Source organism: Desulfomonile tiedjei DSM 6799, from assembly GCF_000266945.1.
Lineage (GTDB): Bacteria > Desulfobacterota > Desulfomonilia > Desulfomonilales > Desulfomonilaceae > Desulfomonile > Desulfomonile tiedjei.
Window position 1 is genome coordinate 3,290,001 of sequence record NC_018025.1, and the last position, 230,686, is coordinate 3,520,686.

Sequence of the window (230,686 nt, forward strand, 5' to 3'; positions counted from 1 at the left end):
CGGCGGGTTTTTCTCCCGACCATGTTCGCCCTCGTGGCGAATCTCCGTAGACTATAGCGGATCGGGATTTGTGTCAAGCCTTAATTCAGACATGCCGACGAAGCCCTCTCTTGGGGTTTTGTTCCGGATAATCGGGATGTTGTATCTCCATACCCGCTCTCTTCTTCCCAATACAGAGAAAAAGTCCACCGATTTATTCTGCATTATTCTCGCAGCTCGCGCATGCTTTCGAGCGCGCCGAATTCGGCGAAACCGCTTCGAGGGGCGAGATACTATCCTGATATTTCAGCTATTAATCGTTTAGATGCCTGGTCTCGAGATATAGGATTCCGGAATGCTTTCTTCTCCGATACGCGCCGCAGAGGTTCCATAAACGTCCTGTCCCTGGGACCGCGTTCCCCTCGAAAAATCCAGGCGCAGCGAGTGCACAGCGTTCTCGTCAAGCCGTTTGTCGGAGCGCGTCGCGTCGGGTCGATTTGCTCCCGATGAATGATTCCGGACTATGTTGACCAAGAAAATTATATGAAACGATCTATTGGTCGGATGACGGGCATAGGCTTTAGAATAAGAGCATCCTGCCCATCTTGATGGGTCTCGCCCCCAGGCCTGACCGAAGACGCGTTTACGAACTCACACGCATGAGCCATCAAAGAGACAGATAATTGTCATTGCGAGGAGCGCAGCGATCCCGCGGCTCGCGGGACAATCGCCTGGTACTCAGGCGCTTAATTTCAGGCGATTGCTTCGCTTCGCTCGCAATGACAGTCATTCAGACACTCTGGCAAAAACGATGAGGTTCGCTTTGGTCATCACATCCTGAGCCGGATTCTTATTTTATCGCCTATGCGGATGACGGGACGGTGAGTTCCAAATAGAGTCAACTCTGCAGGGCAATCTGGAGGTTCAGAGACTGTCTCAAAATTCTCGAATGCACAAAGATCGTGCCACGATTCATCGTCCTTGTAGAGGCAGATCTCGTGCCTGCCCTCCTGCAATGACCGGCACGGAGGACGGTCACTACCAGGCACCCACGAGGGGCGCCCCTACAATCAGGCCGTGAAGATCATGAGAACTTCGTGCCACGATCTGGGATAAATTTTGATTTTTGAGACACTTTCTTCAGCACAGGGCTACCGGAAGTCTTGGTGTCCCGCTGGCAAGCAGAATTCCTCAGTCCGGCAAAAAGGAGAGCGATCCGCAACTTGAGGAAAAACGAGGCCGCTCGAAGGCCGGCCTCATTCTTCCTCAGTATTGTCATGTCGAGAGAGCGGGTGTCAGGCTATTTGTTTTGCCGCTTCCGGCCAAACCAGTTGAATTGCGTGCACAGGACAGGCTTGCTCACAGAGACCGCAGCCGACACAGGCTTTTGGATCGTACAGACCGGCGATGCTCTCGCCGTCCAATTCGCCCATTCCGAGTGCCTGAAACGGACATACTGCCGCACATACTTCACAGCCGACACAATCTTCTTTCCAGACGTACGGTTTCGGCCATTCGTTCTTTTTGAGCCTGGGGGGCGTGTTTCCCTGGGGATCGCGAATAGCGCCGTACGGGCAACCTCTTGCGCATACTCCGCATTCGATGCATCGGGTCACGTCGATGGCATGCGGCTGCTTCTTCTCACCAACAGAAGCATGAGTAGGACAATTTCGTGCACAGGTCTGGCAGCCTCGACACTCCTCGGTGACGATTCTGTAGGGCATTTGATAGCTCCTTCGCGTTGAATTATTGCAAGCACTGCGATGGTAAAGTACTTCAAAGAGAACCTTTAAGTTACCGCTATACCAGCCGACTGTCAAGAATGATAGTTGAAATTATTCATTTATTGGTGAGCCTGGAGGCAAGTCTATCTACGATGCGATCTACCAATTCTTCCATAAGTTTTTCCGAGAGCTTGTCGACGACTTTTGCAACTATTTCTTCAGCGAGAAGATCTGCCGATTCTTCGGCAAGGACGACGACCGTTTGCGAATCACTAGGATTCTCCAAAAGACCGAGCGATTCAAGTTCCTCCGAATCCAGCGCGGCCCCTGCATCCTGGAAAGGTTCTTCAAAATTTTCTTCTTCGCGATTTTTCGTGGCAGGTTCACTGAATTTCGGTTCAACTCTCCGGGGCGAATGTTCCACAGCAGCCGCGGCTGCCAACCCCACTGAAGTACTCTCAATGAAAGAACCACTTTTTGCCGGAGATCCGGCCCCACCGAGATTCAGTTTTTCGAATTCCTCGAGATCGTAGCGGAAATCAGTGTTGATATACTTGATTCTGCATTCAGCATCGTGCGGCGGCGTCTTGCAGTTGTGCGTCCCGGGCAATCGCAATACTGAGTCCACTTCTACCGGGCTGTTGCATTGAAAATATCGATTTATTTTGGCGAGAAGCTCTTCAAAAGCCGAAATATTATCCAGTCTTGTGAGTTCTCTCAGCAGCCAGTACAAGTGCAGCCCGGTTCCGGACTGCACGATGATGGACGGAGGCAGAGGAAAACTTCTCACCGCCTTTGCTGCCTGTGCATGTCCGAAAAAATATACTTTTTTCCCGGAATATCCCTCAGGGCTGATGTCCAACCCGGACCAAAGTGCTGTCACATACTGAATGCAGTTCTTTTCGGGTTTCATCTTCTCGTGAGGACAGACTCCGAAAAAGACATGCTGGTCGGACTGGTATTGCTCTTTTGAGAGGATCTCGATATTCGGAAAATATCGAGTGCTGACCCGCTTATCCATGTTGCGGACAGTTCTTACGAGGATGAATCCTTCTTTTCTCCTGAAATAATCATCGAAAAGCGCTTCCAGAAAGTCTTTCCGCGTAAACTTCTTCATTGCCGAATCCAGGTTGCGGTAATATTGGGAAACGCTCTATAGTTATCATATATATGAGGAAAGACGTACAGGAAATGTTTGCAACGACGTAAGAATTTACAGGGAATATATCGGCGACTTTCGGGCAAGCGGACGTCGGTGGGCAAATAATTATGATTACCCGAAAGTCGCACTTTCCTGTAGGAGATCGACTTCGTGTTCAAGAAAGCCCATCTCCAACTTTTTCTATGACGTGTACGAATGCCAAAGTGGAGCAACATACGTACCAAGCAACTGTTCGACACTCTACTTCTTAATTTCCGCCCTGGAATTAAAGAGTTACAGAGTATCAACCAGCATCTGAGTCTGGATCGTTCGGTGTTTTTTTCCAAAAATGCGTCAAGAACACGCTCTCTTATTACCCAAACACGGAGAAACGAGGGTTTAGGAGCCTCTTAGTGCGTATTTTTCACGCATTTCATCTTCATCTGTGGGCAATATTCGCGACCCCCATCTCGTTAGATGTTCGTCACTCACATAATAGAAGAGTATATCCATACTGGAGCACTACTCACGTTCTAGACAGGTTGCTCAGATTATGGTAGAGGAAAACTTATGGCTTTTCGTCCCCTTGAGAAGACCGCGTTAGTTCATAGAGGAGGCAAAAGGATGAAGAAGGCTGCTCTTGTTATTGCTCTGTTTGCGGCAATAGGATTCGTAACACTAGTAAGCGCCGATACAGCTTCGGCGTTCTTTTTCGGTGGAAAAGGACTCTTCGGTGGCAAGGCCTCTTACGGCTGTGCGACGCCTGCTTATTACGGCTGTTATTACCCTACCTGTGGGTATGCCTGTCCTCCGGCAGGCTGCAAAGTATGGAAGAAGAAGAAAGGCAAAGCTGCACCAGCTGCTGCAACAAAAGCCAAACCGGAAAAAGCAAAAAAGAAGTAGAATCGTATTCTATCTGGTTGGATAGTGCGGTTTGATCAGGGGGATGAATATAGCCGCAATATTGTGCGGCTATATGTGACCGAATCGTTTTTGACTATCTTTATCCGTCTACCCACCCGTCCTGTCGCGGGACGGAAATCTTGTCTGTCACTCCTGACGATCCCTCAAAGTGCCGAGAACCTCCTCCATTAGAGACACAGCAGAGTTCAGCATTTCAGTGTCAAAAGCAAACCGGGCACCTGCGGTTTCGAAAAGCATCGGCAATGAAGCGGTTCCTCCGAGCGCTAAAGCGGCGCGATATGCCTTGATGGCTGCGGTTTCATCCTTCATGGCGTTTCGCCACACCTGGACAGCCCCAAGTTGCGCGAATCCGTATTCGACGTAGTAGAAAGGCACAACATGGATGTGAAGCTTGCGATGCCATCCGGTCATTGCCTCCTGTTCCAGCCCGCTCCAGTCCAGCCACGGCATGAAACGCTTTGTCAGTGCCGCCCATTCTTTGTCACAGTTTGCCGCGTCCACGGATACATTCGGATTCTCGTACACCCAGTGCTGAAATGAATCCACCATAGCCATGTAAGGCCAGAAGAGAATGCTGTCTTCCAGGTGTTTGCTCAAAGCACGAGCGGATTCCGATTCGGAGTAGAATCCTCCTCGATCCTTGCGGAGGTAAGGCGATGCCAGCAACTCCATTCCCATGGACGCAACTTCGGAGAATTCCATGCCTACGGAACGCTGTTGATGAAATGGCAGGCCACTTCGCTCGAATGCATGGAACGCGTGTCCCGATTCGTGCAGGAGGGTCTGGATGTCTTCGTGTATGCCAACAGCATTCATGAAGATGAACGGTCTCTTGGACGCGGCAAATTCAGTGCAATATCCACCCGGAGCTTTATTTTTCCTGTTTTCGAGATCCAGTAATCCTTCACGTTCCATAATCTCGAAATATCCGCCAAGAACAGGATCCATCGACCGAAATACCGACGCGGTCTTGTCCCTGAGTTCGGATATGACCTGAAAAGGACGCAAGGGAGATCTGCCCAGAGGATCGACGTCCATGTCCCAGGGCCGTACACTTGAAAGCTCAAGGAGTTTTCTTCTTCGATCCACGATACGCGCGGCAACAGGGACGACCGCCTCTTCGATTGCTTTATCGAATTGGAGTGAATCTTCAGGGGTATAATCGAAGCGAAGCATCTGTTTCCACCGGTACGAACGATAGTCCCGGCAATCGGCATTGCTCGCCAGCTCCAAGCGGACTTTCATGAACTCTTTCCAGAGTTCCGATATTGCGGAGCGATCCTGGAGTTGTCGCTCAAGAGACGTTCGCCACGCCTTTTCTCTCAACTTGCGATCCTGACTTTGGAACACCGGCCGGAGCTGGACAACGGTGACTTCTTTTCCTTCCCATTGCACAGTCTGCGCGCCGACGATCTTGTCGTATTCGGTTGTGAGTTTGTGTTCATGGACTTGCAGCTTAAGATTATCTTCTCGGAAGAGTTCAGCTTCAGCCTTCATTTTCTTCATCGGTACCGCAAAATCCGATGGAACGGTCCCCAGTTCCAGGAGCTTCTTCTTGAGTTCCTGTTCCGCTTCCTCAGATGGAGGGAAGACATTCTCGAGAAATGCGTGAAAGAGTTCTTCCGCAGCTTTGTCTGAAGTATCTACCGTCATGAGGACATGGAGCCGGCTGTAAGTCTCGTCTATAACTTCATTGATCCGCGTCCAGTCGGTCAGAAATTCGGCAACTCCGTCAGATGTCAGTCTCCGACCGATCAGATCTTGATAATAAGGTTGAAAATCGGACCATGACCAGGTTTTCAGAATTTCAGGGTCCGAAGGTATGGAATCGAACATTTCTTCCCCCTTCGACAGAAGGTTTTCTGTAGAACATTGTTCCCAATGCAATCGACAATGCACCGGGCCATTGTGAGCGCGCTAAGAAGAGCAGTCTACACTATTAAGACAAGCGTCACACCTGACGTCAACATTTACCAATATTTGCTTTCCATGGGCATTGATTCGGCAGAAACGCTCTCGTGAGGACTCCGTTGACTGACCACCGGGTTGAGCTTTGATTCCGTGGTTTCGAGGAGGCGACCAACCGCTGTGAGACGAGACGGTTCCTTCAGGTACATCAAAGCTTTGCGGAAATCCTCGGCAGCCGAAGCAAGATCCCCTTTTTGTTTGAGGGCAACCCCCCGATTCGCCCAGGCCAACCCGTGTGAGGGCTCTAATTCAATTACTTTGCTGAATTGCGTAATAGCCTGATCCAATTGATTGTTCATGAGAAAATTCTTCGCGAGCCCGTACTGTGCCTCCACGCCGGCCTTTTCAGCATCCAAGCGAATCGCTTCCCGGTAATCGGCGATGGCTTCGTTGTAGTGCGATTCGGCTTCGTGAGCCTGTGCTCTGGCAAGAAGTGCTTCAACATCGGCTGGATCGATCTTCAGAATACTGTTCAGGTCTGCAATAGCTTCGTTGTATTTCTTAGCCATCAACCTCGCGCGCGCCCGATATTCCAGGATTTCCGGTCGATCTGGTTCATCCTGGAGAGCGCGGGTGAAATCTGTTTCGGCTTCGGCCGGTTTTTTCAATTCCAGAAGGAGCTTGCCACGCGCAAAGAGAATACCCGGATCCGCTCCCTTTATTGAGAGAAGCTGCGTGTAATCCGCTACGGCTGCATCAATCCGATTCGTTTGCGTATAGAGTTGGGCCCGGTTTGACAAAGCGAGAGCCAATTTAGGATTGATTTTCAAGCTCTGAGTCAAATCCTCAATAGCACCCTGGTAATCGCCCAGTCCCCTTTTTGCCCAGCCGCGATTCGTGAGTGCATCCACATTCTTGGGATCGAGTTTAAGCACCCGATTGTAGGCATCCAGCGCTTGTTCGGTCTTGCCCTCGGAAAAAAGTATGTTCCCGAGTTTGAACAAAGCTTTTGTATTTTGAGGATTCAACTCGATCGCTCGGTTGAAATCGCTCAAAGAGGCTGCCAACGATTTCAAATTCTGGTGAGCGACACCTCTGAGAAAATAGGCATCGGAATCATCGGCATTGGACCTGAGGGCAATATCCAGGTCGGATATAGCTGCCTGGAATTGTCCCAGGCCGAGTTCGGCTTCGCCTTTGACTCGATGTACCCCGGGATAATCCTTGTTGATAGTCAGAGTACGAGAGAAATCCTGCACGGCTTTGTCGAACATGCTTCTCTGACGATAGTATTCCCCGCGTGCAAAGAAGGCTTCTGCGAGACCGGGATCTTTTTGGACGGCCTGGTTGAAATCTGCAAATGCCTTTTCGTTTTGCCCCTTGGACCTGTACGCAGCCCCACGATTGAAATAGGCCCGTGCATTATTGGGATCGGAGCCTAATACTTTCGAGTACAACTGAATGGCTTTATCGAGATTCCAAGCCCAGTGAGCTTCCAGGGCTTCGGAAAACGTGCTTGTCCCGTTTGCTGCAAATGCGGATAAGCCTGAGGCAAGCAGGAACACAGCCATTACAGTAAAGAAACGCAGGAATAAAGAGATCATGTTCGTGCCCGTTTCAGCGAAGGTTTGTATATTCTCGCACAAGGGACGTGTTAATCGGCTGTCTCAGTCTTGGGGAAGTCTCTTCTTTCATTTGCAGGCCTGTGGTGAAATCGTTCCGGGAACCTTTTTTGTCTCCGAGAAGGTCGCGAGCTACTCCCCTTCTCAAGTAAGCTTCCCGATTTTGAGGATCCAGTTGTATGGCCCTGGTGAACTCTTCCACCGCTCGCGCTAGAGAGCCGCTCTTGCCCAGCGCCATTCCAAGATCGACATGGGCAGCGGAATCATTCGGGCGGAGATCGACCAATTTCGTGAACATTTCCAGAGCTGCGCTGTAATCGCCTGCAATTTCCTTAAGAGAGCCCAGAGTCTCCAGGATTTCAGGATTTGTCGGATCCAGAGCATAAGCTTTATCCAGATCGCTTCGCGCTCTGTCGGTTTGATGCATGCTCAATAAACATTCTGCCCGGAAAACGTAAATGGCCGCAGCACTGGGGTCCAGTTCCAAAGCGCGATCGAAGTCCGGCAAAGCTTTGGGGCACTCACCAATACTCTTATGAATCCAGCCTCTGTTGGTGTAGGCCTTTGAGAGTTCCGGATTGAGGGAAACGGCCTTTGAGACGTCCCTTAGAGCCTGCGCTATGTTGCCTTTCTTGAAGAAGACCCATCCTCGATTATTGTACGGATCCGCAAGGATCGGGGAAATACGAACTGCTTTATTGTAATCGTTAAGAGCTTCGTCCAACAATCCCTTGCGAACGTATGCATTTCCCCTCTGAAGGTATGCCGTCGCAAATTCCGGGTTAAGCTCTATGGCTCGCGACAGATCCTGTATTGCTCCTTCTACATTGCCTGATTTGAGTCGGGCATTGCCGCGATTTGCATACGCGAGGACATAATTCGGATCCAGTTGAATTGCCCGGTCGAAGTCTTCGATGGACTTGTCGATTTCGTTAACCTGCAGATAGGCCCAGCCTCGGTTGTTGTAGACGTCTTTGTCCCTGGGGTCTATTTGGATTGCACGGGAGAAATCCTCAATCGATTTTTCAAATTGTCCTTTACCGTGGTACGCATTACCTCTGTTGTAATAAGCAAGGCCGTAACCGGGATTAAGCTCGATTGCCCGACCATAATCCTTTATTGCTCTGTCGTATTCGCCCAGACGATAATAAGCGCTTCCCCTGTTGTTCAGAGCAGTCTCCATACGAGGATCGATTTCGATGGCTTTGGAATAATCCTGAACTGCCTCGTTGAGCTTTCCCAAACGCTCATGAGAGACCCCTCTCCGAAAGAAAACGTCTGAATTCAGGACTCCATTGCGGATGGCTTTTGAGAGCAGATCTACGGCCTTGGCGTGCTCGTTTAATTTTTGAGCCATTTTTGCGCTTTCAAATAATTCTTCACCCGATTCCTGAGCCGATGCAATTGAGATCGATAACAGGAAAATCACCGCTGTGAATATCTGCACACTGTGTTTCATGTAAGAAATGTCCCTTTAAGTTGCAGAACTGGGCACCTAAATTTTAGCATAACATTAATATGAGTGTCTAGTTTTCTGTCACTTTGTGACATTTTACCAGCCCCCCCTACCTCTTTCCTGCGATTGTGTCCAGCTTCTTCGTCAATTGCTATTCTCTGATCCTCAGATAACGCGCAAAAACTGATGAGACACAGGTTGTCCTCCCCGAAGGTCCGTTGTTCAGATACATAGCGAATAAGCCGGTTTTTTTCCACACATGGAATTCCTGTCAATCTTGGCCAGAGTAAAAAACATTGCACACCAAAAAATATCTTGAGGCTTACCAGTCACGAGGCCTATATTGTATAGATCGAAAAAGGAATCCCCATGTTCGCGTCGTCCGCGTTTTCACTGCTCCTGGTGGTTGTGTGGAGGAGGCTATGAAAAATATTGCCGAAATGATCAGGGACATGCTCGACAGTGTTCCGGGTCTGATCGCTGCGGTAGTAATAGATAGTGATGGTATTCCCATTGCGATGGAAGGAAAAATTGATATGGAACCCGAGGACCTCGGGGCTATGTTGGCTTCAGCATTTCAATGCTATCAGGCGCTGGGTGATGGCTTGGGCCAGTTCTATTGCGAGTTGGTTACCGCTGAATTCGACGGCATCAATGTTGCCCAACAGATGATGCCACGCGGATCACTGATCCTGGTTGCCGAAAAATCATCTCCCATGGGCGTGGTGAGAATGGCAGCCAAAACAGGAAGACAAGCCTTGAACGAGGCAATGGAGACTACCGCCGAAGCGAGAAAACGGTTCATGGAGGAACACAAGCTCCGTCTCCCACGACTTCCCGGAGATCAGGGTAAAGCGAAACCCGTGAGTCTTCTAACGTTCCTGGAGAAGAAAAAGAAAGGATGAAGCACATTGAAAGTCGTTGGTGACAGGATTTATCTAAAACTCATCTTTTTCGGGACCGCGCTTGCCGGCAAGACAACTGCGTTGGAATGGTTGTTCTATCATGCCATTCCTGACGAGATGAAACTGGTGAAAGAACTCAGGCAAGTGAAGACTTCTTTCGGTCAAACGCTGCTCTTCGATTTTGCACCGATTGAAATCTCACAAAACGTGATCACCCGAATGTTCTCCGCAACAGGGCAGGATTATTACAAAGGAACAAGAACAAAAGTGCTTGCCGATTCTGACGGTATATTCATTGTGGTGGATTCCCAGAAGAATCAACTTGAGAACAACCGTCTGATACTTCAGGAACTGGAAAAATGTCGCCGCGAAATGGACGGCTTGTCTGAAGCGGAAATAGTTGTCCTGTACAATAAGAACGATCTTGAAGAAATCTATCCAATGGATTTCCTTAGCGGGGATCTCGGGTTACAGGCTTGGGAAGGTTTTTCAACCTGCGCGCTTACCGGAGACAATCTGGAAGAAGCATTGATAGCGATGCTTCGCAAGCTTACTGAAAAACTCAGGGTCCAGGGTTTTGACGTGGAATGATAGTTTTCGACGAAAAAATTCAAGATGCTTTGGACACAGGTCTCGCTCTGCAGATAGTTCTCGCGGATTCCGACGGATTCGTACTGGATAATGGCGGGTATGTTTTCGATCCGGACCAGTTGGTCGCTCTCTTCATGTCGACTCAGCGCCAGATGCAGGAAGGCGCTGTGCGCTTTGATTTCGGGCAGATTTCGGAATTCAGCTTTTGTCTGACGGGAACCGAATTGACAGTGGCATGCCGCCGTATTTTCTGGCCCGACGGAGGCTGCGTCGTAATCGTTGTTCTTCCTGTAGGGGGGGCTCAAAATATCATCATAGCCGATGTCATAAGAGCTTTCGGCAAGTACGTCGAAGATCAGAGAGCGGCCTTACGAAACTCCTGAGTGCTATTCACATCCCCTGCTGAGCCGACCATTCCGGAATCAGAGTTTTTCCAGAGCTTTTCGGTAAATATCCAGGTCCGACTGGGAAAACAGAACGAAGACAACTTTTTCAATTTGAGGAAACCTCTTGAGCTGCTCGAGACTCGTTCTCAACGCTATTCCGGACGCTTCGGATATAGGATAGCCGTACGCCCCCGTGCTTATGGATGGGAAAGCGAGCGATTGCAGGTTGTTTTCCGCCGCCACTTCAAAGCATCTCCGGTAACAGCTAGCAAGTAATTCCGGTTCTTTCGATCGACCGCCTCTATAAATGGGTCCTACCGTGTGAATCACGTGTTTCGCCTTAAGCTTGTGACCTTTCGTAATCTTGGCATCTCCTGTTTCACATCCTCCCAACTGACGGCATTCAGCCAAGAGCTCCGGACCTGCTGCCCGATGAATCGCTCCGTCCACTCCACCACCTCCGAGGAGGGAGTTGTTTGCGGCGTTAACGATAGCATCCACATCTGCACTCGTAATATCACCTTGCAATAAATGGATTTTTGCTTTCATGCGGCATCTCCTCACTGTGTCATATCGGATTAATAATCGTAATCTTGTCTTGACAGATACTTAACGCTAGTGCATACACTCAATTATTCTTGTTTATGACGTCGGGGTGCCCATTCCGCAGGTTACAGAGCGGGAGATCACCCTTTTTTGATTTGAGGCACGCACCTTTTCTTTCCCAGAGACTAATGCAATTGCATGATCTGATTCGGGTTGGGTCACCTTTTTTCTCATGATTAATGACTCAGTATACCCGATGCCTTCAGTTGGATTCAATTCTCACAAAACGGATTATCGATGTGAAAGGAGATATAGTGTGAAAAAGACCCTTCTTCACGCAAGCTTTGCAATTCTTTGTTTGGCGTTGTTGCTGGTCTCTTACTCCTGGGCTCAGGGAACAATGGCTCTGCGCGTCAACGGAGCCGCCATGGCTTCCGACCAGGTTGCACTGTGGGCTAAGTCATTTCATGCAGAGAATCCGAACATGAATGTGCTTGTTGTAGGCTCCAGCGCAGGAAAAGGTTTTGAATCCCTATTCGAGAAACGTGCGGAAATTGGCCTTGCCAGCCGTCTGATTTCTCCGGAAGAGATGAAAACTGCAGAAAGCAAAAACATGAAATTGGCAAACCGGCTGATCGGCTATGCCGGGATGGCGGTTTACACAAGTCCTGAGAATCCTGTGAATGAGCTCACTATGGAGCAGCTCAGGAAAATTTTTACTGGAGATTTCACGAACTGGAAGGACGTGGGCGGACCCGATCAACCAATCCGGTGTTTCACCAGAAGGGTGCCCGAATCAGGCGGCGCCGTGTTCTTCCAAAACACCGTTCTCAAGAAAGCTCCATATGCTCCCTCTACCATAAAGGCTGAGAGCTGGGGTTCAATAATCAAAATATGCGCCAATGCCAAGGATTTGCCGATTGGTATCGGCCCTGTACCAATCAACGGGACGTCAGGGGGTGCGAAGGTCCTTGGGGTGAAAGCCGACGAAAACTCTCCAGCGGTGATTCCATCCGAAGAAACGCTGAAGAACAAAACCTATCCAATTCTACTTCCCTTCTACATGTACTGGGACGCGGATACCAAGGACAAGAGAGTGATGGATTTTGTCAATTATTGTGAACAAAGGGGAATACATTAGCCCGATCGAGATGGCGAACCTTCTCTATTGAACAAGTTTGCATTCAAAATCCCCCCATTCCCCCCTTTAATAAAGGGGGGATTTTTGTCTAGCTTTGAAAGCAAATTGCTGTTTTAGCTAATATCAGAACTTTTGTCCGATTGCGAAAAGCGCTTTTCGAAAATCGGTGGTGTCGTGCCTTCGTGCCGGCACACTTTTCATAATGAATCGACCAGTTCGGTCCGGCAGAGACGCCGGGCCCTACCGTTTCTTATAAAAGGAACGGTGTTAACTACCAAAGACTTGATATTCCGTACGTAGCCGCTTTAGGGGCTGTAAAAAGAAGAGAATCGCAGAAAACGGTATATTAAACGTCGTCTATCTTGATGGCATTTTGCGGACAAACGGCTGAACAGGATTCGCAACCAGTACATTTGGATGGATCGAAAACGCAGACCCGACAGTCTTCATCCTTCAGGACAAGCTTGGGACAAATCCGTGCACAAGCCAGACAATTCGTGCATTTATCATCATTGATGAACGGGATATACATCTTCGCCTCTCCGATCCATGAGGAGTTGAACATACAATAAACATGGGTATCCTTCTTGTCCACATTCTATAGCAAGTGTATAGAACAGTGTTGTCCAATTGCGAAAAGCACTTCTCGGCAATTGGCAGGTGCCGTGCCTCCATGCCGGCACATTTTTCAAATACAAATCAACCGGTTCGGGCCGGCAGAGACGCCGGCTCCTACTGATTTATTTAAAGCACAATGTGTTCAAAAGGTCAGAAATTGTGTCGTCTGCTATAAATGAGGACATGGTTCAATTAAGCCGACACAGGTTTGGAAACGGATTTTGCCGTTCCGAGCGAACTTTGCACGAGGTGCATCCGCTTCAATTCTTTCCTCAGTACTTTCCCGACCTGGCTTCTGGGAAGCTCTTGCAGAAATTCCACAAGTTTCGGGACATTTTCGGGAGGCAAGCGTTTTTCGCAATGGCGAATAACATCTGCGGCTGTCAGTGTCTCGCCTTTCTTCACAACTACATAAGCTTTCACTATTTGACCGAGGTCCCTATCGGGAACTCCCAAAGCGCATGCTTCCATGATCTTCGGGTGAGCAAAGAGGACTTCATCGATATCCCGGGGAAAGATTTTCTCCCCACTGGAAACGATCATTTCCTTCTTCCTGTCCACGATGCTGAAGTATCCATCTGTATCCATGACAGCAATATCGCCCGTAAGTAACCAGCCGTCCCTCAGCGTTGTGCGAGTCTCCTGCTCGAGGTTGACATACCCTTTCATTACCTGAGGACCTTTAATACAAAGTTCCCCGCGTTCCCCCGGGGTAGTTATCTCGGTTCCGAAATCATCCACATCCACCAGCTTTATGTCTGTGTCCGGCAACGGAAGTCCAATTGTTCCGATCTTAGTTTTGCCACCGAATGGATTGACGTGACTTACGGGAGAGCATTCCGTCAATCCGTAGCCCTCACAGATCTGCCCACCGGTAAGCCTTTCGAACGTTTTCATTATCTCGAGCGCAAGAGGAGCACCACCGGAAAAGCACCCCTTGAGGGACGTAAGATTGTACCTTAACAGATGTGGATCGTTGATCATACCAGTATATAAAATCGGAAGAGCCGGGATGAAAGTGGCTTGATATTGGCTTACAGCTTCAAGGATGTTTTTTGGATCCGGCAGTGGAATGAGAATGTCGGTAAAAGCGTAGAAAATGCCAATATTAAGCGAGCACGTCAGTCCGAAAACATGAAAAAACGGCAGGCACCCCACGACGACTTCTTTTCCATCCCTGAAGACAGGAAACCAGGCACGGAGCTGCTGAACATTGCGGCTCATGTTGCTATGCGAGAGTTCGACCCCTTTGGATTTACCGGTAGTTGCACTGGTGAAAAGTATGAAAGCAGTGTCATCCATAGACGGCATGTGCGATCCCGTCATGGGCTGTGCGGAATCCATGAAATGCGAAAACTCAAAGAGCCCTTCCTTTTCCCGTGTTCGAAGGTGGAGTTGCTTTCTTACGAAAGGAAAGAGCTGCTTCTTCAGGAAAGGTAGATAATCTCTGATGTGGCATGAGATAATAGTCCGTACGGAGGTTCGTCTTTGTATTGTTTCCACCTTTGGTACCAGAACATCCAGACACACGACGATTTCCGAGCTCGCAACGTTCAGTTGATGCTCCATGAGCATGTCATCATTACGCGGGTTATGCATGACCGCAATTGCACCAGCTCTTAAGGTTCCGTAAATCGCAACCGCCGTCTGGATCAGATTTGGCAATATAATCGATACCTTTGCACCGGGTTGTATACCAAGACCTTTGAGTCCCCCGGCGAATCGCGATACCATTTCATCTAATTCGCGAAAAGTGACCCGGGTTCCTTCGAATATGAGCGCGACATTCTCCGGATACTTTTTTGCGGTTATGGATAGTGCCTGTTGAAGAGGTATGTCATTATAGGCGAGAGATGGAGGCACTCCCTTTGCGTACGACTTATTCCAGATCCTTTCCATACGAAACTCCTTCTTACTGCAAGAGGATTGTCCGGAACAATCCGATGTTAGGACATAATGGAAAATACGGAAGAAAGCCGATTGTTAGGGCTGGTTTTATTGCTATTTGTTATAACACGATTGGAATGAAGAATATCTAAAAACCGTATGCTTCACATAGAAAATTTTCTTTATGTAAGGTGCGGGGTGATTAAGTCACTTGAGCAAGTATAGATAAATTGGTGAGATCGATGACAAGAGAAATGAACTTTGACGGGCTTGTCGGACCGACCCACAATTATGCCGGGTTGTCATACGGCAATCCTGCATCTATGGAACATGCATTGACAGTATCGGATCCAAGATCGGCGGTGCTACAGGGTCTCGAGAAAATGAAACTGCTGGCAGATCTTGGAGTGCCTCAGGCTGTTATTCCGCCGCAAGATCGACCTGACATCCCTATGCTGAGAAAACTCGGGTTCAAAGGGAACGATTCGGATACGATCTCGGCAGTGGCACGCGATTCAAAGGCTCTCCTCGCGGCAGTTTACAGTTCGTCTTCCATGTGGGCCGCAAATGCTGCAACCGTTTCTCCATCCGCGGATACTGAGGATGGCAAAGTTCACTTTACACCGGCTAACCTCATCACTCAGTTTCATCGATCGCTCGAACCGCGCTTTACTGCGCGGGTTCTCAGGAAGATTTTCCCTGATGAAACACAATTCGTTCACCACCCGCCCCTGCCCTGCGCTCTCCACTACTGCGACGAAGGAGCCGCGAATCACGTCAGACTCTGTTCTTCAGTGGGAGAAAAGGGCCTGGAGTTGTTCGTGTTCGGCAAGAGGCCTTTCGACACCGGGGACATCGGTCCCTTACTCTTTCCGGCGCGCCAGAGTTTTGAAGCTTCCCGGGCGATCGCTCGCCTGCACGGTCTCGATCGAAACGCAACGATTTTCCTGAAACAGAGTTCGCTGGCAGTAGATTCGGGAGTCTTCCACAACGACGTTATCTCTGTTGGCAATCAAAATCTGTTCTTTTTCCACGAGCTTGCCTTTGAACAGCAACTCAAGTCCATTGCCGCTGTGAGAGATACTTTTGTAAAAATGTACGATGCCGAGCCGATCTTCATTGAGGTCGCCAATCGACGGGTTCCCCTTGAATTGGCTGTGAAGACGTATCTCTTCAATATTCAGATTGTCACGCTGGCAAACAATGACATGACCGTCATTGCGCCTACGGAAATTGCCGAGACCCCGCAAACCGCCGATGTTATTGATAACATTATTGAAGACTCGAACAATCCCATAAAAAGCGTGCACTATGTCAACATACGGGAGAGCATGAAAAACGGGGGCGGCCCCGCTTGTTTGCGCTTGAGAGTGGTTCTCAGCGAGACAGAGAGACAAGCGGTTCATCCAAACGTGGTCCTCACTTCCACGCTCTACCATGATCTGGTTCGTTGGGCCGGAGCTCACTATAGAGATCGCCTCGAACCGGAAGACCTTGCCGATCCGCAGTTGATACAGGAAACAAGAACTGCATTGGATGCGCTCACTCAAATTCTCGGGTTAGGTTCTCTGTATGATTTTCAACGAACCGGCGGTGAACGGGGGTCCTGACACCCATTCGCTTTTCTTCTCATAATCTGGGAGGCTGAAGGTATCCTTCGCTCCGGACGACGCAAAGCCGTCTAATCACTCCGCTCAGAACACCTCAGCCTGCGCCAGGCTTATATGCATTATTGCGAAATGGCATGAACTCATTCGGAAGCTACTCGTCCGAATACAGGCTTGTTGCTTATAGCAAGTGTACAAAACAGTGTCCAATTGCGAAAAGCTCTTCTCGGCAATTGGTAGGTGCAGTGCCTCCGTGCCGGCACATTTTTCAAATGTAATTCAACCAGTTCGGTCCGGTAGGGACGCCGGCCCCTAGGTTCACTTATAGCAGTTGTCAAAAATTCTGTCCGAATCAAAAATCCCCCCTTTCCCCCCTTTAGAAAAGGGGGGGATATAGATGCCGTCTTTACCCCCCTTTTCTAAAGGGGGGCTGGGGGGATTTTCATGGGATTAGCCGTAGCGAATTGAGGTCATTATTCTTGACAATCGCTATAAAGCACAATGTGTTCAAAAGGTCAGGAATTATCTCAACTGCGATATGAAAGAAACGTGAGACGGACTGTACTGAAACGGTGTGCTGCAGGATGACGTATGCTGATTATTTCCGGAAATCGTCGGATGATTTTCTTCGTGTACCAAGAAATATAAGTAATGCAGCGATTACCAGGAGAACACTGCCCACAATCGCTTCCGTAACTTTCCCTCGTTCATGAAGCAGGTACAGACTCGCTCCGGCAATCACCAGTACGAAACCTGCGAACCAGCTATTTGTGAGTACCCTCATTATGGTGTTGAACATGACATTCCCGATGAGAGTCACTATTGACGCGACAATGATTCAACCTTTTTCGGATTTTGCTTCATGTTGAGATATCGCGTGTAGTCCAATTTCCGGAATGCTTCCATCGCGTGCGAGTATGCCTGTTCGGCCAGTTCGCTCTTGCCTGATTTTTCATATACCCTCGCCTTGTCTGCGAGCACGGAAGCACTGGAACGATCGTAATAATCAAGGGCGTCCTGAAGACGCCGGGCTTTTTCATAGCCAGTGGCTATGGCATAGAGTGCCTGGGTTTCAGTCTGGTTATCGTTCGCCATTCGCGAGCGCCAGAGATTCTTCAGTGCCTCGATTAGGGTGTTTTCGAGCTTCATTTTTGTAGCAAGAGAGCGAGCAGCCCGAGCAGCGGAATCAGCTACTTTAGAACCGGGATCGATAACGGACGCGCGGGTCAAATCCTCGAGTGCAGCAGAAAGTTGTCCCATCTGCTCTTTCAGCGTCCCGCTTTTATAGAGGATCTCGTCCAATCCCTTGGTTCTTCCGAGCTTCTCTCGAAAAGCGAGCGAGGCAGAGAGTCCGTGCAATGCTTTTTCGTAATCCTTGTTCTTGGTGAACTTTTCAGCAATTCGCTCCAGCACGACTATCATCTGGGACTCATCTTGTTTCTGTCGAAGTTTTCTCAATTCCGACAGGTCTTGCTGGATACTCTTCGCCATGTCTTTCGTTTCTGCATGACTTGGCCGCACTTCCGGTTTTACAGGGACTGCTGCAATGTTTGACTCCGACAATTTAGCAGCGAGTTTCTTCCGTCCTTCAGGTTGGAGAGCTCGATGGGCATCTTCAGATGCGAGCTTCTCTTTTGGCTGAAGCGGGTTCTTTATGGACAAGGTAATGCGTTTCGGCTGTCCGGAGTGGTCGTTCCCGGGTGCACCACCGGTTTCTGTTGCAGGTCCTTTACCTACTGATTCAATCTTGCTGAAATCCTGCTTCTGGGCCGGAATCTGGGGCTGGTTAGGTTTTACCGGTGGTTTCACTTCCGGGATTTGCTTTTTTTCATCCGGGGCAGTGATTTTGGCGATCACAATCGAAGGCTTGGTTTCGGTAGTCCGTTTTACCTCGGGTTCCTGAGGTGGTGTCTTTGCCTGGGCAACGGTCGTCTTCTCTTCCGGCTGGTGCTTCGGTTTCTCTGAAGCTGTTTTTTCCGGAGCTTTCTTGGGTGGTTTTCCGGCAGCGACATCCTCAAGTGCTGAAGCAAGTGTTGAGTAGCCTCGTGAATTAGCTTCATCTATGGCACGAGAGTAGAAAGATGAGGCTTTCTCCTTCTGACCGAGCGTCTTCTTACTCGCTGCTAGCTCTACAAGCGTAAGAATTACTTCATCACCGGCCTTTTGGGACAAGAAAGATCTTAGAGCGTCCTCGAAATATGCCGCAGCGCGAGCATGTTGGTTGAGTCTGGCATGTACTCTTCCCAGTTCCAGCGCATTCCATCCCACTGCGTATGAATTCTTGCTTCTTTTCTCCAGTTGCGAGCTATCCTCGAACCGAATAAGCGCTTTCTGCACATCGGATTGCTCTACGAACTGAACACCCTGTAAATAGATCTCCCGGGATGCAGGAGAGAATCGTTCCAAGGCTCTCGCGCGGCTCTTGCGCTCCAGTTCTTGAAGACTCTCGATGGGTGGTTCCGATGTCTTCTGAGAGGCAGAGGAGGTATTGGTCGGCGGTTTTTCTTTATAAACAGGCTTCGGCTCCGGCAGCGCCTCGGGCAACGGTCTGGCGAGCTGAATTCCCCTTTTGGGCTGGATCTTTGTCTGTTCGGCGGCCGTATTCCCAGAATCCGTCCTTGGTTCGCGGGTTGGAGAAAAGGAAATGTTGCCCGATCCCGGCAGTGCAGTTTTTTCCAGCAATGCAATCTTTCTCTCTATTTCTGCTGCTGCGGATGGATCGCTCGCCGCTGTGCGTGCCTTGCGATACAGTTTGAGAGATTGGGCCTTCTCTCCCAGAGCCTCCAAGGACTCAGCCATAAACAGAAATGCCCGCGGGTCTGTCGGTCGGTTCGCAATAGCTTTTTCGAATTCTTTGACGCTGTGTTGATAATCCGCTTTTTGAGCATATGCGAGACCCAGATTCGTATGTACGGTTGACTCCAGTCCGCCGTATTTCAGGGCTTCCATAAAATCCTGGATTGCTCTTTCAAAATCGTTTTTTTGAAGAAAGACTACCCCGCGATTGTTCAGGGCGTTTGTATAATCGGGGCGAATATCCAGAGCGCGCGTGTAGTCTGCCAGAGCTTTCTCCAGTTCTCCGCTCTTCTTGTAGGCGACTCCACGATCGTTATAATATCTGTAATTCCCCGGATCGAATTCAAGTGCCTTGGTGATGTTTCGTATGGCAGCGTGATTATCACCGGCTTTAAGAGCTTGCAGCCCTTTTTGATAGCTATTCGGATCACCAAGTGCCGCCCCCCCGGATAAGAGGAATACGACACTCGTCAGCAATGATAACGGAAGGACAAGTGTCCTTTTCATAATAATCCCCTGCAATAAAATGGGCTCATTACGTACACAGGACCGGATTCTTTCGAAAAAGGTCCACGTGCGTCATCAGGGCGCTTTCTTATTGATGATGCCGAATTGGCTAAGCAAATCCGTTATCACTCCGGCAACTTCGTCCAACAATGCGGGACACTTTTCGGCAATCGATGCGGCAGGGCCATTGCTGGAAACAACATTTGTACGCGTTTTCGTTGCATCGACTTCAAGACGCTCATATCCGACAGCCCACGCGTGCACGGTTACTCCTAAGCCGAGCAGCATGACCAAACCTAACATTTTGCATTTTCCACTCATAAGAAAAGACCTCCATTATTCGGCCCACAATGATATCGAAGTATTGCATTAAAATTGTAGCATAACACTTTGAAAATTACCAGTCTTAAGGTGTCATCTCCTCGAACTGGAGCAGCAGTTTGCGTTGAAGAAAGATTTAATCGTAACACTGAGGCAAATTCTGCAACTTTCCGTGATCGTGTGCATCAATGTAAAATGAATCATGACACTCGATTCCTTTGAGCAATATCTGTAAGCACGAGGAGATTACGGTGAAAAGCATCGGAGAGTTGTTGAAAGATAAAGATGTGGCACGCCTTATCGATTGGGACCTGCATCCTTTTGACGCGGTGACAAGGTACCTGGAGTGGGGAACAAACTGGTCCCGCGGTTTGAACCATGCAAAATCTTGTAATGAGGAAAGCGTCTACTTCAAGATCAATGCAATAAAGAAACCCGCTCGGCTAATGCTCGTCCGACAAAGCCACCATGATTACGAGATTATCTCCGAAGTGGAAGCGCCTCAGGAACTCATCGACGATTCCGTTCGTTTCTATGCCTGCAAGAATGCCGCATGCGGCCTTACTGAAGAACTAAAAGCTTGGCTGAAAAAGGATGCCGCTTCAAGCTAGTCTCTCTTGATTAGACACATTCCGAATTGGTGTGCCCATCGGTCGGGCTGCTTGCCGATGGGCCGGTTTTTGTGGCCGCTTGCCGGTTGTCCTATTCTTTTCAGGAGTATTCTCGATGGATTGTCACTGCAAAGACCATCTTCCAGGTGAATGGCATTCTCATGAAGACTGCGACTGCAAGCACCATCACTCTCCCACCTATTCCTTTGTTATCACGAAAGTAATGGAAGAAGATCCCGGTGTAGGGACTGTCTATATTTCAAAAGCCTTTATGGAAAATCTCGAGGTCCAAGACGGAGACCCTGTGGAACTTCTGGGACCGACCACATGCGTGGTACAGGCCAAATCTCATCCCAATCCCTGGATTGATACCCGCATGATATCTATCGATAAGCACACGATGGAAAAAACGGGTGTCCAACTGTTCGGTCAGATAAGAATCAGAAAAACTGCCTGCGAAGAAGCCCAGTGCATCACTTTACAGGTTCCCCCGGGCAGCAATGTTACACGGCTCGGGCTTCGGGCCATGCTGGATCGGGCGGATGGAGCAGTGATAACGGGTAGAGACTATCTGACTCTCAAGGATCGGCGCGGACGGGAACTCCAATTTCGTATCGTAGAGAGCAACCCGGATCAGATGTCCAGGCTCAGTAAAAAGACGCTTATTCGTCTGGTGGACGAGAACGGGAACGAATACCTTGCTCGAAACGACACATCTTTTCAAGATGTTGGAGGATTAGACGAAGCAGTTAGCAAGGTGAAAGAAGTAGTTCAACTGCCGCTGAAACATCCGGAAATCTTCTATCGGCTGGGAATAGACCCTCCTCGAGGCGTGCTTCTCCACGGACCGTCAGGGACGGGAAAAACGTTGATAGCGAGGGCCGTTGCCGGAGAAACGGGATGCTACTTCAAGGCCATCAGCGGCACAGAGATCATGGACAAGTACTACGGCGAGAGTGAAGCCAAATTAAGGGCCGCGTTTGAAGAAGCGTATCAACATGCCCCTGCCATCATTTTCATCGATGAGATCGATGCCCTGGCACCGAGGCGTGACACTTCCGAAGGAGACGTGGAAAAGAGGGTCACGGCTCAGTTGCTGGCACTCATGGACGGGATGGAAGATCGCGGACATGTGATCGTGCTTGCGGCCACCAATCTGCCCAACGTGCTGGACAACGCACTTAGGCGACCCGGCAGATTCGACCGTGAGATACTGATCGGGGTTCCGGATAAAGCAGGCCGTAAGAAGATACTCGAAATCCACACTCGAGACATGCCTCTAGGGACTGTGGACCTCGACGATATTGCACAGCGGAGCCACGGTTTCGTGGGAGCCGACATAAAGGCGCTCTGCCAGGAAGCCGGATTCAAAGCGCTTCGAAGAATACTTCCGGGCTTGGAACACACGGAACAGGAGCTTTCCGAAGATTTTCTCGAGGCCATTGCTGTTGAGACCAAAGACTTCGAAAGTGCGCTCAAGGAGATGCGTCCATCTGCAGGACGAAGCTTTGAGATCGATTTGAGAGACTGCGGCTGGGATCGAATCGCCGGATACGCGAAGGAAAAAGAGTTTCTCAAGGACATTGTTCTCTGGCCGCTCCGCAATAGCGAGACCCTTTTCGCCCTTGGAGTGAACCGCCCGGAAGGTCTCCTCATCACGGGTCCGTCCGGAATCGGAAAAACACTGATGGCCAGATCGCTTGGAAAAGAGAGCGGTTTCAACGTAATCGAGATTCGGGGACCTGAGCTGCTGTCCAAGTACATGGGCGAGAGTGAGCGAAATATCCGGGAACTGTTTCGGCAGGCTCGTCAAATGGCGCCGACGGTGCTCATATTGGATGGAATAGAAGCAATGGCCGTGTCGGGCTGGTCGGATTCCAAAGCGATCGACAGAATAGTGCATCAGCTCGTCACGGAGATGAACTCGGTTTCCGGTGAAAAACCTGTGCTCGTGGTGGGTGTGGCTACGTCTGCTAACGCATTGCCTCCGGCACTGAAAGCCACCGGGCGCTTCGGGTATGAACTCCCGCTCTCTCTGCCAACCGAAGAGGAACGGGCGGAAGTATTCAGACTTTATTTGCACTCCGGGAATGTGAGCTTCAAGGGGAATCTTCAGGAAATAGCAGCTAACACCAACGGATTGACACCCGGTAATATAGAGGAAATATGCTGCAGAACTGTGCTTCAGGCCGCGCACTGCGCGATTGACTCGGATTCTGTTCCCCCCTGTTGTGTTGAAGTCACCGACACTGACGTGCTCAAAATGCTGGACCGATGGAAATTGATGACGGCTGATACCATTTCGCAATTATGCATATAAGATGGCGAAGTGCTGAGGTGTTCTGAGTGGAGTGATTAGACGGCCTTGCGTCGTCCGGAGCGAAGGATACCTCAGCCTCCCAGATTATAAAAACAAAAGCGAATCGGTATGAGATGTGCCTGGCAGCGACGCCGAGCGCTACTGATGCGCTTTAGTATCTGTATATGATGACTTCAAAACTTTTGAGAAACGCCATAGATCAAAAACCGGAGGGATTGCGTTCGGTTGTCCTTGACCTTTCCCGTGGATTCATTGATAACAATTCACGGAGAAGGAACGAATGCCATCCATAGAAGTCGTATATTATCAAAATGATAATAATGATGTTCCTATGAAAGACTGGTTGGAGTCCCTCAGTCGTCAACCGAAGCATAGGGCCAAGTGCATTGAATGGATTGGACTGCTGCGGGATAACGGACGCGACTTGCGCCGACCCATAGCAGATTATCTGAGAGATGGCGTTTACGAATTACGGCCACGGATTCAGAAAATCCGGTATCGCATGTTATATTTTTTTCATCTGAAAAAGAGGGCTGTAATTACTCATGGAATAACCAAACAGACTGACAAGGTTCCTCCGATAGCTGTAATGATGAAGAAGACGTACGAGAAAGCCCCTGATGAGCACAGTTACAGGGAGATAGATCATGAGTAGCAAAAAGATCGTCACTGATGCATACCAATGGTCGTACGATCGTTATTTAAGGGATGAGCCTGAATTGGCGGAGATTGCTCGAGATATGAGGTCAAAGGCGGAGGAAGCCCGACAGATTTATGATGCTCGTGTTGAACTCCGACTGACCAGGGAAAAACTTGCAAGGCTCTCCGGTCTGACGCCGGCGATTATTGAAGATCTGGAGGAATCCGATTACGAGGGCGACTGGGCCCAAGCAATGGCTCAAGTGAAAAGAGCTCTCCATGGTCTCAAAAAAAGAGGTAATCTGGAATTCAAGAATAAGGGGGGACAGAAGGCTCGCGCCGGTAGATTCACAAAAGCTGAATTACTCTCTCAAATTGCTATCAGAACAAAGGTTTCACCAGAAGCAGTAAATGAGGTTCTGAAGTCGCTGATCGAAGCTATTTTGGAGGGCCTCAAAGAAAAGGGGGAGATAACTATTCCCGCACTGGGGACATTCACAGTCGTCAAGAAACCGGCCCGCATTGACACTAAACCGCAGACAAAAACCGAAATCGAAACACCTGTCAGCAAAACGCCACATTTTAAGGCAGCAAAATCATTTCAAGAAGCAATAAAGAACGCCAAGTGAATCGCCCCGAAACAGGTTCTCGCGATGTCCCAGACATCCCATCGTTCAAGAATCAGTCAAGCAGAACCGAGAATAGTGTTACCAAATTCTAACCGAACCAAATATTCGATCATTGTCTCAAAATGATATAGCTTAGAAGACATTCAAGTTCGGTTAGCAGGAACTTGGGATGACAGTTGCCAAAATTCTTAATGGGGAGAACAAGATGTCGTACTACGATGCAGGAGATCTTCCGAGATTTGGAGAAATTGGAGAAGAAGCACCCGAACTGTCTCGAAAATTCTTTGATTACTATCAGTCGGTGTTCGCCGAAGGTGAGCTTTCCGAAAGAGAAAAGGCTCTTATTGCACTTGCCGTGGCCCATGCTGTTCAGTGTCCGTACTGCATAGACGCGTACACGCAAGCATGTCTGGAAAAGGGTTCGCATATCGGCGAAATGACGGAAGCAGTACACGTTGCTGCGGCAATACGAGGCGGAGCTACTCTGATACACGGGCTACAGATGCGGAAGGTCGCATCGAAACTATCTCTGTAGGATGGTTCTCGATGTCCGACTTACCTCATTTTTCTACTACGCTTGCGCATCACGATCTTGAGCTGAGGCGTGCCGAATTGAGTACGCTCCAGGTCAACATTGGATATTTGTGCAATCAGGAATGTAGACATTGCCATCTCGACGCGGGTCCCACGAGAACTGAAATTATGAATTCGACGACCGTGGACGAGATCGTCGCGTTTGCACAAAGGTATTCTTTTCAGGTAGCCGATATTACGGGAGGAGCTCCGGAATTAAATGCACACCTTCCTGAGTTCATCCTCAGACTTGCCCCCCTGGTGGACCGTCTCATGGTGCGCTGTAATCTCACTGCGCTGCATGATTGCAGCGAAAGATCGTCATTATTGATCGACTCGTTCAAACGTTGCGGAGTCGTCGTCGTAGCTTCGGTTCCATCCTCAAATCGAAGCCAATCTGAATCTCAGCGCGGTCCCGGCACTTTTGAAAGATCCATCCGGATGCTTCAGGGACTGAACAGAATCGGATATGGACAGCCGAGATCGGGCCTGGAACTCAACCTGGTGTGCAATCCTACCGGCGCTTTCTTGCCTCCTCCGGAAGCTCAACAGGAAAAGAAGATTCGAAGAGATCTGCTCCAGAAATGGGGAATTGTGTTCAACAACCTGTTTGTCTTTGCGAACGCCCCATTGGGAAGATTTCGGGAGTGGCTCGTGAGTTCCGGCAATCTGGACAGTTATCTGCGTAAACTCGTGTCCGCTTTCAACCCATGCACCGTATCGGGGTTGATGTGTCGGAGCCTGATCTCGGTTGCATGGGACGGATACGTGTACGATTGTGATTTCAACCTGGCAAGAGGAATACCTGCAGGAAATAGCAGAATCCATGTTTCCGAACTTGCCGCCCCCCCTCCCCCGGGCTCATCCATTGCCGTATCGGACCACTGTTATGCATGCACTGCGGGTGCGGGATTCACCTGAGGAGGATCGATTACCGCTCGAGTTTGAGCGGGCCTCTCCTACTATGAATGGACTGTCCCTCCAGGACTCAAGAATGTGGTATTAATTTCACATCACCGGTAGAAAATTGTCGGCCTTTCATTGGCTGTCAGCCGGTGGTGGCCGTGCCTCCGTGCCGGCCAAAATTGGCTTCATAAAAGCGAATAGGTATTTTAATGCAAAAGCGACCGGAAGAAAAAGCAGTTGTATTGCTGTCCGGAGGACTCGATTCCACAACATGTCTGGCGATTGCTCGGGCGCAGGGTTATCTCACATATGCGCTGAGTTTCTTCTACGACCAGAGGCACGAAATCGAAATGCGTGCGGCAAAGCGAGTGGCTGCAATCATGGGGATTACGCATCACCTGATTCTGCAAATCCCTTTAGGCAAAATAGGCGGATCTGCGCTGACCTCAGACCTGCAGGTTCCAAAAAGCGCGGATATCAGCCACATGCCCCAAGGCATTCCCCTGACCTATGTTCCCGCGCGGAACACCATATTTCTGTCGTTTGCCCTTGCCTGGGCCGAAGTGCTCGAAGCCGAAAACATTTTCATCGGAGTGAATGCTCTCGATTACAGTGGATATCCGGACTGCCGCCCAGAGTACATTGCTGCGTTCGAGACAATGGCCAATCTGGGGACCAAGATGGCAGTGGAAGGGTTTATGCGGTTCCGCATTCATACGCCGCTCATACGGCTTTCCAAAGGAGAAATTATCAAGAAAGGGATAGAACTGGGTGTGGACTATTCGGCGACACACTCCTGTTACGATCCCGACCCGGAAGGCATGGCTTGCGGCCATTGCGATAGTTGTTTGTTGAGAAAGAAAGGGTTTGCGGAGGCAGGGGTACCGGACCCCACAGTGTACGTGGAGTGATCAGAACCATCATTTATCAGCGAGATTAGATATTGATACCGGAAATCTTTATGGATTTTGACAGGCGTTGCATTATTTTGTCCACAGAATTTCCTACGTACAGATTTATGGCAGGTGTCGGAGTATGGAGTGCGGCAAGAAAGGTATCATTCTTACAGTGGAGCAATGCCAGCCTGCCGGTACCGTGGCTGATTGACGTGCCCAGATTTGCAGCAAGCGCCCTTCGTTCGAGATACGCGGACCAGCCATGGTTGGCAATGAATTCAATTGCTTCTTCCCTTTTGGTCTTCTCCGCTCCTTGCTTCTGAGTCGGATCCGGCAGCATTTCCACAGATCCTCTGAACAGAAGTCTGTGGACCTCGAACGCATATTTCTTGCCGTGCAATGCCACCTTGAATTTGGCCCCCCTCATTTCTTCTCTTTTGATCGAGAATAGCTGCAGAGCCCATGAATTATTCTTCTCCGGGTCTGTGATGACAAAGGTGGCAACATTTATCGGTTTGCCTACCGGCTGCACGAGCGGACGCGGTTCGGTCTGATGAATCTCCGGACGCGGTAGTTCAGCAACTGCGGGTTTGTGAGATTTCCACTGCTTGAATTCTTCCTTGCTGAACATTCCTTTTCGGATGAGCATCTTCAGCAATTCCTCAAACTGATGGAGCGTCAGCCCGTATTTGTACAGGAACCCCTTGGTACGCAGACCACCCCGCAGATCCTCGAGAACCTGATGCAAATCTATTGCTTCGTCCTGTTTTTCGATGGTTGCAGTAGTCTCGTCATTCATGTTTTCGTCGTCCGGAGGTTCCATGTGACCGGAAGCCGTCGTTGTGCCAGTTCTCTCACAATTCAGAGTGGTTTTAGGCTGTCGTATGATAGCACAGATCGAATGCAACCGGAACAGCCAAAATGGAAGTCAAGCGTGGTTCCATTAGCCTGCAATCTTCGACAGATCGGGTGGTTGATAATGCTCTCGAGTGAAAGAGCGTTCCAATGTATGTACCTGATCGGCAAAATGCACGACAGCTTCCTGATGCGAAATTGCAAATATCGTCATTCTTTCTTTGAGTTGCTGAAGAGTGAGACAGATGTCTTTTTCAGTAACCGGATCCAATGCGGACGTTACTTCATCGAGAATGAGCAGCCTTGGATTTCTCACAATGGCTCGTGCAATGGCGATTCTCTGGCGCTGACCGCCGGAAAGCTTCATTCCTCGCTCACCTACCGGAGTTTTGGTCCCATCAGGCAATTCGCAAACAAAATCCCATGCGCCTGCAGACTTGAGAGCGGCTGTAACGCCGGACTCGGAAATCTCGGGATTTCCGAGAGTAACATTCATATGAATCGTATCATGAAAAAGAATCGATTCCTGGGGCACATATCCGATCAACGATCTCCAGGCTCGCATATCCACCTCGGAAAGAGACACTCCGTCTGTGAGAATTCTTCCGGAAGAAGGTGGCAACATTCCGGTAATCAGGTCTGCCACAGTGGTTTTTCCCGTTCCTGACGGCCCCATAAGAGCGACAAACGAGTATGCCGGAATACTCAGGGAAAGGTTCTGAATTACGGCTTTTTCCGCATAGGAAAAGCTCAGGTTTTCCAAACGGAGTTCCCGCTCCAGGGAGGGGGTCGTCTTACCAAGATTGGACTCGCTATATCGGTTTGCAGCGTCGATACCCGATCTCAGAGATTTCATGGCGCTTTCCACGCGTACGAGCTCCTGGATTTGTGCCTGAATCCCGTCTATTCTCCCGAGACCTCGCCAAAAAATGAGACCGAGGACCACCATTCCTTCGGCATCGGCATTCCAGTAGACGACCCCCACGTACACTGCCCCGGCCAGGAGCACCGCAATCAGCGGTTCATTGAGCGCAAAACGTCCTTCGGTGCTGAGGATTTCTTTCTCTCGGGCCTGTTTGAGTTGACCGATCTCAGATTCGAGCAAAGGCCTCAGGAGGTGTTCGCATGCCATTGCTTTCAAGGGCTTGAGACATTGCAGCCCCTCAACGAGCCTCGACGAAAGCGAACTGAGCAGACGCGTCTGTTTTCTCCCTGCATCCCGGGTCATGCCAAGGAAGAAACTGAACACAAAAGCTCCCAGTACGCCACATATGGCGACGGAGACACTCAACTGCCAGGAAATCATGAAGCAGATGATTACGTACACCAGAAGCTGAATGCTGTAACCTATAACGAACAACATACGACGATATCCGTATGCAGCCCTTTCCGCCTCAGTGATGATAGCATTCGTTACCGCTCCATCCCGAAGCGAGGAAAAATACTCCCAGCGTGCCTGCATTAATGCCCGAATAAGCGAGAGCCTCAAGTCCGCTTCCACATGTGCGACCGTATAGCCTACCTGTTTGAGCGCAATAAGAACGAGGATCGCTTTTGCAGTCATAGTGACGACCATTACGATCAACAGGCTCCCCAGAGTGGGCTGGAGGTTCACGTAAGAGAAAGCCTCCTGAACGTAGCGCCCTAAGTCTCCGGTCAACGACGGACCTTTTCCGACAGCGAGAGAGATCAACGGTAGAACGGATGCTATCCCCACACCTTCAGCCAGAGCCGCAAACGTGAGGCAAATCGTTGCGACTGCGCTTCGTCCCGGATACGCGATAAATAGGGATCTTAAGATGCCGGATCCACTCTGATTGTCATCCATCAAATTCCGCTCCGTCTGTTTCCTCTTTGCTCGTCGCCTCGGATTATACGATCATGCGGCCTATGCGGGAATCCCGCTGAAGACCAATGTGATAACCACAGTTCCAGAACGAGTAAAGCATATAGTAGAACTGTCCCATTAATCCCGGACCGATCCGGATCTGCCAGAAGTGAGTCTATGAATGTATCGTCCACATACGATCGCACTATGGCGCTGGGGGTTCCGATAGTATCAACAAGGAGGGGTCGCAATTCATGCTTCAGCCATCCGGATAGGGGCGGCTCGAAACCTCGCTTGCTTCCGCGAATGACCTCCTCCGGTAGCAATCCTGCGTACGCATTTCTCAGGATCGCTTTGGTACGGCCGAATCTGATTTTGTAGGCATCGGGAAGTGTGGCGGCGAACTCTGCCAATTCGTGGTCAAGAAGCGGTGAACGGGCCTCAAGAGAAGAGGCCATCGCAGCCATATCCATTTTCACGAGCAAGTCGCTTGCCAGTAAAACACGAACATCCATGGACATCACATCGTCAAGGGATGCGCAATTCTCACAGTTGACCTGGTTCAACAATTCTTCCGTCCATCGATTTTTGGATTTCAACCACACGCTGTCCTTTTGCTCTCCTGCGAGCATATCCAGTGTCCAGACCAGATATCGGGAACCACCGGTGCAGGCCCAGCCTCGAATCGTCCTGGCCGCAAAGCCGGCAAGAGATCGTCGATTTCCGGGGAACATCTGTGTTAATCGTCCAAACGTTCTCAGGAGAGATCCGGGCATCAGCGAAAACGCTGCCCCATAGCGAAGTGCCAGGTATCGGCGATATCCGGCAAAAAGCTCATCGCCTCCATCACCGTTAAGAACTACTTTGACATGCTCGGAAGCGAGTTTTGAGATCCTCAATGATGGAATCGCACTGGGGTCCGCAAAGGGCTGATCGTACACGCGCACAACATCCTGAACATCTCGAAGAGGATCTACATCGAGATCGAGCAGCGTATTCTGCACGCCAAGATACTCCGAAGTCCGACGCGCCACAGACGATTCATCGAGAGAGCTGCCGGGCATGCGAACCGTAAACGTTCGCAAAGATGCTCCAAGAGCACGGGCCGCTTCATAAGCCACGATTGACGAATCCATTCCACCGGACAGAAATACTCCAAGGGGCACATCGCTCCGAAGGCGCAATTTCACGGCTTCGCTCATGAGATTCCGGCAGCGGTCCAAAAGGTAGTGATACGGTTCACGGGTCTTGGGCGAGTATGAAAGTGTCCAGTATTTCCGTCTCAGGCTTTCTCGCCCGTCAAATGTCATCCAGGAGCCCGGCTCAAGGGCATACACGTTGTCAAAAATCGTGGACGGCTGAGGAATGCACCCGAGAGACAAATAATCGAAAATGCCTTGGTCCCGTACAGACCAGGTCGATCCAACCTGATGAGCGAGCACCCTTAAGGCCTTCAATTCTGATGCGAACAACAACCGATCTTTTGTGATGCTGTAGTATAAAGGTTTCTTTCCGAAGCGATCCCGGGCAACAAAGAGTTGTCGGTTTAGGGAATCCCACAGCGCAAAGGCGAACATGCCCCGCAGCTTTCTGCACATCTCCGTACCCTGTTGCTCATAAAGGTGGACCAGGACTTCCGTATCGGTTCGAGTTCGGAAGATGTGGCCGCCAGCCAGCAGAGATTCCGTTAGTTCGAGGTAGTTATAGATCTCTCCATTGAACACCACAACGATAGAGCCGTCTTCATTGAAGACCGGTTGCTTCCCGCTCTCCAGGTCGATGATCGACAAACGGCGGTTCCCCAAAAACACGTTTTCCCCGACAAACGAGCCGCTCTCGTCCGGGCCGCGATGCCGTATCGTATCGAGAGACGCTTCGATACACCGGGGATCGAGTCCTCCGGGAACCCACCCGCCTACAATTCCGCACATGTTCTTTTTGTCCGAAAGTAACATCCGGAAACCTTTTCTGTAAAAAGGTTCCCAGATCTTATCTTTTTTAATGCAGATCCGTTTTAGGCAAACCGGCCGGATCAACCGCGAATTTCGCGATTTTCGCCATGATACTCTGATAGTTGATGCGAGTCGCAGCATGTACCCATGAATTCCTCCATGGTTGCATGCCCTTCCTGCGTAAGCCCTTTTCCCGAGATTACCATCAGCAAAGTCCTTGCAAGAATCCGGAAATCGAGCCAAAGGGACCAGTGGTCCACGTACCAGACATCCAGCCGGAACTTCTCCTCCCATGAGAGTGCATTGCGGCCGTTTACCTGAGCCCATCCGGTGATGCCCGGTTTGACTTCATGCCGTCTCATCTGTTCGGGAGTGTATCTATCGAGATACTGCATGAGCAGCGGTCTCGGCCCCACAATGCTCAAATCGCCTTTCAGCACGTTCCACAGTTGAGGCAGTTCGTCGAGGCTGAATCGCCTGATTGTACTGCCTATCCCGGTAAGACGCTGGGAATCGGGAAGAAGACGCCCTCCCCGGTCTCGCGCGTCGGTCATGGTTCTGAACTTCAGGAGGGTAAAGGGTTTGGCGCGCAGCCCCGGTCTCTTCTGCCTGAAAAGCACGGGAGATCCCAAGCTGAATCTCACAACCAGCCCAGTCACAAGTATGATCGGAGAAGCGACGACAAGCCCGGCAGCCGATAAGAAGATATCGAGAAGTCGTTTTACGGCCGAACGCATTGAAAGAAGCCCGGTCAATTCTTGTGAGCGGAAACGAATAACCCGCCGCTCATCGGGATTATATCCGCAGTATGGAAATATGGGCGAACCATTCGCTGAATCTGATGGGAGGTGTAATAGTAAATGGGGCATCTTCGGATCCAATTGTAACGGATCTTTCGATGAAACCCTCGAAATGCGCTGTACGTCGGAAAAGTGCAGATGAATACTCGAGAAGTCAGACGTGCTGCAATGTTGATAACCGACTCCGCATCCGCAATGTAATCGAATAATCCTATGGCAAGAACTATGTCGAACGGTTCGTGAAAAGCTAATGTTCGCACATCCCCTTGCCTGAACGAACAAACATTCTCTACTCCCATATTTTTCGCCATGACCCGGGAAAACTCTATCATCGAAGGAGCGAAATCAACTCCGACGACTCGAGCGGCGCCACGCTTGGCAAATTCGATACTGTACCGCCCGGTTCCGCAACCCATTTCCAGAACGGTCGATCCGGGAATATGTCCGCATTTCTCGAAGGTGAGCTCGTACCTCTGGAATAGTCCCTTTCGCATAATCCGGTTGAATGCATAGCGGAGACGATTTTCGTGGGAATACAATGCATCCCATTGGTCAGGAACGGAGTCAAAATAGACTTTCGCTCCCTCAGACGGAGAGTTCATGCGCCAGCACCTCTTTGAAAGAAGCGAACTTGAATTCCGTGAGCAATGCCGTGAATTTCCGGGGAACTCGCCGAAGCAGCAGGTTGTATTTGCATTCAGTCTTGAAAACCTTCATCCCTGAGCCACCATTGTCGGGGACGCGAAGCGCTGAAGGGCTAAATTCGTACGGATGGCAATAGAATACGAAAGGAAAGCCTTTGTTGTTTATGGTTCTCAGCAGTCTTCGCATAAGCGGGTACGGCATGAGTCTGAAGTAGCTCCCACCCGTGAGAATTCTATGGGTGAGGAACGAGACCGTCGAAGGTGGGATTTCTATGATGGATTTGCCTGCACTGAGCTTCGGGATTGTTCTCTCGGAGGCTGGCGGATATGCGTTTCCAGTCGGAAGGATACTGCTGTCGTACCGAATGCCTTCGGCCGCAAGCGATTCAATCGCCCAGGACATTGACTGACTGAGGCTGAATTCCGGTGCTCTGAAGCCTATAACTTTTTCGCGGGTAATGGATTCCAGCAAACTAACCGATTTCCGGATTTCCTCGCGAAATTGCGGAGGTGCCATACGGTCGAGCACAGTATGGCTGTACCCGTGAGTCGCTATTTCGTGACCGAGGCCGTGAATGCTCTTTACCAGCTCGGGAAACGCTTCTGCAATGTTTCCCAGTACGAAGAATGTCGCTTTGATGCCCTTGGCCTCGAAGATCTCCAGCAGACGATTCGTCGCTTCTATAACATTTTCGGAGCACTGAATGGTCCGGCCGGTCAGCCTCCTGTAAACGAGTTGCTCCCAGCATTCCAGGTCTACTGACATGACATTCAGGACCGGCCCCACACGCGGGTGATTCAGAGCCTCACGGTTAAGGTTCGTTTGCGGTTGATGCCGGTTCATAGCCGGGCCGAAGCTCCTCTGTCAGAATACCGGACTGTTTTAAGAGATGAACGTATTCTTCAAATACAGCATTCCAGACGAATTGGGGTCGGAAATCTTTCAAGACCCGTTCCCTCGCACTGTGTCCGTGTCGGACACACAAAGCAGGATCTCGCAGATAGGTGATTACTGCTTCAGCCATTTCGTTGATATTTCCGGGTTCTACAAGAATGCCGGTCGATCCGTTCACCACCGCGTCTACACACCCGGTGACTTTCGTCGCGACCACCGGAATCTCCATGGCTGCGGCTTCAAGGGGCACATTCGGGAATCCTTCAGATTCCGTGGGGAATATTACGACATCGATCATGTCATAGTACAAAGGAAGATCTTCATTCTTGACGAAACCCGGCATCCGGACCCGTGGATCGTTTCTGAAGAGTTTCATTGTCTCGAAATCGACAGGAGCCTGTTTTTCCTCAGAACCGACGAGCAGGAGGACAGCTTCATTACACTGCTCTCTTATCGAAAGCCATGCGCTTGCCAGGTCGGCAATACCTTTTCCCGAGACAAGGCGTCCGATAAATCCGACCACTCGCACTTCGTCTGAAATGTGGAGTTTGTCTCTGATCTCACGTGCACGCGTGCGGTCCATCAGTGCGGGATTGAAGCGGTGTTCGGCATCGACTCCGTTGCTGCTCCCGTTTGCAAGCACTTTTATTTTCCCCGGGCGGCAGAGTTTTTCGGCAATCATCACTTCTGAAACGGATGGGCTGACCGAAATGACCTGCCCGGCACATCGGCATGCAAGCCATTCCAACAACTTCAGAATGTTCCGCATGAGCCCGGTCCTGCGATCGATCATGACTCCACGGAGCGTGTAAATTCGGATGGGTACCCGTACCAGCCATGCGGCGATCATCGCAAGAGGTCCTGCTTTGCTGGTCGAAGAATGCACAATGTGAGGCTTCAAGCGCATAAAGAGACGCATTAGTAGAGCAAGGGATACGAGATCCTTCAGCGGAGACGGCTCACGCTGAAATGGAATGGGAAATACGTCTATCTCGTCTCTTTGGGCAACATCCTCCAGCTCAGCTCCCGGAGAAGCAGCAGCCATCACGGTGAATCCGCGCGATTTGACGTAATCGATCTGGCCTCTCATAAAGAGTTTTAGAGTGATGGGAACCGTGCACACATGAAGAAGTCGAGGTCTCATGAGGTCAATTCGTCGGTATCTCTGTGCGATTCTTCAAATTTCTGCGAAAAGCCAGATACGCGGTGAATGTTGGAGAGGAGTAGAATCTGCTGTCAAGATCGGGTCTCTCAATGGGGTCCGGGACAGACGAGCCGATCCGTGAGAGCAAATCGACTGCCATGTGGATTCCAACTGCATGCTGCTTCAAGGCAAGAGTCCGGGGAGTATCCGAAGATTCCGGTTCAATGGTCGACTGAGCGAGAATGGCCCCTGTATCCAGTCCCCTGTCAATGAGATGCACGGTTGTACCCACATTTTCCCAGTCATTATTTGCCACTGCCCAGAATGCGCCGTGATTGCCGCGATACCGAGGCGTGATTCCGCAATGAATATTCATCACGGGAATCCGGCCGAATGCCTCAAGGAGAGGCGAACCAATAACCGACACCCCGGACACCACTACTGCGTCCGATCTGGTTTGGCTTATAAAATCAAGCACTTCCGGAGAATTGACTGCGTTCGTTTTCAGTACTCGAGATTCCGGGAGCAAGTCATCGGGAAGTTTAATCTCCTGAGCGAGAATTTCCTCCGATCGGGCAATCGTACCCGGCCTGAACACAACAAAATCCAATACCTTAAAGAGAAGCTGATTCAGAATCGTCGAGAAGCCGAGCTTCTTCAGACGCTTGAGGAAGATTCCGGCAAGCACAGGGCCTCGACGCTCCAGGACAACTCCAGACACGGGAAATCTCTGTGCAATAGCATTGATCAATGCATATTGTGGGGCTCCACAACAAGCAAGGATCATGACCCGCGGACTCTCGGGATTCATGCAAGTCATCCAATTCAGCTAGCGTGCATCTGAGGGCACCCCGGAAAGAATTCGCGCGGCGATCTCTTCCATGGTCATGGAGTGCATATTGCCTGCTTCAACCATCTTGCTCACTTCAAACAGGATCTCTTCCAAAGCGTCCATCAGTTGGGACGACGAAGCAAGGTTTACAGGATGGAACCAGAGATGGAACAACGCCTTTTCTCGAATGGCCGATGCCAATCCTTTCTTGGCCTGCCGTATGCGATCCGATATGCTCACCAGCCGCCAAAGTCCTTTATACGGAGTGAAGAACATGGAAGCAGGAACATCCACTATTACAGATCGTTCGTTACCGCAGAGGAGACATTCAAGCTCCGGGTACACGGGCGGGCTCACAGCAAGCAGCTTGTCCGCGAAATGGAACAATTTGGAAGCATATTTCGGTGCTTCCGTCATGTTGTACCAGCTTTTTTCGGGTCCCCGAAAACACGTAAAACCCAGTTGGCACAGGATGTCCAGATGACCTATGGAATTTCTCGGAAACACCACAGAGTGCAGACGGACTCCTTTTTCTTCCGCGAGTCTTCGGCACTCCGTAAGTTGAGATCGCGCCACATCTCCGGAACACTCCGGATCTCCGAGAATAGCATGGCTGAATGTATGAGATGCTATTTCGTGCGCTTGGGAAGACCCCAAAATGGCATCCACAATGTCCGGAGCATAGAAAAAGGGATCTTTGTCAACGTCAGAAAACGGATCGTGGCTCAACCAACCTTGAGGGTACCAGGAATATTGCGGCTGAAGCACGCGATTATGGCTGGTCGGCCCGTTCTTCGCGCATCGTTGGAGAAAGAGGTGGCCGACAATGGCCCAAGTTGCCTTAATGCGGTATCTCTCAAACAGAATAAGCAAATCCCGGATTATCTCACGTTCCAGGGCATACTCTTTGTCATATTTCCGCAGTCCGTCGCGATCGAAGGAACCCCAGGCCAACTCGGTATCGATCGAAATAGTGAAAGCCGCCTCTCCGAGAGGGATCTTCTTCTTTTCTTCGGTCCAGGGTGTCAGGGGTTGGCCGGCCAATGGAGTCCCGCTTCTGCAAGCATTTGATCGAGATACTGCCTTCCCTTGATCAGCCTCGCCCACCGAACGAGCTTCTGATCGATTTCCTCAGGCAAAAGGCTTCGGATAAAGGGTTTCACGCCGTTAGGCTGGGTGTTCGCTAATTCCTTCGCAGAGAAACAATCTCGCACCGACAAGTCCGGTTCTATTCCTGCTTCACGGCATACCTGCAGGCCTTCGGGCATCCATTTTCCTTGGACGAGACCGTTGCAGTATTCCATGGCAGGTTCGTAAAGCCCGAGGTACCTTTCCGGCATCATGTCGCTCACCAGACTGGCTATCTCTTCAAATTGCCAGGCGGTCATTCCCGGCCAGGCCAACGATCTGAGAAGCTCAGTGCTCCAGATTCCCGCTTGAGTAGACACTCTGAAATCATCTCCTTTTCTGATTTCGCCTACTCCGGGAATATCCGGAATCCTCTTGCTGGGTGGAGGCAGGGGAAAGAGTCTGAAACATCCGAGGTCGAGTTTTTCCGCCAATTCCACCATCTTGACAACAAGATCCGTATTCGTCTCCTTGGTCAGGAAAAAATCTTCCAAAAGGAGAATGATCCTGGACCTGTCCACAGCATCCAGCATCAGGTGGAGATTCTCTGTCCAACTCCGGTCTTCCCCGACAGGAATGCAGGTGACCCCTTCGAATCTGAAATCAACGAAATTCGATCCCAGGTACACAGGGTAAGGGCAATCAGGCCATCTCTTGTGAAAGAGCCGGAAATACGGTTCCCATACATCGGAATACTTGTCGCACGAAACCACGAGAACAGCTAGATCAGTCATTGCTATTGTGAAAACTCCACTGGCTTAATGTGAGATAATGAAGAAGCTTGAGACGACTTCTTATTTTACCTAATTGGCTTCTTACAGCTATATGAATACGATTTTGCAGCCATCCCACCGGTGTTCTCAAGAAAAGGTTTTTTCTTTCCAGAGCATTGAGAAATGGAACTGCTTTTTCCCGTGCAAAGGCCATGATTCCATCCATAGTGTCGTAAGCCCTGTGCAACGCGCACTGTGAAAGCCGATCCATGAACATTGCTTCCATGTCTCCCTGAGATATGCCGGATGTAATGTATTCGTAATTTAATTTTGCGGAAATGAGCGGTCGTTCTTTTATTCTTGTATGGCTGACCATATGTTTGTGGACGCGATATTTGATGTACGGTCGTGAAATTCTCCCAACAGGTCCCCCGTAGTGTTTCAACCGCAGGAAAAAATCGATGTCCTCCAGGATACGGGCTTCGCTCCTGTGGACCGGGATTGTTCTTGCTACGTCGGCCCGGTAGAGGAAGCACTGCCATGTGAACTCCTGGTATCCGATTCGTCTGCTTTTTTCATCGATGATAAGACCGTCGGTGCTGACGGCTGCAAATTCTTCGTGTTCCTGCATATAGTTCCACATGACTTCAAATGCGTCCGGCATGTAAACATTGTCATCCGAGGACCAACTCCAGTATTTGCCGGATGCTTCACGAAAACCCCGATTCATGGCCTCGGCCTGCCCCCGGTTTTCCGTTTTTATAACCACGAGCCGAGGATCGTCGTACTGCTGCATGATATACTCGGACTTATCCGTGCTTCCGTCAATAACCACAATCAGCTCTAATTCTCGAAAAGTCTGATTCAAGCATGAATCGACGGATTCCCGAAGAAATCGCTCCCCATTAAAGGTTGGCAGCACAATCGAAATTATCGCCACGAATAGTCTCCTCGAAGACTATATTCCTGCCGCGCAATTCGGGCACGCCGCTGCCATTCGCGATAGCGCAGAAAAGTCCCGGTGATAAACGGAAGCAGCGCGAGCACAAGCAATCCGGGGACAACCTGTACGCGTTGTCGCACCAATAAGCCTTCATTTGGCAAGTATGTGAATATGACGGAAAACATCAAGATCGCCAGTATACTTACGCGGACAATGGGCATGCTCAGCAGCCATCTTCTTTGTTCTCTTCGTGCCCGCAACCATCCGACAATAATGAGACATGTCAGGCTCCAGGTTTCCACCGAGCTCACAAATACTCTGGTGGATTTGATATCCCATGGAAACGGTCTGAAGAACACGGCAGTGAAACCGGATATGAAAAACGTTGCACCTTCAGGCCCATAATCTATGTAGGACCCCTGAGTCGGATCTGCAACACCGGTTGCACGTTGTGATAGGCTCTTGACCATCATATCCGGAGAATCCACTTTTGTGCCTGTCACGCGTTCCAGTCCCTTGAGCGTTAGAGGGATGGAGACAATCAGCAGAATTACCACCAGCCCCCTCTTCCCACGCTGGATGAGTTCCACTGCTGCGCAGGCCAGCAACCAGACTGCGCACACGTGAGGTCTCAGGATGCCTCCAATTGCTACACCGGCTATGGCAGAAAATCCTATTGTTGAGGCTTTGCCCTGGTTCATTGCGGGCATGATGGAGAGAATCTGGCAAACGCTCCAGTACATGAGTCCTTCTTTCATGTTACTGGTTGTCCAAAACACCGCGGATGGGAAGAAAATTACGAGATAACCCCATAATTCGACGTTCTTCACGGGTACAAAGCCGCGCATAAAGGTTCTGGCCAGAGTGAGTCCCCCCATGAACCCCAAGAAAGCGTTAATAGATACTGCGCTCAGTTCGGTGACTCCACCGAAATAGTTAAGATAGGCAAGGTACGCCACATAGGCGTCATTGGATAGTGGGAACGAATCTCCGAAGGGCCATTCACCTCTTGCCAGATTTGCGGACATGGTCAACGCGCGCGTCCAATGCACTCCTCCATCTGCACGAGAAATACCGAGAAGGTAATAGACGTAAGTCTCGCTCAGCCAGGAATACGCCAACCAAAGCAACCCCAGAATCATCACGTTGTGCCGGAACGAGTCGGTAAATGTCCCTTTTCGCAGGTAATGACCTGTCGCTACGGGAACAAGAATCATGAGGAGAATGAGGACCAAAAGATCCGAAATATTCCACTCGGACATCGTTCGTATTACCCGTTACGGCCTATTCTTCTCGTGCATTCACGTACTGAGAAGGATGAGATCAAAAGTAATCGCGGTTTGTGCAGAGCGATTCATCGAGATTGGCAGCCACCGGCCTCGGTGACGCTGGACTAGATTTAGATATATCAACCGATTGTGCCCGGCAGAGACGCCGGGCGCTACTGATACTTTTCTTGTAGGTATCGGATTACTTCAAAACTTTCGAGAAACACTAAGTAGGTAACCGTTCAGTCACGTGGAGCAGAGAAGATCTTCTCACATGATTGTGAAACCACTGACTTTTTAAATCCCCCCTACCCCCTTTATTAAGGGGGGAATTGCACGTGCCTTCTTTACCCCCCTTTTATAAAGGGGGGTAGGGGGGATTTTTCCCACGAATAGCTGAAAGGATACATAAGTCGTCATGTTTCTCTGATGCGTAATTCATCAGCCCCGCAACCTGTTCGTGCAGAAACGCCTTACTCCGAGACGAATCGATTTGCTCTTTCTTCAGCAGAAGCAGTTTGAAATGCGAGCAATTCCGCGTACAACGCGAGGAGACGTCCGGCAGCCGCATGTAAAGAAAACTGCTGCTGTATCCGCTCACGCCCTGCCCTTGCCAACTCTTCAGCCGATCCGGGATTCCTGAGAAGCTTCAGAACCGAATCGGCCATGCCGTCGGTATCGTGTACGTCGTGCAACAATGCCGTAGTTCCTTCTTCAACAGCTTCCGAAAGTCCCGGAATTCTGGATCCTACAACAGGCAGCCCTGCAGCTTGAGCTTCCAGAGCGACCACCGGCAGGCCTTCATGGAGAGAAGGAAGGAGAAACATATCACTTTTCGTCATGAGATCGAGAACATCATCCCGCAATCCCAGGAATCGAACAAACTCGTCCAGTCCAGCGGATTCGACCATTTCCCGTATTACTGTCTTCAGAGGGCCTTCTCCTATCAAGATAAGGCGGGCATCCGGGAAATTGTTCACTAGTCTCCGAAATACCTCAAGCAAACCTCTGTGGTTCTTCTGTTCGATAAATCTCCCCACATGGAGAATGAGTTTGCTGTGCGGGCCGAATCCAAGGGATTCACGGAACGATCTCTTCCCGGCTTCACAAGAGACAGGAGGTACGCGGACTCCCAAATAAAGGACTCTCGATTTTCGCGACAGATCGGTTCGCCCGGAGATCATTGCATTCAGGACCCCCTGAGAGACTCCTGATAATATGTCAGTATGTTCCAGCGCATACCGAATGCTCAAGCGAGCGTACAGGTTCCTGAGCTGACTGAGAATTGGCAAGCGCAGCCACCACATGGATGCCTGCGTGAAATCGGTATTATGAAACGTAGTGATAACCGGGACACCTTCGTTCCGGGCTATCCATACAGGGAACCCGCTGTATACCCCCAGATGATTGTGGATAAGATCGTAGTTTTCCTGCTTCAGCACCCTACGTAGGCCGGTGTAAAAGCCCAGATGATCCGGACGTAGAGGAATGTGAAATACACATGCGCCAAGTCCTTCAGCCTGTTCCGCCCAAGGACCGGTATCAGGCCCCATGCAGCACACATCCATTCGGCAGGATTCCGGCGAGACTTCTCCAAGCATGCTGATGAGCCAGCTTTCCAAACCTCCCCTGTAAAAGGAATAGATCAAATGCAACACACGCATGAATGTGCTTCTTAGCCGAGGTTCCGATCGGTTCCAAGGTAAATGAGTTCGAGTTCCCCTAAGGAATGTCGTATGTTGAACTGGCTTTCCTCTGCTGTTCGAAGAGCCTCGTCTGCTGTAACAGGACGATCTGCATGAAGCAAAGAAATAACATTCTCAGCCCATCGATCCGCAGTCAACGACAAAGGCAGCCGGGTGATCAACTCGAGTACAATGTCCGCTTCGTGAGGAATGTTCTCGGAGATGAGACAGGGCAATCCTGATGCTTGTGCTTCGATAACAGCCAATCCCATCCCTTCGTAAAGCGACGGAAACAGGAAAAGATCGACTGCGGACAGGATGCGGGGAACGTCCGGACGAGATCCGAGGAACCTGACATGACCCTGCAAACCGAGCGCTGAGACCTTTTCTTGAATCTCGCCTTGCAACGGGCCGTTTCCGATGAACACCAGACGCAGGTTTGAATCCCTGTTCAGCGCGTGCGAAAAGACCTCGAGGACAAAGGGACAATTTTTCGGCTGGGTGAATCTACCCACATGGGCAACAATCTTGTCCGTGGGGTTCAGCCCCATTTCAGCCCTGATGGTATGGCGTTCGTGGGTTTCATGAAACGGAGAAAAATCGATGCCGCAGAAAAGGATGCGACGCTTCGGATGAGTTTCCCATTTCGGTCCGAACAGATCTTCAGCCGCAAGTCTCCCGGCAGCTAATCCGAGCGTTGCGTATCTTTCCAGCGCCTTGTCCATAAACGCCAAATAGGCACGTCTGGAGATTCCCCACTCGTTTGCCACACTTCTCAGATCGCTATGGCTATGGGCAATGCGGACAGGGATACGTGCTCTCTTTGCCAGCCACAAATTCACGCCGGAAAACCGATGACAGTGGCCGTGCAGCACGTCGTACGGTCCGTATTCTTTGAGGATACGCGAAAAGGTCCGGCAGTAGGTGACTATATTTCGATATTCAGGGCAGGGAATGACCCGAGCCCCTAATGAACGTGCTTCTTCGTCGTACGCACACGGTTCGTCCGTATGGACCAGAAAATCCAGATGGAATGTGTCACGCTCGATATGGCGCAAAACGGTCATGAGCCAGGTTGCAATCCCTCCTCTTTCCATCGAATCCAGCACGTGCAGGATCCGTCGGGGACGCCGGTACGAGTTCATGTCTTTTCCGACCGCTCCATGGCTTCGATCACACGTCTGGCTCCGTAGCCGTCCACTAACGAGCCAGAAACCCGAGCGAACTCTCTGAGTCTGTCGGTGTTGCGGAGAAAATCGCCCAATCGTGCGGAAAGCTCTGGATCCTGAGCTTTTCCCAGAACGTAAAGAGCCCCGTCATCAGCCAAAGCCTTTGTGCCGGGTTCCTGGTTGTCAGCCAGAATTACCACCGCGGCGGGAATTCTCATGAATGCCAGTTCCCACAATGTGCTTCCTCCGGCAGTTATGGCGACGTCCGCCCAGGCCATGAGATCGGACACGTTGAAAGGATTTCGTACAGTTTTAAATGCTCCCGGATCGTTTCTGGACATTAGGGAAAGTTCTTCAAAATGCGAGAATGCAGGTCCGGCAAGTACCTTTACCTGCGTATCAGGCAAATCGAGACTTTTCAATGCTCTTAGCACGCAGCACGTGGCGTTGTCGGGATCTGCAGCCCCCATGGTGACAAGAATATTGCGGACCCTGGAGGGAAATTCGCGTTCCCGACCATGCCATTGTTTGAATTCAGGTCTCAGCAGCGTATAGCGAGTCCCAAGGAGCAATCTCGTATTGGTTTCGCATTTGTACACGAGAGATTCAGCGCCGAAATTCTGATTCAGGATGATATCTGCAATGTAACCCGTCTGGTGCGCGGTATCGTCGATGACGAGCAGACGAAATCCAATATCTTTCAGAGCCCGTTGAAAAGATATGTCAAAATGATATCCATCCAGAATCACCCACGTATCAGCCGGTGCGAGATCCCGCGCTAGTCTTTGCATGAGAGCGAGATCCGAGGCATCCGGATACGAAGCTGACGGACTGATGAGTTCGATCCCTGCATCCTGAATTCGAGCTTTCAACGCATCACTGTCACAATGGCTGACGAAGACCGCTTTTCCACCTGTCGTCTGCCATTCCAAAGCCAAGGCGAGACATCTCATGATGTGCCCGGCCCCGATGCGGGTCCCGCCATCAGCCCTGACAATCATGGAATCAGCCCGAATTGAGAGATTTTTTGGAACGAGTTGCGGGGAGGGACTTTTTGCAAAAAGTCCCTCCCCGCGCCCCTCCCCAAAAACTCTCAATATATCTGTCGATACTTGCGACATTTACGGTCTCATATTCAGAGAGTCTTCTGCTCAACGTGTCGGTTGATTTCCAGCAACTCCGGCTTCTGTTTCAGCAACTGCACTGCATCCCTGTACGAGAACCGCGGATTTCCGAGATGATTGAATACGCTCCGGGCGAATTCCAGGTCTTCGGGAGTATCGACAGTCCAGCGCATGTATGCGAGGTCTTCTTCGGATATCATGCGTTTTACGGAAAACAGATCAGGATGAGAGTAGATGAATGGCGTCACGTGCTCTCGCCATGCAGGGTTTTTGTCCTCTCGCCATGCCCGTTCCAATGACGAAAAGGAAAAGACCTCCGCAGAAAGCCCAAGCGGAAATCCTCCTTCTTCTGACGTCACATAGTCCGGCTGTGGCTGAGAATCGAGAAAACAATGTACTGCTTCGTCAACGAATCTTCCGTCTACAAAGGGATTATCCCCGGTTAGCCTGACAACGACGTCTGCACGGAAGAAGACAGCAGCTTCATAATAACGATCGAGCACATCGTTTTCCGATCCTCTGTAATAAGGAATACGAAGGACCTCTGCCAATCGCGCCAGTTCATCGTCAGTTTCGAGCAGAGTTGTTGCCAAGACCAGAGTATCGAGCGTCTTCGAGTCAGACAGTCTGTCGAGAATGATGGAAACCATAGGTTTGCCGCAAATCGCAGCCAGAACCTTTGCCGGGAGACGCGTCGATCCTGTACGCGCCTGGAGAATACCGACGATTCTGGGATTGCGCTTCATGCCATGCAAACGAGTGGAAAGCTGATAAGATCTGGGAAACCCTTCTTGTAAGAAGTGTTTCCCAGCCCCTTCTGCTTTGAAAGCAAATTGGTAATCAAAGATATTGGCCGGCATCGACCTTGATTATCTGTCCGGTGACGTGCCGTGCTGCATCGCTGCAGAGGAAGCTCACTACCGGTGCAATGTCTTCAGGGGTTCCGAGCCGTTTGATGCTGCACTCTTTGAGGACCAGATCGCGAATCAGCTCGGGCGTGTTCGTCTGTGAAGGAGTCTCTATGTAACCAGGGGCAACGAGGTTCACATTTACGTTAAATTGGCCCAATTCCGCTGCCGCAGTTTTCACCAGGCCCGTGAGACCGGCCTTTGCCGCATTGTAACTTGCAGTGCCAATGCGCCCGCGGAGACCGTTAATGGAGCCGATGCAGACAATTTTGCCGCGCTTCTGTTTTACGAAAACGGTGCATGCAGCCCGTATGTAGTTGAAAGCGCCTTTCAGGCACACGTTGACCGGTTCGTCCCAATCCTGTTCAGTCATGCGCCATATACCCGCAGCTCGGGCGATACCCGCATTGCATATAAGAATGTCCAGGCCGCCTAGCTTTTCGGCAATTTCTTCCACTATTTCGTGGGCTCTTGAGAAATCCGCGGCATTCGCCTGGAACGCTTCGGTTCTCCTGCCGATTTTCTGGAGTTCATTCTTGGTAGCTTCGGCTGAAGCAGCATCCTCCAGGAAGGTGAATGCAACATCAGCCCCTGCACAGGCCAAATGCAGAGCGATTTCCCTGCCGAGCCCGCGAGATCCTCCGGTCACCAGCGCTATTCGTCCCTTGAGCTCTGTCATTGCAGTTTTTCCATAATACCTTTTTCCGCTGCTGATTTGGCCGCCAGTGCTGTTTTCAACACCAGAGCGGCCTGTTCGAGTCCCACAAGGGGATTCCTTCCTTGCAAAATACAGGCGAGAAAGTCACGCACCTCTTCCACATACATGTCATTCGGATCGCAGGACACCTCGATAGTCTGCCACTGCTCCGAGTCGGAACGGAACAATCGCACCTGTGCGGCTCCGTAGTCCCATATGATGGTTCCTTTTTCTCCGACGAGCCTGCAGGAACGCGCATAGTCCCGTTGCAGGAAATCCATGTGAATATCAGCTTGAGCACCGCTCGAGAAGCGCAAGAGAATTGTCGCGCAATCTTCCACATCCACCTGGAGATCTCCTACTGTCCCGGCCATACATGCCACTGCAACAGGTTTCTTCAGGAGATCTATGATGTAGTCTATTTCGTGAGACGCATCGAGAATGATCCCGCCTCCGAGTTCCTTCCTGGCAGTGTAGCTCAGACGATAGTCCTGCCAGGGTCGCCAGTCAGGCAGATACTGCGCTACATGTGCCGAAGCGTACAATACTCTGCCAATGTGCCCTTCCGAAAGGAGTCGAGCAGTCTCACGGAACCCTGGATGAAAACGCAAATTGTACCCGACCTGCACAATGTGGTGAGAATTTTTTGCTTCCAAAATGAGATCGTCAACATGCTTGAAATCGTGGGAAAGGGGTTTTTCCACAAACACGTGAGCACCCGCCTGGAGCGCTTCCCTTGTCTGTTGAACGTGGTATACGGGAGGCGAACATACGAATACGACATCAGGACGAACTTTTTCCAGGGCGTCTGAATAGTCGGAGAAATCTATTACGCCCAATTCCTCTTTCACGGGAACAAGTCGTTCAGGATCGGGATCTACTGCAAACAGTCGTTCCGCACCGAGTCCGTGCAGATTTCGCATATGTCTGCGGCCGATGGAGCCCGATCCTGCTACCAGGATCTTTGCATGCCGAATTGCAGGGCTGTGGTCTTCGTTCATCTCTTTAACACCTTGGAGAGCGCTACAATGACTTCCTGCACGTCCTGGTCCGTCATGCGTGGAAACATCGGGAGAGAGAGAATTTCGTCGTATGCTTTCTCCGCTACGGGACACAATCCCGGTCCGGTGCCGAATCTTTTTCGATAAAAGGGATGCAGGTGAACGGGAATATAATGCACGTTCACTCCTATGCCCTGTTCCCGCAGTTGCCGAAAAACGTAATCCCTGCCAAACCCTAGCTTCTCCGCTTTGATCCTGACCACGTACAGGTGATATGAATGCACGCCATCAGGAGACGTGCCGAGTGGTTCCACGCCCACAATTCCTGCCAAAGCTGCAGTGTACATGTCCGCAATCTGTCTTCTCCGTGCGATCCAGCTATCAAGTTTCTTCAATTGGCTCAATCCCAGAGCACATTGAAAGTCGGTCAGGCGGTAATTGTACCCGAGATCGGTCATTTCGTAGTACCACGAGCCGGCATCCATACGCTGTTTGTGATCGGTCGTTATTCCGTGATTTCGGAATGCATTCATGCGCGCGTACATGACGGGATCGTTCGTGCACACCGCACCGCCTTCACCAGTGGTCACATGCTTGACCGGATGAAAGCTGAAAGCAGTGGCATCAGCGAGGTAGCCGACGGAAACGCCCTTGTATTTCGCACCGAGAGCATGGCAGGCATCCGCAACCAGAAAGAGGCTGCCGTTGAGAGCGACTTGCCTGAGTGCGTCATAATCCGCTGGTTGACCTGCATAGTCTACCGCAACGATCGCTTTGGTCCGCGGATTTATCTTGGCTACCACTTCTGAAGCATCCAGGAGAAGGTCTTCTTGCTTCACGTCCGCAAAAACTGGGATTCCTCCCTGGTACACCACCACATTGGCAGTTGCAGCGAACGTCATGGCTGGAACTATGACTTCATCTCCGAGACCGATCCCGAGACCGTACATGATCGCGTGCAAAGCGGCGGTTCCACTGCTGACGACTACTGCATGCCGTGTTCCTGTCTTCGCTGCAATCGCGCGCTCGAATTCCTTGACAACAGGGCCGGTGGTAAGCCAGTCCGAACGAAGCACGTCCACGACTGCTTGAATATCTTCTTCATCGATCCACTGCCGCCCGTAGGGAATCATTTGTAGCCAATGTTAAAATTTTTGTTCGATTCCGAAAAGAGCTTCTCGAAAATCGGTGGGTGCCGTGCCTCCGTGCCGGCACATTTTTCATAATAAATCGATCAGTTCGGTCCGGCAGAGACGCCGGACCCTACCGTTTCTTTCTAAAAGAAGAGTGTTCAAAAAGGTCAGAAATTATGTGAACTGTACCTTAGTCCTGGGAACCGTCGTTTTGGAGCAATTCTCTCATTTGCTCTACAGAGAGCCAATCCGTATTGCTGTCACTCGAATATCTGAATCCTTCAGGACACGGCGAGCCGCCGTTTTTCGATGCGTACGTCTCAGCGATCTGCGGTCTGAAAGCAGGCAGAATCACAAATTTGTCTTTAAATGCCAGAGTATTACGGGCATCATCTTCCGGAATGAGCACTTCATGAATTTTCTCGCCCGGCCTGATCCCGATGATTTTCACTTCACAATCCGGACCGATCGCCTGTACAAGATTCATGATGCTCATACTGGGGATTTTCGGAACGAATATCTCTCCGCCCTCCATGAAATCCAGGCAATCGAGAACAAAATGCACTCCCTGGTCCAAACTGAGCCAAAAGCGTGTCATATTCGGATCTGTGACCGGGAGCGTTCCTGTGGCGCTGAGTTTCACGAACAGTGGGACTACGCTTCCCCTGCTGCCGATAACATTTCCGTATCTGACTACGCTGAATCTGGTTTTGTGGACTCCGGAATAGCTGTTGCCTGCCACAAAGAGCTTGTCCGAGCACAGCTTGGTTGCACCATAAAGATTCACGGGTGCGGCTGCTTTATCGGTGCTCAACGCCAAAACCTTTTCGACGCCACGATCTATTGACGCCTCAATAAGATTCGCTGCGCCGATGACATTGGTTCTGACTGCCTCGATGGGATTGTATTCACATGCAGGAACATGTTTGAGAGCTGCTGCATGAATGACAATATCGACGCCGTCCAGTGCCCTTCTGAGCCGGTCACTGTCCCTGACGTCGCCGAGGAAGTAGCGCAGCCTTTCGTCATCAAAGCCGCTCGTACGCATTTCATGCTGTTTGTATTCATCGCGGCTGAAGATTATGATTTTCTTCGGAGCATAATCTTTCAGTGCGATTCGGGTGAACTTTTTACCGAAAGAACCGGTTCCTCCGGTAACGAGGACGACTTTGTCATTGAGTGCCATATCGCATCTTCTTTTTGAGAGACTTCTTCTCAAGCCGAGCACGCTTCGCGCCCGTTGTTCTTATGTAAGCTGTTTACAATATTAACTTTTTATTCTGAAAGCAGGAGAATCGATCTTCTCCCTGCTGGAGTCATAACGTTTGGTGGCATCGTGCAGGAATGTGTGTTACTGTCAAATCCTTTATGATTGGGCATGGCAAAGAAGCAGATAGAACTCTCTCGATTCCTATTTTCTCTTTACTCAAGCAGTAACAAACGCTATTCACAGTGAGAAAATGTCCGATTGGCACGGGATTGTCAAGATTTTTGGCTCGTACGGCTCACAGTTTCCTCGGATTCCTTTGTTGAACTTAAGGATTTGCTCCCACCGTATTTTTCTCTCGCATAAAATAGCAGAAAATCACCGGTCTAGGGTGAAATTTGTGATAAAGAACCATTCAGTTACGCATGAGAGAAGTTTCTTCAGCCCCGAAGGGGCTACCCAACAGTAGCCGTGGGTGCAAACCCACGGAAGCGATACGGCAAATCCTTTATCTTCAGGACCCTGAAAGGGTCCACCAAGGACATTTGGGAATCATTGCCTGTTGGTCGACCCTTTCAGGGTCGTTGAACCATGCTTATGGACATCGCGCTGTCCACGGGTTGACGAAACTGTCTCAAAACTCCATTTTGGGCTCGCGATTTGCCAAGAGATGTACTAGAAAGGAGAGGAATTCAACAACCACGAGGCTGTCATGGGCAAACAGATCCGGGCCGATTACGAACAGATCTTGATGTTTCCGCCGTCAGTGGAAGACTGGGTGGCTAAGGATCACCCGGCGCGCTTTATCCGAGATTTCGTGGATTCCTTGGATCTGTCCGAGTTGGGAATCGAGGTTCCCGACAGCGATACAGGACGTCCTCCGTATGCGCCAGATCTTCTGTTGAAGGTGTGGCTTTTCGGATACTTCAATCGGATCAGGAGTACCCGTAAGCTTGAGAAGGGTTGCCTTGAGAATATGGGGCTGATTTGGCTGACGGGGATGAATGCTCCGGATCATAATTCCTTATGGCGATTCTTCAAGGCGAACAAGAAATCATTGAGGCATCTGTTCAGACAGTCGATTCGTGTTGCTCTGAAGGCCGATCTGATCGGTCTAGCTCTTCATGCCGTGGACGGGACCAAGATCCAAGCCGTCTCATCCAACGACAAGGCTCGGGGTCGTGAGCACCTGGAGAGGTTTCTGGAAAGTGTTTCGGAGAGATTGGACCGCACGATTGCCGATGCGATGACTGAGATAGAGAGAGCCGAGCGGGAAGAGACCGGTGAGTATCGCCTTCCGCAGTCCATGCAAGACGGATTGAAACGGAAACAGCGGATACAAGAGGCTCTGAAGGAGTTGGATGAATCGGACAAGAAGTCAGTTCACCCTTCGGAACCGGAAGCTCGCTTTATGAAGAATCGCCGGACCAAAGACTTGTCGTACAACGCTCAGGCGGTTGCCGACCAAAAGAGCGGCCTTATCGTGGCCGCAGATGTGGTCACGGATGGGGCCGACAACGGGCAATTGGTCCCCATGCTCGACAAGGTGAAAGAGAATCTGGGCGCTGTGGCAGAGGAAAATGTGGCGGACGGGGGATATTTTTCCTCAGGGCAGATAGGTCTGGCCCATGAGCGAGAATACGGCATTCTTATCGGGAAATCGTCAGGGGAAATTGTTTCCGAGAGAGGTGCGGATGAGGATCTCTATCACCGATCCCGGTTCGTCTTTGATCAGGAGCGTGATTGCTTCATATGCCCTGAAGGGCGCTTGTTGCCTTTTCATCAGCGGAAAATTAACGGCAAGAACCACAATGAGGTTCGCAGGTATCACTGCAAGGATTTTCTAACGTGTCCCAATCGCTGGAAATGCTCCAAGAGCAAGAACGGACGCCTCATAGACCTCAGCGTTTACGAGGCGGCCCTAGAACGACACCGCAGCAAGAGGGAAAAACCAGAGAACAAAGAGCGCCTGAAGACTCGAAAGAAGATTATCGAGCCACCGTTTGCCTGGATCAAGAGCGCATTAAGCTTTCGGCGATGGACCGTGGCCGGAATCGACAACGTAAAGGCCCAGTGGGACCTTATTTGCACGACCATAAATCTCAGGAAGCTCTACCACCATTGGGTATCCGGCGAGGTGGCATTCACGTAAGCAGCCGGAGGGAGACCATGACCTTATAACGGACAGTACACTCGGATCGAACCTCGCCTGATCTTCACTTGACGGGACTGCTTTTTTCCCAGAAGCAGGTCCTCCCGTCCGGCTTGCGTGATTCGCCGCAGTGCGCAGGTTTTGAGACGCTTTCTGACACCCGTGGCTACTATTGGGCCGCCCTTCCAGGGCGCAGAATCCCTAGTGCCCGCTGGTAACTGAACGATTACGTGATGAAGAATTCTTCCGGTGCGCCCGGGTTACTATGGAAAGGGAGTTCCCAGTCTTAATGGCACAAGAAATCTTCTTATTCGGGGCAGGCGGACACGCCAAAGTTGTCCTGGACATCATCGAAAAGCAGGGCCTGTACCAGGTCGTTTCCATATTTGACGACAACGATTCCCTGGAGAATAAAGGATTCTGCGGATATCGCATTGCCGGCGGGAGAAGCAGGCTTCTCTCGGCCCGCGATTCTTTTGGGATCACAACGGGTATCGTTGCAGTAGGAGACAATGTAAACCGTATGGAACTGGCTTCCTGGATGAATAGGAGTGGTTTCGATCTCATCAGCGCTGTTCACCCTTCATGTCAGATCGGACACGGCGTGCACATTGGAAGCAACACGGTCGTAATGGCAGGAACCGTCATTAATTCGGACAGCTACATCGGCAACAGCGTTGTCGTCAATACAGCGGCAAGCATCGATCATGATTGCTCAATCGGGGACGGAGTCCATATCGGGCCGGGATGTCGTTTGTGCGGAAATGTTTCTGTCGGATCAGGTACTCTTCTGGGAGTAGGAACGGTCGTCATACCAGGGATTCGCATCGGGGAACGTTCGATCGTCGGCGCAGGTTCGGTGGTAGTGAAGGATATTCCGGACGGAGTGACTGCAACAGGAACACCGTGTACGATCACCACCTCGCGATAACGACGGGTTGGTTTCTCGACTGATGCGGTTCATTTCATTCACCGCATCCTACGCGACTTTTTAGTCAGAATGTGGTATTTCGTTTTCTGACATTACACGTCCTCCACAACAATCAATTTTCGAAACATCGCCGTCTGTTCAAAATCTTCAATTTTTCTACCTGAGATCTCGGCCAAGAGACTGTTTAGTTTTTTCACATCTTTGGGGTCTGCCAGATGTTCGAGATAGGAAACTCCTGAAAGGAGAAACACATTGAGAATCCATCCCCAATGCTCATTCAAATTTTGGTTGGAGATACTTTTTCCGCACACTCCCAAAGTAGGATTCCAGTAGCTTCTTAGCCTGGCATTTGCCAACATTATCTCTCGTGTTCCCGTCAACTTCCATACTTTCGCTATTCTGTCCTTGTAGAGACGTATTTCTCTAAAGAGAAGCAGGTCAATGAGCCTAAGCAAAAAAAGCAAAAAAATAAAAAGGCCAATAATCCTGCTAGAGAGCTTTACCCCTGGGGCGAAAAAGGTGCATATACCGACAAAAAGAACGCAAAGAACTAAACCACTGATTGGTATAGATTTTCTAAGCCAGCGGTATTTCAGGATAAACAATGGCTGATCGTCAGATTTTTCTTGTATGGCTTTATTGTTCATTCCTTTTTACTTCCCATTGTGGTGTCCGCCCTCTCGAGACTGTTAAGCCGGCATCCCAGCCTCTCAAAGTAACGAAATACGGCTGCACTTTGCGTTAGCCCACTTTAAGGATCGGCTTCTCGATGATGCGATTCATTTTCATACGCCGCTATCCGAGAACCGAAACGAGACAATCACAAACTCGCTGTTGCTGCTCTTCCGTCATGTGAGAAAAGAGCGGCAATGCAAGAGATTCCTGTGATGCAGCTATTGTGTTGCGCAGATCCCCCACAATCCGATGAGGAACTCGCTTCAAGGCCGGCTGCTCGTGAACGGGCGGGAAAAAGTAGCGTTTGCTCTCGATATTGGCCGCTCGGAGTTCCGCACGGACCGCATCCCTGTCCTTCTTTGCCTTCGGCCCTATGAGCAGGGTGAAATAGTTGCCGCTGGAAGTGCGATCTCCAGGAAATTCCTGAACTCTACAGCCCCTAAGGTTTTTGGTCCGGTGTCTGTATGTCTCTATCAATCGGAGCCGAGCGTCCACGAGATTCCGCGCATTTTCCAGACTGAGCAATCCCACAGAGGCATGCAGCTCGCTCATCCGAGCAGAAAGCCCATTCAGGACCATCTCTTCCCCGCCCGGACCCTTGCCGTAGTCTCGCATCATCCTGAGTTTGTCTGCAAATTCACTGTCGTCCGTAGTGATCAGTCCGCCTTCGATTGCAGTGATCACTTTTGTGGGGCTGAGGGAAAAGACTTCACACGTACCGAATCCCCCCGAAGGTTTTCCTTTGTACGTGGAACCGAGCCCCTGCGCGGAGTCACAAATCATGGGTAACCCATGCTGTGAGGATATTTGCTGCAACTCGTTAAAATCCGGAGGCAATCCGTAGATAGTAACAGGGCAGATTGCTGCAGTACGCGGACTCAACGCTCTTCTCACCTGATCCGGATCGATAGCGAACGTGCCCGGCAGGCAATCGACATATACAGGGGTGAGCCGATTCCAGACAATAGCCTGGACCGTGGCAGCAAAGGTGAAAGAGGGGACGATTACCTCCGAAGCTTCGGGAAACTCCATAGCTGCGAAAGCAAGCATGAGACCCGATGTGCAGCTTGAAACTGCAAGGGCATGGGCCGTTTGCGTGAATTCTGCCGTGCGCTCTTCAAGAGCGGCCGTGACTTTCCCGAGCGTAACTGCCCCGAAATCGTACGATTGTTGGAATGTCTCGACAATCCTTTCCATGGGGGGTAACGTGGGGCGAATTATAGGAATATTTTCCACTGATCTGCCTTGAATTTTTATCAATCTGCTTTCGACGCTGTAATCTCGGCCACAATGCATCCCGGCATCGAAAGCAGCGGGTTAATGGAAAACTGCGAAAGCGGCCCGCGTGTAAGCTCATTCCAGAAGCCCTCCGGAAAGGCTGCAAAAACCCGCTTGTGGGACTTCAGGTAGAATTCCACAATTTTGGGAAAATCTGCAAACCTATCGCGACCCGGAAAGCCAATTCTGAGCCGAGGCTTTTCCACCAGTTTCAAGAATGGGTCTATAAACGGAGCAGTGAAGAAAACAGAGTCGTCCGGAATCAATGGAAGCACTTTTTCTCCCATCTCATAATTCACTGCTCGTTGTCTCGAATGCAAGGGATAATCGTAGAAGAACGCTGTCAGCGAAGCCCATGTCAAACTTATGGCAAGAATAACAAAAGCCGTATGCCGCACAAAAGAGCCGAGCGTTCCTTTTAGCAAGTCTCCACCGATGACCAGTATCAATAACGTAGTTGCCAGGATCAAAGGAAGATTCAACAGAGGCAGTTCCAGCGCTTCCACATCCATAACATTGCGTCCCACGAACAGAAAAAACACTGCTGCACCAAGGCCGATTGCCGAGATCCAGACCATAGGACCGTCAGGAACGCTCCATTCGGTGCTGATTGTGCGAAGAGCAAATGCGGTCAGTATGGACGTAAAGGGTAATGCGGCAAGAAAGAAACGCAGATTGAGACACAAGCCTCCATGATCCCTGGTGAACCCAAAGAAAGCACCGAGCAAAATGGGAACGACGAAGAGAATCAGGAGGGAGCGTGTTTCGGAACTACCCCGTAAAATGCGAAAAACCGGAATCCAGAGCGCTGCCGTCAAATAAGGGAGACTCTGTATCAGAGATTTCTTCAGCCCCAGTATGTATACGATGGCTCCGCTGGAGGTGGTTCGCAGCGCCTGCTCGATAATCGCGGGATCACGAAAACGAAGATCCACGACCATCATGAGCATACCGACGGAAACCTGCAGCACCATTGTCCTCGTGTGAGGGATGACGAGCACCAGGAGTGCGGCCAGGCAGATTCCTCCTAGAGCATATCCCCAGTGCTGTTTCAAGAACCGAGTGACCGGCGACCGAGTCAAGATCCAGAGAAGAACAAGCCCCGACAATCCTGCACCTGCCAGTACCCATGGCACGGTGGGAACATAGCCATCTAAGGGAGTACCATACGACAGAGGGTTGAATGTGCCGAATTTTATGGAGTTGGTCCAGGATAGGACAGCTAGCCCGGGAAGGCTGCCAGCGGCAACCGCAATGGTTTCCAGCGGACGCCATGGGCGGCTCAAGAGAAAAATCATGAGAATTGCGCCGAGAACTAGAATTGTATCCAGTCGAATTCCGGGCGCAAACCCCGCCACTAATCCTGCTGTGAGAGCCAACAACAGCCGATGAGACGTATTTTCGGAATTATAAGACTTCACAGCTAGATAAAAAGCCGTTGTGGTGAAAAGGAGAGCGGTCATGTGGGGCCAAGCCGCTTGCGAGTATTCCCAGGCGTAGGTTCCCAAAACGAAAACGAGGCATGAATTTGCTGCCAGATCGTTGTCGCTGAACAGGTCTCGGGCTAGAAGATATACGAGGAGAACAACTCCTGCAAATGCGAAGGAATTGATGAGGAACAGACCGTAAAAGCCGAAGACAAAGTACCATGGTGTTGTGAGCACGGGGTAGAGATAAGGATACTGACTGAAGGTTCTCCCGGAATAAACTCGCATAAACTGATGCAGCATTTCCCGGGAGGAATATTCCGGATAACCCGTGAATACTTCCAGGCCTCTCGCGGGAAAATCGCGAGCCATCATGTGATAGATGGCCTCATCTATGCTGAGATGAGCGGGTAGAATCGTTAACGTAAGAATAACGTGGAAGAATCCCAAGGCAAGGAGGAAGACGATCTTCCAGTGTCGAGAAACAGCATCCAAGAAAGGCTGTTCTTTCCCCGGAATATAATTCACCAAAGGAAACGGCCTCCAGATTAAGACGGCAAACAGTCTGATTGAAATCTCTTGTTTTGCAGCTTCATTGCATTATAGCAACCGCAAAGTCAACACTCTTTCGATTCCGCAAACTCACAACACATTATTTCGATTCCAGGAGTCGGATTATCTTTTTCAGATCCTGAAACCCTTCTCTCGAAATTCTGATTATCTCGAAACCGGCAACGTACTCTCCGGACGATTTCTTTTTCACCCATCTGCATTGGGCATAGAATGAGATCAAATCAATGGAAGCTAATTCTGTAGGGTCTAGAACCAGATGCTTGGTCTCCCCCACTTTCGATGCCAGCCCTCTTATGCCTACACCCTGCTCGGAAATGTTTCTGACTTGCCCTTTGCCATCGGGATCGTTCGATTCATATACCGGCAAAGGCATTGCCAGGGGCCCTTTCACAAGCTCCTTCATGTCTTCGGCTGTTATCACTTCATATAGAGGAAACCGCTCGTACAACTCTTCCGGGCTGATGGCCTGAACGTTCAGCAACTTCTTCAGAGCGCTGCGTAACCCTTTGTAGGTCAGGCGGTATTTCTCCATGAGTTGTGCATCGGTCATTCCGGTGCGAATATCAAAAATCAGATCCTTAGCCTCAATCTCTCTTTTAAGATCCATGGAAGTCCCTCAGGGAATGCGGGGCATGACAGTGCGCTTACGTAGGCAAAAGAGAAGCAAAACCTCTCTGTAATGTCGAAATCTTAGTGAGACCGATGTGCGTTCAAAGTTGTAATATCAGGGAACCTTTTTGTAAAAGGATTATGCCGTTAGCTCAGTTCCGAATTGAAAGCATCGGTTTTATCAACAGTAATTACATGATCTTGGCATTGCGGGCGAAGCCGTTGTAGGGGCAGGTCTCGTGCCTGGCCTTCCGGATGACCGGCACGGAGGCCGGTCGCTATCGGGCACCCACAAGGGATGCCCCTACCCGATCCGCATTGGCCCTGATCCGCCCGACCAGGAATAGCCATTACCAGAGTTTCTGACTGTCTCTCAACTAAACTAAGGACATAATCCATTTGTAAGAAGTGTTTCCCAGATTTTCTCTTTGAATGCAAATCAGTATGAACCGAATTCTGGAGCCGATAGAAATATAGCACACGGATTTGCCCGCCTACAAGAGCATTTACTATTGCAGTTCGCTACTATTATAGTAGGTGGCATAATTTCTGACCTTCTGAACAACCTGCCCTATATAAGGAACGGTAGTGCCCGGCGTCGCTGCCGGGCAGAACTGTTTGATTTGTTTTAATAAATGTGCCGGCACGGAGGCCGGCACCCACCAATTTTCGAGAAGCGCTTTTCGCAATCGGACATAAATTCTGACCTTTGCTATAAGTTGAGGATGGTTGATTGCAGCGACAGCATGGGCTCCGGTGGAGCGGAATTCAGCGACGCCGGACCGATGCATTATTTCTTCTTGCCGGCAGGTTCCTGACGTGAGAGGGGGGCAAGTCTTTTCTCGAGTTCCTGCTTTAGATTTGGCACCTGCTCCTGCTTGGCAGCTTCTGCTTTGGACCGTTCTTCTATCTTTTTTCGAACGTTCTTCCACAATTCGTCAGGGACTTCCACCGGTTCAGATGCAGCCAGGTTACCCTTATTCTTGGAGAACGCGGAACACCCGCAGAGGAGTAAACCCACGAGGACCAGGAGCGCTATTCGTTTCATGTGAGCCTCAAACCCGCGGCACCAGATTCGGCATGAACAACGGGCTGCCGCATCGCGTCGGAATGTATGCTCGTTAGTTACCGAACAGTTTTTCCGGCACGTAGTCTTTCGGCCGAACCTCCACCATTGAAATCGCCGATGCGGGACAGGTCACTTGACACAGTCCACATCCCATACATTTATCCTTATTTATCTGAGCCGTATTATCTTCCTCTTGAACGACGGCTCCAAAATAGCATCGTTCCACGCACATACCGCACGACGTGCATAGAGATGGATCGACGTCCGCAGAAAACCGGCTCGGTTCGATGACACTGATATTATGTTGAATGAGAACCGGCATGGTTTGACAGCAACACGGGCAACAACTGCAGATGAAATGGTCCACATTCTGTTTATTCATCACGACATGAATGAGGCCGTCTTCTTCTGCCTCACGCATGAGATCCAGCGCCTCTTCTTTAGTGAGTTGACGTCCAGTGCCTCTCGCAAGGTTGTAGTCCGCTGCCCGGTTTATCTGAAGGCAGGCGTCCAATTTGCGATCGCATTTTTGAGCGGTCAAACGGCACGTACACTTTGTTACGGAAATTGTTCGCGCATTTTCAATGATGTCTTTGATATCTTCGAATGCGAGTACGTGAGTCTTGGCAGGTACGGTGATGCCTACGGGAATAACTCTCGTGAACGGTCGGGGCATGATCTGGCTCATCATCTTGGCCACGGAGGGCCATTCCACTTCCATGAAGTCCTGCCAGAGATCGAGAAAATCCCGCGGAGCATCGGGCCAGAGAATCGATGCATCGTGAAACTGCACGAGATCGCGGCACATTCGGTACATGACGGGACTGCCCTTGCCCGACGGAAATACCAAGCCTTTCACGAAAAGCGTGTGGAGCATTGCCGAGACAGTTTCTTCCGATTTACCCAAATCGGCCGCTATCTTGGAGGCATCGCCGGGTAAAGCGAGCAAGAGCGCCGCTTCTTCCGGATCTGCAATAAGAGCAAAGATTTTCGGTATTCTCTCCGATTGACCGAGACCTATTCTATTCGCCAGTTCCACATATTGATTCTGCATGCTTTCTCCGCCGCGCGCGTATAATGCACAATTGCTAGTGCCCAGCATATGAGCACACTGGAGCCTCTTCGTCAAGGATGCATTCGTATTCAGGTTAGATGATAATAGGCGGTTAGTTTAGAAGGGTATGCCTACTTGTCCGCCGAAGATCCAATTCTGGGCTTCGAAATTCAGACGGTAATCGACTGCCGGATAGGGAACACGTGCCATGAGATTCGTGGTTAACTGACCGCTGACAATATTGAATTTGAAAAATGCTCCCAAATTGAAATATCCATAGCGAACGGAACAGTCTGCAAATGTCTCCAGGAAGTATCCACCCGATCTGAATTCATCACTGGCGGGAATTCCGGGAACAGAGTTCGCGCCCACTCGGATGCCGGAAGGAATGCTCTCAATATATGAGATCGCCCCCCAAAGCATAGGCCAACCGACCACTCCTCCGGTTATGACGGCTCCGCCATTCATAGCGAAAATCCTGGTCATCGCTCCTATAGTGGGAATATATGCGGCAAACGTCAAATTTGCCTGATTCCCTTGATTCCCAAGCTGGTTAATCTCGCTTACCGGTGTTCTCAAATTTGCCATGAACGATTCATAGCGAAATCCGGTAATGAGAGTGATCGACGGGTGAGCATCATAGGTAAGAGCAATGCGGGCATTCCACCATTGATTGGTGCTGTCCCAGGTTCTGGCAACGACGTATGGCAAATCGTAGGAAGTGGTAGCATCACCGGGGATGGAAAACAAGTACCCCGTTGCAATGACCAGTCCGAAAGGACCTGTGCCTTTCATTGGAAATCCGATTTCGGTCCACACACCTTTCACCGGAACGTGTGCTCGAAATCCTGACAATCCGCCGCTCACATTGGTGTCCATCTTTAATGTAGGGACATTGCCTTGGAAAAAGTATCCCGTATATATGGTGGGTTCCATCCAAGAATAGGAATAACACATGCCAGGGCCGCCGTAGAGTCCCTCCGCACGAACATCAGTCGAAAAGGTTGCCAGCAACATAAAAATGAGGGCAATCGAGCCCCCAATAAACTTAGATTTCATATTCTTTCTCTGGTTGCTTTGTCCGGGATGACTTGATGGGCGTATGATATGTTAATTGACACGCTTCTGTCAACATTTATTGCTTCAGAAGCGCTTATGCGTTCATCAAGTTGAATCGCACACAAAGAAGAAATCAGTACAGCACCAGCTTAACCGGTCGTGCCAGATTGATGTAAACACCGTTAGGGCTTTTTGATCTAGTCGTGGTCCCCACATACATTTTCAGAGTATCCGCCAGTCGCTTGACCGAGATGTTCAGCAGGCGAACGCATCCATGAGACTGCCCTTGCCCTATACTCCACGGTGAATCCGTCCCGTGAATTCTGTACATCCCTCCGTCAATCATCTTCATCTGCACTGCTATGAGATCGGCATCCTCCTCATGAACAGTTTTCTCTCCCTCAACTGCGGGGACTTTCTTGAAAAACGGGAGCATATGACCGCCATATACAGAATTACTCGGAGACTGACCGTACGCCCAATCGCTGGGAGGCGGAATCCAAAGAGGTTTGTCATCGTAAATTCGACAAATGTAGAATGTACCTTTGGGTGTTGGGTATTCCGGGGAACCGAGTCCGGCTTTACAATCGTACAGAAGGACCTTTTCATCGCCATTCGATCCGAAAAGTCGTACAGTGTATTCTTTTCGATCGACGAGAATCTCAAAGCTGGAGAAAAGATCGACAGGATCTCCCACGAGACTTCCTGAGTTCTCAAGACTGGGCCCGGAATCCAGGAGTTCAGCGGCCTCACTTGTTGCAGCCGACATAGGGAGGAGAGAAGCAACTCTCGTTCGCTTCCCTGAAGTGATATCCAACGAATTCGCTCCGGGAAAGAGCCCTAACTCGCGAGACGCGGATTCTTCAGGAGCAATAGCGAATACCGCCGAACCAAAGCGGCTACGGTGCTCGACTCTCGAGAACGAATCAGATAACACTCTCTCAATGACCGTATCGAATGTTTCATCGTGGTTCAAATCGCTCGAAACGTGAGCTGAACTCAGCAGCAATTCCTTGGTATATACTTCTTTGGCGTTCGTTTCGGATACGCAAACCAACCAACACAACCCCAATGCCATCCACACGAAAAACCGCATACTCTTTCGACTCCTGATTAAGACAAAAAACAGAGTGCATCGCACAACTGCACCGAAAATGTCCGTACGATACAGTGTCCGCAAACGGCAACCAGCACGCATTATTACGCATTTAAATTATTACACAACGGATTGGGGGGAGGTGTCAAGCCAAATCGGCAGTCAGCCGTACAGGGATTGTAAGGAGAGAGGCGCTTATCTTCAGAAAGAAAGCGCGAGGGGTATTCGGGTGAATGCCCCTCGTTATCAGAACACTTGCATCTTCATTCAGCTACATTCAGAAATGGAGGGAATCAATAGCTAAACAAGGGATACGGATTACAGCCGTAATCTACGCCGTGACAGGGGAGCCGCACGGATGGGCATGCAGTGTCAAAAGCACATGGCACTGCTTGCTTCTGAATTCCCGGGATTCGACAATCAACGGCACACGGATTCATGACCGGGGGGAAAATACAGGGCGCCTGGCGGCATTGAGTCAAGCAGTCGGAATCCCTCTGAAGGCCAAACGAAAACCCTGCATGTGAAATCGGGGCAAAAGCGACAACCATCACCATAATGAGTAGACCTGAAATGATCTTCATTTCATTCTCCAAATTCGTGCTGAGGCATGTGGCACTCAATATCAAATCGGTTATTTCTGTGCGTATAATAGCAAAGGAACTGCCTATATGTCAACCATTGCATGAGTATTTCATAGAATTTACTTCATCAATTAAGTAAAAGCGCCCTTTTATCTATGAATTTTTCCTAAGGATTTGACCTTATTTGACCAGATTGATACATTATGGAGCGGCAGGTCTAGCTGTTTTCGGAGGTAAAGACTACGATGCAGAAACGCGGTAACCGTCAATTCTCGGTTCAGCAACGGCGGCCCGGACAGAAGCAGAAGCAGAAGCAGCAGTTCAGTAATTTCAATGCAACTGAACTGTATTGTCCGAAGTGTGGGAGAGCCATGCCGGTGAGAGAAAGACTTCTTCTTGTCCTTCCTGAAGGAGACAAGTACGAATACTTATGTGCTTACTGCGGAACTGCCGTTGGCGACAAGATCGTAAAGGGAGAATCCTCGCCCCTTATCCTAATTTAGTTCGATCTCTTGAACCGGGTGTGTTCGTCAGCTACGGCAAACGTACCGTGCAATCACAATCTCGGTTCAGGGTTGTTCGCCTGCCAGCATGTCCGTTCTCGAACGTCGCCCTGAAATCCCACGTAAAGAATATCTCTGTTTCCGACCATTTTCAGGACTTTCTTGGCCAGTTTTCTGCGGTCCTTCCCGCCAATGCCACAGTGGAATGTGTATTCTCCGAGAAGTCGGGATCTCTGCGCGGGCCCCAGGCTCAATGGAGAAGAAAGAAAGATTTGCGTGAGATTCTTGGCTCGTTGCTTCCATGAGACGCTCCGTTGGAATCGCACATCGTCATAGTCCAGGAGAAAAAAGCGGATCCGATCCGCATCCTCCTTCACTAAAATGTTACAGGTCTTGAGATCTGCATGAGCTATTCCGGCAGAGTGCAACCGAGCCAGATACCTTCCGAAAAGCCGTACCATACTACGCTGTTCTTCCGGTTCCCAATTTTCGGAGATTCTTTTGAGAATATAACGATCCAACTCCAGACCGTGGGGGATGAACTCCATGATAACCCATTCCGATTTCACCAAACCGAATGTGGTGTCACGCATGAGAGCCATTGGCCGAGCAGCGAGGAATCCCGCGCGGATGAGGAGTTCTCCGTTTCGGAAAGTACGTAATCCCTGGGTCGCTCGGAAGAGTCCTTTGGCCGCATGGAGCGCCCCTCGCCATCGGAACTCTTTGACACACACAGGCGGACGGTCAGGAAGTTCAACCACCGTTACGGCAGTCTCGAGGGAGTTCTTCTTGACGGCATCTCCGCCTGCCGAGAGAATTCGGCGGTGCTCGTCGAACACATCTCGAGCAAACTGTCTCAATTCTTCTTCAGATCCAATCAAGCGAACAGCTTCCGGATTCAGAGATATGGAAAGGTTCACTTCTTCACATCCGGTAGATTTTTATTTCCACGTCTCCTCAATACCCTCATCACAAGAAATTTAAGAAAATATCGCCAACTCCTCAATCTCCACGGAGTTCTCTCTACGGAAGATCTAAACCAATAAAGAGCGTTTTCAAAGTCACCGTTGTTCAGATACGCTCGTCCGAAAGATATATCATGATCTGAAAGAGTTCTCAGAAAAACTTGCACTGGGATTCTCTCCGGATCGTAGTTTTGCAGGAGGATATCGTACGTATCCGACCGCACCCCTACCCTGTTGTGGCTCGTATTCGCCTCATAGAACCTGATGAAGACGAGAGGTTGGTTACAATAGGCTATGGGATAGCGTGCAGCGATTTTCAGCCAGACATCAAATTCGTCAGCGAATCGATACCGAGAAGGAAAGCCTCCGACGTCGGCAAGAACATCCCGCCGAATCATGACGGAAGAGGTGTGAATGAAACTCTCCCCATATTCCTTTTCCAGCAGATCGCCGTATATCCAGAGCGATTTTCGCGGGGTACGATACGAACTTCCCAATCGAACATGTTTGATGGCAATCAAGCCTATTTCGGGATGCTCTCGGGCAAACCGGACCTGAACTTCCAGCTTCTCGGGCGCCCACAGATCGTCATGATCCAGAAAAGCAAACCACGCACCGCGAGCCTTCGCAGCACCGTTATTTCTGGATCTGGCTATTCCCTGGTTTTTCTGGTGGACTGTTCGGATGTCCGACTGAGAATCGAGCCATTCCTTTGTTCCATCTGACGATCCGTCATTCACCACAATAATTTCAAAATCTTTGAATGTCTGATTTCGCACAGATTGGACGGTCTCTTTCAACAGCTCCACTCTGTTAAAAGTGGGAACGATCACACTGACGAAAGGGTCCGGTGTTCTTGTCTTCCACAGCGGTGCATCAGGAGTAGCGATCATCCGATGAGGCGTTCCAGTTCCCGGAGAACATTTTCCGGTGTAATGCTGTTCATACAAGGATGGTTCTGGTGAGGACAAGTGAAATGCCGGCACGGTGCACACTGAGCGGAGCCCTGCACAATGTGAGCCTTTTCGCCGTAAGGAGCGGTAGCGCCCGGAATAGTAGGCCCGAAAATGGTCAATACACGTGCAGACGATGCCACGGCAAGATGTGCGCTCCCCGTATCATTGGAGATCACGAAACGGGATAAGTTCATGATTGCCATGGAATGCAGAATATCCGATCTTCCCGCAAGATTGACAGCAGGAGAGTGCATTTCCCTGATAATGTCGTCGACGATGTCTCGCTCGCCGGGAGCCCCCAGAAAAACCACCTGCCCTCGTGCTTGAAGCCGATCCGCCAGATTTGCGAAATTCTGTCGCGGCCATCTCTTCGCCTCCGAGTTAACCGAACCGGGACACAGACAGAAGAAATCCGCTGACTGAGAGATTCCGTGAGATGATAGCAATGCCATAGCCTCTTCGGTGGCTTGGGCAGGGATGCGGACCGAGCAATCGGGATTCCGCGGGGCGGAGGGATTGCCAACCAGGTTCGCCAGATATTCGGTAATCGCGAGATAGTAGAACACCTGATGCTGCTTCCGGATTTTCTCTGTCAGGGGGACCTTCACGTTGAGCAGAGGTCCTCGCAGGTCCGTAGGAAATCCGATCCTTAACGGGATTCGCGCCAAAGCCGAAGTAAATGCACTCTCGAATGCATTCTGGAACAGTACCATCATTCCAAATTGCCCGCGTGCCAGCTCTCGCCTCATGCGAAAAGGCCGGACAAGCGCCCCTCCGTGCGATGCGTCAAAACAGATGAGATCGTCCGGGACTTCCGTCGCTTTGATGAGAGGAGCAAGACCCGATGTGGCCCACACCGTTATGTGCATCTCGGGAAAGAGTCTTCTCAGGTTGCGCAGGGCCGGGATACTCATGACCGTATCGCCCACCCAATTTGTACCTCTGACTACAATACGCGATATCTTGGATAGGTCGAATTCGGGCATGGTACCAGTCGGTTCAAGCCAGACTTTCTTCCGTCAGAGGAATGGCTTCATCGATGAGCATAATGGGAATATCGTCCTTGATAGGATACTTGACCTGACAGGACCTGCAAATGAGACCATCTTGATTGGACGTCGGAATCAAATCGCCCTTACACTTCGGACACACGAGAATTTCCAATAACTTGGGGTTAACCGCCATGATTTCACCTGTATTTTCGCCGACAGCTTGTTTTCTTGAGTTATGTACGAGGCTCCAACAATATCGGAATAATGTCAAGACTTCTCAAAAAAGGCCCTGCTCTTTAACGGTTGTTCGTCAGTTCCTGTTTCCAGAAGAAATTTGCGGCCTCCGCGTACGCCCGTTTCGGCGCGATTTCCGCACTCACTGCCTTCATCGATTCTTCGGAAATTACACCGTTCTTCACAATTTCGGAACCGGCATTTTCTGCTGCTTTCAGAACACCGGCGATCTCTTTCGGCATCATTTCCGGGTAGCGAAGCACAGGTCCGTGCGGTCTCAAAAGATGTCCGGCATAATCCGCATTCAGATTGAGAGACAGTTTCCTGCAATGCATCACCAAAGCATCGAAATTGTCAGATTCGTGGAACCCGCAGTTGCTGATAAGGGCAAGCTTCGAGGCTTTCAACTCCCGTCGTGGATGTCTGCAATGTTCGTCTCGGAAAACGATTTCAGGTTGAAGAACCGGTATCATACGATCCAGGAAAACTTTGGATTGACCGGACATTCCATCCGCGTACAAGGGAGTGGCGAGTACGAGCACATCTGCCATGAGGAATTTTTGCAGTATCTCGGCCTGGTCGTCATTTATGGCGCAGACACCCGGTGTCTTGGTCCAGCAACTGAAACATCCCAGACAATAGTGTATCTTCTTCTTATTGAGAAAAACCTCTTCCACATTGGCACCCGCCTCCTGTGCCCCTTTCACGAACTCCTTTTGTATGATGTATGTATTACCCTTCTTCCCTGAAGGGCTACCGTTGACTACGAATATATTCACACTACCTACACCTCCGTCCTGAATACTATCAGTGACATACCTCAGTGTCCCAGTCCGGGATAATGATCATTTGTCCGGGAACCTCGGCGTCCTCACCTTCTTTTATCTCTCCAAAGCGTACGATTCCGGAACTATCTTTTGAAAACTGTTGGACCACTATGTACGGCCGACCTCCCTGTATTGCCGTTGCTGCCACGAGACAGTGGCGCTCTTTCCCGGTTCGCGAATCAACTATTTTGGCGGATGTTACCGTCGTAACTGCGTACGCTCCCAGGAGAACAGCCTGTTCTTTTACGTGCGCGATCAGCGCGGTCCTTTGAGCTTGATCTTTAAACGGCAGCACCATAGGAATCATTCGTTCGATGGTATGGAGTATTGCTGTAGGCAAATGGGTCCCTTGCTCCTGAAGAGTGAACCGCGCAATTCCGAGTATTTCTCGAACAGTCTCAACGATAGATTCTTGTAGATCTACAATCACGAGCACTCTTTCAGCGGTGATTTTAATCTGATGAAATAATGGAAAAAGACAATCTTGACTATTTCCCGGGTCCTCTCATGGGTCCGCAGTCATGACCGCACGCCGAAATGCGTCTCAGTTATCCGCTAGTACTATTGTTACATGATTCCTCCGCAGCGCGGAAGGAAAATGTCCGGGCTTATGCAAGGCTTCAGTTTCGGACGGTGGTTTGAGAGGCATTTTCGTTTGAGTACGTAGGATGTCGGCGAGCGAAGCGAAGCAATCCCCTGAAGGTGCAGGCACGTATCAGGAGATTGCCACGTCGCTCCGCTCCTCGCAATGACATGTCCCCGAGCGGCTCATCTCCGTGGATAACTGAAGGAATACAGGCTTACCGCTTGCCTCATGACAAGTCGAGGACATCATACCATTCAGCAGTTATGCCTATAAAATAGCAAAGGCTGGGGTGTCCTGAGCGGAGTGATTGGACGGCCTTGCGTCGTCCGGAACGAAGGATACCTCCAGCCTCCACATTATAAAAAGAAAAGCGAATCGGTATTAATTATTGTCCAGTCCCCATTTGTACTTTCGCGCAGGTCCGGGGTCAGGCTTTTCTGCTTTTGCATCGACATCCTGCACATTGGACGATCCTGCCGGAACCCCCCAGATGTATTTTTTGGGGGATTTATCGGGTTCGGTTTCAATGGGAATGGGACGGTCTCTCACTTCGTGATTTGCCGTTACGACAGGAACAGTGGGGACGTCTGCGACGATGAAATTCGCTCGAATCAGCACATTGTCTGCCCGCAAATCGTCAGGAAAAGGCGGAAACGGTGCTGCAGATCGAATAGCTGCTATGAGAGAACGATCGAGTTTCTTGTTTCCGGAACTCTGGATCATCTCCACAGACTGGAGCGATCCGTCTCTGTCGACCGAGTATGTGATGCGCATACGGCCTTTCAATGCCGTGGGGATCTCGAGATTCAGCGGTGCGGTCCACGCCCTCTGAATGGCATCTCTCGTCAAGAGAGTGTAATCATTAAGCGTCTTATTACGAGTGGAACGATCTACGACAATCTGGTCCGCCCAAGCAGAGCCACAGTGGACGGCAAGCAATCCTGAAATAAAGAGTACAATAGCAAGTTTTTTCAATGTAATCCTCCTTGGTACTCGGGACTCCGGCGTAAATGATGCTGAAAGAAGCTGATGATGACCTTTTCCTGAAGTCAGTTAAGAAGTAACTGCAGGTTCAAGTTGAGGTTCTCGTAGCAACTCCTTGATCACAGGTCAAGAAAATAATCGCTTCTTTTCTTGCATTCGGTTGAGACAGGCCGGGAGGTCGATGACTCATACCATTTCGCAAGTATGCATATAAGGTGGCGCAGGCCGATACGCACGTTGCGTATGACCCGACAAATATCGATTGTTGAGAGAATTGTTTTGCAGTAATATGCCGGACCAATATTCCTATGTCCCTTACAAATAGATCCGTTTTCAGCGTGCATCCCTACAAGGGGTATGTTCGCGATTAGATTGAGGAGGTCGTTCGTGAGAGGCTGCTGCATTCTCTTATCGGTCGTAATCGCATTGGGATTGGTTTCCACAGATTCATATTCTCAAAACTCTGCTGTAACCGATTTTGTCTCTGCCGTGGCCGGCCCTTCATTCTTCAGCGCGGGCACGCAGACTCCAGGCTGCCGGAAAAGCGAAATGTTCGGTTCTCCGAATCTCTATGTTGGCTGGTTAGAGCATCATAAGGGAGCTACCTGGGTTACCAACCGTCAAGGCGGTTCGACCGGCACTGCAGAATGGCCTCTGAGGGGTTTTTGGCTCAGTCTGAGCGAGAGTATTATGCCGCAGGACCGGTTCGGCCTCTTGCTCTCAGGTTCCGTTTTCTTTCCTCATCGGGGAGCAGGGTCCTGGTATACAACCGGTGGAATCGGTGCAATCGATTTTGAGGTTCCTTCGTATTACTGGTGGGCTGTTGATGGCTTCGTCAGAGGAGGTGTGTCCGATAATTTCGACATTCTGGCAGGTTTTCGCTGGGACCACACGAGCACGAGACTAAAGTACAGCGACAACACGGACGACGACTACGTTTTGAATCTGTATTTGCCGCTTATCGGCGCGCAATTGCACCAGCAGTTTGCAGGCGGTGAATTGCTGTTTCGCATCATAGGGACTCCTTTGGTTCCGGGTCGCGTTAGGTACAATTTCTGGACCAGCACCAATTTCAGTGAATTCGGTGACTTTGATGTCGCACGCGGGTCTTTTGTCGAAACGTTGCTTGACTACCGCTTCCGGATGGCTTCGAATCTGAATCTGGGCGGTTTCGTAAGATGGAACATGATGCATGTGAACACCCGCGAGAATTCCCTCTCAGGTTCGACCACAGAGTCGATTTCCTGGACCGTGGACATCAGGTCGTGGACTGTCGGCGGAAGCTTGTCTCTGGGATTTTGAATCGCAACACTTTTGTACTGAATCGCTTTCTTTGAGCATTTTGAGCGCCAGGTACCGCTGCTTGGATGGATGCGATCTATGTCCTTTTGCTAAATGCATTGGGTCAGGAAACGATCGATAACAAGAGAGACCCTTCCCCCGTGCCCGAAAACCGCCGATGTATGGGCCTTCCCAACTTTTCCTATGACTTTTTTTGTTTTCATACTCAAGCTAATGATGATATGGTTGGAACTGACTTTTTGAACCATTCAGACATTCTGATTCCATGATCGTCCGCTTTTAGACTAGGATTCCGAAGATCCAGTCGATCCTTGCGGCTGTTTTCTTGAGGATGGCGAGTATGAGCAGAGATCGCGTGAGAGGCCTTTTGCTGCCGCTTCTCGCTTTTTTGGTGTTCGGCGGGTTGTGGGAGATCGTATCGTCACTTGGGATTTGGCCGCCATCAGCATTCCCTTCCCCCAGACGTGCAGCAATTGGAATGTGGGAATTAACTGTGAACGGAACGCTCCTTAAGCATTCCGTGGCAAGTCTGTTCCGTGTCACCGCGGGTTTCTATTTGGCCGTGGTTTTGGGCGTCCCTTTAGGGATGATGCTGGGCTGGTGGAAAACCGGCCAACTGATGTTCAATTCTATTATTCAGTTCTTACGGCCTATATCTCCCCTCGCGTGGATACCGCTCGCGATGCTCTGGTTCGGGATTGGGGACAAGCCCGCAATTTTCCTAATTTTCTTATCGAGCTTCTTCCCGTTGTTGGTCAACACCGTCAGCGCGGTGAACCGCATTAATTCCTTATATTTTCAAGTTGCTGCAAATTTCAATTTTAACCGGTTCGAGACTTTTTCGCTCGTCATTTTCCCTGCTATTTTGCCAGCGGTCATGCCTGCTTTGAGAATATCTTTGGGAATTGCCTGGCTTGTCGTGGTTGCAGCGGAGATGATTGCAGTCAAATCGGGACTGGGATACCTGATTCTCGATTCCCGCAATGCGCTCCGCATGGATTATGTCGTGGACGCGATGATTGCCATTGGAATAATAGGAATTTGTTTGGACCGAATTATAGTGAAACTGACCAGGATTAAATCAGTATCGTGGGGTTCGGTTTAATGGGGCATATTCAAGTCTGTGGATTATCAAAGCAATACATGGAGCGCCGGACGGCGCCCAGGACAGTCAACTGTTCGCCTAACGTGGAACAGGGCACGTATTTGGAGGTCCTGAACGACATAAATCTCCACTTTGAGGATGGAGAGCTTGTATGTTTGCTCGGACCTTCAGGTTGTGGCAAGACCACGCTCGTACGCATCATTGCCGGATTTGAGCAACCGACTTCAGGGTCTGTAACGATTGACGGGAAGCAGGTCAAGGGCCCGAGTTCCAATCATATCTTTGTCTTTCAGCACAATGGTTTACTGCCGTGGATGACTGTTTGGGATAACGTCCGGCTGGGGTTGCGGCACATGAGCGACAAAGAACAGATGGGCGACCGGATTCGGGAATATCTCGATATTGTGAACCTGACCGGTTTCGAGCACCATTATCCTCACCAGCTTTCAGGAGGGATGCAGAGACGTGCAGAATTGGCGCGGGCTCTCGTCGTAAATCCGGACGTATTGTTAATGGACGAGCCTTTCGCAGGACTGGATTTTTTGACTCGCCTCAAAATGCGGGAAGAAATTATCAACATGCATGAATACTTTCGCAAGACCATCCTGTTCATTACTCACGATATTGAAGAGGCTCTGGTCATGGCAGATCGCATGGTGGTTTTCAGCGATCGGCCTGCTCAAGTACGCATGAATCTTAAACTTAGCTGTTCTCACCCGCGTGATTTTACGAAGGAATCTGCCCTCGAAGATTTGAGACGATCCGTCTACATGGAGCTTGGAGTTCATTATGCTCTCTAGGCTTTACAATAGAATTTCAACAGGCTTGTGGATTGGCATGCTCGCGATCCTGTGGCTCGCAATTATTTCAGGTCTGCACTTTTGGCTGAATTTCGACCATGACACCAGAAAACTGGTACGCATGGGTTACATGCCGGTGGTCACCAATCTGGCTGCTCCTCTGCTGGACCGTGCTTGCGAAGCGAACCGCCCGGTGCGTTACGAAGCATTGAAGTTTTCTTCGTTCGCAGAGATGGGCGAAGCCCTGCGCAACGGCCAGATCCAGGCAGCGTTTATAATAGCGCCATTATCTATCGTCCTACACCAACAGGGTGCGGGTGTGAAAATAGTGTACATCGGGAACCGTCATGAGAGCACCCTAGTTTGCAGGAAAGACTTGCAGGCGAAAACATTTCGGGATCTTGCCCGGAAATCTATTGCCGTGCCCATGCGATATTCCGGTCACAACATTGCAACGAGACTGCTTGCGGAGCAATTCGGTCTTCAAGGGCCGGACCTCAACGTTGTGGAGATGAATCCTCCTGATATGCCGTCGGCATTGGCTACCGGAGCACTCGACGCATACTTTGTTGGCGAGCCGTTTGCTGCAAAGACAGTGCGAGCAAACGAATCGAACGTGCTCTGCTACGTTGAACAGGTTTGGCCCGGTTTCATCTGCAACCTGATGATCGTGAGAGACGAACTCATACAGAACGATCGCGAGACAGTCCGGGACCTTGTTCATACAGCGGCCCGATCTGGAATATGGGCCAAACGGAATACGAAATCTGCCTCGGAAATCGCTTCAAAATACTGGAATCAGCCAATTGAGCTGGTTGAATATGCTATGGACACGCCGCCCGGAAGAATCGTTTTCGATCAGTTTATTCCCAAGAAAGAGGAGATTCAGAATCTTGCCGATCTGATGGTCAAGTTCAAGCTCCTGGAAAGCAACGACATTACGGGTCTCGTGGATGACAGCTTCGCCAGAAGCGTTAATCTTGAAGGAATAACCGACCTTCGGAGCATTTTTTCCGAGCAGAGGAAGTGACGGAAAAACAGAGAAGGAATTGCTTATAGGAATTGCTAAAACTAATGTCCGATTGAGGACAGGGGTACTGGTGGGTGCCGTGCCTCCGTGCCGGTACATCTTCAATATGATCAATGATATCGATAGAATGGACCGGCAGAGACATCGGTCCCTACCAATATCCTGTAATTCCACACGCGGGATAAACGACAGAATTCTTGGCACTGACTATAGAATTCTGCAAACTTTCTTCTCGGAAAACTCATTGCGCGACGCGTTGATTTGAGGTACTTCTTTAGGGAACAATGGTGATATTCAAGGAGAGTCTTCTTTGAGATCAGAAAAACCGCAATACCGATTCAATACGTTGGCCGTGCATGGCGGTCAGGAACCGGATCTGGGCACACTCGCCCGGGGAGTACCCGTTCATCGCACATCTTCCTTCATATTCAAAGATGCCAAACACGCCTCAGATTTGTTCTCATTGAAAGAATTGGGATTCATCTATACGAGGTTGACCAATCCCACATCCGATGTTCTCGAAAAGCGTATGGCCGCGTTAGACAACGGAGTAGCGGCACTCTCGCTTGCCTCCGGTACTTCCGCAATATTCTACACCTTGATAAATGTGATGGAATCCGGTGACGAGTTTGTGTCCACATCGAACTTGTATGGTGGAACGTACACCATGTTCAATGACATCTTGCCCCAGTTCGGCATGAAAGTACGATTTGTCGATTACCGGGATCTCAAAGCAATGCGGGACTCGATTCATGACAAGACTCGTGCGATCTTCCTTGAAACCATAGGTAACCCTGAGCTGGGCGTGCCCGATTTTGAAGAAATCTCCAAGATAGCCAAGGACGCACATATTCCGTTCATCGTGGATTCGACATTTACCACCCCTTATCTCTTCAGACCGTTAGAACATGGAGCGGACATTGTCATACATTCTTTGACTAAATGGATCGGCGGACACGGAACAGGAATCGGCGGAATTGTGGTCGACGGCGGGAAATTCGACTGGTCCGATCCGAAATTCACGTTGTACAATCGTCCTGAGACGTCCTACTCGGGTATTCGCTTCGGCAGTGACTTGGGAGATCTTCAGTCTTTGGCCTTTATTCTGCGTATGAGACTTGTTCCCCTTCGGAATCTTGGGGCCTGTATTAGTCCGGACAATTCATGGATGTTTCTCCAGGGAATCGAGACACTGTTCTTGAGGATGGAGCGTCATTGCTCCAATGCACTGGCTGTTGCCGAGTTCCTGAGTAACGATCCGAGAGTCCAATGGGTACGGTATCCGGGACTAAAGGCTGACCCGAGCTATGCTAACGCTCAGAAATATTTCTTCAAGGGACTTGCGGGCGGCGTCGTAGTGTTCGGTCCAAAAGGCGGACCGGCGAAAGCCGAAGCATTCATAGATCGCCTCAAATTGTTTTCACATCTCGCGAATGTGGGCGACGCAAAGAGTCTTGCCATACACCCGGCGAGCACAACGCACTCGCAGTTGTCCCCGGAGCAACAGATGGAAGCGGGATTCGCTTCCGATCTGGTCAGGCTTTCGGTAGGCATCGAAGACATCGACGATATTATTGGGGATCTCGATCAGGCCCTAGGTTAGGAGGGATGAATCACGCCGAGGCTGTTCTGGAACAGCGATTCGGCGTATCTTCGTAGAGCAGTATTCCTCGGTCTATTTCTTCGACTTCACATCGGCATCATGTGAATGCGGGCTGTGGTGGTGATGGCCATGATCGTGGGAATGCCCATGCCCGCCATGCGCGTGATCGTGACCGTGCTCGGAGACTGACCCACCAAGTATTGTCAGTGCCCGTTCGAATTCATGGTTGGCTGCCTTTACCAGACTTATGGCGCGGCGCACATCCTCTGCAGCTTCGTTCAGGCCCATCCCCTCAAGGTTCCCGGCCATCTCGACATAGCCCGTCAAATGCTCGTTATTGTGGTTGATCCAATGAGTCAGACGCACTCTGTTCTTCTGAATATCATCCATCGTTTTCCCTCATACAAAAGTATTTCCAAACCAATCTCTGATGGCTCGTAATAGTGCACGCTAAACGAGTGAAATCGGGGAATCCCTTCTGGTAAGAAGTGTTTTTCCGAACCTATCCGACGAACTTCTAAAATCTGCGCATAAGTGTTAATTTCATACTTAAAAATATGTACTTACACGCGACATCGAAATTGTTGATGGTTTGGGGAACCTTCTTCCACAGGGAACTCCCCAAATCTTACTGCTTTTAGCGCGTATTGTTAAGAGCCACCATCTTGAGGAAATTGGCCAGGAGGATTTTTCCATCGGTGCAGGTATTTTGAGGCAAATTGCCGGTACGTTCGGGATGGAATGCCATTCCATACACGAGTTTGCCGGGTATTCGGATCAATTGCACTTCGGACAGATTGCTTCTGGCCAGGTTCACAAAAGGTTCAGGAATGCTCTTCACTTCTTCGTAATGGCTTTCCATGACTTGAAAAGACCCCGGTATCGCTAATCCTGAGAATATGGGATCCGGTCTCAGCATCTCAAGTTGGGCAATACCTTTTTCGGATACAGCCTCTTTCGGATAACGTTCTGGAAAGAGGACCGAAAACCGCGTGTCTATGAAGTCTACTTTAGCCCCGAAGGTCAGAGCCAGGAACTGGTGTCCACCGCATATGCCTAGGATCGGCATGCCACGGTCTGCAACAAGGGATTTCAGCACCTGTTTCGCATATTCAAGCTGTTCGCCGGCCCGGCCGCGGTACATGTGCCAGGGAGTGCTTTGAGGGCTGAGCACCAGGAAATCAGGTCGTATACGGTCAAGTGCACTGCTGGAGAATTCGGAATAATGCAGGTAACTCAAATCGGCTTTCAGGTTTCTTGCAGCCGGTACACTTTGACTCACGCCGTGAGTCAAGACGTGCACAAGCTCCCGGTAACGGTCCTGTTCGGGACCGGAAAGCTCAAGGTCAATCAGGAGACCACGCAGAATGTGTTCACTGGGAGTCAAATACCACATCAGAGAAACTATCAGGATGCAGGCCACTATGACAGAGATAAGCACCCGATTCAAAGAGATCTTCGGCGAAACGCCTGCCATTGTTCAGGACCTTGAGTAATACTTGAGGAACCTTTTTTGTAAAAAAAGGTTCCTCAAGCTCCTCCAAAAAACTTCTAACACTTGTTCAAGACATGGTTTTTTCGATAGAAAAAACCATGTCTTGAACCAAATGCTAAAAGTTCTTGGGAAGAGGCTTGGGCCCCGCCAGACGCGGGGTTACAAGAAGGGTTTCCCCAGTATTTACTGCTTCAACGCAAATAGGTATCAGGTATTATTGCATTCCCGTTTGGGGAGGCCCGTAACCGGGCGCGTACCCGTATGGTACACCCCAGGGGTTCGGCGGTCTCCGCAAGAAAACCTTGTACGTGTCTCCGGTAATATCTCGGAAAAGGCCTCTTATGGTTCCATCGGCATAGAGATTTCCCTGGAACGTATTTCCCTCTTTCTCTCCGAAGATGGTATTTCCTCGAATTTTGCCGTTGATTTTGAACCGAGCTTTTCCCAGGAAGTTGCTGCCTTCGACGATTCCTTCGATATCTTCGCCTTTTTGATAGTGGATGGTCACGCTGCCTTCAGCGCCGAAAATCGGACCCTTGGCATTTCCCACCCATTGGCCCCGGATATCATATCCCGATGCACAAGAAAAGGACGCGATTCCAACCAATCCCACAACGCACATAATACAGAAGTACTTTTTCATAAGAGTATCTCTTAACACATGAAGGACATGAAATAAAGTCAAATATCAGCTATGTTCCGGAAGTATTCAAACTTCTTGCAGAAGTTTTTGAGTTTCCCGAAGCTTCTTTTTCCAGGATTGCCAGATTCTCCTTTTCTCCCATGGAGATGAGTGTATCACCCGCTTCTATAACCGTTTGAGGACCGGGGTTGAACACCATCTGACCGTTTCGCTTCTTAACAGCAATGATAATCAGATTCAACTCCCGGCGGATCTCCGTTTCTATGAGCTTTTTTCCGCAGTAGGGGGAATGCTCTAAAAGTTTTACTTCTTCAATCTCGATGTCATATTTTCTGTGGTCCATTGCGACTTCCAGAAAACTCATGACTTCGGGTTTCAAGATTCCCATGACCAGCCGCATGCCGCCTATTTTGTACGGGCTTATCACACGAGTCGCTCCAGCCCGGAGCAGTTTCTTGGCTGCGGATTCTTCACCGGCCCTTGCGATGATCTCAAGCTCTTCATTCAGCTCCCGCGCTGTAAGGACAACGTACACATTCGACGCATCGGAATCGAGTACAGACACAAGACCTCTCGCGTTCTTTATACCAGCCTTCAGCAATACATCCTCTTCCGTGGCATCTCCCGGCGAAAGGAAGTAACCTGACTGCACGATTCGGTCCTGAATTTCGCTCCTGTTTTCAACGATTACGAAAGAAATTCCCCTCGCGTGCAATTCTTCACATATGAAAGAGCCCATGCGGCCGAATCCGCAAATGATGAAATGGTTCCTGAGTTTTTCTATGGCCTTCATGGAGCGACGCCTCGTCAGAATCTTGTTGATCTCTCCCTCAATCAGCATTTTAGTGCCGGTAACGAGGGTGTATGCAACGACCCCAAACCCGGAAAGAATAATGAAGAGAGTGAATATTTTCCCTTCATTCCCGAGGTCATGAACCTCTTTGAATCCTATACCGGTGATGGTAATTACGGTCATGTAAAAGCCATCCAATAACGGCCATTCGAACAATAGGTGATATCCCGAGGTACCAATCACCAGAACGATAGTCAGTCCCACCAGCGCCCGCACAAGTGCGTGCTGAAAGCTAAAGAATCCGATTTTCCGGGGCTTCTGTGTCGGCATTCTCTCAGATTTCCATTCGTCGAAACACCTGGTTATCCATTGGTTGAATCGTCATCTTCCAGAACGTACAGACTACCGTGACATCTGTCCTGCTCGTCACAGTCCAGACCGTATCCGACGATAAATCCTTCTTCGATTTTGAAGCCGCAATAATCGAGGTCTACGTGTTTTTCGCGTCTTCCGGTCTTATTTACCAGCGCAGCCAATTCGAGAGTTCTGGGTTTTCTTTCGAGAAGCTTTTTCTTGTACTCGCTCAGGGTGAGGCCGGAATCCACGATATCGTCCACAAGAATCACATTTCTATTTTCCACTGACATTCCCACATCCAGAAGGATGTCCAATTTTCCACTGGAGACCGTCGCATCTTTGTAGGATGAGATTCTCACAAAATCCACCTGACAACTGACACTGATGCTTCTCACGAGATCGGCCATGAACATGAAAGCACCTTTCAGTATCCCGATCAGCAACACATTTCCTTCGGGGTATTTGGTCGATATCTCCCGGCCGATCTCTGCAACCCGAGCAGCAATAGCGCGCTCATCAAAAAGTACTTTCTTGGTCAGGTGCCCCATACTGATTTCCTACCTCTCTCTATCAGAATCGAATCCCATCGCGGGGACTATTACCGCATAAGATTGTATTACCAGCGGCTCTTTGCACCGAAATCCAGGTTATCCACCATCCCCAAGGAAAGCAGGCTGGCCGCCCGCGCGGCAATCATGGCCCCATTGTCGGTACAAAGCCTTGGCGAGGGAAACACGGTTTCTATTCCTCGTCGGATTCCCTCGGAATTCATTTTTCGCCTCAGCTCGCGGTTTGCGGCTACTCCTCCACAAATTACCAACTTATCAGCCTGATACATTTCAGCGGCTCTGAGTCCCTTTGCGGTGAGGACGTCAGTTACTGCATCCTGGAACGCGGCAGCAATGAGCTTGACCCCGGAGTCCACCCCGCTTCCTTTATGGGGAACAGGAAGGGGATGAAAACTCCCGGGAAGATTCTTATATCCTGCCTGGCCGTACAATTCCTCCGCTTGCCTGAGGACTGCGGTCTTCAGTCCTGAAAAAGAAAAATCGAGATTATCATTTTCCATCAATGCCCTGGGAAATCGCAGCTTCCCCGGATCCGTGCCATTGGACAGACCATCAATGACTACTCCTCCAGGGTATCCGAGGCCCAATAGTTTTGCCACCTTGTCATAGGCTTCTCCAGCCGCGTCGTCTCGGGTTCGTCCCAGAAGTTGGATTTCCAGAGGTCCTTTCACATGATACAGACTGGTGTGTCCTCCAGAGACAACCAATCCGATAAACGGAAACTGTATGTCGTTTCGTTCCAGGAAGACAGCGAACAGATGCCCATGCAGGTGGTTGACGCCTATCAAAGGTTTGTTCAAGGCAAAAGCAATGCTCTTTGCCGCACTGATCCCCACCAGCAACGCCCCGATGAGACCGGGCCCGCGTGTCACGCCTATACCGTCCAGCTCTTCGGGATTCACTCCCGCTCGTTCCAGTGCTTCCTGAATCACCATCGAGATTACCTCGACGTGCTTCCGTGAAGCCAGCTCAGGAACAACCCCGCCGTATTCTTTATGAATATCGACCTGTGAAAGAACGACATCCGACAATATGGTCCTGCCGTCACGTACTACCGCAGCAGCGGTTTCATCGCAGGAAGTTTCGATTCCGAGAACCAGCATCAGTTTTGGCCTATGAGCATTCTAATTGTTTGAAGTCGATCCTGAATGAGTTCCTTGGAAACCGTGGCATACCGATCCGGCAGGATTTCTCTGGAGGTACACTCGAGGACTGCGAGAAGCTCCTGATATTCGCGCTGTCGCGCAATGTCGGACGGGATGAAATCTTTAGCTTCTTCGAGCACCATTTCCGGTGATAAAGAGCCCTCGATGACACGGCGACGTTTCAACTCAGTAACCAGTTGATCGAAATCCGCGGGAAAATATTCGTGGGTCAAACGAAGGAATTCTTCCTTATACGCAGAGGAAAAGTCCACAAGATCCACCCCGGCCTGGGAAAGAACGTGCTTGACGAAGGCCTCTTTTTCTTCTCCTTCGCTCGCGAATACGGGCAAATGCTCCCCTGCCCTGCCCGAGCGCTTTATATCCGGCTCCAACCTGTCGGGTCTGGCGGTGATGATGATCCACACTATTCGGCCGCGATTCTCATCCGCGGACATCATCTTGAGAATATTCCCGAAAAGGCGTCTGTCAACATCGTGGGTCTGGGCGCTGCGACCTCCGATTTCAGTGTCGGCCTCGTCATAGATGACCATGACATTGCCCATGGCTTCGAGAACGGAACGTATACGCTCCCAGTTTTTCTCAGTCTGTCCCACATAAGGTCCGCGGATATTCTTGAGGACAACGGCAATCCAGCCGCATTCTTTGGCGAACGCTTTGTATATGAACGTCTTGCCCACTCCGTTTGCACCCGGAACAAGTATTCCCACAGGCATTATGTCCGGATCGCTCCCTCGAAGGCATGCTTTCAGCTCATTAAGCTTCTTGAGTAACCTGGACGCTCCGATGACCTTTTCAAAACCGTACGCAAGATTCGGGAACTCTATGTGTCCTTCCAATTCTTTTTCGATAATTTCTTTTGATTTTTCAAAGATCAGATCGGGAGTCAGCGTGTTTCCCTTGTATGCAGCCTGTCGGAATATCTGGCGTATAGAAAGCAGCGTAAGACCGGCACTGCTGTAAGCAAGATGAGCCGATGAGACATCCGAGGAAACGTTCTCTTCTTTCAACAGGTATTCGATATAGCGTTTTCGCTCTTCTTCCTTGGGTCGATCTATTTTGATAGCCGAACAGTAGGGGAGATCGACAATGCGTTCGTTAATGCCGTTCAAGGTTTCGGCGGTCATAAATACGATATCCGGAGAGGCAATGAACCCGCTGTCAGACAGCCAATTTTCCAGCGTGATGATCTTCAACCGATCGGAATCCAGCGCGACGTCACCGCGAAACGGCGGAGCAACAGCTTCCGCGTACCGGATAATAATTGCGAAGTCTTTGCGAATCGTCCTCCCGGGAGAATCTTCCTTCGGGACCATCACATTGAAGCGGGTCAGTTCCCTCATGACTGCGCATGCAACGATAACGTCCCCTCTTGATGATTCCAATACCGTCCGAAGTCTGGTCTCTCCCATGATGTTCGCGAGCAACTGACGGTCGAGAGGATTGAGGAACGAGATGCCGGTTGCCGGATCGTAGAGCAGAACAATTCGCGGAGCAGTCGCCTTATCCGGTTTTATGAGGGCTTCAACCAGGAAATCCACCAAGTTGACGTATCTGTCTTCCGACACCGGGTAGATATCTTTGGTATTCCCGTAAATAATAAACGCGTTCGATTGAGACGAAACGTACTTTTCTTTTATTTTCCGAGCAAATTCTGGTGGTTCAGGACCATTCTCATTCATAGTCTTGCTTGTAGATCGAGGATGCCGAGCCGGATTTTTACTCTGGAAGTATAGTGATTTCAGCCGAGTTCTCTCTCTCGATCGGGTGTTCCGGCTTTAACCCCGGTTCTTGCTTTGAGCAGCTCGTCAAATTTTGATGCAGCTTCTCGTTCCGCCCCCACTTGTTCGTACGTGCGGTCCTGAGTGGCCAGAGTCGCACTGCTCATCTCAGTGGCAATTTTGGCCCGGGAACGCATTGTGGCAACTTTTTCTCGGATCGCGACAATAGATTCGTCAACGGCCGTTTCGCCCAGACCTCTCAGCCTGTCTTCAAGATGAAGGACCTGCTGGGTGGAGACAAACTCTGCGATCATCTCTCCTTGTTCTCTTTGGAGTCGCGTGATCTCTTCAGTAAACGAGCGCAACCGCATTTTGTATTCTTCGACTTTGGTCCGTTGGGATTCGAACTCCGTTACCAACGTTGCCTGTTTTTCGTCAATCTCCTTGATACGGGCCAGATAACGTGTTCCTGCCTCACGGTGCGCAGGATTATTGGGATCTGATTCTGCGGAAGCCAAAGCTCCGTCGAGCTTCTTTTGCAGCTCCACTTCTTCCCTTTCAAGATCTCTCAGGGTTGTCTCGGTGCGATCGCGTTCCCGTGCCAGAAGTGCAACTGCGTTCTCCATTTCTTTGTAGCGCTTCTTTGCTTGATCGATTGCTGTGGCATAGGTCGCACGTATAGCTTCCGGGCTCGAGGACACCACATCATCGCCGGCAGTGATAAATATTCCGCGTATTCTGGCCCACAGTTTTCCAAAGAAACCCATTTTCGATTCTCCTTTGTCAGGGGGAACACCAGGAATGGAGATTGTTACGCCGCCATTTTATCGAGGATCGCCCCGGTGTCAAGCACGATAGGCCTTGTGCACAGGCCGTTCCGATTCAAATTTGTGAGGTTGCCTCGTGGTCGGGAAAGACTACTCGATGGTCGCATTCGATTCGATAAGCCAGCTTTCGAGTTCGGACCAGTTATGAAATCTTTTCGTGACAGGTATTTTGGTCTCACGATTCCACGGCTGAACCATAAGCCCCACCCCGATCCCCATATCGAGATAATCCTGTAGATGAGCGGGATCGTCCTCGACAATGAAATCCACCGCGTGGTCCGCCAGGAAGGAGCGCTTGTCCCTGTTCCCGCCGATCACGATCATTTCAGGAACGGTGGGATTCCAGGGAAGAGCTTCGAGCTGTCTCAAGGCTGTTTCCGGTGCGTGACGTCCTGTTATAAAAAGCAGAGGAGAATTTAACTGCTTATACAATCTGCTCAATGTCAACACTGCGCCCGCATAAGGTTCGATCTTCTTCCGGGCAAACATGTAGGTCACTGCATCGTTCAATACGTTAAAATCAAGTCCCAGAGGTTCCAATTCCCATGATTTCAGATCGCTCGGCTGCAAATTTCGGCCGGTCAAAGCGTTCACACGCTCAAGAATTACCTCAATCGACCTGAGAACCACTCCGTCTACATCGAATGCAATTCTCATATATGAGAGCTCCCTCTCTTATGTCCGTCATTACGCGGGCATTCTCTCGAAGAGAAAAGCCCCTGCTAACGTTGCCACGACAGAGAATACCACAAGTACGGCAAGATCGAGCAAAGGAGAAAATTCATAAGGACCGCCCAACGCGAATCGCATCCCATCAATGCCATAGGTGAGAGGATTGATTTTCGTCAGGATCGAAAGCCATTCGGGAATTCCTTCCAAAGGAAATAGAGCGCCGGAAAGAAAGAACACCGGCATAATAAGAAAATTCATGATCAACTGGAATCCGTGAGGATCGCTCATCAAGGCCGCAGCAGCTATGCCGAGCGCTACGAAAGCCGCAGAGATCACAAACATGAATACCAGTGCAGCCAACATACCGAAAATATCGACCCGCACAAGCCCCGCTATGGCCAGTGCGGCCAATAGCAGGCACCCTTTGATCATAGAAGTCGTTACCGTACCAATCGTTTTTCCGGCCATGATCGATACACGGCTGACCGGCGCAACAAGTATTTCCTTGAGGAATCCGAACTGCCTGTCCCAGAGGACACTCAGTCCGCCGAACATGGAGGAAAACAGCAAAGTCATGCCGATAATTCCCGGTCCGATGAACTGGACGTACGAGACACCGCCCCTGTACTGGAAGAAACCGCTGAATCCGGTTCCCAGGACAACGAGGAACAGCACCGGGAACGCCATGGACCCCACCAGCCTGCTCTTGTTCCTGACGAACTTCTTCATCTCCCGGAGCCACAAGGTGTATATCGTAGAGATCATCGTCTCCGTCTCAACATGAGAATACGCATCCTCTCCGTCGGTTCGGCTACTTCCGATTCGCGTATTTCCCTGCCCGTCAACTCAATGAACACATCTTCAAGGTTCGGTTTTCTCATTGAAACCGAGGTAATGGCCACTCCGAACGTCTGCGCGGTTTGAAATACTCTCGGAATAATCGCCTCTCCCTGATTTACGGTCAGAAGAATCCGACCGTTTTCCAATGCAACATCCTGTACGCCTTCCATTGCCACCAACTCGTCCGCGAATCTCTCTTGGGGGGGCGAGACTTCCAATTCAAGGAGTTCCCCTCCCAAACGGGCTTTCAGGTTTTGAGGCGTATCCAGAGCCACAATTCTTCCGCTGTCGATAATGGCTATCCTGGAACACAACTGATCGGCCTCATCCATATAATGAGTCGTGAGGATGATCGTCGTTCCGAAGACCTCCTTGAGATTCTCTATGTACGCCCAGATTTTTCTTCTCGTCTGAGGGTCCAGGCCGAGAGTCGGTTCATCCAGAAAGAGCACCTGCGGCATATGCATGAGACCCCGGGCAATTTCAAGTCTTCTCCGCATTCCCCCAGAATAGGTTTTGACCAGATAATTCTTTCGGTCTTTCAGATCGACGAGTTCCAGCACTTCATCAATTCGCCTCCGGCGCAGTGCTGCTGCAAGTCCGTACAATCTGCCATGGAAATCAAGGTTCTCCTCACCCGTGAGATCTTCATCAAGACTAGGATCTTGAAACACTATACCAATGCATTTTCGGACTTTGGCCTGTTCACGCTCGATGTTCCTCTCGCAAACCATCGCGGTTCCGGATGTCTGCTTGAGTATTGTGGCCAGAATGGAAATGAGCGTGGTCTTGCCTGCCCCGTTGGGACCGAGCAAGCCGAAAAGTTCGCCCTGTTCGATCTCCAGGCTTATTTCATTCAGTGCGGTGACGCCTCCGAACTTCTTGACGAGTGCGTCTATGGTTATTACTGCGGAAACGGGGCATCCTCCAATGAGAAGAAGGGAACAGCACAAAGCCGCTGACTTATCGGCGATGACGTCGGGCCCAGACAGATTTCCTTGCTCAGGCTGTTCATTGTTTGAGCTTGTCTTTGAGCAGTTGTCCCAGCGTGCCAAAAGAGGACTCACGATTCCTGCCGCTCACGAATTCCTTGAACTGTTCATCTTCAGCATTTTTCTTCAGAGTTTTCGTGCTCAAAGAAATCTTGCCCGAATCGGGCTCGATGGATAGGACCTGCACCTGGAGTCTGGAGTCCAAAGGAAATCTCCCCCGAAGATCGCCGCTCCGGCCGTCGCCAATTTCCGAAACATGCAGAAGCCCTGTTTTGTTCCCGGGAAGGCTGACGAATACACCATAATCCTTCACGGACTCTACCGTTCCTTCTACCACGTCCCCGGACTGCAGTGCTGCATGCCCTTCGGATTCTTCAGTCGTCACGGAGTGCTTGAGCTCCAAACCTATGCGACGAGCGCCCTGATCGACAGACAAAACGCGAGCTTCCACGGAATCCCCTTCCGAGAGCACCTCTTTCGGATGATTGATCCGACGCCCCATGCCCAGATTGGAAATATGGATCAATCCTTCGATTCCCGGCTCCAATTCTACGAATGCACCGAAATTCATCAATTTCTTGACTGTCCCGCGAATTACGGATTGCTCCGGAAAGCGCTGTGCAACAGTATCCCAGGGGTCTTCGAGAACCTGTTTCATGCTCAGGGATATACGCCTGTTCGCCCAATCCAAATCCATGACTTTGACAGAAACCGATTCCCCTGTCTTGAGTACGTCCGATACATCCGCAACCCGATACCACGCGAGTTCGGACATCGGGATAAGACCTTCGACTCCCCCGATATCGACGAAAGCTCCAAAGGGGGCGAGTTTTTGGACCGTTCCCTGAATAATGTCACCGGGCTTGAGGGTCTTCTTCAGTTCTTCGGCCTGTCGCATGCGTTCCTCTTCCATTATGGCTCTTCGGGACACCACAATGTTCCTTCCACGATCGGAATATTCCGCTATGCGGAATGAGAAACGCTTTCCGATGTAATCATCCGGCATGCCACCAGACTGAATATCTATCTGCGAAAACGGACAGAAGGCCTGCTTGCCGAAAATGGTTACGGTATAACCGCCCTTTCTTTCTCCGGTAACAACCCCTTCGACGGGCACTCCGCTCTTTTGGGCTCCTCTGATTGCATCCTCACCGGCAGCAGCAGTCATCTTAATGCTTAGCAATACTTCGCCGGCCCGGGTGCTGACCACATATGCGGAAATCGTATCTCCAACTCGGACCTTTAGCTCACCATCATCATCCAACAGCTCTTCACGAGATATCGCCCCCTCGGTTTTGGCCCCGATATCGACAAAAATCCATTCAGAACCGATGGAGACGACAGTTCCTTCTATCTTGGTGTCGCGCTGGACGCGAGTATCCTGTTGCTTTGAGCTGGCTTCAAAAAGCGATGTAAAATCCTCTTGTTCCTCTTCCTCGACCGGAGAGAAAGGTACATCTCCCGGCTGGTTCTCTGTCATGGCCACAATCCCTTCTTCATGTATTCGGAATTCTTGTTACCTTTTTTTGCCGCGGGTTGCAAGAGGCCCCAGTTTCTGGTAATAGGATAGAATAGGCTGCAATTCGACAGTTTTTTCATATGGACATTCGTCCAGGCTTGACGAGTTGTTGCCCCATGAGGCATTCACCCCCAGTTTATAGCAATACATCTCTACGGGTACAGGATAGCTGCCGCTTGAATCGGGCTCGGATTCTTCATTGCTGGTAGGGGTTGATCCGCTTTTTTGTCTGGGCTCCAGTTTTCCTGAGGTAGAGGAGGCTTTTTATCCATGCCAGCATTGCGACGGAGTGAAATAGGATGGAACGAGAGATTCCGTCGATGTTTGTATTTCTTCTTGAGAGATGAATTGGACAGCGTTCTGATTACGCAAAGCCTTATCGAATCCTATAAAGCTTTCAAAGAAAAGGGACAAGAATATCCATTCGTCGAAATGAGAGAGTTAAAACCGAGAGCAAAGATCCACGGTCGCGAGTATCCGGAACACAAACAATTTATCGTAATCTTTAATGAAGAGATGCTCCCGTCCGATGCAAAGCTCTTTATAAGATTCTTTGATTCAAATAAAGTTACAAAAGAGAATTTAATGCTGCTTTCGGTATTCGATCTTCAAGATGTGTTTCATCAAAGGATGCGCTATTTTGAAGATACGGAATTTGTAAGTCTGCTGAAGAAATTATTGGGAGCAGATTACGCACTGCTGATTCAACGGGATCCCAGTGTCAAAGCCAGATATAGGTTCGGTCTCAGTCATTTTCACGTTCGCATCGATTGGCCTGTTGCGGCTGCTGCCCAGGACCTCGGGCGGTATCTGCGATACGTGTCGAAAGATCTGTACGAGAAAGGTGAAAAAACAGGGGAACTGCTACAGCAGAAACTCTATGAGTATTACGGATTCTACCATACTGCAGGAGGCCGCAGGACGGCCGGCATTGTGGCAGCCCGCTTTCTGGCACGTTACGATTTTATCTCTACTGTGTATATTGCATCGTCAGAGGCACGCACTCTTATTCGGACATCCGAGCAAGGAGTCTCCAAATATGTGCTCATAAGAGTGCCAAATTCGGACATCGAAGATTTGGCAAAGATAGCCAAAATGAAAGAAAGCGATTTTTCTTCAGCGTACTTGATCGATAGAGCCCCTGATTACGGCGTGGGGATTTTTCAGGTCAAGTACGCTCACAATGAATATTCCACGCCTCCCGCGGACGGAAAACTGCGTGAGTTAAATCCTGAATACCACTGGCTGAACGTCGATCTACAGCTTCTGATCCCCCCTCCGACGAGCGGAGATGCCAGACCTCTCATCTATTCGCGGGTGTATGGCTGAGCTGTTTCGTTTCCTGCACCGAACAGGTCAGAGGATTGCTGCCAGGCAGCGCTCCTTGCACTGACAATCGCTCAGTCTCTTAAACACAGACATATCGCGCAAGACCGAAATGACGAAGCATCAGGGGAACTACCGCATTGGCTCAGTCCAATTCTTTGCCCGTGGTGGTCATCGTAATCTTGCCGTGCTTGACTCCCCGTGTGGAAATCAACTGTTCCCCGGCTTTGCGCACCTCTTCGGAACCACCGCGCATGATAAGGACCTCAAGACAATTGTGCTGGTCGAGATGGACGTGCACCGCCGAAACGATAAGATCGTGTTTGGTGTGCTGAATTTCCGTCAATTTCTGAGCTAGATCGCTTTGCTCGTGATTGTAAACTACCGTTACCGTCCCTACCACGTCGTGCGTAGATTGGCTCCATTCGTGATCCACCAGGCGATCCCGTATGAGATCGCGAATAGCTTCAGACCGGTTTGTATACCCCTTGTTCGAAATAAGTTCGTCAAACCTTTCCAACAGATCGTCAGGAATGGAAACCCCGAATCTCACCAGATCCGCCATGAATCGACCTCCCGCTCAGGATGCATTGTGTGTGCGATAGAGTATATCAGATATGAACGTTCAATGTACAAAAGAAGCGCGTCTATTCGGAGGAGGCAGAGGAAACGCCGGGCGCTAACCCGGCATTTCCGGAATTCTCTTAAGACTGAGATTCTTTGAGTTTCTTTTCAATATTATCCACTATACATTTTGCCCAGACATCAGTGACCGAGTAGATCATCTCGAGCCCCTGCCGTGTGGACGTTATGATGCCCCTGCTCTTTAAGTGAATGAGATGCTGAGATACCGTAGCCTGATGAAGTCCCAGGCACTCTTGCATATTCTTCACGTTACAGCCCCCGACTTTCAGCAGACCGTATACGATTTTCAAACGAACCGGGTGCCCCAGCGCCTTAAAGATTTCGGCCTCTCTGGAAAATTCCAGTTTCTTTATCTCGTTAAACAGTTCTGTCAGATCCTCGGTCTCTTCGCCTGTTTCATACTGAGTTCTTGTGGGCTCATTCATGCTAACTGCCCTCGCTTAATCGATGTTTCGTCAGTCTTTTCCTTTGGCGCATCCGTTCTGTTTCGTCCGATCCGCGGACTTGGCGGGAGCCATTCACGTGGCAACACCTGCGCGCGGCAACAACCACATGTTAACAACAAACCAGCCAATGACTAATCCGATAATTAAAAGCAATTCCATATATTTCTCCATTCAGCTCATCTGCGCTGAAAAGCAAGAGCTGCAGATCCATTGAACGCGTGTTCCTCAGATCCACTGAGAATCCGATCCAGCCATTCGGGAAGTCCGGGTGCAGTTTCTCGCAATTTTTCGCTCAGAAGTCCGGTCACCCACTTCGTAACGGACGGATTGCTCCAGGGTACCAGCCCCATGTGAGTAGCCACGACTTTTCCCTCTTTATTGATCACGTACGTGGACGGAAAGCCCTTCACTTCGTAAATTGCCTCATTCGAGCCATTCAAAACGAAGTACCCCAAAAGCTTTCCTCGCACCATATTCTCCATCACGGCCTGGCGATTGCCGACTCTCGTCACAATGGTGAAGGGTCCTTTTGCGTAGTGGGTTTTCGACCGCACCCAGGATGGGTCGTCCCAAAGATTTACACATAATACGGCCAGGTCACTGTTCTGAAGAGAGTGCATCATGGAGGTTAAATGGGTCTTCTCAATGTCGCAGTAAGGGCAGTTCTTTCTCCAGAAATTGAGCAAGACCACCTTTCCTCTGTAACTGGCGAGATTCACGATTTTTCCATCGAGCGTACCCATCTGAAAATCGTTTGCGTCCGCGGGATTGCTGAAGATCTGAAACTCGGCCCCTTTAGGTCCTGTTGTCGAGGTTGCTGCGCCCGCCCCCAGACAAATCGTAAAGATCAGTATCACTGCGAGAGTTCCTGATGAACACCATTTTGCCACGAACACCATGCCCTCCTCGGGACAGGATTTTGGATATATAAATATCTGAATATTGTTTTTTTGTCAACACACTTTTCGACGGAGCGCGCGATCTAGAGAAATTGTTTGATTAAAATCTTTATTTTTAATAAGATGAGACAACTACTTCAGGTAATGAAGTATATTTTTTGTATATCGTCTAAATATGCCACTATCTTTCATGAATCGCATCCGCGCTGTTCTCGTCCTCCTTGCCTGTGTGCTCTTCTATACAGGCTCGTCTGCTAACGCGCAGGTATCGACCGGAATTAGCAGTCCCCTGGGATATGTCTCTTCGTACATGCCGTTCATGGGGCCAAACGCCTCAAAGTCCTCAGATTCCATCTTCCCTTTTTCGGCTTTCGGGTTCAGCCCCAATTTTCGGGGTGAACTGAGAGGGACTGTCTTTCTCGAAAACCTTCAAAACGGCACATTTCGGAATTCAACAACCGGCACTTCTTTCGATTTTGTGAAGGATCTGGGATTCCAGAAAGATGGAATATTGTTGGAATCCATGGCACGAACCCAATTGAGCAGATACGCATTGAGAGCATATTATCGCACATATTTGAGAGACCCCAATGGTAAACAGGCCAAACTGAACTGGCCGGAGTGGCGGGTGGGAGCGGATTTCGATCTTATCGATTATTGCGGATTGCGATTGGGGCTCGATGTGGATACGACCTGGAAACAGCCCACATTCGGGTATTCTCCCGCTTCCGGAACGGCTGAATTCATTGCTCTGCCCCGTCCCGTCACCATGGGAGCACATCTGTCGTACAATCCGTCGGATTTTGAGAACATCACTCCTGTCGTGGATCTCCGCTATCGTATGCCTGCCATTCAGGGGAGTTCTGTGACCGAATTCGAAGCAGCCGCGGGATTGAAGACTCCGCGGAGTTCCCGGGGCACTTCAGGACTTATGGTGGGCTGGCGGTATACGACTTTTGAACACGACACCGGAAATCGTCGGCTTGATTTCTCCTGGTCTGCATTCTACCTGCAATACGTCGGTTTCTACTGATCCGCTCAATCTGCGCACAGACAATTTACCAGGATTACGACAGAAATTGCCACCACTTGCGGCGTTTCACTACGGGTTCCAGGACGGGAAACGGCGTTCCATATACGATGGCGGCAGGAACATCTCGCACCATCTGATTTGTCCGAGCGCTTCCTACCAGGTCCGATGCGATTTCAACGGCTTTTGAGAGAATTGGAGGCCGATATTCCGCAGCATGGGCATCCGATGCTATCACATGCACGCACGATCTGTTCAGTAAAAGACGGGCCGCATTGTATGCCTGTTTTCCGGCCTCGCCGGTGAGGCTATCCGCGGAAATCTGAACAAGCAGATCCCATGTTTCGTCGGTCTCCAGCCAGCTTATCAATTGTTGTATGTTATCCTGGATTTGCAGGTTCTTTTCGGGATGTGCAAGCACCACGCCGTGCCCGCGAGCTCGCATGAACTTCAGGAGTCGATCGAAACCGGCCGGGACGTGAGCAGGATGAAACTCCAGGAGAAAGTACTTTCCCTGATTTAACGAAAGCAGGCGTCCTGCAGAAAGAAGTTCGACGAACTCGGGAACAATACGAATTTCCATTCCCGGCAAAATCTTTAGAGGCAATTTTTCGGATTGTAACCTGAGATTAAGGTCGGCCACGCGAGCCAGAATAGTGTCGGGATCAGTCACATGATCCCCGTTAAACGAGTGGGGAGTGGCAACCACGCAGCGAATGCCGTCACCGACCGCCATACGGCACATGCGGAGACTCTCATCGGTTCTTGAAGGTCCATCGTCAACTCCTGCAAGAATATGGCTATGAAGATCGATCATAGGAAGCCTCAGTCGGTATAAGCTCGTTCCTTATTACTGGAGACTCCCCGGAAGAGAAATTCGAGAGCTGAGCACAAGTCATATTCCTTTCCAAGAATTTTGAGCACAAAGATCGTTTGAGTACAAATTTAACGACTCGGGAGGAAATCGGCGAAGCTCTCTCCGCACTGAGTTCCTCCCGTCCTTCACCTTTCTCATGTGAGAACCGGAGCGGAATCGTTTTCCCGGGTAGAGAGAATCATTGTGAAATATGTGATTTCAAGTAATTACGCAGATCCTCCGGCATGCTTCCGCCGACTTCTTCAATTTCCAGATCCGGCATTCCGTCCCAGATGGCAGCGGCTCTGCGGATGATCGGGTCCTTGAATGGGGTGCTGATATCCACTCTTGAATAGTTTTCCGATTTCAGCAGTTCTCCAAAACCCCATACGTAACTCACCAGCCAGCGGTTCACCAGGCCGGGGCACAGATCGTACCAATCGAAAATCGGAGCCTTATAAAACGCAGGGGTGAAATTCTCTCGATTCCAGTGCATCCAACTGAGGGAGATCATGTCGTGTGCAATTAACGAATCCGAGGCAAAAATCAGGCCGGGGTCGGGTTCGGTCTTGTATCCCCAGTCAGGTCCGAAGGTAGTCAGTACCTTTGTGGCAACGGAAAGAGTAAGCCGCAGCTTTTGATTCAAAATAGCCGCATCGTTGATCTCGGCAATCTTATCGTAAAAAGTCCAGGCATCCCGGTGCAATTCCAGGCGGCTGTCGTCCCGGAGCCAGCCCACAGCAACCTTGAGTCCCAGTGTCGATCCGGCGAGGCAATGGCGGCTCACCCGCGGCAACATAATGATATGATCTGTTTCGTTCAAGATGTTCGGGAGAATCAACTCCCCTTTCCAATGATTCGCATGTTCAGGTCGAACAGCAAAATATGCGTCGAATCCAGCCTCGTCAAAGTAATGCGGTTCTGCTCCGGATTCCACCGCAGCAGCATGCAGACCGTTTTTCGTCATCACTTTCCGACTGGAGCTCTTCGTTTTATCCTTGAGTTGGATCACCCACTCCACTCCAGGTTTATCTGCTACAATAACCTTTCCTGCACCACGTTCTTTGAGCAATGCCACCATGGCCCGGACTGCGAGTGGAGAGGTGGTGGAGGGATATTTTTTCGGAGAATTCGCCGCAACCTTGAGGATGACCGTATCACCTCGAGATAGCCAGGAAAAATCCGTTGCAGCCTCAGCAACACGCTTTGTCGCTTCAATAACGATTTCATCGTCTGCCCCTCTCGGCAGGGACTGAATAGCCACTCGATCCGTTCCCTTGAGAGAATACCCCATAGAGAATTACCTCCACATAATGTGCGCGATCGGCAACGTGATCGTCACGATGTCCGCATTAATCGGCATTTCCGGATTTTTGACGTTTTATACCGGCGATGGCCAGTAACGAATCCAGCTCCTGGCAACGAAGACCAAATGCTGAAACAGCGAATATTGCTAACCCGCCTAGTACGCATCCGCTAAGGACGAGACCGTTGGTTGCCGTTAACCCCGCCGGCCACGTTCCGAAAGTTCGGCCGTACAGAAGAGCCCCCCCCATAATAGCTGAAGCCGCACTAACTCTTAAGAGAGATTTTATGAATTGCTCCGTGGGAAATCTTCCAAGTCGTTTCACAAGAATCGCAAAAAGGACCAGCACGTTCAATGCAGCGGCAAGAGAAGTGGCCAGGGCAAGGCCGCCTTGAGCCATGGGGCCCATGAGCAGCAATCCCCCAACAAGATTCACCGCGACGGCGCCCATGGAAACCCACAAGGGTGTGCGCGTATCTTTTAGAGAGAAAAATGCCTGGACCACAACTTTCAGCCCGGAGAATGCCCAAAGTCCCAGCGTGTAGTAGAACAATGCGTACGCCGTTTGGGTGGTATCTGTTGAGGTAAATGCTCCTCTTTGAAAGAGCACGGCAATGATGGGTTCCGCAAGGACGATTAAAGCCACGGAAGCAGGAATGGTGAAGAATGCTATTAACCTGAGACCGAAGGACACTGAACGGGTCAGACCCGCAAAATCGCCATTACTTGCCTGCCGCGACATGGAGGGCAGAATCGCAGTCCCCAGGGCGATCGCAAAAATCCCCAGAGGCAATTCCACAATTCGGTCAGCATAGTATAGCCAGGAAACACCGCCCACCGGAAGCATGGATGCGAGAATGGTTCCCACCAGCACGTTCAACTGGTATACGGCTCCTCCGAAGGCTGCCGGAAGGAAGAGAAGGCCCATCCTCTTGAGCGCGGGATGCCTGAGATGAAAATCCGGATACAGCTTTACTCCTAGCGCCCACAAGAAAGGAATCTGCAAAGCCAATTGCAGGACCCCGGCGACGACCACTCCCCAGGCCAACGCGTAAAATGGCGGCACCTTAAGCCATGTTGCACAGATCGCAACACTCGTGATCATAGAAAGGTTGAGCAGCACAGGAGCTGCCGCGGGTGCGGAAAAGTGCCCGAGCGAATTGAGAATTCCCGATGCCAGTGCGACCAGAGAGATGAAGAAAATGTAAGGGAACATGGTCCGGGTTAATTCGACGGTGAGCCCGAACTTCGATGGGTCATCAAAAAAACCCGGAGCCGTCAAGCGAACAATTAATGGACTGAAAGCAATTCCCGTAAGGGTGACCGCAGCCAGTGCAATCGTGGTGAACGTGAAGGCAATACGCGCGAGCCGAGCAGCCTCAGTTTTCCCGAGCTGCTGGAGAGTGTCGACGTACGTAGGGATGAAAGCCGCAGATAAAGCGCCTTCGGCAAATAATCTCCTCAACAGATTGGGAATCCGAAACGCCACGAAAAAAGCATCCGCGCCCGGCCCGGCCCCAAGAAATAATGCGATCACCATGTCCCTGACGAAACCGAGAACACGGCTCAGAGTTGTCCAGAAGCCCACCACCCCGGCGGCGCGAGCTACCAATTTCTGTTCCGAAACTGCAGGTTTTTTCGGCGTTGAGGAAAAGGCTTGACTTGAAATAGGGTTTTCTGCCATAAAAAGTGTTTCCGTTAACGGATTGTTCGTCGACCGTGGAACTTCCGGACCGCGGAGGAGACATTTTCCCATAGAAGAGAAAAAGAATCGCCCAGTAGGAGCTTCGAATGGCTAATCATGCTTCAGCACTGAAGAGAATGCGTCAGAGTGAGAAACGGCGCGTAAGAAACATGTCGTACAGATCCAAAGTGAAGACTGCCATCAAAAAGTATCTCCGTTCCATTGAAGAAAAGGACGGTCAGGCCGCCGGCCTCTTGAGCGAAGCGACCTCCCTGCTTCATAAGGGTGTAACAAAAGGCATTTTTCACAAGAATACCGCTTCTCGTACAGTGGCAAGGCTCAGTAGCAAATTGGCCGTCTGATCGGTGACGGGACCGTGAGTCCCGCTGTTCAAAATTCCGCTCCTTGCGCCTGCCTTGAATTTCACAAACCTGGATCTCCCATGAGAATCCAACCCGTCCAGGCTGGAGGTTTTCCGCTGAAGGAAGCGTCCAGTCCTGCCGGTATTTCCCGCGTATAACTCCCGAAGACTTGAGTCACTGGAACCTTCTGGGCCGCATTCTTAAGGATTGAGGACAGAAACGGCTCGTCTGAACCCCAGTTTGGATCCGAGTAGTTGATCATCCCCATGCGTATCCCCGCATAATGGATTGCCGTGGCAAACAGGAGAGGCCCCTCTCCCAACGCGGATTCTTTATCAGGAACATCGAACCAGGACACGGGCACAATGAGCAGCCTTGAGCCGAGGGGAAGATTGAAGAGTTCCTTGGCAGCGAATTGCCTCCGGCCTTTACTGTCAGGAGAAAAGAAGAAACAGGGTTGACGGTCCGGCACAACGCCGTCGGTCATTGCCGCAGGCACTGCAAGAATGGCAACATCATCCCCCCGGTCCTTGTATTCGCGGAATCTGTCCATTGTTGCCGTGGGTCCTACCCACACATCGAATTTGGCGAACATCCTCTGGATCAGAATTACGATTTCCGATGCTTTCGGGTACACCGGGTTACTGAGAACAAGGTGCTCGATCCTTTGCTCTTCCGACATTTTCTGAACAGCAGGCTTCTTCCTCCCCGAAGCTCCGACAGGTTCTTTCACTTCTTCTTCAGCTATCCAGGGAATGGACTCGAACAGGAGAAGTTCTCCATTGAATCCGGCTGGCTGTGCACCGGGAGAAGTTCTCGTGAGTTTCAGCACATCTGCGGACGCCAGAAGCGAAATCAAACGGTCGCTGCCAAACGGCCTGTCTTCTGAATCCAGCATGACCGAGAACGGCAAATACCAGAGGGACCGATCGGGAATCACGAAGACCGTGGTTTTATCAGAAGGCAGACGAGGTATTCGCCCTAGCAGGTTTCTGTAAATTCTGCGGCCCGCTTCTTTCCAGGCATGTCCCATAAAAGTGGCACGGGAGCCGAGATTGAACTCTTTCAGCTTCTCCTGAAGATGGAAGACCCCTTTGTCTATTTCCGCTCTGTTTGCAGCAACCTGATAGTAGATTGCGCGATCCGTCGTGATTACTCCCACAACGATACGATCCGAAAACAAGCTGAAATCGAGAATCATCTCGTGTTTTCGGAGAATATCTTTACAGAGCTCGGCGAGGGAGACGTGATTGCCGGTTCGTAATGCCGAATAATGAGGCGTACCCTTGAGCAGCTTTTTGCGAGTATCTGCAAGAGCGGTCCTGAGAGCGGCTTCCGCCTGGCGGTTCGCATGCGAGGGACCTTCTGCTTTCAACTGAATGATTTTCCTGAGAATATCAGCCTCGTCAGTCAACAGACTGTTTGCAGCGTCGAAATAACGAATAGGCCCGGCTTTCTTTAAAGTGAGATTTCGTCGACAGGTCCTTCTGCGTTCCAGGACATGAAAGATGCCGCCGGACAATTCTTCCTTCGGGTCTACATGAACCGGACCGAGCACTTTGGTGGCCAACTCGTCAAATATCACGAACCGCTGCTCCATTTCAGCGAGCAATCCGTGTCCCGGCGGGATATCTTCCAGGATTGACTCGAACTGGTCCACTGCATTTCGATATTTCAGGATCGCATTCTCTGTCTCACCGGAAAGGTACAACTTCCTGGCGAGCTTTATTTCGCGATCTAGAGGCTCCAACAGGGTAGAAGTTTCCGGCTCCGCGGCAGGAAGTTCCGGAGTCTTCTGACGGAACAGCCATTGATATTTGCGGGAAGAATCGGATTGACCATCCGGAGTCGGTTCGGACTGGGATACGCTGTCTTCTGTTTGGCCAGCTTCGTCTTCGGCCAGAGAGGTCACAGTTGAAGCACTCAGAAGTAAAGCCAAACAGCATAACCCCATGAGAGTGAACCGAACGACCGAGTCAAAACTATTTCTCGCTTTTGTCTTCTCTACCTGCATGGACCCACCATTCGTCTCCTTTTTCCTTGAACCACCATGCGGCAAAATTCGTGTTCAGTATGCTGCGTGCAAGTCTTTTCCCGTCATCGGTGCGGAGCCTTTTTATGGCAGTGGTTATCCAATCTGCCGCATACCTGTTTCCCAGATCCCCTAGTTCCTTCAATTGCAGTATTATCTCAAGCTGGTCGGCATCGTTCGCTATTTGGGCCTCTGTCGAGGAGCACGAATCGAATTCTTCCGTCAAAACCCGTATTTCTTCCCCAAAGGGCAGATTTGCCGTCATATCTCTGACCGCAGCCCTTTCATCTGCTTTTACGTACAGTTTATTAACGTAATTCAGATCTCCTGTTCGAGCCTCTACGAGATCGTGAAACAGGCACATGAGCACTACTCTTTCCGTGGATATATTTCCGGACATTTGCGAAAGAACATATCCTATCACGGCCGTTCGCAGACTGTGTTCCGCAACGGTTTCTTTTCCGGTTCCCAGGAATTGGAAGCCCGATCGAGGCGTTCGCTTGAGCATGCCGACTTCAAACAGGAAATCAGCAATTGATTTTAGATCCAATGTCAAACCTCACTTACTCTTCGATCCCGGCTTGAGTATCATGAATTCCGCTCGGTATCAAGAGGATCGTTCCGTTCGGTAGAGTTCCGCAGCCGAGGAAAGCGAAGTCTTGCAGAGTTGGCCGAGTGAACTATAATCGCGGTTTATCCAATTAGCGGAGCTATGATGGAAACCGATTACGCCAGAGAATCCGTATTCTGCGATATATGCAATTCCGGGAATCACGAGTTGCTCTTCGAAAAGGAAGGCTTCCGTCACGTACGGTGCAACGTATGCGGCCTGGTATTCGTGAATCCCAGGCTGAAAGAACATCTCACCTTTCAGCAAGTGTCCGGTACCGGCAGCATGGGTGAACATGAGCTTACCCCTGCCCAAGTCCGGCGTCTGGATGCCGAACTGGACCGGTTCGAACCCTATCGCCTGCTCAACCGTATTCTTGAACTGGGGGCCGGTCGAGGCTGGTTCCTGGATCGGGCTGCCAGGTCAGGCTGGGAAACATGGGCGGTTGAAGTCAACCAGGACGCAATCCGACAGCTTCGCACCAAACGCGTGACTGAAATAATCGCACAGCCGGCTGAGGAATTCGAGGCGCCTGCCGATTACTTCGATGCAGTAAGGATGTGGGATGTAATCGAGCATTTGAAATCGCCGCGTAAGGCAATAACGAACGTTCATAAAGTCCTCAGAACAGGCGGATTTCTCAAACTGGCCACCACGAATTTCGCTTCTCTGTCCAGGAAAGTGAACGGACCCGAATGGGTGTACCTCAATGGAGCGGACCACATCGTGCTGTTCGAACCTGCAACTATTACTCGGCTGCTCGGTGAAATCGGCTTTTCGAATATTACGATCCGTACAAAATCTTTCAATCTGAGGCGTAAACTCTATTTCCCCGAACGGGAACTCCCACCTCCATCGACAATTCTCCGTCCGTTCCGAAAACTGATCGATGAAGCAATTCGTTTCACTCTCTCCGGACACCAAATGCTCGTAACCGCAATTAAATAATAAATCTAGGAACTTTGTTGCAGACTCGTGTTATGCGATTCACGAAAGTCCTAAAGTGGTCCAAACCAATACAAAATATCACTAGTGCCCGGCGTCTCTGCCGGGCCAATTTGATTGATTTGTTTGCGTCTTATCCATCGGCACGGAGGCCGGTGGATACCGTGTTCAAGAAATCGCTTTTGATAATAGTTACTTTCAAAATCTACTCCATCCAGCATAGAAGTCTTCTCTACGCTCTAAGCTGAGCTTAAAATTCTGCCAAAGAAGCCATCGTTCTTTGGATTCTTTGCCACTATCGAGCCTGAATCTCATATTTCTGGATGCCCGATTCATAGCTGATACGCATTCCTGGATAGGGTATCCCTTAAAAAGCAAGTGATAGAAAGTAATGTATGCAACTGCGGCATCCGCCCAATCAACCGAATCTTCATTTCCGACGAGAAATCCGAAGGGCTCGCTGGTGTGCCAAGCCATTCTGCACCCCGAGCTTCCGAAACATGTTGACATACAAATCAGCAACCCACTATTAAGACCTTCAATTAAGAGAGAAAGCTCTTGACGAAGCTCTTCCCACGATAATCGCTCGCCACACGTGAGTCCTATTCCGGAATCATCGCCATGCATACTCAGATGGAGTATCGGAATTGCTTCTGCTTTCTCATAGTATTGTAAAGCAGCGGTCATCCGTTCCAAAAGAGCTCTTCTGAAAGTAGCCCTGTCTGTAACCAGGCTGTAATATCTCGGAATCGCAGCTAAATCCAGTGCTTTGACTAAGGCCTCTCCTTCAAGATGGTTTTCCAACAAATCCATGCTGGAAGGTGATTCTATTACATAAACAAATCTCTTGAGAGCCATTGCGCTTGCCTCCGAATTCGACATCACAGGACATGCCTCTAACATGCCGGTCTGACAATAATTTCAGATAATATCCTGGAGTTTGCCATGGGACTTTATCCTCAAGACAATCAACGGTCAAGGCAAAAACATAAAATTCATAATCGTATAAGGGGAGTTCCGATTTAATTCGATTATAGTAATTGCCAAAATTAACGTCCGATTGAGGATAGGAGTATTGGTGGGTGCCGGCCTCCGTGCCGGCACATATTCAATATAATCAATGATATCCATAGAATGGACCGGCAGGGACGCCGGCCCCTACCAATATCCTGCAATTCACAGGCGGGGATAAACGACAGAATTTTTGGCACTGACTATAACGCTCTATTTCACACTATTTAACAATTTCGAACGTATCGCTGCGGACTGTTGTGAATCCGCCGGTGCTTTTTCCACTTTTCCTTGATCGGTTTTCATTACCAGGTCTTTTCCGAGGACATGGAGTGCATAGGCGTCGTAGGTTTCTTTGGCACTGACTGCGTCCCAGTGAGGTTCCACCTGCAGAATGACGTCCTTCTCCACAGTGAGTCCATGATCGTCTTGATAGGGACCTCTCACCGGCCCGACCGAGTAGTATCTCCCGTAGCTCGAATAGAAATTTTCTTGCGTGGTTATGGCATTCTGGACAGCCTGAACAGCTTCCGCGTCTTTTTCAGCCGTTTTGTAGGTCAGGAAATAATTGAAAGTCAGATGGAAGAGAAACAGTGCAACGATAAGGTTCAATGCCAGAGTCGTGATTGCGACCCTGAGCACTCCACGCTGCTTCACCTTCGTGTACCGACTCATGACATAGAGCCAGCCGGCATAGAGAGATGGAGAGAAAAGCAGAATAAATATACAAAGATAAATAATGACGATAATCGACGTGGTCAGCAGTTCTTTGACCATTTCAACATCTCCACTTCAGTACAACCATTCGGGTTCCCCTTGCCTCTAAATTCGGCAGAATTCAATCATACTCCAAGATTTCTTCGGTCTCGGTGGGTCTTGGGTCCAACCGATATTCGCACAGGTTCGCGTTCTTTTTCCCGAGAATCCGTATTGCCTCCCGAACCAGCACGGAAGGGAGATTGGGGGACTCAACGATCTCCTGCAGATCCTGCAGATTCATGTACGTAAGTAATCTCATGCTCATGGCAAGAGGTGAAGAGGGATTCATCACAATGACTTTTTTTATGGAATAGCGATTTATCCAACGAGGATGATTATAGATTGTCTCGATGACCTTGGGCGATGTCGGGCGAGTGGATCCGATTTGCACGACATCCATTTCCGTGAGTCGCGGGTTATCGAGCAAATGCCTTATCACTCTGTGGTCCTGGTCCCGTGCAATTCGCTTGATCAGCTTGAAATCCGGTTTTCTGGCGAGCGATTTCCGCATGCCCAGGGGAACTTCGCGCAACCGGACATCGAGATAGGGCTGAAACGGGCTCTCATCCTGACCTTCGGGTGGAACATCCATGAGAATCGCCACAAGCTCATATTCCTGACTGCTTTGAAGCGACTCTACAATCGCAGAAAGCCTGACCTGGTCGAAGACTTCGGAAAAGGTTCCGGAAACCATGAGGCTATTGTACAGGAGCTGACAATCGGGTTCGCCCATGAGACTTCGTTCTCTTATGGTCCGCAAACAATAGACGATAAGATCGTCTTCAAACCGCCGCAATCGATCGGCCAAGGAAAAACTTCGCTGACGCGCATCCGATATTCTAGAGAGTGTGACGATCATGTCACGGAATATGAGATCGTAATGCGACGAATCCATAAGCAAGTCTCTCAGCACGTATTCCAACAATACTTCATTGCAGAGTTTTTGTATTTTGCAGAAGAAATGCTTCCTGTGATGTTTCTTCTGCTTCGGGTTCGGGCGTCTCTGTTCTCAGCGGAATTATATGCAGATAATCCGCTATGGGCCGTTGAATGAATTTGAGATCTTCATGGGTGATCTCAACGGGCATAGCCTGTTTCTTTTCCTCTTCGGAAAGCTTGAGTTCACCGCTTTCAGAAGCCAATACAATGCGTTCATTATATCGCAGATGTTCCTGGACTCTTTCAGGTATCCCAAAACCGTAGTTGATGTGACCGCTTCCGGCTATCACAACCATTCCGGCATCTTTTCCGCGTTCGGATTCGAAAAACGAGATCACTCGCTGAGCCATGATCGCGTCTCTGATTGCCTGTGCGAGGACCACATTGTCCAGGCTCTTTTCATGAAATGCTCGATGTACTTTGAGTCTGATGCGCATCAATTTGTCGTACGCGGGGTCGATCTTATCGAAACCCTTTGGGAGAATGCGTCTCTGTTCGTCAGTCAGTCCGGACAATCCCTCACGGGCTACTTTTCTGACAAAATCATCGGGTGCATTGAGTCCGATTATGGGAATCTTCGCATTCCGAGCAAAATACAGCACTGCTGCGTAATCTTGCAGGTTGGTCCAGTGTTTTCGGCCGAGTTTCCGAATGAGCGCTGCAACATCTTCAGTACCGGATTGCCACCAATCAAGGATCTCTTGCTGATCCGCGGAAAACATCTCCATCCCGAGGGCGATATTTGGTTTTCGGTCTGCAATTCCTGTCAGAGTATCCAACTGCAGTTTGTGATGGCGTTTTATAGTGTGGTATTCACCGAGATAAACGATCCGAACGGACGCGAGGTCGTCGAGCATCATTTCCTGCGGAACAGGTTCACCTGCCAACATATCAATAATGATGCTATCGTTCTGTTCGGCACCGGCCAGAGAGACTGACATTGACACAATGACACCCAGAAAAAATACCAAAGGACAAATTTTGCAAGCCTGCTTTACCACAAGGTTCCTCCAGTGTGCCTGATCTCGAAATCACTGAATTCTCCTGTAGGGGATTCCTCATAGATCTTCAAGTCCTCCACCCGGCTGTGAGAAGGACCTCTTCTGCACCATTCGATCATCTTATAGACGTTCTGCTCTTCGCCCTCGAATGTCGCCTCGACTCGCCCGTTCGCCAGATTTCTGACCCATCCGAGCAGTCCCAGTTCTCGTGCTTTGGATCTTGTATACCAGCGAAATGCCACTCCTTGCACCAGTCCGGAAATTACGACTCTCCGACGTATCACCATGTGCAGGCTCCTGAACGAGACCGGTATTACGACGCTGCTTCCACGAGGGAACGGAACTCGTCTTCCGAGAGAACAGTGACTCCAAGTCCACGAGCTTTGTCCAATTTTGAACCGGCTTCGTCGCCGGCGACAACATAGTCTGTTTTTCGACTCACCGATCCACTCACCGTTCCACCGGCAGTTTCGACAAGCTTTTTCGCTTCAGAACGAGGCAGCGACAACGTGCCGGTAAACACGACGGTTTTGCCGGTGAGTACTGTTTGTATTTTGTCAGACGGCCTGGCCAACGGTTCCGGATTTACCCCCGCTGACAAGAGCCGATGGATCATGTCCCGATTATGTGGTTCGCGAAGATATGAAACCACACTCTGAGCAACTTCCGGTCCTATTCCGTGAATCTGCTGCAAAGCAGTGGTGTCTTGTTCCGAGAGAGTTGCCACATCCGGAAAGGCGGTCATAAGAATTTTTGCCACATGCTCTCCAACCAGAGGAAGTCCCAGGCTGTAGAGGAAACGGTCCGATGTGACAGTCTTTGAACGCTCTATGGACGCTACGATATTGGAGGCCGATTTGTCAGCCATGCGCTCCAGGCTCTTGATAGTCTCTTTCGAGAGATAATACAGATCGGCCGGATTCTTTACGTGTCCGAGATCCACGAGCTGTTCGATCAATTTGACTCCCAGCCCTTCAATGTCCATGGCGTTTCTCGAGGCAAAATGCCGGATCGTTTCCTTCAGGCGGGCCGGACACGTGGCATTGACACATCTCTTTGCTGCTTGTCCCGGCAAACGGACTGCAGAAGACCCGCACACAGGGCAATTGTCGGGAATAGTATAGGGTCGGCTGTCGGCAGGCCTCAGATCTTTCAGCACTTCAACAACTTCGGGGATGACATCTCCCGCGCGCTGGATGACCACCATGTCTCCTTCACGCACGTCCTTACGATCCACTTCGTCCTGATTGTGCAGAGAAGCCCTTGAAACGGTTACCCCCCCCACACTCACCGGTTCCATGATTGCTACTGGTGTGAGTGTGCCTGTACGGCCGACCCCAACTTCGATACGAAGTATCTGTGTGCTGGTGCGGAGCGGCTGAAATTTGAAGGCAACCGCCCACCGCGGAGATCGGGCTGTCATACCCAAGATTGCTTGCTCGTCGAGTGAGTTTATCTTAAGCACCGCACCGTCGATTTCGTACGGCAGAGTGTCTCTGTTCTCTCTTAAGTAGCGATAATGCTCCAAAACCTGCTGGATGTTTTCACAAAGCCGAGTCAATCCCATGTTCACCGGCAAGCCGAGGGATTGAAGTTTTTCCAGAATTCCATACTGGGTTTCCGGAATCGATCCTTCGATTCTTCCCACACCATGGGCAATGAAGCGCAAGTTTCTCGAAGCGGTGATACGCGGATCCAGTTGTCGAATGGAACCTGCAGCGGCGTTTCGCGGATTGGCGAAGGTGGCGAATCCGCGTTTTTCCCGCTTTTCATTCAGACGGTCAAAATCGGCTCTGTTCATGAGGATTTCGCCTCTGACCTCGAGCAGTGCGTCGGAAGCTCGCGTCTGCAGTTTCAGAGGAATCCACTTTATGGTACGCACGTTCGCCGTGACATCTTCCCCCGTGAAGCCGTCCCCCCGCGTAGCCGCTGTAGACAAGAATCCATTCTCGTATATTAATTCCACCGCAACGCCGTCCAACTTGGGTTCCACCACGTACGAAAGTTCATTTCCGGTACCCAGACTTCGTTTTGTCCGCACATCGAATTCCAGCAATTCCGATTCATCAAAAATATTAGACAGCGATACCATGGGAATTGCATGCCTGACTTGACCGAATTTTTCTAAAGGCTTGCCCCCCACCCGCTGGGTAGGTGAATCGGGAGTAATCAGCTCAGGATATTGAGTTTCCAGGTCCTGAAGGCGACGAAACAGCTTATCGTATTCCGCGTCCGTAATTTCCGGGGAATCCAGTACATAGTAATTGAAATCGTGATCTCGAATGGTTTTTCTCAATGCTTCTACTTCGTCAATGATGTCTTGTGATGGGATCGCGTTTTGGCCGGACATGACAAGAAGAATACTCCCGGAACATTTTGCCGTCTTTCAAGCCGACGGCTTTGGCAGCTCAATGATGCAGGAACAGGGCTTTTTTCGCAAGTCCGTTCCTGAAAAGATACGGCAAGATTACAAGATATTGAGCTATTGCGAAAAGCACTTCTCCGCAATTGGTGGGTGCCGTGCCTCCGTGCCGGCACCTCTTTCAAATAAAAATAACCAGTTCGGGACCGCTGGGACGCCGGGCTCTACGGTTTTTTAGAGAACGATATGTTCAAAAGGTCAGAAATTATGTCATGCCAATCTGCTTTCAAAGTTGGACGAAAATCCCCTCTACCCCCATATGCGGTAACTTTGCTGTCCAGTCTCCTTCGTCCCGACGGGACGAAAAGAAAATAGCCCGGCGATTCATCGCCGGGAAAGCCCATCAAACAAACGTCCTCGTCCCAGAGGGACGATTGACTGATTATACCGATTCTCGAAAGTAATCACGGATTGTCAAGAGCAGTTCCCAGCAATTGGTAGCGCCGGCCTCCCAATGCTGTTGAATTAAGGAAAGGGTTCTTGATTTTTCACGTTTAACCTCCGAGAATTCAGAAGGAATTGTGTTGACATGCGGGTAGTTACGCGCGATAAATTCTTTCAAAACAAGCTGCTGAAAGGATTTTATTATGGCACGCATTATGCTTTGAAGAACCATGCCAACTTAGCGCGTACGCTGAAAAATTTCTTCACATTATTCCCGGACAAATCGACCCTTCCAAGAAACGCTCGCCTCAGGACTTTACTCGAAACAGAAAACTCGCCTTTGGAAAGCTTATCACCTTCATCTTGTCCATTGCCGCCAGTGGAAAGGGTAAAGGAGTGGACATGAAATCCGGTGAATTCTTTCGACATGCCAGAATTCTTGGCCTTTGGCCTGACGCCGAGGCGATCCATCGAAGCGCGCTCACCAAGGCGCGCAAAAAGGTGGATTGGAGGATCTTTCGGCAAATACTCGATGATGCGGTTGGTCTGGCTTATGAGTGTTGGCCTAAGAGCCCGAAGGACGAGTGGCATGGTATGTCCACTCATGCGATAGATGGCTCCGACTATACGCTTCCAGCCGCCGATGAGCTCAGGGCCGAGTTTGATCCTGAGAGCGGACTTGGGCAAGCGGGCAAAGGACATTATCCTCAGTGTCTTGTATGCACGCTCTATGACGTCTTCAGACGTCTGCCCATCGCAAGAACTGTGGTCCCGGTGAATTCTTCGGAGCGGGACCAAGCCAAACATCTCCTGCCCCTCGTGCCTGAGGGAAGTGTCTTGCTCCTGGATCGAGGTTACCCAGGATATGAATTTCTCAGCTACCTTTTGGACAAGTTCAAAGGCTATTTCGTGATACGTTGCCCCGCAACGTCCACCTTCGCCACAGTAAAGGAATTCATTCGGAGCGGGAAGAGCGAAGCCGAAATCGTGATTCCTCCGACATCGAACTATCTCAGCCAGGTGACGGCTGAACAACGAAAGGCCGCCAAGCCCATCAGAGTGAGAGTCATCAGACTGTCCAATCCTGACGGAACCCTCTCGGTTCTCCTGACGAATCTTTACGACAAGGTGGAGTTTCCGAGACAGGAGATCACTGACCTCTATTTCAGGCGATGGGAAATCGAGAGCTATTTCCGGGATGAAAAGATTGGGCTCGAAATCGAAAAATTTCATGGCAAAACCTGCAACAGCGTCCTGCAAGAACTCTTTGCAGCTGCGATCATGGCTGTGATCTCAAGAACTCTCATGGCCATTTCCACCCAGTTACTCGGTGGAGAGCTCGGAGAACCTCAGTTCAAGAATGCGGTCATGACGCTCGCGTCTGAAGCCGCCGTGCTCGCCGCAGACGATCCTGAAAGAGCCATCGAAATCTTTCAGGATATTCTCAAAGAAATCTATCGTGTCAAATACTATCGACCAAACAGTCAGCGACCACCCCAACCAAGGGTGAACAAGCAAAGCAAAAACAAATGGCTTTACCGCAGGTACAAAAATGTCCCCGCAGCTTAAGTCAACAGCATTGCGCCGGCCTCCGTGCCGGCGAACAATTCACCGAACAAATCAATAAGTTCTCGCCGGCAGGGACGCCGGCGCTACTGATTCTTCCCATAGCAGGCATTGGATTCCATCAAGACTTTCGATAACCGCTATAGATTGTCCCATTTGCGGATCAGCCGTTCCTCTGGAACTCAAAAATCCTTAATTTGACCCATTTGCCGGCGATGAATCGCCGGCAAATTATCTTCTGTTCCTCTGGAACAAACGGCCAAATGGAGCCTAAGTTAGCGCCTATGCCCTCTACCCCCTTTACCCCTTCTTTATTAGAGGGAGAAATGGAGGGATTTTGAATGCAAATTGCTGTCAACTGCTGTGCAGCAAAAAGCTGATAAAAAAAGACGGCCCATATGAGCCGCCTCTTTTCCAAACCTACACGAAACCGGGAACGTTCTTGATCGCCTTCCTTACCGGTACTCTTCTGGAGCGGAAGGGACTCCCGAGAACACCGTTACTGCGGTTTCTTCGGACTACTTCTTTGGTTTTTCCGGATTTTCCCATTTCCCGGAAAAAGTTACCTGATGTTCTTTATCTTTTGCATCTTTGAAGAGTGCTGTTCCACCCGAGACAGTAATGGGGAAATCAAAGTCCCCGACGGTTTCCCACCATTTCTTGGCGAGTGCTCCGGCGGAGGTCTTCATTTCCTGGATTCTCGATACGTTTCCGGCTCCCACCATGAGACTGCTTATAGTCGGAAGCGCCTCGTTCGTCACCACGACTTTGAGTTGATTAGTCTTGCCGGCAGGAATCCAAGAATCCTCATATGCAAAAGCCGTATTCACGTCGAATCCGTCAAATGATACGGTGAAGGTCATTTCATCGAGCATGACGGGCTCTTTGTTCGGATTCTTGATGTTGAAGATGTAAGCCATATTCAGTATGGAACCAACCGGGAGGTCCTTTCCTGTGTCTTTCTCATCCTTGTAACCGACCCGAGGTTTTGCAAAAAATGGCTGAATGCTTGCCACTTCAACGCGATCGAGCGTAATTTTAGGATTTTCAAAAGCAGTGGCAGGCAAAACGGCAAAACCGAAGAGAGCCACGAACAAACCGAAAACTGTCAAACACTTAATCATTTTCCCTCCTACCCCTGAGCGGGGAGTCTTAGGCTAACCAGCGTTTTCGTCGTTTGTAGTGCTTGACCTCTCTGAAGCTCTTTCTTCCGCCAACATCCGTAAGGCCGAGGTAGAAATCCCGAATATCGGGGTTTTCTTTGAGCTTCTCGGAAGTGTCATCCATTACGATGCGGCCGTTTTCCATCACATAAGCATGAGGAGCTACTGTCAAAGCGAGTTTGACGTTCTGTTCCACAAGAAGAATAGGAATCTTTTCTTCCCGGTTAAGTCTCTGAATAATCTCGAAGATCTCTTTAATGAGAAGAGGAGCAAGCCCCATGGAAGGTTCGTCAAGCAGCATCAGTTTCGGCTGAGCCATCATCGCTCTTCCAATGACGCACATCTGCTGTTCACCGCCACTGACGAATCCGGCCATTATGTTCCGTCGTTCTTTCAGTCTCGGAAAATAGTGGTACACCATGTCCAGCCGCTCTTTTAGTCCTGAGGGTCTCAGGTGGCCTCCGACCATGAGGTTTTCTTCGACTGTGAGGTGCTCGAATACGCGTCTTCCCTCGATAATCTGGAAGATCCCGCGCCTGGAGATCTCCTCAGCCGGCAATTTATGGATGCGCTCACCCATAAACTCGATGCTGCCGTCTGTCACCTCACCATCTTCATGGTTGAGCAGTCCGGAAATTGCCTTCAGGGTTGTGCTCTTACCAGCGCCATTCGCCCCCAGGAGTGCCACAATTCCACCTTCCGGAATCTTTATGGAAACGCCTTTCAGGACGAGTATGACCTCGTGGTACCTGACTTCAATATTGTTGATCTTCAGGATTTCATTATTCTCGGACACAAACCTTCTCCCTTTTCTCCTGACGCCCATATGAGTGATACGGCTTTTCTGCGGGTGGCAGAATGCCGCCCCAGCCATTCATCAATCTACCATCCGAGCCAGCTCTGCCATTTGTCAGGAAATTTTTCCTTCATGTTGATCTTCGTGAAAAACGTTATTTTTCCGTCCTTAATGGTGTAGAGCAAAGAAACAGGGCTGGGCCTGTGGTCGGTGCTCGTGATCGTGGTGGGCGGACGACCGAGAGCGTTTTCTTTGTCGAAAGGATACCAATCCTTCAGCGATTCCAGGGCTCCCTTGATGCTAGGGCCGCTGAGCTTGCCCGCTTTGTCGGCTCGCTGTAGACCCGCGCATGCAAGAGAAACTTTCACCCATGCCTGGACGGTTCTGATGTCTCTTTTTTCGAGGGGAACGTCGGGATTCACTTTCTTGGTGTATTCGATCACCTTGTCCATGTAAGGAACGTCATCGCCGAGGAAAGCGCAGGCTGCACAACCGATCACGCCTTCACCGGCAGGACCGGTCATTCTGACGAGGTTTTTGTCGAAGCCCCAGTTATTCATGATATGATCTGCTTCCAATTGCAGAGCATATGCATCTTTGATAGCAGTGGCTACCGACATGGTGGTATTGCCGTGCCAAATGACGTTTGCTCCCTCACCCTTTGCTCCCAAGACCTGGCTTTTGGCATCCAAAGCCGTCAATGACACGTCTTGGTCTTTCACGACTTCTATACCCAGAAGTGCGGCCTGATCTTTGATTGCCTTGATCGGTGCACTCGAGTAAGGAGCGGCAAACATGTAGAAACATGCCAGTTTCGGTTTCTGTCCTGCTTCTCTGGCCTTTTTCCATTTGTCGCTTTTTTTCCAGACTTCCTCGTACCACGCCGTAAGGGCTGCTCTGGCATTAGTGGAATAGTCAGTGCTGTAAATGAAATTGTACGGGGTCTTAGCCGGATCGCACAAATGACCGGATAGGGAGTCCGAGATGGTGACCATTTGATCCTTATTGACTGTCGGAGAGAGAGCTTCCGTGTCTCCTGTACCCCACTGAAGCAGCATGTTGACTTTGTCTTGGCTTTTGAATCTCTTGTACAACGTGTGGGCTTCCGGAATTCTGTACCCGTAATCCTGCAGAATCAATTTAACTTTTTTGCCGTTAATGCCTCCGCTGTCATTCACGTACGTAAAGGCTTCCCGTATACCAAGAGCGGCATCTTTTCCCACGTCTGAAGTTGCGCCGGTAAGGTCGTTTATGGACCCCACCTTGATCTCGTCTGCAGAAAAGGCATTCGAGCAAAAAATCAGCATTATTCCGAAACATACAAACAGGATTCGTTTCATCTTGTCACTCCTCGCTCTTTTTGGTTGCACGTCCAACATGTTCCACTTCCGCCTCTAGGATAAAAGCCTGTCACCTCCTTCCGGTTGCTGTCTCAAACTATTTCCCCGTATATGAGAACGGCCAAAGGTTGAAATAATTTTTTAGTTGCCAATATCGATAGCTGAGCCCGTTGGGTTCGTATATGAGGAAAAAGATGATAGCGAGTCCAAAGGCGGATTCTTTAAAGAAAATGAATTTCGTGGTCATCCAACCAAGACTGGGATACGATTCCATAAGCATGTCGCTTGCCCCCAAAACCGCCATCTCGAGGAACTTGAAAACCAACACAACGAATGCCGAACCAAAAACCAGTCCCTGGATGCTGCCAACACCTCCAATGAGAATAATGCCGACCCAGAGCAGCGAATAAAACCATTCATAATGCTCGGGACTGACGAAAGAAAGTGTGCTCACATAGAACGAACCGGCAATCCCGGCAAAAAAACCTGCAACAAAAAAGGCCAACAATTTGTAGCCTACAATGTTGACGCCCATGGTTTCCGCCGCAATATCGTTGTCCCGAATTGCAATCCAGGCGCGACCGATCTTGGATCGAAGCAAATTGCCCGTTGCCACGAGACACAAAGCGACAAGCAACACTGAGAAATAGTAAAGCTTCATGTCCCCGGAGATTTCCCACGATCCGAGCATTGATGACTCATCAATTGCGATAGGGCCGATCTTAATCGTTCCCGGAGGAATGGAAAAAGCTTGGCCGCGACCTCCGATTTGGCTCACATATTGTGTGATCACGAGAGGAACGGTGATCCATTGTGCTGCCATGGTAGTCATGATGAGATAGAATCCTTTGACGCGAGCCGAAGGAAGTCCAAAAAGAACAGACCACAATCCGGCAGCAAAACCTGCTGTTATCATGCTAATCGGATAAGCCAATCCCGCGTCTACCATGAATTGAGGCCAGGGGATAAACAAGACCATCATGGCGCTGCAGTACGCACCGACTGCCACGAATGCTGCGTGCCCGAGGGTGATTTGCCCGCAGTACCCGATGAGAAGCTGAACGCCGAGGGCGGCCAGAATGTAGTAGTTGATGGTGTAAGCGACTGAGAGCCACTGAGAGTCGAAGAATGCCGGAAAACTCACCAGCACGAGCACCATAAAGATCATCTTGGCTTTGATGAACGGAGTGCGCCACCATTTCTGATCTTCACCATAGTTCTCGAAGTACTGACCGCAGGGAAGATAACTCATGAACTACACCCTTTCTATTCGTTCCCAACCCCACAGCCCATAGGGTTTGAACAACAAGAAGATGACCATGAAGATGAAAGGAGCGATTTCCTTAATGCCGCCCGGAAAATAGTAGTCCAGGTAACCGCCTGTAAGGTTTTGCAGCACCCCTATCGTAATCCCACCTACGATTGCGCCTGGTACAGAGTTTAGCCCTCCGAAAACCACGACCGGGAGAACCAGAAGCCCCAGAGAGCTTACCGAATAGTTCAGACCGTTAATGTTGCCGAGGAGTGTGCCCCCGACTCCGGCAGCCATAAAGGCAATACCCCATGCCAGAGCGTAAACGAATTTTGCGCTCACCCCTAAAGAGAGAGCTGCCATTTCGTCATCCGCGCAGGCCTGCATGGATAAGCCCCAGCGGGTGTACTTGAAAAAGCATATGAACATTACCATGAGTACCAGCGCCGCAACAAAACTCCACAAATAGACGCGGCCGATGGCAATTCCGAATATCACCAATGGTTCGATCGGAAACACCTGGGGAAGAAACACCTGGGTATCCGTATCCCAGATGATGAACACCATGCCTTTGAAAAAGAACGACAGCCCCACGGTCACCATGATGACCGCCAGAATGGGCTCTCCGATCATTTTTCTCAGAAAAACGCGTTCCGTAAGCAACCCAAGGATAAGCCCGATGAACAGTGTGCCTATGAGCGCAAGAATAAAGGCATAGGTTACCGGCATAGCAGTCACGAATCGCTGATAGAATGCAAGACAGACATAACCGCCTATCAGCGTCAGCTCTCCCATGGCAAGATTCAGCACGCCGGAACATTTGTAAATGAGCACCCAACCGAGCGCCAGGACCGCAAAGATAGAGCCCAGCATAACTCCCGTAATTGCCAGTTGCAGAAAGAGGTCCATCTACTTCTTTCCTCCTCCCTCGCCAACATCCTGAAGCCTTATGTCAGCCTTTATTTCAACTACTCGGCCATCTTCGTACGTGATATTGGTCTCCATGTGGAGTATTTCGTCATTGGAATACAGTGCTCCAATGATATCTTTGTAACGATTCTCGACGAACGCCCGACGAATCTTTCTTGTTCTCGTCAACTCATCGTCGTCGGCATCGAATTCTTTGTAGAGATTTGCAAAGCGACGGATCTTGGCTGAATCCGGGAGAGTTCGGTTCACTTCTCGTATGGATTTTTCCACGAGATTGTAGACCTGGGGTATCTGCGATAATTCGGTGTAGCTGGTGTAGTTAATGCCGTTATCTTCAGCCCATTTTCCCACCGTTGCGTAATCGATACACAAAATGGCAGTGACATACGGTCTCTGATGCCCAACGATGAGTGCATCCTTCAGATACGGGCTGAATTTCAAGCGTGCTTCCAGGAATTGCGGTGAAAACTTCCGGGCATCGTTCAAAATCATAATATCTTTGGAGCGGTCAAAGACCACCAGGTGACCGTCCTCGTCGATGAATCCGGTGTCTCCCGAGTACAACCATCCATCTTTCAACGTCTTCTCGGTTTCTTCGGGCATTTTGTAGTAACCGATGAACACGGATGGACTCTTGGAGACGATCTCGTCAGTCTCGGTGATCTTCACCTCGGTTTCCGGTATGGGAGTGCCCACAGTATCGAACTTGATGTCGCCGTCCCTGTGAACTACCGAAATACCCGCGATTTCCGTCTGGCCGTAAATCTGTTTCAGGTTGACGCCTATTGCATGAAAGAATCTGAAGTGGTCAGGCCCCATTGCTGCACCGCCCGTATATGCGTGACGAATATGGCTTAACCCGAGGTGATCCCTGATCTTCTTGTAACAAGCCAGATCCGCTAACTTACGAAGCGCTTGCCAATATACGGGCACCGGTTTCTTCTCGAATTTGAACTCCGCAGTGACATAGCCTATCTGCATGGACCAATCAAAAATCTTGCGCTTCAGCCATGAAGCGTCAAGGTGTTTTACCTGTATGCTTCTGGTGTACTGTTCGTACAGCCGAGGCGGCGCAAACATCACATGAGGCCCGATCTCTCTTACGTTATGTTGGGCAGTCTCGGGCTCTTCAGGGAAATTGATCGTGAATCCTATCTGGAGACCGCATGAAATAGACATCATCTGTTCGCCGATCCACGCGAATGGGAGATAGGAGACAAAGTCATCACTCGGGGTGCACGGGTCCACCCTCATGAGGTTCCGCCCCATGGTAAGCATGTTGTAATGCGTAAGTAATGCACCCTTTGGAACAGAGGTGGTTCCCGAGGTATAGAACAGGAGACATACGTCTTGACCTTTTCCCCTGCTCACCAACTTTTCGAATAATCCGGGATCCTCCTTGTCCTTTTTTCTCCCCAGTTCCCGGACCTCATCGAGGCTGATGAGCATGGGATCGTCGTAATGGCGCATTCCCTTGGGATCGTCCCAGATGATCTTCTTGAGTTTTGGGCATTGGTCCCGGATGGCCAGGGCTTTGTCCACCTCTTCCTGGCCTTCTGCCACATAGAATTTCGAGTCCGAGTGGTCGACAATGTATTGCACTTCATCCATGAGGCAGTCCTGAAAGAGCCATACGCCGATACCGCCTCCACACATTGCCGCCATTTCCGTCCATAGAGCTTCCGGTCTGTTGTCCCCGATCATGATGACTTTGTCTCCTGATTCGAGGCCCAGCTCTATCAGACCGAGAGTTATTTCTTTCACATTTTCAAGGTACTGACGCCAAGTCACGGGGCGCCAGATGCCATATTCCTTCTCGCGCATGGCAACCTTGCCATCCCCGAATTTGGTCGCCTGTCGGACGAGGAGTTTGGGTAAAGTCAAATCATCGGTAATATCAATCTCACCTGGATAGCGCTCTTTACCTGCGGCTGACATAGAGATCCTCCACCTCACCCAAATAGGCCTTGATGACTTCCGGGTTTTCCTGTACTTCCGCAGGGGTTCCGTCAGCTATTTTCACACCGAAATTGAGAACCATCACTCGGTCGGACAGGTCCATAACGACCCCCATATCGTGTTCCACAAGGACACAGGTGGTTTTCCACCGTTCGTCCTCATTGATATCCACAATGAATCGCGCCATGTCTTCGACTTCTTCCAGGTTTAACCCTGCTAAAGGCTCGTCCAGAAGGATGATTTCGGGTTGGACGGCCAGAGCCCTGGCGAGCTCGATTCGTTTCTGCATGCCGTACGGGAGCATGCCTGTGACCTCGTTGCGGACGGACTCAATCTCGAGCAGATCTATTATTTCTTCTTCGATAAATTTCCGTGCTCTTATTTCTTCGTGACGGGTGCCACCCCAGTAAAACACCGATCCCAGCAATCCGGATCTCAGGTGCAGATGCCGCCCGAGACGAATATTGTCAAGGACGGTCATTCCTCCGAAAAGCTCTATTTTTTGGAAGGTCCTGGATAACCCCAGCGCAGCCCGTCGATGGGGAGAGTAGCCGGTGATATCGAGGCCTTTTAAGAAGAGTTGGCCCTTCTTGGGCTGGTAAAGACCGTTGATACAGTTCATCATACATGTCTTACCGGCTCCGTTCGGCCCGATGATGGAGAAGATCTCACCTTTCCTGACCTGAAAGCTCACATTGGTTAACGCGGCTACACCATGGAAGGACAGGAAGACGTTTTTCGCCTCTAGCATGACTTCCGACATTCAGAATCCCCTTTGCGAAATCCGCAATAAAACTGGAACTATTGCGCATCTATGGCCACACTGATCTGGGGTGAATAGCTGGGGGCTCCTTTCAGAGCTCTAAATCGTTGAATTTTTTGCCGACCGCATGAGATGAGGCATTCGACAATAACAAAAGCTGTCACTTCGGTCAAGCTGAACCTCGCAAAAACAATCCGAATCGATGAATAGCTTCTTAGTGAGGGTAAGCCTCTCGATAGCATGCCGAATCTGATCGGAGCGTCTTGCCCCCAGATGAAAACCACATCGAAGGAGTGCAGTCTTCCCAATGATGAACACCTGCATTCCTTTAAGCTGCGCGGGTATGCCTCCCCCGCATAGGACATGGCGGGCGCACCTCTCCCTCAGAGAGTTTTGCGAGCACCATGTGGCACGTATAGATCGGATCAGTCACGTATATCCGCTAAGTGCGCTAGTTGTTTTGCTGTTGTTCAGTAAGGACGTTAGACGACAGCTTCACGAGGCATTGCCGGGGCCACGCGAAGCAGGGAGTCATTAAGCCTTCATCTGATCATCATGAATAAACTCATATTGAAAAGTCAAGACGAAAAGTGTATGAATGTTGTTGCATTCGGGTTAACCGCCATTCAGGCATCGTTCGATGTTCGCCGAGGTTAATGCGTCGTTCTTGCTTCAATAATTCGCGACAAATTTTACTGAACAATTCAGAGCCGGCCCGACAGCCCCTCAACTTTCGGGCTTTGTGGAGGAAGTAGGGATGGGAGGACAGGACAGTCTCTTACGAGAACTTCACGACGGGATCATGGTGCTTACCATCAATCGGCCGGAAGCGTTGAACTGCTTTGACATGTCGCTTCTTGCCACCTTCGGCAAGGCAGTGGAGGAGATTGCTTTCGATCGTGACGTCAAAGTCGTGATCGTGACCGGTTCCACAGAGGGTAAGAATGCCTTCAGCACCGGAGCGGATCTGAAAGAGCGGGCCGGTATGACTCCGGATCAGGTGATGATTTATATCCGGACGATTCGCAACCTTTTCACCGCTGTCGAGGAACTTCCGAAACCCGTCATAGCCGCGGTGAACGGATATGCCTTCGGCGGAGGTCTTGAGCTCGCGCTCGCGTGCGATATACGCATTGCCGCATCCGGAGCAATTGTCGGGTTGACTGAAACCAGTCTAGCCATAATCCCCGGAGCCGGAGGTACTCAGAGACTTCCTCGGGTCGTAGGAATTCCGAGGGCGAAAGAGATGATATTCAGGGCCAGAAGAATTTCCGCGCAGGAAGGACTGGAAATAGGCCTGTTCCTCGAAGTGGTGGAACCGGACCGCCTCTTGGATAGATCCCTCGAACTGGCGCGTGAAATCGCGGCAAACGGTCCTGTCGCTCTTGCCCAAGCAAAGTACGCGATCAACAAGGGTGCTGAAGTAAGCCTGCCAATGGGATTGGCTATCGAATCGAATGCTTACGCAGTTACAATCCCCACCAAAGATAGAACAGAAGGGCTGACTGCTTTTCGAGAGAAAAGAAAACCGGTTTATACCGGAGAATAGAGCAAGGAGGAGCGCTGTATGCCGGCTTATGAGTTGAGCTATCCCAGGAAAGTTCAAGTTAATGACATCACCGTTCGCGACGGATTTCAGCACGAAGAGATCTGGATTCCGACCGATGCCAAGTTGTTCTATCTGGAAGAGCTGATCCTCTGCGGGATAAAGCACCTGGAAGTCACCAATTTCGGCAACCCTGCCCTGATGCCTCAGTTCAAAGACTCGGACGAGCTGTTCAAACGGCTAAGAGATTCCAAGAAACTGTCCCGCGCAGGGGTGAACTGGAATGACGTGACACTTACAGCCATAACGATCAGAGAAAAATCCGTGGACCGCGCCATTGTTGCGAAACAAGAGGGTTGGGGGCCAGATCGTGTTCTTATGATGGTTTCTACGGACGAGCAGCATCATTTCGCGAATTCTGGAACCACACTCCCCAATTACTGGGATGAGGCCAAGCGATGCATCGAAAAGACCCGCGCTGCGGGAATCAAAATGTGCGGCACGGTCTCCACCATCTGGGGATCCCCCATTTCAGGCCCGACGGAACTCTCCGAGGCGGTTGAATTCACCAAACGATGGCTCGATATCGGAGCATCGGACATAGAGCACGCGGACCACGACGGAAGCGCTCCACCGGATCAGGTGTACAGATATTTCTCCATGATTCTGGATGAAATACCTGACAAAAAGCTCCATATAGCGCATTTCCACGTAACTCGCGGATGGGGACTGGCGAACGTTTTGGCAGCGCTTCAGGCGGGCATTGAAATCTTTGAAGGAACTCTCGGCGGTCTGGGCGGACAGCCGGCCAACTTCCTGGACAGAGTACCCGTTGGAGGTACAGGTGCATATTACTATCGTGACCCGAACGTGGTAGGACTCCAATCGATAGAGGACATGGCGGTCATGATGGATGAGATGAAAATTGATACGGGCATAGACGTGGACAGATTATTAGATCTGGGATCGATGATGGAAAAGACCATAGGGCGTAGACTGAGATCGGAATCCATTCTGAACCGCCGTATTCCCAAAGCTCCTCGTGAAGAATTCAAACGGAAAGGATTGGAAGAAATCAAGAAGAAGCTGGGCGAGGCTCCCGGACAGAAATTTCCGGCAGATTGGCCTGAAAAATCACAGTACAAAGGTTGATCGTTCGGGCCGAAAGCATGTGCCCGAATAAAGGCCGAAGTGCGAACGTTCTACAGCGGGTACCAGGATTCGAAAATTCTTCCGTTCTATAAGCAAATGTCAGTACTTTTCTCCGATTGCGAACAACACTTCTCGAAGTTGATTCAGCCGGCCTCTGGAGGCTGTCTCAAAAGTCTCGAATTCAGGAGAAATCGTGCCACGATTCTCCATCGCAGTAGGGGCAGACCTGTGTGTCTGACCTCATTTGGGCGGACCCGCAGGTCCGCCCCTACACTCAGGCCGGATGAGAAATACGTGCCGCGATCTGAGGTAAATTTCGATTTTTTAGACTGTTTTTCGGTGCCGGCGCATTTTTTCAAAACCTTCGACCAGTTCGGCTCGGCAGAGATGCCGGGCCCTACCGTTTCCTTATAAAGGGTAGAGTGTTCAAAAGGTCAGAAATTATATCAACTGCCATACACTGACAAAGCATTTTCCTATGCCAACAAAGGAGATTCGAGCATGCCCCCACTTTGGAAACCGTCTCAGGAGAGAATCGATAACGCGAATATCACACGATTCATAAAAATCGTAAATGATAAATACAAGTTAGATATCAAGCAGTATTCCGAACTTTACCAGTGGTCTGTCACCAATCGAGCGGACTTCTGGGCGGAAGTATGGGAATTTGGAGGTGTCATAGCCTCTAAACCCTGGGAAAAAGTGCTTGAGGATTCTCCCTCTATGATCGGGGCTAAATGGTTTCTTGGGGCGCGGCTCAATTTTGCGGAAAACCTCTTGAGATTCCGTGACAATGAGATCGCGATTATTTTCAGGGGGGAAGGCCTTCCCTCCACCCGTATCACCTATGCCGAGTTGTACGACAACGTAGCGCGAATGGCCAAGTCGCTGAGAGACGCAGGCGTTAAGACGGGAGATCGGGTAGCCGGTTACGTGCCCAATATGACCGAAACCATCATTGCTATGCTCGCTGCCACGAGTATAGGAGCTATTTGGTCGTCGTGTTCTCCTGATTTCGGTATCAAGGGGGTGCTCGACAGATTCGGCCAGATCGAACCGAAGATTCTTTTTACTGCCAACGGTTATTACTACAATGGCAAAGCCCATGATTCATTGGAAAGAATTTCCGGCATTCTGAAAGAATTGCCCAGCATCGAAAAAGTAGTGGTCATACCGTATACGGAGGAACGAGCCGATATCAGTAAGGTTCCCAATTCCGTCCATTACCGGGATTTCATCTCACCTGCGCAAGGTCTTGAGATCGAATTCGAGCAACTCCCCTTCGATCATCCGTTGTACATCATGTATTCCTCGGGTACCACCGGGTTGCCCAAATGTATGGTGCACGGAGCCGGTGGAACCTTAATGCAGCATCTCAAAGAGCATCTTTTGCACGTGGATCTCAAGAGAGAAGATAACATTTACTACTTCACCACATGCGGCTGGATGATGTGGAACTGGTTGGCCAGTGCGCTTGCGGTTGGAGCCACAGTTCTTCTCTACGATGGATCTCCGTTTTATCCTGACAGCGGCGCCATTTTTCAACTGGCAGAAGATGAAAAGATGACGATTTTCGGCACCAGTGCCCGGTATATCGCCGGAGTGGAAAAATCGGGACTTAAACCGGGAGAGAAGTTCGATCTGAGCAATCTCAAGACCATGTGCTCCACCGGTTCACCATTGTCGGAAGAATCCTTTCAATTTGTGTATAGGGACGTGAAGCAGGACATTGATCTGGCTTCCATATCCGGCGGGACTGACATTATTTCGTGTTTTGCTCTGGGTTGCCCGATTCTACCCGTGTACGAAGGTGAACTCCAATGCCGCGGACTGGGTATGAAAGTGGAGGCATACGACTTCAGAGGAAATTCCGTGATAGGTCAGCAAGGTGAACTCGTGTGCTCAGCGAGTTTTCCCTGTATGCCAATCTATTTCTGGAACGATCCCGATTTTTCAAAATACAAGAAAGCCTATTTCGATGTGTATCCCAATGTATGGCATCACGGAGATTTCATAGAGATCACCGAGCACGGTGGCGTAAAGATCTTCGGTCGCTCGGATGCGACGCTGAATCCATCCGGAGTCCGGATCGGCACGGCAGAAATCTACCGCGTTGTGGAAGCCATAGAGGAAATCTCCGACAGTATCGTTGTGGGACAGAACTGGGAAAATGATGTTCGAGTTATTTTGTTTGTTAAAACGGCAGCAAACGCGGTTCTTGACGATAATCTGAAGAATAAGATCAAGAAACTGATTCGTGAAAATACGACTCCAAGACATGTGCCGGCTTTGATACTTCCGGTTTCGGATATTCCCTGCACCTTGAACGGAAAAAAAGTCGAGCTCGCTGTGCGCAATGTGCTGGAAGGGAAACCCGTAACAAATAAAGATGCCTTGGCAAATCCGGAGGCCCTGGATCAATTCGCGAATATTCCGGAACTCTCGTGAGGCCAATCAAAAGCAGTAAGATTTGGGGCATATGAGCTAACTTAACGTATTTTGGGTCGGTTGTTCCGGAGGAACAACTGAAATAGGTCGGCGATTCATCGCCGGTTAAGGAAAAACCTAATGATTTTCGAGTCCCGGAGGGACGGCTGACACTATATCAGTTGCCAAAATTAGTGACCGATTGAAGATTAGGAAGATTGGTAGGTGCCGTGCCCCCGTGCCGGCACATCTTAAATATGATCAATGATATCGATAGAATGGACCGGCAGGGACGCCGGTCCCTACCAATATCCAGTAGTTCACACGAGAGATAAACGACAGAATTTTTGGCACTGACTATAAATTCCCGGCAATGAATTACCGGGCTATTTTCTCTAGTCCCTGCGGGACAAAGAATTATAGCAAAGTTAGGACGAATGAAGGTTCGGGGAAAAACTTCTTACAAGAAGGGTTTCCCCGATCTTCTCCTCTAACTGAGCAATGGTTCATGGTTCAAAATAGAGGGGCTCGCCGAGTTCTTTCAGGCTGAAGTTGGCCAGGATGTGATGTCCGTCATAATCGAGGATGCGCAGATCGTCCTGCTGATGCAAGTCCCCCATAATGATGTTGTAGTGTTTCCCGTACTTCTGCTTGACCGTGTCCACCGGAACTTCGAATGCCACGAACTTCTTGATTCCCTTGGTCGCAAGCTTGCTCACCAGGGTCTCGTTCATAAGGGAATCGTACGAGGTCAAGAGCAGAATGGGACCGGAACCGGTGACGAAGATTCCCGCTTTCATATGACTCCCTCCTTGTGCTGAGGACGAATTACTTCGTCATGGGAAAAGGGTTAGCGAGAACTCCACTTACAATTACATTATACCACTTTGAACCTGAAACAATGATCTTTTGGAAGAATTCACTTATTAGCAGTTGCCAAAATTAGTGTCCGACTGAAGATTAGGAACGTTGGTGGGTGCCGTGCCTCCGTGCCGGCACATCATAAATATAATCAATGATATCAACAGAATGAACCAGGAGAGAGACTGTCTCAAAATTCTCGAATGCACAAAAAGCGTGCCACGATTCATCATCCTTGTAGGGGTCCCGCGAACACGCGGGATGCCTGCCCTCCCACAATGACCGGCACGGAGGCCGGTCACTACTGGGCACCCACGAGGGGCGCCCCTACAATCAGGCCGTGAAGATGATCAGGACTTCGTGCCACGATCTAGGAGAAATTTCGATTTTTGAGACACTTTCGGGACGCGGGACGCCGTCCCCCACTAGTATCTTGTATTGGAGCATGGCATAAACGTCAGAATTTTTGTCAATCGCTATAAGCACGATTCTGTTAAAGGAGTCTTTGCTCAAGCAGCAGGGGCGGGGCATAAATCGCGGAGGCCGCACTTGGGGCAGTGCCCTCCCATCCAGATGAAATCGAAGTACTCGAGAAACTGAGCGGTCTCCTGCGCGGTTTCATAGAGGAACCCGATCTCGAAGTTTCGTTTCACTGCCGACTTGGCACCAATACCGGCACCGGTAAGATTGGGACTCCCCACAAAGGCAACTCTGCCGTCGACGATGTAGATCTTGGCATGCATGCGAATACAATGAAGAAATTCCACGCCTGCACTCAGAGTTCCTTTCTTGTCAATGTGATCGTATCGTTCACGAAACGGCTTGGAAGGAAGCTCCGCGTGTATGATGCGAAACCCCACCCCCCGGTTCACCAGCAGAGCCATAAGATCCGGAAAGGAGATGAATTTTCTTTGATAGAGAAGACCGGTCGCTTTCACGTTCGCAGTTGCTATCCAGACGAATTCCCGTGCGGACGCAAGGTACTTTTGCGTGAACTGTTCGTAAATCTGTCGCTCGGTCAGTAATTTCATGAGCCCTTCAGGTTAAGGCTGCATCTATTCGTATGGTTCGGCACGAGCCCAGGCCCCGCGCTCTTCGAGATCCTTATCCAGCTCGAGATCGAGTCGCGCTGCAGCCATCATTTTGGAGCCATCGTGCTCGACGGTTAATCGCCAGAGTCTCACGAGTCCGCGTTTCGCAAGATTCCGCATGGCCTGCTCCGCTTCTTCTATTTCGGATGCTTCGGCCGATCGCGGATCTTTTACCACACCCCGGGTTGCCACCCAGCCCGGGCCGTTTACTCTGTCGAGAATTATGTCTTCGAGGCTGCTTTGTAGAGGTTGTTGACCTTTTTCCATAATTTACCCCTGTTGAATCGCGTTATTGAGCTGCGAAATGTTTCCGATCGAGAGGAAATTGAATCTCGCTGCTTTTTCAGTAAGAACCATTTCTTGTGCAAAAGCAAGAACCCGAAAGACGCTTACAGTAACTCTTTGGCATCAGAAACTAATGAGACAACAGAAGGTGAGTGTCGTTAACCGAGGCTCCTCATTCAGGAGCGCTCGGCGTCGGGAATTACTTCTTGACAGGTTAGGAATACCCGACTATTCTATAAGGCCGTATCATGGCTCACGAACATGGGAAAAAGCAGCCCACGGCACGAGGGCTAAACATAATCCACCACAGTCGATCCTGCAGGTAGTACGAAATTCGGCGTCAGAAAACTCGTGTGTGTACCGGAGCGCACGGATTTTTCGCGATCTGCATGATTAATCACGAAGAGGAAACATGGCCGGAAATACTTTCCCAAAGGGCGGAATTCACCCTGAAGAACATAAGGAACTGACCGAACATCTCTCCATCGAAGAGATGCCTGCTCCCGCTCAGGTTGTTCTCCCGTTGTCCATGCACTTCGGGGCTCCTGCAAAACCTGTCGTGAAGAAAAAACAGGAAGTGGCCGAAGGCGAGGTAATTGCCACAGTTGAAAAGGCATTGGGCGCAACAATCCACTCCAGTGTCACAGGGACGGTAAGAGCGATCGAATCCCGGCCTCATCCCACCATGGTGAGGTGCGATGCCGTCATAATCGATAGGGATCCCTCTGCAGCGCCTCGTCGGTATGAGCCGGAAGACTGGGAAAAACTGACCAGAGAGCAGCTCCTCGCACGAGTGAAAGATGCAGGAATCGTGGGTCTTGGCGGCGCAGGATTTCCCACTCACGTGAAGCTTTCCCCTCCCCCCACCGCAAAAGTGGACACCCTGGTGCTCAATGGTGCGGAATGTGAACCCTATCTGACCACAGATCATCGGCTCATGTTAGAGCATCCTGAAAAGGTTGTGGAAGGGACCAAGGTTCTGCTGAAAATCCTGGGCATCAAAAAGGCTGTTATCGGAATAGAGTTGAACAAAGCCGATGCCATTAACGTCATGACCAAGGCGGCACAGAAGGCCTCGAAGGAGATTGCCGTCCAAGGTATGCAGGTGAAGTATCCGCAGGGCTCTGAAAAACAGTTGATCTATTCGTTGACTCACCGCTCCGTGCCGGGAGGAGGACTTCCCTTCGACGTGGGTGTCATAGTGCAGAATATTTCTACCACGCTCGCGGTGTTTGAGGCTGCGAGCATGCAAAAGCCGCTTTATGAAAAAGTGGTCACTTTTTCAGGCCGCGCACTCAATCGTCAGGCGAACCTGAAGGTAAAAGTCGGAACCGTTTTGTCCGATGTCGTGGATTATCTCGGAGGCACACAAGATCTCCTGAAAATCGTTTCGGGCGGCCCGATGATGGGATTCGCCATATCCAGCATGGAAGTGCCTGTCACCAAGACTACGTCGGGAGTGCTCTTCCTGAACAGTAAAGAAACCAGCATCGATCCTCACGGGCCCTGTATTCACTGCGGCTGGTGCATGCAAGCCTGTCCGATGGGCCTGTCTCCGAAAGAAGTCGGTATATATGTCGAGGCCGGAAAAGGCCACTTGACTGAGAAATTTGGTGTATTTGATTGCTTCGAATGCGGGTGCTGTGCCTACGTGTGTCCGGCGAAACGCCCGCTTGTCCAGTTCGCCAGGCTGGCCAAAATAGCCATCAAGAAACATGGATAAACAATTCCAATTCCTTCGCTCTATGTGACAGATGGAGCGAAGGGAAAGGGATTTTTTTGCGTTGCGGGCGTGGGCTTTGCCTGGTGCACGCACGTTTGGATATGTCATAGCGATTTCATAATTCCGGCGTAACGTTTCTCGGGGCGCCCAATCTTTTGAGTGTCCCGGAAGATTCCTTGTGAATCGTCTCTTATGGATATGGCGATTCCACCGGCTGCTTGAGCGATTACGTCCGGGGGAGGATAGGACAATCGAAACGCAAGATCCAAAGAATCCGCAAATGGAACCCCATTGGGCCGTTTCGGTATCTCCTCACATTAGAATGGGGAAAACCACTGCCGGCATCATGTGGACCGTACTCGCATCGCTTATACCTGCGATGCTGCTCTCCGTGTATGTGTTCGGCCTGAGGGGATTGTTGGTCACGCTTGTGAGCGTGATCTCATGTATGGCTGTAGAAGCGATTTCTCAAAAAGCGCTGGGCAGACCGGTCTCAGTCAGCGATGGAAGCGCCGCCTTAACCGGAGTGCTCATGGCTTTCGTGATCCCGCCCGGTGTGCCGTATTGGATGCCGATCATCGGTGCTGTTGCCGCGATTTTCATCAACAAAGAGTTGATGGGCGGAATCGGGTTCAACATCTGGAACCCGGCACTCGTCGGTCGAGCTATTCTCACTGCGGCCTTCCCGGTGTACATGACAACCGCCTGGATTGCTCCTATTGACTGGTCGAAATCCGGTCTGGGGGCTTATGTGAGCGGTTTGGATGCCGTATCCACCGCAACGCCGCTGCAAGTACTCAAGCAGTACGGCTTTTCCGCTCTCACGCAACAATTCGGCGATCTGACCACCATTTACCAGAATTTCTTTCTGGGAATTCGACCCGGTTGTATCGGTGAAACCTCCGCATTGCTGATTCTGCTTGGCGGTCTGTTTCTCATGATCCGGGGCATCATCACTTGGCACATACCTGTTTCCACCATTGCAACCGTTGCAATTCTCTCCTGGACTTTCGGCGGAGAAACATGGTTTTCAGGTCAGCCGCTGGTGCACGTGCTCTCCGGTGGACTCATGCTGGGTGCTTTCTATATGGCCACCGATTACGTGACATCCCCGGCGGTTAAATCTGCTCAGATTGTGTTCGGTATCGGCGTCGGCGCATTGACGGTACTCATACGTTTGAAAGGCGGTTACCCTGAGGGAGTGGCGTATTCGATCCTGCTCATGAACTGCCTTACACCGAGTCTGGATGAGTGGTTTAAACCCCAGAGATTTGCACCGCCTAAACAGGCTCCCGTCGCGGCCGTGAAGTAGGTGTTACGGTGGAAAAGAGGCTTCTATGAAAGAAATCATAAAGATTACAACGAGCTTGACTGCCATTTGTGTCGCTGCTGCACTCATACTTGGGGCTGTATTTGCGAAGACCGAACACGCTCGTAAAGAGATTGAAGAGAAGATGCAACAGGAGACCATCCAATCGCTCCTGGGGTTCGGCCCCGGCAAGAAGATTCCTGAGTCTCTCAAGATCTATGCAGTGTACCGATACGTCGTCAATAGTCCTAAAGGAACTGTCCTTGGCTACGTTATTCCTCTAAAGGACAAAGGATTCTCTCTGATTCTCGTCGATCTCGAGGGAAAACCGGTGCGAGTCTTACCCATCAAAGCGGATGCTACCGCCATTGCCGACAGAGGCCAGCGGGACGCTGTTGTGAGTGAATTGGTGGGGAAAGACTCTAATGCAACATATGCGGACACCTTTTACGTTGCGGAAGAAGGCGGCAAGAGGTTGGGATATGTTGTGCCCGGTGTCACTCAGGGATTCAAGACGTTTATCAATCTGATGGTCTCACTTAATCCCGATTTCACGCTGACCGGTATCGAAATCGTACGGTCTGAAGAAGACCCGGGTCTCGGCGATGAGATCAAGAAAGATTTTTTCAAAAACCAGTTCGACGGAAAATCGCTGGAATCGGTAAAGACGTTGAAAGTGGTGAAAGAGCCGATACCTTCGGACTATTTCCCCGTACTTGAACCGGAAAAGGCCAAAAAGCAGGGTATCAAACCTGAAGAATTGGCACAGATAAAAGAAAAACATTTGAAGGACGACATCTATGCGTTGACTGGAGCCACCATTTCGAGTCGAGCCGTGACCGAGGGTGTCAAAAACACGGTGAGAAAATTCGTGTACCGCCTCGGAATCCTCACGGATGCGCTGAAGCAGGAAAAGGTTCCGGCAGCTTTTTTAGGGGAGGTTTAAGGTGAACAGAAATCTGACGCTCTTATGGAATGGGCTCATCCCTGAGAATCCGATTTTTCGTTTGGCCTTGAGCCTGTGTCCCGCAGTCGCTGTTACGACTTCCATAGAAAACGGGCTCCTTCTCGGCATCGCGGTTATTTTCGTTCAGGTGCTCTCAAGCTGCACAGTCGCGATATTCCGCCCGTTCATTCATCCTCGTATCAGGATCCCGGCATACGTCATCGTCATTGCTTTGTGGGTGAGTGTTATCGATATGATCCTGCCGGTGTTTTCTCCTGAAGCGTATAAGAAAGTCGAACTTTTCGTAAAGCTTATCGTGGTCTTCGCGATCATCATTTCTCGATTGGAGCTGTTCGCATCCAAGGAGCCTCTGGTTCCGTCCTTCTTTGACGGTCTCGGGATGGGTATCGGATTCACCTTCGGACTGTGTCTGACCGGCGCAATTCGGGAATTCTTCGGAGCAGGACAGCTTCTCGGCTATGATATCCTCGGATTCAAGCCATTGCTGGTCATGATATTGCCTGCTGGTGGATTTTTCGTCATTGGCTTCATTATGGCGGCATTCAACTGGATAGAGTACAAGCTCACGGGTAAAATCCCGGCTTCAGGAGGAGGCCACTAATATGAACTTTTCGCGAAATTTTGTCAGAGCCGCTTTGGTTGCCATAGCCGTATTGATGATGGCCGCCCCTGTTTTAGCTGAAACCGCTGGATCAGGATCCTTCAAAAGCGATACGGAGATCGAGCTCAATTTCGGTGTGCCCGTCGACGAAAGTTGGGCCAAAAACACCAGCAATTACACAGTGTTCGAGAAACAAGATCCTGACATTCGAATCAATGTCGACAGCGTTGTACTCGGACCTCAAAAGGTCACTGCAATTCTGAAGTTCAAAGACCCCCTGAACCTCTCCAGCCAATTCGTTATCGAAGCGAAAGCTGTGACCGCCGGTGGAAAGGTTATGGGCGATAAGGATTTCTTGATCAAGAAGAGCCAGATGCAGCTTCTCTTCGGAATCTTTCTCGGCGCAATGCTGATCAATAACTTCGTTTTCACGAAGTATCTCGGACTCTGCATATTTTTCGGCGTTTCCCAGAAGAAGGAAACAGCCATCGGCATGGGTGTTACGTTCACCGTGGTTATGGTGTTGAGCGCAATTATCAGTTGGTTCTTGTATGCATATGTTTTGCAGGTCCTTCACTTGAGCTTTCTAAAAATCATCGTGTTCATCGGCACGGTGGCCATTTTTGTTCAGGCGATGGATACCATATTGAGAAAGATCAATCCATACCTGTTCAAGAAGCTGGGCGTCTATCTCGTGTTGATCACCACGAACTGCATCATCCTTGCAGTACCGTTGATCAATGCGGATAGCCATTACAACGCGTTTGAGAGCCTTACTCTGGGATTGGGAGCAGGCATTGGATTTGCCTTGGCACTGTTCCTTATGGCATCGGTGAGGGAAAAACTGGAAGTCGCGAGGGTCCCTCCGACATACAAGGGACTCCCGATTGCGTTCATAGTGACCGGATTATTTGCTTTGGCATTTCTCGGTTTTTCCGGTCTGTCGATTTTCTAGCAGCCGATCTCCATGCGATTGATTTCTTGAGATCGACGCGTTATGATTGGTTGTTCACAAATAACCTAATCTACAAACAAACATAATTGCAGACCCGTTTCTGCGATATGTGAGGTGGCTACACATGGAGAACGTCTGGACTATCGCCTTTTGGGGCATCGCATTCTTTGCAATTTTCGGTATCGTGTGCGGAGGGGCTCTTGCTTACGCGGCTCAGCGCTTTGCAGTGAAAGTAGATCCCAAGATCGAGGCGGTGAGAGCCTGTTTACCCGGAGCTAACTGCGGCGCCTGTGGATACGCAGGATGCGAATCCTATGCCGAGGCGGTGGTTACCGATCCCGCTTGTCCGCCGGGCAAATGTGCTCCCGGAAAGCAGGAAGTTGCGGAAAAAGTCGCAGGGATTACCGGTAAGAGCGCCGGCGCAGCCAGTGCGGTCATTTCGGTGCTTCGTTGCTCCCGAAATGATGGCGAAGTCAAGAAGAAACACGAATATGTGGGATTCGATACCTGCCAGGCCGCTTCCATAGCGTTTGGCGGCCCATACGAGTGTGATTTCGCTTGCGTGGGCTATGGCGATTGCGAAGCTGCATGTCCGTTCCATGCCATTCACATGAAAGACGGAATGCCGGTGATCGATCCTGAAGCGTGCACGGGTTGCGGTGTCTGCATCAAGACGTGCCCGAAACAGGTCCTCCAGTTGCTGCCGAAAGACGCTCCGGCGTACGTGCCCTGCAGCAGCAAGGATTCCGGCAAAGCCGTGAGTAATGTTTGCAAGGCAGGTTGCATCCACTGCGGAGCATGCACTCGTAAGGCAAAAGATGTGGTCAATATGATCAATGACCGCATAGAAGTGGACTACGAGAAATTCGATGAAGACATGGCCAAAGCATGTGTGTGGTCGTGCAACCGTCAGTTCATCTTCCGGTACCTCGACCCGCAGCGCCAGGCAAAAGCCGTTGAAGAGATAAAGGCAGAACAGGCCGCGAAGAAAGCTGCTGCTGCTAAGAAAGCCGCTGCTGCCGAAACTAAAGAGGCGGCTGCCGAAGCTTAATTTCTAAGAACCTGTTTAGATATTTCTAGAATGAGAATCGGGAAGAGACTCCTTACAAGAAGTCTCTTCCCGATTTTATTTTATGCATGTGGATGCAAGATCGTGCCACGATTCTCCATTCCTGCGGGGCAGGCAGCATAGCCACTGTAGGATGCGATGACCAGCGGGAATAGCATCCGTCGAGGTCTTTCGCGATCGATGCGATTCGCTTCGCTCATCACATCCTACGTGAGCTACAATCACCGCGGGAAGATGATGAAAAATACGTGCCACGATCTGGGGTAAATTTCGACTTTTGAGATAGTTTCGGCACCCCGGTCCCTACTAATACCTTCTTTTGGAGCGTGGGATATACGTCAGAATTCTTGGCACTCGCTTTAATCAGAGGATGTCAAAAAGTATCCGTCCTCGCGTTTTTCCAATTGCAGTCCGTACAAGCCCAGAAAATCTGCCAGAGGTCTTCCGAAGAAGAATTTCATGGTATCTTCGGCCAGCCCAAACCGCTCGGAGATGAATTCACGGACGTGCATATCATATTTCAGCACGTCCAATACGCTGTCTACGGTTTGACCTTTGGTGGCACCTAACCGCGCCATTACACGGGCGAACTCCTCATGAGAACACTTTTCTTCGTGACGCTCGATTATTTCCCAAAGCGCTGGAATGACCGAAAGAAGTGCAGATCGATCCAGCTTCGCGTTGTCCTCAATCGTCGAAATCATCTGAGGATTCCAGCATTCCTGCTTCCGGCATTGTTGAGGTCGATGCTCGTATATGGAACAGCTCTGATCCAATTTCCGGTAAAACGTGCAGGTCTTTTCTCCAGGTATTTCCCGTACTTTCAGCATTTCCTGCTCTGCCGTTCCCGGTTTCTCTTCAATACTTGAGTACACGGGTTCGCCCTTTCGGATCGTGACAATTTCCGAAGGCTTCAAAATATCTTTCCGAAAAAGCTCTATATCTTCGTGCATGAGTGTGGGACTCCCGGTAGTGCAGCAATCTCCACATCGCACACACTGAGGTCTCGTTGCGTATGCCGCCTCAAGGAGCTTCTCACGGATGGCCGACCAGATTTCCTCATCGGTTCTCGTTTCGCCCTCATCGCGAGGAGCGAGTGCCTGCAGGTCGTTGATAACACTTTTTATTACTATCTCCGGATCGACATTCGCGTGTATTTTCCATAGGATCGTCCGGGCCTCCTCTTTCAGGGCAACAAGAAAAAAGTCCGCTTCAGCTTTGTTATATTCGGACATACGCTATCCTTTTCGGGGTTATATCCTGATTTGGTGTGCATCGCTCAGGGCAATATGTATAATACCGTGCAAAATACACTCTGTCTATGGTCTGTTTGACGCGCTAGAGGTCGAGTATGAAGGTTAACTTTTTCGAACTGAGTAAGATGAATTCCGGGGAGCGAGCGAAGCTGTGTCGCAGAACGGGTGTGGATCTGAGAGATCTCAAGATCAGGGTGACTCCAATTCTGGATGCAGTCCGTGACCGAGGAAATGAGGCCGTCAGGGAATACACTGCTCGGTTCGATGGCGTGGATCTGGAACCAGATCTGTTCAGGGTTTCTCTTGAAGACATGGACCACGCGAGGGATTCGCTTCCACAGGACCTTAAAGAGGCAATGGAAGTCTCTATTCGCAATATCCGCGTGTTTCATGAGCGCCAGGTGGAGCCCCCATCATGGGAAATGGAGATAAGTCCGGGAATTATCGCAGGCGAACGCATTGTTCCCATCGCTTCCGTGGGATTGTACGTTCCTCGAGGCAAGGGTTCGTTTCCTTCCATGATGATGATGTCCGGAGTTCCTGCCAAAGTCGCGGGAGTACCGAGAATTGTAGTGGTCACTCCCCCGGATCGACACGGTAAAGCCGATGCAGCAACCATTGCCGCTGCACGTATGATCGGCATTGACGAAGTGTATGCGCTTGGCGGAGTGCAGGCTGTGGCAGCACTTGCCTACGGCACGGAAACCATCGAAAAGGTCGATAAAATAGTGGGGCCTGGTTCGGGATATGTTCTCGCAGCAAAGCAGCTCTTGTCTACAGAGGTCGATACGGGCCTTCCGGCAGGCCCCAGTGAGGCGATAGTGCTCGCGGACGATTCTGCCGATCCGCTCATGGTCGTTACCGACCTGCTCATCGAAGCGGAACACGGACCGGATTCCGCCGCGTATCTCGTGACACACAGCCCTATCCTTGCGTCCAAGGCTCTGGAGCTTATTCCGCAATTGGTTGCAGACCTACCCGAGGGCAGGCGTTCCTACTGCCAGGAGGTGTTCAGGACCAATGGTGGAGTTGTTCTTGCCGAGGACATGGACGATGCTCTCGATTTTGTAAACAGGTTTGCTCCTGAACACCTGCAGATTCTTACTCACAACCCTTCAGCGACATTGGACAAGGTCCAGTACGCGGGTGAAGCGCTGCTGGGCGAATTTACTCCCGGAACACTGGCCAACTATTCCATCGGACCGAACGCGATTCTTCCGACGTCCGGGTTTGCACGAACGGCTTCTGCTCTGTCGGTCCGTGACTTCACGCGCCGGATGTCCTACTCCCAGGTGACTGAAGCGGGTTTTCGGGATCTCGCACCCAAAACTTTGACTCTGGCCAGGTACGAGGGATTCGCTGCACATGCAGCAGCCCTGACACACCGAATGCAGAAGAAATGAACGCGGTAAACCACCGGATGAAAGTCGAGATATGGCTGAACTGACCCATTTTGATGAAAAAGGCCAAGCTGTCATGGTAGATGTCACCGAAAAAGGCATCACCACACGAGAAGCAATTGCTCGAGGACACGTTCGTATGCGGCCGGAAACACTTGATCTTATCCTGGAAGGGCGAGCGAAAAAAGGAGACGTCCTCGGCGTGGCGCGGCTTGCAGGTATCATGGCGGCAAAGAAGACACCGGATCTTATTCCCCTCGCTCATCCGCTCCCGCTTTCTTCAGTAAAGCTGGATTTTTTCCCGGATCGGGAACAGTCACTCATTGGAATACAAGCCACAGTGAAAGTGACCTCGCGCACAGGGGTGGAAATGGAAGCACTCACTGCCGTAGCTGTCGCGGCCTTGACTGTTTACGATATGTGCAAAGCCGTGGACAGGGAGATGGTTGTCTCGGAAATTCGCCTGATGGAGAAGAGCGGGGGCAGATCGGGAGTTTTCAAACGCATAGAGGATTGACGTTTTTTGTATTCCAAGAGCAGATTGTAACGAATGCCTCCGATTTCCCCATGAATGGGAGATTATATGAACGGAGTCACAATGGCGGATGAAAAGACGAAACCTGTCGATGTAACCGAACTCTCAAAAGATGAACTGCTTCGCTTCATTGGGGTAACTCTCGGGGATGTGCTTGTACATTACGGCATGTGGTTCACAGAAGCATTGCACCACCAGGGACCTGATCTCGCTCTGGAAATGGAACGGGATGTGCTGAACCGATATGCCCCCCTGGCCCTGATGAGACTTGCTCCCCATTTCGGGATACAGATGGAAGGCAACGTACCCAAAATCCTGGCCGAGAAATCCAGAGAAGAACTCCTGTTCCTCGCGGGTGATATTGCCAAGACCTGGCTTACCGGTGACGGACTCTGGTTCCAGGCCGTGGAAGCAGCGCGAGGTATGGCTGAAGCGAAACAGACCAATGATACGTGCTGGTCGCATTTTGCTAAAATGGAAGCCTTCAAGCTGAAAGGCTTTCTGGGCATCGGCGCCAATGAAGGCTTGGAAGCACTCGAGCGAGCAATAAAGCTCAGGATCTACACCATTATCAACGCTCATTCTTCTTCCTGGGATCAGGACGGATCACTCATTTTCACGGTAACCGAATGCAGAGTCCAGTCTGCCAGGCGCAAGAAAGGATTGGATGATTATCCCTGTAAATCTGCGGGCATAATCGAATACTCGGAATTTGCCAGAGCAGTCGATCCGCGCATCGCGACCGAATGCGTGTGGTGTCCCCCCGATCGAATACCCGATGATGCGTTTTGCAGGTGGCGATTCAGTATTGATACTTCTCAAGGTTGATCCCAAGATTTACGTGCCATGCGAGAGACAACTATTTGTGTGGCAGACGGAGACATGTAAATGTTCTGGAATCCGCCGGAATGTCCGTGCGATCCTGCTTCAAAAAAGTGGATAGAGGGACGCCTGGAATGGCTCTCCTCTCGATTTCCGCGCAACATCTTCACCGATCGACCTCTGGTGTTGCCGACTCAGGAGTTCTTTCCTCTCGAGTTCGAGCCTTCGAAAGAATGCGCCAAAGCACTCTTTTCCAGAATCTGCGGCTTCATGGGCGTTCCGGAGGACCGCGTCACTCTTAAGTTTTTTCACTCACCCAACAAGAGGACACGGTTCGTTGACGGTACAGGTCGGGACGCGCCAGGGCCGGGCTTTGCCGGGTTGTACACACATTCGTATCGAAGCCACATAATCACATTGGATACAGATCAACTGTATCATCCGGAGCATTTGATCGCCACCATGGCTCATGAACTGGCTCACGGTCGACTTCTTGGAAAGGTTGGAAGGATGAATCATGATGAAGAGCTTCTCACCGATCTCACAGCCTGTGTGCTCGGTTTCGCCATCTTTCAGGCCAATTCGCCGCGAGCCTGGGTCAGCCAGTTTACGAAATGGCCCGGAACAGACTTTAACAAACCTCTCTACATGACATCGCCGATGTTCGGGTACGTTCTCGCGCATCTTGCATGGTTCCAAGACGAGCGCAAACCCCATTGGGCAAAGTACCTCGCCAGCAACGTAATCAACGATTTCAAGGATGCAACGGGATACTTGTTCAAAACTGAGGGGTCTTCATTCCGACCGAAAGGCAGACAACAATCTCGCGGCACCGACTCGAGAAACAAGTCAGGGCAGTGAATCCGCCACAAACAAAACATTACGATTGTTGTGCACGGATCTGCTCGGCTTTTTCCTTCAATGCCTTGGATTCCTCAGGTTTGTCGATCCCTTCATAAAAGTCAGCGAGATTGTCCAATCCTGTTGCCACAATGGGATGATTCGTGCCGAAATTCTTCTCCAGAATATTCTGAGCACGAACGAGGAGGGTCTCGGCTTCTTCATAATTTCCCATTCCCACCAGAGTCGAAGCCAGATTGTTCAAAGAAGATGCTACGTGCGGATGATACGGTCCAAATGCATTTTCCGCAATTTGCAGCGCCTGACGATAGAGCGGCTCCGCATCGCGAAATCGCATCTGGGATTCGTACATGCCTGCCAAATTGTTGAGAGACTCCCCCAGTTGCGGATTGTCCGGACCAAGAGTCTTTTCCTGGATTACTATAGCCCTCTCGTACAGAGGTTTCGCAGCGGGAAGACGTCCCATGGCACGGTTCACTGCCGCCCGGTTCAGCAAAGAGGTCGCCACATCGGCATGGTTCGGCCCCAGGGCTTTCTCCAGGATCTCCACTGCTCGTTTTATGAGATTGTCCGCTTCAACAAGCCTGCCCTGCTCGAAGTACGCGCCCGCAAGATTATTCAGTGAAGTGGCAACATCAGGGTGTATGGGGCCGAGTGCTTTTATGCGTATATCGAGTGCGCGTTTCCATAGCGGCTCCGCGTCTGTATACTGCACTTTAGCTCGATACATTTCAGCGAGATTGTTTAAGGCCCGAGCAACCCGAGGATCTTCGGGGCCGAAGCTTTTCTCTGCTTCTTCCAGAGCTTGCTTTCCGGCTGCGATTGCTTCCGTGTATTTTCCGTTTTGGAACAACTCTACCGCTTGTCTGTTAAGATCTTCCCAGGTCATAAGCACTCCTCATACCCCGAGGCCTGATGGTTCTTTCCTCTATAAGTACGGCATTCTGAGGAAATCTGTCAACGCTCTATCGCTTTCCGGATTACGCAAGGCTCGAAGAAGATTTGTCGGACGTGTTTCACGGAAATGCAAAAAGATTGACCCGCTTTACGAGGTCACGATAAAGTTGGAGGTCCGGTGTTCGCGGAAACAGGACCTTTAGCGCACTCCACAGTTGTACCAGGACGGTACCAAGACTTTAGCAAGCCTGTTTCTGCCGAGCGGAAATACCCAGAGAACAATTACAGATGAAATGCTTGTCTATGTTTGATCGATCACGAAGGAAGGAAAACTTTTTCATACTGCTGGTCCTTGTGATCGGTATTTTAGCTTTTTTTCATCCGATGATTCTTTCCCGGTTCGCTTTGGTACAGACCGATCCCGGAGACACCCGCTTCAACAACTATATTCTGGAACATTCTTATCAATGGATAGCGGGAAATCCCCTCCACAAGAGTTTTTGGGATTGTCCCATCTTCTACCCGTGTAGGAATGCGACTGCCTTCTCGGACATGCTCTTGGGGTCTGCTCCGATCTACTGGTTTTGGAGAATTCTGAGTTTCTTACCGGACACTTCTTTTCAGCTTTGGATGATTACTGTCGGAATATTGAATTTTCTCGCCAGCTTGCTGTTTCTTCGACGCGGTTTGGGTCTTTCCTTGATTGCTTCAGCCGGCGGAGCCTACTTGTTTTCATTTGCGTCCATGAGGGGTACGCAGCTCAATTATCCTCAACTGCTGCCTCAATTTTTTACCATGATAGCCCTCTTCTGCCTTTGCAGAATGTTTGTGCGTCTTCCAGAGCAAGGAACCTACGCAAATAGACGGAAGTGGTTTTGGACTGTAGTCTTTGCTGCTGCAGTCGCCTGCCAGGCCCTTGCAGGCATATATCTCGGCTTTTTTCTCTTTCTCGGTCTTATGATTGCCTTAGCAGTATCTCTTGTGTTCAGAGAACCGAGGAGATCGCTTCTTCTGTTTGCACGGCTTAACTGGCTTCCTTTGGTCGTTTCCGCACTTGTCGTTACGCCCGTTTTGGCATGGACGGCATATCACTACAATTTGGCCAAGACTCTCGTGGGGACCCGTGCATGGTCGGAGGTGGTCCTCATGATCCCTACCCTTAAGTCGTGGATCGACATGGGACCGTGGAATTATGCATATCAATGGTCTCGAACGTGTTTGGATTTTGCAGACATTCACAATGAACCGGCACACCGAATAGGAATCGGTCTTGTCACTATAGCTGTGTCTCTCACTGGTATGATTCGGCTCTTCAGAGTAAGTTGGGGTAAAGTAGTGGTCTGCAGTACCGTTATAATGTTCGCTACAGCACTTGTGTACTATGGAGATCTGTCTCCTTGGGTACTGGTTTTCAAGTATGTTCCGGCTGCAGATGCTATCAGGGTTGTGACTCGTGCTTCGTTTCTGATTCTGATCGGGATCTGCATCGGCGTTGCCTACGCAATAAACGGAATCAGAAGCTCTACTCTCGCTATCGTTTTGCTACTTTTCATCTTCGCAGAGCAATTTCAGACTACACTGGCTTACAACAAATACGAGACGAGAGACCGAATTGCGAAAATAGCCCGCGAGATTCCCAAGGATTGTCGTTCTTTCTACTGTGTGTTCAATGTGAAATCTCTCTCGGGACGCCCTTACTGGGCCTATTCCCAATTGGATGCAATGTGGGTTCAGTTGGCCGTAGACATCCCCACGGTCAACGGGTTCAGCGGCAACATTCCACCTGGATGGGCTCCACTGGCGGACCAAATATTCTTCGATTCACCCTCGGGCCTATTCCGGTGTAAGATAAACAGCTTTCAATGGGCAGACCTGAACGGCCTTTCCAGAAACGACATTTCTGTTGTTCCGTTCCCCAGTTGGCCACAGAATCTCAAATTGTCCGAGCTTGCCGGTTTCGATGTCATCCCGGGGAAAGAGGAATCCAACCACTTTTTCGGACCTGGTTGGGGACAGGATGAATTCGATGGTGATGAAGTCTGGACGTGGGCGATTGCAAGACAAGCCAAGCTCTTTGTTCCCCTTTTACCAGGGCTGAAATATACAATGTCCATTACGGCAGCGCCCATGGTGGCGGAGCATCTCAAACAGAGGGCTTCGGTAACGCTCAATGGCAGGTTGGTAGCAACACTGTCATTTGCGGATCGAGTCCAGATTTATGCGGTGACTCTGCCAAAAGAGCTTGTTCATGATTTAAACAAAATCGAGTTCAATTTCGATTACGCCATATCCCCGGCACAACTCGGAAAAGCATCAGATACTCGGGATCTGGCTATGGCATTGTTCAAAATACGCTTTGAAGCGGTACACTCAACGGACGAGTAGCTGCAACATCCGATACCCAAGAATAAGGGTAGGCACTAGGCCTCCCCCTACGAAGATGGCGAATCGTGCCACGATTTGTCATGCCTTCGAGAATTTTGCGACAGTCTCTTCATTGCCGGAAATTCGTGCATCAGCAGCCCTTCCGGGACTCGAACATCATCATATTTTTCTTTGACCGGCAAGGAATCGCCGACCTGTTGTTCCGGGGCCCGCGGGATTCCTCCGGAACAAACGACCAAGAGCGCGCTAAGTTGGCCCACATGCCCGTCGAATGCTGACCGCTCGGGAGGCAGGTAAGGCTTCAGTCTCGGGCGGTGTTTGAGAGTATTTTGTCTGAGCAGGGAGGATGCCGGTGAGCGAAGCGAACCGCATCGTCGATGCCAGAGCGTCTGAATGCCTGTCATTGCGAGCGAAGCGAAGCAATCCCCTGAAGGTGCAGGCAAGTATCAGGAGATTGTCCCGCGAGACGCGGGATCGCTCCGCTCCTCGCGATGACATGTCTCCTAACGTCGCACCTCCGTGGGTAATTGAAGTAACACTTCACCAGCGCCAACCATTCAGTTAAGCATGGAGAGAGGTTTCTTCAGCCTCGAAGGGGCTGCCCAACAGTAGCCGTGGGTGCAAGCCCACGGAAGCAGAACGGCAAATCCTTTGTCTTCATGACCCTGAAAGGGTCCACCAATGACATTTGGGAATCATTGCCTGTTGGTGGACCCTTTCAGGGTCGTTGAACCGTGCTTATGGACATCGCGCTGTCCACGGGTTGACGAGAATGTCTCAAAAGTCGAAATTTATCCTAAATCGTGGCACGACTTCCTTCTTCCCGGCAATGAATTACCAGGCTATTATCCTACGTCCCTCTGGGACGTCAGCTTCCTGAGCCGCGAAGGGGCGGCAGAAAATAGCCCGGGGCTTCAGCCCCGGGTGGTCAGCGTGGCACGATTCTGGGTGTCAGCACAGTTTTGAGACAGTCTCTGACACCCATGGCTACTATTGGGCCGCCCTTCCAGGGCGCAGAATCCCTAGTGCCTGCTCGTAACTGAACGATTACGAGGCAGGCGAGTTTTTCTTGAAAATTATTCAAAAATCTGCTATAGACGCTTACAGAAGTTAAGATTTTACTTTAAGTAAATTGATTAAATATGGATAAATTTAAAAGAATCTTAGCGCGCAGATTCATCGGAGCCGCCCTCCTCGCCCTTTTGCTGGGAGGATGCATCGGGCTGATTCCCTCTCCCTTCAGACCCTACCCCGGCCCCGCCAAGAATCCGCAACTTCATGATCTCGCAGAGGCTTTCGACATTGTATGCCGCAACTACCGGCTCGGCCCGGACGATTTGCTCACCGTTAATTTCCAGACTGAATGGACCATTCCCGCGGGGTCATACAAACTTGATACTCTGGACGAGATTGAAATCGAATTTATTCTCGATCCTGAATTGAACAGAAGAGTGGTCATTCGTCCTGACGGAATGATAACGTTGCCGGGCATCGGTGACATTAAAGCCGTCGGTCTTGCGCCTGAGGAGCTTTCAAAGAAGATCGAAGAAAAATTCAGGAGTGCGAATATCTTGCGGAATGGAGACATCGACCAGCGCTTTCGGAATTATCGTATGGTTACGGTGTCAGTTAGTCAATTTTATCAGAAAGTTCAGCGGCTCGTGGATTCATTGACCACATTGACCTCCGGTCAGCAGACACAAGTGACCGTCAAGCCGGACGGCACGATAGATCTGCCCCTCTTGAAAGATCGCATTCTGGCAGCCGGATACACGGTCAGCGATGTGGAGCGGACCGCCAATAAATTGTACCGTCAAGGCGAGTTGAAACACGTTGTGGCCTCAGTAGCCCTTTCTTCGGCAAAATCAAGAAAAGTTTACATTCTCGGCGAAGTTAATAATCCTGGCGCTTACGAAATTCGCCAGCCGATCACCGCATTGCAGGCGGTTGCTCTCGCTGGCGGACACCGACAAAATACTGCGGATCTCACCAGCGTTATACTCATTTCAAAGAACGTCTACGGCAAACCTATCGGTCGAAGGCTTGATTTGAAACGTATCCTCGACGTCGGAGACATGGCTTCGGCAATACTGGTCAAACCCTACGACGTGATTTACGTGCCCAAAACGTACGTCGCAGATCTGCGGGTCTTCATGGAGCAGTATTTCTCCACAGTTGCCGAAGTGGCCAGTTTCGTGAACACCCTTGCTGACATCGGAGAAAAAACGAACTAGAATAGTAGAGAGTCAATGATGAGTAAGGAGTTTTCTCGTGCCAAGAATCTGTCTCCTCCTGATGCTATTCTTCTTCATCTCCCTGGAGACTGTCGACGCTTTTTCCCTCAGACCGACGATCACCAAGGACAAGGAAGAGTACACGTTTGAGGAGTGTCCCAGCACATTGCGCCAGGCCCGGCTCAAGGCCAGAAAAGATGCTGCGAAATTCACTGCGATGCATCCAAAAGGTACCTGGAGTAGTTTCTTTGCCAAAAATGACGTACGAAAGTGCTCGCCTTATATTAAGAAGATCTATTTCGATGCAGCCAAAAGTTCGTTTTCCTACAAATCCCGCAGTCAAAAGCGACTTTCCCGACTTTCCCCCCACAGATTTCGCACTATGCGAGATCGGTGAAGTCTTCCTCGGTTCGACGGAGCTAACCTGCAAATCCATATACGGCCTCGGTCACATTGAGGACATTGCCTCGCTCCCCTCGCTATGGCATGCCTTCCGCGGGAATTCGCTTTCTTAAAGTAAGTGCCAAACTAATATCCGCGGATATGCGACAGAATTTTTAGCACTGACTATAAACCTGATTTGGGCAGCACGGAGGCCGCCCACTACCGCTTTACGATTGAGTCAGGACAGGACGCGTGATACAGTATCAATTGTAGTTTGAGTATTGGGTCTATTTTGGGATCCGAATATGCCTGAGAGGCAGGGGGCATTCACAATGCGTGAAATTTTGAGCTGGATTGCTTATGCACTTTTTCTCATCGGCGGGATAGTGTTGCTCAGGTGGATAGATGCGCTTTATCGATGAAGTAGATTGTACTATGATCTCGATGACTCCCATTATCGAAATACGTCGAAAAGGTTCTTGAGACCTTCCTGAACGTGTGTAAGCCCCCCCTGGATAATCGAAGCCAAGTCGCTTTCTTCATATACCGAATAAGAATCTCCTATCACCACTTCAACGGGTTTCTTCAGCCAGTGATACGAACCGCGGTCGTTTTGTTTGAGCGGACCGACTCCGGCAGCCGCGATGATAGCCTTCTTTAACGAGCAAGGGTCCGGAACCCGTATACACCCTGCGGACACAGCCCCGAACGTTGCCGGTGAAATATGTCGGCCAGGGGGGATTGCCGCGGCCTGAAGTCCATGAATCCCCAGTTCCCGGTGACGCTGGCACCTCCCCCGTGCATCGCAGACAAGGAGAGGGGCGAAAAATCCGTTGTAAAGACCGGGTATCGGTTGTCCTGAAGCATCAAAGAACACCACATCGGGATAGCAGTAGACATGGTTTATGAGAAAGCTGCCGTCCGGCGTGGGAGAATGAACATCGCCCAGCGCTATGAAGGTGCGGTAAATGTCGTGCACCGTGTTATCGTTCGTTGTGCCTTCCACGAGCAATTCAAAACGGTTTCTGTCTATCAAAATGCGTATGGTCTTGAACTCGAAGCCCCTGTTCTCCCGACCTTCCTGGGCAAACTCCTGCCAATTTGTATACAGTTGCGGCAAACAGGGGTCATTCGGGGCAGTAAGAGGTGGAGGCACATAGATGGATTCCGGCTCTTCCGACGGCTTCTCCGGTTCAATTGTATAGGGCACCGGCTGGATTCGTTCGGCCACTGCCGGAGAGGTCTCCCGGGCGTACGAAGAATCCGCCCCGTATGCAGAGAATGTGGTTATCAGGATGGCACATAACGAACAGATCGGCAGACAATATGGTTTGAGGCCCAATTTCGTCGCTCCGTCTAATCTTGACGGTTGCTGTTCTAGCTGGACTGAATCTGCGTGTCAACAGGTCTGTTACCAATGTGCGTTCAAAGAAGTAATCCCGTCACCGGCGGGAGCAAATGCGGTCCCGGCATGTCTCCGAAGCGAAGTCAGGCGGTGCCGTTCGTAGCGAAGGAGACATGCCGGGACCGGTAAATAACAGGTTTCTCAATATTCCCTTTATGAAAGCACATTGGTATGTTTCATTTATTCAGGGCGGAAATCGAACCTGAAGATTTGGGAATATTCTGCTCCTGAAGGCTTTAGCACGCTCCGAAACAGGATTGCGCGATCTGCAGTGAATGAAGGCCCTGCAACGTCCGTTCTCTCGCGGATCCCCTCCACAAGGTTTGCGATCCCTTTATTGGATCGAACTCTCCCCAGGGTAAGATGGGGTTTGAAAGCTCGTTTCTCTTTGGCAAATCCGAGCGGTGCTAATGCATCCTCAAGCCTGATCGCGAGATTGGACAGATCTGAGGATTCGTCAGAGCACCCTGCCCAGATGACTCGAGGACGTCGAAAATCCGGGAACACCCCGATCTTGGACACCTTGTGAACCGATACTGCCTGCTCCCGACAAATCGGCCGAGCTGCTTGTTCAATCTGCGCCAGCCGATCTGCGGTGATTTCACCGATAAACTTCAGGGTCAGATGCATTCCGGCGGGATTGGTCCATTTGACGTCGCCCCCGCATTGTCTTAATTCTTGTGCAACACTCTTGAGAAAAGACTTGACCTTATCGGGCAATTCAACAGCAAAAAAGACTCTCACGATTTGGCTGCTGCTCTCAAACATTTCGTAGCCTCCTCATGGCAAGCAAAATGGCTGCAGAGCCATCCATCCGATACATTTCTTCTACAGCGGCATCCCAAGGCCGTACTTGGCCGGAGCTTTGGCATAGAACTTTTGTGCTTCAGGAAGGCTTTCATTGAGCTTTCGCACACGCTCTCCATCCGCCGGATGCGTAGAGAGCCATTCCGGAATCGGAGGCTTGGTAATTTTAGCCATCCTTTCCCAGAGGCGAACGGACTCGGACGGATCGTAGCCGGCGGAAGCCATGTAGATTTGACCTATTCGGTCAGCTTCCGTTTCATGAAGACGACTATACGGCAAAATAACCCCGACCGTTCCGCCCATTCCCACAGCAGCTAGAAGAAGGCGCGATTTCCGATCGAGATTCCCGTCTTCTCCTTTGAGAATCTCACCGCCGACCGTGACTGCTCCTTTCACAGCAAGCTGTTGCGTCAATCTTTCTGCTCCGTGTCTCGCGACGGCATGGGCAACTTCATGTCCGATTACAGCCGCCAGACCTGCCTCATTCTTCACGTACGGCATGAGGCCAGTGAAAACAACGATCTTTCCGCCCGGAAGACAAAAAGCGTTCGGTGTATCCTTCTCAATTACTTTGACATCCCACGCGAAACCAGGTTTGTCCACGGATTCAGCGGCTTTGCTTATTCTGTCCGAGACCTGCTTCACGGCTTGGTTGAACCGTTCGTCACTACATGCTTTTTCTTTGGACACCACGTCGTTGAAAGCCTTGAGAGCAACACTGTTCAACTGATTATCTGAAATCATATTGAGTTGACGTCTTCCCGTATGGGGAACGGTCGCGCACGCTGCCAAGACGATTGCAATCAGAGTAAGAATAGCGGCTTTTTTCCGTAAGCGGCCCCAAAGGATCACTTTTTTGTCCTTGCGGTATAAGACTTGATTTATCAAATAGTTCATGCTAAACATTTGTTGAATGCTTCACTCCGACTCTCTGGAGGTTTGCCTTGAAGTGCGAAAAATGCGGTTACATAAGCTTTGATTATAACGTGGCCTGTCCTTCTTGCAACAAGGACCTGAACATGATCCGCAGAAAACTCGGTTTGCATTACAAGCCACCTGAGGTGGATTTCGACGAATATTTCACCGGGTCCTCATCGAGTTACCGGGCAGCCTCTCCAGCGGCCGCGTCGAAACAACAGGAAACCGAACTGGATCTTGGTTCAGGCGAGGAATTCGAATTCACTTTGGACGACTAGGTTTCCGAATGGATTTGTGCTCCGGGATTACATCTCCCGGAGCAGCGACTCAATCCTCTCTCGGTTCCAGTGGCCAGGCGCCTCGATCCTGGAGAACCTGTCTGAGCACTCTTAAAGCCTGATTTACCACAGGCATTCCGCCATAGATCCCGCACTGAAAAATCACCTCAGCAATATCATGAGGACTACAGCCGACGTTTAGGGCCGCATAGATGTGGAGCTTCAGTTCTTCCTCTCTTGAGAGAACAGTCAATGCGGCTATGGTTATGAGCTGACGTGTCTGGTGAGGGATCTTCTCGCGGGCGTACACTGTGCCCGTAACAAAGAGTGAAAGGTCTTTGGCCAACTTTTTGTCAAACGATCTCCACAGATCGAAAGGACGCTCGTCCGAATAGCCGTCAAAGTAGAGCTTTGCGGTCTTTGCAGTCTTTTCCTTCAGATCATCAGCCATAAATACCTCCATAAACTACTATCTGACGCAGCAGATATTCTTCCGGTTCAATGGATTACCTTCAGGCCGTCACGGGTTATGAATACCGGGCAAGGCAGCTCATAGTCCTTGTAGATACGATCGAGCACATTCTGCCATTCATCGCTGCAGGTGGGGACAGGATAAGGAAGATCCGATCCCGGTATGGTTAACGGTGACCGGGGAGGGATTTTCTTCATGAAATTGTTTCCCGGGTCTCCCGGGACAAGATCCATGTCGGAAATATGGACGAGATACACCGCTTTCCGGGGTTTCCAGCGCTTTATGTAATCCAATGCGGATTGAAGGCTCATGTGAAAGGGACGATTGAATTCAGGTTCGTGCAGCCAATGGGCTTGAATGACGAGAACATCCGGGTTCTCGAGCAACTGCGGCTCATCGTCGATACGCATGAAATCGGAAGTATACACCAGTTTGCCATATTGTCCTGCCGTATTGGTTTCAAAAATATAACCCACCGAACCGGCCGCACTGGGACCATGAAAGGTCTTGAAAGGAGTCACTCTTGTCTTCAGTCCGTCAAGCATCATCCCGGGGACGGCGATCCTCTTTTCCACCAGAGATCCGAGAAGGTAGCCGAACCGTACTTCGATGCCTTTCCACGCCGTTTCTGTCGCGTACACAGGGATAGGGTGCCAGGCGTGTGCTGGGATAGATCTGCGAAACACCAGCAGATCGTCCATACCCAGGAAATGATCTCCGTGCTCGTGAGTTATCAGCACTGCATCAGGTCGCGTGAGGTGATTTGCCTTCATCTGGAGTCTCAAGTCAGGACCGCAGTCCACGAGAAGAGACTCGTCATTCCTGATAAGGAGTGAAGTTCGCGTCCGCTCTTCTCCCAACGCGTTCATTTTGGAGCATATTGCGCAGGTGCAAGAGTATTCCGGCGTGCACCACGCTGCTCCTGTCCCCAGAAACAGTATCTCCATGCCCAATCCTCTTAGAGAAATTTCCAATCAAGCTTAGAAGGAATAACCTAAATGCCGCATTTACGCAAGTCTTTGAAGGCATTTCTGAAATGATCGTCTGAAGGACAGGCTTCTCGGACGGAATTATTCGCCGACTGGAGATGCAAGGCAAAATTCGACATTCGTATTGGCAAAAACAAACACAAGTCCAGCCGAACGCGAACTAATGCTGTGACATAATTTTCAGCGGTTCGGTTTTAGATGTGGGGAAAGTGAGGAGTAGCCTGGAAGACTTCCTGAAACCAAACTTATTTGCCCCTGTACACTATCAGGCCGTGCGTCAGATCATATGGTGAAAGAGCTACAGTCACTCGATCGCCAAGAAGAACCTTGATACGAAAACGGGACATTCTGCCGGACAGCTTCGTACGAATACTCCTTCCGTCATCGGTTTCGACCTGATACATGCCACCGGAATGAACCTTCACAACTGTCCCTTCAACTTTAACATTATCGTCTCTGCTCATATTCTTCCTTTCTCCAGGGATCGCTCACGGCGATCGTTGCACAAAAGACCGCTCTAAACTCAGCCCCCATTTTTCGATTCTGCACGAAATATGCATGCACCATTAAGTTTTGTCAAACTATCTTTCTATATGTTTCCCGGACTCGTTCCAGGTCCTCGGGGGTATCTACCTCGATGGAATCCATATCCGTAATCACCACTTTGATTCGAAACCCGTGTTCCAGTGCACGTAGTTGCTCCAGCCGCTCCGATTTCTCGAGAATAGTCTGGGGAAGATTTGCGAACACCTGAAGGAAATTGTTCCTGTATGCGTAAATCCCATGATGTTTATAATAAACGGGTAGAATGGCAGATCCCTTATAATAGGGAATAGTCGCACGGGAGAAATACAAGGCGAAACCGTGAACGTCCATCACAGTTTTGACGGCATTCGGATGATGTATTTCCTCGTCCCTGACGATCCTGTAAATTAATGTACTCATCGGAATGGACGGATCGGTCACAAGCGGAGCGGTCACTTCCTTGATCATAATCGGATCGAAAAGGGGCTGGTCTCCCTGAATGTTGACCACTACAGCATTATCCTGCAACTGCAATATTCTTGCAGCTTCGGCGATGCGATCCGACCCGGAAGGATGCTGATTTGAGGTCAGAACTGCTTTTCCTCCGGATGCTTCAACAGCCGAAACAATATCATGCGAATTCGTGGCCACGTACACGGCGTCCAAAATTCCCGACGTCATTGCACGTTCAAGCACGCGAACTATCATCGGTTTGCCCAAGATATCCGCAAGCGGCTTACCGGGAAATCGGCTGGATTCGGCTCGTGCAGGGATGAATCCTATTATTTTGTGCAAATCCTTCGACATATCCCCAGGTCTCGATGAAGTCCAGGTCGCTTTTTCTGAGAGATGTTTCGGTCGTTCGTGAGTTCCAATACTTACGAGGTATATCGAACTTCAGACATTCTTCCGCGTAGCGATAGGTTCTTTTCACGAGCCGGTGCGTACCGGCTCATGATCGGTATCCCATTATTGCCAACTCGAATTCCGCTGATCTATATCAGGTACTGTTTGGGAACGTCGTCCACAGCCAGAATTTCGAGATAAAACTCTGTCACAGAATCTCTTCGGCAGCAGCCTGTAATTCCACCACCATGCGCCGCAAATGATCTTCGTCCATTTGCAGGAATATGGGCAGCACAACCGTCTTCTCGAGAATTGCCATTGTCTGCGGCAGCATCTCTTTCGAATAGGTCATTTCGCTTCCGTACAACGCACCACCGAACGGATGAGGACCGGGCCAGGCTGTCTTCCTCTCGAGAAGGTGTTCCCAATTATGTATCAGATGCCAGAGGTTGTTCTTGAAGTAGATCGCAGCAATTCCTTTTGAGGCAATATGCTGTTGAAAGGCCTGGGCCTTTTCCGCAGTTGGAAGGAAGAAGCATACATGGGTGTAGCTGTCCTTTCCTTTCTCCGGAATCTCTCGCATGACAATTCCGTCGCGGCTTTCGAGAGTCTCTCGAATGAGTTCCTGATTCTGCTGTTGCCGCTGGATTATGTCCTCCAGCTTGCTGAGCTGAGCCAGCCCCACAGCTCCTTGAAGCTCATTCATACGGTAGTTGAATCCCAGGAAACTCCGCCCATCCAGAGCCCGCCCCACATTGGGATTGTGCTCATGCCCGTGATCTGCGTATTCCGAAGCGCGCTGATATAGTTCCCGATCGTTCGTGATGACCATTCCACCTTCACCTGTGGTAATAGTCTTGTAGAAATCGAACGAGAACGTTCCCATATCACCCCAGGTCCCCAGGCGTTTGCCGCCTACTCCTGCTCCAAGTGCCTGAGCCGTATCCTCGATCACTTTCAGATTGTGTTTTCTTGAAATATCCAAGATCTCCTGGATCCGAGCGGGCGACCCCAGCATATGGACCGGGATCACGGCCTTGGTTCTCGGGGTTATTTTCTTTTCCAAATCTATAGGGTCCAGATTCAGCGTTTGGTCGATCTCAGCCGGCACGGGTACCGCGCCTGCTTCGATTATTGCTTCGAATGTAGCGATAAAGGTAAACCCCTGAGTGATGACTTCGTCTCCGGGACCGATACCGAGGGCAGACAACGCTACTTTGAGAGCGGCCGAACCGGAAGTAACCGCCTGAGCATAAACCGCTCCGGTGAATTGAGCGAATTTATCTTCGAATTCCTTGACCTTATAAATTCCTTTTCGTTCGTTTGGGAACTCGTAACGAAAGAGTATTCCTGTTTCCAGAACATCGTTAATATGCTCTTTTTCTGTTTCACCTATCCACTCGTATCCTGGCATGAGACCTCCTGACAAACACCCGGACATTCAGCCTGAACTATTTGTCAGCACTGATTGCGGGATTCACCACCATACCTGCACGGCTCCCCGGATCCTTCCGTGGAGCCGTGCAGGGCTTATATCAACTAAACGCCATTTCGTAAATAGTTTGAGCTTCTTCTTCTCCGAGTTTCCTCGGATTGTTCTCAACCGGTCGAGTTACCTTCAGAGCAGCTTCCACCAGCATGGGAATGTCAGATCGGGGAACACCGGCATCAGCCAGGCTTGAGGGAATTCCGATGTCGCTACACAGCATGAACACACTTTCAACTGCCTGCTCGGCAGCTCGTCGCAAAGGAAGGCCCTCCACGGGTTCACCGATTGCCGAGGCTATCATGGCAAAGTGCTTTTCTGCAGCAGGCAAATTGAATTCCATTACATACGGGATCAACATGGCATTTGCCAGACCGTGGGGTATGCGGTAATTGCCCCCCAGCGGGTATGCCAAAGCATGGGCCGCACCAACCCCCGCATCGGCAAGGGCAAGGCCTCCAAGAAGGCTTCCCATCAGCATCTGTTCCCTGGCATCGATATCATCCCCGTGAAACACCGCACGCCTGAGATTGCCGGATATCAACCGAATAGCGGTCAACGCGAGAGCTTCCGTGAAGACCGTGCTGGATAGACTGCTTACGGATTCTATTGCATGGGTCAATGCATCCATACCGGTTGCAGCAGTAACATGGGGCGGCAAGGGCAATGTGAGTTCAGGATCGAGCAAAGCAACGCCAGGAAAAAGGAACGGGCTGTTTATCCCGCCTTTCGCCCGGGTTTCCCGATTGGTGAACACTGCAGTAAACGTTACTTCCGCACCTGTTCCCGCTGTAGTGGGAACCATTATGGTGGGAGTGCCCGGCAATTCGACTTTGTTCAGACCGATATAATCCTCAGCCTTCCCCTCATTCGTGATAAGAACTGCAGCCGCCTTTGCCGTGTCCATGGCGGACCCCCCGCCCAGGCCTACTACGAGATCCGCATCTACTGCACGTCCGAGAGCCGCGGCTTCCTCCGCATTATCCATGTACGGTTCGGGTTCTACTGCTTTGTAAACCTCTCCCGTAATTCCGACATCATTCAGTGCAGAAAGCGCCTTGTCGAGAATTCCGACCTGCTCCAGCGCCGGATCTGCCACAAGAAGATATTTTCCTGCACCCGATTCGCGGGCCAATTGCCCGAGATTGGACAACGCCCCTCTTCCGAAGACGACTCTCGTTTTGATCTGGAAATTTCCCAATTTTGGCAGCATGCGACTCCTCGTCCCAAGATGGATCTAGAAAAAGCCTTCAGTTTATATCAGAAAACCCCCGCACCGGCAAGATAGGCGTGCATACAATTCGCTTCAGGAAATGTCTCTCATGTCGATTTCGCTCTCGCGCTCAATTACCTATTACACAAGTCAAGTTAATCGATTATCCGCACCAAAGCAGTCGTTTGGCTCTCATTCTTTCTTTTCTTTTTATCTAAAAGAAAGTAAACTGAAAATACCGGACCATCCGGACTGGAGCGGCCCATGAAGAGACTCAGATTCGGAAGATGGGGAAGCGTTCTGGCGGATCACCGGCATGGTGATGAGATCACCCGGAGAAAAACCGAATCTCTCCCTCCATTAGCAAGTTTTCCGCCAAACGTAATAGCTTTAATGAGCGGCAAAGGTCTTCTCGTATTTGATAACGAGTTCAACTTTGTGCCAATGATTCGTGAGTACCTGGCACAGATTCAAGCCAAATATTGTTGTGGGAAGTGCATCACAGGAATAAAAGGTTCCAAGATTGTGTCAGTGATCCTGGACAAAATGATGCAAGGTGGCTCAGCGGAATCGGATCTCGATGTGCTGTCCAGAATGGCGGACATTCTGAACGATGCTGCCAAATGTTCTGTCTGTCAGAGTGCAGGGGAACTCCTGAAAGATGGGCTCACTTTCTTCAGGGATGACTTCCTGGATGCTGTGAGGAATGGAATTTCGGAGAACTCTGTTCGATATATCGGAAACATTTCCGCCCCTTGTATGAATACGTGTCCCTGCCACATCAATATTCCCGGCTATGTGGAAATGCTGCAAGAGCTTCGTTATGAGGAAGCACTGCAGATTATCCGTGAAGAAATGCCACTACCCGGAATAACGGGCAGAATTTGTCCTGCTCCATGCGAGAAGGCGTGCAGCGTAGCGAACATGGGAGACGTGGCGATACCTATCAAGACGCTGAAAAGGGTCGCTGCCGATTATGAGATGCTTCACGCTATCGAGCCCCCCTTCCAACGAGTCGAACTGAATGGAAAACCTATAGCAATTGTGGGCGCAGGACCTGCAGGTTTGGCTGCAGCGTACTATTTGAACCGCTTCGGCCATCCTGTGACTGTCTTTGAAGCACTTCCAATCCCCGGGGGGATGGTCGGCGTCGGAATTCCGCCCTATCGTCAGCCCCGGGATGTTCTTCAGAAAGAGATTGTTCAAATTCAGCGTCTCGGGGTCGAGTTTCGATTCAAAGCTCGGCTTGGCAAGGATTTCACCATTCAAGATTTGTTTGACCAGGGATTCAAGTCGGTTTTCCTGGGCGTCGGGGCGCATAAGTCCTCGGCTTTGGCTCTCAAAGAAGAGAAACAGCGAATCAAGGGTGTTTTTTCCGGAGGGATCGATTTTCTGCGGGACCTCAATCTCGGGAAAAAAATCCAAGTGGGCGAAAATGCGATCATAGCCGGCGGAGGTAATACCGCCATTGATTGCGCTCGAACCTGCCTCAGGATGGGTGCTTCACAGGTGACCGTCGTTTACAGACGGACTGAACGAGAGATGCCGGCGGATCTAGAAGAGGTCGAAGATTCTCGTGAAGAAGGGATCAAATTCCTCTTTCTCACACAGCCCGTTGCCGTACTCTCCGAGAATGGCAGAATGACTGGGCTCAGATGTATTCGGATGGAGTTGGGGGAGCCGGATCGATCCGGAAGAAGAAGGCCGGTTCCGGTGGAGGGGACAGAATTCGATCTTGCCGGAGACACGCTTATCCCCGCCATCGGGCAGATTGCAGATCTCGAATGGCTCTCAGGCGACGACAATATACAGTTTTCTCGAAAAGGGGCCATAAAGGTGGATCCCGTGACCATGATGACGTCTCGTCCTGGCGTATTCGCTGCAGGCGACGCTGTCAGTGGTCCATTGACTGTGGTTCATGGCCTGGCCGGTGGAAAACGGGCTGCTCACATGATCCATCAATATGTCACGACAGGTTCATGTAAGGCTACAGAACAACAGTGGATGGATGATTTGATCGCAAATATCGAAAAGGATTACGGCGTGCTGGTCACCGCACGCAGCCCTCTTCGGGAGGGCGGAAAGGTAGTGAGGAACAAACTGGACGTCCACGATCGAATTGGGCATTTCCTCGAGGTAGATTCAGGATTCACCCAAAAGGGGTCATTCATCGAGGCCAGCAGATGTCTCAGGTGCTTTCACCTGATACTGGCAGCGGTGAAGTGAACGCCGGCCGAGCGTGCTCTACCACGTGATTCTCGTCTATCGTCGAGGCGAGAGGAAAAACTCGATCCTCAAGAACCTCATATAAGCTAAATCCGGCTCCTGCCCTGACCGCAAGCAGACTCCGTCAGAAGGACCGAAAAATGCCGACCCTTAACATTGACAGAGTGGAAATTACCGTACCTGAAGGAACAACCATTCTTGAAGCGGCGAACAAGGCTGGTATCTGGATACCTACGCTCTGCTACTATCCGAAGACCAGTCCATCCGACTCATGTCGGATGTGCGTTGTAGAAATCGAGGGCGTTCGCCGTCCCATGACATCGTGTAATACCATCGCTGCGGAAGGCATGATGGTTCATACCGATTCTCCGAAATTGCGGTCCATCCGGGAAGAGGTTATGGGGCTCGTGCTAATGGATCATCCATTGGATTGCCCGGTCTGTTCAGCGGCCGGTGAGTGCGAGATACAGAATCTGACCTATCGTCTGGGCATCTACGGAACCGAATACCAGATGGAACGTCGCACCCGTGCTGTGGTGAACGATTGGCCGCTGATCAGGTACGATCCGAATTTATGCTTGACTTGCCTTCGCTGCGTCAAAGTCTGTCATGAAGTTATCGGAGCCAGCGCCCTGAGACTTGCGGATGTCGGTTACGCTGCGCGGATAACCACGCGTGACGGCGGGATTCTTGATTGCGACTTTTGCGGTGAGTGCGTCCAGGCATGCCCTTCCGGGGCCATGTCAGACAAAGTCTCTTTGTGGGCTCGGCCTTGGGAACTGAGAAAAGTCCCCACCGTTTGCTCTTTGTGTTCCGCGGGCTGCAGAATGCTGGTGAATGTCAAGGATAACCGAATCTACAGGGTGACAACAGACATTGAAAGCCACAATGGGGGTACTCTGTGCGTCGGGGGAAGATTCGGGTTTGATTTTGTCCACCACGAGGACAGAATCCTTACTCCCTTGCTGAGAAAGGACGACGAACTCAAACCTGCATCATGGGCTGACGCTCTCCAGTTTACCGCCGAGAATCTCGAGAAGATAATCCGCGAGTCAGGTCCCGAGAGCGTTGTCGGATTGGTTTCGCCTCGCCTTACGAATGAAGACTGTTACGCCTTCCAAAAATTCTTCCGGACTGTAATAGGCACAAACAATATCGACAGCGAAGCGAGATTCAGCATCTTGAGGGTTCAGAGGGCTCTTGAGTTGACGTGCGGCGTCGGAGGATCGTCCGGCCGCATTGAAGACTTGTTGGAAACGGATGCCATATTCCTCATCGGGGTAGATCCTCTTGAGGAAACCCCTGCCATAGGATGGAAAGTCAAGATTGCCGCCAGACGTTACGACAGTAACGTTATAGTCGCGAACTCCCGAAAAACGAGTCTTGACCGGTTTTCCAGAGTCCTGTTGAGAGTCAGGCCGTACTCGGAGAGCGACCTTGTCTTGGGCCTCATGAAAATCATACTGGATCTCGATTTGTGGGACAAAGAATTCGTGCGGGATCGGACTGCGAACTTTCTTCCTATGAAGAACCTGTTGGACAAGATTTCACTTAATGGAATTCTGAAAAGAACGGGAATTGCCAGAGAGGACCTGCAAGAGGCAGCGCGAATACTGGGCGAGGCGCCAAGAGCCTCCATCGTTTTCGGGGGAGACGTAATACTTCAGGAAAACGGGCTGCAATGCGTTATGAATATAGCGAACCTGGCGCTCCTGACCGGGAACATCGGACAATCCAATGCAGGGATTTATCCGATATTCGAGAAAGGCAATATGGTCGGACTCTGCGATATGGGAGCCTTACCAGAATATCTGCCGGGATATCAGCACGCTGCACAAGCTCGCGAGCTTTTTGAAAAGGTCTGGAAAAACGGTATTCCTTATACAAAAGGACGGACCGTGCCGGAAATGGTGCACGGTCTGGAGAATGGCGATGTACGGGCGGTTTATATTGCAGGCGCTGATCCTCTGACTGACTATCCGCATTCCACACGCCTTGCCAAGGCTCTCAGGAAAGCCGAACTGCTCGTTGTCCATGAGATTTTTCCCAGTCCAACGGCTTTGATGGCGCATTGCGTATTCCCGGCTTCGTCTTTTGCCGAGAAGAATGGAACTATTACCAATTTCGAGCATCGTGTACAAAAAATCAATCAAGCCATAGCCCCCCTTGGAGAAAGCATGCCGGACTGGAGCATTCTCGAAGAAGTTGCGAAAGCTATGGGGAAGTCCATGGGCTTCTCCGGAGTCGAGGACATATTCAGTGAAATGAGCCGGACACTACCCTTTTACGATGGGCTGAACATCTCGGATCTGGACGGCGATGGCAAGATAGCAATCCCTCTACACCAAGATCATGGGCGATCTAGGAGCGGCAAACCATATTCTTTTGCTCCGGTGAGGACCTGGGAATGTCCTGAAGGTCCCGAGGCTGAGGCATATCCTTTTGAGATGATAGCAGGACGATCTATGTTTCATTTCGGTTCAACGTCCACAAGATCGAAAAACCTGCTCACGCTTTGTCCTCGGGGTTATGTGGAAATAAATCCCCAAGATGCCGTCAAACTCAATATTTCAGAGAATCAGCCAATAGAGGTCAGCTCTCCAGTCAGCTCTTTTTGTGCTACGGCCAGAATCTCGGACAAAGTGAGTCGGGAGATAGTATACGTTCCCTCCAATTTTCCTGACCTGAGAGTCTACAGCCTGTTCCGGGAGAACACCACGATCTGTAGGGTCAGACTTACCCCTCTGAACGTTGAATCACCATGTGGTGAGGAGACACGCGACGATGTCTCGGAAGCAACTGCTCGAGTCCTGACCGATACCAATTGCCGTTTCCGTCTCAATATCGAACCACAAGGAGGTTTGCATGAACGCACGAGGAAGACCAAAGGCTTCGGTGCTCGTGGTCGATGATGAGCAAATCGTTCACGAAAGTGTCCGGAGAGTTCTCGAAGAGGGAGGCTTTCGAGTCGCTGGCGCACTGAGAGTCGACCAGGCATTGGGTCAACTCGAAAACGAAACCTTCGACCTTACGCTTACTGACCTCATGATGCCCGAGCGGAGCGGAATGGAAGTGGTTGAGGCCATAGCCAAGAAGTATCCCGATACCGGAGTTGTCATGTTCACAGGATATGCCACCGTAGATTCCGCAGTGGAATCCATGAAACTTGGTGCTCTGGATTATCTTCCCAAACCGTTCACTCCAGAAGAACTCCTCAAAATCACAAACCGCGCCCTGGAGAAAGTTCTCAAGGCACGAAGAGACAGAGAGATAGAAAAAACCTATGCCGAAGCGGAAAGAGCCCTGAGATCCAGCCTGGATCTCAAGGAAATCCTGAATCTGATCTGTTCCAGTGTCGTCAGGCTCTTCAGAGTAAAAGCAAGTGCGGTCTTTGTATTGCGAAAGCGAGATCAGGCATTTGTTCTGGCTGCTTCGAATGGGTTGAGTGAGGAGTACGTTCAAAAGGGTCTCGTCGATGCCAGGCGAAGCATATCCGAAGTAATGGAGTCTGGAAAACCGGTGATCGTAGAAGACGCTGACTTCGACACCAGGCTTCAGTATCCCGCTGAAGCCAGGAGAGAGAACATAAACTCCATAGTATCGGTACCCATGAAGCTCGAAGAGAATGTTTTCGGTGTCCTGAGGACATACAATTCTGAAAAGAGGGCCTTCAACGTAGACGAAATGGATCTTCTGCTGAAGTTTGCCGAGCAAGCAGCCCGTGCTCTGGAGAATGCCATGCGCTACGAGCAGGTTCGTTCGGATATCGAAGGATTGAAAAAATTCATTCTCGGCCCCCAAGATCAAGACGTCTTTTGATGATGATTCCGGTATTCGCCGAAAAGTGGCGAAACGGATCGAGGAGCACCTTGATTCAGGCGTCATCACTACTTTTTTCGCCAGGAGGGTCCAATGGAAAAGCCGAAAGGAAAGATTCTGGTACTGGATGATGAGCGAATCGTCCTGGATAGTGTGAGCCGTATTCTCGACAACCAACACTATGAAGTGAAGACCGCCCGCAAAGGCGAAGACGCCATCGAAATACTGAAGGAAGGCGGATTCGATATTCTTTTGACCGATTTGAAAATGCCCGGCATTAATGGCCTTCAAGCTATGGAGTCTCTTTCGGAAATAGACCCGGATCTGTCAATGATCATGTTTACCGCCTACTCCACTATCGATTCTGCAGTAGAAGCATTGAAGCTGGGCGCTGTGGATTACATAAGAAAGCCCTTCACTCCGGACCAGCTCCTTGACTTGGTTAATAAGACGATGAAGGATCGGAAAGCTCGTTTCGAAAAACGGTACAGAGAAGACACGTTCGAGGAACTGAAGAAAGCGATCTCATCGACTCTGAACTTGAAAGAGGTGCTGGATCTCATCGTACAGGGTGTGGTGAAGGTAATGAAGGTGAGAGGTAGCACTTTGAGCCTCCTGGACAAAAATCGGGAAAATCTCCGGGTGTTCGCTCACAACGGCCTCAGTACGGAATATGTATGCAAAGGGCCTCTGGATTCCTCCAAAAGTATTGGCGAGACCATTTTGAAGGGTAAACACGCATGGGTTGAGGATGTTGCTACGGATCCAAGAATTCAGTATCCCAATGAAGCGATCCGCGAGGGCATCAAATCTATTTTGAGCGTGCCCCTGATCGTCAGAAACAAGGTTCTGGGCGTCTTACGTGTGTATACCGGGGAAGTTCGCGCTTTTTCCGATGAGGAATTGAAATTTCTCTACGGTTTTGCCGAGCTGGTTGCTTATGCCATAGAAAACGCCCGCTCGTACGAAGACGTCAAGGATGAATGTGAGGCCCTCCGAGACGACCTCTGGGACTCCTTCGATAAACAGGGCTTGCTTTAAATTATCAGGGGATACGAAGAGTCTTTGGAAAGATCCCGCTGCCCCATATGCCGGCTCTGAAGAGTATTAGGGGAAATGCACTTTCGTCATCGGAAAAATATCGGCAGCATCCGGCTTCCTCCCGAGATAACCATCTGATTTGTTTGAATATCATCCGCCGGCACGGAGGCCGGCGGCCACCAAAATCAAGGAATAGCTTTTCCCAATCCGCGATTGCTTTCGAGAACCACTGTAGCAATTGCCAAAATTAGTGTCGATTGAAAGTAAGAATATTGGTGGGTGCCGTGCCTCCGCGCCGGCACATCTTCAATTGATCAATGATATCAATATAATGGACCGACAGAGACGCCGGTCCTACCAGTATCTTGTGTTGGAGCATGGGATAAACTTCGAAATTCTTTAGCAATCGCTATACAGGCGCCAACTCTGCTTTCCAACCTCTTCGTTTGATAGGAACGAAAAGAAATAGACTGGCGATTCATCGCCGCGAAAGCGAACAAACATACTTCGTCGTCCTGTTGGGACGATTGATGTTGGGTTTTCCAGGAATCAGCCAGCGTATGATGCGGTGAACCCGCGATCCGCGCGGGTTCACCGCATCTGTCGAGTCGATCGTGAATTTTCCCGATCGATGCGGGTTCGCTTTCGCTCACCAAATCCTACCAATACTACCCCGCAACTGAAGCTTTACCGGCAAGAAAATAAATCTCTTACATTCAGTCGTGTATTATGCTATTGAAATAAGTTTCAGGATATTGGACCGAATCAGGAGGCGGCTTCGTGCTGGAAATACTAACCCGGGGATTCAGAGACGTTCGACAATATCTCCAGGGAGTCCGAACACTTAATGAAGAGAACCTCTCCGAGGCTCTCGCAATGATCCGCGTTTCGCTTCTGGAAGCAGACGTGGAATTTCAGGTTACACGCTCTTTTCTCGAAAAAGTCAAAGAACAGGCTCTCGGTGAGATCGTCCATGTCAGCGTAAAGTTCAAGGAAAGAAAACTGAAGGTCTCACCAGGGGATCACTTTATCAAGCTCTGTCATGATGAACTGGTCCGACTCATGGGGCCTGAGGATGCCTCGTTAGATCTGCGCAGGAAGCCTGTCAGCGCAATCATGATGGTGGGTCTCCAGGGCTCCGGCAAGACTACCACAGCAGCAAAGCTCGCGCGATTTCTTCAGAAGAAAGGCAATCGACCCATGCTGGTTGCGGCGGACGTATACAGGCCCGCTGCAGTCGATCAGATCCGCAAACTCGGTGCGGACCTCAATGTCCCGGTGTACTCGGATGGAGGAGCGAGACCGCCCGAAATTTGCTCGAAGGCAATGCAGATCGCTTCCGATGCAAACTGCGATGTAGTCATTTTCGACACTGCAGGCCGCCTCACGATTGACGAACCTCTCATGGAGGAAATTCACCAGATCGAAGAGTTGGCTCATCCGGATAACGTGCTCCTGGTCTGTGACGCCATGATCGGGCAAGAATCGGTCAACATTGCCAAAGCTTTTAATGAGCGAATACGTCTCACGGGATTCATACTGACGAAACTCGACGGTGATGCCCGCGGTGGAGCGGCCATTTCCATAAAAGAGGCTACAGGGGTCCCCATCAAATTCGTCGGTATGGGCGAAGGTATGGACCGGCTGGAGGAATTCCGTCCGGATGGCCTTGCTTCACGAATTCTCGGATTCGGAGACGTGGTCGGTCTGGTTAAAGACTTCGAGGAGGTCTTGGACGAGAAGAAAGCCGAAGAAGACGCCATGCGCATGCTGCGCGGCGAATTCGGATTCGGAGATTTTCTCGAACAGATCCGCGCTATCAAGAAAATGGGGCCTCTTCAGGATTTGATCGAAAAGCTGCCTTTCTTTCCCGGAGGTCTCCCGTCTTCGGCCAAAGTCGATGATTATGAGCTGGTTCGTATTGAATCAATCATCAACTCAATGACTCCCGCCGAGCGAAAACATCCGGACATCATAAATCAGAGCAGGATTGCACGTGTAGCCCGCGGATCCGGACGGGAAGAGAGAGAAGTAAAGGATCTTCTCACCAAATTCCGGGACATGAGAGACCTCATGTCTGCCATGGGTGGAGGGAAGATCCGTGGCCGCTGGAAAGGGATGAAAGGCCTCCGAAAGATGTTCGGCGGAGGTTTTTCGGGAATGGGATCTGAAGAACCTGCAATCAGTCCGAATAATCCCTTTGGCCTGCCGGAAATCAAGAAAGGAAACGTGGTCTCGAAAAAGGCGCTGGAGAAACAGCGCAAGAAAAGCAAACAGGCAAAACAAGCAAGAAAAAAAGCAAGAAAGAAATAGAGGCTTGACCTCGAAAATCCGCTTTTGTTTCATTCCGGATGGGGTTTCGATCCGGAACCAATAACCTATGGAGGGCGTCTATGATTTGGAAATTGGTCGCAATGCTTGCTTTGGGGATCCTCAGCGGTCTTCTTAGTTTTTACAACAAGAACTTTTACGTGCGGGTTTTCAACGATATTCTGGGCAAGGAAGAAGATGAGAACGTAGCGGTCAGAGTTGGCCGAGGTTTCTTCTACGGGTTCTTTTTTCCCATTTATTTCTCACTACTCTTGACCGGACTCATCGCACTGGTAGTGTTCCTCATTATCGCCGGCATTATTGCGGCCGTTATCTTCGTCATCGTGTGGGCCACTGAAAAACTGCTCCCGAACGAATGGGTAGGAGAGCTGTTGATCGGTTTATTCGAAAAGGTCGGCATCAAGAGACCCACTCCTGTCGTTCCGGTAACTCCTGCAATTCCAGTTGCTCCTGCCATTTCGCAACCTGAACAACCGAAAACTCCATCCGAACCTGAATCAAAATAGCTCTATCCTCACCTGCCGAGGCGGAATTCGCCTCGGTAAGGCAGAAAACTCTCGTCTTTTCACAAGCGTGTATTCTCGCAGAGTACGTGGTCTTGCCTTTTTTCCGAAAAACCGCTAAAAATTGGTCAATCTTTGGGCCGACCTTCCACGGGATCGATTTGTATTACGGCCGTACACATCTGGAGACCAGTTCCTCAAATGCGTAGTATCGGGAAAGGTGGAACCTTGATTTCGAGATCGTGGATATTGCTAGTTGCGCTATCTTGTTGTGTTTTCCTGGCTTCATGCGTCCCGAGTATTCTGAGCAAGAAAAACGAGGCCTCTGCTCAACAACAGACGCCGCAAAAAGGATCTCTTCTCAAACCGCAGATGGCTTCGTCCAGTGTCGAAAAGGAAATAAAGCCGACCAAAGACGCCAAGGAAGAGAGACTGCCGGAGAAAAGTGCTTCGGATACACAAAATACTCTCATCAAGATGGATAAGCCGGTTCGACAAGAGAGTGAAACAGGAAAGTCACTGCCACCTCCGAAAGAAAAAGAGAAAGAAAAAGAAGAACCTTCAAATCTGAGCACCGCTTCGAAGAAGCCGTCTTCATCGATACCCGAATCGCCGAATCCCAAGCCACTTGAAAAACTCGACGAGGATAAGAATGCCGGTTTTGCCCCTCCCCTGAGTAAGTTCGATCACGCAGAATATATAAAACAGGTGCGGAGTAGAGCCATAGATCTCATCAACAAGGAAAAGAAGTGTTCCCATGCGATTCTCTGCCGTGATTCCCTTACGGATGAATGGTCTGTGACTCTGTTCGTGATGAAAGACAAGACTTTCACGAGGTCTATCTACGTTTGGGACGATATCGATGAAAAATGGGGTGAAACCTACTCTGACCCACTTCCTGTCAAGGAACTGAAAGAAGCCCTGGCGATGGCTACCAACGGCAAGAAATGCGAACCATTAAAAGGGAAGCTTCAATAGTTTTGAACCGACTTTATCAGGAACCGTGATTACTACGACAGACTGCTGTAACAACGTACGCACGCAAGGAGGTCCCCATAAGCCATGCTGCTGACCAGACCTGTCCTTTCAATTGCCACCCTGATCTTCTTCACAGGAATGATTTACATGGCCGATCCGGCATATGCGGACCAGACCCGGGAAGAATGCTACAAATGCTGCGACGATCAGGGACTCGATGAATTTTACCAGGAACAGTGCCGTCTCAAGTGTTTCCGTAACAACGAGCACTGTACGGGAAAACGAAAGAAGCCCGCACCCGTGGTATCCGAGCAGGAACCACCTCGTGAGACCCGCCCTGCCCCTGCTTCGCGTCCTGCTCCTGCACGAAGAGCTTTTCAGTGGCCGAATCCGCTGAATCTCGTTCCCGGGAGGGAATCGGAAGCCGCAGGCCAGATACTGGCAGCAAACGGAATCCCTCCTCAGCATCCACACTATGCGGCTGCTCAGAAGAGCATCGAACAGGTGCTCGTCGAGTTTGCCAGAGCGAACCCCGGTGGAGGCAAATTACCGACTGCACAGCTTGAAAGAGTGCTGAATCAGATCAGATGAGTCGCTCTGCATCGTCTCACCCTGGAGGCCTTTTCGGAATTGTCCGGAAAGGCCCGCCCATAGCTTTCTTGTCAATCTGCCTGCTCCTGGCCATTCTTTGGGTTTGCTGCTTCGCTGCAGAGAATCAGCCCTATTCCACCACTCCGCCTTTAAGCCCAATTCCAGTAGAAAATTCGGGCACATCGGATCTATCTTATCCCCTGTGGTGGGGAGAAGCCCCGAAAGTGGATTCAGGTACTCCCTGTAAGGAGCCGGGCACCTGCATCACATGTCATACCTCAACGACTACCATGGATGCATCCCACGCGTTCGCCTGTGTTCAATGCCACAAAGGTGATTCATCGGCCGTTGAGGAAAAGGACGCTCACCAGGGTTTGATCAAAGATCCCGGTGACCTGAACCATGCTGAGCAAACCTGTGGGAAGTGCCATCCTGAGGAAGTCAGACGAGTTCGTCATTCTGCAATGGCTCTTGCTCCCCGAACGATCAATCACACGCGCTTCTCTTTCGGCGCTCAGAAAGATGCCTCACCGCAGTACGCTACAGTCAAAACAGATGCTCTAAAACAGGTGCCTCACCCTTCGGAATCAGGAAATCTCGGAGACGACCTACTCAGACGTTCATGCCTCCGGTGTCATTTGCATACTCCCGGTTCAACGCGGTGGGGAGAACATCGCGGAGTCGGCTGCTCGGCATGTCATGCTGCCTTTCCCAACAGTGCCGATGGGCGACCTCGCGAACATGCCATTGTCCGTCAGGCGGGAATGACTGCATGCCTCAAATGCCACAATGCGAATCACGTGGGAGCGGATTACGTAGGGCTGTATGAAAGAGATTTTCACCGAGGCTTCAAGTCACCCCTTGTGCAAGGGCGCCTGGCACCGACAATCTACGGAGCTGAACAGCATCGCCTGCTGCCAGATGTTCACTTCCGTGCGGGGATGACGTGTATCGATTGCCACACCTTGGACGAGGTGCACGGACCGGGACACCTCCCGCAGAACCAGGGGAACGGGGTTAAGATTACCTGCGAATCCTGCCATGTGAATGGGGATCATCCGGCAGTTCTCAAGCAGGAAGACGGAACCATGACCCTTCTGCGTGGTGCAGGACGAACGATTCCCCGCATGAATCCGGAATCGGTGCCTCATCGGATCGACTCGCATCGAAACAAGGTCAAATGTTCGGCATGTCATGCTGCATGGTCTTTCCAGGACTACGGACTACATTTGATGCTCGAAGAACGTCCCGATTACTGGAAATGGGCGACAACTGCGGGGCAGAACGATCCGCAGGTGCAGCAACTCTTGAGGGAGACTGTCGGCACGTACGCGGAAATACTCCCTCCGACCGGGGGAGCGGCTGCGGGAACTCCTGAAGAGCACTGGAAAAATCCGGAGACGTTTGACTGGTTGTCCGGGGAAGTACGTCCCGGCGCATGGTTCAGAGGATACACCGAACGGAAATGGTCTCGGCCTCCCCTCGGTCTGGATGCTCAAGGCCGTATCTCGGTTATGCGTCCGATATTTCAGTATGTTATATCCCATGTGGATTCCGGAGGAAGCGTGCAACGTGACAGATGGATTCCCACAACGGGTTCCGGAACTCCTGCACTCATCATGAACCCTTATGCGCCCCATACGATTGGAGCCAAAGGTAGAAGCTGTCAGGATTGTCACGGAGATCTCAAAGCGGCCGGTTTGGGAGAAGGATTGCGCGGCATTGAGAAACCGGGCTTCCATAATCTGCTTTTGCCTGAATCACAACTCCCCGAACACCGCATAATCTGGGATAAGCTCGTGGACGAAGACGGCAACCAACTCCAGTACAGCAGCCATGCAGGTGCACGCCCCCTCGATCAGACCACGCTTAAGAAACTGCTCAATCCGTCGCCGCGGCAGAAGGCCGAGTTCTACAAATATCTCATCCAGCCTGAATAGGCGAATGTAAGGGAATTTCGTGCCACCCTACGCGTCCAATTCTCCGCAATAATGGGTGCCACTGACTGGTTTCCTGGTCAGTGTTCGTTAATTGCGGTTTGATAATTATGGATAAAGCTTTCAGGAGATTGTCGTGCGAGGAGCGGGATCGCTCCGCTCCTCGCACGACAATCACCGAACTTGTTGCTGAATAGTTAACTCCGCCTGCGCTGTTCCTGCACTCATTCCATTGAACATGGGTCGGCAGGGACGCCGACCTCTACCGGAAAATTAGGAGTAGATGCTCCATGAGCGTTAAAATAAGCTCGTGGTTGATCAGCTTTTATTGCATGACACCGGCTCGTAAAGACTTACGTAGGATGCTGGTGAGCGAAGCGAACCGCATCGCTCGTGGACGTTTATGGTCTCATGCGAGAACACGAAACAATTTTTTCTATTCCGGCAATGGTGTCAGGCGATTGCCACGTCGCTCCGCTCCTCGCAATGACAAGCATTAAGTTCGTTGCTGAATCGTGGATTCCCCTGCTGCTCGTGCAGATTTTCCATCTTTATGGGGGCAGAGAGCCGCTCCCCACCAGGAAGGTTGAGCTTAGACATCTTTATTTGACGCCTATGAATGGATGTCTCTATTTTAGCATCCATGGGAGTTTTACTTCTTTCATTGCCGATCTTGACAGTCGAGAGCGGCCGGAGTATGTGTACACGTTTAATTGAGCGATGATCACGAGGGAAGCACACCCCCTGAAAGAGATAATGCACATGAAAATCACACCGGAAGAAGTCGATTATGTAGCCCTTCTGGGAAGACTGAATATCGGACCGGAAGAAAAGAAGAAGTACCAGGCCCAGTTAGATGACATTCTCAAGTACATGGACATGCTTGCAGAAGTTAACACAGATAACGTCGAACCCATGGCCGGCCCGGTCGAACTTCATACTCCCTTGCGGGAAGACGTAGTGCTCCCTTCTCTTCCTATAGAAGACGCCCTCGCAAATGCGCCCGCAAAGATAGGCAGTTCGTTCAAGGTTCCGAAAGTCATTGAATGAAAGATACCGGCGCACTTCCACCGACCGTATCAGTATGACCAGAGATGATGCGCAGCGACCGATTGTATTCATATCCGCTCACAAACAGAGGATAAAAAAGTGCCAGAACTCCATGACATGACCGCTTCCGAATTGGCCCGTGTTTTGATATCCGGAGAAACGACTTCCGTAGAAATAACCCGCTCGTTGCTCGCTCGGATCGACAAACTGGAAGAATCTATTCACGCGTATGTTACGGTGGACCCGGATTCAGCCCTGGAAATGGCTGCAGAAGCGGACCGGATGATTGCAGCGGGAAAAGCGGGCCCCCTGACCGGAATCCCCATAGCAGTCAAAGACAACATGTGCATCAAGGGCCGCAAGACTTCCTGCGGGTCCCGCATTCTCGGGAATTTCAAACCGCCCTACGATGCGACCGTTGTCCGTCGCCTCAAGGATGCAGGCATGGTAATCCTTGGCAGCGCCAACATGGACGAATTCGCCATGGGCTCTTCCACGGAAACCTCATACTGGGGGCCGACCCGCAACCCATGGAATACGGAAATGATACCCGGCGGATCGAGCGGAGGTTCCGCTGCTGCCGTTGCGGCCAAGGAAGCTGTCGTATCACTCGGGTCGGACACAGGGGGATCGATACGATTGCCTGCGGCATTCTGCGGAGTCACGGGCATAAAACCTACGTACGGAGCAGTTTCGCGGTTCGGACTTGTGGCGTATGCATCCAGCCTGGATCAGATCGGTCCCATAGCACGAGATGTCAAAGACATAGCACTTTTGTTGAATCTCCTCTGCGGGCACGATCCCATGGATTCTACCTCGGTGCCGCGAGAATATCCCGATTTCACCAGCTTCCTGGAAAAACCGGTAAAGGGAATGACTCTCGGACTGCCGACGGAATTCTTCTCCAAGCTCGATAATGAAGACGTAAGCCGGGCCGTTGCCGACGCCCGAAAAACCTTCGAGGACCTCGGAATAAAGTTCGTGGATCTGTCCCTGCCTCATCTCGATTACGGAATAGCCGCGTACTACATCATCGCGCCGAGCGAGGCATCATCAAATCTTGCACGTTACGATGGGGTGAAATACGGGCATCGCGCTGAAGAATATTCCGGAATTATCGACATGTACTGCAACACCAGGGCTGAAGGGTTCGGTCCCGAGGTGAAGCGACGCATCATGCTGGGAACGTATGCGCTGTCGTCCGGCTATTACGATGCATACTATGTGAAGGCTGCGAAAGTGCGGACTCTGATTACCAATGATTTCAAGAAAGCCTTCGAAAGTTGTGATGCGATCTTCTGTCCCACAGCGCCTTCCCCCGCGTTCAGAATCGGGGAAAAAATCGACGATCCCATGCAGATGTACCTGACGGACGTGTTCACGATTCCCGTCAACATGGCTGGACTCCCGGGAATGGCCATTCCTGCTGGTTTTTCAAGGGACGGACTGCCCATCGGTCTGCAATTGATAGCTCCCCATTTCAAAGAAGAGGTTCTCGTGCAATTATCCGCAGCGTTCCAGCGGGAGACCGATCATCACCTCAAGACACCGGCATTATAGGATATGACTATGGAATACGAAGCAGTAATCGGACTCGAAGTTCACGCCCAGCTCCTGACGGACTCCAAGGCTTTTTGTTCGTGCACCACGCGTTTCGGTAACGAGCCTAATACGAATACCTGCCCCATCTGTCAGGGAATGCCCGGTGTGCTGCCGGTCTTGAACCGCAAGGCCCTGGAATTCACAGTCAAAATGGCCCTGGCATGCAACTGCACCATTAACGAGACCAGCAGATTCGCACGAAAGAATTACTACTACCCGGATCTCCCCAAGAATTACCAGATTTCCCAGTACGAACTGCCCGTCGCGGAACACGGCTGGCTCGATGTGGAAACCAACGGAGAGATTCGACGCATCGGAATAACAAGAATACATATGGAAGAAGATGCAGGGAAGCTGATTCACGATGAGAATCGCCCCTTCTCCCATGTGGATTTGAACCGGACTGGTGTGCCCCTCGTGGAAATCGTCTCAGAACCCGAGATGCGGTCACCCGAAGAGGCTGCGGATTACCTCCGTGCGCTCCGGTCCATTCTCGTATACCTGGAAGTCTGCGACGGCAACATGCAGGAAGGCAGTTTTCGTTGCGATGCCAACGTTTCCATAAGACCGAAGGGAACCACAGCGCTCGGTGTCAAAGCGGAAGTGAAGAACATGAACTCCTTCCGAAACGTCCAGCGCGCACTCCATTATGAAATCGAACGGCAGATCGAAACGTTGAAGGAAGGTGGAAGAATAGTCCAGGAAACCCGGCTTTTCGATCCTTCCACCGGCACCACCGCATCCATGCGAAGCAAAGAACAGGCCCATGATTACCGGTATTTTCCCGATCCTGATCTTTTGCCGCTTCGCGTGGAACCGGAACTCGTGGAGAGAATGCGCAACCAGCTCCCTGAACTTCCTGCCGAGAAAAAGGAACGTTTCATTCAGCTCGGTATCCCGGCGTACGATGCGGGCGTGCTTACCGCATCGCGCCCGCTCGCTGACTTCTTCGAGCGCACAGTAGAGCTGTTTCCGAATCCCAAAGCAGTAAGTAACTGGATGATGACGGAGTTCATGCGGGAACTGAAAGGGGAAGAAGCCGACATAAGCTGCTGCCCTGTTTCTCCGTCGCAACTGGCGAATCTTCTGAAATCGGTCGAAGACGGCACGATCTCCGGGAAAATAGCCAAAACCGTTTTCGAGGAGATGTTTCGCACCGGGAAAGAGCCCGAAGAGATCATCCGAGAGAAGGGTCTCGTGCAGGTATCCGATACGGACGAGTTAACTGCCGCGTGTCGTGAAGTACTGGATGCGAACGCTGGAGAAGTAGCCAAGTATCTTTCGGGTAAGACGAAGATATTCGGTTTTTTCGTCGGTCAGGTAATGAAAAAGACCAAAGGCAAGGCGAATCCCGGATTGGTCAATTCCATCCTGGAAGAAGAGCTGAAGAAGCGCTCGGAATAGAATATTGGGGAGGGACTTCTCATAATTCTGCCCTAAACGGGACTCTCCTCTCCCAAAGGCGCTAATTATTCCAATTGGTTGTCCCAAAGGGACTGAAGAAGGCCGATTCAATTTCACAGGAGCCTGCCATGCTCACGCGAATCGTAATCGTGCTGGCAACGACAGCCGCCGTGGCAGCGAACCTTTTAGCAGACGCACTCTTGTTCATGGACCCGATCTCCTTCAGCGCAGAAGCAGCCGAATTGCACGATACGAAACGGCTTCACCAGAAAGAACTCAGAACTACAGAGAGCGCCAAACCCCTCAAAAATTTCAAACATGCTGAAGTAAAGGCCCAGCAGGCCCTCACTGAACAGCTTTCTCACGCGATAGAAGAGGAGAATATTGACGAAGTGAAGGCGCTGCTAGCCAAGGGCGCTGACGTAAATCGTTATGACGGAGAAGGCAAGCTGCCGCTTGAGAAAGCAGCCGGGAAAGGCTCGATGGCATTGGTCAGGATCCTCTGGCATAGCGGGGCTGACCCGAACATCAGTAACCGCGACGGGCAGAAGACTCTCAAGGCCGCTTTTATAGAAGCTGTGAGTAATTGCCACCAAGATGTAGCTCGATACTTCCTGAATATCGGCGTGAATGTAAATGCGGCCCGCCCGAAGGAAGGCACGTTATTTCAGCGTGCAGCAAGATGCTCACGGGAATTTGCGGAGTTCCTTCTTGAGAGGGGCGCAGCGGAGATTGACTTGAAGACAGCCAGACTTCCTCTGGAAAGGGATGCTAACCTCCGCACCAGGGATGAGAAAGGCTGGACATCTCTGCACGAGGCGGTCTGGGAGGGACATCTCGATAAAGCCGCTCTCTTGTTGGACAACAAGGCCGAACCTAATGCGGTTGACTCTTTGGGTTGGACCCCCCTGATTCTGGCTGCCTGGAAAGGCCAACCCGAGGCCGTGAATCTCCTTATCTCGAGGGGCGCAGACATACGTGTAGAAGATGCCTTCGGTAAGACGGCCTTCGTGAGAGCGGTCGAGATGGGCCATCGTGACGCTGCCTTGCTGCTCCTCAACAAGGGAGCCGATGTCAATACTGCTGATGTTTCGAGTTGGACCCCTATTATGGCCGCTGTCACGCGGAAGGACCGAGAGATGGTAAAATTGCTTCGGGAGCGTGGGGCCAAAATGACAGTCGCTGCCGCTGTCTTGCTGGAGGACGAACGAGAGATGCAGCGGCTTCTTAAAGAGAGTGCAAAGAAGGGCGTCCAGATTGCGGACGCCTCCATGGCTCTGCTTATTGCCGTGAGGAACCGCAGCGAAAAAGTGGTCAGGCACATCCTGGACAAGTGCCCTGAAATGGACATCAAGGAACCATGCTGCGACACCGCTCTTCTGTTCGCCATCGAGAATAAGTACTCAGGAATCGCCGAAATTCTTTTAGAGAAGGGAGCTAACCCTAACGCGGCAGACCATTGGCGAAAAACGGCTCTTCATTATGCGGTCTGGAAGGGCGATCTCAGGCTGATCCGCATGCTTCTCGAAAAGGGAGCCCACGTCAATGCGCAAACGATAGGGTGGGATGGGACCCCTCTCATGGGTGCTGTGGAGAGGGCGAATGTCGAGATAGTGAAGCTGCTGCTACAAAACGGCGCGAGTCTCCGCGTGGGCCCAAATAGCGATGATCTCTGGATAGCAGCCGAGAAAAGCGGAAACAAAGAAGTCCTGGAAATGCTCAAAGCGCATGCCCTGAAACACCCTGACCAGCCTCAGCCAACTTCGCGTGAAGGCCAGTGATCAACTAATGGGAGGTATCCCGTGGAGGCCCGCTCCAGATTTCTTCTTGCCTTGCTTGTGACGTGGCTTGTATGCTCTCCGGCTACGCTCAAAGCGAATCCTGCACCGATTCCGATGGCAGGAGGAAGCGTTGCGGCACAGTCGCCCCATAAGACCGTTCGAATGGATGCCGAAGACGTAACGATCCGGCTAGGGAGAGGCGCCTACACAGTGAATGCTGTATATCGCATGGTTAATACCGGAGACGCTACATCGGAATGGGTGGGCTTTCCGAGAGGGCTGGAAAGAGAACGGTGGAAGGGAACAGAATTTCCAGAGTTTATTCAGTTCCATGTGTGGATTGACGGCAAAAAGATTCGTTTTACGAAAGAAGGAAAGCAGTGGCTAGCAGCGCGGGTGACCTTCCCTGGGAACGCGACAACCATTATTCGCGTCATGTATGAGGCCCACTATTCGGATCGATACCTATGGAAAGGCGTCCGCTACTTGGATTACATTGTGGGCACCGGTTCACTTTGGAAGGACAGCATCGCCAAGGCCGTCTTCACTGTGGATGCTTCCGAAACGGGCGGGACGAAGGGCTTGTACATCGAACTCAACGCTCCGCAGTGCCGCAAACTGAGTTCTGAACAGGTTGTCAGATTTGATGTAGAGGACTTCAAGCCTGACCCATACGCCACCCTCCGCATTGAGTTCGGTAATCGGAGAAAGGTTATTATGAGATAAATTGTGGGCCGGGACTCGTCAATCGACGACCTAGCGAGCATTCCTGTCCAGCAATTCTTCATGGCCTTTTGCCTCACCCCGAAATTCGTCCATTTCTCCCAGATCGATTTCCAGAATCAGCCTTTCTCTTTTCCCGCATCGCAATCTTGATAAGTTCCTCTCTAATACCTATAATTGAACCAAGCGATAAAACACGACAAAGGCGCTGAACTTTATTCAGCACTACTGAAATAATCTTACATTTGTTAGCGAGCCTTATTCATATTCTAATCGTGCACCATATCAACGCTTGAGAAGCTCATTTTTTGTCTACACAACATGTCTGTTTCATTCAGAGGCTCGCATTTTTTTGCTCTCTGACAAAAAAGTACTTGAAAGAGAAAGCACATTACAGGATAATTTGCAGTTACGGCATTCTTACGGAAAGGGTAAACCCCAACAGAACAATGGAGAAGAACCCCACTAAAATAGTAGTCTATCACTGTACAAACTTACGACTCTTTCATAATGGGAATCAGAAGAAGTTTGCACGGGAAAGGCCCGGCATCAATATCGTCGCTGTTCCATGCTCGGGCAAAGTCGAAGCGCATCATCTACTCAAAACACTGGCAAGCGGCGCGCAAGGCGTTATGGTCCTGGCCTGCGGAGAAAAAGCATGCCGGTACCTGGAGGGTTCCATGCGCTCCAAAAAACGGGTAGAATATGCGAAAGAATGGCTGGTGAAATTAGGAATCGAACCGGAGAGATTCCGATTCATACATGTCCCGCCGATGGATATTACGGCGCTGGACTCAGCCCTGAAGGAATTTGCCGCTGAATTGCAGTCCTTCGGAAACACACCTCCCATCGCAAAGAACCAGACTGAGTTGACTACTAATCCCAGATAACGTGGCTCCTGCCTGAACACTCCGGAAAGAGAAAATCGGCCGGTCCAGCCAATAAGGAGGAAATCCGTGATCGTTGCGGAGCTGAAAGAAATACGTGAGATCAGGAACATGGTCGATCGATACGCGTCCATACTCGTTGTGGGATGCGATTCCTGCGTAGCCGAATGCGCTGCAGGCGGACATCGTGAAACCATGCTGCTGAGTGCAGCTCTCAAGTTGTCTTACAAGAAAGACAACCTGAACCCTGTGATAACAGAAGCGTGCCTGGATCGGCAGTGCGTGGATGACTTCATCGAAGGAATCGCTCACCTCGTGCCCGAGCATGACGCAATACTCTCTCTCGGGTGTGGCGCAGGCGTCCAGGCTCTCGCGAGAGTGTACGCCGACAAGCCCATTATCCCTGCCCTGAATACCCTCTTCATCGGTGAAACCGAAATGAGAGGCGTCTGGCAGGAAAACTGCCTTGGCTGCGGCCAATGCAAGCTCGGCTATTTCGGCGCAGTCTGTCCCGTTACCCGTTGTTCCAAGAAACTCATGAACGGCCCCTGCGGCGGATCCAAAGGCGGAAAATGCGAAGTAAATCCTGAAATCCGCTGCGGTTGGGACATGATCATTCGCCGGCTCGAGGCGTTGGGTGAACTCGACAGACTTACCGAATATGTCCCGCCTCTGGACTGGTCCACATCACATTCCGGAGGGCCGCGCCGTATCGTCAGGGAGGATCAGAAACCGTGAACACCGAAAGCCGTTTGGAAAAAGTTCTCACTTCCGGGAATTTCGCAGTTACTGCAGAATGCGGACCGCCAAAAGGTTCCGATGTTGCCGCTCTGCAGGAGAAAGGCAAACACCTTCTCAATTGCGTGGACGCAGTAAACGTTACGGACAACCAGACTGCTATCGTCAGGATGTCTTCCGTAGCTGCTTCTGCCATCCTGAAGAACATGGGACACGAACCGGTGCTCCAGATGGTAACACGCGATCGAAACCGGATTGCGCTTCAGAGCGATCTCTTCGGAGCATATGCGCTGGGTGTCAGGAATGTCCTGTGTCTCACGGGCGATCACCACTCTTTCGGTAATCAGAAAGAAACCGTCGGTGTTTTCGATCTCGATTCCATACAGCTCCTGAGAACTGTCCGGGATATGCGCGAACAGGGAACGATCATCGGAGGAGAAGCAATCCAGGTTCCACCGAAGATGTTTATCGGCGCAGCGGAAAACCCTTTTGCAGACCCGATTTCCTGGCGAGTCGTCCGCCTTGCAAAGAAAGCGGCAGCAGGAGCGGATTTCATCCAGACCCAATGCATCTTCAATGTGGACCGGTTTGCTGAATTCATGAAGCAAGCCCACGATCGGGGCATCACCGAGAAATTGTACGTGCTCGCTGGCATTACTCCTCTGAAGACAGTCGGAATGGCCAGGTACATGGCAAACAAGGTTGCCGGAATGGAGATTCCCGAGGAATTGATTTCCCGTATGGCCGGAGTTCCCAAAGAGAAGCAGGCCGAAGAAGGAATCAAAATTACCGTAGAGACGATTCAGAGAGTCCGCGAAATCCCGGGAGTAGCCGGTATCCATCTTATGGCCATTGAATGGGAACACAAGGTCCCGGAAATCCTGAAAGCAGCCGGTCTTGACAAAAGGCCTGCTGCTTAGCTCATCGAGCGCTCCGAAAGAGATCGCACATGCCCAAAAAGTATCATATACACGTCCATGCCACACCGAATCGATTCCCGGTCGTGGGAAGATCCGGGATAGTCGACTGGGGAGAAGGCTGTCTGAAATGTGCCGTCTGTGTGAAGCAGCGGTGCGTTTACGGTGTGTACAAATCCCGAACGTTTTCAACCGACATATTGTCCGACACCATCGACGAACTGTGCAAGAGCTGTTTTCGATGTGTGCAGGACTGCCCCAGGCGGTTGATTCATAAAACGATCAACCCCGAATGGGAGGCGCTCGGTGATGACGTTTACACGCCTCAGATAATCGCAGCAACCTGGGAACAGGCGAATACCGGCAAAATACCCGTATCCGGCGCAGGGTATGGGGGTCCCTTTTCCGGTCCCGGATTCGATTCCATGTGGACGGACATGAGTGAAATCGTCAGGCCCACACGAGACGGAATTCATGGCCGGGAATACATTTCCACGGTTGTGGACCTGGGAAGAAGACCCGGTTATTTGAAATTCGGCTCTGAAGGGAATCTGTTTGACGAATCACAGCCCTTCATTCGCATTCCCATTCCCCTGATTTTCGATGTCCTCCCCTTTGGAGACCTGTCTCCCCAGGTCTGGAAGGCTGTTGGAGCAGCAGCGGTTGAATTGCAGACGCTTGCAATCGTTCCCGAAACAGTGGCCAGGGATCTGGCGGGCTTTGAGAACAACCTTGTTCCACTGCTTTCCGATGATCGTTTCGATGGAGAATGGGTCAAGAATTTCAGGATGGTCGAAATACCGGACGGAGATAAGGCGCTGGATCGGAAGGAAGCTCTAAAAGCGATCAAGCCGAACCTGCTCGTTTCCATCCGCATGCAGGCTTTGGCATCGAAAGAACAGGCGGCTCGTGTGGCCGACTATGCTCGAGCCGGCTTCGATCTCATCCATTTCGTTGCAGACGAGCGCGGGTATGAGCCGGGCGTCGAGGATGGTCTTCACATCAAGGATGTCATCAGGTCGTTGCATTCGGCACTTCTCAGCGAGGGAATTCGGGACGAGGTCACGGTCATGAGCTCTGGCGGGGTCGCCATGGCCGAGCACGTGATCAAGTCGCTCCTGTGCGGAGCGAACGTTGTCGGCGTAGATATTCCGCTGCTTATAGCGCTTGAATGCCGGGTGTGCCGAAATTGCCGTGAAGGCGGAGAATGCCCGGTGGATATTTCCGGCATCGATGCTCGCTGGGGCGTTCAGAGAATCATCAATCTCATCGGCGCCTGGCACAATCAGCTACTCGAGATGATGGGAGCAATGGGTATTCGCGAGGCGCGGCGGCTGCGAGGCGAACAGGGCCGAGTTCTGTTTATGGAAGATCTCGAACGCGAAACGTTCGGCCGACTCTTTGCGCGAGATAACTCGTAATAAGGATCTGTTTTCATGCATTACAAGAATATCTGGAGCGAAGTTCCTCCAGCAACGCCGATTCTGACTCCTTCACGATTCGGACGTGCAATCGGTAAATACACGGTCATGATCAGCGAGGCGTGCAATGACTGCCTCCGGTGCGTTTCGGTGTGCCCCGAAAAGGTGTTTGAAACACAGGGTGGAAAGATTGTTCCTCCTCACGATCACCGCTGTCTCGGGATCGAGTGTTCCAAAAAATCAAATCGCTGTATTGCGAATTGTCCGGTAAACGCCATCCGGGTGAACCTGAATCCGAGTGCCGAGGCTCTGGGTGATAAACGCTGGACTCCGGACCTTCTCATGAGCACTTGGCACATGGCGGAAACCGGGGAACTCCCCAAGAACGACCTGGAGTACAGAACCGGCGATTCAGGCGGAGGGTTCGACAAACTTCGCTTCCTTTTTCCCAAGAAGCTTCCCAGGCGTGATCTGGATAAACGGAATATCGATACATCCATCGATTTGAACCGCCGCAATGACGGCCGTCTCAAGATCACCATCCCGATTCCCGTGTACGGTGGCGGCATGTCCTTCGGATCTATCAGTCAGATCACCATGTTGAGCCGAATTCGAGGATTCGCTGCATGGGGATCTTTCACCTGTACGGGTGAAGGCGGATATCCGGAAGCATTGTATCCTTTTGACGATCACATTATCACTCAGGTGGCTACGGGCCTTTTCGGCGTCAAAGAAGAGACGATACAGCGGGTAAAGATTGTAGAATTCAAATACGCTCAGGGCGCAAAGCCCGGTTTGGGCGGTCATTTGCTTGGCGACAAAGTCACCGAGGCCGTGGCTCGTATCCGTGAGACCGTGCCAGGGTCCTCATTGTTCAGCCCGTTTCCCTTCCATTCCGTGTACTCGGTTGAGGATCATAAGAAACACATTGACTGGATAAAGGCGATAAACAATCGCGGCCTGGTCTCGGTCAAGGTGTCCACTCCTTCGGACGTGGACATGGTCGCAGTGGGTTCCTACTACGCAGGGGCTCACATAGTGCATCTGGACGGTTCGTACGGCGGAACCGGAGCAGCTCCGGATGTGGCAAAGAAGAACATTGCCATGCCCATCGAGTACGCTATCCCCAAAGTCCACAATTTTCTCGTTACGGAAGGGGTTCGGGATCAGATTACGTTGATCGTCTCAGGCGGCCTTCGTACTGCGTACGACATTGCCAAAGCAATAGCGCTTGGAGCGGATGGTGTTGTCACAGGGACTTCAGATCTGGTGGCTCTGGAGTGTATCCGGTGCCATAACTGCGAGAGCGGTAGAGGCTGCGCCAGAGGCATAGCCACAACCGACTCGGAGCTGGTGGGATTGATGGAACTCGCGTGGGGAACCCAGAGAATCATCAACATGCTGCATTGCTGGAAAAACCAGCTTCAAGAAATTCTGTTCCGCTTCGGAATGTCCAGCATTAGAGAACTGGTGGGACGCACTGATTTACTGGCCCATCTTGATTACAACTCGGATGTGCCGGATGACGATATCCGGCAGCCGCTCGCATGAGGTTTGAGATGAAGTACGACGGGTCTTTTGCTGAAAAAATACTTGCCACCCGAATACGAGAATTCGGACGAGTCGATTTCTCCACGAATCTCAAGCGTGAGGACGAAGGCGGCTGCGGTGTCACCGGTTTCGCATGCAATATTCCTGTTGCGGGAAAACATATCTTCGAACCTTCCATACGCATGCACAACCGCGGAAACGGAAAAGGCGGCGGTATAGCCGCTGTCGGTTTCAGGCCGGAAATGCTCGGTGTTACGCGGGAAGTGCTGGATTCCCATTATATGCTGAATGTTGCACTGCTCGAGCCTAATTGCCTTCCCTTCCTGAAAGAGCAGTTTGTTACACCGTTTTTCAATGTGGCCAAGGAAGAGGTCATTGATCGTATGGCCGACTGGCGGGATCTTGAAGGCCTCGAGGTAAAACCGCCTGACGTCTGGCGAGCTTTCGTACGAGTCAAACCGGAAATCCTGAAGGATTTTGTGCAGAAAAACGGATTCGAGAAGATGCCCGCGCGCTGGGCTGAAGATGAGTTTGTCAGCCGCAATTCCATTCATCTGAATCGCAGGTTTTACAGCTCGCTTGGAGAAAAGCAGGCGTTCGTGCTTTCCCATGGCAGAAACGTGATGATCCTCAAGATAGTCGGATACGCGGAAAACGTGGTCCGATACTATAAGCTTGACGATTTTGAGGCTCACGTGTGGATCGCCCATCAGCGCTATCCTACTCGAGGTCGCGTATGGCACCCCGGCGGCGCTCATCCGTTCACCGGTTTGAATGAAGCGCTGGTACATAACGGGGATTTCGCGAATTATCACGCCACCTGCGATTATCTGAAGCAACGAGGGCTCGAACCGCAGTTCATGACCGACACGGAAGTCAGTGTTATGCTGTTCGACCTTTGGAACAGAGTATACGGCTACCCTCTCGAAGTTATAATCGAAGCACTTGCACCTACGGGAGAATTGGACTTCGACCTGCTCTCCCCCGAGAAACAGGCACTTTACGACCAAGTTCAGCAGACCCATATCCATGCCTCCCCGGACGGCCCCTGGTTTTTCATTATTGCCCGGAATATCCCGGAGTCCCAGACGTTTCAGTTGCTCGGCATAACGGATACCTCGATGCTGAGGCCGCAGGTTTTTGCATTGTATGACGGCGAAGTCCAGGTCGGTCTCATCTGTTCCGAAAAACAGGCTATTGACGCGACACTGCGTTCGTTGGCGGAATCCGATCCTCGCTTCAGCACGATTGCCGACAAATACTGGAATGCTCGCGGCGGGTCGCGTTCCGACGGTGGAGCCTTCATGTTCAACGTGACGCCTGACGGCAATGGAAGCAACCAGCTTTCCTGCTATGACAAATTCGGGCGAAAGGTCGAGATCGAGAGCCGGAAGCCCATGGATGTCACCCTGCCCGTCACCAAGCCCAACGACTTCGAGTCCGAAATCCAACCATTGCTGAATGATACGTTTTCGGACAAGACCGGGAGGAAGACATTCGAGCTCTTTCAGGACCGGGCAGTGCACTTGGATTACAATACCCTGCGGTACGCGATCAGGAATCTCGGACGAACGGCCCGCAAGCAAAAGCACTTGTTCCAGACCATCATCAATGCATTCACGTTGATGATAGACCGAAAATTCCCGCTTGGAGACAAGAAACGATCCGCTCTGGTGAGGATGGTCACCGAGGAGTTGAACGACACTTTCAGGTCGCTCCCCATGATCACCGAACCCATGAGCATCGGGAACTACGTGCTGGTGAACGCGGAAACCGGAAAGAATTTGCGGCCCCCTCTCGCGGTGGAACGTGCTCTGGTCATCGATGCCAAGGATTTCGAGCCTGAAGGCGACGAATGTGACGCTGTTATGATTGCGGATGCATATCGTCTCGGTTGGAGGAAATTCATCGTTTTCGATCTTCGCGGCCAAAGGTTCCACGGGTCGGGCTTCGGTTCGACTACCGCAGGCGTGCGGATGGATCTGTATGGAGCATCCGGAGATTACATGGCCAGCGGGATCGATGGCATGGAAATCCATGTGCACGGGAACGGGCAGGACCAGTTGGGTCAGATCATGAAGAGCGGACAGCTCGTGGTTCACGGCGATGTGGGCCAGTGTTTCATGTATGGCGCCAAAGGCGGCACCACCTTCGTGTTGGGTAACGCTGCAGGACGTCCTCTGATCAATGCTGCGGGACACCCGAGAGTCGTGATCAACGGGACTGCACTGGACTTTCTTGCAGAAAGCTTTATGGCTGGAGATCCCTTGAAAGGAGGCGGCTTCGTCATCGTGAACGGTCTTACCATGGATGAAGACGGAAATATCATTTTCCGGAACAGACCGTATCCGGGATCGAACCTTTTTTCACTCGCTTCCGGCGGTGCACTCTACATGCGGGATCCCAACCGGATGATCGTGGAAGAACAGCTCAACGGCGGTGCTTTATCGGAGCTTTCCGATGCGGACTGGAACCTGATCTATCCGTACCTGCTGGAAAATGAAAAGCATTTCGGCATCAAGGTGGAAGAACTCCTGACTGTCGATGGAGTCGTCAGAAGTCCCAAGGAAGTGTATCGCAAAATCGAAGCAGTGCCTCTGGCGGTCCTCAGTAAGATCCCCAGCACAGACGATTCAGTCTGGGCGGCAAATCCTCTCGCACCGTAGATAAGCTATCAAGAAGGGCCAAGGGAAACGTTTCTTGTACGAAGTCGTTTCCCCTTGGCCTGCCTTAAGTCTCTATATATCAGTTGCCAAAATTAGTGACCGATTGAAGATTAGGAATATTGGTAGGTGCCGTGCCTCCGTGCCGGCACATCTTCAATATGATCAATGATATCGATAGAATGGACCGGCAGCGACTGTGTTTCTTGTCAAGGAAAAACTACCTGGAAAGGCTGTTTTTCTTGAGCATTGCGTTTAGGATGACGATCATCTTACGCATACAAGCCGTGATGGCAACCTTGAAAGGTTTTCCAGCCTCAATGAGGCGTTGATAGAAAGGCTTGATGACTACATTGGACGTTATGGCCGCGACTGCAGCCATATACAGGGTTGAGCGTACATCCGCCCGTCCACCCGAAATCTCGCGCTTGCCTTTCTTCTTTCCGCTGTCTTTGTTGAGAGGCGCCAGGCCGACGAGGCGACTGATTTCATGACGGCTGACATGTCCCAGTTCGGGCAGTTTTGCCATGAGCACTCTGGCAGTTATGGGGCCCACGCCTTTGAAGGTTCGGAGGAGTTCCTCTGTTTCACGCCACAGAGGCGATTTCCTGATAAGGTCATCGACATCTTTATCGATGTCTTCGATTTCCTTATCTAGGGCTGCTATGACCGTTTGAATGCTGCGCTGCACGCGATTGGAACGGGCTCGATGGAGGCGATTCTTTTCTGATGCACGCAAATCAACAAGCTGCTTTCGACGTGTTACGAGTTCCTTGATTTGCTTTTCGTCCTCCGTTGGCAGCGGCTTCGGTATGGGCCTAACCGTTTGGGCAAAGCGTGCCAGCACATAAGCATCGATGGCGTCTGTCTTGGCGAGTTTTCCGATGCCTTTAGCAAAGTCCCGCACCTGACCAGGGTTGACGACAGCGATCGGCAGGCCGGCGAGACCTAACTGGGCCGCAACGGTTATCTCGTAGCCTCCGGTGGCTTCCATCACGATTACCATGGGGGTCTCTGCGTGGAGGATCTCAATCAGCGAGTCGATGCCTTGAGTGTCATTCTTGACGGTGGTGTGCATGCCTTTTGGCAGCACATGCGCATCCAACTGATCTTTAGAGATATCTATGCCAACAAAAACTTCTTCATGCATGTGTAACATCCCACCCTTGTGGATACGGACTTCTCAACGAGTCCAGGCGACTGTTCGGGCTTTTTACACGAAGGCCTCCGGTGATCCAGCTGCCGGGCAGTCTCAGAGGACCAAGGGACGAACGATCTACCGGTGCCTCTGCCCGACTCCTGCAGAGAGTCTGACAGACGTGCATCCCCCTCTATCAGGACTCTTATATCTTGGCAACCAAGAGTCCTATTTTTTGAAGTACCTCGTATCATTGATCCAGTATCAGCCCCTCCCCTCAGCTCGGTACCGGTTCCAGAGATTCAGTACTTCATGGACAGAAACATACAAGGGACGCCGATCCCTACCAATATCCTGTAATTCACACGAGGGATAAACGACAGAATTTTTGGCACTGACTATAGACCTATTCGTTTCAATTTGCTTGCTAGATTGGATGAGTGTAATCGGAAGACGTCTGCGCAGCTCTGGTAGCACCGGTGAGGCTGTCTCAAAACTTCCTAATCGCTTGGATGTGGGTAAGCAGAAAAGGCCGACACCAGAACTACTCGAGAGTGACCAAGGGCGCTCATGGTGAATTTGGTGAACCTTCTTGCATAAGAGGTTCACCAAATATTGTGATATAAGGCGGGATTAGAAAGTAAAGAACACTTTCTGGAGCACCTTCGGCGTATAGCCTACAACGTCGAGATACAGGGTGATTCCGCCATTGAAGAAGGGCCATCCTGCGCCCATGATCATCGCGGTATCGATGTCTTTGGGATCGGACACGACCTTTTCCTTGAGGATCATGTCTATTTCCATGGTCAGATTGGTGAGAAGCCGGTCCAGGATCTCCTCTTTCACGAACTCCTTGTCACCTCTGTCAGCCCAGATTTCCGCAGCTTTCGGATCGATCTGTCTACCCGGCCCCATGCCGCGGAAGACTGCGGGCAATTTTGCATTTACCAGGTTTTTCAAGTGCTCGTTAACGGGAAATCTCTCGGGCCAGGACTTGTGGCAGGTTTCCAGAACATGACAAGCAACTGCCGGGCCGACCAGTCCGAGAAGGTCGAATGGAGCCATGGGTAAACCGAGAGACAGGGCCGCTTCATCTACCTGATCGAAAGTAGCGCCTTCATCCACCATCTCGAAACAGTCACTCATGAGCTTTGTCAGCAGACGGTTCACGAGGAAAGCCGGTGAATCCTTCACGAGGATAGCGGTCTTCCCTATTTTCTTGGCGCACTCGAAAGCTGTTGCCAATGTCACGTCATCAGTTTTCTCGCCTTTGATAATTTCCAAAAGCGGCAATATCGCCACGGGATTGAAGAAATGGAATCCTACGACTCGTTCCGGGTGCTCCAGTTTGGATGCCATCTCGGTCAGAGAAAGGCTGGAAGTATTCGTCGCAAGGATGCAGGTGGGAGATATCACTGCCTCAGCCTGCGCAAATACGTCCTGTTTGATGTTCATTTCCTCGAACACTGCCTCGATGACGAAGTCACAGTCCGCAAACTGATCCCAGTCGAGGGTTCCGATAAGAATATGAAAGAGATGATCCGCTTTGGCCTGGGTGAGTTTGCCTTTGCTCACAAGCGCCTGAAGCTCGCCTTTGACGTACCCGAGCCCTTTGTCCAGGAATTCCTGTTTAATATCCTTCATGACAACCGGCACACCGTAGCGACGCAGGAACAGAAGCGCCAACTGAGATGCCATGAGACCAGCGCCTATGACGCCGATCTTCTTTATGGGCCTGGCTTTCACATCTGCGGGTTTTCCTGCTGGTTTTTTGGCTCGACGCTGCACCAGATCGAAGCTGTAAACGCCTGCCTTACATTGGCGTGACTTGATCAAATCTCCCAGGGCTTTGTCTTCTTCCGCGAAGCATTCGTCGATGCTCCTGGACAGATCGCATGCCTGCTGAATCAACTGAAGTGCGCGATATGGAGCAGGGGCCGCTCCATGAACTTTGAAGTCCAGGAAGTTCTTGGCCGAATCGATGTGAGTCTGCAGCCTGGAGAAATCCGGCTGCACTCTTTCCACTTTCTCTTTCCCATCTATGAGGTTCTCGAGAAACGCGAGAGATTCATCGAAGAACTCGACCGACTCGAACAGCCTGTCCGCAAGCCCCATCTGAAAAGCTTTTGAACCATCAATCATGCGGTTCTGGTTCATGGGATTGTACACAATCAGTTCAAGCGCCTTTTCCGGGCCGATCAGCCGTGGAACCAGGCTCGATCCACCCCATCCGGGAATGAGGCCGAGAAAACATTCCGGAAATGCTATTGCGGGCACTGCCTTCGAGACAGTCCGGTAATCACAATAGAGCGATATTTCCAGACCGCCGCCCAACGCTGCCCCGTTGATTGCCGCAAGAGTCGGGATCTTGAGATCCATGATCCGTTTCATTGCAGCATGTCCCGCTGCGCCGATCTGGCGCCCCTGCTCGAACGTGTTGATGAACGGTACCTGCATGAGATCTGCACCGGCGGCAAAAATATAATGCTTACCGCAGAGCATCATGCCTTTGTATTCTTTGTCTGCTTCAATCTTACTAACCGCCTCATGTAACGAGGCGAGGGCTTTTTCATCGAAAGTATTGGGCTTTTTATAGTCTTCGCCGTTGTCCATAGTGACAATGGCGATTTTCCCCACACGGGAATTATATGCCGTCACATAAAACAAAGTCGGTGCCTCAGCCATGACGATTCCTTTCCTTGAACGTAAGTGCCACTGGTAAATGGCATCGGTATCTGATGATGCGGCGTGTTCCGGCCGGTTCAGCCCGACGGAACAAGAATTCCACGGACATCAGTCTTTTTTCTTCTTTTTCTCTTTTTCTTTGGGTTCCTCTTTGTCGTGGTCCTTATGTTCGTGTTCTTCCTTGTCTTTGCCATTACGTTGCAGGTTCTTCCAAATAACCGTTCCGCCCTGGCCAAGACCGACGCACATCGTGGTGAGGCCGTACTTCGCTTCGGGATGCTCGGCAAACCCGTGCATCAGGTGACAAGCAAGCCGGACTCCCGAAGAAGCCAGAGGATGGCCGAATGCTATCGCTCCACCATAAATATTGAGCTTCGGATCTTCAGGGAACTGCAATCCGAATTCTTTCATGAATGCCACCGCTTGGACAGCGAAGGCTTCGTTCAGTTCGATAAGACCGATGTCGTCGATGGTAAGACCGGCGACCTTCAGCGCCTTGTGCGTCGCAGGAATCGGACCGATACCCATGATCTCCGGCTTTACACCGGCATATGCGAAGGCTTTGAGCTCCATCTTCGGCTCGATTCCGAGCTCTTCCGCCTTTTCCTTCGCCATAAGGATACATCCCGCGGCACCGTCATTCAGGCCGGAAGAATTGCCGGCAGTTACCTTGCCCATCACTCGGAAAGGAGTCTTCAGTTTGGCGAGTCCTTCTATAGTCGTTTCCGGTCTCGGCTGCTCGTCTTTGTCTGCAACTGTCCAGCCGGATTTCGTATAAACGGTCATGGGAACGATCATTTCACCGATTTTGCCTGACTGGATCGCCCTATTCGCCCGTGCCTGGCAATGGAGGGAGTACTCATCGGCCATTTCCTTGGTAATTTCAGGGAACATGTCATGCAGGTTTTCTGCGGTTTCTCCCATGCTCATGGCGCTTTGGTCAACGAGTTTATCCGTGAGGAACCGGGGATTGGGATCGGCAGTTGCTCCCATGGGATGATGTCCCATGTGTTCGACTCCGCCTGCAATGACCACGTCCGCCGCTCCGAGAGCAACAGCGGATGCCGCTGTAGTGATGGCGCTCATACCGCCTGCACACATTCGGTCAATAGAGTAACCGGCTGTAGTGACCGGCAATCCCGCAAGGATGACCGAGGTACGACCAAGAGTAAGGCCCTGATCTTTTTCCTGGCAGAATACGCCCCATGCATTTTCATCAATCATTTCAGGGTCGATTGTGGGATTTCGGCGCATCAACTCCCGTATGACCTTGACCACCATGTCATCGGCCCGGGTGTTCCAGAACACACCTTTTTCTCCAGCGCGGCCGAAAGCCGTTCTTATTGCATCAACCAAGACTACTTTTCTTGCTTTCATATTTGAACTCCGTTCAGCCTAAAATAGAGCAAAAGATTCTTCCGGAAGATCGATCGCGGAGCGCTCGCCACTCATAATCGAGCGCGCCTTACCCGGTGCCAAAGGCAGAATAGTATTCGCAAAGAACTGGGCAGAGGCTAATTTACCGCGATAAAAGGCGGCGCTCCTGTTGGTTTTCACCAGTTCTGCTTTCTTCTCGGGCGTGTCGGCCTTTGCATCGTCATACAGTTCCTGGAGGCGACGATCTGCTATTACCGCCTGCCAAAGGAGCATGAAGCCGATAGCTACGTCACCGAACAATTCGAGGTACGGGGTAGCATAGAGTATCGGAGTCATGAAGTCTTCGGTAATGCTCTTCAGGCCGAAGTAACGGGTAACCTCGATGAGATGCTTGCGGGCAACATCAAACGGCTCGACAATATCCTTGAGGCGATAGTTCTTTTTAGCGCTTTTCAGGAGAATACCGGTCTCCTGAACGATGTTCTTGAACAGTATTCCCTGCTTGTAGGAAAGCTTCCGGCCGACCAGATCCAATGCCTGAATCCCGTTGGTGCCTTCATAGATAGAAGCGATCTTCACATCGCGCATATTTTGCTCGACCGGATATTCCCGGCAGTAACCGTACCCGCCGTGAACCTGGACGGCCAGTTCCGTTACCCTGAAGCCCATATCCGAGCTCCACGCCTTGCAGATAGGAATGAGAATGTCCAGGAACCCCTGATACTTGGCAGCCTCTTCAAGGGTAGGCGCACATTTGACTCTGTCTTCGCAGTACCCTGCGTAATACAGGAGTGCTCGCATTCCTTCGGTCACACTCTTCATCCACAGAAGCATCCTGCGAACGTCAGGATGATCGAAAATCGGCACTTTCGGAGCATTCGGATCTTTCATGGTGGAAATCTCAGGTCCCTGCTGCCTGTCTTTGGCATAACGCAGAGCCTGCATATACGCGGCACTGGCCTGGGACAAACCCTGCATACCGACGGCAAGACGGGCTTCATTCATCATGTTGAACATGATCTTCATGCCCTCGTTTTCCTGGCCGAGCAGATAACCGATGCAACTCTCTTTTTCTCCGAAACTGAGCGCGCAGGTTGAAGACCCGTGTATGCCCATCTTTTTTTCTACGGCCGTGCAGGCAACATCGTTCGGCACAAATTCGCCATTCTCAATTCGATATTTGGGAACGATGAAGATGCTGATTCCTTTTGTTCCCGGAGGTGCGCCTTCGACCCGAGCAAGGACCATGTGAATGATATTCTCGGAAAGATCGTGATCTCCTGCAGAGATGAAAATCTTGTTGCCAACAATGGAGTATGATCCGTCAGGTCTTTTCGTTGCACGCGTCCGTAAGGCTCCCACGTCGCTGCCTGCTTGGGGCTCGGTCAAGCACATGGTTCCGCACCATTCCATGGTGTACATCTTGTCCATGTATTCCCGTTGCTGTTCTTCGGTTCCGTAGTGTTCAATGAGGCGCGCCGCCCCGATGGTGAGGCCGGGATACATCGAGAATGCCTGGTTGGCTGCAGCGAAGAGTTCCATAGTGGCGCAGTATAAAGCGCTGGGGAAGCCCTGTCCGCCCATTTCCTGATCGATAGGGAGGGATGCCCAACCGCCTTCACAATAATACCGGTATGCCTGGTGAAAAGATTCCGGAACCCTTACCTGTCCGCCTTCAAGAGAAACGCCCTTAACGTCGCCGTCCTGATTTGTGGGGGCAAGTTCTTTTTCCGCGAGTTTCTGAGCTGCTTCCAGGACCATGTCGAACATCTCACGCGAGAACTCTCCGTATTTCGCGTATTGACAGAGTTCGTCAATCTTGAGTTGTTCGTACAGCACGAATTTTTGATCGCGCTCGTCAACGAGAAGATTAGGCATAAGATTCACTCCTCCTTGTCATTTTAGGGCAACGTATTTTTGGTCATTACTTTATAAACTGATGCTTCCAACGATTGTTGGAAACTTAAAAATGCAAACCCCAATATTTACCCAGGGGGCCTCCTTTTTTTATAACCGATTTTATCTGTCACATCCACTTTTTTTTCAGAGTTGGTCAATATTTCTGTCGCACATGTAATACAGCCGAATTTATGTGGTCTCAGAGCAGATTCATCGGTTTCTTGGAACGCACCGTTTGGTTATAGCAACGTCTATGGCTGTCCGATTGAAAATGGGGAATATTGGTGGGTGCCGTGCCTCCGTGCCGGTACATCTTCAATATGATCAATGATATCGATAGAATGGACCGGCAGGGAGAGACTGTCTCAAAAGTCGAAATTTATCCCAGATCGTGGCACGACATTCTCATCATCTTCACGGTCTGATTGTAGGGGCGCCCCTCGTGAGTGCTCGGTAGTGACCGGCCTCCGTGCCGGTCATTGCGGGAGGGCAGGCACGAGGCCTGCCCCTACAAAGATGTCGAATCGTGGCACGATTTTTTGTACATTCGAGAATTTTGAGACACTTTCGGGACGCCGGTCCCCACCATTCTATACCGATTCTCGAAAGTAATCACGGATTGTGAAGAGCAGTTCCCAGCAATTGGTAGCGCCGGCCTCCGTGCTGGCGAACAATTCACCAAACAAAGCAATAAGTTATCGCCGGCAGGGACGCCGGCGCTACTGATTCTTCCCATTGCAGGCATTGGATTCCGTCAAGACTTTCGATAACAGCTATAGTATCCTGTACCGGGGGATAAACTCAGAATTTTTGGCAATTGCCATACGTGTCCTTCATGGTCAAAATGCCGGTTCTATACGTCTGACAGACTTTGTTCCTTTTCGAGGGGGGCTTTGTCGGGTCAAGTGAATCTCCTGGTGTTAGGAAGGAGAAGGAATGTAAAGGAATGCGGAAGGCTGTGGCCTACGAGATATTGGGGTGCCACTGACCTGGTTTCCAGGTCAGCGTGTTTTTCATTCCAGGGTAAATCTGTCACGCAATTCTTCGACAGATTGCGTGGTCCAACAAATCACCCGATAAAGGTCTGAAGGATCAGATGAACATATTCTCCCGTTTTTCCCGTGCAATGGTGGAAGTCGGCGTAGCACCATAATGATGTCCGGGAAGAACAATCGTATCCTCTGGGAGTTTGAACAGTATGTTTCGGATCGAATTCTGCAGCACCTCAAAAGAGCCGCCTGGAAGATCGGTCCGCCCTACCCCGCTCACGAACAGGGTATCGCCGGTAATCACGTATCCCGGCCAGTACAGGCAAATCCCGCCTACCGTGTGACCGGGAGTATGGATGACCTTTACCGATTCATTTCCGAAGGTAATAGCATCGCCGTCTTTCAGAAGCACCGTAGCCTTGGGCGACGCTTTTGCATTGAACATAACCAGCATTGCCTGGTTCGGATTGGCCAGGGCATTTGCTTCCAATTCGTGGATCGCAATAGGAGCGCCCGTTGCGTCCTGCATCTCTTTATTTCCGGTAACATGATCCACATGGCTGTGGGTGTTGACGATAAGTTTTATTTTAGTGATTCCGCGAGCTTTTGCCCGCGCCAGAATCATGTCTGCCCGCCCGCCGGGATCGACAACGATCCCTTCACCGGTTTCAGCATCTCCCAGCACGTAACAAAAGATCTCGAATCCACTGATCTGAATCTGCTCGATAACCATCCTATTCCTCCAACAAAAACCACATATCTGTAGCTACATACTATATATGCACTTCGCCCGGTTCTGTCATCGATAGCCGAGTTGTCTCTTAGCCTTCATGTGCCCGGACTGAGGGCGGGACGTGCGCACAATACGGTTCTTCGGACATGTACCGTCCGGTGTGCTCGTACGCTCTTGCTCGGCAGCCGCCACAAAATCGTAAATAATCGCATTTCCCGCATTTGCCTTCGAGAAGACTGAATTTACGGAGGTTCTTAAATATCTCGGCATTCTCCCACAGGTCTTTAAAGCTTGATTTCCTGATGCTTCCCGCCTGCACATCAAAATAACCGCAGGGCTGCAGTTCACCTTTGTGAGATACAAATACGAACGAGAGCCCACCGAGGCATCCGCGGGTACGCGCGTTCAATCCGAAGGTCTGGTCTGAAACCTCGATCCCCTCAGCTTTTGCCTGCTGCCTCAGGATACGATAATACTGAGGTGCGCAGGTCGCTTTGGTTTCAAGCCGTGAAGATCTGCTCAGGTTGTAGAATTCCACGAGCGTTTCCTCATACTCCTCCGGGCCCATTTCCTCACCGGCCATGTCTTTCGCTCTGCCTGTGGGAACAAGAAGAAATACGTGGAAAGCCTCTGCTCCGATGGACTCGGCCATGTTCATGATATCGGCAAGCCGGTCGCGATTACGCCGCGTTATGGTGGTGTTGATCTGCACCCCAACTCCAGCGGATTTCAGATTCGCGATTCCTTTGAGGGAGGCATCGAACGCTCCGGGAACTTTCCTGAATGCATCGTGTGATTCCGCGGTGGGACCATCAATGCTGATGCTGACTCTGGGGATGCCTACGGCAGCGATGTCCCGTGCCACTTCCGGAGTCACCAGCACGCCATTGGTGGCAAGTACCGCTCGCAATCCGGCTTTGATAGCGTACCGTGCCAGATCGAAAAAATCGGGGCGGATCAGAGGTTCGCCACCGGTCATGATGAGGATCGGCTTGCCCACCTGGGCTATTCCATCGATAAGAGCGCGACCCTCGTCAAAGCTCAGTTGTTCGGGATCGGGGTCGGCGCATGCGCCCGCACGACAATGTACGCAGGCAAGATTACACGCCCGGGTCATCTCCCAGGCTACGAGTCTCAATTCAAAACGATTCACTTCTTCCTCGAAGCCTTGGTGCCGTCCTGCAGGATGCGGGCAGCTTCAAGGGCATGGTACGAAATTATCAGATCCGCTCCTGCTCTTCTGATGGACGTGAGCGCTTCCATCATGCAGCGATCTCCATCGATCCAGCCATTTTGGGCGGCTGCTTTTATCATGGCAAATTCACCACTCACGTTGTAGGCGACGAGCGGCAGATCGAAAGCATTACGAACCCGCCAGATAACATCGAGGTACGGGAGCGCGGGTTTCACCATGATGAGATCTGCGCCTTCTTCAACATCCATAGACACTTCCCGAAGCGCTTCGTCCGTGTTGGCAGGGTCCATTTGATACGAGCGGCGGTCACCGAATTGGGGGGCGGATTGGGCTGCCTCTCTAAAGGGTCCGTAGAATCCGGATGCATATTTTGCGGAATACGCCATGATGGGGAGCCATTCAAATCCGCTTTCGTCCAGTGATTCTCTGATTGCGGCAACCCTCCCGTCCATCATATCGCTGGGAGCGACAATATCCGCTCCGGCATATGCGTGTGATAGAGCTGTTTTCGCCAGAAGATCCAACGTGGGGTCGTTGTCCACGTCATTGTTGCGGATTACGCCACAATGTCCATGGTCAGTGTACTCGCACAGGCACACATCCGTGATCACCACAAGGTCGGGGTACGCATCTTTTATCCTTCGGATTGCCTGTTGTACGACACCGTTTTTTGCGTGCGCACCGGATGCTGCAGAATCCTTTGTTTCCGGAATTCCGAACAACAGCACTGCAGGAATGCCCCGGTCCACCGGTTCGCGCAATTCTTTTACGAGCAACTCAGCGGAGAGTTGAAAATGGCCGGGCATGCTGGGAAGCGGAGTCTTGATACCCTTCCCGTGATGCACGAAATAGGGCAGGATGAAATCCTGTACGTTCAGGTGAACTTCCCGCACCATACTGCGCAAAGTTTCCGTACGTCTGAGCCTTCTGGCTCTGTATTCAGGGAAGTGCATGGGATCTCCTGTGGTTTTTTGTGGCGTGATGAAGCTCTTTTTCTTATAATCTTACATGGAGGCTCTGTCAACGAATGAGCGTCATGTATTGCCACCGATGCGGTTGCCTGTTGCCGGAAGGATGTACAAAGTATCACGTAGCGGTACGTATCCGCTCAATATTCGATGAAGTACTGCCCGAACGTGAACCGGTCAGTCCGGAACATGAACTGGAACAGATCATGGCGGAAATTGAAACGTCGTCGGATGAGGAATTGAAACGTCAGGTTTACGAAGACGATGTATTTATTTTGTGTCTATCCTGCAAAGAGGCATTCCTTGATGACATCTACTCACATCACCAGCCGACGGCAACCCCCGAGAGCGGCAGACTGCACCTGATACATTGATACGAACTCTTCTTTTCATTATTCTTTTGTGCACAAGCAACACGTTTGCCCATGGGACAGGAGTAGCAATGAGCAACATGAATACTCCTATGGAGTTGAATGCGTCAAAGACGTATCTATTCACATTTGCGCATCCGGATGATGACGTGGGAATCGCAGGCACAATGAGAATGCTCGTACGCAAAGGGGCAAATGTCCATTGTGTATGGGCCACTTCAGGAGATTACTTCGGTCAAGGCAAAAAAAGAGAAGCAGAGGTCCACCACGCCATGGATATCCTTGGCCTGGACCAATCCCACGTGCACTTCTTGCATTTTTCCGATCTCTCCCTGGTTTCCAAATTGTCTGAAGCAACCGCAGCTATGACTGAACTCATGCGAACAATCAAGCCGGATGTGGTGTTTTCGATTGCCTACGAAGGAGGGCATCCGGATCACGATTCAGTGAATTTTCTGGCTGTCGAAGGTGCAGCTCGCGCAGGTCTTAAACCGGACTTATTTGAATATCCTTTATATAACAGCTCTGGTTTCTTCTATACCTTCGGATGGCGGATCAATGCGTTTCCCGATAGCAATATTCCCGTGCTCCACATGAAACTGGACAAGGATGCAGCGGACCGGAAACATCGTATGATGATGGTAGCGTATTCCAGTCAATGGATGTACATGGTCCCGGCACGACTGGCTACACCGAAGCATTTCCTTTTTACTACGGGTGAGCCGTACAGACGTATCCCAAAGGATCGCGATCATACTATCCCGCCTCATTCCGGGACAATCGGTTACGAGCGATTCTTTAACTCTTTTATGCGAACCTCATTCGCTGATTTTCGAGCCGCAGTTCTCAAAGCCCGGACGAATAGATAATTGACAGTGTTTTTCAGAGGTCAAACGACGAAACTGGGGGCGGAGCCTGTGGCAATCTCCTGATCCATGGCTACGAATCGATGATTTCCGCACATTCATTCTAATACGTCATGCAAAGACAATATTGCATCTACATCTTAACTAACCGATACAACACTGTTTTGTATACAGGAATAACGCGTGACCTGAAAAAGCGCGTCCACCAACACCGTGAGAAGCTATCAAAAGGATTCACGAAACTGTACAACATCGAAAAACTAGTCTTCTACGAATTCACTGATGACGTCCGGGCGGCAATTGCACGAGAGAAACAAATTAAGGCAGGTCCTCGGCAGAAAAAGATTGATCTCATAGAAGACATGAATCCTGACTGGCTGGATTTGTATGAGGAGCTCTAACAGGCAGTCCCACTTGAGCCTTGCAGCCGAGCTATCTCTTCGTTCTGGTCAGGAGATTGCCACGTCGCTCCGCTCCTCGCAATGACAATCGTTAGTTTGTTCAATGAAATTAGATTCCGTTGAGGGAGCGAAGTGACGAAACGTCTGGAAAACTTCTTTCTTGTATCGGTTCTCGCCCGGGCTGATTCTTAGGTCAGCGAACAAGACTTGATGGCTGTCATTGCGAGGGCGAAGCTCGTGGCAATCTCCTGACGTTTGGCTGTAAGTCAAATGCTGGCCACAAATCCTTGAAGAAGATCCCACCAGGTCCATCCGATGGATGGTCAAACTCTGAAGTCGGTACAAAGGAGCCCGACAACCGAGCGATCTCGACTATGATGGTCAGGAGATTGCTTCGTTGCTCCGCTCCTCGCAATGACAATCGTTATGTTTTGTTCACTGGGATGAGATGCGATTCAGCAGAGAGGCGTCGCAGTGCGTCATACCTGTACCGATCACGTATCCGTGACTCAGGCCAGTAAATTCCCTTACATAACCGGATAATTACCTCAAACATTATGAAATTGGTTGACTTCCCCGGCAGCGGGTGATAGCTTTACCGATCATTTTCTTATTTATTGAGGAGTATGGATTTGCGAGTTCCCGCCAGATTTCTGTCTGTGCTTTTTGTCGTGGTGATTACAGCCATTTTGTGGCCGACAATCGGGCTTAGTCAAACATTCAGGATCGGCATTCCTCTGAAGGACGGAAAAGTTCTTCCGGCTTTTCTCTTCCTCCCCAGCTACGGAGTAAAGGGACGCATTCCCGGAATTATCTGTGGTGTGGGAGTGGGATCGCAGCATATTCTTCAGTACCAGGATCATTGCCGGCATCTTGCCGAGCGCAATTTTGCCGTTATTCTCATGGACCCGTCCAATTATCCTGAGAACCTGGTTCCTGATGCGTATTCATGGGATCGCGGCGCAGGATACCTCAAGGGAAGCATAAATCAGGGCGTAGTTGCCGCACGGTTAGCTGTCAGCCACGAATGGTATCTGAATTCGATCAAAGCCGCAGTGGATTACCTGTGCTATTCGCCTTTTACAGACCCGACCAGGATCGTGATTTCAGGTTTTTCCCAGCCGGCAAATGCAGCGCTCACGTACGCCTGTAGAGACCCCCGCATCAAAGCCATCGTGTGGAACTACGGAGGATCTCCGTGGGTCATGCCGTACGATGTGCTCAAGTTACCGCCCGTGCTGATTTTTCACGGGGAAGACGACGACGTGTATGAAGTGAAATACGCGAAAAAGCTGGCCGCGGAGTTGCACACGAATGCCAAATACTACGAGGCATACATATACCCCGGCCAGAAGCACATGTTCAATGTGTATTACGATTTACGTACAGAAAACAGATATATGAGACCCATCATCCAGGAGAGTTTCGAACGTCTCATTTCGTTTCTGTACAGAGTCCTGGAGCTTCGACCGGACAAGAAGAAGCACGCGCCGAACTATGCCGTGCAACAGCATTTTCTGAATCCCAATTTCGCTTACTATCCTTTCGAGGCGCCCAAGATAACACACTAATTGCCCGTCAATTCGCCGACCATCAGACGCCACCGGAAAAGGAACCGGCAACGGGGCATGTGTTGGAATAGGCTTTCGATACTTCTTACCCGCTCGGAATAGTCTTTTCCCGGAAACAGACCTGCGGACATGGCGGGTACGGAGAAAAACTCCTTCAGCACCGCCTCGGATAGTTGAAAATCTTCATTCCACAATCGGTACGCTGGAAACATTCCGGCAAAAAACTGCTCGAACTTGCCCTGATCCACAGGCTTGCGGAGACTCACACCCTGTTTTGCCGTTTTCTCTGCAAGTTCGAAAAGATTGCGCTGCTTCGGATCGTATACACCGTCCATGAACGTGAGCCCGAGACTGCCTCCGGGTTTGAGAAGCTTTGCTGCACATTTGAGACTTCGTTCGTAGTCCGGGATCAGAAAAATAGAAGCGCTGTAAATCACTGCATCAAAAGTAAAATCGAAATATTCGTCGAGTCTTCCTGCATCCCCCTCTACGTAAATAATCCTGGAATTCCCTCCGGAAAGTTCCCTCGCTGTTTCAAGCATTGCCGGAGAATTGTCCAGGCCCCACACTCGCCCCTGGGGCAGATAATCGGCGATTTGCCTGCAACTGGCGCCGGTTCCGCATCCGACGTCAAGGACATCGGCAACCGCCGATAGGCTCATACGGCTTATGAGCGTGCGATTGAGCGATCTGAAGAAACCGTGCTTCTGCTCGAAAGATTCGTAAAAGGACGGACTCTTGTCGAAATTACTCCGCACGGCCGACTTGATTTTTGCGACTTTTGCGTTCTCGATCATGTTGTCCTACGATTCTTCAGTAAAAATAATCGTGTCACAAGTTGGGTTTACTTTTCTTTCTCACTTTTGGTGGACAGCGGCAGCCCTTCAGGGACAATCACGAGTCTTTCCAGTTTACGCTTGTAACTTGATTCACTGTGATCGTCACCATGTTTCCACTGACGAAGCAGGGCCTTGGCCTGAGCCTTGTCCAAACCGAGTATCTGACGAAGTTGGCCCATAGTTATGCATTCACGATCATATGCGTAACGGGCAAGGATATCCAACGGATATTCGAACATTTCTTCGAGAGTTGCCTTTATTCCTGCACCCCTCAAGAATCCGTACAATTTCCTGTACGGTTCTTTTTCGTCATGCTCGGGCTGTACAAAATAAGTGGCAGCGCCTTCAATGAAATCCTGGCGAATGGGCGAGAACAGATCGATCACCCTGCATCCCTCAGGGCCCACTACCACACCATGAGGCTTGAACCCGGGTATGACCAGCATGTCACCTGCCTGTAACGTGATCTCTTCGTCCGGAAAAATCAGGGTAACCGAGCCCTCCTGAACCATGGTTATCTGTTCGGATTCGTGTTCGTGGGTTGGAAGCGCAGTTCCAGGATCGAGAGAAAAATGAGTAACCATGAGCTTTTCACCCCAAAACATCTGTCGGGTGATGCTGGGATTCAACTGTATCTTCTCTATTTTTTTCCAGTTCAGGATTTCCATGTAAAGTGCTCCTTCGGAACGGTTTCTGACACCCACAAGAACAACAGACGATTCGCACACATCAACGTGAGATGTGTGCTTCCTGGATGCGGTACATTACATCAACCTCGCAGGTACGTGCATGCAACTTTCTCAGCAAATAATGCGGGGCTCAGAGTTAAGAACTTGTTTAGAATAGCCGTTGTTTTATCTATTTTCAACAGTTACGTCTGGAGTGGCCAAAATTTCGGACGCGCACGGGACAGTACGAAATGTTCTGTTTTGTCCCGGCCCATTCTGTAAATCATGTTTCAAGACTGGCAAAGCGCACTTGACGAACTCGCATCAATACACATTTGTTTATCACCGGGAATATACGGAGGGAGGATATCTCTCCGTCGTTTCAGGCATGTATGATTGCAGGGAGCCAGTTGCGAAAAAAGGCATTATGCCAATTTGCATTCAAAATCCCCCTATTCCCCCCTTTAATAAAGGGGAGTTAGAGGGGATTTGCCCCAACTTTGAAAGCAAATTGGTATTATGCATGCTGGTTGATTCGAGATGCCACCCGGAGCAGTGACCTGGAAAGAATCGCCTCTCTCTTTTGTGTTACTCCCCTTCAGTAGTATTCGGGTCAACTGTAAAAGCTCCACAGGGACTGCAATCATCATCGAGCTGAAGAGCTGAAGTATTTAAAATGTAAGGAGAATACCATGCGAGCAGACAAATTCACGCTCAAATCCCAGGAAGCCCTGGAGCTTGCACAGAATACAGCAGCGAATAGGGGCAATCCGCAAGTGGAGGTCGAACACCTGTTGCTCGCTCTTTTATCCGATGAGGAAGGGTTACCGGTCGAAATAGTAAAAAAGCTCGGAACCGATCTGGACAGGATTCGAAACGAAACCCTGAAGGCTGTGGAACGGCTGCCTACCCAAAGCGGGACCACGACCGCGGATCGGTATTTCTCGAATCAGCTTCGGGAGGTCCTTGAAAAAGCGTTCAAGGAAATGGAACAACTCAAGGACGAGTATCTCTCCGTGGAACATATGTTGATCGCGATTGCCGAGTCTTCCGGAACGCAAGCGGGCAAGATATTGACATCCCGTGGAGTGACCAAAGACAAAATATACGTTGTTCTGACGGATATTCGAGGGACGCAGCGGGTTACCGATCAATCACCCGAAGAAAAGTATCAGGCACTGAAACGATTTACCAAAGATTTGACCGAGCTCGCCCGCAAAGGAAAGCTCGATCCGGTGATAGGACGTGATGAAGAAATCAGGCGCATTATTCAGGTGCTCTCCCGCAGGACAAAGAATAATCCGGTGTTGATCGGCGATCCTGGAGTGGGAAAGACTGCCATTGTTGAGGGACTCGCTTCACGCATAATTTCGGGTGATATTCCGGAAAGCCTCAAGGGAAAACGGGTACTCGCACTCGATCTCGGTCAGTTGATAGCCGGAGCCAAATATCGAGGTGAATTTGAAGACAGGCTGAAAGCCGTTTTGAAAGAGATCACCGGAGCATCCGGTGAGATAATCCTGTTCATCGATGAAATGCACACGCTGGTAGGAGCTGGAGCGGCAGAAGGTGCAGTGGACGCCTCCAATATGTTGAAGCCGCCTCTTGCACGGGGAGAGCTCAGGGCAATCGGTGCAACCACAGTCGAAGAATATCGGAAATACATTGAGAAGGATAAGGCTCTCGAGCGCAGATTTCAGCCTATTTACGTTGCCGAGCCTTCTGTCGAGGATACCATTTCCATATTGCGCGGCCTCAAGGAGCGCTATGAACTTCATCACGGTGTGAGGATTCAGGACGCGGCGATTATTGCGGCAGCCACCCTTTCCCATCGATACATTACGGATCGGTTTCTCCCGGACAAGGCTGTGGACCTGATTGACGAGGCTTCTTCCCGGCTCAGAATCGAAATCGATTCCATGCCGACGGAGATCGATACAATCGAGAGAAGGATCATTCAGCTCCAGATCGAAGAACAGGCGCTCACTAAAGAATCCGATCCGGCCAGCAAAGAACGGCTGCAAAAGGTAAAATTCGAGATCGAGCGTCTCGCCGACGAATCCAATGCTCTGAAAGAAGAATGGCAGAAAGAGAAGAAGATCATCTCCGGAATTCGTGAACTGAAAGAGCGACTGGAGCGAGCAAAAGTCGATGCTGTGAAGGCGGAGCGAGAAGGGAATCTGTCCAAAGCTGCGGAACTGAAGTACGGGATGATCATCTCGCTCGAAAAGGATATTGCTGCCAAGAACGAGGAATTGGAAAATCTTCAAAAAGGCGGAGGCCTCCTCAAAGAAGAAGTCGGCCCCGAAGATGTCGCGGAGGTCGTGGCCAAGTGGACGGGGATTCCTGTCTCCAAGATGCTGGAAGGCGAATTGGACAAGCTGCTCAAAATGGAGGAGCGGCTTTCCCAGCGTGTCGTGGGACAGCCTGAAGCTATCGTAGCTGTATCGGATGCGGTTCGCCGTGCACGATCCGGTTTGCACGACCCGAATCGTCCCATCGGATCGTTCATTTTTCTCGGTCCGACCGGCGTGGGCAAGACAGAGCTGGCCCGGGCGCTCGCGGAATTCCTCTTTGACGACGAGCAGGCCATTGTCCGGGTGGACATGTCCGAGTACATGGAGCGGCATTCAGTCGCGCGGCTCATAGGAGCGCCTCCCGGGTATGTCGGGTACGAGGAAGGAGGGTACCTCACGGAAGCAGTACGGAGACGCCCCTATTCAGTCGTGTTGTTCGACGAAATCGAAAAAGCGCATCCGGAGGTGTTCAATGCGTTGCTCCAGATTCTCGATGACGGCAGGCTCACCGATGGCAAGGGCCGAACGGTTGATTTCAAGAACACCATCATCATCATGACGTCCAATATCGGTTCCAGCGAAATCCGGGAGCTTGCGGGAGTAAGCGAAGAGCGGATGCGTCAACGGGTGATGGATGCTCTGAGAGCGCACTTTAAGCCTGAGTTCCTCAATCGGCTCGACGACATTATCATCTTCCATGCGCTCACGAAGGACCAGATCAAGAAGATCGTGGATATCCAGATGAATCGCCTCAACAAAAGACTTGCAGAAAGCAAGCTTCACCTGGTGTTGGACGACGGAGCACGGGAACTGCTGTCTTCCGAGGGATTCGACCCTGCATACGGGGCTCGGCCATTGAAACGTGCCATTCAGCGGTTAATCGAGAACAGGCTGTCACTGGATCTCCTGAAAGGACGATTCCAACCCGGCGACACCATTGTTGCTAAAGTGGATGGAAATCAACTCGCATTCGATAAAGCTGCGTAGGAGTGCGTAGGAGTAAGAATTGGGGAACCTTTTTGAAAAAAGGTTCCCCAAACCCTTCCAAAAACTTTTAACACTGAGACAAAGCACTCGTTTTTCTGCGAAAAACGAGTGCTTTGTCTCATGTCACAATTCTTGCAAAGGGCTCGGCGAATCACTCTCAAAAAGATGCTTTTCCTCCTACTCCGATTCTCGAAAGTAATCACGGATTGTGAAGAACAACTCCCAGCAATTGGTAGCACCGGCCTCCGTGCCGGTGAACAATTCACCAAACAAATCAATCAGTTCTCGCCGGCAGGGACGCCGGCGCTACTGATTCTTCCCATTGCAGGCATTGGATTCCGTCAAGACTCTCAATAACTGCTACAACAAATTTAGAAGTCCCCCTTTTCTAAAGGGGGATTCAGGGGGATTTTTGTGGTTTGATAAAAATCTGGCCTCACTGGGGGATTTCCGGCCGACTTTCCTGATGGTGCCGACGTCCTTGCTTGCACAATTTTGGGGCACACGCACTAAAGCATACGAATCAACCATTCAGTGGAACAATCAACATTTGTCATTGCGAGGAGCACAGCGACGTGGCAATCTTCGCGTGGAGAATGTGCTTTGTATTCACCATTCCACGCCCTTCATGCCCATCAGGATACAAAGGTGGAACAACCCAAGAAAGAATACGGTTTTACCAGATTCGAGTGGCTGGGGTTTATCGTCATGGTATTCGCCACTTTTTGCTTCATTGGTTTTCCGCCTGCAAACCTGGTGGATTGGTTCAGTTGGCTGCTGGATACATCACACGAGCAAATCCGTATTCCCTTAAGAGCATTAAGCACGTTCTTGATCTTTATCTACTTTATGACTGTCTTGAAGTATAGACGGCAAGCATTCCACGACTTGGACCTATATCCGGCGTTGGTGAAAAGCAAAGGAGTCTCGATTCTGTCATTTGCTTCGGAATCCAGCGCCAGAGATGCCGGCATGCAAAGGGGTGACGTGATCGTCGAGTACGGTTCAGAGACGGATATTACAATCGAAAAGCTTTCGGCTATTACGGTAAAGAAGACGGCTGAAATAGGTCAGGTATCTGTGGTCTTCATGAGAGACGGCCAACGACTTTCAAAGATGTTGCCATCCGGATCTCTTGGAATTTCGGCGATGGATACTACCGTCAGCGTTCCTGTCAGATGAAAGTTGTGAGTCTCTAGAAAATTGACCGACACGATTGCACGAATGTGTAGTCATTCCTTGCTCTACGCCAACCCCATAATTACTCTTTCAACAAATGCTTTAGAAAGGATCATGCTCATGAATATACTAATCCCTCTGATAGCGATAACCCTCATTGCGATACCGGTTGGAGGCGCCACAGTCCTCGCGGCAGATACACCGGGTATACCAGGCGTTTCTAATTTCGATATTAACGCGTGCTATGCATCCTGCGGCTGTCATTACGGATTGTTTGGAACGTGTTTCGAATGCAAACAGAATTGCGAACGTCAGTACTGGCGCGAGTTTGACAGGGCTACTTCCGGGAAGAAATCACGGGGGTACAGCAGTAGTTTCTAGCCATGGCACTCAAATCAAATGAAAACCGGCCGGAGAGTCATGTTGCTCCGACCGGTCTCCCCCCCGGAAGTTGAAAGCTATCGTTCCAGAATATTTGCACTGTATCCTTCGAGTCTGTTGGGATCGACGGGGGACCGCCTCACTTCCAACGTAAACGGGTCCACCTCGACAAGGTGGCTTCGTCCCGCGGCATCGTACATGTATCGGGTCACGGGCCCGCCCATTGCCGGCCAGGAATAGCCTTTTCCCGGAGTGAACACGAGACCGCTGGCATTTCCAAGATCGTTCGCATTAGCGCCTGAAGAAACTGCAAACATTCCGAGTACCACTCCAAGCACCATGAATCGCATTATTAAACTGTATCTCATAGCCATTCACCTTTATCTGCATTTTGTAACCTCTGTTAGCTAGATGCATGCGCAACTGAAAGGATTCACAGGTGTTCTCGATGAGATAAACGATGGCTGACGGGTGTTTTGAGAAGTTTCGGAGAATTGTTCGAGATTGAAAGACTGCATATTAGGGCAGTTGCCAAAATTGGCGTCCGATCAAAAATAGGAAAATTGGTAGGTGCCGTGCCTCCGTGCCGGCACATCCTAAATATATTAGATGATATCACTAGAATGGACCGACAGAGAGAGACTGTCTCAAATTCTCGAATCCACAAAGAATCGTGCCACGATTCACCATCCCGGTAGGGGCAGACCAATGCGTCTGCCCTCTTTGGGCGGACACACAGGTCCGCCCCTACAATCAGTCCGGGAAGATGAAGATAAATTCGTGGCACGATCTGGGGATAAATTCTGACTTTTAAGACAGCCTCGAGACGCCGGTCCCCCTAACATCTTGTATTGGAGCATGGGATGAACGTCAGAATTTTGGTGATAATCGCTATAAAGGACCGAAAATTCTTAATTCAAACCTACAAGTGAGATACGTCCAAAATTAACCGATTTAGAGGAGATGGTCCGGCAGGATTTTATCGTTCTATCTGAGAAGCTGCGTCCTTGAAGGATCTTGCCTCGTATCTGTCACGTTCGTGGACAGCTTCATCTATCGTGGCGTTTACGAATTGGAATAAACCTTTAACGGCATTCGTGCAGGTAGGAGTATCTTTATTCAACAAACTGAGTCTTTCCAGAAACGCCTCTCCTTGCAGCCACTTTTCAGACCGGCTTGGCAGGTTTGCCGGTTTAAGCGATTCGTCCTGAGATTCTCCCGTTGCTGTGGCCAATGAGGAAGACTTCTGCAGTGCCAACCTGTGCTTCACAACGTCATTCACTATGTGCCGTACGGTTTCCATGTCTTCTATAGGGATGCCGCATCCATACTCCTCATAGAGGAAATTCTTGAGGGCCAATCGTATATTGGGAGAAGAGGACCTGAGGAAATATTCCGTGGTCGTGCAATAGTCGCTCGGCTTTGCATCCTCCAGGAGTACTTCCAACTTTATCATGGTCTCGAGAATCTCTTTGGCCGTAGCATCCTTTCTGACGCGCTGTACGGGATAATCCAGAGGCTCCTCCCTTTCGGGCTCCGAAATATCCTGCGTTTTCATTGTTGGAGAAGATTCAAGGAAAGGGTGAGATCGAATAGACTGATACAGGTCGTTCAGCCAACTGCCAGAGGAAACATTTGCTCCATCGTTCTTCGCATTCGATCCGCTCATTGCCCCCACAAGGGAAAACACGATCGCTATCACCGCCACTCTCTTCGCGAGCCCCATGAACCTGCGAGCGAAGGATTCCCGCTGACCGGGATGCTGAATGGATTGCAGGGTCTCGTGGTCCAGGTTCTCCTGTTCTTCCGGTTTGCTTTGGTGTGCGGCGGGTTCGACACTATGAGATGCATTTACCGGATCGGATATCTCTGGCGTTACGGGGTGCTCCGGGTCAGGATTCCCATCCTGATGCAATTCCGCATGAGTCAACAGGATCGGAGTTTCCACTCCGCCACTTTTTCTTTCATCCAATACCTGTTGAGAAATCCGCCCCAAGTCAAACAGTTTGTCGAATACTTTTTTCAGCTCACGTTCGGACAATTGGTATTTCTGCATCAATTCAGCATTGGAAATGCCGATTTGAATGTCATGTACCACAAGAGAAGCTGAAACAGTTTTCTTTTTCTTCACGACATGTCGCCCCTAGTTGTATCATATACCATTTGGCCACTTTTTGACAACTATCCGTCATCATTAACGTACATCGGATTAATTATGCGTAACCAAAGGAAAGAGTTGCTCTCCAAGCAGACGATTCGCAGCAATGTATCGTTCCTCATGCTACCACAATGAGAAAAAACCTCATATCCGTCGGGACAATTTTTGCATTCCGGTGAATGTACCCTCTTGAGGTAGCCGAGCCTTTCATTTAAGAGACCCGGCGCGCTCACAACACATGAGATGCGCTATTCCCTTCCCTTCGCCTGAACCTCGAAACTATTGTCTTCTCGGGAACACGGGAACATGAACGAAGTCATATGAACGTAGACAGTCAAGGTTTTGTTTCGATGCTTTGCATTTGTCTTATTGACACTGCGCTCTTCACGTGCTACTAATATACTCTTCACAACTGCTCGAGAGGTGTTAATGGGGAGCATAATCAAGAAAAGACGGAAGAAAATGCGGAAGCATAAACATAAGAAGCTGCGAGCCCGACAACGTCACAAAAACAAATAGATCGCGCATATGAAAGCAGCGGGTTTCTTCACAAGGTCCGATCTTACGACTCTCAGTAGAGCGGCCTCCTTGGCCGAGAAACTGACAGTGCGGTACTTCGGCCTGACCGAGGACGAGTGGAAACTGCATCCTTACGGGATTTTTACCCGCAGGGAAGTGGATTGCTCGCTGCATGAGACTGATGCTTTTGCAAATGTAATCCGATACCGTACCCCGGTTATCAAGCCGACGGTTCCAAGAATCGAAAAATACGGGATAGTTCTTCAGGACCCCAACATTCTTCTCGCTCTGTTGAGATCGTGTCAACACGACCTCTGGACTCTGGGGCTCTTCATCCTGACCCATGAACTGACCCATATTGTTCGTTTCAGAAGATTCGACGTCGATTTTTTTGCGTCCCAAGACAGCGCACACCGGGAAGAGACAACTGTTCATGGAATCACGTCCGAAATACTTGCCGGCGTGACCAATACGGATTATATTATTGCATTATATGAATCAAACATCGATGCAAAGACAATCAACATATCCAAAGCATAGGGAGGACCTAAATGCCTATCTACGAGTACAAATGCGACAAATGCGGTAAGGAATTCGAACGATGGCAAAGCATTTCCGAACCTGCCGTTGACAAGTGCTCCGATTGCGGAGGCAAAGCTTGTCGTTTAATTTCGCATTCTTCATTTGTGCTCAAAGGAAGCGGCTGGTACGTTACCGATTACGCTCGGAAGGGTTCAAGCTGTCCCGCTCCCCCGACGAGTTCCTCTTCCAGCGATTCATCGTCCGGCGATTCATCGTCAGACTGACGCAACTCACGCTAAACAAGGGCGCGTTATGAAAATTAAGCGAATTGCACACCTTGGGATCGCGGTGAACGACTTGGATTCCGCAGTGAAGTTTTTCACCCAGGGTCTCCCGCTGGAGATTACCCATACTGAGGACTTCCAGGGGATGAAAATTGGGTTTCTTCCCGTGGGAGATAGTTCTATCGAACTGTTGCAGGACACGTCAGGGACCTCTGCCATAAAGAAATATTTGGACAAGAATGGCGAAGGCATACATCATATCGCGTTCGAAGTTGAAGATATCCATGCTGCTGTGGAAGAACTGAAATCCAAGGGTGTGAAACTCATTGACGAGACCCCTCGTCAGGGCGCTCACGGGATGAGTATTGCTTTCATGCATCCCAAGGGAACTCACGGCATCCTAATGGAATTGTGCCAACCGACCGGCGAATCTCACTGATCCTGATTCGGCTTTTTGTTCGAGAAGAACCGGTAGTCACGCAGCACACTCGGGTTCGGTTCCGACTAGCATTTCGTTAGAGAAACTAAAGCGCGACCATTGCGATTTGGCCGTGCAGATGGTTTTTTTTTGTTTTGTGTGCCATAAGAAATGGACTCAAATGCTTCAGGAGGTATGTATGGCTGATATCACCATGCCGATGAACGGCAAAGTAATCGATCTCAAAGTTGCAGTGGGCGATTCGGTATCGGAAGACGACGAACTGGTCATTATTGAAGCAATGAAAATGGAACTGCCGGTGGTGGCGACTGAAGGCGGCACAGTTAAGGAAATCAAGGCCAAAGTGGGCGACTCTTATCAAGTTGGAGACGTTCTGGTTGTCTTGGGCTAATATTCGCCCAGGCTCCGTTCATTCGGAGCCTGGCCCCTCACCGCTCGATACTCCCGGAACGGGGAGACTCTCTGCCCCGCTCCAGGAATCTCTTTCTCTTCCTATTCTGCATAGCGATTTCTGTTATGCCTCCGGTGGATTTCTATGTCGGTTTTCTTTGAGAATACGTGGATAAAGTCACTCGAACTTCCAAACCGTTCAGTACGATCCGCTACATGGACCGGTTTGGGAGATGAAAAAGGATACGTTACAGATAGGGCCGTCCAACGTTACCGTGAGCTGGGTGCAGGACGAATCGGGCTGATAATAAGCGGGTACATGTACGTCATGACCAACGGCTCGCAGCTTCCTTTCATGATCGGTAACTACGAGGACGGTCAAATCGAAGGACTCACCCGAATCGCCGAAGCCGTGCACGCTGAGGGCGGGAGAATAATACCTCAAATAGTTCATACCGGTGTTCGGGCAAATCCGAAAGCATTTCGGAACGGTGAAGAAATCTGGGGACCGTCTGCCGTTCCCGATCCAGTTACCGGCAACATTCCCAAGGAAGTAGGGAAGTCGGAAATCCTATCCTTGTTGGAAGCATATGCCGCTGCGGCGCTCAGAGCCAAAAAGGCCGGATTCGACGGCGTCCAATTACACGGTGCCCACGGTTATCAGATAAATCAATTTCTGTCACCGATATGGAACAAACGAACCGATGCGTACGGCGGAAGCATAAAGAACCGTTACCGATTCCTGGCTGAGGTTCTTGAGGCGGTCCGGGGTGCTGTCGGGGATGATTTTCCGGTTCTGATAAAGCTGGGTGTCCACGACTTTGCAGAAAACGGGCTGCTGCCCGAAGAAAGCGTTCAAGTGGCGAGACGCCTTGCTGAAGACGGAATCGATGCAATTGAAGTCAGTGCAGGAAGCGCTGCATCTCCAAAGGATCTGGCACCTATTCGTAAAGTAAAGAGGATTCCTGAAGATGAGGCGTATTTGGCAGATCTCGCCCTGTATATTAAACAATCCGTTCCTGTGCCTGTGATTGCAGTCGGGGGGATACGTTCCTTGAGCACGGCAACCAAAATTGTAGAAGATCGAAAAGCGGATTACGTTGCTCTGTCGAGACCATTCATTCGTGAACCTCACCTTATCAGACGATGGATGGACGGAGACACAGAGCCTGCTTTATGTATTTCGTGCGGGGGGTGCTTTGAAACCGGTCTCGAAGGAAAAGGTATTTCCTGCAAAGTCGAACGGAAACTCCGGGAAAAACAAGAAAAAGAATAACGAATTTACTCGAATCCTTGATCTTGCCAGTTACCGCCATGGGCGCTAATTTTTCTGCGATTCTTGGTCCCGCAGGGACTGAAGAAAATAGCCCGGTAATTCATTGCCGGGAATTTCAGCCGTCCCTCCGGGACTTGAAAATCATCAGATTTTTCCTTATCCGGCGATGAATCGCTGGCCTATTGTCAGTTGTTCCTTCGGAACAAACGACCAAAGAAGCGCTAAGTTAGCGCCTATGCCAGTTACCGGTTGGAAATGCCGACCATCTTTCAAGATGCTGTATTCAGGGCTTGTCTACAGGCGAGAGTCAGCGTAAGCATAGGATGTGGTGAGTTAAGCGAACTACCGACGAGAAGAGGCGCTCGAATGGTGCGATTGCCCTTGATCACAGTGTTCTGCTGCACACTTCTTTTGATACCAAAATCTAATAGAATCCTTTCCAGGGTTTGATTCTCAGCGTTTTGGAGGTGCATCGTGTCCGAAGAATTTAAGCAAAAAGTGCTGAACTGGGAGGCAAAATTCGGCGAGACTCTCAAGAAACGCCCGGAACGCCGAGAAGAATTTCGTACCGTTTCGGAATTGCCTGTAAAGCGTGCGTACTGGCCTTGGGATGCGGACGAATTCGATCCGGAATCCAACCTGGGGGTGCCGGGAAGCTATCCGTTCACCCGCGGGGTTCAACCCAATATGTATCGCGGACGCTTCTGGACCATGAGACAATATGCCGGATTCGGAAGTGCTGAAGAGACCAACGAACGCTTCAAGTACCTGATTTCCCAGGGTCAGACAGGCCTGTCCGTTGCCTTCGATCTCCCGACTCAAATCGGCTATGATTCAGACATGGAAATTTCAGCCGGTGAAGTGGGCAAAGTCGGCGTTGCGATCGATACTATCGAAGACATGAAACGGCTTTTCGACGGAATAGACCTGGCCGCTGTAAGCACCTCGATGACGATCAATTCCCCTGCTGCTATTCTGCTCGCGATGTACATCGGAACAGCGGAAGAGCAAGGCGCAGATCCAGCCAAACTGCGCGGGACGATCCAGAACGATATTCTGAAAGAATACCCCGCCAGAGGTACGTACATTTTTCCTCCGAAACCGTCCATGCGCATCATCACCGATATATTCGGATACTGTAATCAACACGTACCGCAGTGGAATACCATCAGCATCAGCGGCTATCACATTCGTGAGGCAGGCTCCACTGCAGTCCAGGAAGTCGCGTTTACGTTGGCAAACGGGATCGCGTACGTTCAAGCTGCGATAGATGCAGGCCTTGACGTGAACAGCTTCGGCGAACGATTGAGCTTCTTTTTCAACGCGCACCAGGATTTTCTTGAGGAAATCGCGAAATTTCGGGCAGCTCGACGGCTATGGGCAAGAATCATGAAGGAACGTTTCAACGCAACGAATCCCCGTGCAATGATGCTCAGATTCCACACCCAGACCGCCGGATGCACCTTGACTGCTCAGCAGCCTGAAAACAACGTGGTACGGGTTGCGTACCAGGCGCTCTCCGCGGTACTGGGGGGAACGCAATCTTTGCACACAAATTCAAGAGACGAAGCGTTCGCGTTACCAAGCCAGGAGTCCGTACAGATTGCCCTGAGAACCCAGCAGATCATTGGGTACGAAACCGGCGCTGCAGATTCTGTGGACCCGCTTGCAGGTTCCTACTACATTGAAGCACTGACTGATGAAATAGAACGACTCTCGGTGGAATACATTAAGAAGATCGATGAGATGGGTGGAGCGGTTCGCGCAGTCGAATGCGGATTCATAGAAGATGAAATCCATGAATCTGCGTATAAATTCCAGAAAGCGATAGAATCCGAGGACCGCATCATTGTGGGGGTAAATCGGTTCCAGACTGAAACCGTCCAGCCGTCGGGTCTCCTCAAGGTCGATCCTACGGTACGGGAGAGACAGATAGAGCGCCTGCAGCAGATTCGGCAACAACGCAATAACGCGGCAGTTGCATCCGCGTTGTCCGAGTTGGAAAAGGCGGCACGTTCCACTGAGAACGTCATGCCACCCATTTTCAAAGCCGTAAAGGAACGAGCTACCCTCGGGGAAATCTGCAATGTCCTGAGAAACGTGTTCGGAGAATACACCCACGCGTCTCAATGCTGATTCCGAGACGCTTTGTACGGACTTGCAGTCAGGAGGTAACACGGACCTACAGAGCAGGTCTGTGGCTACTCGATATTGACATTGGGGCGCCCGATACAGGGGTGCCACTGACCTTCGGAGTTAGGTCAGTGCAGTTTGCATCGCGAATGTAAAATGCTATTCATAGCCAGGAGACCCGGAAATCTTCTTAGAGAGATGCCAAAGATTCTGATGTTTACTCCACGCTCCAATACAAGATATTAGTGGGGGCCGGCGTCCCTGCCGGTCCATTCTATCGATATCATTGATCATATTGAAGATGTGCCGGCACGGAGGCCGGCACCCACCAATATACTTCTATCCTCAATCGGACATTAATTCTGGCAATTGCTCATAATTACCACATGGCTTTTATAAACCAATGTGAGCGGCACAGAGACCCCACTCCTGATTCACAGTGCAGCCCGTCGTTCCGCCTGGGGACGGTCGTTTTCAGGCAATGGCCAAATAATGCATGGGAATTATTGCTCCGTTTCTGCTTATTATCTGAAAATCGGTGAGAGAACCGGCGCAAGAGCCTTGACATTCGGAGCGTGAGTCAATAATCTGGGGAGATCGACCTCAGCGGAGAGATGACCGAGAGGCCGAAGGTGCTCGCCTGCTAAGCGAGTGTAGGGTGTAGAGCCTTACCGAGGGTTCGAATCCCTCTCTCTCCGCCACTCCTTCCAACTTGTAATTCAACGAAAAAACAACCAGCATACCACGACCCCTGCCAACATACCTGCTGCATCCGCCAGCAGTCCGGCCTGGACCGCGTAGCGCGTGCGGGTGACCGATACTGCCCCGAAATATACTGCCACGACATACAATGTGGTCTCAGTGCACCCCGTGATGACCGCGGCAAGCTGTGCCTCGTACGAGTCAGCACCCCTGTGAGCAATAATCTCTCCCAGCATTCCCAGGGAAGCTCCGCCCGAAAGAGGTCTCATGAGACACAGGCTGATCACGTCCGGAGTGAGCCCGAGAGAAATCGCATACTCCGGCAGTGCCCGTGAGATGATGTCGATTGCACCGGAAGCCCTGAACATTCCCACAACGACCAGGATGGCCACCAGATAGGGAATGATTCGCACTGCAACGTCAAAGCCATCCCGCGCTCCGGTGACAAAGACTTCATAGACTTTTACACCCTTGCAGAACCCGTATACCGGTATGCCTACCAGGAACGCGAGGAACACAAAATTCGATGCCAAAGTCACAAAATCCGGAAGATCATGCATCCGTCGCACCTCGTTCCTGACCGTTCCTGTCACGACTCAGGCGAGCAAGCACTTTGGCTGCGGTAATCCCCACAATTGTAGAGATTGTGGTCGCCAAGATTGCGGGGAACACGATAGCCGTGGGATTCGAAGCCCCTCCCGCGGCCAGCAAGGCTATGGCACCGGCTGGAATTATCTGGAGACTCGAGGTATTTATCGCGAGAAACATGCACATGGCATCTGTTGCAGTCCCCTTCTCTTCATTCAGTGAATCCAGATCCTGCATCGCTTTTATTCCGAGCGGTGTGGCCGCATTATTGAGTCCGAGCATGTTAGCCACCATGTTGGCGGCCATGCTTCCCATAGCTGGGTGATTCCGGGGCACATCAGGGAAGAGATACCGAAGGGCAGGAGCTATTGCCCGGGTAAACAGTTGCACTAATCCGCTTTCATCGGCTATCCGCATGATTCCGAGCCAGAGCGCCATCATTCCCGTGAAACCGAGAGCAAGTTTAAATGCCTGTTCTGCACTCTCAGGAACCGAAGCGACAACTTCTCTGATGTTTCCGGTAAAAAGAGCTACCAGTACAGAGCCCACCAAAAGAAAAAGCCAGATGACGTTTAGCATGGTACCTCACTGCAGATTTGGTTGTAAAAAGGGGAACTGACGGTCGATACGGAAGCTATGCCTTACTTCGTATAAAGGAAATACTGGAAAGAGGAATAGTATAATGATCGTTGCCTGATTCAACACCGATAAGCCCGTTCTCATTCCATAGGAGAATGCCGTTGATTACCATGTCGGATCCAACGAGAAAAATCTCGACGTCTGTCCTGGAAGAAGAAAGCTTTTCGAGGATACTGCTTGTCGTGGTTGTGCTTAAAGGATGTGCCGCAGGTTTTCGGGAAATTACCGTGGTGACGATCTCGGATTCCGGTTCGGCAGATATGATATCTGAATCGACTTCGGCTTCGTATTCTTCTTCTTCTCCCGGTGGTTCAGGGCTTTCGGCTACTCCTGTTGCGGCCATGGAGATATCGTCAATGAGTTCGTCAATGATGGTCTCGTCCAACACGAGAGAATCTTCGAGCGATGCACCTGCCATTGACCCGGAGAGTCTGTGCTCGATCGGACTTTCTTCCGCAAAGGATGATGCGGATACCTGCTGGGGCGGTTTCGGCGCAGGCTTGGGCTGCGGAGGTGCAACTATCCTCTGTCCGAGATTTTCAAAATCCTGAATCGTGTACCGGAAATTGGGATTGATGAATTTGACATCGCAATTGACGGGTTTCCCTGGGACCTTGGTATTGACCGTTTCCGGAAGCCTCAGCACCGTATCCAGGTTGACATCCGTATCGCACTGAAGGTGTTCGCTTATGGTGCGGAGCACCTTTTCAATTTTCTCTATGTCAGTGACTTCAAGAACCTGCTTCAGGAGCCAATAAAGATGCGCTCCTCTCCCCGATTCAACAATAATGGAAGGCGCTCTCGGAAAACTTCGAATCGCTTTCGCAGCTTGCTGGGGACCTTCATAGAAGATTCTCTTGTCTTCATGCCCTTCGGCACCTATGTCTAAGTCTGCCCAGAGTGCAACCAGATAATGGATGTGTTCCTTTTCGGCTTTCATCCGTTCTCTGGGGCATATGCCGAAGTAGACGTCCCTTTCTTCCCCATAATGTTCTTTTGCAAGAATTTCTATATTCGGGAAGTAGCGAGTACTCATCTTGGGATCGCCGCGCTTGACGCTCTTAACCAGGATGAACCCCCTGTGTTCCTTATAGTATTGGGCAAAAAGAGCCTCAAGAAAATCTTTGCGGGTGAATTTGGCAATCATAAAAAACCCGGCGTCCGTGGTATGAGAGGATTTGCGGGCTAATTGTATTAGCTGAGGGAAAAAAAGTCAATGTCTCTTGCGATCGCACTTTTCCCTGAAACGCCGCTATCCCTGTTTTTCCTTCTTTTTTTGTGAAGCTGATTCTTTTTTATCATCAGTAGCGGAAGTCTTTTGTTTAGCTTTTGCAAGATTATCCTGAATTACTTTATTCGTCGGCACGAGCTTGGCTGCTTTTGTCAATAACACCGCTTCCTGTTTGTGGTCGCCTTTCTTACCTAAAATAACTGCGTAATCATTGTACGCTAACGCAAGATCGTTTTTTATTTCAGCGCTTGAGGGCAATACATGCATGGCTTTCTGCAGCATACGTATTTCTTCATCATGCTTGCCCATTTCACCCAATCTAAGGCCTTCGTTATGATACACAGCGGCCAGGTTAGACTGAACCGTCTTATCGTTTGGGTCTACTTTTATGGCTTTTTCCAGCAATTCCAAAGCCTTTCCAGAGAATCCGAGTTTTGCTTCAGAAACAGCTTTTTCTACCAGCAGGTTACATAGATTCGATTTCGTAGACTGATTACCTGCATCGAGGCGCAAAGACGATTCCAAAAGCGCAATGCGGTCTGCCGGCTTCAGACTGGAGCTTTCGGATACTGCATAATTGTTGTACGCCGCTGCAAGATTCGATTTTGTAACCGCATCGTTTGGAAGCAGATCCAAAGATTCCTTGAGTAGAGCGATTTGGGCTGTAACGTCGCCCTCCTTCCCCTTGAAGACGGCGAGATTCGATAAAGCCCTCGCCAGACTTTCAATGATTGGAGGATCCTTAGGAGAAAGTTTCAGAGCTGACTTGAGCAAATCCACCTCTTCCTGATGTGCACCTTTTTGCCCCTTTTCCAAAGCAAGGTTGTAATATGCAACAGCGAGATTCTTCTTGATCTTCGGGTTTGTCGGATCCAGTGAACTGGCTCGCTCCAACTGGTCGACTTCTTGCTGATGACTGCCGCTTTTCCCTTTAACTACACCGGAATTGTTGACCAGAGTAGCCAATATCTTCTTGGCCGCAGTATTTTCGGGTTCCAATTGGGAAACCTTCTTCAGAGCCTCTATTCTATCATCAACCTCGATTTTTCCCGGTGGAGCCGATGCAGCCTGCAACGCAATTTGCACGAAATTCGCCTTCATATCTTTATCTTCCGGAGCCAGGTCCACCGCGCGGGAAAGCGCTGCAAGAGAGTCTTTCAGATTTGTCTCGCGATATAACTTGAGCCCGAGATTATTGTACGCCACTGCCAACACACCGCGATATTTCGTGTTCTGCGGGTCTAGTTGGACAGCCTTTTCGAGTGACTCTATCGATTCGGGTATGCTGTCTCTGGAAAGCAAATGGCTGCCGTGGAAAAATGCATTTTCCGCCTGTATCTGGTCAAAACGCTCGTCTCCCCATGTGATACCGGGGAGAGAAAGCGCGATCGCTGCAAAAAGGGCTGCAATAACTCTGGTTGTATGCTGCGGGATCATCCACGCCCTCTCTCACGTTTGTTCGAGAATTTCGTCAAAAATCACCATATCATGCTAGGACATGCTGGTCAATTGTTAACGTATTTCCTGCGTATGAGAGCTAACTTATTGATCGAATAATTGAATATGAATTATTGAATGCGATTCGGTAAGAGCGGAACATACCATCCGGACTCTTGACAAATACTCTTATCCGAGTAAAAGAAAGCTCTTGACAGTAAGCTGAGGAGGATAGCCAATGATTGAAGTGGAAGGCCTCACGAAATATTATGGAAGTTTTACAGCCATAAAGGACGTGAATTTTCGCGTAGAATCCGGTGAGATTGTAGGTTTTCTCGGACCGAATGGTGCCGGCAAAACCACAACTATGAGGATTCTCACCTGTTTTTCACCTGCTTCGGCAGGAGTAGCGCGTATTCTAGGGATGGACACGCGAGACGAATCGTTAAAAATTCGTGAGAAAATCGGTTATCTCCCGGAGAATGTTCCGCTTTATGAATGGATGCGCGTTAAGAACTATCTCCGGTTTGTTGCACAGGCGAAGCATATTCCCAGTGGGGAAAGATCCAAGGAAATCAGTCGAGTTGCAGAGTCTGTGGGCCTGGAACAGGTCATGGGCAAGCTGATCAGATCGCTTTCCAAAGGTTACAAACAGCGAGTCGGATTAGCCCAGGCATTGATGGGCAATCCGCCGATACTGATACTCGATGAGCCGACAATCGGGCTCGACCCAAAGCAGATTCGAGAGATCCGGCAGCTCATCAAGGGTTTTTCGCAAAATCGTACGGTGATTCTCTCCACGCACATACTGCCGGAAGTGAGTCAGGTTTGCGACCGTGTCGTGATCATTAACAAGGGATCTATTGTTGCCGAGGACACTCCTGCGAATCTCATGCGAACTCACGGCAAATACTCACGTGCCCAGGTAACTGTTAGAGCCGGTGAAGCGGAAGCAATTTCAGTGCTCTCGCGAGTTTCCGGAGTTCGTTCGGTTTCGGCTTCGACGTCCCTCAATGGTGAGTCCAGCCTGCTGGTCGAAGCTGCTCCGGAGATGGATGTCAGACCGGCCTTGGCCAGAGCCGTTTTCGAGAGCGGGTGGGACCTGCTGGAACTGAAGAGCCTTCAGGTCAGCTTGGAGGACGTGTTTATCGATCTTATTACCGAGGAGACGGAAGACCAGGACTCTTCAGACGATAACGACCGCAAGGAGGCTGCTGTATGACCGGTTTAGCTGCAGTTTTCCGAAAAGAAATGGCGGGTTACTTCACTTCACCCGTTGCTTACTGGGTAATTGCCTGTTTCCTTGTTATCTGCGGCTTCTTCTTCTGGGCCAATATATCGTTTATGAGCCTGGTGAGTCTTCAGGCTATGAATAATCCCATGATTGCGGAGCGCATCAATCTCACCGACGTGGTCGTGCGGCCTTTGCTGCAGAATATGGGCATTGTGTTGCTTTTTGTAATTCCGCTGCTGACGATGCGGGTGTTCTCGGAGGAGAAGAAGTCCGGTTCGATAGAATTACTGCTCACCTACCCTATTTCCGATCCTGCAGTCGTTCTCGGGAAATACTTCGCCAGCACTCTCTTGTTGCTGATCATGCTCGCAGCGACATGGCCTTCAATGCTTCTCCTGTTCGGAATCGGCGAACCGGATCCGGGGTCCATGTTTGCCGGGTATTTGGGCCTTTTTTTCATGGGAGCTGCTTTCATCGCCCTCGGGGTCTTCGTGTCCTCACTCACGGAAAATCAGATCATCTCCGCATCACTGACGTTCGGATCTGCACTGCTCTTCTGGATACTCAGTTGGACTTCGACGATTCTCGGCGAACCCTGGGGGGCATTGACGAAACAATTATCGATCCTGGAGCATTTGGATTCATTCTATAAAGGGTTAATCTCGCTTCCGGATGTGACCTTCTTTGCTCTCTTCACGGCGTTCTTTCTCTTTCTCACCCTGCGATCTTTAGAAACATATAGGTGGAGGGGATAAAGTATGGCGATCAACTCTCGAAGCAAACTACTCCTGGGCGGCGGGACCGTTGCGGGTGTTTTCATTTTTTTGGCAATTGTCGCGGCCATACAATATATCGCTATTCAGAATCCGAAACGATGGGATCTGACCAAAACAGGAAAACATACGCTTGCACCCCAAAGCAAGCAGCTCATGGATACACTCAAAGAAAAAAAGATCCCGGTGGACGTTTTGGTTTTCTATGAATCCAAAGATAGTGGAACAAGAGAAGCAACCAAAGATCTGCTCGATCAGTACAAGGATGTGTATTCCGAATTTCATTACAGCTTTCACGATCCGGACAGAGACAGGACTCTCGCTCTGCAAAACAGCATAGACACCTACCCTACCATGGTGCTCAAGATCGGAGGGAAAGACGAGCGAGTCAACTCAATGAATGAGGAAAGCATCACGAACGCCATTTCCCGACTCCTGAGAACAGAGACGAAAAAGATTTATCTCCTGAAGGGGCATGGCGAGCTTTCCCCTGAATCCGATGAAGTCGATGGATTCAAGGCGGCAAAAACGCAAATAGAAAAACAAAACTACAAGGTTGAAGATCTGGTTTTGCTCCAGGCTCCCGGCGTACCGGAGGATGCAGCAGCAGTAATCGTTGCAGGTCCCAAGACCGACCCCATGGACTCGGAATTCCAGGCGCTTCGTCAGTACCTTGAGCGCGGCGGTCATTTGCTGGTTCTTCTTACGCCCTTCAAGACGCCAAAATTAGCCAATTTCTTGAAGAACTATGGATTTGTCACCGAAGAGGACATTGTGGTGGATCGTATGAGCCGAGCCCTCGGTGGCGATTATCTTATGCCGGTCATAACCACGTATATAAAGCATCAGATCACAAAGAACTTTACGCTTGCGTCGTTTTTCCCGGAAGTGCGGTCCGTGGTTGCCTCACGCGATTTCAAACAGGGAGTGGAGGTGCAGGAGCTGGCTCTCACAAGTGACGTGTCCTGGACGATAAATGAAGAACAGCTCAAGTCCGGCAATGCAAACTTTGATGAAAAGACCGGTAAGAAAGGCCCCATATCCGTTATGGCCGTGTCGACATACACTCCCCCTCAAGGAAAACCCGATCAGACCAAAGCCGCAGATATAGAAAAGGAAAAAGAATTTTCGGACGAGCCCCCGGACAAGAAAACTGAAGAAGAAACCGCAAAGAAACCGGTCAAGTCGAGGATCGTGGTGTTCGGCAGTTCTCTGGTGGCAGCCAACAAGTTTTTCAAACTCCAGGGTAACCCGGATCTCTTCATGAATTCGGTCTCATGGCTGGCAGAGGATGAAAACCTGATCGCGATACGACCGAAATCGACCAAAGCAACCCCCATAGTTCTCACATCGAGCGAGTCCTGGGCGGTATTTGCGATTCCGCTGTTATTCGTGCCGCTCATCTGGATCGTAATCGGGGTGGTGGTGTTCGTTTATCGGAAGAGAGCGGTTCCGGCATAAACTGTAACCACCGATCCGGCAGCCTGAGGAGACCTGTATTCCTCCTATGCATGTTGGTGCTGCTTTCACGATTCGAAGAGGTCTTTTCGGGTCCTGAGATCAAGACTTTACTCTGAAACTCCCTGAATGAGGAATTCTGATGAAGTTACGGAATCTTGCGATATATGCTGTAATTTTGGCCGCATTGGCTGCTTACGTGTATTTCGTGGAAATCAAGTATAAGACGGAAAAACAACAACAGGAAGATCAAGCGGCAAAGCTGATCCATCTCGATAAAGACAAGATAGTCCGCATTGAACTTAAATCTCCGGACCAGGTCATCGAGCTGAAGAAACCCGGAGATTCCTGGGTGCTTTCGGCTCCTGTCAAAACAGCGGGGGATCAGTTCGCAATCGGCGCGCTCGTGCAATCGGCGCTCGATGCCAAACCCGAAAGAGTGATTTCGGAAAAAGATGTGAAATGGGAGGAATACGGTCTGGAAAAGCCGGAATTCATCCTGACACTCGAAACGCCCGAAAAGAAAGCGCAAATAGATTTCGGAGCCGGTAATCCGTCCAAGAGCTCGTTTTACGCCCGAGTGGAAGGCCAGCCGAAATTGTTGCTGGTAGCCGACACTCTTAAGAACAGCCTCAACAAGAAAGTCTTCGACCTGAGGGAAAAATCGATCTTTTCCATTGCTCCAAACGATGTCGACCGCGTCGTGATATCCAAGGAAGGACAGACAATTGAACTGGAGCGGGAATCGCCCGACAAGTGGAATTTGACGAAGCCTGAGAAATTCAAAGCAAAGCTGTCGGTAATGGAATCAGGATTGAACAGCATCACTGCACTGAAAGCAAAGGACATTATCGACGAACCGAACACAGATGGAGACACGTACGGATTTGAAAATCCCCAGGAGACGATTCATCTCTCCGGGGCCAAATTGGCTCAAACCCTCATTGTAGGCAAGCCCAAGCAAGATCCGAAGGAGTCTCAGGCTCCCGGGTCAACCTCCGTGTACGCCAAATTGAAAGATCAGCCTATGATCTATGTGATCGAAGAGCGAGCACTGAAGAGCCTGAAAACCGATCCGAAAGATCTCAGGGATCGCTCTGTGATGGCGTTGAATCCATCGGACATCGAGAAGATAGAAGTCGCTGTGGACGGCAAGACATGGCTGCTGGTGCAAAAGGATAAGAAATGGTCCATGGAGCAACCGGAAAAGAAAGAAAACCTGGACTCCTGGGTTGTAAGCGGACTCTTGTGGGCTTTGAAAGACCTTGAGTGGAAGTCCACGCTACCCTCGACAGATCCCGCGGCAACTCTCCTGGAGAAACCGCAGCTTGTCGCATCCTTCTACCGGAAGAACGAAAAAGATCCCATCGTATTCAAAGCGGCCTGGGAAGAGTCAAAAAGCACGCCAGAGAATAAGCCCGATGAGAAAAAGGGCGAAGCCGCAGCAGCACAACCGGATACCGGTGACATTAAGACTCCCGAAACCGTAAACGTTTCCGTATCGCCTTCTCCGGAACAGAACACCATATTCAAAATAGACGGCGGTTTTATCGATCGTATGAGGGGCGACCTGCTGCGTATAAGTGAGAAGAAATAATTCGGGCAAGCAAGACTATACTTTTCTGCGCCTTCTTTACAGTAATTTCCAAAATTAATGTCCGATTCAGAAAAAAAAGTATTGGTGGGTGCCGGCCTCCGTGCCGGCACATCTCCAATATAATCAATGATATTACCATAATGGACCGGCAGAGACGCCGGTCCCTACCAATATCCTATAATTCACCAGCGGGATAAACGACAGAATTTTTTGGCAATGACTATATAAGGATCTATAGTTTCGCCCTTTTTGTATTCTGGACGGTTAGATGGTGAGATAATCCTTGAAAAAATAAGGCGTTCCGCACATACCCGGTTTTGTGTAAAGATTCTGGGAAGGAGGAACGCCAGTTGAAGAGATCTATACCAGATCCGTTCGGGATTGACGAGATTCATTTCAGAGCGTGTTTCAGCGCACCGAGTTTCCGTATCTTCGTTGCGCTGGTGGTCGGTTGGGTGCTCACTATGGGCAAGCACACTATCAGCCAGGTGATTCTGACCATGAGACTCCATGAATCCAAGCACTTCGCCAGCATCTACCGATTCCTCGGCAAGGGACGATGGGAGACTGACTTTGTCTCCTATTTCGTCTTCAGAATGTTGGTAGAAACGCTGATTGCAGAAGGGATCGAGATCCTTGTGGTGATTGACGACACCTTGAACAAGCACACTGGCAAGAAGATCTGTGGCGCGGGCTGGCAGCATGATGGTTCACTCCCAAAGCATACTAAGCAAAAGGGGTATGGAGTGTGCTTTGTCATCATAGGACTGGCGATTCGCCTTCCCGGCATCAGCGATCGCATGTTTTGTCTGCCATACGCTGCCCGCCTTTGGTGGCCGCCAAAGGCCAAGTTTAATCCCAAGAGCCTGCCCTACAAGACAAAACCCGAACTTGGATTGGATCTTATAAATCTGACTCATTCATGGCTCCAAGAGGGAGAAAGACTGAGAATTGTGTTCGACCTGGGATACTGCTGCGATACCATCCTCAAAGCACGACCCAAGAATGTGCACATTACAGGGAGGCTGAGAAAGGATGCAGCTTTGTTCGCTGTGCTGGAACCTGCTCCATTTACAGTGATGGGCAGACCTCGCAAGAGAGGCGCTCGACTGCCCTCCCTGGAAACGATGTTCCAGGACCCCAATCTGGGGTGGAATGAGATTAGGGTCTTCTGCTATGGAAAACAAACTAAGCTCCTGATACATCAGTTCACGGCGCTATGGTATCATAGCGCAGGGCAACAGCCTCTTTCGATCGTGTTGTGCCATGACCCGGCCGGCCACCCAATGCTGTTGAATTAAGGAAAGGGTTCTTGATTTTTCACGTTTAACCTCCGAGAATTCAGAAGGAATTGTGTTGACATGCGGGTAGTTACGCGCGATAAATTCTTTCAAAACAAGCTGCTGAAAGGATTTTATTATGGCACGCATTATGCTTTGAAGAACCATGCCAACTTAGCGCGTACGCTGAAAAATTTCTTCACATTATTCCCGGACAAATCGACCCTTCCAAGAAACGCTCGCCTCAGGACTTTACTCGAAACAGAAAACTCGCCTTTGGAAAGCTTATCACCTTCATCTTGTCCATTGCCGCCAGTGGAAAGGGTAAAGGAGTGGACATGAAATCCGGTGAATTCTTTCGACATGCCAGAATTCTTGGCCTTTGGCCTGACGCCGAGGCGATCCATCGAAGCGCGCTCACCAAGGCGCGCAAAAAGGTGGATTGGAGGATCTTTCGGCAAATACTCGATGATGCGGTTGGTCTGGCTTATGAGTGTTGGCCTAAGAGCCCGAAGGACGAGTGGCATGGTATGTCCACTCATGCGATAGATGGCTCCGACTATACGCTTCCAGCCGCCGATGAGCTCAGGGCCGAGTTTGATCCTGAGAGCGGACTTGGGCAAGGCGGGCAAAGGACATTATCCTCAGTGCCTTGTATGCACGCTCTATGGCGTTCTTCAGACGTCTGCCCATCGCAAGAACTGTGGTCCCGGTGAATTCTTCGGAGCGGGACCAAGCCAAACATCTCCTGCCCCTCGTGCCTGAGGGAAGTGTCTTGCTCCTGGATCGAGGTTACCCAGGATATGAATTTCTCAGCTACCTTTTGGACAAGTTCAAAGGCTATTTCGTGATACGTTGCCCCGCAACGTCCACCTTCGCCACAGTAAAGGAATTCATTCGGAGCGGGAAGAGCGAAGCCGAAATCGTGATTCCTCCGACATCGAACTATCTCAGCCAGGTGACGGCTGAACAACGAAAGGCCGCCAAGCCCATCAGAGTGAGAGTCATCAGACTGTCCAATCCTGACGGAACCCTCTCGGTTCTCCTGACGAATCTTTACGACAAGGTGGAGTTTCCGAGACAGGAGATCACTGACCTCTATTTCAGGCGATGGGAAATCGAGAGCTATTTCCGGGATGAAAAGATTGGGCTCGAAATCGAAAAATTTCATGGCAAAACCTGCAACAGCGTCCTGCAAGAACTCTTTGCAGCTGCGATCATGGCTGTGATCTCAAGAACTCTCATGGCCATTTCCACCCAGTTACTCGGTGGAGAGCTCGGAGAACCTCAGTTCAAGAATGCGGTCATGACGCTCGCGTCTGAAGCCGCCGTGCTCGCCGCAGACGATCCTGAAAGAGCCATCGAAATCTTTCAGGATATTCTCAAAGAAATCTATCGTGTCAAATACTATCGACCAAACAGTCAGCGACCACCCCAACCAAGGGTGAACAAGCAAAGCAAAAACAAATGGCTTTACCGCAGGTACAAAAATGTCCCCGCAGCTTAAGTCAACAGCATTGGGCCGGCCACCATGCCAATATGGTGTTTTTCGATACGGACCCTCAGGCTGCACCACAGCAGATTATCGAGCGCTACGCTGCACGCTTTAGCATTGAGATGACCAATCGAGAGACCAAGAACCTCCTGGGTGCGGCTGAACCTCAGTGTCGGAAAGAGACCTCGGTAACCCGTGCCCCTATGTTTGCTTACTGGGCCTACTGCTTTGTAGTGCTTTGGTTCGTTGGGCAATTCGTCACTGCAAAGAACCTCGTTGCCGACCCGGCTCCCTGGTACTGCCGGAAAAAGTCGTTCACCTTTTCAGACATGCTGGCAGCAGCTCGAAGGAGTCATTTCTCGCTGAGAATTTATTCGAAAGCCAGCCGAATCAATAAGTTCGAAAAACTCAACGGCCCGCGCTCCACGCGCGGACTCGACCATGCAAGAATCGCGAAACTATAGATATAAGGATTCTTGAGTCCCAGAGGGACGGCTGATTCATAAGATTCCCGGCAATGAATTACCGCGCTATTTCCTTTTGTCCCTCCGGGACAAAGAATTGGGACAAAGTGAGCGCATATAGAGTTTCGGGGAGGAACTTCCTATAAGAAGTTCCTCCCCGATTTTGCTTTTACTGAACGGTGCAGATGGCGTTCAGCGCTTCCTGGCCGAATGGAGAAATCGACCTCAGGAATTCTATAATCGGGGGTAATTCGGTAAGAACGAAATCGATTTCCTCGTCGGTATTGTACCTGGACAGCGAAAAGCGAATCGATCCATGAACCGACGTGAACGGCACTCCCATTGCACGCAGCACATGGGACGGCTCCAAAGATCCCGAAGTACAGGCCGAACCGGAAGAAGCACAGATTCCTTTTTCATCCATTCTCATGAGAATGGCTTCACCTTCCACGTATTCAAAACCGATATTAAGCGTATTGGGAAGCCTTTCTTCAATATGGCCGTTTATACGGCATGAGGGGACCTTTTCCAGGAGTGCCTGTTGAAGCCGATCTCTCATGGCCATCACACGGGTGTTTTCATCCTCGAAGTTGTTGGCAGCCAGCGCGGCAGCCGCCCCAAGACCTATAATGCTTGGAACGTTTTCCGTTCCCCCGCGGCGGTCCGATTCCTGGTGCCCGCCAACCACGAAAGGCGAGAACCTGGTGCCTTTCTTGATGTACAAAGCCCCTATACCTTTTGGGGCATGAAGCTTGTGACCGGACAACGACAGAAAATCGATATTCAGTTCTGAGAGGTTTATCGGAATCTTGCCAACTGCCTGGACGGCGTCGGTATGCATGAGCGCCCCATGTTCTTGAGCTATCTCGCCAATCTCGTTGACCGGGAATAGTACCCCTGTTTCGTTATTGGCCCACATAACCGATACTATTGCCGTATTGTCGGTGATCCTGTCACGGACTTCGTTCATATCCAACCGGCCGTCCTTGTCCACAGCCAGCCATCGGACGGTAAAACCTTGGGTTCGTGCGAGATGTTTGCACAGATTCAAGACAGCAGGATGTTCAACTCGAGTGGTGACAATTTCCCGTCGTCCGGGATTGGTCGCAAGTGCGCTCAAAATTGCGGTCGAATCGGACTCCGTTCCACCGGAAGTAAAGACAATCTCCTGAGGAGTCGCGCCGAGAAGCGTCGCCAGAGCTGCTCGAGCTGCCCTGATCTCACGTGCTACACCACCTCCGAAGGAATGCATACTGGACGGATTCCCATATCGCTCCACGAAAAAAGGCTTTATGGCCTCAAAAACCTCCGGAGCCACCATTGTTGTGGCATTGTTGTCCAGGTAGACCGCTTGCTTCATTCTGCGACCTCCTCTACGAAGAGATCCGGATGGACCAACTCCTTCAGTTTGGATTCAATACCGCCTTTTGTCAGTGCCGAACTGGGGCAGGATCTGCATAATCCTCTGAGTGCCACGAATACCTTGTTCCCATCGAGGTCTACCAACTCCACATCTCCGCCATCCTGCTGCAGCATGGGCCGGATTTCTTTTTCGATAACTTCCTGGATCTTGGCAATTTTCTGCAGGTTCGTCATCCTGGGAGCTGCTTTTTCCGTTTTTGCCGCCTGCTTTCGCTCTCCCCGTACTTGTTGGATAATGGCTTCAATTTTGTCATGGCACAGTCCGCATCCGCCACCGGCTTTCGTATAGTTTGTCACTTGCTCTATGGTGGTAAGGTTGTTATCTCGAACTTCACGCATGATCTGCTCGTCAGTAACGCCGAAGCATTCACATACGAGTTGGCCTTCTTCGTGTTCCCGAGGCGCCGGTTCGCCTCTGTAACAGGCTACAGCCGCATGAAAAGCGTCTTTGCCCATTACGGAGCAGTGCATTTTTTCTACGGGAAGCCCGCCAAGGTAATCTGCTATATCCTGATTCGTTATATCAAGCGCTTCATCGACAGTCTTACCTTTGACCATTTCCGTAAGCGCGCTGCTGGATGCTATGGCGCTTCCACAGCCGAATGTTTGAAATCGTGCGTCAACTATCTTGTCCGTGTCAGGATCGATTTTCAAATACAGTTTCAGCATGTCTCCACACGCGAGAGACCCTACTTCACCAACTGCATTTGCATCCTGGAGTTCTCCGATGTTTCTCGGATTAAAAAAGTGATCTTTAACTTTATCGCTGTATTCCCACATGGAAACACCTCTCATTTCTGGCTTTACACGCAACTCGAAAATATCAGACACCCGTAAGTACTTCAAGGGTTCCTATGGAATATAATCCTCAAGTAACACTCTCGAAAGTCCCGTATGGAAGTAAATGTGCAAGACATTGGTCCGAAGTCTTCTACCTTGAGAGCGAATGTTCTACCGATGTTCGAAGAGGCACTGTCAGTCGGACTCAATCTAGTATATTTTGTCAGTGGCAGCTCACAATTCATGGAGATCCGAAAACTAATTGGAGCCTAACAGCTCTTAACTTTCTAGGGTGAATTTTGCGTATCAGAAGAGGGTGAATATGAATGCACAAGAAGCATATGAAAAACTTGCCGCCCGGAGCAAAGAACTAACGCATCTCGGGTCTGCAGTGGCTGTTCTGGGCTGGGATCAAAGGACTCAAATCCCATACAAAGGGCACCACACTCGGGCGCAGGTTCTTGCCACCATGGCGGGAATTGCCCACTCCAAGGCTACAGACCCGGCTATCGGCGAATGGCTTTCCGCATTGGACGGATCTGAGTTCACGAAGGATTCTGTCTCCATTGAAGCAGTCAATTACCGTGAATGGAAGCGCTCGTTCAAACGTGCGGTCAAGATTCCACACGAGCTTGCGGTGGAACTGGCTCGGGCTACCGCTGAAGGCCAAAGCGTCTGGGAACGAGCCCGGCCGGGGAATGACTGGAGCACGTTCGCTCCATACCTGGAGCATATCGTATCACTCAAACGTGAAGAAGCAGAGGCACTTGGATACGAGAATGAGCCCTACGACACGCTTCTGGATGCATATGAAAGGGCCGAGACGGCAAGCAACCTGGAACCGATCTTTCGCAAGCTGAATGAAGCCCTCGTCAAGCTGCTGGACCGCGTTGCTGGAAGCTCCAGAAAACCCGATCCTTCCCTCAAACGGGGGAACTTTCCCGTCCAATTGCAGGAACGGTTTGCGCTCGACGTGGCCCGGCAACTCGGATACGACCTGGAAGCAGGACGCTTGGATATTTCCGCGCATCCCTTTACCACTGGAATCGGTCCGGGAGATGTCAGGATTACCACCCGATATGACGAGAATTATTTCAATGAATCGTTTTTCGCGGTAATTCACGAAACCGGACACGCCCTGTATCACCAGGGTCTACCTCTGGAACATTGGGGCACCCCGTTTTGCCGCCCGATTTCATTGGGCGTCAATGAATCCCAATCAAGAATGTGGGAAAACCTTGTGGCTCGATCGAAAGAGTTCTGGTCTCACTTTTATCCTGAAGCGCAAAACCGCTTTCAGGCACTTTCCAATGTCTCTCTCGATGATTTCTACTTTTCCGTAAACGAGGTCGAGCCGAGCCTTATACGGGTGGAAGCAGACGAAGTAACATACAACCTGCACATCCTGCTCAGGTTTGAGCTGGAAGTACTGCTCCTTCGTAAAGACCTGGAGGTTCTCGATCTCCCCGATGCCTGGAACACCAAGACAAAAGCGTATCTGAAACTGATGCCCCCGGACTACGCTTCCGGAGTAATGCAGGACGTGCACTGGTCATCCGGGTCCATCGGCTACTTTCCCACATATACTCTCGGTAATCTCTATGCGTCCCAATTCTTCGCCCAAGCCAATAAAGACCTCGGAAACGTGACAGAACAAATACGCCACGGAGAATTTGCCCCCCTGCTGGGGTGGCTCCGCGAGAAAATCCATTCCCAAGGAACAAGATACCTCCCCCGCGATCTCGTAAGAACCGTGACGGGCAACGACCTCGACCCAACCTATTTCATCAACTACCTCGAACAAAAATACTCGGAATTATACAAGATCTAACTCCAATCGATATTAAAACCAGTAAGATATGGGGAACCTTCTTTGTAAAGAAGGTTCCCCAAGCCCCTCCAAGAAACTTTCAATATTTGGTCTAAGTATTCATTTCCCTGAGGGAAATGAATACTTAGACCTATTCGCTTTTATGAACATTAATATGGCCGGCAGGGACGCCGGCCGCTACCGGCTCTGGTAGGGTCCGGCGTCCCTGCCGGACCTCTCTGTTTTGTTCTTTTATTGGCGAAACGGTATTAGACCCCAATATTGGAAGTTCTTGGGATGGGGTTCGGGGAAACACTTCTTACAAGAAGGGTTTCCCCGATCTTATTGCTTTAATGCGGATTGGAGTTAGATCTTGTATCCGAGGAAATCCATTTGGTGGGCGATGTAGACGAGAGTGCCCCGGTCGATTTGGTCGTGTCTTTGTGAGAGCCATGAGTTGAACCGTTTTTGGTCCAGTTCGGGGTTGTCGTGGAGAGCGAGGCCGATGGTATGCACGATGAAGTGGAGGAAATACGCTTCGTCTTCGGGGTATTTCCCTTGTCTTGCGAATACCACCCAATCGGAAGCACCTGATTCCAGTATCTGCGCCCCTGCATGCGATGCATGTTGAAAGAAGTGTCTGCCCGTCTGGCTGTCGCCGGAAGCTTTGCCTCCGATAATTCGCTCATCCATTGTTCTGTGGTAAAGGTTTTCGATCAGAGTATCCAGATCGGGATCTATTTCAGGTTGGATGATGGTCGCTCCATCAAAGTTGATTGTGAAATAGAATATTCCCCCGGGTTTAAGCATCGCCAGCAGATCCGGCAAGATCAATGGAACGTCCACAAGATCCAGGAAAGCGTTGGCGATGAGAAGATCCCATGAGCCAGCATTTTCAGGCAGGTGCATGAAATCCAGGACATCGGCTGTGATCGGCGAAATATCTGTCTGCTTGTCTTTTCGGGTCAGCCGAATCGTATCTTTCGTAGTGGAGACCTGAAAACCCCGTTCGGAGGCCCACTCGGGTATGCGCGAAAACACTTCTTTCGTATTGTCCGGCTGAGAATCCACCGCAAAGTAATCCGCTTGATCGATTAGCCCCCAGTCAATCACCCTTTCTACCATAGTCCCGATACCGGAACCCAGTTCCAGAATGCGAGGACGGTCGACGTTACGTGACCTGAGAGCTTCCTGCAAGGCCTGCCAGACATTCTTGTTCAGGCCGCGGTCATCGACACTTTTCTTGGATGATAAATAGCGAGCAAAGGTATATTCCTGAGGGGCTGTCATCTACTTCACCAATGTCAGAAGAAAATTCCTTACGTTATCAGCCGTTTCCGGCCATGTGACATGCCGGTTGTACCGGTCCAGAGCGGCCATGCTCATGGTTTCCAGTCTTTCTCGGTCATCGATCAACGTTTGAACATGAGATGCAACTGCTGCCGCATTTCCCGGAGGAACCAGAAATCCGTCTATCTCGTGAGACACTATCTCGTGTGCGGCCCCGACGTTCCCTGCAATGCTCGGTAAACCGAATTCCATTGCCTCGAGGTACACTATCCCGAATCCTTCGTACGAAGAAGGAACAGCCAGGAGCTGACTTTGCTCGTACAGCCGAATCAGATTCTCCCGAACCACAACCCCATGCAAACGGACATTCTCGGCCAGCCGGTTCGTTTCGATCATTTTGTGAATGTGTTCGCTGTACGCGGGGTCGATATCCGGGCTCCCCACGACATCGAGTTGCCAAGAATCGCGGGACAGTTGCCCAAGAGCAGAAAGCAAGGTATGAAGCTCTTTTCTGGGGATGAGATTTCCAACAAAGAGTATCCGCAAAGGTCCTTTTTCCCGTGCCCGACGAGCCACCCGGTTCCTCTCCAACTGCGAAGCCTGCGGGTCGCGGCCGGGATACGCCACTACAGACGGATCGCACACCCCTGCGAGCGCTTGCACAACCGATCGAGTGGTAAAGCTGTTGTAGATGTAGGCGTGTACCCCCGAGAGATAGTCCTTTTCCACAAGCCCGTACAATCTATTCTGATAATTCGGCCTCAGTTCGCTGCACCTGAGATGATGCACCATGGAGACAAGCGGATACTTCGTACGCTGCTTCAGCAATCGGTTCAGGAGAAAGAGCGATGGATGATTCAGCTCATCCTGGATGAGGATATCCAGCCGCGCGGTGCTCAGTTTCTTGAGGAATCCGAATCGAAAATTGTCGAGAAGATGAACGCCGTACGTTCTCCAGGGAAGCGAGAACACCTCGACGGAATCGCCGCATGCACGGAAATGCTCTACGAGCATGCGGTCGTAGAGAAAGCCTCCGGTAACGATTCCAAGGTGACCGTATATTACCAGTCCTATTCTCAAGAGCGCTCTTTCCGAAAGGATGCCCAGGCGATCTCGTTTTCCCAGATCTTCACTGTTATCACAGTAATATTCTTTGCGCTGATTCTGGACGAGAAGGTATCACAAAAGATCCTGGACAGATGCTCTATGCTCGGGTTCAATCCCTGGAATTCAGGGAGTTCATTCAGAGTCTTGTCCCGATAGTACGAAACGAGTGCTTCCAACTGAGTCTCGATATCTACGATGTCCACGAGGTACCCGTGTTGGTCCAACTCGGCCCCTTCCAGTTGTACCTCTATGCGATAATGGTGTGAATGTCGCTGATTCTCAGCTCCCCAGTCCCCTCCAAAAAGGAAATGCTGTGCCACAAAGTCCCTCTGGACTGCTACCGAATACCCGGAACTGCTATGCATAATTTCCCCCATATTCCAAAATCACCTGGACTGCCTGCTCAGGATGCTTGTCCAGAATTTCATATGCTTCCGCTGCACGGTCGATCTTGAACCTGTGAGTAATAAGTTCAGCCGGCCGGACTGTGCTCAAAGCTGCTATCGCGGTTGTGAGTCTTCGTGCCTTCGTCCAGAGCCCCGTAAATTCAGGAGCCATGGTGCTAACCTGGCTGCTGATCAGCTTTATCCGCGCTCTGTGAAAACGACCTCCCAGATCCAGTTCTGCCTTCTTTTCTCCGTACCAGGAACCGACAACAATGCGGCCCCCTAATCCTGTGAGCGCTATGGCAGTGTCAAGGGCCTTTGGATTGCCCGAAAGCTCGTACACCAGGTCGGCCCCACCTTGCAGGCCATTCAAGCCGAGTAAATCCTGAATCTCAGGGAGAGTATGCCCGTCAGCCGGATCCAAAGACCGTGCACCCATCCCCCGGGATTTTTCTCGTCTTAACGGAAAATTGTCAAGACTCAGAAGCAGTCCAAGCGGCAGTTTCGCCAATAATCCCGCGGTGAGCAGCCCGACGACGCCTTGCCCTATGACTACGACCCTCTCGCCGATGAGCGGCTTACCGTCCATCAGGAAGCTTACAGCAGTTTCCATGTTCGGGATGAATGCGGCCTCTTCGGGATTCAGTGATTCGGGAAGAGAAATCAGATGCTCCGGTTTTGCGGTAAAATAACTCTCGTGAGGATTGAATGAGAATACCGATTTTCCTAGCCATTCCCGAGAAACCGACGCTCCGGTTTCAACAATTTCACCGACACATGCGTATCCGTATTTGAGCGGATAGGAGAAGGTGCCGCCAAGCGCGGGAATGGACTCGTCAATGGCCAGGTTTGCCGGCCATTGTCCTCGATAGACCAGCATTTCGGTCCCAGGGCTGATGGCCGAACATATGGTTTTGACAAGGACCTGATCGGACGCCATAATCGGAACAGGCTCTTCTCTCGGTTCTACCCGATACGGTTCCACAAAATGCACTGAAAGATTCTTCATACGGTCTCTGTTGAATTTGGGACTAGACCAGATCTCCCCATAAAATGAGATCTTCTCCCAACCACCGGTGTTGCGGATTCGAGACGCGCGGAAAATTCTCCGGTCCCGGCAATCCCAAGTCTTTGACAGCCCGCAAACCTCCGACCATTACCGGAGCGACGGTCAGGACAATGTAGTCGGCAAGTTTTTCGAGAAGAAAATTCGTTATGATACGTGAACCGCCTTCCACCATGAGACTCTTGAAACCCAGATTACCGAGATTGTTCAGCATCGCATGGAGGTCCACGAGATTCCTCGAGTTTCGCGGTACAGTGATCACCTCGGCTCCAGTGGCTTCGATAGCCTCGCGACGGACCTCGTCGTGTCCGGGCGCAGCGATAACGAGGGGGCGTCGGGAATCCTGGTTGAGCAAATTGCACTCCAGCGGAAGCCTGAGACGGCTGTCCACCACAATCGGTCTCGGACTGCTACCGTGAACCAGCCTCACATTCAGCCGAGGATTGTCCGAAAGCACCGTTCCGATGCCCACGAGAATAGCCTCATGAGCCGCTCTGAGTTGATGAGTGAGAGTAAGCGATTGTTGTCCGCTGAGAGGTAGTGCTTCGCCCGGCTTTGCGGATATGCATCCATCCAGACTCTGAGCATAACTGAGAGTGACAAACGGACGCCGAGTTCTTCTAAAATGATGCTCTGACAGAGCAGTAAGAGATTTTAAAAACTCCATGCAACAGTGAAGAAGAACTCCCATGGGATATGTGTAACCCGATCGACTGCAGATGCAGTTGCGATCTTCTGGAGCGGAACACTAGCATGATGTCGCACAACATACAAGATTGAACTGTCGACTGTTTTAATATGATCTCTGCTGAAATACGCAGAAGATGGTTGTGCGATGCCAAACTACGGCTCGTCTTTCATGCCGCTTTGCGAAATCCCGACAGAAATATCTGCTCTTCATTTCTCAGATACGCAGTCACGAAATTCAGGCGATCCATGTGGAATTAATGCCAATAAAACATTGACTTAGCTACAAATGGCATTACATCCTCAAAAACTTGAAAAAATGGGAAGCATAGCGTATTCTTGCGCGTTGACGTTTGACTGTCGGCACACAGATCGATGGCTAATAAAGGAGAACGTCCGTTGCTTCAGGGTACTGCGTTGCGTCTGCGACCGTGATCAAGTTGAAAAGGTTTTCTTATCCTGATGCAATGAAAAAGAAGGCATTTTGACAATGCTCAGGTCCGTCAGTCTTATTACCCGGTCGGAAGAAGAAACCATGGAAGTAGGAGCGGCTCTGGGCAGATTTTTGAGACCTGGCGATATGGTGTTCTTGATCGGCGAACTAGGATCGGGAAAAACAAGATTGGCGAAAGGTTTGATTGCCCAAGCCACCGGAGCCCCCCGGGAAGATGTGGTGAGTCCCACCTTCACGTTAATGAACCGGTTTGAGGGCGATTTCGACGTATACCACGCGGATCTCTATCGACTTGCTCCCGAACACGTTGAAAGCATAGGACTTGAAGATGCTTTGGATCAGGGTGGAGCCCTTCTTGTAGAATGGGCCGAAAGAATTTCCTGGACCGAAGACGATGCTCTGGTGGTCCGGTTCCAGGCGCCGGATCGAACCGATACTCGGATAATCGTTTTGGAATGGCAAGATCGAAGCCCCTGGCGAGAGAGAATGCCGTTGATTCTGAAAGAAATTCCTGAGGGCATGAAGCTGGATCATGAGAGCCTTTCAGTCTGAAGCTCGTCTCGAAAGGCTCTTGCTGATATCGGGTAATTAAGAAACCGTACGGAGTATCATTATGGCGTTGATCGTTCAAAAGTACGGAGGAACCTCTGTCGGCGATCTCGATAGAATCGCAAATGTTGCGCGGAAAGTCGCTGCAACGAAAGACAAAGGTAACGATGTCGTAGTTGTTGTTTCCGCAATGTCGGGCGAAACGGACAGGCTTCTCGGGTTGGCAAAAAAGATATCTCCTTTGCCGAATGAAAGAGAAGTGGACGTACTCATATCCACGGGAGAACAGGTAACCATAGCGCTCCTGGCAATCACCTTGGAATCTATGGGCTACAAGGCTCGTTCCTATTGCGGGTGGCAAATACCGCTCGTCACCGACGCAGCTTACGGATCGGCACGAGTCACGGATATCAAGAAAGAGGCTCTCTTGAAGGATCTGCAAGCTGGCCATATCATTGTGGTTGCGGGATTCCAGGGAGTGGACGATGCCGGGAATGTCACCACTCTGGGTAGAGGCGGTTCAGATACTTCTGCTGTAGCAGTCGCGGCTGCTTTGAATGCAGATCTGTGCGAAATATTCACCGATGTTGACGGTGTATACACGACAGACCCCAACATTACGGCCAAAGCCCGCAAGATACCCAAAATAGCCTACGAAGAAATGCTCGAAATGGCCTCGCTCGGGGCCAAGGTGCTTTACATTCGGGCAGTTGAATTCGCTATGCGCTACAAAGTTCCTGTGGTGGTTCGATCCAGTTTTACAGATAATGAGGGTACTCTGGTAACCGAGGAGAATTCAGATATGGAGAAAGAATCAGTAAGATCCGTCACCTGCAACACCAAAGAAGCAAAAATAACGATTTCCGGAGTAGAGGACAAACCGGGGATTGCTTCAACTATCTTCTCGCTGCTTGCCGATTCTAACGTTGTTGTGGATATGATCATTCAGAATTCCAGTGAAGCAGGTAAGACGGACATTTCGTTCACGCTTCCGGAAGCAGATCTGAAGAAGGGGTTGGAGATTTGCCAGCGACTCAAGCAGGATTTGCACGCAGAAGAGATTTCAGGCAGCTCCGATATTGCCAAAGTATCCATAATCGGACTGGGAATGCGCTCTCATTCGGGGGTTGCGGCAAAAATGTTTACCGCACTGGCCAAAGAAGGAATTAATATAGAAATGATCTCCACGTCAGAGATTAAAATATCCTGCGTTATCAGCCAAAAGTACGCCGAGTTGGCAGTCCGCACTCTTCATGATGTGTTCGAGCTGGATAAGGCATCGGCGTGAATCTTTGCACATAAGGGATTTCCTGTAAGCGTTGAGAAGACACGCTGCATTGGGATGGAGGCAAGTGATTGACTCGAATTGAGCTGTACGACACCACACTCAGGGATGGTGCTCAGACTTGGGGAATAACGTTCTCTCTGGACGATAAGATAAGGATTGCTCAGAAGCTCGATGAAATGGGTATCGATCTTATCGAAGGCGGATACCCGGGATCTAATCCGAAGGATCGCAAGTTCTTCAAAGCGGCCAAGGATATCCCCTTCAAGCATTCACGTATCGTAGCTTTCGGAAGTACCTGCAGATCGGATTTAACTCCGGAAAAGGATTCCCAGGTAGCAAGTCTTATTGAGACGGGTACTGAATACGTGACGATTGTGGGCAAGAGCTGGGATCTTCATGTTCGTGAGATTCTGGCAATTCCCCTGGAAAAGAATTTGTCCATGATCGAGGACACCATAGCATTTCTGCTGCCTCACTTTTCCAGGGTCATTTTCGATGCGGAACACTTTTTCGACGGTTTTAAACGGAACAAGGAATACGCAATTCAGACATTGCGTGCCGCTGAAGAAAAAGGAGCAACGGTCCTGGTTCTCTGCGATACGAACGGCGGGTGTCTTCCCTCCGAAATCTCGTCAATCATCACAGAAACGAAGAAACACGTATCCGCGGCCATCGGCATTCACAGCCACAACGATTCGGAAACCGCTGTTGCTAATACTCTAGCTGCTGTGCAAGCCGGGGCTGTTCACGTTCAAGGGACTATCAACGGCATCGGAGAGCGCTGTGGCAATGCCAACCTGATTTCCATCATCCCGGCGTTGGCTGTGAAGATGCAATTACTGGATTTCCCACCGGAAAAGTTGCGGCTCCTGAAACATGTTTCCGAATTCGTGGATGAGATGGCGAATCGGACGCCGCTGAAGTCTCAGCCGTACGTAGGAGCGTCCGCTTTCGCGCATAAAGGCGGGCTGCACACGAGTGCGGTCATGAAGAGCACCATTGCGTACGAGCACATAGACCCCACTCTCGTGGGAAACAACCGCATCTTTCCCATGTCCGAGCAGGCCGGACGAGCCGCATTGGTCCAAAAAGCCGCTCAGTACGGGATACCTCTCAAGCCCGAAGATCCCAGGGTGAACGAGATCCTCAAGACCATAAAGGATCTTGAAGCGAGGGGCGCACATTATGAAGTGGCGGACGGCTCCTTCGAGTTGCTCATGAAAAGAATGCTCGGTCTGCACAAGAAGTTTTTTACGCTCCACGGATTCCATGTCAGCAATATGAAACGCCAGGGCGATACCAAGACGTATTCCGATGCAGTCGTCAGAATCGTGGTTGGCGACAAAATGGAGTTTTCCGCAGCCGAAGGGAACGGTCCGGTGAATGCGCTCGACCTGGCATTTCGCAAAGCACTTCAACTCTTCTATCCATGTGTTACCGAAGTGATGCTGACAGATTTTAAAGTCCGCGTGCTGGAAGGAACGTCCGGAACCGGTGCCACGGTGCGAGTCTTAATAGAATCCACAGACGGCGACCAGGTGTGGTGGACGGCGGGATTCAGTCAGAATGTTATTCAAGCATCTTGGGACGCCCTTGTTGACAGTATCGATTACAAGCTCCAGAAGGATTTGGCGAATCGAGGCTCATGAAGTACTCGCGCATACCCCGAGTGAACAGGCAAGTGCAGGGGCTGATACTTGTGGGAATAATTGCGCTCGTAGTTCATTGTGTTGGGATTCTCGTTCCTTGGGTGCCATGTGACAGGTCCATTCGTCTGACCGGCAATGCGTCGGAAATCGACATTGGCAACATATCCGGCACTCACAAAGTAAACACTCGGAAGAAACTCGATTTGAATGTTGCCGATGAATCGGATCTTCGGGCCGTTCCCGGAATCGGGCCGGTGCTTGCGGGCAGGATAGTGTCTCACAGGGATTTGATTGGGGGATTCACGAGCCTGGAAGAATTGAAGAATATCGCTGGAATTCGCGCCAAGAAGTTTTCACAGTTTTCCCGGTTTCTGGAGATCTCCGACAGCTTCCATGGGCAGAAGCACGTCCAATCCTCGTTGAGTTTCTCGAATCCACCGACTGGGCCCGACGAGTAACACATGCCCGGCTGCTATGAGATCTCTCAAAGAGATAGCCGTCCCAACTGCAATGACTATCCACATCTTCGGTCCAAAAGCCACACCCAATTCGTAGAGCGCAAGGCACATCAGGGGAATGCTGGTCACAGGAAGAACGGTAACGAGGAGAAAGGCATTTCGGGGAAGTTCGTTACCTCGGACCACCATGCCTTTAGGGTTCTTGGGATAAGCCTTTCTTGCTCTGCCCAGTGCTACTTGGAACGTGAGAGCACGTATTCCCATATACATTCCTGCACTACCCGAAGCCATTGCAATGAGTGTTATCAGCGAAGGAACAGGTCTTACTGTCAGGGAGAACAACAGCTTCATTGCTATCAGGACGAGCATTCCTGAAAGTACAGACCACAGGCCCATTTTGGGGATGCCGATCTCCATCTCCAAAAAGAATGCCGGGGAAGAGGACCGGCGCAGACCGGAGGAAGGTTTCTTGGTTTGCATGGGAGACCGGACCGATTCGGACAATTGTGTCACGGGTCGGAACTTCTTATAACAATTTGCATTCAAAGTTGGACGAAAATCCCTCCATTCCCCCTTTATAAAGGGGGAATGGAGGGATTTTGAATGCAGATTGGTATTCTAACAAATCCTTCCCCGAACACTACCTCAAGAACCTTTGATATTCGCCGAAATTCGAATTTCTTCCGGGAATTTCGGGTTCCGACGGATGATAAAAGTTGCTTGGAGTGGTTTACAGGCGGGGAAAACTCTAATATAAGACGTCTCCCCATTATTCTCTAAATACAAGTAATTTCAATTCAGTTTCCGAATAGACCGGGATGTTGTCAGCTTTCCTTTTTTCACCTTGATGTCAAGCACCACAGCTTCTCCGGAACTGATCTTCACGCTTTGAATGGTTCGCTTCGATGATTGGATTCCCGCAACCACAGGGAGTTCCACGGAATATTCTCCAGGAACCAAAGTGACTTCCTCTCCGGGAACCGCGGTGAACACGGACTTCTCACCTTTGATGGTGATTTTTTCCATAATCGGAGCCTTGAGCGCTTTGCCGTACCTGGAGAGCACTTGATCCGTATCGCCGGGGTTATTCATGGTAAAGAAGACGCCATTCGTTTTCTTTGCCAAACTGGAATAGCCAAAGTCCTTGTTTTTTGCCATGCCGAGCCCGAGAACATCGACACGCGCAGATTCTTTTCCGAAAAGCTGTTCCACGATAGCAGCCGCATCCGCTTTTAGACATTTGCCGGAACCGTCCGTAACAATGAGCACTCGCGGGGAAAGCTTGCTTGCTTTGATAGCTTCAAAATCCTTCTTCAAGGAGAAAGCCGCTGCCGCACAAGGATTGGTGACGCCACCAGGAGAAAGCTCGGCAAACTTGTCATTGAGTCCCGGAAACGGAGCTTCGGACCAGTCGTATAGCATACGGCTGAGACAGGGAGCAGGTTTTTTCTTTCGATCCTTGTCCGGTTTACTGCATTGGAAATCCCGCACTGCCAGTTTCGATCCGGGGGGCATGCCTTCGGGAATTTTCTCGATGAGATTCGTGGCAGATTTCAGTCGATTCCCGGCCCAAAGGCGGTTCTTTCTCGCCATATGAGCAGAATCGTCAAGGATAACCATCAATCCCCACTTCGCAACCGCACCGGAGTAATTATGAATCTTGACTGTCATCGATCCCGGTAACTGGAATTGCTCAGCCTTGCTCTTATCGTTAATTTCCGGCGCACTCGGCGGAGTGGTGGCGA

Annotated in this window: 207 protein-coding genes, 1 tRNA gene and 2 pseudogenes (1 of these 210 running past the window's edge); 91 read left to right on the top strand and 119 right to left on the bottom strand. The window is 50.5% G+C overall.

What is annotated here, in order from left to right; all coding sequences use genetic code 11:
* Window positions 1-1,274: 1,274 nt before the first annotated feature.
* Both DESTI_RS13845 and DESTI_RS13850 read right to left on the bottom strand, forming a co-directional pair.
* On the bottom strand, window positions 1,275-1,703 hold the full coding sequence (locus DESTI_RS13845; RefSeq protein WP_014810594.1) for a 4Fe-4S binding protein: 429 nt from the start codon (window positions 1,701-1,703) through the stop codon (window positions 1,275-1,277).
* 115 nt (window positions 1,704-1,818) lie between these two features.
* The gene (locus tag DESTI_RS13850; protein ID WP_014810595.1) at window positions 1,819-2,820 is read right to left on the bottom strand and encodes a hypothetical protein; all 1,002 of its coding nucleotides are present in this window, start codon (window positions 2,818-2,820) and stop codon (window positions 1,819-1,821) included.
* A gap of 648 nt (window positions 2,821-3,468) precedes the next feature.
* Here DESTI_RS13850 and DESTI_RS13855 point away from each other — a divergent pair.
* A complete protein-coding gene (locus tag DESTI_RS13855; RefSeq protein ID WP_014810596.1) occupies window positions 3,469-3,747 on the top strand; it encodes a hypothetical protein in 279 nt (92 codons plus the stop codon).
* 147 nt (window positions 3,748-3,894) lie between these two features.
* On the opposite strand, the gene DESTI_RS13860 is transcribed toward DESTI_RS13855, so the two are convergent.
* The 3 genes from DESTI_RS13860 to DESTI_RS13870 form a co-directional block, all read right to left on the bottom strand.
* The gene (locus DESTI_RS13860; RefSeq protein ID WP_014810597.1) at window positions 3,895-5,604 is read right to left on the bottom strand and encodes a M3 family oligoendopeptidase; all 1,710 of its coding nucleotides are present in this window, start codon (window positions 5,602-5,604) and stop codon (window positions 3,895-3,897) included.
* Between the two features lie 134 nt (window positions 5,605-5,738).
* Window positions 5,739-7,280 carry a tetratricopeptide repeat protein gene (locus tag DESTI_RS13865; protein WP_014810598.1) on the bottom strand — a complete coding sequence of 514 codons (1,542 nt, stop codon included), beginning with the start codon at window positions 7,278-7,280 and terminating at the stop codon, window positions 5,739-5,741.
* Between the two features lie 13 nt (window positions 7,281-7,293).
* Window positions 7,294-8,757, bottom strand: a complete 1,464-nt coding sequence (locus tag DESTI_RS13870; RefSeq protein WP_014810599.1) for a tetratricopeptide repeat protein — start codon at window positions 8,755-8,757, stop codon at window positions 7,294-7,296.
* Window positions 8,758-9,176: 419 nt separating this feature from the next.
* Between DESTI_RS13870 and DESTI_RS13880 the strand changes: the two genes are divergently transcribed.
* From DESTI_RS13880 to DESTI_RS13890, 3 genes are read left to right on the top strand one after another with little or no spacing between them, the layout of a single operon-like run.
* Entirely contained in the window at window positions 9,177-9,659 is a 483-nt protein-coding gene (locus DESTI_RS13880; protein WP_014810601.1) for a roadblock/LC7 domain-containing protein, read from the top strand.
* Between the two features lie 6 nt (window positions 9,660-9,665).
* Window positions 9,666-10,250 carry a GTP-binding protein gene (locus DESTI_RS13885; protein ID WP_014810602.1) on the top strand — a complete coding sequence of 195 codons (585 nt, stop codon included), beginning with the start codon at window positions 9,666-9,668 and terminating at the stop codon, window positions 10,248-10,250.
* A complete protein-coding gene (locus DESTI_RS13890) occupies window positions 10,247-10,633 on the top strand; it encodes a hypothetical protein (RefSeq protein ID WP_014810603.1) in 387 nt (128 codons plus the stop codon). Before DESTI_RS13885 ends, DESTI_RS13890 begins: the two co-directional genes overlap by 4 nt.
* A gap of 39 nt (window positions 10,634-10,672) precedes the next feature.
* Here DESTI_RS13890 and DESTI_RS13895 read toward each other — a convergent pair whose 3' ends face one another.
* Window positions 10,673-11,185, bottom strand: coding sequence for an O-acetyl-ADP-ribose deacetylase (locus tag DESTI_RS13895; protein ID WP_014810604.1), 513 nt, complete (start codon window positions 11,183-11,185; stop codon window positions 10,673-10,675).
* Window positions 11,186-11,498: 313 nt separating this feature from the next.
* Between DESTI_RS13895 and DESTI_RS13900 the strand changes: the two genes are divergently transcribed.
* Window positions 11,499-12,323, top strand: coding sequence for a substrate-binding domain-containing protein (locus DESTI_RS13900; RefSeq protein ID WP_014810605.1), 825 nt, complete (start codon window positions 11,499-11,501; stop codon window positions 12,321-12,323).
* Window positions 12,324-12,669: 346 nt separating this feature from the next.
* Here DESTI_RS13900 and DESTI_RS31765 read toward each other — a convergent pair whose 3' ends face one another.
* Window positions 12,670-12,888: a 4Fe-4S binding protein gene (locus DESTI_RS31765; RefSeq protein ID WP_083846745.1), complete on the bottom strand. Its 219-nt coding sequence runs from the start codon at window positions 12,886-12,888 to the stop codon at window positions 12,670-12,672.
* 245 nt (window positions 12,889-13,133) lie between these two features.
* Window positions 13,134-14,840, bottom strand: coding sequence for a long-chain-fatty-acid--CoA ligase (locus tag DESTI_RS13910; RefSeq protein ID WP_014810606.1), 1,707 nt, complete (start codon window positions 14,838-14,840; stop codon window positions 13,134-13,136).
* A gap of 230 nt (window positions 14,841-15,070) precedes the next feature.
* Between DESTI_RS13910 and astB the strand changes: the two genes are divergently transcribed.
* Window positions 15,071-16,438, top strand: coding sequence for an N-succinylarginine dihydrolase (gene astB, locus DESTI_RS13915; RefSeq protein WP_014810607.1), 1,368 nt, complete (start codon window positions 15,071-15,073; stop codon window positions 16,436-16,438).
* Window positions 16,439-17,033: 595 nt separating this feature from the next.
* Here astB and DESTI_RS13920 read toward each other — a convergent pair.
* The 3 genes from DESTI_RS13920 to DESTI_RS13930 form a co-directional block, all read right to left on the bottom strand.
* On the bottom strand, window positions 17,034-17,234 hold the full coding sequence (locus DESTI_RS13920; RefSeq protein ID WP_014810608.1) for a hypothetical protein: 201 nt from the start codon (window positions 17,232-17,234) through the stop codon (window positions 17,034-17,036).
* A 20-nt stretch (window positions 17,235-17,254) separates the two neighbouring features.
* Window positions 17,255-19,738 (bottom strand): tetratricopeptide repeat protein, encoded by a 2,484-nt coding sequence (locus DESTI_RS13925; protein WP_014810609.1) that lies wholly within the window; start codon window positions 19,736-19,738, stop codon window positions 17,255-17,257.
* Between the two features lie 75 nt (window positions 19,739-19,813).
* Window positions 19,814-20,059 carry a hypothetical protein gene (locus DESTI_RS13930; RefSeq protein ID WP_014810610.1) on the bottom strand — a complete coding sequence of 82 codons (246 nt, stop codon included), beginning with the start codon at window positions 20,057-20,059 and terminating at the stop codon, window positions 19,814-19,816.
* A 251-nt stretch (window positions 20,060-20,310) separates the two neighbouring features.
* Here DESTI_RS13930 and DESTI_RS30775 point away from each other — a divergent pair, with 251 nt between their 5' ends.
* The 7 genes from DESTI_RS30775 to queC all read left to right on the top strand — a co-directional run bounded on the left by DESTI_RS30775 (window position 20,311) and on the right by queC (window position 26,648).
* Window positions 20,311-20,670: a DVU0772 family protein gene (locus tag DESTI_RS30775; protein WP_014810611.1), complete on the top strand. Its 360-nt coding sequence runs from the start codon at window positions 20,311-20,313 to the stop codon at window positions 20,668-20,670.
* A gap of 115 nt (window positions 20,671-20,785) precedes the next feature.
* Complete coding sequence (locus tag DESTI_RS13940; protein WP_014810612.1) at window positions 20,786-22,990, top strand: AAA family ATPase; 2,205 nt, start codon at window positions 20,786-20,788, stop codon at window positions 22,988-22,990.
* 280 nt (window positions 22,991-23,270) lie between these two features.
* Complete coding sequence (locus DESTI_RS13945) at window positions 23,271-23,645, top strand: type II toxin-antitoxin system RelE/ParE family toxin (RefSeq protein WP_014810613.1); 375 nt, start codon at window positions 23,271-23,273, stop codon at window positions 23,643-23,645.
* Window positions 23,638-24,258: an HU family DNA-binding protein gene (locus DESTI_RS28905; protein WP_014810614.1), complete on the top strand. Its 621-nt coding sequence runs from the start codon at window positions 23,638-23,640 to the stop codon at window positions 24,256-24,258. Before DESTI_RS13945 ends, DESTI_RS28905 begins: the two co-directional genes overlap by 8 nt.
* A gap of 169 nt (window positions 24,259-24,427) precedes the next feature.
* A complete protein-coding gene (locus tag DESTI_RS13955; protein WP_014810615.1) occupies window positions 24,428-24,793 on the top strand; it encodes an arsenosugar biosynthesis-associated peroxidase-like protein in 366 nt (121 codons plus the stop codon).
* A gap of 11 nt (window positions 24,794-24,804) precedes the next feature.
* On the top strand, window positions 24,805-25,752 hold the full coding sequence (gene arsS, locus DESTI_RS13960) for an arsenosugar biosynthesis radical SAM (seleno)protein ArsS (protein WP_014810616.1): 948 nt from the start codon (window positions 24,805-24,807) through the stop codon (window positions 25,750-25,752).
* Between the two features lie 194 nt (window positions 25,753-25,946).
* Window positions 25,947-26,648 carry a 7-cyano-7-deazaguanine synthase QueC gene (gene queC / locus DESTI_RS13965; protein WP_014810617.1) on the top strand — a complete coding sequence of 234 codons (702 nt, stop codon included), beginning with the start codon at window positions 25,947-25,949 and terminating at the stop codon, window positions 26,646-26,648.
* Between the two features lie 25 nt (window positions 26,649-26,673).
* Here the strand turns inward: queC and DESTI_RS13970 are convergent, their stop codons facing one another.
* From DESTI_RS13970 to pseB, 20 genes are all read right to left on the bottom strand, one after another.
* Window positions 26,674-27,432 (bottom strand): hypothetical protein, encoded by a 759-nt coding sequence (locus tag DESTI_RS13970; RefSeq protein ID WP_157212166.1) that lies wholly within the window; start codon window positions 27,430-27,432, stop codon window positions 26,674-26,676.
* 144 nt (window positions 27,433-27,576) lie between these two features.
* Complete coding sequence (locus tag DESTI_RS13975; RefSeq protein WP_014810619.1) at window positions 27,577-29,316, bottom strand: ABC transporter ATP-binding protein; 1,740 nt, start codon at window positions 29,314-29,316, stop codon at window positions 27,577-27,579.
* Window positions 29,316-31,271, bottom strand: coding sequence for an asparagine synthase (glutamine-hydrolyzing) (gene asnB / locus DESTI_RS13980; RefSeq protein ID WP_014810620.1), 1,956 nt, complete (start codon window positions 31,269-31,271; stop codon window positions 29,316-29,318). Before asnB ends, DESTI_RS13975 begins: the two co-directional genes overlap by 1 nt.
* A gap of 77 nt (window positions 31,272-31,348) precedes the next feature.
* Window positions 31,349-32,005 (bottom strand): sugar transferase, encoded by a 657-nt coding sequence (locus DESTI_RS13985; protein ID WP_014810621.1) that lies wholly within the window; start codon window positions 32,003-32,005, stop codon window positions 31,349-31,351.
* A gap of 14 nt (window positions 32,006-32,019) precedes the next feature.
* The gene (locus DESTI_RS28910) at window positions 32,020-32,670 is read right to left on the bottom strand and encodes a class I SAM-dependent methyltransferase (protein ID WP_014810622.1); all 651 of its coding nucleotides are present in this window, start codon (window positions 32,668-32,670) and stop codon (window positions 32,020-32,022) included.
* A complete protein-coding gene (locus tag DESTI_RS13995) occupies window positions 32,654-33,556 on the bottom strand; it encodes a polysaccharide deacetylase family protein (RefSeq protein WP_014810623.1) in 903 nt (300 codons plus the stop codon). The genes DESTI_RS28910 and DESTI_RS13995 overlap by 17 nt, the downstream gene beginning before the upstream one ends.
* Entirely contained in the window at window positions 33,525-34,751 is a 1,227-nt protein-coding gene (locus DESTI_RS14000; protein WP_014810624.1) for a glycosyltransferase family 4 protein, read from the bottom strand. The genes DESTI_RS13995 and DESTI_RS14000 overlap by 32 nt, the downstream gene beginning before the upstream one ends.
* 4 nt (window positions 34,752-34,755) lie before the next feature.
* The gene (locus DESTI_RS14005) at window positions 34,756-35,562 is read right to left on the bottom strand and encodes a formyl transferase (RefSeq protein WP_014810625.1); all 807 of its coding nucleotides are present in this window, start codon (window positions 35,560-35,562) and stop codon (window positions 34,756-34,758) included.
* 18 nt (window positions 35,563-35,580) lie between these two features.
* Window positions 35,581-36,627, bottom strand: coding sequence for a polysaccharide deacetylase family protein (locus tag DESTI_RS14010; RefSeq protein WP_014810626.1), 1,047 nt, complete (start codon window positions 36,625-36,627; stop codon window positions 35,581-35,583).
* Window positions 36,609-37,445, bottom strand: a complete 837-nt coding sequence (locus DESTI_RS28915; protein ID WP_014810627.1) for a hypothetical protein — start codon at window positions 37,443-37,445, stop codon at window positions 36,609-36,611. Before DESTI_RS28915 ends, DESTI_RS14010 begins: the two co-directional genes overlap by 19 nt.
* Entirely contained in the window at window positions 37,438-38,364 is a 927-nt protein-coding gene (locus tag DESTI_RS14020; RefSeq protein WP_014810628.1) for a glycosyltransferase family 2 protein, read from the bottom strand. Before DESTI_RS14020 ends, DESTI_RS28915 begins: the two co-directional genes overlap by 8 nt.
* A complete protein-coding gene (locus tag DESTI_RS14025; RefSeq protein WP_014810629.1) occupies window positions 38,355-39,629 on the bottom strand; it encodes a hypothetical protein in 1,275 nt (424 codons plus the stop codon). Before DESTI_RS14025 ends, DESTI_RS14020 begins: the two co-directional genes overlap by 10 nt.
* A gap of 479 nt (window positions 39,630-40,108) precedes the next feature.
* A complete protein-coding gene (locus DESTI_RS14030; RefSeq protein WP_014810630.1) occupies window positions 40,109-41,299 on the bottom strand; it encodes a glycosyltransferase in 1,191 nt (396 codons plus the stop codon).
* An 11-nt stretch (window positions 41,300-41,310) separates the two neighbouring features.
* Window positions 41,311-42,465: a glycosyltransferase family 1 protein gene (locus tag DESTI_RS14035; protein ID WP_014810631.1), complete on the bottom strand. Its 1,155-nt coding sequence runs from the start codon at window positions 42,463-42,465 to the stop codon at window positions 41,311-41,313.
* The gene (pseG, locus tag DESTI_RS14040) at window positions 42,462-43,490 is read right to left on the bottom strand and encodes a UDP-2,4-diacetamido-2,4,6-trideoxy-beta-L-altropyranose hydrolase (RefSeq protein ID WP_041287154.1); all 1,029 of its coding nucleotides are present in this window, start codon (window positions 43,488-43,490) and stop codon (window positions 42,462-42,464) included. Before pseG ends, DESTI_RS14035 begins: the two co-directional genes overlap by 4 nt.
* A 134-nt stretch (window positions 43,491-43,624) precedes the next feature.
* Window positions 43,625-44,473, bottom strand: a complete 849-nt coding sequence (locus DESTI_RS14045) for a cytidylyltransferase domain-containing protein (protein WP_014810633.1) — start codon at window positions 44,471-44,473, stop codon at window positions 43,625-43,627.
* A complete protein-coding gene (locus DESTI_RS14050) occupies window positions 44,454-45,200 on the bottom strand; it encodes an SDR family NAD(P)-dependent oxidoreductase (protein ID WP_014810634.1) in 747 nt (248 codons plus the stop codon). Before DESTI_RS14050 ends, DESTI_RS14045 begins: the two co-directional genes overlap by 20 nt.
* Window positions 45,197-46,219, bottom strand: coding sequence for a Gfo/Idh/MocA family protein (locus tag DESTI_RS14055; protein WP_014810635.1), 1,023 nt, complete (start codon window positions 46,217-46,219; stop codon window positions 45,197-45,199). Before DESTI_RS14055 ends, DESTI_RS14050 begins: the two co-directional genes overlap by 4 nt.
* Complete coding sequence (pseC, locus tag DESTI_RS14060; RefSeq protein ID WP_014810636.1) at window positions 46,216-47,352, bottom strand: UDP-4-amino-4,6-dideoxy-N-acetyl-beta-L-altrosamine transaminase; 1,137 nt, start codon at window positions 47,350-47,352, stop codon at window positions 46,216-46,218. The genes DESTI_RS14055 and pseC overlap by 4 nt, the downstream gene beginning before the upstream one ends.
* Before the next feature lie 190 nt (window positions 47,353-47,542).
* Window positions 47,543-48,538: a UDP-N-acetylglucosamine 4,6-dehydratase (inverting) gene (gene pseB / locus DESTI_RS14065; RefSeq protein WP_014810637.1), complete on the bottom strand. Its 996-nt coding sequence runs from the start codon at window positions 48,536-48,538 to the stop codon at window positions 47,543-47,545.
* Window positions 48,539-49,271: 733 nt separating this feature from the next.
* Between pseB and DESTI_RS14070 the strand changes: the two genes are divergently transcribed.
* Together DESTI_RS14070 and DESTI_RS14075 are read left to right on the top strand one after the other, a co-directional pair.
* The gene (locus DESTI_RS14070) at window positions 49,272-50,711 is read left to right on the top strand and encodes an IS1182 family transposase (protein ID WP_014808019.1); all 1,440 of its coding nucleotides are present in this window, start codon (window positions 49,272-49,274) and stop codon (window positions 50,709-50,711) included.
* A gap of 289 nt (window positions 50,712-51,000) precedes the next feature.
* Window positions 51,001-51,642 (top strand): acetyltransferase, encoded by a 642-nt coding sequence (locus tag DESTI_RS14075; RefSeq protein ID WP_014810638.1) that lies wholly within the window; start codon window positions 51,001-51,003, stop codon window positions 51,640-51,642.
* Window positions 51,643-51,734: 92 nt separating this feature from the next.
* Here DESTI_RS14075 and DESTI_RS14080 read toward each other — a convergent pair whose 3' ends face one another.
* The 9 genes from DESTI_RS14080 to DESTI_RS14120 form a co-directional block, all read right to left on the bottom strand.
* The gene (locus DESTI_RS14080) at window positions 51,735-52,289 is read right to left on the bottom strand and encodes a hypothetical protein (RefSeq protein ID WP_014810639.1); all 555 of its coding nucleotides are present in this window, start codon (window positions 52,287-52,289) and stop codon (window positions 51,735-51,737) included.
* A gap of 148 nt (window positions 52,290-52,437) precedes the next feature.
* Complete coding sequence (locus DESTI_RS14085; protein WP_211213677.1) at window positions 52,438-53,514, bottom strand: DegT/DnrJ/EryC1/StrS family aminotransferase; 1,077 nt, start codon at window positions 53,512-53,514, stop codon at window positions 52,438-52,440.
* 59 nt (window positions 53,515-53,573) lie between these two features.
* Window positions 53,574-55,553, bottom strand: a complete 1,980-nt coding sequence (locus DESTI_RS14090; RefSeq protein ID WP_014810641.1) for an ArnT family glycosyltransferase — start codon at window positions 55,551-55,553, stop codon at window positions 53,574-53,576.
* 121 nt (window positions 55,554-55,674) lie between these two features.
* Complete coding sequence (locus DESTI_RS14095; protein ID WP_014810642.1) at window positions 55,675-56,202, bottom strand: PilZ domain-containing protein; 528 nt, start codon at window positions 56,200-56,202, stop codon at window positions 55,675-55,677.
* A 511-nt stretch (window positions 56,203-56,713) separates the two neighbouring features.
* The gene (locus tag DESTI_RS14100; RefSeq protein ID WP_014810644.1) at window positions 56,714-56,995 is read right to left on the bottom strand and encodes a hypothetical protein; all 282 of its coding nucleotides are present in this window, start codon (window positions 56,993-56,995) and stop codon (window positions 56,714-56,716) included.
* Window positions 56,995-57,252: a hypothetical protein gene (locus DESTI_RS14105; RefSeq protein ID WP_014810645.1), complete on the bottom strand. Its 258-nt coding sequence runs from the start codon at window positions 57,250-57,252 to the stop codon at window positions 56,995-56,997. The genes DESTI_RS14100 and DESTI_RS14105 overlap by 1 nt, the downstream gene beginning before the upstream one ends.
* Window positions 57,253-57,325: 73 nt before the next feature.
* Complete coding sequence (locus DESTI_RS14110; protein WP_014810646.1) at window positions 57,326-58,327, bottom strand: 4Fe-4S binding protein; 1,002 nt, start codon at window positions 58,325-58,327, stop codon at window positions 57,326-57,328.
* 117 nt (window positions 58,328-58,444) lie between these two features.
* The gene (locus tag DESTI_RS14115) at window positions 58,445-59,386 is read right to left on the bottom strand and encodes a hypothetical protein (protein ID WP_014810647.1); all 942 of its coding nucleotides are present in this window, start codon (window positions 59,384-59,386) and stop codon (window positions 58,445-58,447) included.
* Window positions 59,387-59,519: 133 nt separating this feature from the next.
* Window positions 59,520-60,482: a L,D-transpeptidase gene (locus DESTI_RS14120; RefSeq protein WP_014810648.1), complete on the bottom strand. Its 963-nt coding sequence runs from the start codon at window positions 60,480-60,482 to the stop codon at window positions 59,520-59,522.
* An 829-nt stretch (window positions 60,483-61,311) separates the two neighbouring features.
* Between DESTI_RS14120 and DESTI_RS14130 the strand changes: the two genes are divergently transcribed.
* Window positions 61,312-61,569 (top strand): hypothetical protein, encoded by a 258-nt coding sequence (locus DESTI_RS14130; protein WP_014810650.1) that lies wholly within the window; start codon window positions 61,312-61,314, stop codon window positions 61,567-61,569.
* Between the two features lie 53 nt (window positions 61,570-61,622).
* Here DESTI_RS14130 and DESTI_RS14135 read toward each other — a convergent pair whose 3' ends face one another.
* The 7 genes from DESTI_RS14135 to DESTI_RS14165 form a co-directional block, all read right to left on the bottom strand.
* Entirely contained in the window at window positions 61,623-62,489 is an 867-nt protein-coding gene (locus DESTI_RS14135) for a lipopolysaccharide kinase InaA family protein (protein WP_014810651.1), read from the bottom strand.
* On the bottom strand, window positions 62,486-63,427 hold the full coding sequence (locus tag DESTI_RS14140; RefSeq protein ID WP_014810652.1) for a glycosyltransferase family 2 protein: 942 nt from the start codon (window positions 63,425-63,427) through the stop codon (window positions 62,486-62,488). The genes DESTI_RS14135 and DESTI_RS14140 overlap by 4 nt, the downstream gene beginning before the upstream one ends.
* The gene (gene waaF / locus DESTI_RS14145; protein ID WP_014810653.1) at window positions 63,424-64,476 is read right to left on the bottom strand and encodes a lipopolysaccharide heptosyltransferase II; all 1,053 of its coding nucleotides are present in this window, start codon (window positions 64,474-64,476) and stop codon (window positions 63,424-63,426) included. Before waaF ends, DESTI_RS14140 begins: the two co-directional genes overlap by 4 nt.
* Before the next feature lie 13 nt (window positions 64,477-64,489).
* Window positions 64,490-64,675 carry a Trm112 family protein gene (locus DESTI_RS14150; protein WP_014810654.1) on the bottom strand — a complete coding sequence of 62 codons (186 nt, stop codon included), beginning with the start codon at window positions 64,673-64,675 and terminating at the stop codon, window positions 64,490-64,492.
* A 103-nt stretch (window positions 64,676-64,778) separates the two neighbouring features.
* Window positions 64,779-65,495, bottom strand: coding sequence for a flavodoxin family protein (locus DESTI_RS14155; RefSeq protein WP_014810655.1), 717 nt, complete (start codon window positions 65,493-65,495; stop codon window positions 64,779-64,781).
* Window positions 65,496-65,523: 28 nt separating this feature from the next.
* Window positions 65,524-65,973: a hypothetical protein gene (locus DESTI_RS14160; RefSeq protein WP_014810656.1), complete on the bottom strand. Its 450-nt coding sequence runs from the start codon at window positions 65,971-65,973 to the stop codon at window positions 65,524-65,526.
* Window positions 65,974-66,510: 537 nt separating this feature from the next.
* The gene (locus DESTI_RS14165; protein WP_041286211.1) at window positions 66,511-67,104 is read right to left on the bottom strand and encodes a TonB family protein; all 594 of its coding nucleotides are present in this window, start codon (window positions 67,102-67,104) and stop codon (window positions 66,511-66,513) included.
* Between the two features lie 396 nt (window positions 67,105-67,500).
* Here DESTI_RS14165 and DESTI_RS14170 point away from each other — a divergent pair, with 396 nt between their 5' ends.
* From DESTI_RS14170 to DESTI_RS14190, 5 genes are all read left to right on the top strand, one after another.
* Window positions 67,501-68,415, top strand: a complete 915-nt coding sequence (locus DESTI_RS14170; RefSeq protein WP_014810657.1) for a hypothetical protein — start codon at window positions 67,501-67,503, stop codon at window positions 68,413-68,415.
* Window positions 68,416-68,755: 340 nt separating this feature from the next.
* Window positions 68,756-69,520 (top strand): ABC transporter permease, encoded by a 765-nt coding sequence (locus DESTI_RS14175; RefSeq protein WP_014810658.1) that lies wholly within the window; start codon window positions 68,756-68,758, stop codon window positions 69,518-69,520.
* Between the two features lie 38 nt (window positions 69,521-69,558).
* Window positions 69,559-70,320, top strand: coding sequence for an ABC transporter ATP-binding protein (locus tag DESTI_RS14180; protein WP_041287156.1), 762 nt, complete (start codon window positions 69,559-69,561; stop codon window positions 70,318-70,320).
* Entirely contained in the window at window positions 70,310-71,350 is a 1,041-nt protein-coding gene (locus DESTI_RS14185; RefSeq protein WP_014810660.1) for an ABC transporter substrate-binding protein, read from the top strand. The genes DESTI_RS14180 and DESTI_RS14185 overlap by 11 nt, the downstream gene beginning before the upstream one ends.
* Before the next feature lie 310 nt (window positions 71,351-71,660).
* Window positions 71,661-72,953 carry an O-acetylhomoserine aminocarboxypropyltransferase/cysteine synthase family protein gene (locus DESTI_RS14190; protein ID WP_014810661.1) on the top strand — a complete coding sequence of 431 codons (1,293 nt, stop codon included), beginning with the start codon at window positions 71,661-71,663 and terminating at the stop codon, window positions 72,951-72,953.
* 72 nt (window positions 72,954-73,025) lie between these two features.
* On the opposite strand, the gene DESTI_RS14195 is transcribed toward DESTI_RS14190, so the two are convergent.
* The 12 genes from DESTI_RS14195 to rpsA form a co-directional block, all read right to left on the bottom strand.
* Window positions 73,026-73,343: a DUF8180 domain-containing protein gene (locus DESTI_RS14195; RefSeq protein ID WP_014810662.1), complete on the bottom strand. Its 318-nt coding sequence runs from the start codon at window positions 73,341-73,343 to the stop codon at window positions 73,026-73,028.
* A gap of 247 nt (window positions 73,344-73,590) precedes the next feature.
* Window positions 73,591-74,430, bottom strand: coding sequence for a type 1 glutamine amidotransferase (locus DESTI_RS28920; protein ID WP_014810663.1), 840 nt, complete (start codon window positions 74,428-74,430; stop codon window positions 73,591-73,593).
* Window positions 74,431-74,662: 232 nt separating this feature from the next.
* Entirely contained in the window at window positions 74,663-75,091 is a 429-nt protein-coding gene (locus tag DESTI_RS14205; protein WP_014810664.1) for a hypothetical protein, read from the bottom strand.
* A 49-nt stretch (window positions 75,092-75,140) separates the two neighbouring features.
* On the bottom strand, window positions 75,141-76,214 hold the full coding sequence (locus DESTI_RS14210) for a potassium channel family protein (RefSeq protein WP_014810665.1): 1,074 nt from the start codon (window positions 76,212-76,214) through the stop codon (window positions 75,141-75,143).
* A 32-nt stretch (window positions 76,215-76,246) separates the two neighbouring features.
* Window positions 76,247-76,789, bottom strand: coding sequence for a hypoxanthine phosphoribosyltransferase (gene hpt / locus DESTI_RS14215; RefSeq protein WP_014810666.1), 543 nt, complete (start codon window positions 76,787-76,789; stop codon window positions 76,247-76,249).
* A gap of 68 nt (window positions 76,790-76,857) precedes the next feature.
* Entirely contained in the window at window positions 76,858-77,913 is a 1,056-nt protein-coding gene (tsaD, locus tag DESTI_RS14220; RefSeq protein WP_014810667.1) for a tRNA (adenosine(37)-N6)-threonylcarbamoyltransferase complex transferase subunit TsaD, read from the bottom strand.
* Window positions 77,913-79,655, bottom strand: coding sequence for an AAA family ATPase (locus tag DESTI_RS14225; protein WP_014810668.1), 1,743 nt, complete (start codon window positions 79,653-79,655; stop codon window positions 77,913-77,915). Before DESTI_RS14225 ends, tsaD begins: the two co-directional genes overlap by 1 nt.
* Window positions 79,656-79,714: 59 nt before the next feature.
* Window positions 79,715-80,461 (bottom strand): PspA/IM30 family protein, encoded by a 747-nt coding sequence (locus DESTI_RS14230; RefSeq protein WP_014810669.1) that lies wholly within the window; start codon window positions 80,459-80,461, stop codon window positions 79,715-79,717.
* Between the two features lie 150 nt (window positions 80,462-80,611).
* Entirely contained in the window at window positions 80,612-81,178 is a 567-nt protein-coding gene (locus tag DESTI_RS14235; RefSeq protein ID WP_014810670.1) for a 5' nucleotidase, NT5C type, read from the bottom strand.
* A gap of 30 nt (window positions 81,179-81,208) precedes the next feature.
* On the bottom strand, window positions 81,209-81,958 hold the full coding sequence (locus DESTI_RS14240) for an ABC transporter permease (RefSeq protein WP_014810671.1): 750 nt from the start codon (window positions 81,956-81,958) through the stop codon (window positions 81,209-81,211).
* Window positions 81,955-83,100: an ATP-binding cassette domain-containing protein gene (locus DESTI_RS14245; RefSeq protein ID WP_211213679.1), complete on the bottom strand. Its 1,146-nt coding sequence runs from the start codon at window positions 83,098-83,100 to the stop codon at window positions 81,955-81,957. Before DESTI_RS14245 ends, DESTI_RS14240 begins: the two co-directional genes overlap by 4 nt.
* The gene (gene rpsA, locus DESTI_RS14250) at window positions 83,045-84,505 is read right to left on the bottom strand and encodes a 30S ribosomal protein S1 (protein ID WP_014810673.1); all 1,461 of its coding nucleotides are present in this window, start codon (window positions 84,503-84,505) and stop codon (window positions 83,045-83,047) included. Before rpsA ends, DESTI_RS14245 begins: the two co-directional genes overlap by 56 nt.
* A 309-nt stretch (window positions 84,506-84,814) precedes the next feature.
* Here rpsA and DESTI_RS14255 point away from each other — a divergent pair, with 309 nt between their 5' ends.
* Window positions 84,815-85,873, top strand: a complete 1,059-nt coding sequence (locus tag DESTI_RS14255) for an Interleukin family protein (RefSeq protein ID WP_014810674.1) — start codon at window positions 84,815-84,817, stop codon at window positions 85,871-85,873.
* A 142-nt stretch (window positions 85,874-86,015) separates the two neighbouring features.
* On the opposite strand, the gene nikR is transcribed toward DESTI_RS14255, so the two are convergent.
* The 3 genes from nikR to DESTI_RS28925 form a co-directional block, all read right to left on the bottom strand.
* Complete coding sequence (nikR, locus tag DESTI_RS14260; RefSeq protein WP_014810675.1) at window positions 86,016-86,435, bottom strand: nickel-responsive transcriptional regulator NikR; 420 nt, start codon at window positions 86,433-86,435, stop codon at window positions 86,016-86,018.
* Between the two features lie 139 nt (window positions 86,436-86,574).
* Entirely contained in the window at window positions 86,575-86,940 is a 366-nt protein-coding gene (locus DESTI_RS14265; RefSeq protein WP_014810676.1) for an ArsR/SmtB family transcription factor, read from the bottom strand.
* 197 nt (window positions 86,941-87,137) lie between these two features.
* Complete coding sequence (locus tag DESTI_RS28925; protein ID WP_157212167.1) at window positions 87,138-87,851, bottom strand: peroxiredoxin family protein; 714 nt, start codon at window positions 87,849-87,851, stop codon at window positions 87,138-87,140.
* A gap of 199 nt (window positions 87,852-88,050) precedes the next feature.
* Between DESTI_RS28925 and DESTI_RS14275 the strand changes: the two genes are divergently transcribed.
* Window positions 88,051-88,893, top strand: a complete 843-nt coding sequence (locus DESTI_RS14275; RefSeq protein WP_014810678.1) for a hypothetical protein — start codon at window positions 88,051-88,053, stop codon at window positions 88,891-88,893.
* Between the two features lie 34 nt (window positions 88,894-88,927).
* Here DESTI_RS14275 and DESTI_RS14280 read toward each other — a convergent pair whose 3' ends face one another.
* The 3 genes from DESTI_RS14280 to murJ all read right to left on the bottom strand — a co-directional run bounded on the left by DESTI_RS14280 (window position 88,928) and on the right by murJ (window position 92,736).
* Window positions 88,928-89,707: a tyrosine-protein phosphatase gene (locus DESTI_RS14280; protein WP_014810679.1), complete on the bottom strand. Its 780-nt coding sequence runs from the start codon at window positions 89,705-89,707 to the stop codon at window positions 88,928-88,930.
* A 238-nt stretch (window positions 89,708-89,945) separates the two neighbouring features.
* Window positions 89,946-91,040 carry a DUF362 domain-containing protein gene (locus tag DESTI_RS14285; RefSeq protein ID WP_014810680.1) on the bottom strand — a complete coding sequence of 365 codons (1,095 nt, stop codon included), beginning with the start codon at window positions 91,038-91,040 and terminating at the stop codon, window positions 89,946-89,948.
* 58 nt (window positions 91,041-91,098) lie between these two features.
* On the bottom strand, window positions 91,099-92,736 hold the full coding sequence (gene murJ, locus DESTI_RS14290; RefSeq protein WP_014810681.1) for a murein biosynthesis integral membrane protein MurJ: 1,638 nt from the start codon (window positions 92,734-92,736) through the stop codon (window positions 91,099-91,101).
* Between the two features lie 107 nt (window positions 92,737-92,843).
* On the opposite strand from murJ, the gene rpsT reads away from it, so the two are divergent.
* Window positions 92,844-93,098 (top strand): 30S ribosomal protein S20, encoded by a 255-nt coding sequence (gene rpsT / locus DESTI_RS14295; protein ID WP_014810682.1) that lies wholly within the window; start codon window positions 92,844-92,846, stop codon window positions 93,096-93,098.
* Window positions 93,099-93,159: 61 nt separating this feature from the next.
* On the opposite strand, the gene DESTI_RS14300 is transcribed toward rpsT, so the two are convergent.
* Together DESTI_RS14300 and DESTI_RS14305 are read right to left on the bottom strand one after the other, a co-directional pair.
* Window positions 93,160-95,112 (bottom strand): CHAT domain-containing protein, encoded by a 1,953-nt coding sequence (locus tag DESTI_RS14300; RefSeq protein WP_014810683.1) that lies wholly within the window; start codon window positions 95,110-95,112, stop codon window positions 93,160-93,162.
* Window positions 95,081-95,680: an HD domain-containing protein gene (locus DESTI_RS14305; protein ID WP_014810684.1), complete on the bottom strand. Its 600-nt coding sequence runs from the start codon at window positions 95,678-95,680 to the stop codon at window positions 95,081-95,083. Before DESTI_RS14305 ends, DESTI_RS14300 begins: the two co-directional genes overlap by 32 nt.
* A gap of 162 nt (window positions 95,681-95,842) precedes the next feature.
* Here DESTI_RS14305 and DESTI_RS14310 point away from each other — a divergent pair, with 162 nt between their 5' ends.
* Window positions 95,843-96,688, top strand: a complete 846-nt coding sequence (locus DESTI_RS14310; RefSeq protein WP_083846751.1) for a class I SAM-dependent methyltransferase — start codon at window positions 95,843-95,845, stop codon at window positions 96,686-96,688.
* Window positions 96,689-96,883: 195 nt separating this feature from the next.
* Here DESTI_RS14310 and DESTI_RS14315 read toward each other — a convergent pair whose 3' ends face one another.
* From DESTI_RS14315 to ligA, 6 genes are all read right to left on the bottom strand, one after another.
* Window positions 96,884-97,543, bottom strand: a complete 660-nt coding sequence (locus tag DESTI_RS14315) for a hypothetical protein (protein WP_014810686.1) — start codon at window positions 97,541-97,543, stop codon at window positions 96,884-96,886.
* 366 nt (window positions 97,544-97,909) lie between these two features.
* Entirely contained in the window at window positions 97,910-98,473 is a 564-nt protein-coding gene (locus tag DESTI_RS14320) for a hypothetical protein (protein WP_014810687.1), read from the bottom strand.
* A gap of 61 nt (window positions 98,474-98,534) precedes the next feature.
* On the bottom strand, window positions 98,535-99,350 hold the full coding sequence (locus DESTI_RS14325) for a hypothetical protein (protein ID WP_014810688.1): 816 nt from the start codon (window positions 99,348-99,350) through the stop codon (window positions 98,535-98,537).
* A gap of 34 nt (window positions 99,351-99,384) precedes the next feature.
* On the bottom strand, window positions 99,385-100,395 hold the full coding sequence (locus DESTI_RS14330) for a ChaN family lipoprotein (RefSeq protein WP_014810689.1): 1,011 nt from the start codon (window positions 100,393-100,395) through the stop codon (window positions 99,385-99,387).
* Complete coding sequence (locus DESTI_RS14335; RefSeq protein ID WP_014810690.1) at window positions 100,389-100,682, bottom strand: acylphosphatase; 294 nt, start codon at window positions 100,680-100,682, stop codon at window positions 100,389-100,391. The genes DESTI_RS14330 and DESTI_RS14335 overlap by 7 nt, the downstream gene beginning before the upstream one ends.
* Window positions 100,683-100,708: 26 nt before the next feature.
* The gene (ligA, locus tag DESTI_RS14340) at window positions 100,709-102,745 is read right to left on the bottom strand and encodes an NAD-dependent DNA ligase LigA (protein WP_014810691.1); all 2,037 of its coding nucleotides are present in this window, start codon (window positions 102,743-102,745) and stop codon (window positions 100,709-100,711) included.
* An 807-nt stretch (window positions 102,746-103,552) separates the two neighbouring features.
* Here ligA and DESTI_RS14365 point away from each other — a divergent pair.
* Window positions 103,553-104,770, top strand: a complete 1,218-nt coding sequence (locus DESTI_RS14365; RefSeq protein WP_237671475.1) for an IS4 family transposase — start codon at window positions 103,553-103,555, stop codon at window positions 104,768-104,770.
* A 515-nt stretch (window positions 104,771-105,285) separates the two neighbouring features.
* Here the strand turns inward: DESTI_RS14365 and DESTI_RS14375 are convergent.
* The 7 genes from DESTI_RS14375 to DESTI_RS14405 all read right to left on the bottom strand — a co-directional run bounded on the left by DESTI_RS14375 (window position 105,286) and on the right by DESTI_RS14405 (window position 112,970).
* Complete coding sequence (locus DESTI_RS14375) at window positions 105,286-105,891, bottom strand: hypothetical protein (RefSeq protein ID WP_014810693.1); 606 nt, start codon at window positions 105,889-105,891, stop codon at window positions 105,286-105,288.
* A 28-nt stretch (window positions 105,892-105,919) separates the two neighbouring features.
* The gene (locus tag DESTI_RS14380; protein WP_052316137.1) at window positions 105,920-106,756 is read right to left on the bottom strand and encodes an ABC transporter ATP-binding protein; all 837 of its coding nucleotides are present in this window, start codon (window positions 106,754-106,756) and stop codon (window positions 105,920-105,922) included.
* Window positions 106,757-106,812: 56 nt separating this feature from the next.
* Window positions 106,813-108,066: an ABC transporter substrate-binding protein gene (locus tag DESTI_RS14385; protein ID WP_014810695.1), complete on the bottom strand. Its 1,254-nt coding sequence runs from the start codon at window positions 108,064-108,066 to the stop codon at window positions 106,813-106,815.
* Window positions 108,067-108,163: 97 nt separating this feature from the next.
* Window positions 108,164-109,318: a branched-chain amino acid ABC transporter permease gene (locus DESTI_RS14390; RefSeq protein ID WP_014810696.1), complete on the bottom strand. Its 1,155-nt coding sequence runs from the start codon at window positions 109,316-109,318 to the stop codon at window positions 108,164-108,166.
* Between the two features lie 3 nt (window positions 109,319-109,321).
* On the bottom strand, window positions 109,322-110,227 hold the full coding sequence (locus DESTI_RS14395; RefSeq protein ID WP_014810697.1) for a branched-chain amino acid ABC transporter permease: 906 nt from the start codon (window positions 110,225-110,227) through the stop codon (window positions 109,322-109,324).
* Entirely contained in the window at window positions 110,228-112,186 is a 1,959-nt protein-coding gene (locus tag DESTI_RS14400; protein WP_014810698.1) for an AMP-binding protein, read from the bottom strand. It abuts the gene before it with no gap.
* The gene (locus tag DESTI_RS14405; protein WP_014810699.1) at window positions 112,170-112,970 is read right to left on the bottom strand and encodes an ABC transporter ATP-binding protein; all 801 of its coding nucleotides are present in this window, start codon (window positions 112,968-112,970) and stop codon (window positions 112,170-112,172) included. The genes DESTI_RS14400 and DESTI_RS14405 overlap by 17 nt, the downstream gene beginning before the upstream one ends.
* Window positions 112,971-113,727: 757 nt before the next feature.
* Between DESTI_RS14405 and DESTI_RS14415 the strand changes: the two genes are divergently transcribed.
* From DESTI_RS14415 to DESTI_RS14425, 3 genes are all read left to right on the top strand, one after another.
* Entirely contained in the window at window positions 113,728-114,519 is a 792-nt protein-coding gene (locus DESTI_RS14415) for an enoyl-CoA hydratase-related protein (protein ID WP_014810701.1), read from the top strand.
* 18 nt (window positions 114,520-114,537) lie between these two features.
* Window positions 114,538-115,668 (top strand): hydroxymethylglutaryl-CoA lyase-like TIM-barrel protein, encoded by a 1,131-nt coding sequence (locus tag DESTI_RS14420; RefSeq protein WP_014810702.1) that lies wholly within the window; start codon window positions 114,538-114,540, stop codon window positions 115,666-115,668.
* 501 nt (window positions 115,669-116,169) lie between these two features.
* Window positions 116,170-118,116, top strand: coding sequence for an acetoacetate--CoA ligase (locus DESTI_RS14425; RefSeq protein WP_014810703.1), 1,947 nt, complete (start codon window positions 116,170-116,172; stop codon window positions 118,114-118,116).
* A gap of 485 nt (window positions 118,117-118,601) precedes the next feature.
* Here the strand turns inward: DESTI_RS14425 and DESTI_RS14430 are convergent, their stop codons facing one another.
* From DESTI_RS14430 to DESTI_RS14440, 3 genes are all read right to left on the bottom strand, one after another.
* Window positions 118,602-118,895, bottom strand: a complete 294-nt coding sequence (locus tag DESTI_RS14430; RefSeq protein ID WP_014810704.1) for a hypothetical protein — start codon at window positions 118,893-118,895, stop codon at window positions 118,602-118,604.
* 570 nt (window positions 118,896-119,465) lie between these two features.
* Window positions 119,466-119,987 (bottom strand): phospholipase D family protein, encoded by a 522-nt coding sequence (locus DESTI_RS14435; RefSeq protein ID WP_014810706.1) that lies wholly within the window; start codon window positions 119,985-119,987, stop codon window positions 119,466-119,468.
* 24 nt (window positions 119,988-120,011) lie between these two features.
* Window positions 120,012-120,314, bottom strand: coding sequence for a hypothetical protein (locus DESTI_RS14440; protein ID WP_014810707.1), 303 nt, complete (start codon window positions 120,312-120,314; stop codon window positions 120,012-120,014).
* Between the two features lie 430 nt (window positions 120,315-120,744).
* Here DESTI_RS14440 and rsxC point away from each other — a divergent pair, with 430 nt between their 5' ends.
* The 6 genes from rsxC to rnfB all read left to right on the top strand — a co-directional run bounded on the left by rsxC (window position 120,745) and on the right by rnfB (window position 126,938).
* Window positions 120,745-122,055 (top strand): electron transport complex subunit RsxC, encoded by a 1,311-nt coding sequence (gene rsxC, locus DESTI_RS14445; RefSeq protein WP_014810708.1) that lies wholly within the window; start codon window positions 120,745-120,747, stop codon window positions 122,053-122,055.
* A 280-nt stretch (window positions 122,056-122,335) separates the two neighbouring features.
* Window positions 122,336-123,367, top strand: a complete 1,032-nt coding sequence (locus DESTI_RS14450; protein ID WP_014810709.1) for an RnfABCDGE type electron transport complex subunit D — start codon at window positions 122,336-122,338, stop codon at window positions 123,365-123,367.
* A gap of 25 nt (window positions 123,368-123,392) precedes the next feature.
* Window positions 123,393-124,310: an RnfABCDGE type electron transport complex subunit G gene (locus DESTI_RS14455; RefSeq protein WP_014810710.1), complete on the top strand. Its 918-nt coding sequence runs from the start codon at window positions 123,393-123,395 to the stop codon at window positions 124,308-124,310.
* A gap of 1 nt (window position 124,311) precedes the next feature.
* Complete coding sequence (rsxE, locus tag DESTI_RS14460) at window positions 124,312-124,932, top strand: electron transport complex subunit RsxE (protein WP_014810711.1); 621 nt, start codon at window positions 124,312-124,314, stop codon at window positions 124,930-124,932.
* A gap of 1 nt (window position 124,933) precedes the next feature.
* Window positions 124,934-125,887, top strand: coding sequence for an electron transport complex protein RnfA (locus DESTI_RS31240; protein WP_014810712.1), 954 nt, complete (start codon window positions 124,934-124,936; stop codon window positions 125,885-125,887).
* Between the two features lie 124 nt (window positions 125,888-126,011).
* Complete coding sequence (gene rnfB / locus DESTI_RS14470; protein WP_014810713.1) at window positions 126,012-126,938, top strand: RnfABCDGE type electron transport complex subunit B; 927 nt, start codon at window positions 126,012-126,014, stop codon at window positions 126,936-126,938.
* A gap of 377 nt (window positions 126,939-127,315) precedes the next feature.
* On the opposite strand, the gene DESTI_RS28930 is transcribed toward rnfB, so the two are convergent.
* Window positions 127,316-128,191: a YkgJ family cysteine cluster protein gene (locus tag DESTI_RS28930; RefSeq protein ID WP_014810714.1), complete on the bottom strand. Its 876-nt coding sequence runs from the start codon at window positions 128,189-128,191 to the stop codon at window positions 127,316-127,318.
* Between the two features lie 116 nt (window positions 128,192-128,307).
* Here DESTI_RS28930 and hisD point away from each other — a divergent pair, with 116 nt between their 5' ends.
* From hisD to DESTI_RS28935, 4 genes are all read left to right on the top strand, one after another.
* On the top strand, window positions 128,308-129,615 hold the full coding sequence (gene hisD, locus DESTI_RS14480; RefSeq protein WP_014810715.1) for a histidinol dehydrogenase: 1,308 nt from the start codon (window positions 128,308-128,310) through the stop codon (window positions 129,613-129,615).
* A gap of 31 nt (window positions 129,616-129,646) precedes the next feature.
* On the top strand, window positions 129,647-130,129 hold the full coding sequence (moaC, locus tag DESTI_RS14485) for a cyclic pyranopterin monophosphate synthase MoaC (protein WP_014810716.1): 483 nt from the start codon (window positions 129,647-129,649) through the stop codon (window positions 130,127-130,129).
* A gap of 66 nt (window positions 130,130-130,195) precedes the next feature.
* On the top strand, window positions 130,196-130,975 hold the full coding sequence (locus DESTI_RS14490; RefSeq protein WP_014810717.1) for a DUF6125 family protein: 780 nt from the start codon (window positions 130,196-130,198) through the stop codon (window positions 130,973-130,975).
* A gap of 60 nt (window positions 130,976-131,035) precedes the next feature.
* Complete coding sequence (locus DESTI_RS28935) at window positions 131,036-131,830, top strand: hypothetical protein (protein ID WP_014810718.1); 795 nt, start codon at window positions 131,036-131,038, stop codon at window positions 131,828-131,830.
* A gap of 19 nt (window positions 131,831-131,849) precedes the next feature.
* Here DESTI_RS28935 and DESTI_RS14500 read toward each other — a convergent pair whose 3' ends face one another.
* Window positions 131,850-132,719: a tetratricopeptide repeat protein gene (locus DESTI_RS14500; protein ID WP_014810719.1), complete on the bottom strand. Its 870-nt coding sequence runs from the start codon at window positions 132,717-132,719 to the stop codon at window positions 131,850-131,852.
* Window positions 132,720-133,030: 311 nt separating this feature from the next.
* Here DESTI_RS14500 and DESTI_RS14505 point away from each other — a divergent pair, with 311 nt between their 5' ends.
* The 4 genes from DESTI_RS14505 (at window position 133,031) to DESTI_RS14520 (ending at window position 137,743) form a co-directional block, all read left to right on the top strand.
* A complete protein-coding gene (locus DESTI_RS14505) occupies window positions 133,031-135,112 on the top strand; it encodes a hypothetical protein (RefSeq protein WP_041286217.1) in 2,082 nt (693 codons plus the stop codon).
* Between the two features lie 346 nt (window positions 135,113-135,458).
* Window positions 135,459-135,677, top strand: coding sequence for a hypothetical protein (locus DESTI_RS29985; protein ID WP_014810721.1), 219 nt, complete (start codon window positions 135,459-135,461; stop codon window positions 135,675-135,677).
* Window positions 135,678-136,254: 577 nt separating this feature from the next.
* Window positions 136,255-137,346 (top strand): polysaccharide biosynthesis/export family protein, encoded by a 1,092-nt coding sequence (locus DESTI_RS14515; RefSeq protein ID WP_014810723.1) that lies wholly within the window; start codon window positions 136,255-136,257, stop codon window positions 137,344-137,346.
* A 37-nt stretch (window positions 137,347-137,383) separates the two neighbouring features.
* Window positions 137,384-137,743: a hypothetical protein gene (locus tag DESTI_RS14520; RefSeq protein ID WP_014810724.1), complete on the top strand. Its 360-nt coding sequence runs from the start codon at window positions 137,384-137,386 to the stop codon at window positions 137,741-137,743.
* A gap of 441 nt (window positions 137,744-138,184) precedes the next feature.
* On the opposite strand, the gene DESTI_RS14525 is transcribed toward DESTI_RS14520, so the two are convergent.
* From DESTI_RS14525 to DESTI_RS14535, 3 genes are all read right to left on the bottom strand, one after another.
* Window positions 138,185-139,072: a L,D-transpeptidase gene (locus DESTI_RS14525; protein ID WP_014810725.1), complete on the bottom strand. Its 888-nt coding sequence runs from the start codon at window positions 139,070-139,072 to the stop codon at window positions 138,185-138,187.
* 243 nt (window positions 139,073-139,315) lie between these two features.
* Window positions 139,316-139,903, bottom strand: a complete 588-nt coding sequence (gene thpR, locus DESTI_RS14530) for an RNA 2',3'-cyclic phosphodiesterase (protein WP_014810727.1) — start codon at window positions 139,901-139,903, stop codon at window positions 139,316-139,318.
* Between the two features lie 60 nt (window positions 139,904-139,963).
* Window positions 139,964-140,839 carry a M48 family metallopeptidase gene (locus tag DESTI_RS14535; protein ID WP_052316050.1) on the bottom strand — a complete coding sequence of 292 codons (876 nt, stop codon included), beginning with the start codon at window positions 140,837-140,839 and terminating at the stop codon, window positions 139,964-139,966.
* A 47-nt stretch (window positions 140,840-140,886) separates the two neighbouring features.
* Between DESTI_RS14535 and DESTI_RS14540 the strand changes: the two genes are divergently transcribed.
* On the top strand, window positions 140,887-141,138 hold the full coding sequence (locus DESTI_RS14540; RefSeq protein ID WP_014810729.1) for a hypothetical protein: 252 nt from the start codon (window positions 140,887-140,889) through the stop codon (window positions 141,136-141,138).
* 49 nt (window positions 141,139-141,187) lie between these two features.
* Here the strand turns inward: DESTI_RS14540 and DESTI_RS14545 are convergent, their stop codons facing one another.
* The 6 genes from DESTI_RS14545 to DESTI_RS14570 form a co-directional block, all read right to left on the bottom strand.
* Complete coding sequence (locus DESTI_RS14545) at window positions 141,188-141,589, bottom strand: carboxymuconolactone decarboxylase family protein (protein WP_014810730.1); 402 nt, start codon at window positions 141,587-141,589, stop codon at window positions 141,188-141,190.
* 47 nt (window positions 141,590-141,636) lie between these two features.
* Entirely contained in the window at window positions 141,637-142,557 is a 921-nt protein-coding gene (locus DESTI_RS28940) for an MBL fold metallo-hydrolase (protein WP_014810731.1), read from the bottom strand.
* 287 nt (window positions 142,558-142,844) lie between these two features.
* Window positions 142,845-143,063 (bottom strand): translation initiation factor IF-1, encoded by a 219-nt coding sequence (infA, locus tag DESTI_RS14555; RefSeq protein ID WP_014810732.1) that lies wholly within the window; start codon window positions 143,061-143,063, stop codon window positions 142,845-142,847.
* 112 nt (window positions 143,064-143,175) lie between these two features.
* Window positions 143,176-143,931, bottom strand: a complete 756-nt coding sequence (kdsB, locus tag DESTI_RS14560; RefSeq protein WP_014810733.1) for a 3-deoxy-manno-octulosonate cytidylyltransferase — start codon at window positions 143,929-143,931, stop codon at window positions 143,176-143,178.
* 247 nt (window positions 143,932-144,178) lie between these two features.
* Window positions 144,179-145,384 (bottom strand): DegT/DnrJ/EryC1/StrS family aminotransferase, encoded by a 1,206-nt coding sequence (locus DESTI_RS14565; protein ID WP_014810734.1) that lies wholly within the window; start codon window positions 145,382-145,384, stop codon window positions 144,179-144,181.
* Between the two features lie 121 nt (window positions 145,385-145,505).
* The gene (locus DESTI_RS14570) at window positions 145,506-146,669 is read right to left on the bottom strand and encodes an iron-containing alcohol dehydrogenase (protein WP_014810735.1); all 1,164 of its coding nucleotides are present in this window, start codon (window positions 146,667-146,669) and stop codon (window positions 145,506-145,508) included.
* A gap of 264 nt (window positions 146,670-146,933) precedes the next feature.
* On the opposite strand from DESTI_RS14570, the gene DESTI_RS14575 reads away from it, so the two are divergent.
* From DESTI_RS14575 to DESTI_RS14675, 20 genes are all read left to right on the top strand, one after another.
* Window positions 146,934-148,895 (top strand): FAD-dependent oxidoreductase, encoded by a 1,962-nt coding sequence (locus DESTI_RS14575; RefSeq protein WP_014810736.1) that lies wholly within the window; start codon window positions 146,934-146,936, stop codon window positions 148,893-148,895.
* A 140-nt stretch (window positions 148,896-149,035) separates the two neighbouring features.
* Window positions 149,036-151,807: a molybdopterin-dependent oxidoreductase gene (locus DESTI_RS14580; protein WP_014810737.1), complete on the top strand. Its 2,772-nt coding sequence runs from the start codon at window positions 149,036-149,038 to the stop codon at window positions 151,805-151,807.
* On the top strand, window positions 151,761-152,714 hold the full coding sequence (locus DESTI_RS14585; protein WP_014810738.1) for a response regulator: 954 nt from the start codon (window positions 151,761-151,763) through the stop codon (window positions 152,712-152,714). Before DESTI_RS14580 ends, DESTI_RS14585 begins: the two co-directional genes overlap by 47 nt.
* 93 nt (window positions 152,715-152,807) lie before the next feature.
* Complete coding sequence (locus tag DESTI_RS28945; RefSeq protein ID WP_014810739.1) at window positions 152,808-153,755, top strand: response regulator; 948 nt, start codon at window positions 152,808-152,810, stop codon at window positions 153,753-153,755.
* A 780-nt stretch (window positions 153,756-154,535) separates the two neighbouring features.
* Complete coding sequence (ffh, locus tag DESTI_RS14595) at window positions 154,536-156,068, top strand: signal recognition particle protein (RefSeq protein ID WP_014810740.1); 1,533 nt, start codon at window positions 154,536-154,538, stop codon at window positions 156,066-156,068.
* Between the two features lie 80 nt (window positions 156,069-156,148).
* Window positions 156,149-156,592, top strand: coding sequence for a hypothetical protein (locus DESTI_RS14600; RefSeq protein ID WP_014810741.1), 444 nt, complete (start codon window positions 156,149-156,151; stop codon window positions 156,590-156,592).
* A 198-nt stretch (window positions 156,593-156,790) separates the two neighbouring features.
* A complete protein-coding gene (locus DESTI_RS14605; RefSeq protein WP_014810742.1) occupies window positions 156,791-157,567 on the top strand; it encodes a hypothetical protein in 777 nt (258 codons plus the stop codon).
* A gap of 84 nt (window positions 157,568-157,651) precedes the next feature.
* Window positions 157,652-158,158: a hypothetical protein gene (locus DESTI_RS14610; RefSeq protein WP_014810743.1), complete on the top strand. Its 507-nt coding sequence runs from the start codon at window positions 157,652-157,654 to the stop codon at window positions 158,156-158,158.
* A 224-nt stretch (window positions 158,159-158,382) separates the two neighbouring features.
* Window positions 158,383-160,098 (top strand): hypothetical protein, encoded by a 1,716-nt coding sequence (locus DESTI_RS14615; RefSeq protein ID WP_157212168.1) that lies wholly within the window; start codon window positions 158,383-158,385, stop codon window positions 160,096-160,098.
* Window positions 160,099-160,857: 759 nt separating this feature from the next.
* Window positions 160,858-161,145 (top strand): Asp-tRNA(Asn)/Glu-tRNA(Gln) amidotransferase subunit GatC, encoded by a 288-nt coding sequence (gene gatC / locus DESTI_RS14625; protein WP_014810746.1) that lies wholly within the window; start codon window positions 160,858-160,860, stop codon window positions 161,143-161,145.
* A 117-nt stretch (window positions 161,146-161,262) separates the two neighbouring features.
* Window positions 161,263-162,705, top strand: coding sequence for an Asp-tRNA(Asn)/Glu-tRNA(Gln) amidotransferase subunit GatA (gene gatA / locus DESTI_RS14630; RefSeq protein ID WP_041286220.1), 1,443 nt, complete (start codon window positions 161,263-161,265; stop codon window positions 162,703-162,705).
* 9 nt (window positions 162,706-162,714) lie between these two features.
* Complete coding sequence (gatB, locus tag DESTI_RS14635; protein ID WP_014810748.1) at window positions 162,715-164,151, top strand: Asp-tRNA(Asn)/Glu-tRNA(Gln) amidotransferase subunit GatB; 1,437 nt, start codon at window positions 162,715-162,717, stop codon at window positions 164,149-164,151.
* 128 nt (window positions 164,152-164,279) lie between these two features.
* The gene (locus tag DESTI_RS14640) at window positions 164,280-165,932 is read left to right on the top strand and encodes an ankyrin repeat domain-containing protein (protein ID WP_014810749.1); all 1,653 of its coding nucleotides are present in this window, start codon (window positions 164,280-164,282) and stop codon (window positions 165,930-165,932) included.
* A gap of 21 nt (window positions 165,933-165,953) precedes the next feature.
* Window positions 165,954-166,658: a hypothetical protein gene (locus DESTI_RS14645; protein WP_014810750.1), complete on the top strand. Its 705-nt coding sequence runs from the start codon at window positions 165,954-165,956 to the stop codon at window positions 166,656-166,658.
* 371 nt (window positions 166,659-167,029) lie between these two features.
* Window positions 167,030-167,545 (top strand): hydrogenase iron-sulfur subunit, encoded by a 516-nt coding sequence (locus DESTI_RS28950; protein WP_157212169.1) that lies wholly within the window; start codon window positions 167,030-167,032, stop codon window positions 167,543-167,545.
* A 66-nt stretch (window positions 167,546-167,611) separates the two neighbouring features.
* Window positions 167,612-168,280, top strand: a complete 669-nt coding sequence (locus DESTI_RS14655) for a methylenetetrahydrofolate reductase C-terminal domain-containing protein (RefSeq protein WP_014810752.1) — start codon at window positions 167,612-167,614, stop codon at window positions 168,278-168,280.
* Complete coding sequence (locus DESTI_RS14660; RefSeq protein WP_014810753.1) at window positions 168,277-169,200, top strand: methylenetetrahydrofolate reductase; 924 nt, start codon at window positions 168,277-168,279, stop codon at window positions 169,198-169,200. Before DESTI_RS14655 ends, DESTI_RS14660 begins: the two co-directional genes overlap by 4 nt.
* A 29-nt stretch (window positions 169,201-169,229) precedes the next feature.
* Window positions 169,230-170,618: a glutamate synthase-related protein gene (locus DESTI_RS14665; RefSeq protein WP_014810754.1), complete on the top strand. Its 1,389-nt coding sequence runs from the start codon at window positions 169,230-169,232 to the stop codon at window positions 170,616-170,618.
* A gap of 15 nt (window positions 170,619-170,633) precedes the next feature.
* Window positions 170,634-172,169: a glutamate synthase-related protein gene (locus tag DESTI_RS14670; protein WP_014810755.1), complete on the top strand. Its 1,536-nt coding sequence runs from the start codon at window positions 170,634-170,636 to the stop codon at window positions 172,167-172,169.
* A gap of 8 nt (window positions 172,170-172,177) precedes the next feature.
* A complete protein-coding gene (locus tag DESTI_RS14675; RefSeq protein WP_014810756.1) occupies window positions 172,178-174,835 on the top strand; it encodes a GltB/FmdC/FwdC-like GXGXG domain-containing protein in 2,658 nt (885 codons plus the stop codon).
* Window positions 174,836-175,052: 217 nt separating this feature from the next.
* On the opposite strand, the gene DESTI_RS14680 is transcribed toward DESTI_RS14675, so the two are convergent.
* The 7 genes from DESTI_RS14680 to hemB form a co-directional block, all read right to left on the bottom strand.
* Window positions 175,053-175,982, bottom strand: coding sequence for an IS110 family RNA-guided transposase (locus DESTI_RS14680; RefSeq protein ID WP_014810757.1), 930 nt, complete (start codon window positions 175,980-175,982; stop codon window positions 175,053-175,055).
* A gap of 621 nt (window positions 175,983-176,603) precedes the next feature.
* A complete protein-coding gene (locus tag DESTI_RS14685; protein ID WP_014810758.1) occupies window positions 176,604-178,655 on the bottom strand; it encodes a 3-hydroxyacyl-CoA dehydrogenase NAD-binding domain-containing protein in 2,052 nt (683 codons plus the stop codon).
* Between the two features lie 108 nt (window positions 178,656-178,763).
* Window positions 178,764-180,032 carry a thiolase family protein gene (locus DESTI_RS14690; RefSeq protein WP_014810759.1) on the bottom strand — a complete coding sequence of 423 codons (1,269 nt, stop codon included), beginning with the start codon at window positions 180,030-180,032 and terminating at the stop codon, window positions 178,764-178,766.
* An 18-nt stretch (window positions 180,033-180,050) separates the two neighbouring features.
* Window positions 180,051-181,910 (bottom strand): acyl-CoA dehydrogenase, encoded by a 1,860-nt coding sequence (locus DESTI_RS14695; protein WP_014810760.1) that lies wholly within the window; start codon window positions 181,908-181,910, stop codon window positions 180,051-180,053.
* 1,113 nt (window positions 181,911-183,023) lie between these two features.
* Window positions 183,024-183,653 (bottom strand): MBL fold metallo-hydrolase, encoded by a 630-nt coding sequence (locus DESTI_RS14700; protein WP_014810761.1) that lies wholly within the window; start codon window positions 183,651-183,653, stop codon window positions 183,024-183,026.
* Between the two features lie 88 nt (window positions 183,654-183,741).
* Window positions 183,742-184,806 (bottom strand): heme b synthase, encoded by a 1,065-nt coding sequence (gene ahbD, locus DESTI_RS14705; RefSeq protein WP_014810762.1) that lies wholly within the window; start codon window positions 184,804-184,806, stop codon window positions 183,742-183,744.
* Window positions 184,803-185,801: a porphobilinogen synthase gene (gene hemB, locus DESTI_RS14710; protein ID WP_014810763.1), complete on the bottom strand. Its 999-nt coding sequence runs from the start codon at window positions 185,799-185,801 to the stop codon at window positions 184,803-184,805. Before hemB ends, ahbD begins: the two co-directional genes overlap by 4 nt.
* Before the next feature lie 74 nt (window positions 185,802-185,875).
* Between hemB and DESTI_RS14715 the strand changes: the two genes are divergently transcribed.
* From DESTI_RS14715 to DESTI_RS14730, 4 genes are all read left to right on the top strand, one after another.
* The gene (locus DESTI_RS14715) at window positions 185,876-186,190 is read left to right on the top strand and encodes a hypothetical protein (protein ID WP_014810764.1); all 315 of its coding nucleotides are present in this window, start codon (window positions 185,876-185,878) and stop codon (window positions 186,188-186,190) included.
* A gap of 68 nt (window positions 186,191-186,258) precedes the next feature.
* On the top strand, window positions 186,259-187,056 hold the full coding sequence (locus DESTI_RS14720; protein ID WP_014810765.1) for a PIG-L deacetylase family protein: 798 nt from the start codon (window positions 186,259-186,261) through the stop codon (window positions 187,054-187,056).
* 110 nt (window positions 187,057-187,166) lie between these two features.
* The gene (locus DESTI_RS31770; protein ID WP_014810766.1) at window positions 187,167-187,454 is read left to right on the top strand and encodes a GIY-YIG nuclease family protein; all 288 of its coding nucleotides are present in this window, start codon (window positions 187,167-187,169) and stop codon (window positions 187,452-187,454) included.
* A gap of 626 nt (window positions 187,455-188,080) precedes the next feature.
* On the top strand, window positions 188,081-189,025 hold the full coding sequence (locus DESTI_RS14730; RefSeq protein ID WP_041286221.1) for a dienelactone hydrolase family protein: 945 nt from the start codon (window positions 188,081-188,083) through the stop codon (window positions 189,023-189,025).
* On the opposite strand, the gene DESTI_RS14735 is transcribed toward DESTI_RS14730, so the two are convergent.
* Together DESTI_RS14735 and DESTI_RS28955 are read right to left on the bottom strand one after the other, a co-directional pair.
* Window positions 189,022-189,822, bottom strand: coding sequence for a class I SAM-dependent methyltransferase (locus DESTI_RS14735; RefSeq protein ID WP_014810768.1), 801 nt, complete (start codon window positions 189,820-189,822; stop codon window positions 189,022-189,024). The two genes, DESTI_RS14730 and DESTI_RS14735, sit on opposite strands and share 4 nt — an antisense overlap.
* Window positions 189,823-189,869: 47 nt before the next feature.
* Window positions 189,870-190,532 (bottom strand): cupin domain-containing protein, encoded by a 663-nt coding sequence (locus DESTI_RS28955; protein ID WP_014810769.1) that lies wholly within the window; start codon window positions 190,530-190,532, stop codon window positions 189,870-189,872.
* Between the two features lie 692 nt (window positions 190,533-191,224).
* Here DESTI_RS28955 and clpB point away from each other — a divergent pair.
* The 3 genes from clpB to DESTI_RS30780 all read left to right on the top strand — a co-directional run bounded on the left by clpB (window position 191,225) and on the right by DESTI_RS30780 (window position 195,376).
* Window positions 191,225-193,816 carry an ATP-dependent chaperone ClpB gene (clpB, locus tag DESTI_RS14745; RefSeq protein ID WP_014810770.1) on the top strand — a complete coding sequence of 864 codons (2,592 nt, stop codon included), beginning with the start codon at window positions 191,225-191,227 and terminating at the stop codon, window positions 193,814-193,816.
* 648 nt (window positions 193,817-194,464) lie between these two features.
* Entirely contained in the window at window positions 194,465-194,998 is a 534-nt protein-coding gene (locus tag DESTI_RS14755; protein WP_157212171.1) for a PDZ domain-containing protein, read from the top strand.
* Window positions 194,999-195,115: 117 nt separating this feature from the next.
* Complete coding sequence (locus tag DESTI_RS30780; RefSeq protein ID WP_014810772.1) at window positions 195,116-195,376, top strand: hypothetical protein; 261 nt, start codon at window positions 195,116-195,118, stop codon at window positions 195,374-195,376.
* A 77-nt stretch (window positions 195,377-195,453) separates the two neighbouring features.
* Here the strand turns inward: DESTI_RS30780 and DESTI_RS14760 are convergent, their stop codons facing one another.
* Together DESTI_RS14760 and DESTI_RS14765 are read right to left on the bottom strand one after the other, a co-directional pair.
* The gene (locus DESTI_RS14760; protein ID WP_014810773.1) at window positions 195,454-195,744 is read right to left on the bottom strand and encodes a hypothetical protein; all 291 of its coding nucleotides are present in this window, start codon (window positions 195,742-195,744) and stop codon (window positions 195,454-195,456) included.
* A gap of 611 nt (window positions 195,745-196,355) precedes the next feature.
* Window positions 196,356-197,507, bottom strand: a complete 1,152-nt coding sequence (locus DESTI_RS14765; protein WP_014810774.1) for a hypothetical protein — start codon at window positions 197,505-197,507, stop codon at window positions 196,356-196,358.
* A 456-nt stretch (window positions 197,508-197,963) separates the two neighbouring features.
* Between DESTI_RS14765 and DESTI_RS29990 the strand changes: the two genes are divergently transcribed.
* The 8 genes from DESTI_RS29990 to DESTI_RS14800 all read left to right on the top strand — a co-directional run bounded on the left by DESTI_RS29990 (window position 197,964) and on the right by DESTI_RS14800 (window position 203,798).
* Window positions 197,964-198,053 carry an AURKAIP1/COX24 domain-containing protein gene (locus DESTI_RS29990; RefSeq protein ID WP_014810775.1) on the top strand — a complete coding sequence of 30 codons (90 nt, stop codon included), beginning with the start codon at window positions 197,964-197,966 and terminating at the stop codon, window positions 198,051-198,053.
* A 9-nt stretch (window positions 198,054-198,062) separates the two neighbouring features.
* On the top strand, window positions 198,063-198,593 hold the full coding sequence (locus DESTI_RS14770; protein ID WP_014810776.1) for a hypothetical protein: 531 nt from the start codon (window positions 198,063-198,065) through the stop codon (window positions 198,591-198,593).
* An 11-nt stretch (window positions 198,594-198,604) separates the two neighbouring features.
* A complete protein-coding gene (locus tag DESTI_RS14775; RefSeq protein ID WP_014810777.1) occupies window positions 198,605-198,859 on the top strand; it encodes an FmdB family zinc ribbon protein in 255 nt (84 codons plus the stop codon).
* 28 nt (window positions 198,860-198,887) lie between these two features.
* On the top strand, window positions 198,888-199,298 hold the full coding sequence (gene mce, locus DESTI_RS14780) for a methylmalonyl-CoA epimerase (RefSeq protein WP_014810778.1): 411 nt from the start codon (window positions 198,888-198,890) through the stop codon (window positions 199,296-199,298).
* Between the two features lie 178 nt (window positions 199,299-199,476).
* Complete coding sequence (locus tag DESTI_RS14785; protein WP_014810779.1) at window positions 199,477-199,689, top strand: biotin/lipoyl-containing protein; 213 nt, start codon at window positions 199,477-199,479, stop codon at window positions 199,687-199,689.
* Between the two features lie 144 nt (window positions 199,690-199,833).
* Complete coding sequence (locus DESTI_RS14790; protein WP_014810780.1) at window positions 199,834-200,964, top strand: NADH:flavin oxidoreductase; 1,131 nt, start codon at window positions 199,834-199,836, stop codon at window positions 200,962-200,964.
* Window positions 200,965-201,438: 474 nt separating this feature from the next.
* Window positions 201,439-203,100: an acyl-CoA mutase large subunit family protein gene (locus DESTI_RS14795; protein ID WP_014810781.1), complete on the top strand. Its 1,662-nt coding sequence runs from the start codon at window positions 201,439-201,441 to the stop codon at window positions 203,098-203,100.
* Window positions 203,101-203,705: 605 nt separating this feature from the next.
* Window positions 203,706-203,798, top strand: a tRNA-Ser gene (locus DESTI_RS14800).
* A gap of 18 nt (window positions 203,799-203,816) precedes the next feature.
* On the opposite strand, the gene DESTI_RS14805 is transcribed toward DESTI_RS14800, so the two are convergent.
* The 4 genes from DESTI_RS14805 to DESTI_RS14820 all read right to left on the bottom strand — a co-directional run bounded on the left by DESTI_RS14805 (window position 203,817) and on the right by DESTI_RS14820 (window position 207,694).
* Complete coding sequence (locus tag DESTI_RS14805; RefSeq protein WP_014810782.1) at window positions 203,817-204,359, bottom strand: spore maturation protein; 543 nt, start codon at window positions 204,357-204,359, stop codon at window positions 203,817-203,819.
* A complete protein-coding gene (locus tag DESTI_RS14810) occupies window positions 204,352-204,966 on the bottom strand; it encodes a nucleoside recognition domain-containing protein (protein WP_014810783.1) in 615 nt (204 codons plus the stop codon). The genes DESTI_RS14805 and DESTI_RS14810 overlap by 8 nt, the downstream gene beginning before the upstream one ends.
* 55 nt (window positions 204,967-205,021) lie before the next feature.
* Window positions 205,022-206,173 carry a hypothetical protein gene (locus DESTI_RS14815; protein ID WP_014810784.1) on the bottom strand — a complete coding sequence of 384 codons (1,152 nt, stop codon included), beginning with the start codon at window positions 206,171-206,173 and terminating at the stop codon, window positions 205,022-205,024.
* Between the two features lie 105 nt (window positions 206,174-206,278).
* Window positions 206,279-207,694: a tetratricopeptide repeat protein gene (locus DESTI_RS14820; protein ID WP_014810785.1), complete on the bottom strand. Its 1,416-nt coding sequence runs from the start codon at window positions 207,692-207,694 to the stop codon at window positions 206,279-206,281.
* Window positions 207,695-207,932: 238 nt separating this feature from the next.
* Between DESTI_RS14820 and DESTI_RS14825 the strand changes: the two genes are divergently transcribed.
* The 5 genes and pseudogenes from DESTI_RS14825 to DESTI_RS14845 all read left to right on the top strand — a co-directional run.
* Window positions 207,933-208,916 (top strand): ABC transporter ATP-binding protein, encoded by a 984-nt coding sequence (locus tag DESTI_RS14825; protein WP_014810786.1) that lies wholly within the window; start codon window positions 207,933-207,935, stop codon window positions 208,914-208,916.
* The gene (locus DESTI_RS14830; RefSeq protein WP_014810787.1) at window positions 208,913-209,683 is read left to right on the top strand and encodes an ABC transporter permease subunit; all 771 of its coding nucleotides are present in this window, start codon (window positions 208,913-208,915) and stop codon (window positions 209,681-209,683) included. The genes DESTI_RS14825 and DESTI_RS14830 overlap by 4 nt, the downstream gene beginning before the upstream one ends.
* Before the next feature lie 3 nt (window positions 209,684-209,686).
* Complete coding sequence (locus DESTI_RS14835; protein WP_014810788.1) at window positions 209,687-211,162, top strand: GldG family protein; 1,476 nt, start codon at window positions 209,687-209,689, stop codon at window positions 211,160-211,162.
* 139 nt (window positions 211,163-211,301) lie between these two features.
* A complete protein-coding gene (locus tag DESTI_RS14840) occupies window positions 211,302-212,756 on the top strand; it encodes a DUF4340 domain-containing protein (protein ID WP_014810789.1) in 1,455 nt (484 codons plus the stop codon).
* Between the two features lie 350 nt (window positions 212,757-213,106).
* Window positions 213,107-214,039, top strand: a pseudogene (locus tag DESTI_RS14845) (IS701 family transposase); the annotation flags it as partial.
* 146 nt (window positions 214,040-214,185) lie between these two features.
* On the opposite strand, the gene DESTI_RS30785 reads toward DESTI_RS14845, so the two are convergent.
* Window positions 214,186-214,668 (bottom strand): hypothetical protein, encoded by a 483-nt coding sequence (locus tag DESTI_RS30785; protein ID WP_041286224.1) that lies wholly within the window; start codon window positions 214,666-214,668, stop codon window positions 214,186-214,188.
* A gap of 35 nt (window positions 214,669-214,703) precedes the next feature.
* Here DESTI_RS30785 and DESTI_RS30790 point away from each other — a divergent pair, with 35 nt between their 5' ends.
* Entirely contained in the window at window positions 214,704-215,543 is an 840-nt protein-coding gene (locus DESTI_RS30790; RefSeq protein ID WP_041286225.1) for an IS4 family transposase, read from the top strand.
* A gap of 14 nt (window positions 215,544-215,557) precedes the next feature.
* Window positions 215,558-215,995 (top strand): annotated as a pseudogene (locus DESTI_RS14860) (IS701 family transposase); the annotation flags it as partial.
* A gap of 169 nt (window positions 215,996-216,164) precedes the next feature.
* On the opposite strand, the gene nifS reads toward DESTI_RS14860, so the two are convergent.
* Together nifS and nifU are read right to left on the bottom strand one after the other, a co-directional pair.
* Window positions 216,165-217,355, bottom strand: coding sequence for a cysteine desulfurase NifS (nifS, locus tag DESTI_RS14865; RefSeq protein WP_014810791.1), 1,191 nt, complete (start codon window positions 217,353-217,355; stop codon window positions 216,165-216,167).
* Complete coding sequence (nifU, locus tag DESTI_RS14870) at window positions 217,352-218,197, bottom strand: Fe-S cluster assembly protein NifU (RefSeq protein WP_014810792.1); 846 nt, start codon at window positions 218,195-218,197, stop codon at window positions 217,352-217,354. The genes nifS and nifU overlap by 4 nt, the downstream gene beginning before the upstream one ends.
* Before the next feature lie 322 nt (window positions 218,198-218,519).
* On the opposite strand from nifU, the gene DESTI_RS14875 reads away from it, so the two are divergent.
* Window positions 218,520-220,028 (top strand): carboxypeptidase M32, encoded by a 1,509-nt coding sequence (locus DESTI_RS14875; protein ID WP_014810793.1) that lies wholly within the window; start codon window positions 218,520-218,522, stop codon window positions 220,026-220,028.
* Between the two features lie 345 nt (window positions 220,029-220,373).
* Here DESTI_RS14875 and DESTI_RS14880 read toward each other — a convergent pair whose 3' ends face one another.
* From DESTI_RS14880 to DESTI_RS14900, 5 genes are read right to left on the bottom strand one after another with little or no spacing between them, the layout of a single operon-like run.
* A complete protein-coding gene (locus tag DESTI_RS14880) occupies window positions 220,374-221,297 on the bottom strand; it encodes a class I SAM-dependent methyltransferase (protein ID WP_014810794.1) in 924 nt (307 codons plus the stop codon).
* On the bottom strand, window positions 221,298-222,377 hold the full coding sequence (locus DESTI_RS14885; protein ID WP_014810795.1) for a glycosyltransferase family 4 protein: 1,080 nt from the start codon (window positions 222,375-222,377) through the stop codon (window positions 221,298-221,300).
* Entirely contained in the window at window positions 222,374-222,769 is a 396-nt protein-coding gene (locus tag DESTI_RS14890) for a 6-pyruvoyl trahydropterin synthase family protein (protein WP_014810796.1), read from the bottom strand. Before DESTI_RS14890 ends, DESTI_RS14885 begins: the two co-directional genes overlap by 4 nt.
* Entirely contained in the window at window positions 222,762-223,799 is a 1,038-nt protein-coding gene (locus DESTI_RS14895; protein ID WP_014810797.1) for a zinc-dependent alcohol dehydrogenase, read from the bottom strand. The genes DESTI_RS14890 and DESTI_RS14895 overlap by 8 nt, the downstream gene beginning before the upstream one ends.
* 22 nt (window positions 223,800-223,821) lie before the next feature.
* On the bottom strand, window positions 223,822-224,547 hold the full coding sequence (locus DESTI_RS14900; RefSeq protein WP_014810798.1) for a RibD family protein: 726 nt from the start codon (window positions 224,545-224,547) through the stop codon (window positions 223,822-223,824).
* Between the two features lie 486 nt (window positions 224,548-225,033).
* Here DESTI_RS14900 and tsaE point away from each other — a divergent pair, with 486 nt between their 5' ends.
* The 4 genes from tsaE (at window position 225,034) to DESTI_RS31775 (ending at window position 228,941) form a co-directional block, all read left to right on the top strand.
* The gene (tsaE, locus tag DESTI_RS14905) at window positions 225,034-225,549 is read left to right on the top strand and encodes a tRNA (adenosine(37)-N6)-threonylcarbamoyltransferase complex ATPase subunit type 1 TsaE (RefSeq protein ID WP_014810799.1); all 516 of its coding nucleotides are present in this window, start codon (window positions 225,034-225,036) and stop codon (window positions 225,547-225,549) included.
* Between the two features lie 61 nt (window positions 225,550-225,610).
* Window positions 225,611-226,834, top strand: coding sequence for an aspartate kinase (locus DESTI_RS14910; protein WP_014810800.1), 1,224 nt, complete (start codon window positions 225,611-225,613; stop codon window positions 226,832-226,834).
* Between the two features lie 68 nt (window positions 226,835-226,902).
* A complete protein-coding gene (gene cimA / locus DESTI_RS14915; protein WP_014810801.1) occupies window positions 226,903-228,483 on the top strand; it encodes a citramalate synthase in 1,581 nt (526 codons plus the stop codon).
* Window positions 228,480-228,941 carry a ComEA family DNA-binding protein gene (locus DESTI_RS31775; RefSeq protein ID WP_014810802.1) on the top strand — a complete coding sequence of 154 codons (462 nt, stop codon included), beginning with the start codon at window positions 228,480-228,482 and terminating at the stop codon, window positions 228,939-228,941. Before cimA ends, DESTI_RS31775 begins: the two co-directional genes overlap by 4 nt.
* On the opposite strand, the gene DESTI_RS30795 is transcribed toward DESTI_RS31775, so the two are convergent.
* Together DESTI_RS30795 and DESTI_RS14925 are read right to left on the bottom strand one after the other, a co-directional pair.
* The gene (locus tag DESTI_RS30795; protein ID WP_014810803.1) at window positions 228,837-229,454 is read right to left on the bottom strand and encodes a hypothetical protein; all 618 of its coding nucleotides are present in this window, start codon (window positions 229,452-229,454) and stop codon (window positions 228,837-228,839) included. The genes DESTI_RS31775 and DESTI_RS30795 overlap by 105 nt on opposite strands.
* Window positions 229,455-229,733: 279 nt before the next feature.
* Window positions 229,734-230,686, bottom strand: partial view of a vWA domain-containing protein gene (locus DESTI_RS14925; protein WP_014810805.1) — the 3' portion only. Its footprint extends 604 nt past the window's final position; the window shows 953 of its 1,557 coding nt (coding positions 605-1,557); its start codon lies off the right edge, out of view; it ends in the stop codon at window positions 229,734-229,736.

Bases quoted from the DNA above. Each gene is read 5' to 3' on its own strand.
- DESTI_RS14420 (WP_014810702.1), top strand. From the start codon at position 114,538: ATGCCGGCTTATGAGTTGAGCTATCCCAGGAAAGTTCAAGTTAATGAC.
- DESTI_RS14715 (WP_014810764.1), top strand. From the start codon at position 185,876: ATGAGCGTCATGTATTGCCACCGATGCGGTTGCCTGTTGCCGGAAGGA.
- DESTI_RS14815 (WP_014810784.1), bottom strand. From the start codon at position 206,173: ATGATTGCCAAATTCACCCGCAAAGATTTTCTTGAGGCTCTTTTTGCC.
- DESTI_RS14100 (WP_014810644.1), bottom strand. From the start codon at position 56,995: ATGCATCGGTCCGGCGTCGCTGAATTCCGCTCCACCGGAGCCCATGCT.
- DESTI_RS13930 (WP_014810610.1), bottom strand. From the start codon at position 20,059: ATGAGTGGAAAATGCAAAATGTTAGGTTTGGTCATGCTGCTCGGCTTA.
- DESTI_RS14080 (WP_014810639.1), bottom strand. From the start codon at position 52,289: ATGAACAATAAAGCCATACAAGAAAAATCTGACGATCAGCCATTGTTT.
- DESTI_RS31240 (WP_014810712.1), top strand. From the start codon at position 124,934: ATGAACTTTTCGCGAAATTTTGTCAGAGCCGCTTTGGTTGCCATAGCC.
- arsS (WP_014810616.1), top strand. From the start codon at position 24,805: ATGTCCGACTTACCTCATTTTTCTACTACGCTTGCGCATCACGATCTT.
- DESTI_RS14730 (WP_041286221.1), top strand. From the start codon at position 188,081: ATGGATTTGCGAGTTCCCGCCAGATTTCTGTCTGTGCTTTTTGTCGTG.
- rpsA (WP_014810673.1), bottom strand. From the start codon at position 84,505: ATGACAGAGAACCAGCCGGGAGATGTACCTTTCTCTCCGGTCGAGGAA.
- DESTI_RS28930 (WP_014810714.1), bottom strand. From the start codon at position 128,191: ATGTCCGAATATAACAAAGCTGAAGCGGACTTTTTTCTTGTTGCCCTG.
- tsaE (WP_014810799.1), top strand. From the start codon at position 225,034: ATGCTCAGGTCCGTCAGTCTTATTACCCGGTCGGAAGAAGAAACCATG.
- DESTI_RS14895 (WP_014810797.1), bottom strand. From the start codon at position 223,799: ATGAAGAATCTTTCAGTGCATTTTGTGGAACCGTATCGGGTAGAACCG.
- DESTI_RS14230 (WP_014810669.1), bottom strand. From the start codon at position 80,461: ATGGGTTTCTTTGGAAAACTGTGGGCCAGAATACGCGGAATATTTATC.
- DESTI_RS14310 (WP_083846751.1), top strand. From the start codon at position 95,843: ATGATGGAAACCGATTACGCCAGAGAATCCGTATTCTGCGATATATGC.
- DESTI_RS14500 (WP_014810719.1), bottom strand. From the start codon at position 132,719: ATGACCTGGGAAGATCTTAACAGACAAGCGGTAGAGTTGTTCCAAAAC.
- queC (WP_014810617.1), top strand. From the start codon at position 25,947: ATGCAAAAGCGACCGGAAGAAAAAGCAGTTGTATTGCTGTCCGGAGGA.
- pseG (WP_041287154.1), bottom strand. From the start codon at position 43,490: ATGATTGTCAGGGCTGATGGCGGGACCCGCATCGGGGCCGGGCACATC.
- DESTI_RS14325 (WP_014810688.1), bottom strand. From the start codon at position 99,350: ATGGATTCGTCGCATTACGATCTCATATTCCGTGACATGATCGTCACA.
- hpt (WP_014810666.1), bottom strand. From the start codon at position 76,789: ATGGGGCACCTGACCAAGAAAGTACTTTTTGATGAGCGCGCTATTGCT.
- DESTI_RS30780 (WP_014810772.1), top strand. From the start codon at position 195,116: ATGAATATACTAATCCCTCTGATAGCGATAACCCTCATTGCGATACCG.
- DESTI_RS13870 (WP_014810599.1), bottom strand. From the start codon at position 8,757: ATGAAACACAGTGTGCAGATATTCACAGCGGTGATTTTCCTGTTATCG.
- murJ (WP_014810681.1), bottom strand. From the start codon at position 92,736: ATGGCAGAAAACCCTATTTCAAGTCAAGCCTTTTCCTCAACGCCGAAA.
- mce (WP_014810778.1), top strand. From the start codon at position 198,888: ATGAAAATTAAGCGAATTGCACACCTTGGGATCGCGGTGAACGACTTG.
- DESTI_RS13865 (WP_014810598.1), bottom strand. From the start codon at position 7,280: ATGATCTCTTTATTCCTGCGTTTCTTTACTGTAATGGCTGTGTTCCTG.
- DESTI_RS14375 (WP_014810693.1), bottom strand. From the start codon at position 105,891: ATGATTAAGTGTTTGACAGTTTTCGGTTTGTTCGTGGCTCTCTTCGGT.
- DESTI_RS14880 (WP_014810794.1), bottom strand. From the start codon at position 221,297: ATGACAGCCCCTCAGGAATATACCTTTGCTCGCTATTTATCATCCAAG.
- DESTI_RS13940 (WP_014810612.1), top strand. From the start codon at position 20,786: ATGGATTGTCACTGCAAAGACCATCTTCCAGGTGAATGGCATTCTCAT.
- DESTI_RS13975 (WP_014810619.1), bottom strand. From the start codon at position 29,316: ATGGATGACAATCAGAGTGGATCCGGCATCTTAAGATCCCTATTTATC.
- DESTI_RS14425 (WP_014810703.1), top strand. From the start codon at position 116,170: ATGCCCCCACTTTGGAAACCGTCTCAGGAGAGAATCGATAACGCGAAT.
- DESTI_RS14575 (WP_014810736.1), top strand. From the start codon at position 146,934: ATGAAGAGACTCAGATTCGGAAGATGGGGAAGCGTTCTGGCGGATCAC.
- DESTI_RS14175 (WP_014810658.1), top strand. From the start codon at position 68,756: ATGAGCAGAGATCGCGTGAGAGGCCTTTTGCTGCCGCTTCTCGCTTTT.
- nikR (WP_014810675.1), bottom strand. From the start codon at position 86,435: ATGGCGGATCTGGTGAGATTCGGGGTTTCCATTCCTGACGATCTGTTG.
- DESTI_RS14000 (WP_014810624.1), bottom strand. From the start codon at position 34,751: ATGAGACCTCGACTTCTTCATGTGTGCACGGTTCCCATCACTCTAAAA.
- DESTI_RS31775 (WP_014810802.1), top strand. From the start codon at position 228,480: ATGAAGTACTCGCGCATACCCCGAGTGAACAGGCAAGTGCAGGGGCTG.
- DESTI_RS14280 (WP_014810679.1), bottom strand. From the start codon at position 89,707: ATGATCGATCTTCATAGCCATATTCTTGCAGGAGTTGACGATGGACCT.
- DESTI_RS14670 (WP_014810755.1), top strand. From the start codon at position 170,634: ATGCATTACAAGAATATCTGGAGCGAAGTTCCTCCAGCAACGCCGATT.
- DESTI_RS13945 (WP_014810613.1), top strand. From the start codon at position 23,271: ATGCCATCCATAGAAGTCGTATATTATCAAAATGATAATAATGATGTT.
- DESTI_RS14810 (WP_014810783.1), bottom strand. From the start codon at position 204,966: ATGCTAAACGTCATCTGGCTTTTTCTTTTGGTGGGCTCTGTACTGGTA.
- DESTI_RS14300 (WP_014810683.1), bottom strand. From the start codon at position 95,112: ATGCAGGTAGAGAAGACAAAAGCGAGAAATAGTTTTGACTCGGTCGTT.
- gatB (WP_014810748.1), top strand. From the start codon at position 162,715: ATGGAATACGAAGCAGTAATCGGACTCGAAGTTCACGCCCAGCTCCTG.
- DESTI_RS14395 (WP_014810697.1), bottom strand. From the start codon at position 110,227: ATGGACCTCTTTCTGCAACTGGCAATTACGGGAGTTATGCTGGGCTCT.
- DESTI_RS31770 (WP_014810766.1), top strand. From the start codon at position 187,167: ATGCAAAGACAATATTGCATCTACATCTTAACTAACCGATACAACACT.
- DESTI_RS28905 (WP_014810614.1), top strand. From the start codon at position 23,638: ATGAGTAGCAAAAAGATCGTCACTGATGCATACCAATGGTCGTACGAT.
- DESTI_RS13995 (WP_014810623.1), bottom strand. From the start codon at position 33,556: ATGAACCGGCATCAACCGCAAACGAACCTTAACCGTGAGGCTCTGAAT.
- DESTI_RS14255 (WP_014810674.1), top strand. From the start codon at position 84,815: ATGCCAGCATTGCGACGGAGTGAAATAGGATGGAACGAGAGATTCCGT.
- DESTI_RS13925 (WP_014810609.1), bottom strand. From the start codon at position 19,738: ATGAAAAGGACACTTGTCCTTCCGTTATCATTGCTGACGAGTGTCGTA.
- DESTI_RS14180 (WP_041287156.1), top strand. From the start codon at position 69,559: ATGGAGCGCCGGACGGCGCCCAGGACAGTCAACTGTTCGCCTAACGTG.
- DESTI_RS14665 (WP_014810754.1), top strand. From the start codon at position 169,230: ATGCCCAAAAAGTATCATATACACGTCCATGCCACACCGAATCGATTC.
- DESTI_RS30790 (WP_041286225.1), top strand. From the start codon at position 214,704: ATGGCGTTCTTCAGACGTCTGCCCATCGCAAGAACTGTGGTCCCGGTG.
- DESTI_RS13985 (WP_014810621.1), bottom strand. From the start codon at position 32,005: ATGCGTTCGGCCGTAAAACGACTTCTCGATATCTTCTTATCGGCTGCC.
- DESTI_RS14840 (WP_014810789.1), top strand. From the start codon at position 211,302: ATGAAGTTACGGAATCTTGCGATATATGCTGTAATTTTGGCCGCATTG.
- DESTI_RS13970 (WP_157212166.1), bottom strand. From the start codon at position 27,432: ATGAATGACGAGACTACTGCAACCATCGAAAAACAGGACGAAGCAATA.
- DESTI_RS14095 (WP_014810642.1), bottom strand. From the start codon at position 56,202: ATGGATCTTAAAAGAGAGATTGAGGCTAAGGATCTGATTTTTGATATT.
- DESTI_RS14390 (WP_014810696.1), bottom strand. From the start codon at position 109,318: ATGAGTTATCTTCCCTGCGGTCAGTACTTCGAGAACTATGGTGAAGAT.
- DESTI_RS14110 (WP_014810646.1), bottom strand. From the start codon at position 58,327: ATGCAGAATCAATATGTGGAACTGGCGAATAGAATAGGTCTCGGTCAA.
- DESTI_RS14775 (WP_014810777.1), top strand. From the start codon at position 198,605: ATGCCTATCTACGAGTACAAATGCGACAAATGCGGTAAGGAATTCGAA.
- gatC (WP_014810746.1), top strand. From the start codon at position 160,858: ATGAAAATCACACCGGAAGAAGTCGATTATGTAGCCCTTCTGGGAAGA.
- waaF (WP_014810653.1), bottom strand. From the start codon at position 64,476: ATGCCCGAATTCGACCTATCCAAGATATCGCGTATTGTAGTCAGAGGT.
- DESTI_RS13895 (WP_014810604.1), bottom strand. From the start codon at position 11,185: ATGAAAGCAAAAATCCATTTATTGCAAGGTGATATTACGAGTGCAGAT.
- nifS (WP_014810791.1), bottom strand. From the start codon at position 217,355: ATGAAGCAAGCGGTCTACCTGGACAACAATGCCACAACAATGGTGGCT.
- DESTI_RS14900 (WP_014810798.1), bottom strand. From the start codon at position 224,547: ATGGGAGTTCTTCTTCACTGTTGCATGGAGTTTTTAAAATCTCTTACT.
- hisD (WP_014810715.1), top strand. From the start codon at position 128,308: ATGAAGGTTAACTTTTTCGAACTGAGTAAGATGAATTCCGGGGAGCGA.
- DESTI_RS31765 (WP_083846745.1), bottom strand. From the start codon at position 12,888: ATGTTCAACTCCTCATGGATCGGAGAGGCGAAGATGTATATCCCGTTC.
- DESTI_RS14120 (WP_014810648.1), bottom strand. From the start codon at position 60,482: ATGCGGTTTTTCGTGTGGATGGCATTGGGGTTGTGTTGGTTGGTTTGC.
- DESTI_RS14335 (WP_014810690.1), bottom strand. From the start codon at position 100,682: ATGGTGATACGTCGGAGAGTCGTAATTTCCGGACTGGTGCAAGGAGTG.
- DESTI_RS14265 (WP_014810676.1), bottom strand. From the start codon at position 86,940: ATGAATGAGCCCACAAGAACTCAGTATGAAACAGGCGAAGAGACCGAG.
- DESTI_RS14610 (WP_014810743.1), top strand. From the start codon at position 157,652: ATGCTGCTGACCAGACCTGTCCTTTCAATTGCCACCCTGATCTTCTTC.
- DESTI_RS13850 (WP_014810595.1), bottom strand. From the start codon at position 2,820: ATGAAGAAGTTTACGCGGAAAGACTTTCTGGAAGCGCTTTTCGATGAT.
- moaC (WP_014810716.1), top strand. From the start codon at position 129,647: ATGGCTGAACTGACCCATTTTGATGAAAAAGGCCAAGCTGTCATGGTA.
- DESTI_RS14790 (WP_014810780.1), top strand. From the start codon at position 199,834: ATGTCGGTTTTCTTTGAGAATACGTGGATAAAGTCACTCGAACTTCCA.
- DESTI_RS14195 (WP_014810662.1), bottom strand. From the start codon at position 73,343: ATGGATGATATTCAGAAGAACAGAGTGCGTCTGACTCATTGGATCAAC.
- DESTI_RS14315 (WP_014810686.1), bottom strand. From the start codon at position 97,543: ATGGCTCTCAAGAGATTTGTTTATGTAATAGAATCACCTTCCAGCATG.
- DESTI_RS14085 (WP_211213677.1), bottom strand. From the start codon at position 53,514: ATGGAAAGGATTGTCGAGACATTCCAACAATCGTACGATTTCGGGGCA.
- DESTI_RS14580 (WP_014810737.1), top strand. From the start codon at position 149,036: ATGCCGACCCTTAACATTGACAGAGTGGAAATTACCGTACCTGAAGGA.
- asnB (WP_014810620.1), bottom strand. From the start codon at position 31,271: ATGTTACTTTCGGACAAAAAGAACATGTGCGGAATTGTAGGCGGGTGG.
- DESTI_RS14380 (WP_052316137.1), bottom strand. From the start codon at position 106,756: ATGGGCGTCAGGAGAAAAGGGAGAAGGTTTGTGTCCGAGAATAATGAA.
- DESTI_RS14680 (WP_014810757.1), bottom strand. From the start codon at position 175,982: ATGCATGAAGAAGTTTTTGTTGGCATAGATATCTCTAAAGATCAGTTG.
- DESTI_RS14695 (WP_014810760.1), bottom strand. From the start codon at position 181,910: ATGCCTAATCTTCTCGTTGACGAGCGCGATCAAAAATTCGTGCTGTAC.
- DESTI_RS14675 (WP_014810756.1), top strand. From the start codon at position 172,178: ATGAAGTACGACGGGTCTTTTGCTGAAAAAATACTTGCCACCCGAATA.
- DESTI_RS14700 (WP_014810761.1), bottom strand. From the start codon at position 183,653: ATGGTTATCGAGCAGATTCAGATCAGTGGATTCGAGATCTTTTGTTAC.
- DESTI_RS14140 (WP_014810652.1), bottom strand. From the start codon at position 63,427: ATGATCGCTACTCCTGATGCACCGCTGTGGAAGACAAGAACACCGGAC.
- DESTI_RS14690 (WP_014810759.1), bottom strand. From the start codon at position 180,032: ATGAAAGCAAGAAAAGTAGTCTTGGTTGATGCAATAAGAACGGCTTTC.
- DESTI_RS28910 (WP_014810622.1), bottom strand. From the start codon at position 32,670: ATGAACTCTCCGTCTGAGGGAGCGAAAGTCTATTTTGACTCCGTTCCT.
- DESTI_RS14185 (WP_014810660.1), top strand. From the start codon at position 70,310: ATGCTCTCTAGGCTTTACAATAGAATTTCAACAGGCTTGTGGATTGGC.
- DESTI_RS14210 (WP_014810665.1), bottom strand. From the start codon at position 76,214: ATGCCGACACAGAAGCCCCGGAAAATCGGATTCTTTAGCTTTCAGCAC.
- DESTI_RS14640 (WP_014810749.1), top strand. From the start codon at position 164,280: ATGCTCACGCGAATCGTAATCGTGCTGGCAACGACAGCCGCCGTGGCA.
- DESTI_RS13910 (WP_014810606.1), bottom strand. From the start codon at position 14,840: ATGGAAAGGATCTGGAATAAGTCGTACGCAAAGGGAGTGCCTCCATCT.
- rnfB (WP_014810713.1), top strand. From the start codon at position 126,012: ATGGAGAACGTCTGGACTATCGCCTTTTGGGGCATCGCATTCTTTGCA.
- DESTI_RS14830 (WP_014810787.1), top strand. From the start codon at position 208,913: ATGACCGGTTTAGCTGCAGTTTTCCGAAAAGAAATGGCGGGTTACTTC.
- DESTI_RS13920 (WP_014810608.1), bottom strand. From the start codon at position 17,234: ATGTTCAACACCATAATGAGGGTACTCACAAATAGCTGGTTCGCAGGT.
- DESTI_RS28920 (WP_014810663.1), bottom strand. From the start codon at position 74,430: ATGGCAGGCGTTTCGCCGAAGATCTCTTTGAATCGGGTGCTTATCTCT.
- rsxC (WP_014810708.1), top strand. From the start codon at position 120,745: ATGGCCGGAAATACTTTCCCAAAGGGCGGAATTCACCCTGAAGAACAT.
- DESTI_RS14205 (WP_014810664.1), bottom strand. From the start codon at position 75,091: ATGAAAAAGTACTTCTGTATTATGTGCGTTGTGGGATTGGTTGGAATC.
- DESTI_RS14770 (WP_014810776.1), top strand. From the start codon at position 198,063: ATGAAAGCAGCGGGTTTCTTCACAAGGTCCGATCTTACGACTCTCAGT.
- DESTI_RS14455 (WP_014810710.1), top strand. From the start codon at position 123,393: ATGAAAGAAATCATAAAGATTACAACGAGCTTGACTGCCATTTGTGTC.
- DESTI_RS28915 (WP_014810627.1), bottom strand. From the start codon at position 37,445: ATGACTGATCTAGCTGTTCTCGTGGTTTCGTGCGACAAGTATTCCGAT.
- DESTI_RS13955 (WP_014810615.1), top strand. From the start codon at position 24,428: ATGACAGTTGCCAAAATTCTTAATGGGGAGAACAAGATGTCGTACTAC.
- DESTI_RS14605 (WP_014810742.1), top strand. From the start codon at position 156,791: ATGCGTAGTATCGGGAAAGGTGGAACCTTGATTTCGAGATCGTGGATA.
- rpsT (WP_014810682.1), top strand. From the start codon at position 92,844: ATGGCTAATCATGCTTCAGCACTGAAGAGAATGCGTCAGAGTGAGAAA.
- DESTI_RS14115 (WP_014810647.1), bottom strand. From the start codon at position 59,386: ATGAAATCTAAGTTTATTGGGGGCTCGATTGCCCTCATTTTTATGTTG.
- DESTI_RS14820 (WP_014810785.1), bottom strand. From the start codon at position 207,694: ATGATCCCGCAGCATACAACCAGAGTTATTGCAGCCCTTTTTGCAGCG.
- DESTI_RS14225 (WP_014810668.1), bottom strand. From the start codon at position 79,655: ATGAATGAGAATGGTCCTGAACCACCAGAATTTGCTCGGAAAATAAAA.
- DESTI_RS14825 (WP_014810786.1), top strand. From the start codon at position 207,933: ATGATTGAAGTGGAAGGCCTCACGAAATATTATGGAAGTTTTACAGCC.
- DESTI_RS14890 (WP_014810796.1), bottom strand. From the start codon at position 222,769: ATGCATAGCAGTTCCGGGTATTCGGTAGCAGTCCAGAGGGACTTTGTG.
- pseB (WP_014810637.1), bottom strand. From the start codon at position 48,538: ATGGCACTCAATGACAAAGTCGTCCTCGTTACCGGAGGAACCGGTTCT.
- DESTI_RS14400 (WP_014810698.1), bottom strand. From the start codon at position 112,186: ATGTCAGCCGCAGGTAAAGAGCGCTATCCAGGTGAGATTGATATTACC.
- DESTI_RS14050 (WP_014810634.1), bottom strand. From the start codon at position 45,200: ATGACAGAGCTCAAGGGACGAATAGCGCTGGTGACCGGAGGATCTCGC.
- DESTI_RS14505 (WP_041286217.1), top strand. From the start codon at position 133,031: ATGTTTGATCGATCACGAAGGAAGGAAAACTTTTTCATACTGCTGGTC.
- DESTI_RS14150 (WP_014810654.1), bottom strand. From the start codon at position 64,675: ATGGCGGTTAACCCCAAGTTATTGGAAATTCTCGTGTGTCCGAAGTGT.
- DESTI_RS14450 (WP_014810709.1), top strand. From the start codon at position 122,336: ATGGAACCCCATTGGGCCGTTTCGGTATCTCCTCACATTAGAATGGGG.
- DESTI_RS14685 (WP_014810758.1), bottom strand. From the start codon at position 178,655: ATGGCTGAGGCACCGACTTTGTTTTATGTGACGGCATATAATTCCCGT.
- kdsB (WP_014810733.1), bottom strand. From the start codon at position 143,931: ATGTCGAAGGATTTGCACAAAATAATAGGATTCATCCCTGCACGAGCC.
- DESTI_RS14600 (WP_014810741.1), top strand. From the start codon at position 156,149: ATGATTTGGAAATTGGTCGCAATGCTTGCTTTGGGGATCCTCAGCGGT.
- DESTI_RS14430 (WP_014810704.1), bottom strand. From the start codon at position 118,895: ATGAAAGCGGGAATCTTCGTCACCGGTTCCGGTCCCATTCTGCTCTTG.
- gatA (WP_041286220.1), top strand. From the start codon at position 161,263: ATGACCGCTTCCGAATTGGCCCGTGTTTTGATATCCGGAGAAACGACT.
- DESTI_RS14720 (WP_014810765.1), top strand. From the start codon at position 186,259: ATGAGCAACATGAATACTCCTATGGAGTTGAATGCGTCAAAGACGTAT.
- DESTI_RS14535 (WP_052316050.1), bottom strand. From the start codon at position 140,839: ATGAACTATTTGATAAATCAAGTCTTATACCGCAAGGACAAAAAAGTG.
- hemB (WP_014810763.1), bottom strand. From the start codon at position 185,801: ATGCACTTCCCTGAATACAGAGCCAGAAGGCTCAGACGTACGGAAACT.
- DESTI_RS14005 (WP_014810625.1), bottom strand. From the start codon at position 35,562: ATGAATCCCGAGAGTCCGCGGGTCATGATCCTTGCTTGTTGTGGAGCC.
- DESTI_RS29990 (WP_014810775.1), top strand. From the start codon at position 197,964: ATGGGGAGCATAATCAAGAAAAGACGGAAGAAAATGCGGAAGCATAAA.
- DESTI_RS14130 (WP_014810650.1), top strand. From the start codon at position 61,312: ATGCAGAAACGCGGTAACCGTCAATTCTCGGTTCAGCAACGGCGGCCC.
- DESTI_RS28955 (WP_014810769.1), bottom strand. From the start codon at position 190,532: ATGGAAATCCTGAACTGGAAAAAAATAGAGAAGATACAGTTGAATCCC.
- infA (WP_014810732.1), bottom strand. From the start codon at position 143,063: ATGAGCAGAGACGATAATGTTAAAGTTGAAGGGACAGTTGTGAAGGTT.
- DESTI_RS14055 (WP_014810635.1), bottom strand. From the start codon at position 46,219: ATGAACGAAGACCACAGCCCTGCAATTCGGCATGCAAAGATCCTGGTA.
- tsaD (WP_014810667.1), bottom strand. From the start codon at position 77,913: ATGCTGGTTCTCGGAATCGAAACTTCCTGCGATGAAACCGCTGCTGCG.
- DESTI_RS14025 (WP_014810629.1), bottom strand. From the start codon at position 39,629: ATGTCCGAGTGGAATATTTCGGATCTTTTGGTCCTCATTCTCCTCATG.
- DESTI_RS14240 (WP_014810671.1), bottom strand. From the start codon at position 81,958: ATGATCTCTACGATATACACCTTGTGGCTCCGGGAGATGAAGAAGTTC.
- DESTI_RS14035 (WP_014810631.1), bottom strand. From the start codon at position 42,465: ATGAACTCGTACCGGCGTCCCCGACGGATCCTGCACGTGCTGGATTCG.
- DESTI_RS14515 (WP_014810723.1), top strand. From the start codon at position 136,255: ATGGATAAATTTAAAAGAATCTTAGCGCGCAGATTCATCGGAGCCGCC.
- DESTI_RS14785 (WP_014810779.1), top strand. From the start codon at position 199,477: ATGGCTGATATCACCATGCCGATGAACGGCAAAGTAATCGATCTCAAA.
- DESTI_RS28940 (WP_014810731.1), bottom strand. From the start codon at position 142,557: ATGGAGATACTGTTTCTGGGGACAGGAGCAGCGTGGTGCACGCCGGAA.
- DESTI_RS14285 (WP_014810680.1), bottom strand. From the start codon at position 91,040: ATGGGGTATTCTCTCAAGGGAACGGATCGAGTGGCTATTCAGTCCCTG.
- DESTI_RS14760 (WP_014810773.1), bottom strand. From the start codon at position 195,744: ATGAGATACAGTTTAATAATGCGATTCATGGTGCTTGGAGTGGTACTC.
- DESTI_RS14565 (WP_014810734.1), bottom strand. From the start codon at position 145,384: ATGCCAGGATACGAGTGGATAGGTGAAACAGAAAAAGAGCATATTAAC.
- DESTI_RS14415 (WP_014810701.1), top strand. From the start codon at position 113,728: ATGGGAGGACAGGACAGTCTCTTACGAGAACTTCACGACGGGATCATG.
- DESTI_RS28945 (WP_014810739.1), top strand. From the start codon at position 152,808: ATGGAAAAGCCGAAAGGAAAGATTCTGGTACTGGATGATGAGCGAATC.
- DESTI_RS13860 (WP_014810597.1), bottom strand. From the start codon at position 5,604: ATGTTCGATTCCATACCTTCGGACCCTGAAATTCTGAAAACCTGGTCA.
- DESTI_RS14440 (WP_014810707.1), bottom strand. From the start codon at position 120,314: ATGGAAAAAGGTCAACAACCTCTACAAAGCAGCCTCGAAGACATAATT.
- DESTI_RS14910 (WP_014810800.1), top strand. From the start codon at position 225,611: ATGGCGTTGATCGTTCAAAAGTACGGAGGAACCTCTGTCGGCGATCTC.
- pseC (WP_014810636.1), bottom strand. From the start codon at position 47,352: ATGATTCCCTACGGGCGGCAGTGGATCGATGAAGAAGATATTCAAGCA.
- ligA (WP_014810691.1), bottom strand. From the start codon at position 102,745: ATGTCCGGCCAAAACGCGATCCCATCACAAGACATCATTGACGAAGTA.
- DESTI_RS14735 (WP_014810768.1), bottom strand. From the start codon at position 189,822: ATGATCGAGAACGCAAAAGTCGCAAAAATCAAGTCGGCCGTGCGGAGT.
- DESTI_RS14585 (WP_014810738.1), top strand. From the start codon at position 151,761: ATGAACGCACGAGGAAGACCAAAGGCTTCGGTGCTCGTGGTCGATGAT.
- DESTI_RS14405 (WP_014810699.1), bottom strand. From the start codon at position 112,970: ATGTCGGAAGTCATGCTAGAGGCGAAAAACGTCTTCCTGTCCTTCCAT.
- DESTI_RS14045 (WP_014810633.1), bottom strand. From the start codon at position 44,473: ATGCCGGCCAATATCTTTGATTACCAATTTGCTTTCAAAGCAGAAGGG.
- clpB (WP_014810770.1), top strand. From the start codon at position 191,225: ATGCGAGCAGACAAATTCACGCTCAAATCCCAGGAAGCCCTGGAGCTT.
- DESTI_RS14835 (WP_014810788.1), top strand. From the start codon at position 209,687: ATGGCGATCAACTCTCGAAGCAAACTACTCCTGGGCGGCGGGACCGTT.
- DESTI_RS29985 (WP_014810721.1), top strand. From the start codon at position 135,459: ATGCCGGTGAGCGAAGCGAACCGCATCGTCGATGCCAGAGCGTCTGAA.
- DESTI_RS28935 (WP_014810718.1), top strand. From the start codon at position 131,036: ATGTTCTGGAATCCGCCGGAATGTCCGTGCGATCCTGCTTCAAAAAAG.
- DESTI_RS14070 (WP_014808019.1), top strand. From the start codon at position 49,272: ATGGGCAAACAGATCCGGGCCGATTACGAACAGATCTTGATGTTTCCG.
- DESTI_RS13890 (WP_014810603.1), top strand. From the start codon at position 10,247: ATGATAGTTTTCGACGAAAAAATTCAAGATGCTTTGGACACAGGTCTC.
- DESTI_RS14570 (WP_014810735.1), bottom strand. From the start codon at position 146,669: ATGCTGCCAAAATTGGGAAATTTCCAGATCAAAACGAGAGTCGTCTTC.
- DESTI_RS14490 (WP_014810717.1), top strand. From the start codon at position 130,196: ATGAACGGAGTCACAATGGCGGATGAAAAGACGAAACCTGTCGATGTA.
- DESTI_RS14320 (WP_014810687.1), bottom strand. From the start codon at position 98,473: ATGGTCAAAGAACTGCTGACCACGTCGATTATCGTCATTATTTATCTT.
- astB (WP_014810607.1), top strand. From the start codon at position 15,071: ATGACAAGAGAAATGAACTTTGACGGGCTTGTCGGACCGACCCACAAT.
- DESTI_RS14030 (WP_014810630.1), bottom strand. From the start codon at position 41,299: ATGCGTGTGTTGCATTTGATCTATTCCTTTTACAGGGGAGGTTTGGAA.
- DESTI_RS14385 (WP_014810695.1), bottom strand. From the start codon at position 108,066: ATGAAACGAATCCTGTTTGTATGTTTCGGAATAATGCTGATTTTTTGC.
- DESTI_RS13845 (WP_014810594.1), bottom strand. From the start codon at position 1,703: ATGCCCTACAGAATCGTCACCGAGGAGTGTCGAGGCTGCCAGACCTGT.
- DESTI_RS14105 (WP_014810645.1), bottom strand. From the start codon at position 57,252: ATGAAACGAATAGCGCTCCTGGTCCTCGTGGGTTTACTCCTCTGCGGG.
- DESTI_RS14805 (WP_014810782.1), bottom strand. From the start codon at position 204,359: ATGCATGATCTTCCGGATTTTGTGACTTTGGCATCGAATTTTGTGTTC.
- thpR (WP_014810727.1), bottom strand. From the start codon at position 139,903: ATGTTTGAGAGCAGCAGCCAAATCGTGAGAGTCTTTTTTGCTGTTGAA.
- DESTI_RS14545 (WP_014810730.1), bottom strand. From the start codon at position 141,589: ATGGCTGATGATCTGAAGGAAAAGACTGCAAAGACCGCAAAGCTCTAC.
- DESTI_RS14435 (WP_014810706.1), bottom strand. From the start codon at position 119,987: ATGAAATTACTGACCGAGCGACAGATTTACGAACAGTTCACGCAAAAG.
- DESTI_RS13880 (WP_014810601.1), top strand. From the start codon at position 9,177: ATGAAAAATATTGCCGAAATGATCAGGGACATGCTCGACAGTGTTCCG.
- DESTI_RS14875 (WP_014810793.1), top strand. From the start codon at position 218,520: ATGAATGCACAAGAAGCATATGAAAAACTTGCCGCCCGGAGCAAAGAA.
- nifU (WP_014810792.1), bottom strand. From the start codon at position 218,197: ATGTGGGAATACAGCGATAAAGTTAAAGATCACTTTTTTAATCCGAGA.
- DESTI_RS14275 (WP_014810678.1), top strand. From the start codon at position 88,051: ATGAATCGCATCCGCGCTGTTCTCGTCCTCCTTGCCTGTGTGCTCTTC.
- DESTI_RS13855 (WP_014810596.1), top strand. From the start codon at position 3,469: ATGAAGAAGGCTGCTCTTGTTATTGCTCTGTTTGCGGCAATAGGATTC.
- DESTI_RS14235 (WP_014810670.1), bottom strand. From the start codon at position 81,178: ATGAGAATTGCATTCGATGTAGACGGAGTGGTTCTCAGGTCGATTGAG.
- DESTI_RS14075 (WP_014810638.1), top strand. From the start codon at position 51,001: ATGGCACAAGAAATCTTCTTATTCGGGGCAGGCGGACACGCCAAAGTT.